Annotated in this window: 109 protein-coding genes, 3 tRNA genes and 3 pseudogenes (2 of these 115 running past the window's edge); 64 read left to right on the forward strand and 51 right to left on the reverse strand. The window is 72.1% G+C overall.

The window, feature by feature from the left end:
* From LIV37_RS31965 to LIV37_RS31995, 7 genes are all read left to right on the forward strand, one after another.
* Positions 1 to 20,925: the 3' portion of a type I polyketide synthase gene (locus LIV37_RS31965; protein WP_020871222.1), read on the forward strand. The gene continues 4,632 nt to the left of window position 1, outside the view; the window shows 20,925 of its 25,557 coding nt (coding positions 4,633-25,557); the start codon falls outside the window, past its left edge; the stop codon is at positions 20,923 to 20,925.
* A gap of 64 nt (positions 20,926 to 20,989) precedes the next feature.
* Positions 20,990 to 25,987 carry a type I polyketide synthase gene (locus tag LIV37_RS31970; protein WP_020871223.1) on the forward strand — a complete coding sequence of 1,666 codons (4,998 nt, stop codon included), beginning with the start codon at positions 20,990 to 20,992 and terminating at the stop codon, positions 25,985 to 25,987.
* 296 nt (positions 25,988 to 26,283) lie between these two features.
* Positions 26,284 to 42,021 (forward strand): type I polyketide synthase, encoded by a 15,738-nt coding sequence (locus tag LIV37_RS31975; RefSeq protein WP_420834387.1) that lies wholly within the window; start codon positions 26,284 to 26,286, stop codon positions 42,019 to 42,021.
* A 51-nt stretch (positions 42,022 to 42,072) separates the two neighbouring features.
* The gene (locus LIV37_RS31980; RefSeq protein WP_121824267.1) at positions 42,073 to 64,260 is read left to right on the forward strand and encodes a type I polyketide synthase; all 22,188 of its coding nucleotides are present in this window, start codon (positions 42,073 to 42,075) and stop codon (positions 64,258 to 64,260) included.
* 68 nt (positions 64,261 to 64,328) lie between these two features.
* Positions 64,329 to 73,988: a type I polyketide synthase gene (locus tag LIV37_RS31985; protein ID WP_373920784.1), complete on the forward strand. Its 9,660-nt coding sequence runs from the start codon at positions 64,329 to 64,331 to the stop codon at positions 73,986 to 73,988.
* A gap of 56 nt (positions 73,989 to 74,044) precedes the next feature.
* On the forward strand, positions 74,045 to 91,300 hold the full coding sequence (locus LIV37_RS31990) for a type I polyketide synthase (protein WP_254807125.1): 17,256 nt from the start codon (positions 74,045 to 74,047) through the stop codon (positions 91,298 to 91,300).
* 78 nt (positions 91,301 to 91,378) lie between these two features.
* Complete coding sequence (locus tag LIV37_RS31995; protein ID WP_121824266.1) at positions 91,379 to 103,036, forward strand: type I polyketide synthase; 11,658 nt, start codon at positions 91,379 to 91,381, stop codon at positions 103,034 to 103,036.
* 26 nt (positions 103,037 to 103,062) lie between these two features.
* On the opposite strand, the gene LIV37_RS32000 is transcribed toward LIV37_RS31995, so the two are convergent.
* Positions 103,063 to 103,278 (reverse strand): hypothetical protein, encoded by a 216-nt coding sequence (locus tag LIV37_RS32000; protein WP_020871232.1) that lies wholly within the window; start codon positions 103,276 to 103,278, stop codon positions 103,063 to 103,065.
* Positions 103,278 to 103,601, reverse strand: a complete 324-nt coding sequence (locus tag LIV37_RS32005; RefSeq protein ID WP_148717785.1) for a hypothetical protein — start codon at positions 103,599 to 103,601, stop codon at positions 103,278 to 103,280. Before LIV37_RS32005 ends, LIV37_RS32000 begins: the two co-directional genes overlap by 1 nt.
* Positions 103,602 to 103,714: 113 nt before the next feature.
* Here LIV37_RS32005 and LIV37_RS32010 point away from each other — a divergent pair, with 113 nt between their 5' ends.
* From LIV37_RS32010 to LIV37_RS32035, 5 genes and pseudogenes are all read left to right on the forward strand, one after another.
* Entirely contained in the window at positions 103,715 to 104,548 is an 834-nt protein-coding gene (locus LIV37_RS32010; protein WP_121824265.1) for a helix-turn-helix domain-containing protein, read from the forward strand.
* Entirely contained in the window at positions 104,545 to 104,754 is a 210-nt protein-coding gene (locus LIV37_RS32015; RefSeq protein ID WP_020871235.1) for a DUF397 domain-containing protein, read from the forward strand. The genes LIV37_RS32010 and LIV37_RS32015 overlap by 4 nt, the downstream gene beginning before the upstream one ends.
* Before the next feature lie 247 nt (positions 104,755 to 105,001).
* Positions 105,002 to 106,060 (forward strand): NsdA family TPR-like regulatory protein, encoded by a 1,059-nt coding sequence (locus LIV37_RS32020; protein ID WP_020871236.1) that lies wholly within the window; start codon positions 105,002 to 105,004, stop codon positions 106,058 to 106,060.
* A gap of 108 nt (positions 106,061 to 106,168) precedes the next feature.
* Positions 106,169 to 106,318, forward strand: a pseudogene (locus LIV37_RS32025) (Scr1 family TA system antitoxin-like transcriptional regulator); the annotation flags it as partial.
* Between the two features lie 592 nt (positions 106,319 to 106,910).
* Complete coding sequence (locus LIV37_RS32035; protein WP_148717784.1) at positions 106,911 to 109,490, forward strand: tetratricopeptide repeat protein; 2,580 nt, start codon at positions 106,911 to 106,913, stop codon at positions 109,488 to 109,490.
* A gap of 114 nt (positions 109,491 to 109,604) precedes the next feature.
* Here the strand turns inward: LIV37_RS32035 and LIV37_RS32040 are convergent, their stop codons facing one another.
* The 3 genes from LIV37_RS32040 to LIV37_RS32050 are packed head-to-tail and all read right to left on the reverse strand — an operon-like array spanning position 109,605 to position 113,027.
* Positions 109,605 to 110,543 (reverse strand): ACP S-malonyltransferase, encoded by a 939-nt coding sequence (locus LIV37_RS32040; protein WP_020871239.1) that lies wholly within the window; start codon positions 110,541 to 110,543, stop codon positions 109,605 to 109,607.
* 34 nt (positions 110,544 to 110,577) lie between these two features.
* Entirely contained in the window at positions 110,578 to 112,014 is a 1,437-nt protein-coding gene (locus LIV37_RS32045; RefSeq protein ID WP_020871240.1) for an ABC transporter permease, read from the reverse strand.
* Entirely contained in the window at positions 112,011 to 113,027 is a 1,017-nt protein-coding gene (locus tag LIV37_RS32050; protein WP_185058009.1) for an ABC transporter ATP-binding protein, read from the reverse strand. The genes LIV37_RS32045 and LIV37_RS32050 overlap by 4 nt, the downstream gene beginning before the upstream one ends.
* A gap of 376 nt (positions 113,028 to 113,403) precedes the next feature.
* Here LIV37_RS32050 and LIV37_RS32055 point away from each other — a divergent pair, with 376 nt between their 5' ends.
* Together LIV37_RS32055 and LIV37_RS32060 are read left to right on the forward strand one after the other, a co-directional pair.
* Positions 113,404 to 114,009 (forward strand): thioesterase II family protein, encoded by a 606-nt coding sequence (locus LIV37_RS32055; RefSeq protein WP_020871242.1) that lies wholly within the window; start codon positions 113,404 to 113,406, stop codon positions 114,007 to 114,009.
* Positions 114,010 to 114,066: 57 nt separating this feature from the next.
* Complete coding sequence (locus tag LIV37_RS32060) at positions 114,067 to 115,476, forward strand: class I adenylate-forming enzyme family protein (protein ID WP_020871243.1); 1,410 nt, start codon at positions 114,067 to 114,069, stop codon at positions 115,474 to 115,476.
* 73 nt (positions 115,477 to 115,549) lie between these two features.
* On the opposite strand, the gene LIV37_RS32065 is transcribed toward LIV37_RS32060, so the two are convergent.
* Entirely contained in the window at positions 115,550 to 117,208 is a 1,659-nt protein-coding gene (locus tag LIV37_RS32065; protein ID WP_121824263.1) for a flavin monoamine oxidase family protein, read from the reverse strand.
* 40 nt (positions 117,209 to 117,248) lie between these two features.
* Positions 117,249 to 120,059 (reverse strand): helix-turn-helix transcriptional regulator, encoded by a 2,811-nt coding sequence (locus LIV37_RS32070; protein WP_020871245.1) that lies wholly within the window; start codon positions 120,057 to 120,059, stop codon positions 117,249 to 117,251.
* Positions 120,060 to 120,640: 581 nt separating this feature from the next.
* Here LIV37_RS32070 and LIV37_RS32075 point away from each other — a divergent pair.
* Together LIV37_RS32075 and LIV37_RS32080 are read left to right on the forward strand one after the other, a co-directional pair.
* Entirely contained in the window at positions 120,641 to 121,744 is a 1,104-nt protein-coding gene (locus LIV37_RS32075) for a sulfotransferase (RefSeq protein WP_214663093.1), read from the forward strand.
* Between the two features lie 217 nt (positions 121,745 to 121,961).
* The gene (locus tag LIV37_RS32080) at positions 121,962 to 122,897 is read left to right on the forward strand and encodes a LysR family transcriptional regulator (RefSeq protein WP_020871247.1); all 936 of its coding nucleotides are present in this window, start codon (positions 121,962 to 121,964) and stop codon (positions 122,895 to 122,897) included.
* 81 nt (positions 122,898 to 122,978) lie between these two features.
* Here LIV37_RS32080 and crcB (LIV37_RS32085) read toward each other — a convergent pair whose 3' ends face one another.
* From crcB (LIV37_RS32085) to LIV37_RS32100, 4 genes are all read right to left on the reverse strand, one after another.
* The gene (gene crcB / locus LIV37_RS32085) at positions 122,979 to 123,353 is read right to left on the reverse strand and encodes a fluoride efflux transporter CrcB (protein ID WP_020871248.1); all 375 of its coding nucleotides are present in this window, start codon (positions 123,351 to 123,353) and stop codon (positions 122,979 to 122,981) included.
* Complete coding sequence (locus tag LIV37_RS32090; protein ID WP_020871249.1) at positions 123,350 to 123,685, reverse strand: DUF190 domain-containing protein; 336 nt, start codon at positions 123,683 to 123,685, stop codon at positions 123,350 to 123,352. The genes crcB (LIV37_RS32085) and LIV37_RS32090 overlap by 4 nt, the downstream gene beginning before the upstream one ends.
* Positions 123,682 to 124,188, reverse strand: coding sequence for a fluoride efflux transporter CrcB (gene crcB / locus LIV37_RS32095; RefSeq protein WP_121824260.1), 507 nt, complete (start codon positions 124,186 to 124,188; stop codon positions 123,682 to 123,684). Before crcB (LIV37_RS32095) ends, LIV37_RS32090 begins: the two co-directional genes overlap by 4 nt.
* A gap of 161 nt (positions 124,189 to 124,349) precedes the next feature.
* Entirely contained in the window at positions 124,350 to 125,381 is a 1,032-nt protein-coding gene (locus LIV37_RS32100; RefSeq protein ID WP_121824259.1) for a polyprenyl synthetase family protein, read from the reverse strand.
* A gap of 169 nt (positions 125,382 to 125,550) precedes the next feature.
* Between LIV37_RS32100 and LIV37_RS32105 the strand changes: the two genes are divergently transcribed.
* Both LIV37_RS32105 and LIV37_RS32110 read left to right on the forward strand, forming a co-directional pair.
* A complete protein-coding gene (locus LIV37_RS32105) occupies positions 125,551 to 125,769 on the forward strand; it encodes an MbtH family protein (protein ID WP_020871252.1) in 219 nt (72 codons plus the stop codon).
* A 176-nt stretch (positions 125,770 to 125,945) separates the two neighbouring features.
* A complete protein-coding gene (locus LIV37_RS32110; RefSeq protein WP_121825146.1) occupies positions 125,946 to 126,935 on the forward strand; it encodes a zinc-binding alcohol dehydrogenase family protein in 990 nt (329 codons plus the stop codon).
* Positions 126,936 to 126,988: 53 nt separating this feature from the next.
* On the opposite strand, the gene LIV37_RS32115 is transcribed toward LIV37_RS32110, so the two are convergent.
* Positions 126,989 to 127,399, reverse strand: a complete 411-nt coding sequence (locus tag LIV37_RS32115; protein ID WP_020871254.1) for a VOC family protein — start codon at positions 127,397 to 127,399, stop codon at positions 126,989 to 126,991.
* 172 nt (positions 127,400 to 127,571) lie between these two features.
* Complete coding sequence (locus tag LIV37_RS32120; protein WP_020871255.1) at positions 127,572 to 127,994, reverse strand: hypothetical protein; 423 nt, start codon at positions 127,992 to 127,994, stop codon at positions 127,572 to 127,574.
* 179 nt (positions 127,995 to 128,173) lie between these two features.
* Here LIV37_RS32120 and LIV37_RS32125 point away from each other — a divergent pair, with 179 nt between their 5' ends.
* Positions 128,174 to 128,644, forward strand: a complete 471-nt coding sequence (locus LIV37_RS32125; protein ID WP_121824258.1) for a cation:proton antiporter regulatory subunit — start codon at positions 128,174 to 128,176, stop codon at positions 128,642 to 128,644.
* A gap of 4 nt (positions 128,645 to 128,648) precedes the next feature.
* The gene (locus LIV37_RS32130) at positions 128,649 to 129,920 is read left to right on the forward strand and encodes a cation:proton antiporter (RefSeq protein WP_020871257.1); all 1,272 of its coding nucleotides are present in this window, start codon (positions 128,649 to 128,651) and stop codon (positions 129,918 to 129,920) included.
* Between the two features lie 65 nt (positions 129,921 to 129,985).
* On the opposite strand, the gene LIV37_RS32135 is transcribed toward LIV37_RS32130, so the two are convergent.
* Positions 129,986 to 131,026: a sporulation protein gene (locus LIV37_RS32135; RefSeq protein WP_020871258.1), complete on the reverse strand. Its 1,041-nt coding sequence runs from the start codon at positions 131,024 to 131,026 to the stop codon at positions 129,986 to 129,988.
* Between the two features lie 624 nt (positions 131,027 to 131,650).
* Here LIV37_RS32135 and ctaD point away from each other — a divergent pair.
* The 6 genes and pseudogenes from ctaD (at position 131,651) to LIV37_RS32165 (ending at position 137,277) form a co-directional block, all read left to right on the forward strand.
* On the forward strand, positions 131,651 to 133,426 hold the full coding sequence (ctaD, locus tag LIV37_RS32140) for an aa3-type cytochrome oxidase subunit I (protein ID WP_020871259.1): 1,776 nt from the start codon (positions 131,651 to 131,653) through the stop codon (positions 133,424 to 133,426).
* Between the two features lie 117 nt (positions 133,427 to 133,543).
* A complete protein-coding gene (locus LIV37_RS32145; RefSeq protein ID WP_243146268.1) occupies positions 133,544 to 134,353 on the forward strand; it encodes a universal stress protein in 810 nt (269 codons plus the stop codon).
* A complete protein-coding gene (locus LIV37_RS32150; protein ID WP_243146335.1) occupies positions 134,350 to 134,727 on the forward strand; it encodes a hypothetical protein in 378 nt (125 codons plus the stop codon). The genes LIV37_RS32145 and LIV37_RS32150 overlap by 4 nt, the downstream gene beginning before the upstream one ends.
* Positions 134,664 to 135,035, forward strand: a pseudogene (locus LIV37_RS32155) (glycoside hydrolase family 15 protein); the annotation flags it as partial. The gene LIV37_RS32150 and the pseudogene LIV37_RS32155, both read left to right, overlap by 64 nt.
* Before the next feature lie 68 nt (positions 135,036 to 135,103).
* Entirely contained in the window at positions 135,104 to 135,850 is a 747-nt protein-coding gene (locus tag LIV37_RS32160) for a glycoside hydrolase family 15 protein (protein ID WP_020871262.1), read from the forward strand.
* Positions 135,847 to 137,277: a glucose-6-phosphate dehydrogenase gene (locus tag LIV37_RS32165; protein WP_020871263.1), complete on the forward strand. Its 1,431-nt coding sequence runs from the start codon at positions 135,847 to 135,849 to the stop codon at positions 137,275 to 137,277. The genes LIV37_RS32160 and LIV37_RS32165 overlap by 4 nt, the downstream gene beginning before the upstream one ends.
* Before the next feature lie 81 nt (positions 137,278 to 137,358).
* On the opposite strand, the gene LIV37_RS51845 is transcribed toward LIV37_RS32165, so the two are convergent.
* On the reverse strand, positions 137,359 to 137,484 hold the full coding sequence (locus tag LIV37_RS51845; protein WP_020871264.1) for a hypothetical protein: 126 nt from the start codon (positions 137,482 to 137,484) through the stop codon (positions 137,359 to 137,361).
* Positions 137,485 to 137,573: 89 nt separating this feature from the next.
* On the opposite strand from LIV37_RS51845, the gene LIV37_RS32170 reads away from it, so the two are divergent.
* Positions 137,574 to 137,762 carry a hypothetical protein gene (locus tag LIV37_RS32170; protein ID WP_020871265.1) on the forward strand — a complete coding sequence of 63 codons (189 nt, stop codon included), beginning with the start codon at positions 137,574 to 137,576 and terminating at the stop codon, positions 137,760 to 137,762.
* Between the two features lie 61 nt (positions 137,763 to 137,823).
* On the forward strand, positions 137,824 to 137,997 hold the full coding sequence (locus LIV37_RS32175) for an alpha/beta fold hydrolase (RefSeq protein ID WP_020871266.1): 174 nt from the start codon (positions 137,824 to 137,826) through the stop codon (positions 137,995 to 137,997).
* A gap of 173 nt (positions 137,998 to 138,170) precedes the next feature.
* On the opposite strand, the gene LIV37_RS32180 is transcribed toward LIV37_RS32175, so the two are convergent.
* A complete protein-coding gene (locus LIV37_RS32180; RefSeq protein ID WP_309471175.1) occupies positions 138,171 to 138,725 on the reverse strand; it encodes a class I SAM-dependent methyltransferase in 555 nt (184 codons plus the stop codon).
* 355 nt (positions 138,726 to 139,080) lie between these two features.
* On the opposite strand from LIV37_RS32180, the gene LIV37_RS32185 reads away from it, so the two are divergent.
* Positions 139,081 to 140,346, forward strand: coding sequence for a DNA sulfur modification protein DndB (locus tag LIV37_RS32185; RefSeq protein ID WP_020871268.1), 1,266 nt, complete (start codon positions 139,081 to 139,083; stop codon positions 140,344 to 140,346).
* A gap of 219 nt (positions 140,347 to 140,565) precedes the next feature.
* On the opposite strand, the gene LIV37_RS32190 is transcribed toward LIV37_RS32185, so the two are convergent.
* Positions 140,566 to 140,638: transfer RNA gene (locus LIV37_RS32190), tRNA-Arg, on the reverse strand.
* Positions 140,639 to 141,020: 382 nt separating this feature from the next.
* On the opposite strand from LIV37_RS32190, the gene LIV37_RS32195 reads away from it, so the two are divergent.
* From LIV37_RS32195 to LIV37_RS32225, 7 genes are all read left to right on the forward strand, one after another.
* The gene (locus LIV37_RS32195; RefSeq protein ID WP_121824255.1) at positions 141,021 to 142,631 is read left to right on the forward strand and encodes a dynamin family protein; all 1,611 of its coding nucleotides are present in this window, start codon (positions 141,021 to 141,023) and stop codon (positions 142,629 to 142,631) included.
* Positions 142,632 to 142,637: 6 nt separating this feature from the next.
* Entirely contained in the window at positions 142,638 to 144,554 is a 1,917-nt protein-coding gene (locus LIV37_RS32200; protein WP_020871270.1) for a GTPase, read from the forward strand.
* Positions 144,555 to 144,822: 268 nt separating this feature from the next.
* Complete coding sequence (locus tag LIV37_RS32205) at positions 144,823 to 145,323, forward strand: single-stranded DNA-binding protein (RefSeq protein ID WP_243146266.1); 501 nt, start codon at positions 144,823 to 144,825, stop codon at positions 145,321 to 145,323.
* 217 nt (positions 145,324 to 145,540) lie between these two features.
* Positions 145,541 to 146,938 carry a Cys-Gln thioester bond-forming surface protein gene (locus tag LIV37_RS32210; RefSeq protein WP_020871271.1) on the forward strand — a complete coding sequence of 466 codons (1,398 nt, stop codon included), beginning with the start codon at positions 145,541 to 145,543 and terminating at the stop codon, positions 146,936 to 146,938.
* Positions 146,939 to 147,240: 302 nt separating this feature from the next.
* Positions 147,241 to 148,905, forward strand: coding sequence for an energy-dependent translational throttle protein EttA (gene ettA / locus LIV37_RS32215; RefSeq protein WP_020871272.1), 1,665 nt, complete (start codon positions 147,241 to 147,243; stop codon positions 148,903 to 148,905).
* Between the two features lie 4 nt (positions 148,906 to 148,909).
* Positions 148,910 to 149,425 carry an acyl-CoA thioesterase gene (locus LIV37_RS32220; RefSeq protein WP_020871273.1) on the forward strand — a complete coding sequence of 172 codons (516 nt, stop codon included), beginning with the start codon at positions 148,910 to 148,912 and terminating at the stop codon, positions 149,423 to 149,425.
* A complete protein-coding gene (locus LIV37_RS32225; RefSeq protein WP_020871274.1) occupies positions 149,422 to 150,264 on the forward strand; it encodes a DUF8185 domain-containing protein in 843 nt (280 codons plus the stop codon). The genes LIV37_RS32220 and LIV37_RS32225 overlap by 4 nt, the downstream gene beginning before the upstream one ends.
* Before the next feature lie 84 nt (positions 150,265 to 150,348).
* Here the strand turns inward: LIV37_RS32225 and LIV37_RS32230 are convergent, their stop codons facing one another.
* Complete coding sequence (locus tag LIV37_RS32230) at positions 150,349 to 150,753, reverse strand: globin (protein WP_020871275.1); 405 nt, start codon at positions 150,751 to 150,753, stop codon at positions 150,349 to 150,351.
* Between the two features lie 80 nt (positions 150,754 to 150,833).
* On the opposite strand from LIV37_RS32230, the gene LIV37_RS32235 reads away from it, so the two are divergent.
* Complete coding sequence (locus LIV37_RS32235) at positions 150,834 to 152,033, forward strand: methyltransferase domain-containing protein (protein WP_020871276.1); 1,200 nt, start codon at positions 150,834 to 150,836, stop codon at positions 152,031 to 152,033.
* On the opposite strand, the gene LIV37_RS32240 is transcribed toward LIV37_RS32235, so the two are convergent.
* The 13 genes from LIV37_RS32240 to LIV37_RS32300 form a co-directional block, all read right to left on the reverse strand.
* The gene (locus LIV37_RS32240; RefSeq protein WP_121824253.1) at positions 152,014 to 153,219 is read right to left on the reverse strand and encodes an FHA domain-containing protein; all 1,206 of its coding nucleotides are present in this window, start codon (positions 153,217 to 153,219) and stop codon (positions 152,014 to 152,016) included. The genes LIV37_RS32235 and LIV37_RS32240 overlap by 20 nt on opposite strands.
* A 68-nt stretch (positions 153,220 to 153,287) precedes the next feature.
* Entirely contained in the window at positions 153,288 to 154,685 is a 1,398-nt protein-coding gene (locus tag LIV37_RS32245) for a vWA domain-containing protein (protein ID WP_020871278.1), read from the reverse strand.
* 22 nt (positions 154,686 to 154,707) lie between these two features.
* Positions 154,708 to 156,084, reverse strand: coding sequence for a PP2C family protein-serine/threonine phosphatase (locus LIV37_RS32250; RefSeq protein WP_121824252.1), 1,377 nt, complete (start codon positions 156,082 to 156,084; stop codon positions 154,708 to 154,710).
* Positions 156,085 to 156,087: 3 nt separating this feature from the next.
* On the reverse strand, positions 156,088 to 158,700 hold the full coding sequence (locus LIV37_RS32255; RefSeq protein WP_121824251.1) for a serine/threonine-protein kinase: 2,613 nt from the start codon (positions 158,698 to 158,700) through the stop codon (positions 156,088 to 156,090).
* Positions 158,697 to 160,022: a coiled-coil domain-containing protein gene (locus LIV37_RS32260; protein WP_020871282.1), complete on the reverse strand. Its 1,326-nt coding sequence runs from the start codon at positions 160,020 to 160,022 to the stop codon at positions 158,697 to 158,699. Before LIV37_RS32260 ends, LIV37_RS32255 begins: the two co-directional genes overlap by 4 nt.
* Positions 160,023 to 160,210: 188 nt before the next feature.
* On the reverse strand, positions 160,211 to 161,227 hold the full coding sequence (locus LIV37_RS32265; protein WP_020871283.1) for a glutamate ABC transporter substrate-binding protein: 1,017 nt from the start codon (positions 161,225 to 161,227) through the stop codon (positions 160,211 to 160,213).
* Positions 161,228 to 161,247: 20 nt separating this feature from the next.
* A complete protein-coding gene (locus LIV37_RS32270; protein WP_020871284.1) occupies positions 161,248 to 162,657 on the reverse strand; it encodes a hypothetical protein in 1,410 nt (469 codons plus the stop codon).
* 133 nt (positions 162,658 to 162,790) lie between these two features.
* Positions 162,791 to 163,801: an N-acetylglucosamine kinase gene (locus LIV37_RS32275; protein WP_121825144.1), complete on the reverse strand. Its 1,011-nt coding sequence runs from the start codon at positions 163,799 to 163,801 to the stop codon at positions 162,791 to 162,793.
* 77 nt (positions 163,802 to 163,878) lie between these two features.
* The gene (locus LIV37_RS32280) at positions 163,879 to 165,141 is read right to left on the reverse strand and encodes a 6-phospho-beta-glucosidase (RefSeq protein WP_254807126.1); all 1,263 of its coding nucleotides are present in this window, start codon (positions 165,139 to 165,141) and stop codon (positions 163,879 to 163,881) included.
* The gene (locus LIV37_RS32285; RefSeq protein WP_020871287.1) at positions 165,138 to 166,043 is read right to left on the reverse strand and encodes a carbohydrate ABC transporter permease; all 906 of its coding nucleotides are present in this window, start codon (positions 166,041 to 166,043) and stop codon (positions 165,138 to 165,140) included. The genes LIV37_RS32280 and LIV37_RS32285 overlap by 4 nt, the downstream gene beginning before the upstream one ends.
* A gap of 27 nt (positions 166,044 to 166,070) precedes the next feature.
* Positions 166,071 to 167,024 (reverse strand): carbohydrate ABC transporter permease, encoded by a 954-nt coding sequence (locus LIV37_RS32290; protein ID WP_020871288.1) that lies wholly within the window; start codon positions 167,022 to 167,024, stop codon positions 166,071 to 166,073.
* Positions 167,025 to 167,035: 11 nt separating this feature from the next.
* Positions 167,036 to 168,364, reverse strand: coding sequence for an ABC transporter substrate-binding protein (locus tag LIV37_RS32295; RefSeq protein ID WP_020871289.1), 1,329 nt, complete (start codon positions 168,362 to 168,364; stop codon positions 167,036 to 167,038).
* A gap of 156 nt (positions 168,365 to 168,520) precedes the next feature.
* Positions 168,521 to 169,756 carry an ROK family transcriptional regulator gene (locus LIV37_RS32300; protein ID WP_121824249.1) on the reverse strand — a complete coding sequence of 412 codons (1,236 nt, stop codon included), beginning with the start codon at positions 169,754 to 169,756 and terminating at the stop codon, positions 168,521 to 168,523.
* Between the two features lie 266 nt (positions 169,757 to 170,022).
* Between LIV37_RS32300 and LIV37_RS32305 the strand changes: the two genes are divergently transcribed.
* A complete protein-coding gene (locus LIV37_RS32305; protein WP_020871291.1) occupies positions 170,023 to 171,981 on the forward strand; it encodes a S53 family peptidase in 1,959 nt (652 codons plus the stop codon).
* 161 nt (positions 171,982 to 172,142) lie between these two features.
* Here LIV37_RS32305 and LIV37_RS32310 read toward each other — a convergent pair whose 3' ends face one another.
* Entirely contained in the window at positions 172,143 to 173,243 is a 1,101-nt protein-coding gene (locus LIV37_RS32310) for a mechanosensitive ion channel family protein (RefSeq protein WP_121824248.1), read from the reverse strand.
* A 454-nt stretch (positions 173,244 to 173,697) separates the two neighbouring features.
* Between LIV37_RS32310 and LIV37_RS32315 the strand changes: the two genes are divergently transcribed.
* A complete protein-coding gene (locus tag LIV37_RS32315) occupies positions 173,698 to 174,234 on the forward strand; it encodes an HNH endonuclease (RefSeq protein ID WP_020871293.1) in 537 nt (178 codons plus the stop codon).
* A 109-nt stretch (positions 174,235 to 174,343) separates the two neighbouring features.
* On the opposite strand, the gene LIV37_RS32320 is transcribed toward LIV37_RS32315, so the two are convergent.
* The gene (locus LIV37_RS32320) at positions 174,344 to 177,331 is read right to left on the reverse strand and encodes a glycoside hydrolase family 84 protein (RefSeq protein WP_020871294.1); all 2,988 of its coding nucleotides are present in this window, start codon (positions 177,329 to 177,331) and stop codon (positions 174,344 to 174,346) included.
* A gap of 413 nt (positions 177,332 to 177,744) precedes the next feature.
* Between LIV37_RS32320 and LIV37_RS32325 the strand changes: the two genes are divergently transcribed.
* The 6 genes from LIV37_RS32325 (at position 177,745) to LIV37_RS32350 (ending at position 185,746) form a co-directional block, all read left to right on the forward strand.
* Positions 177,745 to 178,035 (forward strand): hypothetical protein, encoded by a 291-nt coding sequence (locus LIV37_RS32325; protein WP_020871295.1) that lies wholly within the window; start codon positions 177,745 to 177,747, stop codon positions 178,033 to 178,035.
* Positions 178,035 to 180,323, forward strand: a complete 2,289-nt coding sequence (malQ, locus tag LIV37_RS32330; RefSeq protein WP_020871296.1) for a 4-alpha-glucanotransferase — start codon at positions 178,035 to 178,037, stop codon at positions 180,321 to 180,323. The genes LIV37_RS32325 and malQ overlap by 1 nt, the downstream gene beginning before the upstream one ends.
* Positions 180,324 to 180,590: 267 nt before the next feature.
* Entirely contained in the window at positions 180,591 to 182,333 is a 1,743-nt protein-coding gene (locus LIV37_RS32335) for an alpha-L-fucosidase (protein ID WP_243146126.1), read from the forward strand.
* A gap of 95 nt (positions 182,334 to 182,428) precedes the next feature.
* Complete coding sequence (locus tag LIV37_RS32340) at positions 182,429 to 182,671, forward strand: hypothetical protein (protein WP_020871298.1); 243 nt, start codon at positions 182,429 to 182,431, stop codon at positions 182,669 to 182,671.
* Between the two features lie 240 nt (positions 182,672 to 182,911).
* On the forward strand, positions 182,912 to 183,886 hold the full coding sequence (locus tag LIV37_RS32345; protein WP_020871299.1) for an acyl-ACP desaturase: 975 nt from the start codon (positions 182,912 to 182,914) through the stop codon (positions 183,884 to 183,886).
* A 21-nt stretch (positions 183,887 to 183,907) separates the two neighbouring features.
* On the forward strand, positions 183,908 to 185,746 hold the full coding sequence (locus LIV37_RS32350; RefSeq protein WP_254807127.1) for an SEL1-like repeat protein: 1,839 nt from the start codon (positions 183,908 to 183,910) through the stop codon (positions 185,744 to 185,746).
* 72 nt (positions 185,747 to 185,818) lie between these two features.
* Here LIV37_RS32350 and pepN (LIV37_RS32355) read toward each other — a convergent pair whose 3' ends face one another.
* Both pepN (LIV37_RS32355) and LIV37_RS32360 read right to left on the reverse strand, forming a co-directional pair.
* The gene (pepN, locus tag LIV37_RS32355; RefSeq protein WP_121825142.1) at positions 185,819 to 188,416 is read right to left on the reverse strand and encodes an aminopeptidase N; all 2,598 of its coding nucleotides are present in this window, start codon (positions 188,414 to 188,416) and stop codon (positions 185,819 to 185,821) included.
* A gap of 162 nt (positions 188,417 to 188,578) precedes the next feature.
* Positions 188,579 to 189,604 carry an aspartate-semialdehyde dehydrogenase gene (locus tag LIV37_RS32360; protein ID WP_020871302.1) on the reverse strand — a complete coding sequence of 342 codons (1,026 nt, stop codon included), beginning with the start codon at positions 189,602 to 189,604 and terminating at the stop codon, positions 188,579 to 188,581.
* Between the two features lie 337 nt (positions 189,605 to 189,941).
* Here LIV37_RS32360 and LIV37_RS32365 point away from each other — a divergent pair, with 337 nt between their 5' ends.
* On the forward strand, positions 189,942 to 191,684 hold the full coding sequence (locus LIV37_RS32365) for a TIGR03767 family metallophosphoesterase (RefSeq protein ID WP_020871303.1): 1,743 nt from the start codon (positions 189,942 to 189,944) through the stop codon (positions 191,682 to 191,684).
* Positions 191,685 to 191,721: 37 nt separating this feature from the next.
* Here the strand turns inward: LIV37_RS32365 and LIV37_RS32370 are convergent, their stop codons facing one another.
* Positions 191,722 to 192,747, reverse strand: a complete 1,026-nt coding sequence (locus tag LIV37_RS32370; RefSeq protein WP_020871304.1) for a hypothetical protein — start codon at positions 192,745 to 192,747, stop codon at positions 191,722 to 191,724.
* Between the two features lie 177 nt (positions 192,748 to 192,924).
* Positions 192,925 to 195,543: an aminopeptidase N gene (gene pepN / locus LIV37_RS32375; protein WP_020871305.1), complete on the reverse strand. Its 2,619-nt coding sequence runs from the start codon at positions 195,541 to 195,543 to the stop codon at positions 192,925 to 192,927.
* 170 nt (positions 195,544 to 195,713) lie between these two features.
* On the opposite strand from pepN (LIV37_RS32375), the gene LIV37_RS32380 reads away from it, so the two are divergent.
* Positions 195,714 to 196,349: a mycothiol-dependent nitroreductase Rv2466c family protein gene (locus tag LIV37_RS32380; protein WP_020871306.1), complete on the forward strand. Its 636-nt coding sequence runs from the start codon at positions 195,714 to 195,716 to the stop codon at positions 196,347 to 196,349.
* A 103-nt stretch (positions 196,350 to 196,452) separates the two neighbouring features.
* On the opposite strand, the gene LIV37_RS32385 is transcribed toward LIV37_RS32380, so the two are convergent.
* The gene (locus LIV37_RS32385) at positions 196,453 to 197,046 is read right to left on the reverse strand and encodes a biotin transporter BioY (RefSeq protein ID WP_020871307.1); all 594 of its coding nucleotides are present in this window, start codon (positions 197,044 to 197,046) and stop codon (positions 196,453 to 196,455) included.
* 256 nt (positions 197,047 to 197,302) lie between these two features.
* Between LIV37_RS32385 and LIV37_RS32390 the strand changes: the two genes are divergently transcribed.
* Positions 197,303 to 198,724 (forward strand): amino acid permease, encoded by a 1,422-nt coding sequence (locus LIV37_RS32390; protein WP_020871308.1) that lies wholly within the window; start codon positions 197,303 to 197,305, stop codon positions 198,722 to 198,724.
* A gap of 6 nt (positions 198,725 to 198,730) precedes the next feature.
* On the opposite strand, the gene LIV37_RS32395 is transcribed toward LIV37_RS32390, so the two are convergent.
* Positions 198,731 to 200,935 carry a tetratricopeptide repeat protein gene (locus LIV37_RS32395; protein ID WP_020871309.1) on the reverse strand — a complete coding sequence of 735 codons (2,205 nt, stop codon included), beginning with the start codon at positions 200,933 to 200,935 and terminating at the stop codon, positions 198,731 to 198,733.
* 8 nt (positions 200,936 to 200,943) lie between these two features.
* Positions 200,944 to 201,366, reverse strand: coding sequence for a hypothetical protein (locus LIV37_RS32400; protein ID WP_020871310.1), 423 nt, complete (start codon positions 201,364 to 201,366; stop codon positions 200,944 to 200,946).
* A gap of 185 nt (positions 201,367 to 201,551) precedes the next feature.
* Here LIV37_RS32400 and LIV37_RS32405 point away from each other — a divergent pair, with 185 nt between their 5' ends.
* Positions 201,552 to 202,193 carry a superoxide dismutase gene (locus LIV37_RS32405; RefSeq protein WP_020871311.1) on the forward strand — a complete coding sequence of 214 codons (642 nt, stop codon included), beginning with the start codon at positions 201,552 to 201,554 and terminating at the stop codon, positions 202,191 to 202,193.
* Between the two features lie 122 nt (positions 202,194 to 202,315).
* On the opposite strand, the pseudogene LIV37_RS32410 reads toward LIV37_RS32405, so the two are convergent.
* A pseudogene (locus LIV37_RS32410) lies at positions 202,316 to 203,896 on the reverse strand (alpha-galactosidase); the annotation flags it as partial.
* Positions 203,897 to 204,170: 274 nt separating this feature from the next.
* Between LIV37_RS32410 and LIV37_RS32415 the strand changes: the two are divergent.
* A complete protein-coding gene (locus LIV37_RS32415) occupies positions 204,171 to 204,953 on the forward strand; it encodes a class II aldolase/adducin family protein (RefSeq protein WP_020871313.1) in 783 nt (260 codons plus the stop codon).
* Positions 204,954 to 205,039: 86 nt separating this feature from the next.
* Here the strand turns inward: LIV37_RS32415 and LIV37_RS32420 are convergent, their stop codons facing one another.
* The 3 genes from LIV37_RS32420 to LIV37_RS32430 are packed head-to-tail and all read right to left on the reverse strand — an operon-like array spanning position 205,040 to position 208,190.
* Positions 205,040 to 206,554 carry a tripartite tricarboxylate transporter permease gene (locus LIV37_RS32420; RefSeq protein ID WP_020871314.1) on the reverse strand — a complete coding sequence of 505 codons (1,515 nt, stop codon included), beginning with the start codon at positions 206,552 to 206,554 and terminating at the stop codon, positions 205,040 to 205,042.
* 2 nt (positions 206,555 to 206,556) lie between these two features.
* Entirely contained in the window at positions 206,557 to 207,180 is a 624-nt protein-coding gene (locus LIV37_RS32425) for a tripartite tricarboxylate transporter TctB family protein (RefSeq protein ID WP_020871315.1), read from the reverse strand.
* Entirely contained in the window at positions 207,177 to 208,190 is a 1,014-nt protein-coding gene (locus tag LIV37_RS32430) for a Bug family tripartite tricarboxylate transporter substrate binding protein (RefSeq protein ID WP_121824245.1), read from the reverse strand. The genes LIV37_RS32425 and LIV37_RS32430 overlap by 4 nt, the downstream gene beginning before the upstream one ends.
* 113 nt (positions 208,191 to 208,303) lie before the next feature.
* Here LIV37_RS32430 and LIV37_RS32435 point away from each other — a divergent pair, with 113 nt between their 5' ends.
* On the forward strand, positions 208,304 to 209,440 hold the full coding sequence (locus LIV37_RS32435; RefSeq protein ID WP_121825140.1) for a DUF5937 family protein: 1,137 nt from the start codon (positions 208,304 to 208,306) through the stop codon (positions 209,438 to 209,440).
* Between the two features lie 164 nt (positions 209,441 to 209,604).
* Positions 209,605 to 210,438, forward strand: coding sequence for a poly aspartic acid hydrolase (locus LIV37_RS32440; RefSeq protein ID WP_020871318.1), 834 nt, complete (start codon positions 209,605 to 209,607; stop codon positions 210,436 to 210,438).
* Between the two features lie 128 nt (positions 210,439 to 210,566).
* Here LIV37_RS32440 and LIV37_RS32445 read toward each other — a convergent pair whose 3' ends face one another.
* Entirely contained in the window at positions 210,567 to 212,039 is a 1,473-nt protein-coding gene (locus LIV37_RS32445) for an amino acid permease (protein ID WP_020871319.1), read from the reverse strand.
* 181 nt (positions 212,040 to 212,220) lie between these two features.
* Here LIV37_RS32445 and LIV37_RS32450 point away from each other — a divergent pair, with 181 nt between their 5' ends.
* Together LIV37_RS32450 and LIV37_RS32455 are read left to right on the forward strand one after the other, a co-directional pair.
* Positions 212,221 to 212,709, forward strand: a complete 489-nt coding sequence (locus tag LIV37_RS32450; protein ID WP_020871320.1) for a ribose-5-phosphate isomerase — start codon at positions 212,221 to 212,223, stop codon at positions 212,707 to 212,709.
* A complete protein-coding gene (locus LIV37_RS32455; protein WP_020871321.1) occupies positions 212,709 to 213,518 on the forward strand; it encodes an Fpg/Nei family DNA glycosylase in 810 nt (269 codons plus the stop codon). Before LIV37_RS32450 ends, LIV37_RS32455 begins: the two co-directional genes overlap by 1 nt.
* A 4-nt stretch (positions 213,519 to 213,522) precedes the next feature.
* Here LIV37_RS32455 and LIV37_RS32460 read toward each other — a convergent pair whose 3' ends face one another.
* Positions 213,523 to 214,755: a GNAT family N-acetyltransferase gene (locus LIV37_RS32460; RefSeq protein WP_121824244.1), complete on the reverse strand. Its 1,233-nt coding sequence runs from the start codon at positions 214,753 to 214,755 to the stop codon at positions 213,523 to 213,525.
* 130 nt (positions 214,756 to 214,885) lie between these two features.
* Between LIV37_RS32460 and LIV37_RS32465 the strand changes: the two genes are divergently transcribed.
* The 3 genes from LIV37_RS32465 to LIV37_RS32475 all read left to right on the forward strand — a co-directional run bounded on the left by LIV37_RS32465 (position 214,886) and on the right by LIV37_RS32475 (position 219,522).
* The gene (locus tag LIV37_RS32465) at positions 214,886 to 216,028 is read left to right on the forward strand and encodes a PP2C family protein-serine/threonine phosphatase (protein ID WP_044575252.1); all 1,143 of its coding nucleotides are present in this window, start codon (positions 214,886 to 214,888) and stop codon (positions 216,026 to 216,028) included.
* Positions 216,029 to 216,175: 147 nt separating this feature from the next.
* Positions 216,176 to 216,994 carry an ABC transporter ATP-binding protein gene (locus tag LIV37_RS32470; RefSeq protein WP_020871324.1) on the forward strand — a complete coding sequence of 273 codons (819 nt, stop codon included), beginning with the start codon at positions 216,176 to 216,178 and terminating at the stop codon, positions 216,992 to 216,994.
* Entirely contained in the window at positions 216,991 to 219,522 is a 2,532-nt protein-coding gene (locus LIV37_RS32475) for an ABC transporter permease (RefSeq protein WP_020871325.1), read from the forward strand. Before LIV37_RS32470 ends, LIV37_RS32475 begins: the two co-directional genes overlap by 4 nt.
* Before the next feature lie 113 nt (positions 219,523 to 219,635).
* On the opposite strand, the gene LIV37_RS32480 is transcribed toward LIV37_RS32475, so the two are convergent.
* On the reverse strand, positions 219,636 to 220,817 hold the full coding sequence (locus LIV37_RS32480) for an acyltransferase family protein (RefSeq protein WP_020871326.1): 1,182 nt from the start codon (positions 220,815 to 220,817) through the stop codon (positions 219,636 to 219,638).
* Positions 220,818 to 221,433: 616 nt separating this feature from the next.
* On the opposite strand from LIV37_RS32480, the gene LIV37_RS32485 reads away from it, so the two are divergent.
* Positions 221,434 to 221,628, forward strand: coding sequence for a hypothetical protein (locus tag LIV37_RS32485; protein ID WP_020871327.1), 195 nt, complete (start codon positions 221,434 to 221,436; stop codon positions 221,626 to 221,628).
* A gap of 131 nt (positions 221,629 to 221,759) precedes the next feature.
* Here LIV37_RS32485 and LIV37_RS32490 read toward each other — a convergent pair.
* Positions 221,760 to 221,833: transfer RNA gene (locus LIV37_RS32490), tRNA-Gly, on the reverse strand.
* Between the two features lie 179 nt (positions 221,834 to 222,012).
* On the opposite strand from LIV37_RS32490, the gene LIV37_RS32495 reads away from it, so the two are divergent.
* The 5 genes from LIV37_RS32495 to clpX all read left to right on the forward strand — a co-directional run bounded on the left by LIV37_RS32495 (position 222,013) and on the right by clpX (position 226,765).
* Positions 222,013 to 222,089: transfer RNA gene (locus tag LIV37_RS32495), tRNA-Pro, on the forward strand.
* A gap of 155 nt (positions 222,090 to 222,244) precedes the next feature.
* Positions 222,245 to 223,687 (forward strand): trigger factor, encoded by a 1,443-nt coding sequence (tig, locus tag LIV37_RS32500; protein WP_020871328.1) that lies wholly within the window; start codon positions 222,245 to 222,247, stop codon positions 223,685 to 223,687.
* A 277-nt stretch (positions 223,688 to 223,964) separates the two neighbouring features.
* The gene (locus LIV37_RS32505; protein WP_044575266.1) at positions 223,965 to 224,579 is read left to right on the forward strand and encodes an ATP-dependent Clp protease proteolytic subunit; all 615 of its coding nucleotides are present in this window, start codon (positions 223,965 to 223,967) and stop codon (positions 224,577 to 224,579) included.
* A gap of 61 nt (positions 224,580 to 224,640) precedes the next feature.
* Positions 224,641 to 225,297, forward strand: coding sequence for an ATP-dependent Clp protease proteolytic subunit (locus tag LIV37_RS32510; protein ID WP_020871330.1), 657 nt, complete (start codon positions 224,641 to 224,643; stop codon positions 225,295 to 225,297).
* A gap of 181 nt (positions 225,298 to 225,478) precedes the next feature.
* Positions 225,479 to 226,765: an ATP-dependent Clp protease ATP-binding subunit ClpX gene (gene clpX, locus LIV37_RS32515; RefSeq protein ID WP_020871331.1), complete on the forward strand. Its 1,287-nt coding sequence runs from the start codon at positions 225,479 to 225,481 to the stop codon at positions 226,763 to 226,765.
* Positions 226,766 to 226,871: 106 nt separating this feature from the next.
* Here clpX and LIV37_RS32520 read toward each other — a convergent pair whose 3' ends face one another.
* The 3 genes from LIV37_RS32520 to LIV37_RS32530 are packed head-to-tail and all read right to left on the reverse strand — an operon-like array spanning position 226,872 to position 229,757.
* The gene (locus tag LIV37_RS32520; protein WP_020871332.1) at positions 226,872 to 227,714 is read right to left on the reverse strand and encodes a hypothetical protein; all 843 of its coding nucleotides are present in this window, start codon (positions 227,712 to 227,714) and stop codon (positions 226,872 to 226,874) included.
* Between the two features lie 58 nt (positions 227,715 to 227,772).
* Entirely contained in the window at positions 227,773 to 228,765 is a 993-nt protein-coding gene (locus LIV37_RS32525) for a hypothetical protein (protein ID WP_020871333.1), read from the reverse strand.
* Between the two features lie 53 nt (positions 228,766 to 228,818).
* A complete protein-coding gene (locus tag LIV37_RS32530; RefSeq protein WP_121824243.1) occupies positions 228,819 to 229,757 on the reverse strand; it encodes a hypothetical protein in 939 nt (312 codons plus the stop codon).
* 118 nt (positions 229,758 to 229,875) lie between these two features.
* Between LIV37_RS32530 and LIV37_RS32535 the strand changes: the two genes are divergently transcribed.
* Positions 229,876 to 230,686: the start of a valine--tRNA ligase gene (locus tag LIV37_RS32535; protein ID WP_020871335.1), read on the forward strand. It continues 1,823 nt past the right edge of the window; 811 of the gene's 2,634 nt are visible here — the first part of the coding sequence; it begins with the start codon at positions 229,876 to 229,878; the stop codon falls past the right edge of the window.

Consider the following 230,686-nt stretch of genomic DNA (forward strand, 5'->3'; position numbering starts at 1 on the left):
AATCTGCACGAGCTGACGCGTGATCTCGACCTGTCCGCGTTCGTGCTGTTCTCCGCCATCGCGGGCACGCTGGGCGGCGCGGGCCAGGCCAACTACGCCGCGGCCAACGTCTTCCTCGACGCGCTCGCCGCCCACCGCCACGCGGCGGGCCTGCCCGCCACCTCGCTGGTGTGGGGCCTGTGGGCCCAGTCCGGCGGGATCACCGGCGGGCTGACCGAGACCGATCTGCTGCGGCTGGCCCGCAGCGGCATGGGCGCCCTCAGCGACGACGAGGGGATGGCGCTCTTCGACGCCGCTCACCGCACGCGCCGTACCCTGCTGATCCCGGCCCGCCTCGACCTCGCCGCGCTGCGTACCGCCGCCGGATCCGGCCCGGTCCCGGCGCTGCTGCGGGGGCTGATCCGGTCCACCGGCCGGCGTACCGCCGCGGGTGCGCTCGCCGCTGGTTCGTCCCTGGCCGAGCGGCTGCGAGCGCTCTCCCCGAACGAGCGCCGCCGGACGCTGCTGGACCTCGTACGCGGCCATGTGGCCACGGCCCTCGGCCACGCCTCCGCCGACGCCATCGAGGCGCGCCGGGCCTTCAAGGAGCTGGGCTTCGACTCGCTCACCGCCGTCGAACTGCGCAACCGGCTCTCCGCCGCCACCGGGCTCAAGCTGCCCACCACGATCGTCTTCGACCACCCCAACCCCATCGTTCTCGCCGACCATCTGCGCGTCGAACTCCTCGGCCCGGACGGGAACGAGACCGAGGCCGGGCCGGCGGACCCGGCACTCGCCACCGCCACCGCCGCCTCCCTCGCCGACGACCCGATCGCCATCGTCGCGATGGGCTGCCGCTACCCCGGCGAGGTCCGCTCGCCCGAGGAGCTGTGGCAGCTCGTGGCCACGGGCTCGGACGCCATCACCGGATTCCCCGTCAACCGCAACTGGGAGAGCCAGTGGGCGGCGGACGGCGACGAGGCCGACGCGGGCCCGCCCGCCTACGCCCGCGCCGGTGGCTTCCTGCACGAAGCGGACCTCTTCGACGCGGCCTTCTTCGGGATCTCGCCGCGTGAGGCGCTGGCCATGGACCCGCAGCAGCGGCTGCTGCTGGAGACGTCCTGGGAGGTGTTCGAGCGCGCCGGGATCGATCCGGACGCGCTGCGCGGCCGCTCGGTCGGCGTGTTCGTGGGCGCGGCCTACAGCGGCTACGACGCGGGTCTGGAGCAGGCCGGTTCGGAGGTCGCGGGCCATGTGATGACGGGCAACGCGGGCAGTGTCATGTCCGGCCGTATCGCCTACGCCCTCGGTCTGGAGGGCCCGGCGGTCACCGTGGACACGGCCTGTTCGTCGTCGCTGGTGGCGCTGCACTGGGCCATCCAGGCGCTGCGCCAGGGCGAGTGCGCGATGGCGCTCGCGGGTGGTGTCACCGTGATGACGACGCCCGGCCACTTCACCGAGTTCGGCCGCCAGGGCGGCCTGGCCGCCGACGGCCGCTGCAAGCCGTTCGCGGCGGGTGCGGACGGCACCGGCTGGGGCGAGGGCGTGGGCATGCTGCTCGTGGAGCGGCTGTCGGACGCGCGGCGCAACGGCCACCAGGTGCTGGCCGTGGTGCGCGGCTCGGCCGTCAACCAGGACGGTGCCAGCAACGGCCTCACCGCGCCGAACGGCCCGTCCCAGCAGCGCGTCATCCGCAAGGCGCTGACCAGCGCCGGGCTGACCAGCGGCGATGTGGACGTGGTCGAGGCGCACGGCACGGGTACGACGCTGGGCGACCCGATCGAGGCGCAGGCGCTGCTGGCCACCTACGGGCAGGAGCGGGCCGAGGGGCAGCCGCTGTGGCTGGGCTCCATCAAGTCCAACATAGGCCACGCCCAGGCGGCGGCCGGTGTCGCGGGCATCATCAAGATGGTGATGGCCATGCGGCACGGTGTGCTGCCGCAGACGCTGCACGTGGACGAGCCGTCGCCGCATGTCGACTGGACGGCCGGTGACATCGCGCTGCTGACGGAGCGGATGGCGTGGCCGGAGACCGGTCGCGCGCGGCGGGCCGCGGTGTCCTCGTTCGGCATCAGCGGCACCAACGCGCACACCATCATCGAGCAGGCCCCGGCCATCGCCGCCGAGCCGGTGGCGGACGCCGAGCGGGACGGCTCCGGTGTGCTGCCGTACGCGCTCTCCGCCAAGGGCACCGTCGCCCTGCGCGCCCAGGCCGAGCGGTTGTACGCCCATCTGACCGCCCAGCCCGACCTCGAACCGGCCGACATCGCCCACACCCTGGCCACCGGCCGCGCCGCGCTGGACGCACGCGCGGTGCTGGTCGCGGACGGCAGGGACGACCTGCTGGCCGGTCTCGACGCGCTGGCGCGGGGGGAGTCCGCGCCGGGGCTGGTCGAGGGCGCGGTCGCCGAGGGCGAGACGGCGTTCCTGTTCACGGGGCAGGGGAGCCAGCGGCCGGGGATGGGCCGCGAGCTGTACCACGCCCATCCGGTGTTCGCGGAGGCGTTGGACGCGGTCTGCGATGAGCTGGACGTACACCTCGAACGGCCCTTGAAGACGGTGCTGTTCGGGGACGACGCCGAGGCGCTGGACCGGACGGGGTTCACTCAGCCCGCGCTGTTCGCGGTTGAGGTGGCGTTGTTCCGCCTGGTCTCGGAGGCGTGGGGTCTGACGCCGGACTTCCTCTCCGGGCACTCGATCGGTGAGCTTGCCGCCGCACATGTGGCGGGTGTGCTTTCGCTCGCCGACGCCGCCAAGCTGGTGGCGGCGCGTGGGCGGTTGATGCAGGAGCTCCCGGCCGGTGGCGCGATGATCGCCGTCCAGGCGTCGGAGGACGAGGTGGCGCCGCTGCTGACCGAGCGGGTCTCGATCGCCGCGCTCAACGGCCCGACGGCAGTGGTCATCGCGGGTGATGAGGACGCGGCTGTCGCGATCGCGGCTGGTTTCGAGGCGCAGGGCCGTAAGACCAAGCGGCTCACCGTGAGCCACGCGTTCCACTCGCCGCGGATGGACGGCATGTTGGACGCCTTCCGCGAGGTGGCCGAGGGGCTGACCTACGAGGCCCCGCGCATCCCGATCGTGTCCAACCTGACCGGCACCGTGGTCTCGCCCGAGGAGATCACAACGGCCGACTTCTGGGTGCGCCACGTCCGCGAGGCGGTCCGCTTCCTCGATGGCATCCGGACCCTCGAGGCCCAGGGCGTCACCACCTTCATCGAACTCGGCCCCGACGGTGTCCTGACCGCCATGGCCCAGGAGTGCGTCACCGACGCCGACGCGGCTGGATTCGCCGCCGCGCTGCGCAAGGACCGTCCCGAGGCCGAGGCGCTGACCACGGCCGTCGCCCGCGCGTATGTGCGTGGCGTGGCACCGGACTGGGCCGGGTACTTCGCCGGGACCGGCGCGCACCGGGTCGACCTGCCGACGTACGCCTTCCAGCACCGCCGCTACTGGCCCGAGGAGCCGGTGGCCGGCCTGGCCGCCGCCGCGGGTGTCGACGGCTGGCGGTACCAGGTGGCGTGGAAGCCCCTGTCGCTGGGCTCCGCGGCCCGGCTGTCCGGGGTGTGGCTCGTCGTCGCGCCCGCCGAGGACGCCGCCGCCGACGCGTGGGCGGACGGTGTCGTCCGTACGCTGACCGAGCGGGGTGCCGAGGTGCGGCGGCTCGACCTGGCGGACGGTGTCAACGACGCCGCCGAGGACCGCGCGTCCATCGCCGAGCGGCTGCGTACGGCCGCCGACGGCGGCGCCGTGGCCGGCGTGCTCTCGCTGCTGGCCGCCGGGGACGCCGACGGCCTGCTGCCCACGGCCGCCCTCGTGCAGGCCATGGGCGACGCCGCGATCGACGCGCCGCTGTGGTGTGCCACCCGGGGCGCGGTCTCGACGGGGCGTCAGGGCGAGCTGGTGGACCCGGCCCGCGCCCAGGTCTGGGGCCTGGGCCGGGTGGCGGCCCTGGAGCTGCCCGACCGCTGGGGCGGTCTCATCGACCTCCCCGAGACGATGACCGACCGGGTGCTCTCGCGGCTCGCGGTGGTGCTCGCCGCGGCCGGGGACGAGGACCAGATCGCCGTCCGCGCCTCCGGGGTGTTCGGCCGCCGGCTGGCGCGGGCGACCGCACGGCAGATGGCGGAGTCCGAGGGCTGGAGCGCGCACGGCACGGTGCTGGTGACGGGCGGTACGGGCGCGCTGGGCGGCCAGGTGGCCCGTTGGCTGATCGACAAGGGCGCCGAGCATGTGATGCTCACGAGCCGCCGTGGCCTGGATGCCCCGGGCGCGGCCGAACTGCGCGATGAACTCGCCGCGTCCGGCGCCCGGATCACGGTCGCCGCGTGCGATGTGGCCGACCGGGAGGCGCTGGCCGGGCTGCTGGCCGACCTTCCCGCCGAGCTCCCGCTGACGGCGGTGGTGCACGCGGCCGGGGTGCTGGACGACGGCGTCCTGGAGTCGCTGACCCCCGAGCGCTTCGCCACCGTCCTGCGCGCCAAGGCCGACACCGCGCTCGCGCTGGACGAGCTGACGCGCGATCTCGACCTGTCCGCGTTCGTGCTGTTCTCCTCGACCAGCGGCACCGTGGGCGCCGCGGGCCAGGCCAACTACGCCGCCGCGAACGCCTTCCTGGACGCGCTCGCCGAGCGGCGGCGCGCCGATGGCCTGCCCGCCACCTCGATCGCCTGGGGCCCGTGGGCCGCGGGCGGCATGGCCGCCGACGAGGCGCTGGAGCAGCGCATGCGCCGCGCCGGGATGCCGCCGATGGACGCCGATCTCGCGATCGACGCCCTGGAGCGCGCCCTCGACCTGGGCGACGCGGCCGTGACCGTGGCGGACGTCGACTGGGACCGGTTCGCGCCGGGCTTCACCGCGGGCCGCCCCAGCCCCCTGCTGGCCGACCTGCCCGAGGTGCGCCGGGCCGCCGTCACCGCGACCAGTGAGGCCGCACCCGCCGAGACGGCCTCCGCGCTCGCGCGGCGCCTCCTCGGCCTGCCCGAGGCGGAGCGCCACCGGGCGCTGCTGGATCTCGTACGGACCCATGTGGCGGATGTCCTCGGCCACGCCGATGTGTCCGACATCAGCGCCGAACGGGCCTTCCGCGAGATCGGCTTCGACTCCCTCACCGCCGTCGAACTGCGCAACGGCCTCAACGCCGCCACCGATCTGCGGCTGCCCGCCACCCTCGTCTACGACTACCCGACACCGCTCGCCCTCGCCGACCACCTCTTCGCCGAACTGCTCGGCGGGCAGGTGGCGACCACGGGCGACGTCTCGCCGGTGGCGGGCGTGGCGGCCGACGACGATCCGATCGCGATCGTCGCGATGAGCTGCCGCTTCCCGGGTGGTGTCCGCACCCCCGAGGAGCTGTGGCGGCTGCTGGTGTCCGGCACGGACGTCATCTCGGACATGCCCGCCGACCGAGGCTGGGACCTCCACACGCTCTACAACCCGGACCCGGACGTCGAGGGCACCTCGTACGTCCGCGAGGGCGGCTTCCTGCGGGACGCGGCCGACTTCGACCCGGCGTTCTTCGGCATCTCGCCGCGTGAGGCGCTGGCCATGGACCCGCAGCAGCGGCTGCTGCTGGAGACGTCGTGGGAGGCGTTCGAACGCGCGGGCATCGACCCGGCGACGCTGCGCGGCTCCACCGCCGGTGTCTTCGTCGGCACCAACGGCCAGGACTACCTCTCCCTGCTGCTGGGCGACTCGCAGGGCCTCGAAGGCCACATGGGCACGGGTAACGCGGCCAGCGTGATCTCGGGTCGGCTCGCCTACACCTTCGGCCTCGAAGGTCCCGCGGTCACCATCGACACCGCCTGCTCCTCGTCGCTGGTCGCCCTCCACTCGGCGATCCAGGCGCTGCGCGGCGGCGAGTGCTCGATCGCGCTCGCGGGCGGTGTGACCGTGATGTCCACGCCCGGTGTGTTCGTGGACTTCAGCCGTCAGCGCGGACTCGCGGAGGACGGCCGGATCAAGGCGTTCGCGGCCGAGGCGGACGGCACCGGCTGGGGCGAGGGCGTCGGCATGCTGCTCGTGGAGCGGCTGTCGGACGCGCGGCGCAACGGCCACCCGGTGCTCGCGCTCGTGCGCGGCACGGCGGTCAACCAGGACGGTGCGTCGAATGGTCTGACGGCGCCGAACGGTCCGTCCCAGCAGCGGGTGATCCGTCAGGCGCTGGCGGGTGCGGGGTTGTCGGCGTCCGAGGTGGACGCGGTCGAGGCCCATGGCACGGGCACTCGACTGGGCGACCCCATCGAGGCGCAGGCGCTGCTCGCCACGTACGGCCAGGGCCGGGCGGAGGGGCAGCCGCTGCTGCTCGGCTCCATCAAGTCCAACATCGGCCATACGCAGGCCGCCGCCGGTGTCGCCGGTGTGATGAAGATGGTCCTCGCCATGCGGCACGGGGTGTTGCCGCAGACGTTGCATGTGGACGAGCCCACCCCGCATGTCGACTGGTCGGCGGGCGACATCAGCCTGCTGACGGAGGCGCGGGAGTGGCCGGAGACCGGCCATCCGCGCCGTGCGGGCATCTCCTCGTTCGGCTTCAGCGGCACCAACGCCCACGCCGTGGTGGAAGAGGCCCCGGCGGCCGACGTCGCCGAGGCTGTCGCGGACACCGATGAGGGCGCGTCGGCCCTGCCGGTGCTGCTCTCGGCCCGTACGGAAGACGGGCTGCGCGCCCAGGCCGGGCAACTGCACGGCCACCTGACCGCGCGGACCGATCTCCGCACGGCCGACCTCGGCTACGCACTCGCCGTGGGCCGCTCGGCCTTCGAGGAGCGCGCGGCGCTGGTCGCCGAGGACCGGGACGGGCTGCTGTCCGCTCTGGAAGCGCTCGCCGAGGGGCGTACGGCGACCGGGCTCGTACAGGGCTCGGTGGCCGCTGGCCGGGTGGCGTTCCTGTTCACGGGGCAGGGCAGCCAGCGCCTGGGGATGGGCCGTGAGCTGTACTACGCGTACCCGGCCTTCGCGGAGGCGTTGGACGCGGTCTGTGATGAGCTGGACGGGCACCTTGAGCGGCCGTTGAAGACGGTGCTGTTCGGGGACGAGTCGGCGGTACTGGACCGGACGGGGTTCACTCAGCCTGCGTTGTTCGCGGTTGAGGTGGCGCTGTTCCGGCTGGTCGAGGCGTGGGGGCTGCGGCCCGATTTCCTCTCCGGGCATTCGATCGGTGAGCTGGCTGCCGCGCATGTGGCGGGTGTGCTGTCGCTCGCGGATGCGGCGAAGCTGGTGGCGGCGCGTGGGCGTTTGATGCAGGAGCTTCCGGCGGGTGGCGCGATGGTCGCGGTGCAGGCGTCGGAGGATGAGGTGGCGCCGCTGCTGACCGAGCGGGTCTCGATCGCCGCGCTCAACGGCCCGACGGCAGTGGTCATCGCGGGCGACGAGGACGCGGCGCTGGAGATCGCTTCCGGTTTCGAGGCGCAGGGCCGTAAGACCAAGCGGCTCACCGTGAGCCACGCGTTCCACTCGCCCCGCATGGACGGGATGCTGGAGGCGTTCCGCGAGGTGGCCGAGAGCCTGACGTACGAGGCCCCGCGCATTCCGATCGTGTCCAACCTGACCGGCACCGTGGTCTCCGCCGAGGAGATCACGACGGCTGACTTCTGGGTGCGCCACGTCCGTGAAGCCGTGCGTTTCCTGGACGGCATTCGCACTCTCGAAGCGCGCGGCGTCACCACGTTCATCGAGCTGGGCCCGGACGGGGTCCTGACCGCGATGGCGCAGGACTGCGTGACCGACGTCGCGTCGGAGGCCGCGTTCGTCTCGGCGCTGCGCAAGGACCGTCCCGAGGCCGAGGCGCTGACCACGGCCGTGGCACGGGCGCATGTCCGTGGCGTGGCGGTGGACTGGGCGGCCTGCTACGCCGGGTCCGGCGCCGTCCGGCTGGCGCCGGACGAGCTGGCCGAGCTGCCCACGTACGCCTTCCAGCGGCAGCGCTACTGGCCGAAGGTCTCGTCGCTGTTCCTCGGCGACGTGGCCGCGGTCGGACTCGGCCAGGCCGGGCATCCGCTGCTCGGTGCGAGCGCCGAACTGCCCAGCGCCGACGGGATGTTGTTCACGGGACGGCTGGCGCTGTCCACGCATCCGTGGCTCGCCGATCACACGATCATGGACACGGTGCTGCTGCCCGGCACCGCGTTCGTGGAGCTCGCGGTCCGCGCCGGTGACCAGGTGGGCTGCGAGGTGCTGGAGGAGCTGACCCTCGAGGCCCCGCTGGTCCTGCCCGCGGACGGCGGGGTCCAGCTGCGGCTGTGGGTCGGCGCGGCCGATGACACCGGCCGCCGCCCGCTGGAACTGCACTCCCGGGCCGAGCACCTGTCGGCCGAGGAGCCGTGGACCCGGCACGCGTCCGGTGTGCTGGCGTCCGGCGGTGCGCCGGAGGCGTCGTTCGAGCTGACCGCGTGGCCTCCGGCGGACGCCGCCGAGGTCGAGGTCGGCGACCGTTACGCCGAGCTGCGGGACGTCGGTTTCGCTTACGGGCCCGCGTTCCAGGGGCTTCGTAAGGCGTGGCGGCGAGGCGGCGAGGTGTTCGCCGAGGTGACGCTGGACGAGGGCACGGCCGAGGAGGCCGCCGCGTTCGGGTTGCACCCGGCGCTGCTGGACGCCGCACTGCACGCGCTCGGCCTGGCCGGACTCGGCGGCACCGAGACCGAGGGGCGGCTGCCGTTCGCCTGGACCGGGGTGTCGCTGTACGCGAGCGGCGCGGCCACGCTGCGGGTGCGGATGGCCGCCGTGGGCGGCGACGGCGTCCGGCTGGAGATCGCGGACGCCACCGGCGCCCCGGTCGCGGCCGTGGACTCGCTGGTGCTGCGCCCGGTCTCGGCCGAACAGTTGGAGAGCGCGCGCACGGCCTACCACGAGTCGCTGTACCGCGTGGAGTGGACGACGACGCCCGCACCCGCGGACGCGGCCGACGGCCGTTGGGCGGTGCTGGGCACGGACGCGTTCGGGCTGGACGCCACGGCATACGCGGACCTGGCGGAGCTGGGCGAGGCCGTCGATTCCGGAACGGCGCCGCCGGACCAGATCGTGGTGGACCTGACGCATCAAGCCCGTCCGGCCGCGCACGCGGACGGCGCGGCATCTGATGGCCGGGGGGCGGCACTTGAGGGCCCGGGTGCGGCAAATCAAGCCCGTCCGGCGTTTGAGGACCCGGGCCTTGGGGCGGAGCCCCAAGTTGCGGGAAGGGGCGGGATAGGGGAGAACCCCACCCAAGCCGCACACGCCACCACCACCCAAGCCCTCCACCTCCTCCAGACCTGGCTGGCCGACGACCGCTTCACGGACTCACGTCTGGTCCTGCTGACCTCCGGCGCCGTGGCCACCGAGACCGGTGAGCCGGTGACGGACCTGGCGGGCGCCGCCGTACGCGGTCTGCTGCGCTCCGCGCAGTCCGAGAACCCGGACCGCTTCGTCCTGATCGACCTCGACGGCCACGACGACTCGCGGGCCGCGCTGCCCGCCGTACTCGCGAGCGGCGAGGCCGAGGTCGCGGTGCGGGAGGGCGTCCTCAAGACGCCGCGCCTGGCCCGTGCCGCATCGGCGGCCGACAGCGAGAGCCCGGAGTGGAACCCGGACGGCACGGTACTGGTCACCGGCGCGTCCGGCTCGCTGGGCGGCCTGTTCGCCCGCCACTTGGTGGCCGAGCGCGGCGTACGGCATCTGCTGCTGGTCAGCCGCCGTGGCGACCAGGCACCGGGTGCGGCCGAACTCAGCACCGAGCTGGTCGAGTTGGGCGCGAGCGTGCGCTGGGCGGCCTGTGACGTGGCGGACCGGGACGCGCTCGCCGCGACCCTCGCCGCCATCCCCGCCGAACATCCGCTCACGGCGGTCGTGCACACGGCCGGTGTGCTGGACGACGGGGTGATCGGCTCACTCACCCCCGACCGCATGGCGCACGTCCTGCGCCCGAAGGCGGACGCGGCCTGGAACCTCCACGAGCTCACCCGCGACCTCGACCTGTCGGCGTTCCTGCTCTTCTCCTCGGCCGCCGGTGTCTTCGGCGGCCCGGGCCAGGGCAACTACGCGGCCGCCAACGTCTTCCTGGACGCCCTCGCCCAGCACCGCGCCGCCCAGGGCCTGCCGGCCACCGCGCTGGCGTGGGGCCTGTGGGCCGGTGGCGGTATGGGCGACACCCTGGACGAGGCCGACATCACCCGCATGCGGCGGGCCGGAGTGCCCCCGCTGCCGGTGGCGGAGGGGTTGCGGCTCTTCGACGCCGCGCTGACCGTCGACGAGGCGTCGCTGGTGCCGATGCGCCTGGATCTCGCCGCGCTGCGCAACCAGCCCGCGATCTCGCCGCTGCTGCGCGGCCTGGTGCGGGGCCCGGCGCGGCGCGCGGTGGACGCGGTCGCGGCGGGCGGCGAGTCCGGCCTGGCCGGGCGGCTCGCCGGGCTGGGCACGGCGGAGCAGGAGCGGCTGCTGCTGGACCTGGTCCGGGCGCAGGTGGCCACCGTGCTCGGCTACGCGGGCGCGGAGACCATCGGCTCCGGGCGGGCGTTCAAGGACTTGGGCTTCGACTCGCTGACGGCCGTTGAGCTGCGCAATCAGCTCAACGCGGTCACCGGGCTGCGGCTGCCCGCGACGCTCATCTTCGACTACCCGGACCCGCAGGTGCTGGCCCGCTATCTGCGGACCGAGCTGGTGGGCGAGGAGCCGGCGGAGGTGCACACCCCGGTCCCGGTGGCGGCCGTCACCGAGGACGAGCCGATCGCCATCGTCGGTATGAGCTGCCGCTACCCGGGCGGGGTCACCACGCCCGAGGAGCTGTGGCAGCTCGTCATCGGCGCCACCGACGCCATCTCCGACTTCCCCGTCGACCGTGGCTGGGACCTCGACGCGCTCTACAGCGACGACCCCGACCAGGTGGGCACCAGCTACACCCGCGAGGGCGGCTTCCTGCACGACGCCGCCGACTTCGACCCGGACTTCTTCGGGATCAACCCGCGCGAGGCCATGGCGATGGACCCGCAGCAGCGGCTGCTGCTGGAGACGTCGTGGGAGGCGTTCGAGCGCGCGGGCATCGACCCGGCGGCCGTACGCGGCAGCAAGACCGGTGTGTTCGCGGGCGTCATGTACCACGACTATCTGACCCGGCTCACCGCCGTCCCCGAGGGGCTCGAGGGCTACCTCGGCACGGGTGGCGCGGGCAGCATCGCCTCGGGCCGGGTGGCCTACACCTTCGGTCTGGAGGGCCCGGCGGTCACCATCGACACGGCGTGCTCGTCGTCGCTGGTGGCGCTGCACCTCGCCGCGCAGGCGCTGCGCAACGGCGAGTGCTCGCTGGCGCTGGCCGGTGGTGTGACCGTCATGGCCACCCCGGACACGTTCATCGACTTCAGCCGCCAGCAGGGGCTGTCCACGGACGGCCGCTGCAAGTCCTTCTCGGCCTCGGCGGACGGCACCGGCTGGGCCGAGGGCGCGGGCATGCTGCTGGTCGAGCGGCTGTCGGACGCCCGGCGCAACGGCCACCGCGTGCTGGCGATCGTGCGGGGCTCCGCCATCAACCAGGACGGCGCCTCCAACGGTCTGACGGCACCCAACGGCCCGTCCCAGCAGCGCGTCATCCGCGACGCGCTCACCAGCGCCCGGCTCACCACCGCCGACGTCGATGTGGTGGAGGCGCACGGCACGGGTACGACGCTGGGCGACCCGATCGAGGCCCAGGCCCTGCTCGCCACCTACGGCCGCAACCGGCCGGAGGGGCAGCCGCTGTGGCTGGGCTCGCTGAAGTCCAACATCGGCCACACGCAGGCCGCCGCGGGTGTCGCGGGCATCATCAAGATGATCATGGCGATGCGCCACGGGGTGCTTCCGCGGACCCTGCACATCGACGAGCCCACCCCGCATGTGGACTGGTCCGCGGGCGACCTCGAGCTGCTGACCGAGGCCCGGCCGTGGCCGGAGCTCGACCGGCCGCGCCGGGCGGCCATCTCGTCGTTCGGTGTGAGCGGTACGAACGCCCACACCATCCTGGAGCAGCCCCCGGCCCCCGCGCCCGCCCCCGAGGAGGCCCCCGCGACCGGTCGTCGGGTGGCGGAGCCGCCGACGGTGCCGTGGGTGCTCTCGGGCAAGTCCGAGGCCGCCCTGCGCGGCCAGGCCGAACGGCTCCTCGCCCACCTCGCCACCCACCCCGAGCTGGATACCACGGACGTCGGCCACTCGCTGGCCACGGGCCGGGCGGCGCTGGAGCGGCGCGCGGTGGTCATCGGCGAGGACCGCGCCGGACTGCTGTCCGGCCTGGAGGCGCTCGCGCGTGGCGAGTCGGCGGCCGGGCTGGTCCAGGGAACGGTGGCCGAGGGCGGCAAGGTGGCGTTCCTGTTCACGGGGCAGGGGAGCCAGCGGCTGGGGATGGGGCGTGAGCTCTACGACGCCTATCCGGTGTTCGCGGAGGCGTTGGACGCGGTCTGCGATGAGTTGGACGGGCACCTTGAGCGGCCGTTGAGGACGGTGCTGTTCGGGGATGACGCCGAGGCGCTGGACCAGACCGGGTTCACTCAGCCCGCGTTGTTCGCCGTCGAGGTGGCGTTGTTCCGGCTGGTTTCGGAGGCGTGGGGGCTGCGGCCTGACTTCCTCTCCGGGCATTCGATTGGTGAGTTGGCCGCCGCGCATGTGGCGGGTGTGCTGTCGTTGGCGGACGCGGCGCGGTTGGTGGCGGCGCGTGGGCGGTTGATGCAGGAGCTTCCGGCGGGTGGCGCGATGGTCGCGGTGCAGGCGGCGGAGGATGAGGTGGCGCCGCTGCTGACGGAGCGGGTGTCGATCGCGGCGCTCAATGGGCCGTCGTCGGTGGTCATCGCGGGTGATGAGGACGCGGCTCTGGAGATCGCTTCCGGTTTCGAGGCTCAGGGCCGTAAGACCAAGCGGCTCACGGTCAGCCATGCGTTCCACTCCCCGCGTATGGACGGGATGCTGGAGGCGTTCCGCGAGGTGGCCGAGGGGCTCACGTACGAGGCCCCGCGCGTCCCGATCGTCTCCAACCTCACCGGGGACGTGGTCTCCGCAGAGGAGATCACCAGCCCCGGCTTCTGGGTGCGCCACGTCCGCGAGGCCGTCCGTTTCCTCGACGGCGTCCGGACGATGGACGCCCAGGGCGTCACCACCTACCTCGAACTCGGTCCCGACGGTGTGCTCACCGCCATGGCCCAGGAGTGCGTGTCCGGCGATGCCGCCGCCTTCGTCCCGGCGCTCCGCAAGGGGCGTACCGAGCCGGTGGCGCTGACGGCGGCGCTCGCCGCGCTGCACGCCCGGGGGCTCGCCCTGGACTGGGCGGCGTTCTTCGCCGGTACGGGGGCCCGCGCGGTCGAGCTGCCGACCTACGCCTTCCAGCGGCAGCGCTTCTGGGTCGAGAACCCGGAGGAGGTCCGCGAGGCCGTCGCGGCCATGGATTCCGTGGACGCGCGGTTCTGGGAGGCCGTCGAGCGCGAGGACTTGGAGGCCCTGGCCGGGACGCTCCGGTCCGAGGACGCGGACGCCGACGCCGACGCGCTCTCCTCGCTGGGCGCCGTCCTGCCGATGCTGTCCTCCTGGCGGCGCCGCCAGGGCGAGCGGTCCACCGTGGACGCCTGGCGCTACCAGGTGACCTGGAAGCCGGTGGCCGCACGCGCCGAGGGGACGCTGACCGGCCGCTGGCTGGTCGTGGCCCCGGCCGACGTGACGGACGGCGCGGCGGACGCCGGGGCGGACGGCGCGCTGGCCGAGGGCGTCGTACGGGCGCTGTCCGCACGCGGCGCCGAGGTGCGGACGGTCGAGTTGGCCGCCGAGGACCGTACGGGCATGGCCGAGCTGCTGCGCGAGGCGATCGCCGACGCGCCGGTGGCCGGGGTGTTCGCCCTCCCGTCCCACGCGGACGGCGCCGACGGGCTGCTCCGCACCGCCGCCCTGGCACAGGCCCTGGGCGACCTGGCCGTGGACGCGCCGCTGTGGGTCGCCACGCGCGGCGCGGTCTCGACCGGCCGGGCGGACGGCCCGGTGGACCCGTGGCAGGCGCGGGTCTGGGGCCTGGGCCGGGTCGCGGCCCTGGAACTGGCCGAGCGGTGGGGCGGTCTGGTCGATCTGCCGGAGACGGTGGACGACCGTGCGCTGTCGCGGCTCGCGGGTGTGCTGGCCGGTGGCGACGGTGGCGACGGCGAGGACCAGGTGGCGGTGCGTGCCACGGGTGTCTTCGGCCGCCGGCTGACCCGGGCCGCCGAGACCGCCGTCAAGACTGCCAAGACTGCCAAGGCCGCCGAGACCGCCAGGCCCGAGCGTGGCCGCGAGTGGCGGCCGGGCGCGGGCTCGGTGCTGGTGACCGGCGGTACGGGCGCCCTGGGCGCGCATGTGGCCCGCTGGCTGATCGACAAGGGCGCCGAACACGTGGTGCTCACCAGCCGCCGTGGCCTCGACGCCCCCGGCGCGGCCGGGTTGCGGGACGAACTCGCCGCCTCGGGCGCCCGGGTCACCGTCGCCGCGTGTGACGTCGCCGACCGTGAGGCGCTGGCCGCTCTGGTGGCCGGGCTCCCGGCCGAACTGCCCCTGACGGCCGTGGTGCACGCGGCCGGAGTGCTGGACGACGGCGTGCTCGAGTCGCTGACCCCCGAGCGCTTCGCCACCGTCCTGCGCGCCAAAGCCGACGCCGCGGCCAACCTGCACGAGCTGACCCGGGACCTGGAACTGACGGCCTTCGTCCTGTTCTCCTCGTTCGCGGGCTCGATCGGCGCCGCGGGTCAGGCCAACTACGCTGCCGCCAACGCCTTCCTGGACGCGCTCGCCGAGCGCCGCCGGGCCGAGGGCCTGCCCGCCACCTCGGTGGCCTGGGGCCCGTGGGCCGAGGGCGGGATGGCCGCGGACGACGCGCTGGAGCAGCGCATGCGCCGCGCCGGGGTGCCGCCGATGGCGGCGGACCTGGCCATCGCCGCGCTGCAACGCGCCCTGGACCTGGACGAGACCGCGGTGACGGTCGCGGACATCGACTGGGAGCGGCTGGCCCCCGGCTTCACCGCCGCCCGGCCGAGCCCGCTGCTGCGGGAGCTGCCCGAGGCGCGTACCGCGCTGCGGGCCGAGGGCGGCCGTACGGCCCGTACGGCCGGTGGCGGCGCGGACGAGTCCTCGCTGGCCCAGCGGCTCGCGGGGGTCCCGGCGGCGGAGCGTGAGCCGCTGCTGCTGGACCTGGTGCGCTCGGCCGTGGCCGATGTGCTGGGCCACGCCGACGCGGAGGCCGTCGAGGCGGACCGGGCCTTCCGGGACCTGGGCTTCGACTCGCTGACGGCGGTGGAGCTGCGCAACCGGCTGAACACCGTCACCGGGCTCAAGCTGCCGCCCACGCTGGTATACGACTACCCGTCGTCCTCGGCGCTCGCCGCCCACCTCCGTACGGAGATCCTGGGCGAGGCGAGCGCGGCCGACACGGTGGCCGGTGTGCCGTCCACGGCGGTGGCCGTCGCCGACGATCCGATCGCGATCGTCGGGATGAGCTGCCGCTTCCCGGGCGGTGTGCGGTCGCCGGAGGAGCTGTGGCGGCTCCTGGTCTCCGGGCAGGACGCGGTGACGGGCTTCCCGGCCGACCGCGGCTGGGACCTGGAGGCGCTGTACGACCCGGACTCGGCCACCGACAACACCAGCTATGTCCGCGAGGGCGGATTCCTGGCGGACGCCGGGGAGTTCGACGCGGCGTTCTTCGGCATCTCGCCGCGTGAGGCCCTGGCCATGGACCCGCAGCAGCGGATGCTGCTGGAGACGTCGTGGGAGGCGTTCGAGCGGGCCGGGATCGATCCGACCACGCTGCGCGGCCAGCAGGTCGGCGTGTTCGCGGGCACCAACGGCCAGGACTACATGTCGCTCGTCCTCCACTCGCCGGACGGCGGCGACGGCTTCATGGGGACGGGTAACGCGGCCAGTGTGATGTCGGGTCGGGTGTCGTACGCGTTGGGGTTGGAAGGTCCGGCGGTGACGGTGGACACGGCGTGTTCGTCGTCGTTGGTGGCGTTGCACTGGGCGATTCAGGCGTTGCGGGCGGGTGAGTGCTCGTTGGCGTTGGCCGGTGGTGTGACGGTGATGTCGACGCCGGGTTCGTTTGTGGACTTCAGTCGTCAGCGTGGGCTTGCGGCGGACGGTCGGATCAAGGCGTTCGCGGCGGGTGCGGATGGCACGGGCTGGGGTGAGGGTGTGGGCATGCTGCTCGTGGAGCGGCTGTCGGACGCCCGGCGCAACGGCCATGGGGTGCTGGCGGTCGTACGCGGCTCCGCCATCAACCAGGACGGCGCCAGCAACGGCCTCACCGCGCCGAATGGTCCGTCGCAGCAGCGGGTGATCCGGCAGGCGCTGGCCGGTGCGGGGTTGTCGGCGTCCGAGGTGGACGCGGTCGAGGCCCACGGCACCGGTACGACGCTGGGCGACCCGATCGAGGCGCAGGCGCTGCTGGCCACCTACGGCCAGGACCGCGAGGAGGGCCGACCGCTGTGGCTGGGCTCCATCAAGTCCAACATCGGGCATACGCAGGCCGCGGCCGGTGTCGCCGGTGTGATGAAGATGGTGCTGGCGCTGCGCCACGGGGTGCTGCCGCCGACGCTGCACGTGGACGAGCCGACCCCGCATGTCGACTGGTCCGCGGGTGAGCTGGAGCTGTTGACCGAGGCGCGTGAGTGGCCGGAGACCGGCCGTCCGCGCCGGGCCGCGGTGTCGGCGTTCGGCATCAGCGGCACCAACGCGCACACCCTGCTGGAGCAGGCCCCGGAGCCGGAGGCGACTCCCGCCGCCACCCCGGCGGTGGAGCTGCCGACGGTGCCGTGGGTGCTGTCGGGCAAGTCCCCGGCCGCCGTACGCGGTCAGGCCGAACGGCTCCTGGCCCACCTCGGCGGCGAAACCGCACCGGCCGCCACCGATGTGGCCTACTCGCTGGCCACGACCCGTGCCGCCCTCGACCACCGGGCCGTGCTCACCGCGGACAAAGGGGAGGGGCTGTCGGCCGGTCTCGCGGCGCTGGCGCGGGGCGAGTCCGAGGTGCCGGGCCTGGTCGAGGGCTCGGTGGCCGGTGGCAAGGTGGCGTTCCTGTTCACGGGGCAGGGGAGTCAGCGGCTGGGGATGGGGCGTGAGCTGTACGACGCGTTCCCGGTGTTCGCGGACGCGCTGGACGAGGTGTGCGCTCACCTGGACGGGCACCTGGAGCGGCCGCTGCGGGATGTGTTGTTCGGGGATGACGCCGAGGCGCTGGATCAGACGGGGTTCACTCAGCCCGCGCTGTTCGCGGTCGAGGTGGCGCTGTTCCGGCTGGTCTCGGAGGCGTGGGGGCTGAAGGCGGACTTCCTGTCCGGCCACTCCATCGGTGAGCTGGCGGCGGCCCATGTGGCGGGTGTGCTGTCGCTCGCCGACGCCGCGAAGTTGGTCGCGGCGCGTGGCCGACTGATGCAGGAACTCCCGGCCGGTGGCGCGATGATCGCGGTGCAGGCGTCGGAGGACGAGGTCGCGCCGCTGCTCACCGAGCGCGTCTCGATCGCCGCCCTCAACGGCCCGGCCTCCGTGGTCATCGCGGGTGACGAGGACGCGGCGGCTGAGATCGCGGCCGTATTCGAGGCGCGGGGCCGTAAGACCAAGCGGCTCACGGTCAGCCACGCGTTCCACTCGCCGCGTATGGACGGCATGTTGGACGCGTTCCGCGAGGTGGCCGAGGGGCTCACGTACGAGGCCCCGCGCATCCCGATCGTCTCCAACCTCACCGGCGCGGTCGCCTCCGCAGAGGAGGTCACCAGCCCCGAGTTCTGGGTGCGCCACGTCCGCGAGGCGGTCCGCTTCCTCGACGGTGTCCGTACCCTCGAAGCCCGAGGCGTCACCACGTACGTCGAACTCGGACCCGACGGTGTCCTCACCGCCATGGCGCAGGACTGCCTGGCCGAACCCGACGCGGCCGAGCTGCTGCCCGCGCTGCGCAAGGGCAGGCCGGAGACCGAGGCGGTGACGGGCGCGCTGGCCCGGCTCTACGTCCGGGGCCTGGCCCCGGACTGGGAGGCGTTCTTCGCCGGTACGGGCGCGCGGAAGGTGGCGCTGCCGACGTACGCCTTCCAGCGCGGCCGCTACTGGGTCGACGCCCAGCTGAGCCTGGACGAGGTGGCCTCGGCGGGGCTCGGCTCGGCCGATCACCCGCTGCTGGGCGCGGCGGTGGAACTGCCCGACGCGGACGCGTATGTGTTCTCCGGTCGGCTGTCGCTCGCCTCGCACGCGTGGCTGGCGGATCACACGGTGGCGGACACGGCCGTGCTGCCCGGCTCCGCGTTCGTTGAGCTGGCGGTGCGCGCCGGGGACCATGTGGGCTGTGCGCTGCTGGAGGAGCTGACCCTGGACGAGCCGCTGGTCCTGCCGCAGCGCGGCGGGGTGCGGCTGCGGGTCTCGGTCGGCGAGCCGGACCGTGATGGCCGCCGCCCGCTGGCCGTGTACGGGCGTGACGAGCGCTCGGACACGGACCGGCGGTGGACCCGGCACGCCGCCGGTGTCCTCGCGTCCGAGGCCCCGGCGGGTGGCGGCGCCGAGTCGCTGTCCGTCTGGCCGCCCGCCGACGCGGAGCCGGTCGACACGGATGAGCTGTACGCGAGCATGGCGCGCGCCGGGCTGTTGCACGGCCCGGCGTTCCAGAGCCTGCGCCGCGTCTGGCGGCGTGGCGAGGAGGTGTTCGCGGAGGTGCGCATCGCGGAGGAGCGGCAGCCCGAGGCGGCCCGCTTCGCCCTGCACCCGGCCCTGCTGGACGGTGCGCTGCAGCCGCTGGCGCTCGGCGTGGGCGGTGCCGCGGTGGCGCGCTCCTGGCGTGGGCTGAGCCTGTACGCGGTGGGCGCCGAGGCGCTGCGCGTACGGCTCGCGCTGACCGAGGACGGCGCGGTGTCGATGGTGGCGGCCGATGAGTCGGGCGCGCCGGTGGCGTCGGTGGACGCGCTGGTGACCGGGGCGCTGGAGGTGGACCGGATCGCCGGTGCGGCCGCGTCCGACCGCCATGAGTCGCTGTTCCGCATCGACTGGGCGCCGGTGGCGGCGCCGTCCGAGGCCGCGCCGGCGGGCTTCGCCGTCATCGGCGGCGACGAGCTCAAGCTGAGCGTGGCCCTGGAGACGGCCGGGTTCCGTGCCACGGTCCACGACGACCTCGTATCGCTGAACGCGGCGGTCGAGGCGGGCGGGCCCGCGCCGGACACCGTGCTGGTGCCGTTCCCGTCCGAGCCGGGCGCCGCGGAGGGCGGCCTCGCCGCCGGTGCGCACACGGCCACCCACCGCGTCCTGGCCCTGGTCCAGGAGTGGCTGAACGGCGGTCGGCCCGGTGCGGCCCGGCTGGTGGTGGTCACCCGTGGCGCGGTCGCCGCGGTCGGTGACACGGCGGTGGCGGACCTGGCGCACGCCCCGGCGTGGGGTCTGCTGAGGTCCGCGCAGACGGAGAACCCGGGCCAGTTCGTCCTGCTGGACGTGGACGGCGAGGTGTCGTACCCGGCGATCGCGGCGGCGCTGGACTCGGACGAGCCCGAGCTGGCACTGCGCGCCGGGACGGCGTACGCGCCCCGCCTGGCCAGGATCGAGGCGGCCCCGGCCACCGAGGCCGTCGTCCCGGCCGGGGCCGCCAAGGCCGTCGACCCGGACGGTACGGTGCTGATCACCGGTGCCACCGGCGGTCTGGGCAGGCTCTTCGCCCGCCATCTGGCCGCCGCGCACGGCGCCCGCCATCTGCTGCTGACCAGCCGCAGTGGCCCCGCCGCCGACGGGATGGCCGAACTGGTCGCGGATCTCGAAGAGTTGGGCGCGCGGGCCACCGTCGCCGCGTGTGACGCGGCCGACCGGGAGGCGCTGGCCGGGCTGCTGGCCGGGATTCCGGCCGACCGTCCGCTGACGGCCGTGGTGCACACCGCGGGCGTCCTCGACGACGGTGTCATCGACATGCTGACGCCCGAGCGGGTGGACGCGGTGCTGCGGCCCAAGGTCGACGCGGCGGTCAACCTCCACGAGCTGACCCGCGATCTGGACCTGTCCGCCTTCGTGCTCTTCTCGGCCGCGGCCGGCACGCTGGGCGGCGCGGGCCAGGGTGGCTACGCGGCGGCGAACGTCTTCCTCGACGCCCTCGCCGGTCACCGCCGCGCCACCGGCCGTACCGCGCTGTCCCTGGTGTGGGGCATGTGGGCCGAGGAGCGGGGCATGGGCGGCAGGCTCGGGGAGGCCGACCAGAAGCGGGCGGCGCGCGGCGGGGTGCTGCCGCTGTCCGCGGAGGAGGGGCTCGCCCTGTTCGACGCGGCCCACGCCGTGGCCGACGAGGCGGTCCTGGTGCCCGTACGGCTGGAGATGGCGACGCTGCGCGCCGCCGCCGCCACCGGGGAACTGCCGCCGCTCTACCGCGGTCTGGTGCGTACGCCGGTGCGCCGTGCCGCGGCCGGTGGCCCCGCCGCCCCGGAGGCCGTGGCGGACACCGGCGAGGGCACCCTGGCCCAGCGGCTGGCCGGGCAGTCGGAGGCCCAGCGGCAGCGGACCGTGCTGGACCTGGTCCGCCGTCAGGTGGCCGCCGTGCTGGGCTACGCCTCGAAGGACCAGGTGGGCGCCGAGCAGGCGTTCAAGGAGCTGGGCTTCGACTCGTTGACCGCCGTGGAGCTGCGCAACCGGCTCAACGCGGCCACCGGGCTGAAGCTCACGGCCACGCTGGTCTACGACTACCCGACGCCGGTGGCGCTCGCGCGCCATCTGCGCCAGGAAGTGGCGCCGGACGCCGAGGGCCCCGGAGTGCCCGTACTGGAGGAGCTGGAGCGGTTGGAGAACAGCCTGTCCTCGCTGACGCCGGAGGAGCTGGTCTCGGTGACGGAGGACGAGGCCGCGCATGCGAACATCGCCGTGCGCCTGCAGACGCTGCTGGCGAAGTGGAACGACGTGCGTCGCACCGCGGACGACGCCGGGGCGGACGCCGAGGCGGAAGCGTTCGAAGAGGTCAGTGACGACGAGCTCTTCGACTTCATCGACAAGAGGTTCGGTAACGGCTGAAGCGCGGCAGCACCCTCATCCGGACCCCCCGACGATCAAGAGCATTGCGAATAGGTGAACGTCCATGGCGACTGCGAACGAAGCCAAGCTCCGCGAATATCTGAAGAAGGTCACCACCGACCTCACCGCCGCCCACCGGCGGCTGCAGGAGGCCGACGACCAGGCCCATGAGCCGATCGCCATCGTGGGCATGAGCTGCCGCTTCCCCGGAGGTGTCAGCAGCCCCGAGGAGCTGTGGCAGCTCATGGCCTCCGGCGGTGAGGGGCAGACGGAGTTCCCGGCCGACCGCGGCTGGGACCTGCGCAACCTGTTCGACTCCGACCCGGACACCCCGGACACCACCTACACCCGCGAGGGCGGCTTCCTGGGCGACGCCACCCGGTTCGACGCGGCGTTCTTCGGGATCTCGCCGCGCGAGGCCATGGCGATGGACCCGCAGCAGCGGCTGCTGCTGGAGACGTCGTGGGAGGCGTTCGAGCGGGCCGGGATCGACCCCGCGTCCCTGCGCGGCAGCCGGACCGGTGTCTTCGCGGGCATGAACGCCTCCGACTATCTGACGGTGGCGCTCGACGCCGAGGACGACTTCGGCGGCCACCTCGGCACCGGCAACGCCAGCAGCGTCGTCTCCGGCCGGCTCTCCTACGTGTTCGGCCTGGAGGGCCCGGCCGTCACGGTGGACACCGCGTGCTCCGCGTCCCTGGTGGCGCTGCACCTGGCCGTCCAGTCGCTGCGGCTGGGCGAGTGCTCGCTCGCCCTGGCGGGCGGCGTCCACGTGATGTCCACGCCCGGTCTGTTCATCGAGTTCAGCCGCCAGCGCGGACTGTCCGAGGACGGCCGCTGCAAGGCGTTCTCGGCGGACGCCGACGGCTTCGGCCCGGCCGAGGGCGTGGGCGTCCTGCTGCTTGAACGGCTCTCGGACGCCCGCCGCCTGGGCCACAAGGTGCTGGCCGTGGTGCGCGGCTCGGCCGTCAACCAGGACGGCGCGTCCAACGGTCTGACCGCGCCCAACGGCCCCTCCCAGCAGCGCGTCATCCAGCAGGCGCTGGCCAACGCGCGGCTGTCCGCGGCCGATGTGGACGTCGTGGAGGCCCACGGCACGGGCACCTCGCTGGGCGACCCCATCGAGGCGCAGGCGCTGCTGGCCACCTACGGCCAGGAACGGCCCGAGGAACTGCCCCTGCTGCTCGGCTCGGTGAAGTCCAACATCGGCCACACCCAGGGTGCCGCGGGCATCGCCGGGGTGATGAAGATGGTGCTGGCGATGCAGCACGGGGTGGTCCCCGAGTCGCTGCACATCGCCGAGCCGTCCCCGCACATCGACTGGTCCTCGGGGAAGATCGCGCTGGTCAGGTCGGTCACGCCGTGGCCCGAGACCGGCCGTCCGCGCCGCGCGGCCATCTCCTCCTTCGGCTTCAGCGGCACCAACGCGCACACCATCGTCGAGCAGGCCCCCGCCGAGGAGCCGGGCCCGGTCGAGCTGGTGTCCAAGCAGCCGGGTGTGCTGCCGTGGGTGCTGTCCGGCAAGAGCGAGGCGGCGCTGCGCGCCCAGGCGTGGCGGCTGCTGGACCGGCTCCACGACGAACCGGCGCTGCGCACGGTGGACATCGGCCTGTCGCTGGCCACCACCCGCGCCGCGCTGGACCACCGCGGTGTGGTCCAGGGCCGGGACCGCGAGGAGCTGATGGCCGGGCTGACCGCACTCGCCGAGGGCGGCATGGCGGCCGGTGTGGAGCGGGGCGCCGTGGTCGCCGGGCAGACGGCGTTCGTCTTCCCCGGGCAGGGGTCGCAGTGGGTGCGGATGGGCGTGGGGCTGATGGACGCCTCGCCCGTCTTCGCGGCCCACATCGAGGAGTGTGCGGCGGCGCTGGCGGAGTTCACCGACTGGTCGCTGGTCGATGTGTTGCGGGGTGCGGAGGGCGCACCGTCGCTGGACCGGGTGGATGTGGTCCAGCCGGTGCTGTTCGCGGTGATGGTGTCCCTCGCGGAGCTGTGGCGTTCGCTGGGCGTCGTCCCGGGCGCGGTGATCGGCCACTCGCAGGGCGAGATCGCCGCCGCGTGCGTGGCGGGAGCCCTGTCGCTGAAGGACGCCGCCCGTGTGGTGGCGCTGCGCAGCCAGGCCATCGGCCGGGTGCTGGCGGGCAAGGGCGGCATGGTGTCGGTGGCGCTCCCGGTGGCGGACGTGCGCGAGCGCATCACCCCCTGGGGCGAGGAGCGGATCTCCGTCGCGGCGGTCAACGGGCCCTCGTCGGTGGTCGTCTCGGGTGAGCCGACCGCGCTGGAGGAGCTTCTGGCGTCCTGCGAGGCCGACGAGGTGCGGGCCCGGCGGGTGCCGGTGGACTACGCCTCGCACTCGGCGCAGGTGGAGCTGCTCCGCGAGGAGTTGCTGGAGCTGCTGGCGCCCGTACAGCCGAAGAACGCCCAGGTGCCGTTCCTGTCGACGGTGACGGGGGAGTGGGCCGAGGGGCCCGAGCTGGACGCGGAGTACTGGTTCACCAACCTGCGGCGCACGGTTGAGCTGGAGGGCGCGGTCCGGCGGCTGCTGGACGAGGGCTTCGGGGTGTTCATCGAGTCCAGCGCCCACCCGGTGCTGACCATGGGGGTGCAGGAGACCGCCGAGGACGCCGGAGTGGACGCGGCCGCGATCGGGTCGCTGCGCCGCGACGAGGGCGGCCAGGACCGCTTCTGGGCCTCCGTCGGCGAGGCGTGGTCGCGCGGTGTGGCCGTGGACTGGGACGCGGTGTTCGACGGCACCGGCGCCCGCCGTATCGAGCTGCCCACGTACGCCTTCCAGCAGCAGCGCTACTGGCCCGAGGCCGCGCAGACGCGGGCCGCGGGGGAGGCCGGGCACGACGCCGCGGAGGCGAAGTTCTGGGCCGCCGTGGAGTCCGAGGACTGGCAGACGCTGGCCGCCGAGCTGACGGTCGAGGGCGATCAGCCCATGAGCGCCGTCCTGCCCGCCCTGGCGTCCTGGCGCAAGCAGGCCCGTGAGCAGTCCACGGTGGACGGCTGGCGCTACCGCGTGACGTGGCAGCCGCTCGCCGAGGAGCGGTCCGCGCGGCTGACCGGCGCCTGGCTCGTCGTCACCCCGGCCACCGAGGACACCTGGACCGACGCCGTGGCCGGTGTGCTCGCCGAACGCGGCGCCGACGTACGGCGGATCGCCGTGGACACCGCCGTCGACGGCCGGGAGGAGCTGGCCGGACGGCTGCGCACCGCGCTCGCCGAAGCCGAAGCCGAGACCGGAACCGGGGCCGAGGGCGCCGTGTTCTCCGGAGTGGTGTCGCTGCTGGCCCCGGCCGGGGGCGCACACCCCGAACACGCCTCCCTGCCCGCCGGAACGGCCGCCCAGCTCGCGCTGGTCCAGGCCCTCGGCGACGCGGGGATCGGCGCGCCGTTGTGGTGCCTCACGAAGGGCGCCGTCTCCGTGGGCGGCACGGACCGCCCGGCCGCGCCCGAGCAGGCGCTGGTCTGGGGTCTGGGCCGGGTGGCCGCCCTGGAGCACCTGGAGCGCTGGGGCGGTCTGATCGACCTGCCCGACACGCCCGACGAGCGCGCCCTGACCCGGCTGGTGGGCCTCCTCGCCTCCGACGGCGACGACGACCAGGCCGCGATCCGTGCCACGGGCGTCTTCGGGCCCCGCCTGGTGCGCGCCCCGCTGGCCGACACCTCCGCCGTACGGGCCTGGAGGCCGACCGGCACCACACTGGTCACCGGCGGTACGGGACGGCTCGGCGCACAGGTCGCCCGGTGGCTGGCCCGCAACGGCGCCGACCATCTCGTGCTGGCGAGCCGCAGGGGCCCGGACGCCCCCGGGGCGGTCGAGCTGGAGGCCGAGCTGACCGGGCTCGGCGCCAAGGTCACCCTCGCCGCGTGCGATGTGACCGACCGCGCCGCGCTCGCCGAGACCCTCGCGGTCATCCCGGCCGACCAGCCGCTGACGGCCGTCGTGCACACCGCCGCCGTCATCGACGACGGGGTGATCGAGGGGCTGACCCCCGGTCAGGTCGAGCGGGTGCTGCGGCTCAAGGTGGACGCCACGCGCCATCTGCACGAGCTCACCCGCGAGCTGGACCTGACCGCGTTCGTGCTGTGCTCGCACTTCTCCGCCACCTTCGGCGCACCCGGCCAGGGCAACCAGGCGCCCGGTAACGCCTTCCTGCACGCCTTCGCCGAGCAGCGCCGCGCCGACGGGCTGCCCGCCACCACGCTGACCTTCGGCCCGTGGGGCGACGGCGGCACGGTGGACGGCGCCGTCGGCGACCGGATGCGCCGCCACGGCATCAACGAGATGGCGCCGGAGCCGGCCACCGCCACGCTCCAGCACGCGCTGGACCGGGACGAGACCGCGCTGACCGTCATCGACATGGACTGGCGGCGCTTCACCCTCGCCTTCACCGCCGACCGGCCGCGCCCGCTGCTGCACGACCTGCCGGAGGCCCGCGAGGTCGTCGAGGAGATGGCCGCCGCCGAGACCGACGACGCGGGCACCGCCGGTGCCGCCTTGGCCGGGCAGCTCGCGGGACTGCCGGAGACCGAGCGGGAGCGGGTGCTGCTGGATCTGGTGCGCGGCGCGGTGGCCGCCGTGCTGGGCCACTCCGGCGCCCAGGCCATCGAGGCCGGGCGGGCCTTCAAGGAGCTGGGCTTCGACTCGCTGACCGCGGTCGAACTCCGCAACCGGCTGGGCGCCGCGAGCGGGTTGAAGCTGCCCCCGAGCCTGATCTTCGACCACCCGACCCCGGCCGCCGTGGCCGCCTATCTGCGGGCCGGGATCGCTCCCGACGAGGCGGCCGACGGCACGGCGGTGCTCGAGGAACTCGACAAGCTGGAGTCCGCGCTCACCGGCACCGCGCCCGACAACATCACCCGGGCCCGGATCACCATGCGGCTGCGGTCGCTGCTGGCGAAGTGGAACGAGTCGGACGCTACGGCGGTCACCGCCGAGCCCGCCGCCGCGGCGGCGCCGGAGCGTCCGGCGAAGGACACGGTGGACGCCGAACAGCTCCAGTCGGCCAGCGACGAAGAGCTCTTCGCATTCATCAACAAGGGCCTCGGAAGGGCCTGACGAGAATTTCGCTATTGACGTCGAATCCAATGTCGGCCAGGATTTTCTCTATCCTTCAATAGAGTTTCGAAATACCGGGTTGCCCCCTATCGCTCCTTGGGTCTCCAGGGGGTCATAGGGGGCAGCTAGGGGTTGTTATGAGGGTTAGTTCTTACGTAGCCTCTCAGCGAGAAGTCGACTGATTTGGTTGTTGGTTACCGGCTCCCGTTGAGGATCTGTGGAGCATTTCCGATGCCGTCTGCCGTAATTGGATTGCGTAAATGGCGAATGAAGAGACGCTGCGGGACTACCTCAAGCTGGTAACGGCGGATCTGCACCAGACTCGCCTCCGCCTGCAAGAGGCCGAGGCGAAGAACCACGACCCCATCGCCATCGTGGGGATCGGCTGCCGTTATCCCGGGGGCGTGTCGTCGCCCGAGGACCTGTGGCGCATCGTCAGCGAGGGCGTCGACGCGGTCAGCGAATTCCCGCTGGACCGCGGGTGGAATGTCGACACGATGTACCACCCGGACCCGGACCACCCCGGCACCAGCTATGTGCACGAGGGCGGATTCGTCGACGGCATAGCCGATTTCGACCCCTCCCTGTTCGGCATCAGCCCCCGGGAAGCGCTCGGTATGGACCCGCAGCAGCGGATGCTGCTGGAGACCTCCTGGGAGGCGTTCGAGCGCGCCGGAATCGACCCGGTCGCGGTGCGCGGCCGGCAGATCGGCGTCTTCGTCGGCACCAGCAATCACGATTACCTGGGCGCGATCCTCAGTTCCAACGAGAACTTCGAGGGCTACTTCGGCACCGGTAACGCCGCGAGCGTCGCCTCCGGCCGCCTTTCCTACACCTTCGGCTTCGAGGGCCCGGCCGTCACGGTCGACACCGCCTGCTCCTCCTCGCTGGTGGCGCTCCACCTCGCCGTCCAGGCGCTGCGCAACGGCGAATGCTCGCTCGCCCTCGCCGGCGGCGCCACCCTGATGTGCGCGCCCGGCGTCTTCGTCGACTACAGCAAGATGCGCGGACTGGCCCTCGACGGCCGCTCCAAGCCCTTCGCCCCGGAGGCCGACGGCTTCTGCCTGGGCGAGGGCGTCGGCATGCTGCTCGTCGAGCGGCTGTCGGACGCCCAGCGCAAGGGCCACCCGGTGCTCGCCGTGGTCCGCGGCTCCGCCGTCAACCAGGATGGCGCCAGCAACGGCCTCACCTCGCCCAACGGCCCCTCGCAGCAGCGCGTCATCCTCCAGGCGCTGGCCAACGCCCGGCTCACCCCCGACCAGGTGGACGCCGTCGAGGCCCATGGCACCGGCACCGCCCTCGGCGACCCGATCGAGGCGCAGGCGCTGCTCGCCACGTACGGCCAGGACAGGCCCGAGGGCAAACCGCTGCTCATCGGCTCCATCAAGTCCAACATCGGCCACGCCCAGGCGGGCGCCGGTGTCGGCGGCATCATCAAGATGGTCATGGCGATGCGGCACGGTGTGCTGCCCCAGACCCTCCATCTCACCGAGCCCACCCCGCACGTCGACTGGACGGCCGGGGACGTCGAACTGCTCACCGCCCCCCGCGAATGGGGCAAGGACCCCGAGGGCGCCACCCCGCGCCGCGCGGGCGTCTCGTCGTTCGGCATGAGCGGCACCAACGTGCACACCATCCTCGAGGAGGCCCCGGCCCTCGCCGCCCCCGCCGAAAGTGGTGAGGACGGCAAGCCGGAGCGGGCCGAGATGCCCCTGGTCCCGGTCGTGCTGTCCGGCAAGAACGAACAGGCGCTGCGCGCCCAGGCGCTCCGGCTGCGGACCCATCTGGCCACCCACCCCGGCCACCGCCTCGCCGACATCGGCTACTCCCAGGCCGCCACCCGCGCCGCCCTCGACCGCCGCGCCGCGGTCGTCGCCGCCGGCCACGACGAGCTCCTCGCGGGCCTCGACGCGCTCGCCGAGGGCCGCCACCACCCCGAGGTGGCCGAGGGTCTCGCCGCCGAGGGCAAGGTCGCGTTCCTGTTCACCGGGCAGGGCAGCCAGCGCCTCGGCATGGGCCGTGAGCTCTACGCGACGTACCCGGTGTTCGCCGAGGCGCTGGACGCGGTCTGCGCCCAGCTCGACCGCTTCCTCGACCGGCCGCTGAAGGACGTGCTGTTCGGCGACGACGCCGCCACGCTCGACCGGACCGGCTACACCCAGCCCGCGCTGTTCGCCGTCGAGGTGGCCCTCTTCCGCCTCGTCGAATCCTGGGGACTGCGACCCGACTTCCTCTCCGGCCACTCCATCGGCGAGCTCACCGCCGCCCACGTCGCCGGGGTGCTCTCGCTCACCCACGCCTCCGCCCTGGTGGCCGCGCGCAGCCAGCTGATGCAGCAACTCCCCACCGGCGGCGCGATGATCGCGGTGCAGGCGGCGGAGGACGAGGTGACGCCGCTGCTGACCGAGCGGGTGTCCATCGCCGCCATCAACGGCCCGACGTCGGTCGTCATCGCCGGTGACGAGGGCGCGGCGCTGGAGATCGCGGCGGGCTTCGAGGCGCAGGGCCGCAAGACCAAGCGGCTCACCGTCAGCCACGCCTTCCACTCCCCGCACATGGACGGGATGCTGGCGAACTTCCGTCAGGTGGCCGAGCGGCTGACCTACGAGGCTCCGAAGATCCCGATCGTCTCCAACCTCACCGGCACCCTGGTGAGCGCCGACGAGATCACCACGCCCGAGTTCTGGGTCCGCCACGTCCGGGAGGCCGTCCGCTTCCTCGACGGCGTGCGCCGCCTCGAGGACCACGGCGTGACCACCTATCTGGAGCTCGGCCCCGACGGGGTGCTCTCCGCCATGGCCCAGGAGTGCGTGAGCGGCGACCGGAACCGCACGTTCGCCTTCCTGCCCGCCCTGCGCCCCGGCCGCCCCGAGCCCCGCACCCTGAGCAACGCGCTCGCCCAGGCCCACGTCCGCGGCCTGCCCGTGGACTGGGCCACGTACTACGCGGGCACCGGCGCCCGCCGCGTCGAACTGCCCACCTACGCCTTCCAGCGGCAGCGCTACTGGCCCGCCAACCCCTTCTCGTACGGCGTCGACTCCGCCGCCGCCGAGGCCGCCGCCCCGGCCGTGGCCGACGCCCGGTTCTGGGAGGTCGTACACAGCGAGGACCTGCCCGCCCTGGTCGAAACCCTCGGCCTCGACGGCGACCAGCCCCTCAGCGAGGTGCTGCCCGTCCTGTCCGCGTGGCGCCGCCAGAGCCACGTCGACACCACCGTGGACCGCTGGCGCTACCGCGTCACCTGGACACCGCTGCCGCAGACCCCGGACAAGCCGCTCACCGGCACCTGGCTCGTGGTCACCCCCGAGGGACACGCCGACGACCCCTGGGTGGCGGAGCCGCTGCGGCTGCTGGCCGAACGCGGCGTCACCGTCCACCGGATCGACGTCGACGGCGCCACCGCCGACCGCACCGCCCTCGCCGAGCGGATCCGCACCGCCCTCAGCCCGGACCCGGCACTCCAGGCCCCGTCCTTCGACGGGGTGCTCTCCCTGCTCGGCCTCGACGAGCGCCCGCACGACCGGCACCCCTCGCTCACCGCCGGACTCGCGGGCACCCTCACCCTCGTCCAGGCCCTCGGCGACGCCGACCTCGACGCCCCGCTGTGGGCCGCCACCCGCGGCGCGGTCTCCGTCGGCCGCTCCGACCGGCTCACCAGCCCCGAACAGGCCCAGATCTGGGGCCTGGGCCGCACCGCCGCCCTCGAACACCCCGAGCGCTGGGGCGGTCTGATCGACCTGCCCGAGACCGCCGACGACCGCGCCCTCGGACGGCTCGCCGACATCCTCGCCGGGCCCGACGGCATCAGCGGCGAGGACCACCTCGCCATCCGCCCGCAGGGCATCCACGCCCGCCGCCTGGCCCGCGCACCGCACCACGAGACCACCGACGACGGCTGGACCACCCACGGCACCGCGCTGATCACCGGCGGCACCGGCGCCCTCGGCGGCCATGTCGCCCGCTGGCTCGTGGCCCACGGCGCCCAGCACATCCTGCTCACCGGCCGTCGCGGCCCCGACGCGCCCGGTGCCGCCGAACTGCGCGACGAACTCACCGCCCTCGGCGCCCAGGTGACCGTCGCCGCCTGCGACGTGGCCGACCGCGGCGCCCTCGCCGGGCTGCTGGCGACCGTCCCCGCTGACCTCCCGCTGACCACGGTCGTGCACGCCGCCGGAGTGCTGGACGACGGGGTGCTCGACGCCCAGACCCCGCGTCGCATGGCCGACGTGCTGCGGGCCAAGGCCGACTCCGCCCGCCATCTGCACGAGCTCACCCGCGGCCTCGACCTGTCCGCCTTCGTGCTCTTCTCCTCCATGGCCGCCACCTTCGGCGCCGCCGGACAGGCCAACTACGTGGCCGCCAACGCCTACCTCGACGCGCTCGCCGAACAGCGCCGCGCCGAGGGCCTGCCCGCCACCTCGATGGCCTGGGGCGCCTGGGCCGACGGCGGCATGGCCACCGACGAGCTGGTGGCCGAGCGGCTCCGGCAGTCCGGGCTGCCCGCCCTCGCCACCGGACCGGCCACCGCCGCGCTGGGCGCCGCGCTCGACCTCGACGAGACCTTCTCCCTCGTCGTGGACATCGAATGGAACCGCTTCGCGCCCGGCCTCGCCGGCCACCGCCCGAACCCGCTGCTCGCCGACCTCTCAGAGGCGAAGCGCGCGATCGAGGTGGCACGCACCGCCACCGGCGGCCCCGCCATCCCCGGCCGGCCCACATCGCCGGCCCAGCGGCTGACCGACGCCGGAACCGACGAGGAACGCGACCAGATCGCCCTGGACTTCGTCCGCACCCAGGTGGCCGTCGTCCTCGGCCACCCCGGGCCGGACTCGGTGGAGCCCAGCCGCGCCTTCCGCGACCTCGGCTTCGACTCGCTGACCGCGGTCGAGATCCGCAACCTGCTGGCCACGCTCACCGGGCTCAAGCTGCCCGCCACCATCATCTTCGACTACCCCACCCCGATCGCCCTCGCCGACCACCTCAAGGCCGAACTCATCGGCTCGCGCCCGGCCGTGCCCGGAGCGTCGTCGGTGGGCGTGGCCCTGGACGACGACCCCATCGCGATCGTCGGCATGAGCTGCCGCTTCCCCGGCGGTGTGCGGTCGCCGGAGGAACTGTGGCGGCTCCTGGCGTCCGGCCAGGACGCGGTGGTCGACTTCCCCGCCGACCGCGGCTGGGACCTGGAGACGCTGTACGACCCGGAGGGCACGGGCGAGCACACCAGCTACGTCCGCGAGGGCGGATTCCTCGCCGACGCAGCCGAGTTCGACCCCGTCTTCTTCGGCATCTCGCCGCGTGAGGCCCTGGCCATGGATCCGCAGCAGCGGATGCTGCTGGAGACGTCGTGGGAGGCGTTCGAGCGGGCCGGGATCGATCCGACCACGCTGCGCGGCCAGCAGGTCGGCGTGTTCGCCGGTACCAACGGCCAGGACTATCTGCCCGTGATCCTCTCCGCCCCCGATGGCTCGGAAGGCTTCATGGGGACGGGTAACGCGGCCAGTGTGATGTCGGGTCGGGTGTCGTACGCGTTGGGGTTGGAGGGTCCGGCGGTGACGGTGGACACGGCGTGTTCGTCGTCGTTGGTGGCGTTGCACTGGGCGATTCAGGCGTTGCGGGCGGGTGAGTGCTCGTTGGCGTTGGCCGGTGGTGTGACGGTGATGTCGACGCCGGGTTCGTTTGTGGACTTCAGTCGTCAGCGTGGGCTTGCGGCGGATGGCCGTATCAAGGCGTTCGCGGCGGGTGCGGATGGCACGGGCTGGGGTGAGGGTGTGGGCATGCTGCTCGTGGAGCGGCTGTCGGACGCCCGGCGCAACGGCCATGAGGTGCTGGCGGTCGTACGCGGCTCGGCGATCAATCAGGACGGCGCGTCGAATGGTCTGACGGCGCCGAATGGTCCGTCGCAGCAGCGGGTGATCCGGCAGGCGCTGGCCGGTGCGGGGTTGTCGGCGTCCGAGGTGGACGCGGTCGAGGCCCATGGCACGGGCACCAAACTGGGCGACCCGATCGAGGCGCAGGCGCTGCTGGCCACCTACGGCCAGGAGCGGGACGCCGAGCAGCCCCTGTGGCTGGGCTCCATCAAGTCCAACTTCGGTCATACGCAGGCCGCGGCCGGTGTCGCCGGTGTGATGAAGATGGTGCTGGCCATCCAGCACGGACTGCTGCCGCAGACCCTCAACGTCGATGAGCCCACCCCGCATGTGGACTGGTCGGCGGGCGCGGTGTCGCTGCTGACGGAGGCGCGGGAGTGGCCGGAGACCGGCCGTCCGCGCCGGGCCGCGGTGTCCTCGTTCGGCATCAGCGGCACCAACGCCCACACCATCATCGAGCAGGCCCCGGTGTACGCGGACGAGACCGAGGACACGGCGCCGGTCGCCGCGCCCCGGTCCGGCCTCCCGGCCACTTGGATGCTTTCCGCCAAGTCCCCCGAGGGCCTGCGCGACCAGGCCGTACGGCTGCGCGCCCACCTCGACGAGCGGCCCGAGCTGGACCTCACCGACGTGGCGTTCACGCTCGCCACGCGCCGTACCGCCTTCGAGGAACGCGCGGCGCTCGTCGCCGAGGACCGGGACGGGCTGCTGTCCGGCCTGGCGGCGCTCGCCGAGGGCCGCACGGCGGCCGGGCTCGCACAGGGCTCGGTGGCCGGTGGCAAGGTGGCGTTCCTGTTCACGGGGCAGGGCAGCCAGCGGCTCGGCATGGGGCGTGAGCTGTACGACGCCTTCCCGGTGTTCGCGGACGCGCTGGACGAGGTGTGCGCTCACCTGGACGGGCACCTGGAGCGGCCGCTGCGGGAGGTGCTGTTCGGGGATGACGCCGAGGCGCTGGATCAGACGGGGTTCACTCAGCCCGCGCTGTTCGCGGTCGAGGTGGCGCTGTTCCGGCTGGTCTCGGAGGCGTGGGGGCTGAAGGCGGACTTCCTGTCCGGCCACTCCATCGGTGAGCTGGCCGCCGCGCATGTGGCCGGTGTGCTGTCTTTGGCGGACGCGGCGAAGCTGGTGGCGGCGCGTGGCCGGTTGATGCAGGAGCTGCCCGCCGGTGGCGCGATGATCGCGCTGCAGGCGTCCGAAGACGAGGTCGCGCCCCTGCTGACCGAGCGGGTCTCGATCGCCGCCCTCAACGGCCCCACGTCCGTCGTCATCGCGGGTGATGAGGACGCGGCTCTGGAGATCGCTTCCGGTTTTGAGGCGCGGGGTCGTAAGACCAAGCGGCTCACGGTCAGCCACGCCTTCCACTCCCCGCGCATGGACGGCATGCTGGACGCGTTCCGCGAGGTCGCCGAGGGGCTGTCGTACGAGGCCCCGCGCATCCCGATCGTCTCCAACCTCACCGGCGCGGTCGCCTCCGCAGAGGAGATCGCGACCGCCGACTTCTGGGTGCGACACGTCCGCGAGGCGGTCCGCTTCCTCGATGGCGTCCGTACGTTGGAGGCCCAGGGCGTCACCACCTACGTCGAGCTCGGCCCCGACGGTGTCCTGACCGCCATGGCCCAGGAGTGCGTCACCGACCCCGATGTGGCGGGTTTCGCCGCCGTGCTGCGCAAGGACCGCCCCGAGGCCGAGGCGCTGCTGTCGGCCGTCGCGCGGGCGCATGTGCGTGGCGTGGCGGTGGACTGGGCGGCCTACTACGCCCGTACCGGCGCCGCGCAGGTCGCGCTGCCCACGTACGCCTTCCAGCGGCAGCGCTACTGGCCGAAGGTCTCGTCGCTGTTCCTCGGCGACGTGGCCGCGGTCGGCCTGGGCGAGGCCGGGCATCCGCTGCTCGGTGCCAGCGCCGAACTGCCGGACGCGGACGCGACGCTGTTCACCGGACGGCTGGCGCTTTCGACCCACCCGTGGCTCGCGGGCCACACCATCATGGACACGGTGCTGCTGCCCGGTACCGCGTTCGTGGAGCTGGCGATCCGCGCGGGTGACCAGGTCGGCTGCGACTACCTGGAGGAGCTGACCCTCGAGGCGCCGCTGGTGCTGCCCGCGCAAGGCGGTGTCCAGCTGCGGCTGTCGGTCGGTGCGGCCGACGAGACGGGCCGCCGTCCGCTGTCGCTGCACTCCCGGCTGGAGAGCCTGCCCGCCGAGGAGCCGTGGACCCGGCACGCCGCCGGTGTCCTGGCGTCCGGCGGCCGTCCGGAGGCGTCGTTCGAGCTGAGCGCGTGGCCCCCGGCGGACGCGGCCGAGGTGGAGCTGGACGGCCGCTACGAGGGCCTGCTGGACATCGGCTTCGCCTACGGCCCCGCCTTCCAGGGGCTGCGCAGGGCGTGGCAGCGCGGCGGCGAGGTGTTCGCCGAGGTGGCGCTGGACGAGGAGACGGCCGAGGAGGCCGCCGCGTTCGGGCTGCATCCGGCGCTGCTGGACTCCGCCCTGCACGCCATCGGCATGGGCGGCCTGGGCAACACGGGCGGCGAAGGGCGGCTGCCGTTCGCCTGGACCGGCGTGTCGCTGTACGCGAGCGGCGCCTCGGCGCTGCGGGTACACCTGACCCCCGCCCGCACCGACGGTGTCCGGCTGGAGATCGCCGACACCACCGGCGCGCCCGTCGCGGCCGTCGAGACGCTCGGGCTGCGCCCGGTTTCGGCCGAGCAGATCCAGAGCGCGCGCACGGCCTACCACGAGTCGCTGTTCCGCCTGGAGTGGGCGACCACGGCCGGGCTCGCCGACGCGGCCGGGGCGGACGTTCCCGCCGACGGGCGGTGGGCGGTGCTGGGCGCCGATCCGCTCGGGCTCGGGACCTCGGCGTACGGGGACCTGGAGACGCTGACCGGGGCGGTCGCCGCGGGCACCGCCCCCGCGCCCGAGTACGTCGTCGTCTCGCCGTCCGCCGAGGTCGGTGAGCAGGCGGCGCGCGGAGCGCACCGCGCCGCCGGCGCGGCGCTCTCGGTCGTCCAGCGGTGGCTGGAGGAGGAGCGGTTCGGGGACGCCCCGCTGGTCGTGGTGACCCGTGGCGCGGTGGCCGTCGAGGCCGATGAGCCGGTGGCGGATCTGGCCGGTGCGGCCGTGTGGGGTCTGCTGCGCTCGGCGCAGTCGGAGAACCCGGGCCGCTTCGTGCTGGTGGACACCGACGGCGCGGACGAGTCGCTGCGGGCGCTGCCCGCCGCCCTGGCCTCGGGCGAGCCGCAGCTGGCGGTCCGCGCGGGCACGGTGTCCGTGCCGCGGCTGGCGCGGGTGGCCATGGAGCCGGAGGGCGGCGACGCCCGGGGCCTCGACCCCGAGGGCACGGTGCTGGTGACCGGCGCGTCCGGTTCGCTGGGCGGCCTGGTGGCGCGGCATCTGGTGGCCGAGCGTGGCGTACGGCAGCTGCTGCTGGTGAGCCGCCGTGGCGATCAGGCCCCGGGTGCGGCCGAACTCGGCGCCGAGCTGGCCGGGTTGGGCGCCGAGGTGGCCTGGGCGGCGTGTGATGTGGCGGACCGGAACGCGCTCGCCGCGGCCCTCGCCACCGTTCCCGCCGAGCATCCGCTGACGGCGGTCGTGCACACCGCCGGTGTGCTGGACGACGGTGTGATCGGCTCCCTCACCTCCGAGCGCGTCGACCACGTCATGCGCCCGAAGGTGGACGCGGCCTGGAACCTGCATGAGCTCACCCGCGAGCTGGACCTGACGGCCTTCGTGCTGTTCTCGTCCTCCTCCGGTGTGTTCGGCGGCCCGGGCCAGGGCAACTACGCCGCTTCCAACGCCTTCCTGGACGCCCTCGCCCGCCACCGCGCCGCCCAGGGCCTGCCCGCCACCGCGCTCGCGTGGGGCCTGTGGGCCGGGGCCGGTATGGGCAGCACCCTGGACGAGGCCGACATCGCCCGGATGCGGCGCGCCGGACTGCCGCCGCTGCCGGTCGCGGAGGGCCTCGCGCTGCTCGACACCGCGCTGACCGTCTCCGAGGCGTCGCTGGTGCCGATGCGGGTGGACATCGCGGCCCTGCGCACCCAGGCCGCCAGTGGCGCGGTCTCGCCCCTGTTCCGCGGTCTGGTGCGGATCCCGGCGCGGCGCGCGGTGGACGCGGTCGCGGCGGGCGGCGAGTCCGGCCTTGCCGGGCGGCTCGCCGGGCTGTCCGAGCCCGAACAGGAGCGGCTGCTGCTGGACCTGGTGCGCGGCCAGGTGGCCACCGTGCTCGGCTACGCCGGAGCGGAGACCATCGGTTCCGGCCGGGCGTTCAAGGAGCTGGGCTTCGACTCGCTGACCGCCGTCGAGCTGCGCAACCAGCTCAACACGGTCACCGGGCTGCGGCTGCCCGCCACGCTCATCTTCGACTACCCGGACCCTCAGGTGCTGGCCCGCCAGCTGCGTACCGAGCTCGTCGGCGAGCGGTCCCCGGTGGTGCACACGCCGGTTCCGGTCGTGGCCGCCACCGACGACGAGCCGATCGCCATCGTGGCCATGAGCTGCCGCTACCCCGGCGGGGTCACCACCCCCGAGGAGCTGTGGCAGCTGCTCGCCGCGGGCGAGGACGGCATCTCCCGCTTCCCGGACAACCGCGGCTGGGACCTCGAGGCGCTCTACGACCCGGACCCGGAGACCCAGGGCACCTCCTACGCCCGCGAGGGCGGATTCCTGCCCGACGCGGCCGAGTTCGACCCGGCGTTCTTCGGCATCTCGCCACGTGAGGCGCTGGCCATGGACCCGCAGCAGCGGCTGCTGCTGGAGACCTCGTGGGAGGCGTTCGAGCGCGCCGGGATCGACCCGCTGTCCGTGCGCGGCAGCAGGACCGGTGTGTTCGCGGGCGTCATGTACCACGACTACGGGTCCCGGCTGCACGCCGTCCCCAGCGAGGTCGAGGGCTACCTCGGCACCGGCAGCTCCAGCAGCGTGGTGTCCGGCCGCGTGGCCTACACCTTCGGCCTCGAAGGCCCGGCCGTCACGGTCGACACGGCCTGCTCGTCGTCGCTGGTGGCGCTCCACCTGGCGGCGCAGGCGCTGCGCCAGGGCGAGTGCTCGCTGGCGCTGGCCGGCGGTGTCACGGTGATGTTCACCCCGGGTACGTTCATCGACTTCAGCCGCCAGCGCGGACTGGCCAGGGACGGCCGCTGCAAGTCCTTCGCGGCCGCCGCCGACGGCACCGGCTGGGGCGAGGGCGCGGGCATGCTGCTCCTGGAGCGGCTGTCGGACGCCCGTCGACACGGCCATGAGGTGCTGGCGATCGTGCGCGGCTCGGCCGTCAACCAGGACGGCGCGTCCAACGGCCTGACCGCGCCCAACGGCCCGTCCCAGCAGCGCGTCATCCGCCAGGCCCTCGCCAACGCCCGCCTGACCACCGGCGAGGTGGACGTGGTCGAGGCGCACGGCACCGGCACCACGCTGGGCGACCCGATCGAGGCGCAGGCGCTGCTGGCCACGTACGGCCGGGAGCGGGACGCGGAACAGCCGCTGTGGCTGGGCTCGGTGAAGTCCAACCTGGGCCACACCCAGGCCGCCTCCGGTGTCGCCGGTGTCATCAAGATGGTGCTGTCGATGCGGCACGGTCTGCTGCCGCGCACGCTGCACGTGGACCAGCCGTCGCCGCATGTGGACTGGTCGGCGGGCGCGGTGTCGCTGCTGACCGAGGCGCGGGAGTGGCCGGAGAGCGGCCGTCCGCGCCGGGCCGCGGTGTCCTCGTTCGGCATCAGCGGCACCAACGCCCACGCCATCATCGAGCAGCCGCCCGCCCCCGAGCCGGACGAGCCCGCGGCGGAGCCCGAGGCCCTGCCGTACGTGCCCGTGCTGCTGTCGGCCCGTACCGAGGACGGGGTGCGGGCCCAGGCGCGGCGGCTGCGGTCGCGGATCGCCGCCGAGCCCGGGACCTCCCTCACCGATCTGGGCTTCTCGCTCGCCACGACCCGCGCCGCGCTGGAACACCGCGTCGCCCTGGTGGCCGAGGGCCATGACGAGGCGCTGGGCGCGCTGGACGCGCTGGCGCGCGGTGAGCACCCGGCGCAGGCGCTGCGCGGGGTGGCCACCGAGGGCAAGGTGGCGTTCCTGTTCACCGGGCAGGGCAGCCAGCGGCTCGGCATGGGCCGTGAGCTCTACGGGGCGTTCCCGCGCTTCGCGGAGGCGCTGGACGAGGTGTGCGACGCGCTGGACCCGCATCTCGAACGGCCGCTGCAGACCGTGCTGTTCGGCGAGGACGCCCAGGCCCTGGACCGCACCGCGGTCACCCAGCCCGCGCTGTTCGCGATCGAGGTGGCGCTGTTCCGGCTGGTCGAGGCGTGGGGTCTGAAGGCGGACTACCTGTCCGGCCACTCCATCGGCGAACTGGCCGCCGCGCACGTGGCGGGTGTGTTCTCGCTCGCCGACGCGTGTGCGCTGGTCGCGGCCCGTGGCCGGCTGATGCAGGAACTGCCCGCCGGTGGCGCGATGATCGCCGTCCAGGCGTCCGAGGACGAGGTGGCGCCGCTGCTCACCGACCGGGTGAGCATCGCCGCCCTCAACGGCCCGACGTCGGTGGTCATCGCGGGTGACGAGGACGCGGCGGTCGCGATCGCCACGTCGTTCGAGGCGCGGGGCCGTAAGACCAAGCGGCTCACCGTCAGCCACGCCTTCCACTCCCCGCACATGGACCCGATGCTCGCGGACTTCCGCAAGCTGGCCGAGGGCCTGACCTTCAACGCCCCGAAGATCCCGCTGGTGTCCTGCCTCACCGGCACCGTGGTCTCCGCCGACGAGATCCGCCTGCCGGAGTTCTGGGTGCGCCACGTCCGCGAGTCCGTCCGCTTCGTCGACGGTGTCCGCACCCTGCGCGAGCAGGGCGTGACCACGTATCTGGAGCTCGGCCCGGACGGAGTGCTCTGCGCGATGGGCGAGGACTGCCTCGCCGAGACGGAGACCGGGACCGCGGCGGGGTCCGGGACCGGGACCGACAGGGACGGCGACACCGACGCGGTGTTCGTCCCCGCCCTGCGCGGTGGCCGCCCCGAGGCCCAGGCGCTCGCCACCGCCCTCGCCCACGTCCATGTCCGTGGCGCGGCCCCGGACTGGGCGGCGGTCTACGGCGGACGCGGCGCCCGCCGCGTGGAGCTGCCCACCTACGCCTTCCAGCGCCAGCGCTACTGGCTCGACGTGGGCATCTCCGTCGAGGACGTGATCTCCGCGGGCCTCGACACGGCCGACCACCCGCTGCTGGGCGCGGCGGTGGAACTCCCCGACACCGGTGGCTTCGTGTTCACCGGGCGGCTGTCGCTGCTCACCCACCCCTGGCTGGCCGACCACGCCGTCATGGACACCGTGCTGCTGCCCGGCACCGCCTTCGTGGAACTCGCGCTGCGCGCCGGTCACGAGGCGGGCTGTGACACGGTCGAGGAGCTGACCCTCCAGGCCCCGCTGGTCCTGCCCGAACAGGGCGCCGTCCAGCTGCGGCTGGAGCTCGCGGCGGCCGACGAGACCGGGCGGCGCCCGCTGACCCTGCACTCCCGCCGGGAGGACGTGCCCGCCGACGAGCCGTGGATCCGCCACGCCACCGGCTTCCTCGCTCCGGGCGGCGCGAACGCCCAGGGTGGCCCGGACGAGCCGGTGGACCTGAGCGCCTGGCCCCCGGCCGACGCGACGGCCCTGGCGACCGAGGAGTTCTACGAGGGCGCGGCCGCCGCCGGACTCGGCTACGGCCCGGTCTTCCAGGGGCTGCACGCCGCCTGGCGGCGCGGCGAGGAGCTGTTCGCCGAGATCCGGCTGCCCCAGGGCTTCGAGCCGCGGGCCGCCGGGTACGGGGTGCATCCGGCGCTGCTGGACGCCGCCCTGCACACCCTCGGCCTCGACCCGCAGGGTGAGGGGAGCGAAGGGGCGCGGCTGCCGTTCGCCTGGACCGGCGTACGGCTGCATGCCGGGGGCGCCGCATCGCTGCGCGTACGGCTGCGGCCCGGCGCCGACGGGGTGTCGCTGCACCTCGCCGACGGCACCGGCGCCGCCGTGGCCACCATCGACGGCCTGGTGCTGCGCCCGCTGGCGGCCGAGCAGTTGGACGCCTCGCGCGCCGCGCACCACGAGTCGCTGTTCCGCCCCGAGTGGGCGGCCCTGTCCGCGTCCGCCACCGGCATCCCGCTGGGCGAGCGCTGGGTGACCCTCGGCGCCGCCACCGGCTTCACCGTCGGCGGCGAACGGCTGGACGACCACGCGGACCTCGCGGCGCTCGCCGCCGCCCTCGACGGTGGCGCGTCCGCCCCCGATGTGGTCGTGGCGCCCCTCACGGGCGTGGCGTCCCTCACGGGCGTGGCGTCCCTCACGGGCGTGGCGTCCCTCACCGCGAACGGCGGCGCGGCGCCTCTCACCGGGACCGGCAGCGTGGCGCCTCTGCGCGCGGCCGACGGCGCGGCGTCCCTGCCCGCCACGGACGGTAAGGCTCCCCTCACCGCCACCGGCGGCATCGCGTCCCTGCCCGAGAGCGCCCGCGCCGCCGCCCGGGACGCCCTGGACCTGGTCCAGAACTGGCTGAACGAGCAGCGGCTCGCCGACACCCGTCTCGTCCTCGTCACCCGTGGCGCGGTCGCGGCGGCCCCCGGCGAGGACGTCACCGACCTGGCCCACACCACCGCGTGGGGCCTGGTGAAGTCCGCGCAGTCGGAGAACCCCGGCCGTTTCGTCCTGGTGGACATCGACGGCACCGACGCCTCCCAACGGGCCCTGCCATCGGTGCTCGCCACCGACGAACCGCAGCTCGCCCTGCGCTCCGGCACCGGCCACGCCTACCGGCTCGCCCGGGTCCCGGCCCCGGCGGACACCCCCGAGCCGGCCGGGCTCGGCGACCCGGAGGGCACCGTGCTGCTGAGCGGCGCCACCGGCGCCCTGGGCGGACTCTTCGCCCGCCACCTGGTGGCGGAACGCGGCGTGCGGCATCTGCTGCTGGTCAGCCGCCGCGGCGGCGAAGCCCCGGACGCGGCCGAACTCGCCGCCGAACTCGGCGCGTTGGGCGCCGATGTCACCTGGGCGGCCTGCGACACCGCCGACCGGGACGCCCTCGCCGCCACCCTCGCGGCCATCCCGGTGGAGCACCCGCTGACCGCCGTGGTGCACACCGCGGGCGTCCTGGACGACGGGGTGATCAGCTCGCTCACCGGTGAGCGGATCGACACCGTACTGCGCCCCAAGGTGGACGCGGCGTGGAACCTCCACGAGCTCACCCGCGAGCTGGACCCGGCCGCGTTCGTGCTCTTCTCCTCGGCCGCCGGCGCCTTCGGCAGCTCGGGACAGGGCAACTACGCCGCGGCCAACACCTTCCTCGACGCGCTCGCCCAGCACCGCCACGCCCACGGCCTGCCCGCGAGCTCGCTCGCCTGGGGCCTGTGGGCCACGGCCGACGGCATGGCCGGAAGCCTCGACACCTCCGATGTCACCCGCATCTCGCGCGGTGGCTTCGCGGCGCTCGGACAGGACGAGGGCCTGGCGCTGTTCGACGTGGCGGGCACCCTGCCCGAGGCCGCGCTGGTGCCGATCCGCATCGACACGGGCGCACTGCGCGGACAGGCCGCCGCCGGGCTGCTGCCGCCGCTGCTGCGCGGCCTGGTCCGCACCCCCGTACGGCGCTCCGCCGACACCGGGGCCACCTCCGGTGTCGTGGCCGACTCCGGCGCGGGCTCGCTCGCGACACGGCTCGCCGGGCTCTCGGAGACCGAACGCGACCGCGAGCTGCTGGAGGTCGTCCGCGGCCATGTCGCGGCCGTCCTCGGCCACGCCACCCCGGACGACGTGGACGCCGGACGAGGCTTCCTCGACCTCGGCTTCGACTCGCTCACCGCCGTGGACCTGCGCAACCGACTGGGCGCCGCCGCCGGGCTGCGCCTGCCGGTCACGCTGATCTTCGACTACCCGACGCCCACCGCGCTCGCCGGGTACCTGCGCGAGGAGCTCGGCCTGGACAGCGCGGCCGGACACCAGCCCGTACACGCGGAGCTCGACAAGCTCGAGGCCATCCTCGCCACGATCGCCCCGGACGACCTCGATCGCCCCGGCATCACCACCCGCCTGCGCGACCTCCTGTCGAAGTGGAATGAAACGCAAAGTGCTACGGACAGCACCGCAGAAGACCGTGAAATCCAGTCCGCGACGGCAGACGAGATCTTCGATCTCCTCGACGACGAGCTCGGGCTCTCCTGACCTGCTCCACAAGAGCTCATCGACTCACCTCAGCACCGCGGGGACGGCGTAATGGCGACGGCGAACGAAGAGAAGTACCTCGACTACCTCAAGCGGGCCACCACCGACCTGCGCGAGGCGCGGCGGCGGCTGCGCGAGGTCGAGGAGCGCGAGCAGGAGCCCATCGCCATCGTGGCGATGAGCTGCCGCTACCCCGGCGGGGTCAGCACCCCCGAGGAGCTGTGGCAGCTCGTCGCCCGCGGCGGTGACGCCGCCACGCCGTACCCCACCAACCGCGGCTGGGCCACCGACGTCCTCTTCGAACCGGACCCGGACAGCGACCAGGAGCCGTACGTCCACGAGGGCGGATTCCTCCACGACGCGGCCGACTTCGACCCCGCGTTCTTCGGCATCTCGCCGCGCGAGGCCCTGGCCATGGACCCGCAGCAGCGGCTGCTGCTGGAGACCTCCTGGGAGGCGTTCGAGCGCGCGGGCATCGACCCGACCACCCTCCAGGGCAGCCAGACCGGTGTGTTCGCGGGCGTGATGTACCACGACTACGCCTCCCGGCTGTTCTCCGCTCCCGAGGACGTCGAGGGCTTCCTCGGCAACGGCAGCTCCGGCTCCATCGCCTCCGGCCGCGTCGCCTACACCTTCGGCCTGGAGGGGCCGGCCGTCACCATCGACACGGCCTGCTCCTCCTCCCTGGTCGCCCTGCACTTCGCCGCCCAGGCGCTGCGCCGCCGGGAGTGCTCGCTGGCGCTGGCCGGTGGTGTCACGGTCATGTCCACCCCCGGCACCTTCAGCGAGTTCAGCCGCCAGCGCGGACTCGCGGCGGACGGCCGCTGCAAGTCGTTCGCGGCGGCGGCGGACGGCACCGGGTGGGGCGAGGGCGCGGGCATGCTGCTGCTGGAGCGGCTCTCCGACGCCCGCGCCAACGGCCACCAGGTACTCGCCGTCGTCCGCGGCAGCGCCATCAACCAGGACGGCGCCAGCAGCGGACTGACCGCGCCCAACGGCCCCTCGCAGCAGCGCGTCATCCGCCAGGCCCTGGCCGCCGCCCGGCTCGCCCCCGGCCAGATCGACGTGGTCGAGGCCCACGGCACGGGCACCACCCTCGGCGACCCCATCGAGGCGCAGGCCCTGCTCGCCACGTACGGGCGCAACCACAGCGAGGACCAGCCGCTGTGGCTGGGCTCCATCAAGTCCAACATCGGTCACACCCAGGCCGCCGCCGGTGTCGCGGGCATCATCAAGATGGTCATGGCGATGCGCCACGGGGTGCTTCCACGGACCCTGCACGTCGACCAGCCCACCCCCAACGTCGACTGGTCGGCGGGCGCCGTCTCGCTGCTGACGGAGGGCCGCGCCTGGCCCGACACCGGGCAGCCGCGCCGGGCCGCGGTGTCCTCGTTCGGCATCAGCGGCACCAACGCGCACACCATCCTGGAGCAGGCGCCGGAGCCGGAGGAGGCGGAAGCCGCGAAGACGGCTGACGACGCCCCCGCCGAAACCCGCGCCGCCACCGCGCTGCCGCTGTGGACCGTGGCCGCCAAGAGCCGCCCCGCGCTGCGCGCCCAGGCCGCCAACCTGCGCGCCCACCTTGAGGCCAACCCCGAACTCCGCCTCACCGACGTCGGCTTCTCACTGGCCATCGGCCGGGCCGCCTTCGAGTACCGGGCGGCGATCGTCGCCGACGACCGCGAGGGCCTGATACGGGCCCTCGACGCGCTGTCCCGAGAGGAGCCCGCGACCGGGCTGGTCGAGGGCAAGGTCGCCGGCGGCAAGGTGGCGTTCCTGTTTACGGGGCAGGGGAGTCAGCGGCTGGGGATGGGGCGTGAGTTGTATGGCGCCTATCCGGTGTTCGCGGAGGCGTTGGATGAGGTGTGTGCGGAGCTGGATCCGCATCTTGAGCGGCCGTTGAGGACGGTGCTGTTCGGGGAGGACGCCGAGGCGCTGGACCAGACCGGGTTCACTCAGCCTGCGTTGTTCGCGGTTGAGGTGGCGTTGTTCCGGTTGGTTTCGGAGGCGTGGGGTCTGCGGCCCGATTTCCTTTCCGGGCATTCGATTGGTGAGTTGGCTGCCGCGCATGTGGCGGGTGTGTTGTCGCTGGCGGATGCGGCGCGGTTGGTGGCTGCGCGTGGGCGTTTGATGCAGGAGCTTCCGGTCGGTGGCGCGATGGTCGCGGTGCAGGCGTCGGAGGACGAGGTGGCGCCGCTGCTGACGGAGCGGGTGTCGATCGCGGCGCTCAATGGGCCGTCGTCGGTGGTCATCGCGGGTGATGAGGACGCGGCTCTGGAGATCGCTTCCGGTTTCGAGGCGCGGGGTCGTAAGACCAAGCGGCTCACCGTGAGCCATGCGTTCCATTCGCCGCGTATGGACGGGATGCTGGAGGCGTTCCGCGAGGTGGCGCAGGGGCTGTCGTACGAGGCTCCGAAGATTCCGATCGTGTCGAATCTGACCGGTGGCGTGGTGTCCGCCGAGGAGATCACGACTCCCGACTTCTGGGTGCGCCATGTCCGCGAGGCCGTCCGCTTCCTCGACGGCGTACGGACGTTGGAGGAGCGCAACGTCACGACGTTCGTGGAGCTGGGCCCGGACGGTGTGCTCACCGCGATGGCCCAGGACTCCCTGACCCGCGACGACGCCACCCTTGTGTCCGCGCTGCGCTCCGGCCGCCCGGAGCTCCAGAGCCTGGCCACCGCCGTCGCCGGGGCGCATGTGCACGGTGTCTCCCCGGACTGGGCCGCCGTGTTCGCCGGGACCGACACGGCCCGCACCGACCTCCCGCTCTACCCCTTCCAGCGCGAGACCTACTGGCTCGACACCGGCTACTGGGCGGGCGACATGGCGTCCGCCGGGCTCGGCGTGGCCGACCATCCGCTGCTGGGCGCGGCGGTGGCACTCGCCGACTCCGACGGCTTCCTCTACACCGGCCGGCTCGCCCTGGACACCCATCCGTGGCTGGCCGATCACGCGGTGGCGGGCTCGGTGCTGTTGCCCGGTACGGCCTTCGTGGAGCTGGCGATACGCGCCGGTGACCAGGTCGGTTGCGATCTGCTGGAGGAGCTGACGCTGGAGGCGCCGCTGGTGCTTCCCGAGGCGGGCGGTGTCCAGCTCCAGCTCTCGGTGGGCGCGCCCGACGGTTCGGGGCGGCGCTCGCTGACGGTGTACTCGCGCTCCGAGGACGCGGCGGTCGACGAGCCGTGGATGCGGCATGCGTCGGGCGTGCTGGGCTCGGGCGCGCCGACGGCGCCGTTCGACCTGGCGGCGTGGCCCCCGGCGGGGGCGTCTGCGCTACCGGTCGAGGGTCTGTACGAGGGTCTGGCCGAGGCCGGGCTGGTGTACGGCCCGGTGTTCCGGGGGCTGACGTCGGCCTGGCGGCTCGATGGTGAGGTCTATGCGGAGCTGGAGCTGCCGGAGGGCGCGCGGTCTGAGGCGGGTGCGTTTGGTCTGCATCCGGCGCTGTTGGACTCCGCGCTGCATGCGGTGGGGTTGGGCGGTCTGATCGAGGGCGAGGTCGGTGCTCGGCTGCCGTTTTCGTGGTCCGGGGTGTCGTTGCATGCGGTGGGTGCTTCGGTGTTGCGGGTGCGGTTGTCGGCTGCTGGTGCGGGTGCGGTGTCGCTCGCGGTGGCCGATGGTGCGGGGCGTGCGGTGCTGTCGGTGGATTCGCTGGTGTTGCGGCCGGTGTCGGTGGAGCAGATCCGGGGTGCGCGGGGTGGTCGTCAGGAGTCGCTGTACCGGCTTGACTGGGCTGAGGTGTCCGCTCAGGGTGGGGCAGGGCGCTGGGCGTTGCTTGGGTCCGACGCCTTGGGGTTGGCGTCGTCTGGGCAGCGGTTCGAGACGTACGCCGATCTGGAGGCGTTGGCTGCGGCGGTGGAGTCGGGTGCCAGTGTGCTGCCGGATGATGTGGTGGTCGCCCTGTCCGCGGGCCTTCCGGGGTTTGGGGACGGGGGTGCTGGGGCGGAAGCTGCCGCTGGTGCGGCTTCGCATGTTGGCTCGGGTGGGGCAAATCAAGCCCGTCCGGCGTTTGAGGACACGCCCGAAGGGCGTCCGGGGTCCTGGGGCTTGCTCAGCCACGCGGCGGAGCCGCATGTCGATGCTGTGGGAAGGGGCGGGGCTGGGGAATGCTCCTCACCCGCCGACACGGCGCACCGCGCTACCGCCCAGGCGCTGGGCCTGCTGCAGCAGTGGCTGGCGGATGACCGCTTCGCAAACTCGCGTCTGGTCGTCCTGACCTCGGGTGCGGTGGGTGCCGGTGCGGATGAGCCGGTGGCCGATCTGGCCCATGCGGCCGTCTGGGGCCTGGTGCGCTCGGCCGAGTCGGAGAACCCGGGCCGGTTCGTCCTGGTGGACGTCGATGGCGGCGCCGATTCGCTGGCGGCGGTGCCGGACGCGCTGGCGTCGGGCGAGCCGCAGGTGGCCGTACGGGAGGGGGTGCTGCGGGCACCGCGTCTGGCGCGGGCCGCCGCCACGGGCTCCGAGGACGACGCGCCGGAGTTCGATGCCGAGGGCACGGTGCTGGTGACCGGTGCGAGTGGCACGCTGGGTGCGCTGTTCGCTCGCCATCTGGTGGTGGAGCGTGGCGTGCGGCATCTGCTGCTGGTGAGCCGTCGTGGCGGCGAGGCTCCCGGCGCGGCCGAACTCACCTCTGAACTGGTCGAGTTGGGTGCGAGCGTGCGCTGGGCGGCGTGTGATGTCGCCGATCGTGACGCGCTGGCCGAGGTGCTGGCGGGGATTCCGGCGGAGCATCCGCTGATGGGCGTGGTGCACACGGCCGGTGTGCTGGATGACGGTGTGATCGGTTCGCTCACCCCCGAGCGCATGGCCGGGGTGCTGCGTCCGAAGGTGGACGCGGCGTGGAATCTGCATGAGCTGACCCGCGACCTGGACCTGTCGGCGTTCGTGCTCTTCTCCTCCGCCGCCGGTGTCTTCGGCGCCGCCGGCCAGGGCAACTACGCCGCCGCCAACGCCTACGTGGACGCGCTCGCCCAGCACCGTACGGCGCTCGGCCTGCCCGGCACCTCGCTGGCCTGGGGCCTGTGGGCCGCCGAATCCGGCGGTATGGCCGGTGAGCTGGACCAGGCCGATATGTCCCGGATGAGCCGGGGCGGTGTCGCCGCGCTCGCCACCGACGAGGGCAAGGAGCTGTTCGACGCGGCCGGACGGGCGGGCGAGGCGCTGCTCGTCCCGGTGCGTCTCGACCTGGCGGCGGCACGGGCCGAGGCGGCGGCCACCGGTGTGGTGGCGCCGCTGATGTCCGGGCTGGTGCGGGTCCCGGCGCGGCGTACGGCCGAGGGCTCCGCCGGAACGGACGCCCTGGCGCAGCGGCTTGCCCGCCTGACCGCGCCCGAGCAGTTGGAGACGCTGCTGGAGCTGGTCCGTACCCAGGTCGCGGCCGTCCTGGGCTATGCCACCGCCGACTCCGTGGACCCCGATCGGGCCTTCCGCGACCTGGGCTTCGACTCGCTGACCGCTGTCGAACTGCGCAACCGAATGAACGCGGTCACCGGGATGCGGCTCCCCGCCACCCTGGTCTTCGACTATCCGACCTCCCTCGTCCTGGCCGAACACCTCCGGGACGAACTGGCGGGCACTCGCGCCCAGTCGGGCCTGCCGGTGTCGACCGTGGGCGCCCTCGCCGATGAGCCGATCGCCATCGTGGGCATGAGCTGCCGCTTCCCGGGCGGGGTGCGCACCCCCGAGGACCTGTGGCGGCTGCTGTCCTCCGGCCAGGACGCGATCTCCGGCTTCCCCGTGGACCGTGGCTGGGACCTGGACGCGCTCTACCATCCGGACCCGGAGCACCCCGGGACCTCGTACACCCGCGAGGGCGGTTTCCTCCACGGCGCCGCCGACTTCGACCCCACCTTCTTCGGAATCTCGCCGCGCGAGGCCGTCGCCACCGATCCGCAGCAGCGGCTGCTGCTGGAGACGTCGTGGGAGGCGTTCGAGCGGGCTGGCATCGACCCGGCCACGCTGCGCGGCAGCCGTACCGGTGTGTTCGCGGGCGTCATGTACCACGACTACGCCACGCTCGTGGAGCAGGCCCCCGACGGCGGTGGCGAGGGCGCGATCGGCTCCGGCAGCACGGGCTCCATCGCCTCCGGCCGTGTCGCCTACGCGCTCGGCCTGGAAGGCCCGGCGGTCACCGTGGACACGGCGTGCTCGTCGTCGCTGGTGGCGCTGCACTGGGCGATGCAGGCGCTGCGCTCGGGCGAGTGCACGATGGCGCTGGCCGGTGGTGTCACTGTGATGGCGACCCCCGGCACGTTCGTCGGCTTCAGCCGCCAGGGCGGTCTGTCCGCCGACGGCCGCTGCAAGGCGTTCTCGGCGGACGCGGACGGCACGGGCTGGGCCGAGGGCGCGGGCATGCTGCTGGTCGAGCGGCTGTCGGACGCGCGCAGGAACGGCCACCCGGTGCTGGCGGTGGTGCGCGGCAGCGCCGTGAACCAGGACGGTGCGTCCAATGGCCTGACGGCGCCGAACGGCCCGTCCCAGCAGCGCGTCATCCGGCAGGCGCTGGCCGCCGCCGGGCTGTCGGTCGGCGATGTGGACGCGGTCGAGGCGCACGGCACGGGCACGACCCTGGGCGACCCGATCGAGGCGCAGGCGCTGCTGGCCACGTACGGCCAGGAGCGGGACGCCGAGCGGCCGTTGCTGCTGGGCTCCATCAAGTCCAACATGGGCCACACGCAGGCCGCCGCCGGTGTCGCGGGCATCATGAAGATGGTCCTCGCCATGCGGCACGGGGTGCTTCCGCAGACCCTGCACGCGGACGAGCCGTCGCCGCATGTGGACTGGTCGGCGGGGGCCGTTTCGCTGCTGAGCGAGCGGGTGGAGTGGCCGGAGACCGGCCGTCCGCGCCGCGCCGGTGTGTCGTCGTTCGGCATCAGCGGCACCAATGTGCACACGATCATCGAGCAGGCACCGGCGGTGGAGGCTGCGGAGGCGCCTTCGAGCGCTGTGGCTCCGGGTGTGGTGCCGTGGGTGCTCTCGGGGCGGAGCGCGGGTGCGCTGCGTGCTCAGGCGGAGCGGTTGATCGCGCATGTGGTGGCGCAGGGCGAGCTGCGGCCGGTGGATGTGGGCTTCTCGCTGGCGACCGGGCGGTCGGCCTTCGATCACCGTGCGGTGGTGGTGGCTGAGGACCGGGATGGGCTGCTGGCTGGGCTGGGTGCGCTGGCTGAGGGCCGTGGTGCGCCGGGTGTGGTCGAGGGCTCGGTGGCCGGTGGCAAGGTGGCGTTCCTGTTCACGGGGCAGGGGAGTCAGCGGTTGGGGATGGGGCGTGAGTTGTATGGCGCCTATCCGGTGTTCGCGGATGCGTTGGATGAGGTGTGTGCGGAGCTGGACGCGCACCTTGAGCGGCCGTTGCGGGATGTGTTGTTCGGGGATGACGCGGCGGTACTGGATCAGACGGGGTTCACTCAGCCTGCGTTGTTCGCGGTTGAGGTGGCGTTGTTCCGGTTGGTTTCGGAGGCGTGGGGGCTGCGGCCCGATTTCCTTTCCGGGCATTCGATTGGTGAGTTGGCCGCCGCGCATGTGGCGGGTGTGCTCTCGCTCGCGGACGCGGCGCGGTTGGTGGCGGCGCGTGGGCGGTTGATGCAGGAGTTGCCCACCGGTGGCGCGATGATCGCGGTGCAGGCGTCGGAGGACGAGGTACTGCCGCTGCTCACCGATGGCGTGAGCATCGCCGCCCTCAACGGGCCCGCGTCCGTGGTCATCGCGGGTGACCAGGACGAGGCTGCCTCGATCGCTGCCTCGTTTGAGACACGGGGCCGTAAGACCAAGCGGCTCACGGTCAGCCACGCGTTCCACTCGCCGCGCATGGACGGGATGCTGGACGCGTTCCGTGAGGTCGCGGAGGGCCTGTCGTACGAGGCGCCGCGCATCCCGATCGTGTCCAACCTGACGGGTGAGCTGGTCTCCGCCGAGGAGATCACGACTGCCGACTTCTGGGTGCGCCATGTCCGCGAGGCCGTTCGCTTCCTTGACGGCGCGCGGGCCCTGGAAGCCCAGGGCGTCTCCACGTTCGTGGAGCTGGGCCCGGACGGTGTGCTCACCGCGATGGCGCAGGAGTGTGTGACCGGTGAGGACGCCGCGTTCGTCTCAGCCCTGCGCAACGGCAGGGCCGAGGCCGAGACGCTGACGAAGGCCCTCGCGCGCGCCCATGTGCGCGGTGTGGCGGTGGACTGGGCGGCCGTCTTCGCCGGTACGGGCGCGGCTCGGGTGGAGCTGCCGACGTACGCCTTCCAGTACGCGCGCTACTGGCCCGAGCTTCCGGCCACCGTGGGCGGTACGGCAGGGCTGGGTCTCGCCACCGTCGACCATCCGCTGGTCGGGGCCGCCGTGCCGCTGGCCGGTGGCGAGGGGCTGCTGCTCACGGGCCGACTGGGACTCGACACACATCCGTGGCTGCTGGATCACGCCGTGATGGGCTCGGTGCTGTTGCCGGGTACGGCCTTCGTGGAGCTGGCGGTTCGGGCCGGTGACCAGGTCGGTTGTGACAAGGTTGAGGAGCTGACGCTGGAGGCGCCGCTGGTGCTTCCGGAGGTGGGTGGTGTTCAGCTTCAGCTGTCGGTGGGTGCGCCGGACGGCTCCGGCCGTCGTGCGTTCGAGGTGTACTCGCGGTTCGAGGACGCGGCCGCCGATGAGGCGTGGCTGCGTCATGCCTCGGGTGCGCTCGTGGAGGGTGCGCCGGCGGCCTCGTTCGACCTGGGCGTATGGCCTCCTGCGGGTGCGACACCGGTCGCGCTCGACGGTCTGTATGAGGGCATGGCAGGCCTGGGGCTGGCCTATGGCCCGGTGTTCCGGGGGCTGAGGTCCGCGTGGCGGCTCGATGGTGAGGTCTATGCGGAGCTGGAGCTGCCGGAGGGCGGGCGGTCTGAGGCGGGTGCGTTTGGTCTGCATCCGGCGCTGTTGGACTCCGCGCTGCATGCGGTGGGGTTGGGCGGTCTGATCGAGGGTGAGGGTGCTCGGCTGCCGTTTTCGTGGTCCGGGGTGTCGTTGCATGCGGTGGGTGCTTCGGTGTTGCGGGTGCGGTTGTCGGCTGCTGGTGCGGGTGCGGTGTCGCTCGCGGTGGCCGATGGTGCGGGGCGTGCGGTGCTGTCGGTGGATTCGCTGGTGTTGCGGCCGGTGTCGGTGGAGCAGATCCGGGGTGCGCGGGGTGGTCGTCAGGAGTCGCTGTACCGGCTTGACTGGGCTGAGGTGTCCGCTCAGGGTGGGGCAGGGCGCTGGGCGTTGCTTGGGTCCGACGCCTTGGGGTTGGCGTCGTCTGGGCAGCGGTTCGACACGTACGCCGATCTGGAGGCGTTGGCTGCGGCGGTGGAGTCGGGTGCCAGTGTGCTGCCGGATGATGTGGTGGTCGCCCTGTCCGCGGGCCTTCCGGGGTTTGGGGACGGGGGTGCTGGGGCGGAAGCTGCCGCTGGTGCGGCTTCGCATGTTGGCTCGGGTGGGGCAAATCAAGCCCGTCCGGCGTTTGAGGACACGCCCGAAGGGCGTCCGGGGTCCTGGGGCTTGCTCAGCCACGCGGCGGAGCCGCATGTCGATGCTGTGGGAAGGGGCGGGGCTGGGGAATGCTCCTCACCCGCCGACACGGCGCACCGCGCTACCGCCCAGGCGCTGGGCCTGCTGCAGCAGTGGCTGGCGGATGACCGCTTCGCAAACTCGCGTCTGGTCGTCCTGACCTCGGGTGCGGTGGGTGCCGGTGCGGATGAGCCGGTGGCCGATCTGGCCCATGCGGCCGTCTGGGGCCTGGTGCGCTCGGCCGAGTCGGAGAACCCGGGCCGGTTCGTCCTGGTGGACGTCGATGGCGGCGCCGATTCGCTGGCGGCGGTGCCGGACGCGCTGGCGTCGGGCGAGCCGCAGGTGGCCGTACGGGAGGGGGTGCTGCGGGCACCGCGTCTGGCGCGGGCCGTCACCACGGGCTCCGAGGACGACGCGCCGGAGTTCGATGCCGAGGGCACGGTGCTGGTGACCGGTGCGAGTGGCACGCTGGGTGCGCTGTTCGCTCGCCATCTGGTGGTGGAGCGTGGCGTGCGGCATCTGCTGCTGGTGAGCCGTCGTGGCGGCGAGGCTCTCGGCGCGGCCGAACTCACCTCTGAACTGGTCGAGTTGGGTGCGAGCGTGCGCTGGGCGGCGTGTGATGTCGCCGATCGTGACGCGCTGGCCGAGGTGCTGGCGGGGATTCCGGCGGAGCATCCGCTGATGGGCGTGGTGCACACGGCCGGTGTGCTGGATGACGGTGTGATCGGTTCGCTCACCCCCGAGCGCATGGCCGGGGTGCTGCGTCCGAAGGTGGACGCGGCGTGGAATCTGCATAAGCTGACCCGCGACCTGGACCTGTCGGCGTTCGTGCTCTTCTCCTCCGCCGCCGGTGTCTTCGGCGCCGCCGGCCAGGGCAACTACGCCGCCGCCAACGCCTTCCTGGACGCGCTGGCCCAGCACCGTACGGCGCTCGGCCTGCCCGGCACCTCGCTGGCCTGGGGCCTGTGGGCCGACTCCAGTGCGATGACCGGGGAGCTGGACGACGCGGATGTGTCCCGGATGAGCCGGGGCGGCGTTCTCGCGCTCTCCGCGACGGAGGGTCTGGAGCTGTTCGACGTCGCCGGCCGCCTCGGCCAGGCGGTGCTGGTGCCGATGTCGCTGGACATGGCCGCGCTCCGGGCGCAGGCGGGCAGCGGTGCGCTGGCGCCGCTGTTCCGTGGGCTGGTGCGGGTTCCGGCGCGGCGTGCGGCGGAGGGTGCGGCGGCGTCGGGTGTGCTGGCGCGGCGGCTCGCCGGGCTGGGCGAGGCCGAGCAACTCGATGTGCTGCTGGACCTGGTCCGTATGAACGTCGCGACGGTGCTCGGATACGCCGGTCCGGAGACGGTCGAGCCCGACCGCTCCTTCCGTGAGCTGGGTTTTGACTCGCTGACGGCGGTGGAGTTGCGGAATGCGCTGGGTGCGGTGAGTGAGCTTCGGCTACCCGCGACGCTGGTGTTTGACTATCCGACGCCTGTGGTGTTGGCGGAGTTCCTGCGTGCGGAGGTTGTGGGGGCTGCGGCTGCGGTGGCTGGTCCGGTGGTGGTGTCGGCCGTCGATGACGAGCCGATTGCGATCGTGGGTCTGGGTTGCCGTTATCCGGGTGGGGTGGAGTCTCCGGAGGATCTGTGGCGGTTGGTCATGGAGGGCCGGGACGCGATCTCCGAGTTCCCCGCCGACCGTGGCTGGAACCTCTCGGCGCTCTACCACGAGGACCCGGACCACGGCGGAACGAGCTACGCCCGCGAGGGCGGCTTCGTGGAGGACGCCGGTCACTTCGACTCGAACTTCTTCGGGATTTCGCCGCGTGAGGCGCTGGCGATGGATCCGCAGCAGCGGTTGCTGTTGGAGACGTCGTGGGAGGCGTTCGAGCGGGCCGGGATCGATCCGGGTGTGCTGCGCGGCAGCCGTACCGGTGTCTTCGCGGGCGTCATGTACCACGACTACGCCTCGCTGCTGGAGCGAGTGCCCGAGGGCGTCGAAGGCTTCCTCGGTACGGGTAATGCGGCGAGTGTGATTTCGGGGCGGTTGGCGTACACGTTTGGTCTTGAGGGGCCGACGATCACGGTGGATACGGCGTGTTCGTCGTCGTTGGTGGCGTTGCATCTGGCGGTGCAGGCGTTGCGGAGTGGTGAGTGTTCGCTGGCGTTGGCTGGTGGTGTGACGGTGATGGCGACTCCGGCGCCGTTTGTGGAGTTCAGTCGTCAGCGTGGGTTGGCTGCTGATGGGCGGTGCAAGGCGTTCTCGGCGGGTGCGGATGGCACGGGGTGGTCCGAGGGTGCGGGCATGCTGCTGGTGGAGCGGTTGTCGGATGCGCGGAGGAACGGGCATCCGGTGCTGGCGGTGGTGCGGGGTAGTGCCATTAATCAGGATGGTGCGTCGAATGGTTTGACGGCGCCGAATGGTCCCTCGCAGCAGCGGGTGATTCGTCAGGCGTTGGCGAATGCGGGTCTGTCGGCGTCCGAGGTGGACGCGGTGGAGGCGCATGGCACGGGCACCAGTCTTGGTGACCCGATCGAGGCGCAGGCGCTTATGGCCACCTACGGTCAGGAGCGTGATGGGGAGCGGCCGTTGCTGTTGGGTTCCATCAAGTCGAACATGGGGCATACGCAGGCCGCTGCTGGTGTGGCGGGCATCATCAAGATGGTGCAGGCGATGCGGCATGGTGTGTTGCCGCGTACGTTGCATGCGCAGGAGCCGTCGCCGCATATTGACTGGTCTGCGGGTGCGGTGTCGTTGTTGCGGGAGTCGGTGGCGTGGCCGGAGTCCGGTCGTCCCCGGCGGGCTGCGATCTCGTCGTTCGGCTTCAGTGGCACCAACGCGCACACGATCATCGAGCAGGCCCCGGTCAGCGAGGACGAGGCCCCGCGTGAGGTGGCGACGGATCCTGGTGTGACGTCGTGGCCGCTGTCGGCGAAGACCGCCGACGCGCTGCGTGCGCAGGCCGGGCGGCTCCGTTCCTACCTGGACGAGCGGCCGGAGCTCGCACCGGCCGACCTCGGCTACTCGCTCGCGACCACGCGCGCCGTGCTGGACCACCGCGCGGTTCTGGTGGCCGATGACCGCGAGGGCTTCCTGCGCGGTCTGGACGCCCTGGCACGCGGCGAGTCCGGCGCGGAGGTGATCCAGGGGTCGGCCGAGGGCGGCAAGGTGGCGTTCCTGTTCACCGGCCAGGGCAGCCAGCGGCTCGGCATGGGGCGTGAGCTGTACGACGCCTATCCGGTGTTCGCCGAGGCGTTGGACGCGGTCTGCGATGAGCTGGACGGGCACCTTGAGCGGCCGTTGAAGGACGTCCTGTTCGGGGATGACGCCGAGGCACTGGACCGGACGGGGTTCACCCAGCCCGCGCTGTTCGCCGTCGAGGTGGCGCTGTTCCGGCTGGTGCGGTCGTGGGGTCTGAAGGCGGACTTCCTCTCCGGCCACTCCATCGGTGAGCTGGCCGCCGCCCATGCGGCGGGTGTGCTGTCGCTCGCGGATGCCGCGAAGTTGGTGGCCGCGCGTGGCCGTCTGATGCAGGAGCTGCCCGCCGGTGGCGCGATGATCGCCGTCCAGGCGTCCGAGGACGAGGTGACGCCGCTGCTCACCGAGCGTGTCTCGATCGCCGCGCTCAACGGGCCCGCGTCCGTGGTCATCGCGGGCGATGAGGACGCGGCGCTGGAGATCGCTTCCGGTTTCGAGGCGCAGGGCCGTAAGACCAAGCGGCTCACCGTCAGCCACGCGTTCCACTCCCCGCGCATGGACGGGATGCTGGAGGCGTTCCGCGAGGTGGCCGAGGGGTTGTCGTACGAGGCCCCGCGCGTCCCGATCGTCTCCAACCTCACCGGGAACGTGGTCTCCGCCGAGGAGATCACCAGCCCCGGCTTCTGGGTCCGCCACGTTCGTGAGGCCGTCCGCTTCCTCGACGGTGTCCGGACGATGGAAGCCCAGGGCGTCACCACCTACCTCGAACTCGGCCCCGACGGTGTCCTCACCGCCATGGCCCAGGAATGCGTCACCGACGCCGACGCGGCCGCCTTCGCCACCGCGCTGCGGGCCGGTCGGCCCGAGGCGCGGGTGGTCCACGCCGCCGTGGCACGGGCGTACGTCCGTGGCGCGGCCGTGGACTGGGCGGCGGTCTTCGCCGGTACGGGCGCGGCTCGGGTCGAGCTGACCGATCTGCCGACGTACGCCTTCCAGCGTCGCCGGTACTGGCCGCAGGCGTCGGCTTATGGCGTCGGTGGCACGGTGGGGCTCGGGCTGGCCGCCGTGGACCATCCGCTCGTGGGGGCCGCCGTACCGCTCGCGGGCGGCGACGGTGTGCTGCTGACCGGGCGGATCTCGGCGCAGACGCATCCGTGGCTGCTGGATCACGCCGTGATGGGCTCGGTGCTGTTGCCGGGTACGGCCTTCGTGGAGCTGGCGGTTCGGGCCGGTGACCAGGTCGGTTGTGACCAGGTTGAGGAGCTGACGCTGGAGGCGCCGCTGGTGCTTCCGGAGGTGGGTGGTGTTCAGCTTCAGCTGTCGGTGGGTGCGCCGGACGGCTCCGGCCGTCGTGCGTTCGAGGTGTACTCGCGGTTCGAGGACGCGGCCGCCGATGAGGCGTGGCTGCGTCATGCCTCGGGTGCGCTCGTGGAGGGTGCGCCGGCGGCCTCGTTCGACCTGGGCGTATGGCCTCCTGCGGGTGCGACACCGGTCACGCTCGACGGTCTGTATGAGGGCATGGCGGGCCTGGGGCTCGCTTACGGCCCGGTGTTCCGGGGGCTGAGGTCCGCGTGGCGGCTCGATGGTGAGGTCTATGCCGAGCTGGAGCTGCCGGAGGACGGGCAGTCCGAGGCCGGGTTGTTCGGCCTGCATCCGGCGCTGCTGGACTCTGCGCTGCACGCGGTCGGACTCGGTGGCCTGATCGAGGGCGAGGCCGGGGCTCGGCTGCCGTTTTCGTGGTCCGGGGTGTCGTTGCATGCGGTGGGTGCTTCGGTGTTGCGGGTGCGGTTGTCGGCGGCCGGTACGGACGCGGTGTCGCTCGCGGTGGCCGATGGTGCGGGGCGGGCGGTGCTGTCGGTGGATTCGCTGGTGTTGCGGCCGGTGTCGGTGGAGCAGATCCGGGGTGCGCGGGGTGGTCGTCAGGAGTCGCTGTACCGGCTCGATTGGGCTGAGGTGTCCGCTCAGGGCGGGGCAGGGCGCTGGGCGCTGTTGGGGTCCGACGCCTTCGGGTTGGCGTCGTCTGGGCAGCGGTTCGACGCCTACGCCGATTTGGACGCGTTGGCCACGGCGGTCGAGTCCGGTGCCGCGCTGCCGGATGACGTGGTGGTCGCCCTGTCCCCGAGCCTCGCGGCACCGCACGCCGCTGCGGCAAATCGAGCCCGTCCGGCGTTTGAGGACACGCCCGAAGGGCGTCCGGGGTCCTGGGGCTTGCTCAGCCACGCGGCGGAGCCGCATATCGATGCTGTGGGAAGGGGCGGGACTGGGGAAAGCACCTCTCCCACCGACACGGCGCACCGCGCCACCGGCGAGGCGCTGGAGCTGGTCCAGGCGTGGCTGGCGGACGAACGGTTCGCGGATGCGCGCCTGGTCGTCCTGACCTCTGGTGCCGTGGCTGCCGGTACGGACGAGCCGGTGGCCGATCTGGCCCATGCGGCCGTCTGGGGCCTGGTGCGCTCCGCCGAGTCGGAGAACCCGGGCCGGTTCGTCCTGGTGGACGTCGACGGCGGCGCCGATTCGCTGGCGGCGGTGCCGGACGCGCTGGCGTCGGGCGAGCCGCAGGTGGCCGTACGGGACGGGGCGCTGCGGGCGCCGCGTCTGGCGCGGGCCGCCGTGGACACCGAGCAGCCGCTCGATGTCGACGCCGAGGGAACGGTGCTGGTCACGGGTGCCAGTGGCACGCTGGGCGGTCTGCTGGCGCGGCATCTGGTCGTGGAGCGTGGCGTACGGCAGCTGCTGCTGGTCAGCCGGCGTGGCGACCAGGCGCCGGACGCTGACGAACTCATCGCTGAACTGGCCGAGTTGGGCGCCGAGGCGCACTGGGCGGCCTGCGATGTGGCGGACCGGGACGCGCTCGCCGCGACCCTCGCCGCCATCCCCGCCGAACATCCGCTCACGGCGGTCGTGCACACGGCCGGTGTGCTGGATGACGGTGTGATCGGTTCGCTCACCCCCGAGCGCATGGCCGGGGTGCTGCGTCCGAAGGTGGACGCGGCGTGGAATCTGCATGAGCTGACCCGCGAGCTGGACCTGTCGGCGTTCGTGCTGTTCTCTTCGGCCGCCGGTGTGTTCGGCAATGCGGGTCAGGGCAACTATGCCGCCGCCAATGCCTACCTGGACGCGCTGGCCCAGCACCGTACGGCGCTCGGCCTGCCCGGCACCTCGCTGGCCTGGGGCCTGTGGGCCGACTCCAGCGGGATGACCGGGGAGCTGGACGAGGCCGATGTGTCCCGGATGAGCCGGGGTGGCGTCGTGGCGCTCTCGGCCACCGAGGGTCTGGAGCTGTTCGACGCCGCGTACCGCACGGACGAGGCGCTGCTCGTGCCCGTACGGCTGGACCTGGCCGTGATGCGCGCCGAGGCGGCGGCGACCGGTGTGGTGGCGCCGCTGCTGCGTGGGCTGGTGCGGGTTCCGGCGCGGCGTGCGGCGGAGGGTGCGGCCGCGTCGGGTGTGCTGGCGCGGCGGCTCGCCGGGCTGGGCGAGGCCGAGCAGCTCGACGCCCTGTTGGAGCTCGTCCGTACGCAGGTCGCGGCCGTACTCGGCCATGACTCGCTGGACACCGTCGAACCGCATCGTTCCTTCCGTGAGCTGGGTTTTGACTCGCTGACGGCGGTGGAGTTGCGGAATGCGCTGGGTGCGGTGAGTGAGCTTCGGCTGCCCGCGACGCTGGTGTTTGACTATCCGACGCCTGTGGTGTTGGCGGAGTTCCTGCGTGCGGAGGTTGTGGGGGCTGCGGCTGCGGTGGCTGGTCCGGTGGTGGTGTCGGCCGCTGATGATGAGCCGATTGCGATCGTGGGTCTGGGTTGCCGTTATCCGGGTGGGGTGGAGACTCCGGAGGATCTGTGGCGGTTGGTCATGGAGGGCCGGGACGCGATCTCCGAGTTCCCCGCCGACCGTGGCTGGGATCTGGACGGGCTCTACCACCCGGACCCCGACCACCCGGGCACCTCGTACTCCCGCGAGGGCGGCTTCGTCGACCGGGCGGGCCACTTCGACTCGGCGTTCTTCGGGATCTCGCCGCGTGAGGCCCTCGCCATGGATCCGCAGCAGCGGTTGCTGTTGGAGACGTCGTGGGAGGCGTTCGAGCGGGCGGGCATCGATCCGGGTGTGCTGCGCGGCAGCCGTACGGGCGTGTTCGCCGGTGTGATGTACCACGACTACGCCTCCTCGCTGCCGGCGCTTCCGGAGGGCGTGGAGGGGTTCGTCGGTACGGGTAATGCGGCGAGTGTGATTTCGGGGCGGTTGGCGTACACGTTTGGTCTTGAGGGGCCGACGATCACGGTGGATACGGCGTGTTCGTCGTCGTTGGTGGCGTTGCATCTGGCGGTGCAGGCGTTGCGGAGTGGTGAGTGTTCGCTGGCGTTGGCTGGTGGTGTGACGGTGATGGCGACTCCGGCGCCGTTTGTGGAGTTCAGTCGTCAGCGTGGGTTGGCTGCTGATGGGCGGTGCAAGGCGTTCTCGGCGGGTGCGGATGGCACGGGGTGGTCCGAGGGTGCGGGCATGCTGCTGGTGGAGCGGTTGTCGGATGCGCGGAGGAACGGGCATCCGGTGCTGGCGGTGGTGCGGGGTAGTGCCATTAATCAGGATGGTGCGTCGAATGGTCTGACGGCGCCGAATGGTCCCTCGCAGCAGCGGGTGATTCGTCAGGCGTTGGCGAATGCGGGTCTGTCGGCGTCCGAGGTGGACGCGGTGGAGGCGCATGGCACGGGCACCAGTCTTGGTGACCCGATCGAGGCGCAGGCGCTTATGGCCACCTACGGTCAGGAGCGTGAGGCGGGGCGGCCGTTGCTGTTGGGTTCCATCAAGTCGAACATGGGGCATACGCAGGCCGCTGCTGGTGTGGCGGGCATCATCAAGATGGTGCAGGCGATGCGGCATGGTGTGTTGCCGCGTACGTTGCATGCGCAGGAGCCGTCGCCGCATATTGACTGGTCTGCGGGTGCGGTGTCGTTGTTGCGGGAGTCGGTGGCGTGGCCGGAGTCCGGTCGTCCCCGGCGGGCTGCGATCTCGTCGTTCGGCTTCAGTGGCACCAACGCGCACACGATCATCGAGCAGGCCCCCGAGGCCGAACCGGCGGAGCCCCCCACGGCCCCGGTCGCCCAGCCGTCCGTTCTGCCGTGGCTGCTCTCCGGCAAGAGCGCGGACGCGCTGCGCGCCCAGGCTGGGCGGCTGCTCGCCGATCTCGACCGGCGGTCCGACGTCTCGCTCACCGACCTCGGCTACTCGCTCGCGACCACGCGCGCCGCGCTGGACCACCGCGCGGTCGTGGTCGGCGCGGACCGCGCCGGGCTGGTCGCGGGCCTGGAGGCGTTGGCGGGCGGCGAGTCGGCGGCCGGTCTCACGCAGGGCTCGGTGGCGGATGGCAAGGTGGCGTTCCTGTTCACCGGCCAGGGCAGCCAGCGGCTCGGCATGGGGCGTGAGCTGTACGACGCCTATCCGGTGTTCGCGGAGGCGTTGGACGCGGTGTGTGCTGAGCTGGACGGGCACCTTGAGCGGCCGTTGAAGGACGTCCTGTTCGGGGATGACGCCGAGGCACTGGACCGGACGGGGTTCACCCAGCCCGCGCTGTTCGCCGTCGAGGTGGCGCTGTTCCGGCTGGTGCGGTCGTGGGGTCTGAAGGCGGACTTCCTCTCCGGCCACTCCATCGGTGAGCTGGCCGCCGCCCATGTGGCGGGTGTGTTCTCGCTGGCGGATGCCGCGAAGCTGGTTGCCGCGCGTGGACGGTTGATGCAGGAGCTGCCCACCGGTGGCGCGATGATCGCCGTCCAGGCGTCCGAGGACGAGGTGACGCCGCTGCTCACCGAGCGTGTCTCGATCGCCGCGCTCAACGGGCCCGCGTCCGTGGTCATCGCGGGCGATGAGGACGCGGCGCTGGAGATCGCTTCCGGTTTCGAGGCGCAGGGTCGTAAGACCAAGCGGCTCACGGTCAGCCACGCGTTCCACTCGCCCCGCATGGACGGCATGTTGGACGCCTTCCGCAAGGTGGCCGAGGGGTTGTCGTACGAGGCCCCGCGCATTCCGATCGTCTCCAACCTCACGGGGGACGTGGTCTCCGCCGAGGAGATCACCAGCCCCGGCTTCTGGGTCCGCCACGTTCGTGAGGCCGTCCGCTTCCTCGACGGTGTCCGGACGATGGAAGCCCAGGGCGTCACCACCTACCTCGAACTCGGCCCCGACGGTGTCCTCACCGCCATGGCCCAGGAATGCGTCACCGACGCCGACGCGGCCGCCTTCGCCACCGCGCTGCGGGCCGGTCGGCCCGAGGCCGAGGCGCTGACCGCCGCCGTCGCGCGGGCTCACGTCCGTGGTGTGGCGTTGGACTGGAGGGCGTTCTTCGCGGGGACCGGTGCCCAGCGCACCGAGCTGCCCACGTACCCCTTCCAGCGCGAGCGCTACTGGCTGGAGGCTCCCGCCGGGACCATTGGCGATGTGGCCTCGGCCGGTCTGGGCGCGGCCGATCATCCGCTGCTGGGCGCGGCGGTGGATCTGCCCGACTCCGAGGGGGTCCTCTTCACCGGTCGGCTCTCGCTCCGTACCCACCCCTGGCTGGCCGACCACGCCGTCATGGACACCGTGCTGCTGCCCGGTACGGCCCTGGTCGAGCTGGCGGTTCGGGCCGGTGACCAGGTCGGCTGCGATCTGCTGGACGAGTTGACCCTCGAAGCGCCGCTGACCCTGCCGGAGCGCGGCGGGGTGCAGTTGCGGGTCGCCGTGGATGAGCCCGACGGCCCCGGCCCCGACGGGCGGCGCGCGCTGACCGTCTACTCGCGGCTGGAGGACGCCACCGACGAGCCGTGGATCCGGCACGCCTCCGGTGTGCTCACGGTCTCCGGTTCCACGGCCGGTTCCACGGCCGGTTCCACGGCCGGTGCCCCGGTGGAATGGCCTCCGGCCGCCGATACAGCCTCCACCGCCGACCTCGAACCCCTCGACGTGGACGGGCTGTACGACGGCTTCGCCGCGCTCGGCCTCGCCTACGGCCCGGTGTTCCAGGGCCTGCGCAAGGCGTGGCGGCGCGGGGACGAAGTGTTCGCCGAGGTGGCGCTCGACGAGGACCGGCAGGGCGAGGCCCGTGTGTACGGGCTGCATCCGGCGCTGCTGGACGCCGCGCTGCACACGGTGGCCCTCGGCGGGTTCTTCCCGGCCGAGGAGGCGGGCCGGGCGCGGCTGCCGTTCTCGTGGGACGCCGTACGGCTGCACGCGGTCGGTGCGACCGCGCTGCGGGTACGGGTCTCCCCGGCCGGGCACGGTGCGGTGGCGCTGGAGATCAGCGATGAGGCCGGTGCCCCGGTGGCGTCGGTCGGTTCGCTGGCGCTGCGGCCGCTGGACGCCGAGCAGTTCGCGGGCGCCCGTACCGCACACCACGAGGCGCTGTTCCGCGTCGACTGGGCCGCGCTGCCCACGCATGCGGCACCGCAGCGGCCGGAGGACACCGCGCTGTGGGCCGTCCTGGACGGCTTCGGCGGCGGCGATCTGAAGCTCACGGCCGCGCTGACGGACGCGGACACCGGTATCGAGGCCGAGACGTACGCGGGGCTTCCCGCGCTCGCCGAGGCGGTGGATGCCGAGGGGATCGCGCCCGATGTGGTGCTGGTGCCGTGCCTGCCCGACCTGGGCACGCCCGGGGACATCGCGGGTGCCGCGCACACCGTCGTCCGGCGGACGCTGGGGCTGGTCCAGGAGTGGCTCGCGGATGAGCGGTTCGCCGACTCCCGGCTGGTCCTGCTCACCCGTGGCGCCGTGGCCGTGGCCGTGACCACGGGCGACGACGCGGGGGCCGAAGCGGCCGAGGGTGCCGAGGGTGCCGAGGGCGTGGACGACCTGACGCACGCCGCCGCCTGGGGCCTGGTGCGCTCGGCGCAGGCCGAGCACCCGGGCCGGTTCGTCCTGGTCGACGTCCAGGGCGACATCGACCTCCACGGCGCCCTGGCCCGTGGCGTCCCCACGCACGGCGACCCGGCCACCGGCGTCCCCACGCACGGCATTCCGGCCCCCGGCGACCCGGCCCCCGGCGACTCGGCCCCCGGCGACCCGGCCACCGGCGACAAGGCCACCGGTATCCCGGCCACCGGCACCCCGGCCACCGGCATCCCGCACCACGGCTGGCTCCCCGCCCTCGTGGCGGCGCTGCGGACCGACGAGCCGCAGCTCGCCGTGCGCGCCGGGGTCCTCCACGCGCCGCGCCTCGCGCGGGTGGCGGCCCTGGACGAGGCGGCCGTGCCCGGCCTTGACCCGGCGGGCACCGTGCTGGTCACCGGCGCGTCCGGCACCCTGGGCGGGGTGCTGGCCCGCCATCTGGTGACCGGGCGCGGCGCCCGGAGGCTGCTGCTGACCAGCCGCCGGGGCGCGGAGGCGGCGGGCGCCGTCGAACTGGCCGCCGAGCTGGGCGCGTTGGGCGCCGAGGTCACCTGGGCGGCGTGTGACGCGGCCGACCGCACCGCCCTGGCCGAGGTCATCGCGTCCGTCCCCGTCGACCACCCCCTCACCGCCGTGGTCCACGCGGCGGGTGTGCTCGACGACGGGATCATCGAGTCCCTCACCCCCGAGCGCGTCGACCACGTCCTGCGCCCGAAGGTGGACGCGGCCTGGAACCTGCACGAGCTCACCCGGGACCTCGACCTGTCGGCGTTCGTGCTGTTCTCCTCCGCGGCCGGTGTCTTCGGCAACCCGGGGCAGGGCAACTACGCGGCGGCCAACACCTTCCTGGACGCCCTCGCCCAGCACCGCCGCGCAGGCGGCCTGCCCGCCGTCTCCCTGGCCTGGGGCCTGTGGGAGGACGAGGGCGGTATGGCCGCGACCCTCGCGACCGCCGACCGGCAGCGGATGAGCCGCGGCAGCATGGGCGCGCTGAGCAACGCCGAGGGCCTGGCCCTGTTCGACGTGTCGGGCCTGGCCGGACACCCGGTGCTGATCCCCGCCGCCCTGGACATCGCCGCCCTGCGCGCCCAGTCCACGGCCGGGGTCGCCCCGCTGCTGCGCGGGCTGATCCGTACCCCCGTACGGCGGGCCGCGGCCGGTGGCGGCGGCGGGGCGGACGAGGCGGCGAGCCTCGCCGAGCGGCTCGCGGGCATGTCCGCGGCCGAACGGGACCGCTTCCTGCTCAACCTGGTCTGCGGTCAGGTGGCCACCGTGCTCGGCTACGGCAGCGCGGCGGCGATCGAACCCGGCGCGGCCTTCAAGGAGCTGGGCTTCGACTCGCTCACCGCCGTCGAACTCCGCAACCGGCTCGGCGCGGCCACCGGCCTCCGGCTGCCCGCCACGCTGATCTTCGACTACCCGACCCCCGACGCCCTGGCCGGCCATCTGCGCGCGGAACTCCCGCACGGGGACGGCGGCGGCCCGTCCGTGTTCGGCGAACTCGACCGGCTGGAAGCCGCCCTGTCCGTGGCCGCGGACGACAGCGTCACCCGCTCCAGGATCACCATGCGCCTCCAGGCGCTCCTGGCGAAGTGGAACGACGCCCAGGACGCGACCGGCGACGGCGACACCGACGACCACGACCTCGAATCCGCGACCGACGATGAGCTCTTCGACCTGCTCGACGACGAACTCGGCTCCTCCTGAACGGGAGCGTTCTGAACACATGGAACCCATGAGCACCACCTCCCCCTTCGCAAGGAGCCGACGCAATGGTGAATAACGAGGACAAGCTCCGGGACTACCTCAAGCGGGCCACCGCCGATCTGCGTCAGGCCCGTCGGCAGCTCCGCGAGGTCGAGGAGCGGCATCAGGAGCCCATCGCGATCGTCGCGATGAGCTGCCGCTACCCGGGCGGTGTGCGCACCCCCGAGGAGCTGTGGCGGCTCGTCCTGGACGGCGAGGACGCGATTTCCGGCTTCCCCACGGACCGTGGCTGGGACGTCGAGTCGCTCTACGACGCCGACCCCGACCAGGCGGGCGCCAGCTATGTGAACGAGGGCGGGTTCCTCTACGACGCGGGCGGCTTCGACCCGGCGGTCTTCGGGATCTCGCCGCGCGAGGCCATGGCGATGGATCCGCAGCAGCGGCTGCTGCTGGAGAGCTCGTGGGAGGCGTTCGAGCGGGCCGGGATCGACCCGACCGGGCTGCGCGGCCACCGGACCGGTGTGTTCGCGGGCGTGATGTACCACGACTACACCTCGCGGCTGGACTCCGTGCCCGAGGGCGTCGAGGGCTTCCTCGGCACCGGCAGCTCCGGCTCCATCGCGTCGGGCCGGGTGTCGTACACCTTCGGTCTGGAGGGCCCGGCGGTCACCGTCGACACGGCGTGCTCGTCGTCGCTGGTCACCCTGCACATGGCGGTGCAGGCGCTGCGCAACGGCGAGTGCTCGCTGGCGCTGGCGGGCGGTGTCACCGTGATGGCCACGCCCTCGACGTTCACCGAGTTCAGCCGGCAGCGCGGCCTCGCCGCCGACGGCCGCTGCAAGCCCTTCGCCGCCGCCGCGGACGGCACCGGCTGGGGCGAGGGCGTCGGCATGCTGCTGGTCGAGCGGCTGTCGGACGCGCGCCGGCACGGCCACCCGGTGCTGGCCATCGTGCGGGGCTCGGCCGTCAACCAGGACGGCGCGTCCAACGGTCTGACCGCGCCCAACGGCCCGTCCCAGCAGCGCGTCATCCACCAGGCGCTCACCAACGGCCGTCTCTCCGCCGCCGATGTGGACGCCGTCGAAGCACACGGCACGGGTACGACGCTGGGCGACCCGATCGAGGCGCAGGCGCTGCTCGCCACCTACGGCCAGGAGCACACCGAGGAGCAGCCGCTGCTGCTCGGCTCCATCAAGTCCAACATCGGGCACACCCAGGCCGCCGCCGGTGTCGCCGGAATCATCAAGATGGTCATGGCCATCCGCCATGGCGTGCTGCCCAAGACGCTGCACATCGACGAGCCCACCCCGCATGTGGACTGGTCGGCGGGTGCGGTGTCGCTGCTCGCCGACACCACCCCCTGGCCGGAGACCGGCCATCCGCGCCGCGCCGCCGTGTCCTCCTTCGGCTTCAGCGGCACCAACGCCCACACCATCCTGGAGCAGGCCCCCGCCGAAGAGGCCGAGGAGGCCGAGGAGGCCACCGGGGGACCGACGGCCCCGACGAAGCGGCTCGACGTCGTGCCGTGGACGGTGTCGGGCAAGAGCGCGGCGGGGCTGCGCGCCCAGGCCGAGCGGCTGCTGACCCACCTCGAGGCCGACCCGTCCCTGAACCCGGTGGACGTGGCTCTCTCGCTGGCCACCACCCGGGCCCAGCTCGACCACCGCGCCGTGGTGCGCGGCCACGACCGTGACGAACTGCTGGCCGGGCTCACCGTCCTGGCCGAGGGCGGCATGGCGGCGGGCGTCGCACAGGGCTCCGTCGTCGGCGGCCGCACGGCGTTCGTCTTCCCCGGGCAGGGGTCGCAGTGGGCCGGTATGGCGGTGGGGCTGATGGACGCCTCGCCCGTCTTCGCGGCGCGGATCGAGGAGTGTGCGGCGGCGCTCGCGGAGTTCACCGACTGGTCGCTGGTCGATGTGTTGCGGGGTGCGGAGGGGGCGCCGTCGCTGGAGCGCGTGGACGTGGTCCAGCCGGTGCTGTTCGCGGTGATGGTGTCCCTCGCGGAGCTGTGGCGTTCGCTGGGCGTCGTCCCGGCGGCCGTGGTCGGCCACTCGCAGGGCGAGATCGCCGCCGCGTGTGTGGCGGGGATTCTGTCGCTGGAGGACGCGGCCCGTGTGGTGGCGCTGCGCAGTCAGGCGATCGGCCGGGTGCTGGCGGGCCGGGGCGGCATGGTCTCGGTGGCGCTCCCGGTGGCCGATGTACGGGCGCGGATCGCGCCGTGGGGCGAGGAGCGGATCTCGGTGGCGGCCGTCAACGGCCCCTCCTCGGCGGTGGTTTCGGGTGAGCCCGAGGCGCTGGACGAGCTGCTCGCGTCCTGCGAGGCCGATGAGGTGCGGGCGCGCCGGGTACCGGTGGACTACGCCTCGCACTCGGCGCAGGTCGAACTGCTCCGCGAGGAGTTGCTGGAGCTGCTGGCCCCCGTGGAGCCCAGGGCCGCCGAGGTGCCGTTCCTGTCGACGGTGACGGGGGAGTGGGCCGACGGTTCCGAGCTGGACGCCGAGTACTGGTTCACCAACCTCCGTCGCACCGTTGAGCTGGAGGGTGCGGTTCGTCGGCTGCTCGATGAGGGCTTCGGCGCGTTCATCGAGTCCAGCGCGCACCCCGTTCTGACGATGGGTGTGCAGGAGACCGCCGAGGACGCGGGCCGTGAGGCCGCCGCGATCGGCTCGCTGCGCCGTGACGAGGGCGGCCTGGACCGCTTCTGGGCCTCCGTCGGCGAGGCGTGGACGCGGGGCGTCACCGTGGACTGGGCCGGATTGTTCGACGGTACGGGCGCGGCCCGCGTCGAGCTGCCCACGTACGCCTTCCAGCACCAGCACTACTGGCTGGAGGCGGGCAGCCCCGCCGCTGCCGCCGCCATCGCCGCCGACCCCGTCGAGACCCGCTTCTGGGAGGCCGTCGAGCGCGAGGACTGGCAGACGCTCGCCGCCGAGCTGGACGTCGACGGCGACGAGCGGGTCAGCGCGCTGCTGCCCGCCCTGGCCTCGTGGCGCAAGCAGGCGCGTGAGCAGTCCACGGTGGACGGCTGGCGCTACCGCGTCACCTGGAAGCCGCTCGCCGACGGGCAGTCCGCGCGGCTGACCGGCACCTGGCTCGTCGTCGCCCCGGACACGGGAGACACAGAAGACGCCGAGGGCACCGGGGCCACCGGGAACACCTGGACCGACGCCGTGGCCGGTGTGCTCGCCGAACGCGGCGCCGACGTACGGCGGATCGCCGTGAACATCGACACCGACACCGACGGCCGCGACGAGCTGGCCGAGCGGCTGCGGGCCGCGCTCGCGGAGACCGACGGCATCCCGTTCACCGGAGTGCTGTCACTGCTGGCCCTCGACGGCAGTCCGCACCCCCGGCACCCCTCCGTCCCGGCCGGGGTGGCGGCGCAGCTCGCGCTGGTGCAGGCCCTCGGCGACGCGGGGATCGGCGCGCCGCTGTGGTCCGCCACCCGTGGCGCGGTCTCCGTCGGCCGCGCGGACCCGCTGGACTCCCCCGAGCAGGCGCTGGTCTGGGGCCTGGGCCGGGTGGCCGCGCTGGAGCACGGCGAGCGCTGGGGCGGTCTGGTCGACCTGCCCGGGGCGCCCGACGAGCGGGCGCTGGCCCGGCTGGTGACCGTGCTCGCCGGGGCCGAGGAGGAGGACCAGGTCGCGATCCGCGCCACCGGGCGGCTCGTACGCCGTCTGGTGCGCGCCCCGCTGGCCGCCACGCCCGCCGTACGGGCCTGGAAGCCCACCGGCACCACCCTGGTCACCGGCGGTACGGGGGCGCTGGGCGCCCATGTGGCGCGCTGGCTGGCCGGCAACGGGGCCGAGCACCTGGTGCTCACCAGCCGCCGTGGTCTGGACGCCCCGGGCGCGGCGGATCTGCGGTCCGAACTGACCGAGCTCGGCGCCAAGGTGACCGTCGCCGCATGCGATGTGGCCGAACGCGCCCAGGTCGAGGCGCTGCTCGCGGACATCCCCGCCGAACACCCGCTGACCGCCGTCGTCCACACGGCCGCCGTGCTGGACGACGGGGTGATCGAGGGCCTGACCCCGGACCAGGTGGACCGGGTGCTGAAGGTCAAGGTGGACGCCACCCGCCATCTGCACGAGCTCACCCGGGATCTGGACCTGTCCGCGTTCGTGCTGTTCTCCTCCTTCGCGGCCACCTTCGGCGCGCCGGGCCAGGGCAACTACGCGCCGGGCAACGCCTTCCTCGACGCCTTCGCCGAGCACCGCCGCGCCCAGGGCCTGCCCGCCACCTCGCTGGCCTGGGGCCCGTGGGGCGAGGGCGGAATGGCCGAGGGCGGCGTGGGTGACCGGATGCGCCGTCACGGCGTCATCGAGATGGCGCCGCGCGCCGCCGTCACCGCGCTCCAGCACGCGCTGGACCGCGACGAGTCGGTGCTCACCGTCGTCGACATGGAGTGGAAGCGCTTCGTCCTCGCCTTCACCTCCGGCCGCTCCCGTCCGCTGCTGCACGACCTGCCCGAGGCGCGGGACGTCATCCAGGACATGGCCGGGGACGCCGAGGCGGACGGCGCGGGCGCGGTCGCGCTGGCCCAGCAGCTGGCCGGGGTGGCGGAGGCCGAGCAGGAGCGGCTGGTGCTGGAGCTGGTGCGCACCGCCGTCGCGGCCGTCCTGGGCTACGCGGGCGCCGACGACGTCGAGGCGGGCCGGGCCTTCAAGGAGCTGGGCTTCGACTCGCTGACCGCCGTCGAGCTGCGCAACCGGCTCAGCGCCGCCAGCGGGCTGAAGCTGCCCCCGACCCTGATCTTCGACTACCCCACCCCGACCGTGCTCGCGCGCCATCTGCGCACCGAGATCGCGGGCGGGCAGCGGGCCGCCGTGGCCGCGCTGCCGACGGCGGCGGCGCTCGCCGACGACGAGCCGATCGCCATCGTCTCCATGAGCTGCCGCTTCCCGGGCGGGGTGCGCACCCCCGAGGAGCTGTGGCAGCTGCTCGCCTCCGGGGGCGACGCGCTGTCGGAGTTCCCGGGCGACCGCGGCTGGGACATCGAGTCGCTGTACAACCCGGACCCGGACGCGCAGGGCACCAGCTACACCCGCGAGGGCGGATTCCTCACCGGGGCCGCCGACTTCGACCCCACCTTCTTCGGGATCTCGCCGCGTGAGGCCATGGCGATGGACCCGCAGCAGCGGCTGCTGCTGGAGACGTCCTGGGAGGCGTTCGAGCGCGCGGGCATCGACCCGGCCGCGCTGCACGGCAGCCCGTCCGGTGTCTTCGTCGGCACCAACGGCTCCGACTACTCCATCGTCATGCGCAACAACACCGAGGGCTACGAGGGCCACCTCGCCACCGGCAGCGCCGCGAGCGTCGTCTCCGGCCGCCTCTCGTACACCTTCGGCCTGGAGGGCCCGGCGGTCACCGTGGACACCGCGTGCTCGGCGTCGCTGGTGGCGCTGCACCTGGCCGTCCAGTCGCTGCGCCAGGGCGAGTGCTCGATCGCGCTCGCGGGCGGGGTGACCGTGATGGCCACCCCGGGCACCTTCATCGAGTTCAGCCGTCAGCGCGGACTGTCCTCCGACGGCCGCAGCAAGGCGTTCTCCTCGGACGCGGACGGCTTCAGCCCGGCCGAGGGCGTGGGCATGCTGCTGGTCGAGCGGCTGTCGGACGCGAAGAAGAACGGCCACCCGGTGCTGGCCGTCGTGCGTGGCTCGGCGATCAACCAGGACGGCGCGTCCAACGGTCTGACCGCGCCCAACGGTCCGTCCCAGCAGCGCGTCATCCGGCAGGCCCTCGCCAACGCGCGGCTGTCTCCTGCCGAGGTGGACGTCGTCGAAGCACACGGCACCGGTACGACACTGGGCGACCCGATCGAGGCCCAGGCGCTGCTCGCCACCTACGGTCAGGAGCGGCCCGACGGGCAGCCCCTGCTGCTCGGCTCCATCAAGTCCAACATCGGCCACGCCCAGGCGGCCGCAGGTGTCGCGGGTGTGATGAAGCTCGTGCTCGCGCTGCGCCACGGCGTGCTGCCTGAGTCGCTGCACATCGTCGAGCCCACCCCGCATGTGGACTGGTCGGCGGGCGGGGTCGAGCTGCTGACCGGGGCGCGGGAGTGGCCCGAGACCGGCCGCCCGCGCCGGGCCGCCGTATCCTCGTTCGGCTTCAGCGGCACCAACGCGCACGCCATCATCGAGCAGGCCCCCGCGGCGGAGCCGGATGAGGCCGAGCCGGTGACCCGGCGGCCCGGCGCGCTGCCGTGGACGGTGTCCGGCAAGAGCGAGGCGGCGCTGCGCGCCCAGGCCGCCAAGCTGCTGGCCCACCTCGACGCGGACCCGGCCCCGCGCCCGCTGGACATCGGCCACTCGCTGGCCACCACCCGCGCCGCCTTCGACCGGCGCGCGGTGCTGGTGGGCACGGACCGGGACGATTTCGTCCGGGGTTTGGACGCCCTCGCTAGGGGGCAGGTCCTGCCGAACCTGGTGCAGGGGGCCTCAATCGGGGGCAAGGCCGCATTCGTGTTCCCAGGACAGGGGTCACAATGGGTAGGCATGGCCGTGGAGCTGTTGGATGCTGCACCGGTGTTCGCTGCCCGTATTGATGAGTGTGCCGCCGCGCTCGCAGAGTTCACCGACTGGTCGTTGGTGGATGTGCTGCGCGAGGTGGAGGGCGCACCGTCACTGGAGCGGGTGGACGTTGTTCAGCCGGTGTTGTTCTCCGTGATGGTTTCGCTCGCGGAGCTGTGGCGTTCGCTGGGTGTACGGCCGTCGGCCGTGGTCGGCCACTCGCAGGGTGAGATCGCCGCCGCGTGTGTGGCGGGGATTCTGTCGCTGGAGGACGCGGCCCGTGTGGTGGCGCTGCGCAGTCAGGCGATCGGCCGGGTGCTGGCGGGCCGGGGCGGCATGGTCTCGGTGGCGCTTCCGGTGGCGGACGTACGGGCGCGGATCGCGCCGTGGGGCGAGGAGCGGATCTCGGTGGCGGCCGTCAACGGCCCCTCGTCGGTGGTCGTCTCCGGTGAGCCGGAGGCCCTCGATGAGCTGCTCGCGTCCTGCGAGGCCGATGAGGTGCGGGCGCGCCGGGTGCCGGTGGACTACGCCTCGCACTCCGCGCAGGTCGAACTGCTCCGCGATGAGCTGCTGGAGCTGCTGGCCCCCGTGGAGCCCAGGGCGGCCGAGGTGCCGTTCCTCTCCACCGTGACGGGGGAGTGGGTCGAGGGTTCCGAGCTGGACGCGGAGTACTGGTTCACCAACCTGCGGCGCACGGTTGAGCTGGAGGGTGCGGTCCGGCGGCTGCTGGACGAGGGCTTCGGGGTGTTCATCGAGTCCAGCGCCCACCCGGTGCTGACGATGGGTGTGCAGGAGACCGCCGAGGACGCGGGCCGGGAGGCCGCCGCGATCGGGTCGCTGCGCCGTGACGAGGGTGGTCTGGACCGCTTCCACATCTCGCTGGGCGAGGCGTGGACGCGTGGCGTGGCCGTGGACTGGGACGCGGTGTACGAGGGGACGGGCGCGGGCCGCGTCGAGCTGCCCACGTACGCCTTCCAGCACCAGAGCTACTGGCCGCGGGCGGCCGACACCCCGGCCGACGAGTCGGGCGCGCCGTCCGACGCCGTGGACGCCCGCTTCTGGGAGGCCGTCGAGCGCGAGGACCTGGAGTCGCTGGCCGGTACCCTCGCGTTCGAGGACGACGGTGAGCGGTCCTCGCTCGGCGCCGTCCTGCCCGCCCTGGCGTCCTGGCGCAGGCAGGCCCGCGAGCAGTCCACGGTGGACGGCTGGCGCTACCGCGTGACCTGGACCTCCCTGACCGAGGCACAGGCCCCGCGGCTGTCCGGCACCTGGCTGCTGGCCGTGCCCGAGTCCGCCGCCATCGACGACTGGACGCTCGGCGCGGTCCGGATGCTCACCGAACGCGGCGCCGAGGTGCGGCAGATCACCCCGACCGCCGTGGAGTCGGACCGCGCGTCGCTGACCCGCCTGGTGCGCGAGGAGCTGGCCGACGCCGGGGCCGTCTCGGGTGTGCTGTCGCTGCTCGCCTTCGACGCGGGCACCGCGCCCGGCACCGACGGTGTCAGCGCCGGGCTGGTCGGTTCCGCCGTGCTGATCCAGGCCCTCGGCGACGCCGGGGTGGACGCGCCGCTGTGGTGCGCCACCCGGGGCGCGGTCGCCGTCGGCGGTGCGGACCAGGTGGAATCGCCCGAGCAGGCGCTCGTCTGGGGCCTCGGCCGGACCGCCGCCCTGGAGTACCCGGAGCGCTGGGGCGGTCTGGTGGACCTGCCCGGCGCGCCCGACGAGCGGGCGCTGGCCCGGCTCGCCGGGGTGCTCGCCGGGACCGACGGCGAGGACCAGCTCGCGGTGCGCGCGGCCGGGGTGTTCGCCCGCAGGCTCGCCCACGCCCCGCTGGCCGGCGCGCCCGCCGTACGGTCGTGGAAGCCGTCCGGTACGACGCTGGTCACCGGCGGTACGGGTGCGCTGGGCGCCCATGTGGCGCGCTGGCTGGCCGCAGGCGGGGCCGAGCACCTGGTGCTCACCAGCCGCCGTGGCCTGGAGGCCCCGGGCGCGGCCGAACTGCGGGACGAGCTGACCGAGCTGGGCACCGAGGTCACGATCGCCGCGTGCGACGTGGCCGACCGCAAGGCCGTCGAGGCGCTGCTCGCCGCCGTCCCGGCCGACCGGCCGCTCACGGCGGTCATGCACGCCGCGGGCGTCCTGGACGACGGTGTCCTGGACGCGCTCACCCCGGAGCGGTTCGCCACCGTCCTCGGCCCCAAGGCCGACGCGGCGCGCCATCTGGACGAGCTGACCCGCGATCTCGACCTGTCCGCGTTCGTGCTGTTCTCCGGTATCGCGGGCACCCTCGGCGACGCAGGGCAGGGCAACTACGCGGCGGCCAACGCCTATCTCGACGCGCTGGCCGAGCGGCGCCGCGCGGCGGGCCTGCTCGCCACCTCGGTGGCCTGGGGCCGCTGGGGCGAGACGGGGCTGGCCGCCGACGGCGCCATCGGCGAGCGGCTGGACCGGGGCGGCGTCCCGGCGATGGCCCCGCATGCCGCGATCACGGCGCTGCAGCGGGCCCTGGACCACGCGGACACGGTCGTGGCCGTCGCCGACATCCAGTGGGACCGCTTCGCCCACGGCTACACGGCGGTCCGCCCCAGCCCGCTCATCGGCGAGCTGCCCGAGGTCAAGCGGCTGCGGGAGACCGGCGGCCCGGCCGGTGAGCCCGGCGCGGCCTCCGACGGGTCCCCGGCGGACGCGCTGCGCAAGCGGCTGGCCGGGATCTCCCGGGCCGAGCAGTCCCTGGTCGTCCTGGAGGTCGTGCGTACCAACGCGGCCGCCGCGCTCGGCCACGCCTCGACCGACGAGGTCGGCGCCGGGCGGGCGTTCAAGGAGCTGGGCTTCGACTCGCTCATCGCGCTGGAACTGCGCAACCGGCTGACCGCCGCCACCGGGCAGAAGCTGCCCGCCACGCTGGTCTTCGACTACCCGACCCCCGCGGCGCTCGCCGAGTTCCTGTGCGGCCGGATCGTGGGCGACGGCGGTACGGCCGCGGCGCCCGGGCTCGCGGAGCTCGACGCGCTGGAGTCCGCGCTGTCCGTCCTCGACCCCGACAGCGAGGCGCGGGACGACATCGCGGCCCGGCTGCGGGACCTCGCGGCGAAGTGGGCGGAGCCCCGTACGGCCGATGCCGAGGCGGCCGACGGCGACAGCGGCACCGTGACGGAGAAGTTGCAGGAGGCGACGCCCGACGAGGTCTTCGCCTTCATCGACAAGGAACTCGGAATCTAAGGATCGTTGGGTCCGAGGGCGCAAGGTTTGTGACGAGAAGCATGGGTGAGACTCCAATGGCGGATCAGGACAAGATCCTCGACTACCTCAAGCGGGTAACTGCCGATCTGCACCAGACGCGGCAGCGTCTTCGCGAGGTCGAGTCGCAGGAGCCTGAGCCGATCGCGATCGTCGGAATGAGCTGCCGGTTCCCCGGAGGCGTCACGTCTCCGGAGGAGCTGTGGGAGCTCGTGGCCGCGGGCGGCGACGCCATCGCGGACTTCCCCACGGACCGTGGCTGGGACGTCGACGCGCTCTTCGCCGACGACCCCGACGAGCAGGGCACCAGCTACACCGACAAGGGCGGGTTCCTCGACGGCGCGGGCGAGTTCGACGCCGGGTTCTTCGGGATCAGCCCGCGCGAGACCCTCGGCATGGACCCGCAGCAGCGGCTGCTGCTGGAGACGTCCTGGGAGGCGTTCGAACGGGCCGGGATCGACCCGGCCACGCTCCGCGGCAGCAAGGCCGGTGTCTTCGTCGGCACCAACGGCCAGGACTACCCGGAGCTGATGCACACGCTGCCGCAGGGCGTGGAGCAGTATCTGCTCACCGGCAACGCCGCCAGCGTCATCTCCGGCCGGATCTCCTACACCTTCGGCCTGGAGGGCCCGGCGCTCACCGTCGACACCGCGTGCTCGGCGTCGCTGGTGGCACTGCACCTGGCCATCCAGGCGCTGCGCAACGGCGAGTGCTCGCTGGCGCTCACCGGCGGCGTCACGGTGATGAACAGCCCGCGCGCGTTCATCAACTTCAGCCGCCAGCGCGGCCTCGCGCCCGACGGCCGCTGCAAGGCGTTCGCGGACGGCGCGGACGGCACCGGCTGGGGCGAGGGCGTCGGCATGCTGCTCGTCGAGCGGCTGTCGGACGCCCGACGGAACGGCCACAAGGTGCTGGCCGTCGTCCGTGGCTCGGCCATCAACCAGGACGGCGCGTCCAACGGTCTGACCGCGCCCAACGGCCCGTCCCAGCAGCGCGTCATCCGCCAGGCACTCACCGACGCCCGGCTCACCCCGGCCCAGGTGGACGCCGTCGAGGCACACGGCACCGGCACCAGCCTCGGCGACCCCATCGAGGCGCAGGCCCTGCTCGCCACGTACGGGCAGAACCGGGTCGAGGGCCGCCCGCTGTGGCTCGGCTCGGTCAAGTCCAACTTCGGGCACACCCAGGCCGCCGCCGGTGTCGCCGGAATCATCAAGATGGTCAAGGCCATCGAGCACGGTGTGCTGCCCAGGACCCTGCACGTCGACGCGCCCTCCCGGGACGTGGACTGGGACGCGGGCGCCGTCTCCCTGCTCACCGAGAACACCCCGTGGCCGGAGACCGGCCAGCCGCGCCGCGCGGGCATCTCCTCCTTCGGCGTGAGCGGTACGAACGCGCACACCGTCATCGAGCAGGCCCCCGCCGAGGACCGCGAGGCCCCCGGTGACACCGCTCCCTCGGAGTGGACCGGCATCGGCGGGCAGGTGCCGCTGCTGGTGTCCGCGCAGAGCGCACCCGCGCTGCGCGCCCAGGCCGAGCGGCTCACCGCCCGGGTGCGGGACGAGCCGGGCCTCGGCCTGGTCGACCTGGCCCACTCGCTGGCCACCACCCGTGCCGCGCTGGACCACCGGGCCGTGGTCCTCACGGGCGAGGGCGGCCGCGACGAACTGCTGCGCGGACTGGCCGAACTCGCCGAGGACGCCCCCACCGGCGGCGTCGTCCGGGGCGAGGTCGCCGAGGGCAAGGTCGCGTTCCTCTTCACCGGCCAGGGCAGCCAGCGCGCCGGAATGGGCCGTGAGCTGTACGCGGCCGTCCCGGCCTTCGCCCGCGCCCTGGACGAGGTGTGCGCCGAGCTCGACCAGCACCTCCAGCGGCCGCTGCGCGAGGTCATGTTCGGCGACGACGGCGGGTTGCTGGACCGCACCGGCTACACCCAGCCCGCGCTGTTCGCCCTCGAAGTGGCGCTGTTCCGGCTGCTGGAGACCTGGGGCGTCAAGCCCGACTTCCTCGTCGGCCACTCCATCGGCGAACTGGCCGCCGCGCATGTGGCCGGTGTGCTCTCGCCGGCCGACGCGGCGAAGCTGGTGGCCGCGCGCGGCAGGCTGATGGGGGAACTGCCCGCCGGTGGCGCGATGATCGCGATCCAGGCGTCCGAGGACGAGATCACGCCGCTGCTCACCGAGCGGGTGTCGATCGCCGCCATCAACGGGCCGACGTCGGTCGTCATCGCGGGTGACGAGGACGCGGCTGTCGCGATCGCTTCCGGTTTCGAGGCGCGGGGCCGTAAGACCAAGCGGCTCACCGTCAGCCACGCGTTCCACTCGCCGCGCATGGACGGCATGCTGGACGCCTTCCGCGAGGTCGCCCGGCAGGTCACCTACGCCCCGCCGGTCATCCCCGTCATCTCCAACCTCACCGGCGGTTCGGTCTCCGCCGACGAGATCTGCTCGCCCGACTACTGGGTCCGGCACGTCCGCGAGGCGGTCCGCTTCACCGACGGCATCCGCCGGCTCGAGGAGTACGACGTCGCCACGTACGTGGAGCTGGGCCCCGACGGGGTGCTCTCCGCCATGGCGCAGGACTGCGTCACCGGCGACGGCGCCGTGTTCGTGCCCGTGCTGCGCGGCGACCGCCCCGAGGCCACCGCCCTGGCCGGTGCCCTCGCCCGCGCCCATGTGCACGGCGTGGCCGTCGACTGGGCGGCGGTCTTCGAGGGGTCCGGCGCCCGCCGCGTCGAACTGCCCACCTACGCCTTCCAGCGCGAGCTGTACTGGCCCGAGCCGCGCGGCCCCTGGACCGGCGATGTCACCGCCGCCGGGCTCGGCTCCGCCGACCATCCGCTGCTCGGCGCCGCCGTGTCGCTCGCCGACGGCGCCGGATTCCTCTTCACCGGACGGCTGTCCCTCCAGACCCACCCCTGGCTGGCCGACCACGCGGTCATGGACACCGTGCTGCTGCCCGGCACCGCCTTCGTGGAGCTGGCCATCCGCGCCGGTGACCACGTGGGCGCGGACGTCCTGGAGGAGCTCACCCTCGAGGCCCCGCTGGTCCTGCCCCCGCAGGGCGGCGTCCAGCTCCAGGTGTCCGTGGGCGCCCCCGACGAGACCGGCCGCCGCTCGCTGACCCTGCACTCGCGTCTTGAGGAGGCCCCCGACGGCACCTGGGGCGAGGGCGAGTGGACCCGCCACGCCACCGGTGTGCTCGCCGCCGGCGCCACCACGCCCTCCGACTATTCCGAGAACCTCACCACCTGGCCCCCGGCCGGTGCCACCGAAGTCCCCGTGGACGGCCTCTACGAGTGGCTCGCCGAGACCGGATTCGCCTACGGTCCCGTGTTCCAGGGGCTCCAGGGCGCCTGGCAGCACGGCGACCAGGTGTACGCCGAGGTGCGGCTGGACGAGAGCGCCCGCGCCGAGGCCGAACTGTTCGGGCTGCACCCGGCGCTGCTGGACGCGGCCCTGCACGCCGTGGGCATCGGCTCCCTCCTGGAGGACACCGAACACGGCCGCCTCCCCTTCTCCTGGAGCGGGGTCCGGCTGCACGCAGTGGGCGCCGCCACGCTGCGCGTCCGGCTCTCGCCCGCCGGTCAGGACGCGGTGGCCGTGCTGGTGACGGACGAGAGCGGCGCGCCCGTCGCCTCCGTCGACTCGCTGCTGCTGCGCCCCGTCTCGCCCGACCAGGTGCACGCCGCGCGCGGCGCCTTCCACGAGGCGCTGTTCCGCGTCGAGTGGACCCCCGCGCCGGTCCCGGCCAACACCACCGTCGTGGCCGGGCAGTGGGCGGTGCTGGGCGCCGAACACCCCGAGCTGGCCACCGCCCTGCCCACCGCCGCCGGGTACGCCGACCTGGCCGCGCTCGGCGCGGCCGTGGACGCCGGGGCACAGGTGCCGCAGGCCGTCGTCGCGCCGTTCCTCGCGGGTGACACCGGGCTTCCCGTCGAGACCGCCGTGCGCGAGGCCCTGCACCGCGCGCTGGAGCTGGTCCAGAGCTGGCTCGCCGACGCCCGCTTCGAGGGCTCCCGGCTGGTGATCGCCACCCGTGGCGCCGTCGCCACCTCGACGGACGCCGACACCGAGGACCTGGCCCACGCCCCGCTGTGGGGCCTGCTGCGCTCCGCGCAGTCCGAGAACCCGGACCGCTTCGTCCTGGCGGACCTCGACGGCACCGACGAGTCCTACCGGGCGCTGTCCGCCGCCCTGGCCACCGGCGAATCGCAGCTCGCGGTCCGCGCCGGGACCGTGGTCGTACCGCGCCTGGCCAAGGTCGCCTCCGCCGCCGAGCGGACCGCCCCCGCCCTCGACCCCGAGGGCACCGCCCTGGTCACCGGCGCCACCGGCACCCTCGGCGGCCTCGTCGCCCGCCATCTGGTGGCCGAGCACGGCGTACGCCATCTGCTGCTGCTCAGCAGGCGCGGGGGAGACGCCCACGGCGCCGCCGAACTCGTCGCCGAACTGCGCGCGTCGGGCGCCGAGGTCACCCTCGCCGCCTGCGACGTGGCCGACCGCGACGCGCTCGCCGCGACCCTCGCCGCCATCCCGGCCGAGCATCCGCTGACCGCCGTGGTGCACACCGCGGGCGTGCTGGACGACGGTGTCATCGGCTCGCTCACCGCCGAGCGCGTCGACCGCGTCCTGCCGCCCAAGGTGGACGCCGCGTGGAACCTCCACGAGCTCACCCGCGACCTCGACCTGTCCGCGTTCGTGCTGTTCTCCGCCGCCGCCGGCACCCTCGGCGGCCCCGGCCAGGCCAACTACGCGGCCGCCAACGCCTTCCTGGACGCCCTCGCCCACCGGCGCCGCGCCCAGGGCCTGCCCGCCACCGCCCTCGCCTGGGGGCTGTGGGCCGAGCGCAGCGGGATGACCGGCGACCTGGACGACACCGACATCCAGCGCATCAGCCGCGCCGGAGTGGCCGCCCTCTCCTCCGAGGAGGGCCTCGCCCTCCTGGACACCGCCCTCGCCGTGGGCGACCCCACGCTCGTCCCCATGCACCTGGACCTGGCGCCGCTGCGCCACGCCGATGCCACCATGGTCCCCGCGCTGCTGCGCGGCCTGGTGCGGGCCCCCGGCCGCCGGGTGGTCGAGGCGGGCGGCGGCGCGGCCCCCGGCGGCCTCGCCGACCGGCTCCTCGGGCTGTCCGTCCCCGAGCGCGACCGGCTGCTGCTGGAGATCGTCTGCGGCCAGGTGGCCGCGGTCCTCGGCTACGCGGGCCCGGAGGCCGTCGGCTCGGCACGCGCCTTCAAGGAGCTGGGCTTCGACTCGCTCACCGCCGTCGAACTGCGCAACCGCCTCGGCGCCGTCACCGGCGTAAGGCTCCCGGCCACCCTCGTCTTCGACTACCCGACGCCGACCGCGCTCGCCGGCTTCCTGCGCACCGAGATCCTCGGCGACCAGGCCGACGAGGCCGCCGCGGCCCCGGCCGCCACGGTGGCCGTCGCCGACGACGAGCCCATCGCCATCGTCGGCATGAGCTGCCGCTACCCCGGCGGGGTCACCAGCCCCGAGGAGCTGTGGCAGCTGGTCACCGGCTCGGTGGACGCCATCTCCGGCTTCCCGACCGACCGCGGCTGGCAGCTGGAGGGACTGCTGGGCGACGACCCCGAGCAGACCGGCACCAGCGCCACCATCGAGGGCGGATTCCTCTACGACGCGGGCGAGTTCGACCCCGACTTCTTCGGCATCAACCCGCGTGAAGCCCTCGCCATGGACCCGCACCAGCGGCTGCTGCTGGAGAGCTCCTGGGAGGCGTTCGAGCGGGCCGGGATCGACCCGGCGACCGTTCGCGGCAGCAAGACCGGCGTCTTCGCGGGCGTCATGTACCACGACTACCTCTCCCGGCTGACCGCTCTGCCGGAGGGCCTGGAGGGCTACCTCGGCACGGGTACGGCGGGCAGCGTGGCCTCGGGCCGGGTGGCGTACACCTTCGGTCTGGAGGGCCCGGCGGTCACCATCGACACGGCGTGCTCGTCGTCGCTGGTGGCGCTGCACCTCGCGGCGCAGGCGCTACGCAACGGCGAGTGCACCATGGCCCTCGCGGGCGGTGTCACCGTCATGTCCACCCCGGACACCTTCATCGACTTCAGCCGCCAGGGCGGGCTTTCGGCCAGCGGCCGCTGCAAGTCCTTCTCGGCCGACGCGGACGGCACCGGCTGGGCCGAGGGCGTCGGCATGCTGCTCGTGGAGCGGCTGTCGGACGCCGAGAAGAACGGCCACAAGGTGCTGGCGGTCGTGCGGGGCACGGCCGTCAACCAGGACGGCGCGTCGAACGGGCTGACGGCGCCGAACGGACCCTCGCAGCAGCGGGTGATCCGGCAGGCGCTGGCGAACGCCCGTCTGACGGCGTCCGAGGTGGACGCGGTCGAGGCGCACGGTACGGGTACGACGCTGGGCGACCCGATCGAGGCGCAGGCGCTGCTGGCCACGTACGGCAAGGAGAAGACCGAGGACCAGCCGCTGTGGCTGGGCTCCATCAAGTCCAACTTCGGCCACACCCAGGCCGCCGCCGGTGTCGCGGGCATCATCAAGATGGTGCAGGCCATGCACCACGGCGTACTGCCCCGGTCGCTGCACCTCGACGCGCCCTCGCCGCATGTGGACTGGTCGGCGGGCGCGGTGTCGCTGCTGAGCGAGGCGCGGGAGTGGCCGGAGACCGGGCGTCCGCGCCGGGCCGGTGTCTCCTCCTTCGGCGTCAGCGGCACCAACGCGCACGCCATCATCGAGCAGGCGCCGCGGCCCGAACCGGCCGAGGGCTCCGCGCTTCCGGCCGCCCGGCCGTCCGTGCTGCCGTGGACGGTGTCGGGGAAGAGCGCCGACGCGCTGCGGGCGCAGGCCGAGCGGCTGCTCGCCGACCTGGAGCGGCGGCCGGACGTCTCCCCGACCGACCTGGCGTACTCGCTCGCGACCTCCCGTGCCGCGCTGGACCACCGTGCCGTCGTGGTCGGCGGGGACCGTGCGGCGCTGATCGCGGGCCTGGCGGCGCTGGCGGGCGGCGAGTCGGCCGCGGGGCTGGTCCAGGGCTCGGTGGCGGATGGCAAGGTGGCGTTCCTGTTCACCGGCCAGGGCAGCCAGCGGCTCGGCATGGGCCGTGAGCTGTACGACGCCTACCCGGTGTTCGCGGAGGCGTTCGACGCCGTCTGCGATGAGCTGGACGCGCATCTCGAACGGCCGCTGAAGACCGTGGTGTTCGGGGATGACGCGGCGGAGCTGGACCGGACAGGGTTCACCCAGCCCGCGCTGTTCGCCATCGAGGTGGCGCTGTTCCGCCTGGTCGAGGCGTGGGGGCTGCGGCCCGACTTCCTCTCCGGGCATTCGATCGGCGAGCTGGCCGCCGCGCATGTGGCGGGTGTGCTGTCGTTGGCCGACGCGGCGAAGCTGGTGGCGGCCCGTGGCCGTCTGATGCAGGCGCTTCCGGCCGGTGGCGCGATGATCGCGGTGCAGGCCTCGGAGGACGAGGTGGCGCCGCTGCTGACCGAGCGCGTCAGCATTGCCGCGCTCAACGGCCCCATGTCCATCGTCATCGCGGGCGATGAGGACGCGGCTCTGGAGATCGCTTCCGGTTTCGAGGCTCAGGGCCGTAAGACCAAGCGGCTCACCGTCAGCCACGCGTTCCACTCCCCGCGCATGGACGGGATGCTGGAGGCGTTCCGCGAGGTGGCCGAGGGACTCACGTACGAGGCCCCGCGCGTCCCGATCGTCTCCAACCTCACCGGGGACGTGGTCTCCGCCGAGGAGATCACCAGCCCCGGCTTCTGGGTGCGCCACGTCCGCGAGGCCGTCCGTTTCCTCGACGGTGTCCGGACGATGGAAGCCCAGGGCGTCACCACCTACCTCGAACTCGGTCCCGACGGTGTGCTCACCGCCATGGCCCAGGAGTGCGTCAACGACGCCGACGCGGCCGGTTTCGCCGCCGCGCTGCGCAAGGACCGCGCCGAGGCCGAGACCGTCGCCACCGCCCTCGCCGCCCTGCACGTCCGCGGCGTGGCCCCGGACTGGGCCGCGTACTTCGCCGGGACCGGCGCCCACCGCGTCGACCTGCCGACCTACGCCTTCCAGCACCGCCGCTTCTGGCTGACGTCCCCCGCGGGCTTCGTGGGCGACGTCGAGTCGGCGGGTCTGGACCGGGCCGACCACCCGCTGCTGGGCGCGGCCGTGCCGCTGGCGGACTCCGACGGCTTCCTGTTCACCGGCAGGCTCTCCCTCGAAAGCCACCCGTGGCTGGCCGACCACGCCGTCATGGGCACCGTGCTGCTGCCCGGCACCGCCTTCGTCGAACTGGCCATCCGCGCCGGTGACCAGGTGGGCTGCGACCGGCTGGACGAGCTGACGATCGAGGCGCCGCTGGTGCTGCCCGAGCGCGGCGCGGTCCAGCTGCAGATCGTCGTCGGCGCCCCGCAGCAGGCCGGGCACCGCACGCTGGAGCTGTACTCGCGGGCGCAGGACGCGCCCGCCGAACTGCCGTGGATCCGGCATGCGAGCGGTGTGCTGGTGGCCGGTGGCCCGCGGCCCTCGTTCGACCTGACGGCGTGGCCGCCGCAGGGCGCCGAGCCCGCCGGGGTCGAGGGGCTCTACGAGCACCTGGCGCAGGGCGGCTTCGCGTACGGGCCGATGTTCCAGGGGCTGACCGCGGCCTGGCTGCGCGGCGACGAGGTGTTCGCCGAGGTGCGGCTGCCGGAGGACCGCAAGGCCGACGCGGGCGGGTTCGGGCTGCACCCGGCGCTGCTGGACGCCGCGCTGCACAGCACGTTCGCCCGCGCGGGCGGCGATGAGCAGGGGCGGCTGCCGTTCTCCTGGAGCGGGGTTTCGCTGCACGCGGTGGGCGCCGACGCGCTCCGGGTGCGGCTGACCCCGGCCGGTGCCGACGGCGTGTCGCTGGAGCTGGCCGACGGCACCGGTGCCCCGGTGGCCTCGGTCGAGCAGCTGGCGCTGCGCCCGGTCTCGGCCGGGCAGCTCGCCGAGGGCCGCTCCGCCGCGTACCACGAGTCGCTGTACCGGCTGGACTGGGCCACCGTGCCGATGTCCACCGAGAGCCCGGCGGCCTTCTGGACGGTGCTCGGCGAGGGCGCGCCCGCCCCGCTGACCTCCGGTGCCGCGATCCACGCCGACCTGGACGCGCTGGCCGCGGCCGGGGACGCCCCCGCGTACGTCCTGGCGTATCTCGACCCGCGCGCCGCCACCGGGGACGAGGTGACCGCCGCCGTCCACACCGCCACCCAGCGGACGCTGGCGCTCGTCCGGGCGTGGCTGGCCGACGACCGGTTCGCCGCGTCCCAGCTGGTGCTCGTCACCCGGGGCGCGGTCGCCACCGCCGGCGACGCCGGGACCCACGACCTGGCGCACGCCCCGGTGTGGGGCCTGGTGCGCTCGGCGCAGTCGGAGAACCCGGACCGGCTGGTGCTGGTGGACCTCGACGGCACCGACGCCTCCTACGAGGCGCTGGGCGCCGCACTCGCCTCCGGCGAGCCGCAGTTCGTACTGCGCCGGGGCGCCGTACACGCCCCCCGGCTGGCACGCACCGCCGCCGCCGGGCCCATGGTGCCGCCGCCCGGCGAGCCGGCCTGGCGGCTGGACATCCAGGACAAGGGCACCCTGGAGAACCTCACCCTGCTGCCCAGCCCCGAGGCCGCCGCGCCGCTGGAGGCCGGGCAGGTGCGGGTCGCGGTCCGGGCCGCGGGTGTGAACTTCCGCGATGTGCTCAACGCGCTCGGCATGTACCCCGGAGACGCGGGCCTGATGGGCAGCGAGGGTGCGGGAGTCGTCCTCGAGACCGGTCCCGGCGTCACCGGCCTGGCGCCCGGCGACCGGGTGATGGGCATGCTGCCCGGCGGTTTCGGCCCGCTGGTGGTCGTGGACCGCCGCATGGTCGTGCCGATGCCGGAGGGCTGGTCGTACGCGCAGGCCGCGTCCGTGCCGATCGTCTTCATGACGGCCTACTACGCGCTGCGCGACCTGGCCGGTCTCCAGGGCGGGGAGTCGCTGCTGGTGCACGCCGCCGCCGGTGGTGTCGGCATGGCCGCCGTGCAACTGGCCCGCCACTGGGGCGTGGACGTCTACGCCACCGCCAGCCAGGGCAAGTGGGACACGCTGCGCTCACTGGGGCTGGCCGACGACCGGATCGCCTCCTCCCGCGACCTGGCCTTCGAGGACAAGTTCCGCGAGGCCAGCGGCGGTCGCGGCGTCGATGTCGTACTGAACTCGCTGGCCGGCGAGTTCGTGGATGCCTCACTGCGGCTGCTGCCGCGCGGCGGCCGGTTCGTCGAGATGGGCAAGACCGACGTCCGGGCGCCCGAAGAGGTCGCGGCCACCTACCCCGGCGTCTCCTACCAGGCGTTCGACCTCACCGAGGCGGGCCTGGACCGCATCCAGGAGATGCTGCGCGAGCTGCTGGAGCTGTTCCGGCAGGGCGCGCTGCGGGCGCTGCCGATCACCGCGTGGGACCTGCGGCAGGCCCCGGACGCGTTCCGCTACCTCAGCCAGGCCCGCCACATCGGCAAGGTCGTGCTCACCGTGCCCGCCCCGTGGAACCCGGACGGCACCGTGCTGATCACCGGCGGCACCGGCACCCTGGGCGGCCTGGTCGCCCGGCACGCCGTCACCGAGCGCGGCGTACGCCGCCTGGTGCTCACCAGCCGCCGCGGTGAACAGGCCGCGGGCGCGGCCGAACTCGCCGCCGAACTGCGCGAGCTGGGCGCCGAGGTCACCATCGCCGCCTGCGACGCGGCCGACCGGGACGCGCTCGCCGCCGTCCTGGCCGACATCCCCTCGGTGCGTCCGCTGACCGCCGTCGTGCACACCGCCGGGGTGCTGGACGACGGGGTGATCGACGCGCTGACGCCGGAGCGGCTGGAGAAGGTGCTGCGCCCCAAGGTGGACGCGGCCGTCAACCTGCACGAGCTGACCCGCGACCAGGACCTGGCCGCGTTCGTGCTGTTCTCCTCGGCCGCGGGTACGTTCGGCGGCCCCGGTCAGGCCAACTACGCGGCGGCCAACTCCTTCCTGGACGCCCTGGCCCGCCACCGCCAGTCCCAGGGACTCGCCGCCACCTCGCTGGCCTGGGGCCTGTGGGCCGAGGCCAGCGGGATGACCGGTGAGCTGGAGGCCACCGACAAGTCCCGGATGACCCGCTCCGGAGTGCTGGGGCTCTCCTCCGACGAGGGCCTGGCGCTGTTCGACGCCGCCCAGGAGGTGGGCGACGCCTTCCTGGTACCCATGCAGCTCGACCTGGCGCCGCTCACCGGCGCGCCCATCGAGATGGTGCCGCCGCTGCTGCGCGGTCTGGTACGCGGCGGTACGACCCGCCGCACCGCCGAGTCGGGCGCGGCCGGGGACGGCTCCTCGCTGGTGGAGCGGCTGGTCCGGCTGGACGCGGCCGAGCGCGAGCAGACCCTGCTCGACCTGGTGCGCGCCCAGGTGGCCGTGGTGCTCGGCCATGACTCGCCCGACGCGGTGGAGGCGAGCCGGGCCTTCAAGGACCTCGGCTTCGACTCGCTGACCGCGGTGGAGTTCCGCAACCGGCTCGGCGCCGCCGCCGGGCTGCGGCTGCCCGCCACGCTGGTCTTCGACTACCCGACGCCGACCGCGCTCGCCGGATACCTGCTGGAGGAACTGCTCGGCTCCGAGGCGGCGGCCGCCGTCCCCGCACGGGCGGAGGGCCCCGCGGGCGCCGGGACGGACGAGGACGACCCGATCGCCATCATCGCGATGAGCTGCCGCTTCCCCGGGGACGTACGCACCCCCGAGGATCTGTGGGAGCTGCTGGCCGAGGGCCGGGACGGCATCGCCCGGCTGCCGGAGGACCGGGGCTGGGACCTCGAGGCGTTCTACGACCCGGACCCGGACCGGCCCGGCACCTCGTACGCCCGCGAGGGCGGCTTCTACTACGACGCCCACCACTTCGACCCGGCCTTCTTCGGCATCAACCCGCGCGAGGCGCTGGCCATGGACCCCCAGCAGCGGCTGCTGCTGGAGACCTCCTGGGAGTCCTTCGAGCGGGCGGGCCTCGACCCGGGGGCGCTGCGCGGCAAGCAGGTCGGCGTGTTCGTCGGCCAGATGCACAACGACTACGTGTCCCGGCTGCACACCGTCCCGGAGGGCGTCGAGGGCTACCTCGGCACCGGCGGCTCCAGCAGCATCGCCTCCGGCCGGGTGTCGTACACCTTCGGCTTCGAGGGCCCGGCCGTCACCGTCGACACGGCGTGTTCGTCGTCGCTGGTGGCGCTGCACCTCGCGGCGCAGGCGCTGCGCAACGGCGAGTGCGCGATGGCGCTCGCGGGCGGTGTCACCATCATCACCACGCCCGACGTCTTCACCGAGTTCAGCCGCCAGCGCGGCCTGGCCAGGAACGGCCGCTGCAAGCCGTTCGCCGCGGCCGCCGACGGCACGGCCTGGGGCGAGGGCGTGGGCATGCTGCTGGTGGAGCGGCTGTCGGACGCGAAGCGGTACGGCCACAAGGTGCTGGCGGTCGTGCGGGGCACGGCCGTCAACCAGGACGGTGCGTCGAACGGGCTGACGGCGCCGAACGGTCCCTCGCAGCAGCGGGTGATCCGGCAGGCGCTGGCGAACGCGGGTCTGTCGGCGTCCGAGGTGGACGCGGTGGAGGCGCACGGTACGGGTACGACGCTGGGCGACCCGATCGAGGCGCAGGCGCTGCTGGCCACGTACGGCAAGGAGAAGTCCCCCGAACAGCCCTTGTGGCTGGGCTCGATCAAGTCCAACTTCGGCCATACGCAGGCCGCGGCGGGTGTCGCGGGCATCATCAAGATGGTGCAGGCGATGCGGCACGGTGTGCTGCCGAAGTCGCTGCACATCGATGAGCCGTCGCCGCATGTGGACTGGGCGGCGGGCGCGGTGTCACTGCTGAGCGAGGCGCGGGAGTGGCCGGAGACCGGGCGTCCGCGCCGGGCCGGTATCTCGTCCTTCGGCATGAGCGGCACCAACGCGCACGCCATCATCGAGCAGGTGCCGGAGCCGGAGGAGACGGAGGTTCCCGGGATTCCGGCCGGCGAGCCGTCCGTGCTGCCGTCCGGCGAGCCGCCCGTGCTGCCGTGGGTGCTGTCCGCCAAGACCCCCGAGGCGCTGCGCGCCCAGGGGGCCCGGCTGCGCGCCCATGTGGCCGGCCACCCCGAGCCGTACCTGGCCGACCTCGGCCACTCCCTGGCCACCTCCCGGGTGCCCTTCGAGCACCGGGCGACCCTCGTCGCCCGCGACCGGGACGCCTTCCTGGCCGGTCTCGACGCCCTCGCCGAGGGCCGCACCACGACCGGTCTTGTCGAGGGCGCGGTGGCCGAGGGCGGCAAGCTGGCCGTCCTGTTCACCGGCCAGGGCAGCCAGCGGCTCGGCATGGGCCGCGAGCTCTACGACGCCTACCCGGCGTTCGCCGAGGCGCTGGACGAGGTGTGCGACGCGCTGGACCCGCATCTCGAACAGCCGCTGAAGACGGTGCTGTTCGGGGACGACGCGGAGCGGCTGGACCGGACCGGCTTCACCCAGCCCGCGCTGTTCGCGGTCGAGGTGGCGCTGTTCCGCCTGGTCCAGGCGTGGGGCGTGCAGCCGGACCTCCTCTCCGGCCACTCCATCGGCGAACTGGCGGCGGCCCATGCGGCCGGTGTGCTCTCGCTGGCCGACGCGGCGAAGCTGGTGGCCGCCCGTGGGCGGTTGATGCAGCGGCTGCCGGCCGGTGGCGCGATGATCGCCGTCCAGGCGTCCGAGGACGAGGTGACCCCGCGGGTCGGCAAGCGCGTGAGCATCGCCGCCGTCAACGGCCCGACCTCGGTCGTGGTCGCGGGCGACGAGGACGCCGCACTGGAGATCGCGGCGGCCTTCGAGGCGGAGGGCCGCAAGACCAAGCGGCTCACCGTCAGCCACGCGTTCCACTCGCCCCACATGGACGGCATGCTGGACGCCTTCCGCGAGGTGGCGCTGGGGCTGACGTACCAGGCCCCGCGCATCCCGATCGTGTCCAACCTGACCGGTGGCCTGGTCCCCGCCGAAGAGATCATGACTGCTGACTTCTGGGTGCGCCACGTCCGCGAAGCCGTCCGCTTCCTCGACGGTGTCCGGACGATGGAGGCCCAGGGCATCACCACCTACCTCGAGCTGGGCCCCGACGGTGTTCTGACCGCGATGGCCCAGGACTGCGTGGCGGACGCCGACGTGGCCGCCTTCGCCGCCGCGCTGCGCAAGGGCCGTCCCGAGGCCGAGACGCTGCTCACGGCGATCGGCACCGCCCATGTCCGGGGCGCCGCGGTGGACTTCGGCCCGCTGTACGCCCCGTACCGCCCGCGGCGGGTCGACCTGCCGACGTACGCCTTCCAGCGCCGCTCGTTCTGGCTGGACGCCGGACCCATCGGCGGCGACGCCACCGCGATCGGCCTCCACGCGGCGGGCCACCCGCTGCTGGGCGCCGCCGTGGAACTGCCCGACTCGGACGGCATCGCCTTCACCGGACGGCTCTCCCTCCAGACCCAGCCCTGGCTCGCCGACCACGCCGTCATGGGCACGGTGCTGCTGCCCGGCACCGCCTTCGTGGAACTGGCCCTGCGCGCCGGAGACCACGCGGGCTGCGACCGCCTGGACGAACTCACCCTGGAAGCCCCCCTGATCGTCCCCGACCAGGGCGCCATCCAACTCCGCCTCTCCCTCGCCGCCCCCGACGACACCGGCCGCCGCGCGCTCACCCTGCACTCCCGTGCCGAGGGCGCCCCGACGGACGAACCGTGGCTGCGCCACGCCACGGGCGCCTTGACGGCGGGCATGGCGGAGAGTCCGTTCGACCTGACCGCCTGGCCGCCCGCCGAGGCGGAGAAGATCGAGGTAGCGGGCCTCTACGAGGGCCTGGCCGATTCGGGCTTCGCCTACGGCCCCGTCTTCCAGGGCCTGACGGCCGCCTGGCGACGCGGCGACGAGGTGTTCGCCGAGGTAAGCCTGCCGGAGGACCGCAAGTCCGACGCGGGCGCGTTCGGCCTGCACCCGGCGCTGCTGGACGCCGCACTGCACGCACTCGGCCTGAGCGCGGCCGAAGAGGGCAACGGCCAGGGCCGCCTGCCCTTCTCCTGGACCGGAGTATCCCTGCACGCGGTGGGCGCCTCGGCCCTGCGTGTGCGGCTGGACGGCACGGCCACAGGCACGGTGACCCTGGAGCTGGCCGACACAACGGGCGCCCCGGTGGCATCGGTCGAGGGCCTGGCCCTCCGCACGATCTCCCCGGACCAGCTGGGCGCGGCCCGCCCCGGCAGCCCGTCCGACTCCCTCTTCCGCCTGGACTGGCTCCCGGTCCCGGCCCAGTCCACCGAGGTAACCCCCAACCACTGGGCGGCAGTGGGCCCCGACACCCTGGGCCTCCAGACGTACGCGGACCTGGAGGCACTGGCAGAGGCGATCGCCTCCGGCAGCACGCCGCTCCCGAAGTACGTCGTGGCAAATCAAGCCCGTCCGGCGATTGAGGACACGCCCGAAGGGCGCCCAGGCGCGCACTCGGACGGTGCGGCATCTCCAGCCCGTCCGGCGCTTGAGGACCGGGGTCCAGGGGCGGAGCCCATGGTTACGGGAAGGGGCGAAATTGGGGAAAGCTCCTCACCGGCCGACACGGCGCACCACGCCACCACCCACACCCTGGCCCTACTCCAGCAGTGGCTGGCCGAAGAGCGCTTCGCGGACTCGCGTCTGGTCCTTCTGACCACGGGAGCCGTAAGCACCGGCACGGCCGAGCCGATGACCGACCCGGCCCAAGCCGCCATCTGGGGCCTGGCCCGCTCCGCCCAGGCGGAGAACCCGGACCGCATCGTCCTCGTGGACACCGACGGAAAGGGCAAGCCCCAGGACACCCTGGCCACCGCCCTGGCAACGGGCGAACCCCAAATCGCCCTCCGCGACGGCGCCCCAAGGGCGCCAAGGCTGGCGCGGACCACCGTGGCGACGGCGACGGAGAACCGAGCACCCGAGTGGAATGCCGACGGCACCGTCCTCATCACCGGCGCCACCGGCACCCTGGGCACCCTCCTGGCCAAGCACCTGGTCACCAAGTACGGCGTACGCCACCTCCTCCTGCTCAGCCGCCGAGGCGAAACCGCCCCCGGCGCAGCCGAACTCACCACCGAACTCACCGACCTGGGAGCCGAACCCCGCTGGGCGGCCTGCGACGCGGCCGACCGCAACGCCCTGGCCGAAACCCTGGCAGCGATCCCCACCACCCACCCCCTCACCGCCGTGATCCACACGGCGGGCGTCCTGGACGACGGAGTGATCGGCTCGCTCACCCCCGAGCGCCTGGCCACCGTGGCCCGCCCGAAGGCACACGCGGCGTGGAACCTCCACGAGTTGACCCAGGACGCGGACCTGTCCGCGTTCGTCCTGTTCAGCTCGGCCGCGGGCGTCTTCGGCGGCCCCGGTCAGGGCAACTACGCGGCGGCCAACGCCTTCCTGGACGCCGTCGCCCAGCACCGCCGCGCAGGCGGCCTGCCCGCCACCTCCCTCGCCTGGGGCCTGTGGTCGGTGGCCGGAGGCATGGGCGGTGAGCTGGACGAGGCCGAGAGCGCCCGCATCCGGCGCGGCGGGGTCGGCGTACTCACGGCAGAGACCGGCATGGAGCTGTTCGACGCCGCACAGGCCGTCGCACAGAACTCGGACGAGGCGCTACTCGTACCGCTGCCGCTCGACATGGCCGCCCTCAGGGCACAGGCAGGGAGCGGCATGCTGCCCGCGCTCTTCCGCGGCCTGGTCCGGGCCCCCGCGCGCCGCGCGGCCGAGTCCGCGGCGGCCGCCGCGGCCGGTGCCGAGGCGCTGCGCGAGCGGCTCGCCGGGCTCTCCGGGCCCGAGCGCGAGGAGGTGCTGCTGGAGCTGGTGTGCACCCAGGTGGCGGCCGTCCTCGGCTATCCCGGCCCGGAGACGGTCGACCCGGCGCGCTCGTTCAGCGAGGTCGGCTTCGACTCGCTCACCGCGGTCGAGCTCCGCAACCGTCTCAACGCGACGACCGGAGTCCGCCTCCCGGCGACTCTGGTCTTCGACTACCCGACTCCGGGCGCACTGGTCGAGTACCTGAGGGGCGAGATCCTGCCGGACGACGCGTCGGCGGTCACCTCGCTGCTCGCGGAGCTCGACGGGCTGGAGAAGTCCCTGGCCCTGGCCGGAGCCGCCCCGGACGACGAGGGCCGGAGCAGGGTCACCGCGCGGCTCCAGGCCCTGCTCGCGCAATGGAATGACAACCGAGGACCGGAAGACGGCGCCGGGGTCGCCGAGGAGCTGGAGTCCGCCACGGACGACGACCTCTTCGACTTCATCGGCAAGGAATTCGGGATCTCCTGAAGTGACCGTAGCCGTGAAGTGCCGTAGCCGGCGTGAAGTGACAAGGCCTTCCGGATTCCTCGAGAGGGAAACGCACGTATGAATGAGGAAAAGCTCCGCTACTTTCTCAAGCGGGTGACCGCCGACCTGCATGAGACCCGGCGCCGCCTGCAAGAGGTGGAGTCGGAGGACCAGGAGCCCATCGCGATCGTCGGCATGAGCTGCCGCTACCCGGGCGGCGTCGGCTCGCCCGAGGATCTGTGGCGGCTGGTGTCCGAGGGCGGGGACGGCATTTCCGAGTTCCCCACCGACCGCGGCTGGGACATCGGGCGGCTCTTCGACGACAATCCGGACGGCGCGGGCACGAGCTATGTCCGGGAGGGCGGTTTCCTCCACGACGCCAACTACTTCGACCCGGCGTTCTTCGGTATCAATCCGCGCGAGGCCCTGGCGATGGACCCCCAGCAGCGGCTGCTGCTGGAGACCACCTGGGAGGTGTTCGAGCGGGCGGGCATCGACGCCACCTCCGTACGCGGCACCCGTACCGGTGTCTTCGCGGGCGTCATGTACCACGACTACGCCTCGCGGCTGCGTGCCGTGCCACCCGGTGTCGAGGGTTACCTCGGCACCGGCGGCTCCAGCAGCATCGCCTCCGGCCGGGTGGCGTACACCTTCGGCCTGGAGGGCCCGGCGCTGACCGTCGACACGGCGTGTTCCTCGTCGCTGGTGACCCTGCACCTGGCCATGCAGGCGCTGCGCAACGGCGAGTGCTCGCTGGCGCTGGCGGGCGGTGTCACGGTGATGTCGACGCCCGGCACGTTCACCGAGTTCAGCCGCCAGCGCGGGCTGTCCTTCGACGGCCGCTGCAAGTCCTTCGCGGCGTCCGCCGACGGCACCGGCTGGTCCGAGGGCGCGGGCATGCTGCTGGTGGAGCGGCTGTCGGACGCCCGCCGCAACGGCCACAAGGTGCTGGCCGTCGTCCGTGGCTCGGCCATCAACCAGGACGGCGCGTCCAACGGTCTGACCGCGCCCAACGGCCCGTCCCAGCAGCGCGTCATCCGCCAGGCGCTCGCCAGCGCCCGGCTGGCGGCCGACCAGATCGACGTGGTCGAGGCGCACGGCACGGGCACCACACTCGGCGACCCGATCGAGGCGCAGGCGCTGCTCGCCACGTACGGCAAGGAGAAGCCCGCCGAACGGCCGCTGCTGCTGGGCTCCATCAAGTCCAACGTCGGCCACACCCAGGCCGCCGCCGGTGTCGCCGGGATCATCAAGATGGTCAAGGCCATCGAGCACGGCTATGTGCCCAGGTCCCTGCACATCGACGAGCCGTCGCCGCACATCGACTGGTCGGCCGGGGCCGTCTCGCTGCTGACCGAGGGCCGGCCGTGGCCGGAGACCGGCCGTCCGCGCCGCGCCGCCGTGTCGTCGTTCGGCATCAGCGGCACCAACGCCCATCTGATCATCGAGCAGCCCCCGGCGGAGGACCCTGAGGTCGAGGAGCCCGTGGATACCCCCGCCGAGGGCACGGCGGCCCCCGCCGCGGAGACGGAGACGGTGGCACTGGCCGAGGAGACGGCCCCGCTCCGCACCCTCCCCCTCCTGCCGTGGCTGGTCTCCGCCAGGGGCGAGGACGCGCTGCGCGCCCAGGCCGCCCGGCTCCACGCCTACGTGACCGAACGCCCCGATCTTGACCCGGTGTCCCTCGGCCACTCGCTGGCCACCACCCGCGCCGCCCTGGAGAACCGCGCCGCCGTCATCGCCGGTGACCGCGCCACCTTCCTCGACCGCCTCGCCGCGCTCGCCTCCGGTGAGCCCGCCGCCGGGGTGGTCCAGGGCGTGGAGACCCGGGGCAAGCTGGCGTTCCTCTTCACCGGCCAGGGCAGCCAGCGCCTCGGCATGGGCCGCGAGCTCTACGAGGCCTACCCGGCGTTCGCCGAGGCGCTGGACGCGGTGTGCGCCGCGCTCGACCCGCGCCTCGAACGGCCGCTGAAGGACGTGCTGTTCGGGGACGACGCCGAGGCGCTCGACCGGACCGGCTTCACCCAGCCCGCGCTGTTCGCCATCGAGGTGGCCCTCTTCCGCCTCGTCGAGTCCTGGGGCCTGAAGCCGGACGTGGTCTCCGGCCACTCCATCGGCGAGATCGCCGCCGCGCATGTCGCGGGGGTGCTCTCGCTCGACGCCGCCGCCCTGCTGGTGGCGGCCCGGGGCCGTCTCATGCAGCGGCTGCCGGGCGGTGGCGCGATGATCGCCGTCCAGGCGTCCGAGGACGAGGTGGCGCCGCTGCTCACCGACCGGGTGAGCATCGCCGCGCTCAACGGCCCGACGTCGGTGGTCATCGCGGGCGACGCGGACGCGGCGCTGGAGATCGCTTCCGGTTTCGAGGCCCAGGGCCGTAAGACCAAGCGCCTCACCGTCAGCCACGCCTTCCACTCGCCGCTGATGGACCCGATGCTGGAGCCGTTCCGCAAGGTCGCGGAGAGCCTGACGTACGAGGCCCCGAAGATCCCGGTGGTCTCCAACCTCACCGGCGGCATCGCGCCCGCCGCGGAGATCGCCACCGCCGACTTCTGGGTTCGCCATGTCCGCGAGGCCGTGCGCTTCCTCGACGGCATGTGCGCGATGGAGGCGCAGGGCGTCACCACCTACCTCGAACTCGGCCCGGACGGTGTGCTGTCCGCGCTCGGCCAGGAGTGCCTGGCGGGCGAGTCCGAGCACGTGGCGTTCGCTCCTGCCCTGCGGTCCGGCCGCCCCGAGGCCGAGACCCTGACCACCGCCCTGGCCACCCTGCACACCCGGGGCACGGCCCCCGACTGGGCGGCGTACTACGCGGGCACCGGCGCCGAGCGCGTAGAGCTGCCCACGTACGCCTTCCAGCGCGAGCACTACTGGCTGGACGCGGGCACCGCCTACGGCGACGTCTCCTCCGTCGGCCTCGGCACCGCCGACCATCCGCTGCTCGGCACGGCCGTCTCCCTGGCCGACGCGGAGGGCTTCCTCTTCACCGGGCGGCTCGCGCTGGACACCCACCCGTGGCTGGCCGACCACGCCGTCATGGGCGCGGTCCTGCTGCCCGGCACCGCGTTCGTGGAACTGGCGGTGCGCGCCGGTGAGCAGGCCGGATGCGATCTGGTGGAGGAACTCACCCTGGAGGCCCCGCTGATCCTGCCCGAGCGGGGCGGGGTCCAGCTCCAGATCGCCGTGGGCGCCCAGGACGACACCGGCCGCCGCACCCTCGCCCTCCACTCCCGCCCCGACGAGGCCGGAGACGACGAGCCGTGGCTGCGGCACGCCACGGGTGCCTTGGCGGCGGGCACGGTGGAGAGTTCGTTCGACCTGAGCGCCTGGCCGCCCGCCGGGGCGGAGCGCATCGAGACCGACGGCCTGTACGAGGGCCTGGCCGAGGCGGGCTTCGCCTACGGCCCGGTCTTCCAGGGCCTGCGCGCCGCCTGGCGCGCCGCTGGCGAGGTCTACGCCGAGGTCGCCCTCCCCGAGGACACCGAACCCGGCGCCGCCCTCTTCGGCCTCCACCCGGCCCTGCTGGACGCCGTCCTGCACGCCATCGGCCTCAGCGACCTGACCGACAACCCGGGCCAGGGCGGACTCCCCTTCTCCTGGACCGGCGTCCGCATCCACTCGGTGGGCGCCGACACGGTACGCGTCCGCCTGTCACCGGCCGGAAACGGCACGGTGTCCCTCCAACTCGCGGACGTGACGGGCACCCCGGTGGCCACGGTGGACCGCCTGGCCCTGCGCACGGTCTCCCAGGACCAGCTGTCGGCCCCGGGCACCGCCCCCGACGCCCTGTTCAAGGTGGACTGGGCCCCGATCCAGGCAACGTCCGAGCCGGTGTCCACGGCCCGCTGGGCGGCCCTGGGTACGGACACGCTGGGCCTGACCACGTACGCGGACCTGGCGGCGCTGGGCGAGGCCGTCGCTTCCGGAACGGCGCTGCCGGAGTACGTAGTGGTGGCATCTCCGGCCCGTCCGGCGCTTGAGGACCGGGGTCCGGGGCGGAGCCCCGGTGGGGTTCAAGGGGCGGAGCCCCTTGTTTCGGGAAGGGGCGGGATAGGGGAAAACCCCCCACAAGCCGCACACGACGCCACCACCCAAGCCCTCGGACTGCTCCAGTCCTGGCTGGCCGACGACCGCTTCGCGGACTCGCGTCTGGTGGTCGTCACCTCCGCGACCGACCTGGCCCACGCCGCCGTCCGCGGGCTGGTCCGCTCCGCCCAGTCGGAGAACCCGGGCCGTCTGGTCCTGGTCGAAACCGACGCGGACATCTCGCTGAAGGCCCTGGCGACGGTCGTCGCAACCGGCGAACCCCAGGTGGCCGTGCGCAACGGCGAGATCCGGGCGCCGAGGCTGGCGCGGGCAGTCGTGGACGCCGACCGGGAGACCCCTGAGTGGAACCCGGAGGGCACGGTCTTGCTGACCGGTGCGTCCGGCACCCTGGGTGCTCTGTTCGCCCGCCACTTGGTGGCGGACCACGGCGTACGCCACCTCCTCCTGCTGAGCCGCCGCGGCGAAACCGTCCCCGGAGCAGCCGAACTCACCGCCGAACTCACCGAGCTGGGCGCCGAACCCCACTGGGCGGCCTGCGACGTGGCGGACCGGGACGCCCTGGCCGCAACCCTCGCCACCATCCCGGCCGAGCACCCCCTCACCGCCGTGGTCCACACCGCGGGCGTCCTGGACGACGGCGTCATCGCGTCCCTCACCCCCGACCGGCTCACCACCGTCCTCCGCCCCAAGGCGGACGCGGCGTGGAACCTGCACGAGCTGACCCAGGACGCGGACCTGTCCGCGTTCATCCTGTTCAGCTCGGCCGCGGGCGTCTTCGGCGGCGCCGGACAGGGCAACTACGCCGCGGCCAACGCCTTCCTGGACGCCCTGGCTCAGCACCGCCATGGCCAGGGCCTGCCCGCCACCTCCCTCGCCTGGGGCCTGTGGGCCGAGCCCGGTGGCATGGCCGGAGACCTGGACGAGGCGGAACTCGCCCGCCTCCAGCGCGGTGGCATCGCCGCCATCACCGCCGACCAGGGCCGGGAGCTGTTCGACCTGGCGAACGCCACGGACGACGCGCTGCTGGTCCCCATGCCCCTCGACCTGGCCGCCCTCCGGGCACAGGCAGGCGCCGGAATGCTGCCGCCGCTCTTCCGCGGACTGGTCCGCGTCCCGCCCCGCCGCGCGGCCCAGGCCGCCGCGGCCGCGCGGTCCGGCGCGCTCGCCCAGCAGCTGGCCGGGGCGGCGTCCGGCGCCGAGGCCGAGGCCATCGTCCTCGGGCTGGTCCGTACGCAGGTGGCGGCCGTGCTCGGCTATGCCGGGCCCGAAGCGGTCGAGCCCCAGCGCGCGTTCAGCGAGGTCGGCTTCGACTCGCTCACCGCCGTGGAGCTGCGCAACCGCCTGACCGCCGTCAGCGGTGTCCGGCTTCCCGCCACGCTGATCTTCGACTACCCGACCCCCGCGGCCCTCGCCGCGTATCTGCGGGCCGAGGCCCAGGGCGGTCAGGAGGCCGCGGCCGCGCCCGTGGCCGCCGCCACCGCACACGACGACGACCCGATCGCGATCGTGGCGATGAGCTGCCGGTTCCCCGGCGGGGTGACCTCGCCCGAGGACCTGTGGAAGCTGGTGGTCGAGGACACCGACGCCATCACCGACATGCCCACCGACCGCGGCTGGGACATCGAGTCGCTCTACGACGACGACCCCGACCAGCAGGGCACCAGCTACGCCCGCAACGGCGGATTCCTGCACGACGCCCACCACTTCGACCCCGTCTTCTTCGGGATCTCGCCGCGCGAGGCGCTCGCCATGGACCCGCAGCAGCGGCTGCTGCTTGAGACCACCTGGGAGGCGTTCGAGCGGGCCGGGATCGACCCGGCGGCGGTGCGCGGCAGCCGGACCGGTGTCTACACGGGCGTCATGTACAACGACTACGGCACCCTCCTGCACCGCGCCCCCGACGGCCTCGAGGGCTACATGGGCACCGCCAGCTCCGGCAGCGTCGCCTCGGGCCGGGTGTCGTACACCTTCGGGCTCGAGGGCCCGGCGGTCACCGTCGACACGGCGTGCTCGTCGTCGCTGGTCACCCTGCACATGGCGGTGCAGGCGCTGCGCAACGGCGAGTGCTCGCTGGCGCTGGCGGGCGGTGTCACCGTGATGGCCACCCCCGGTACCTTCGTGGCCTTCAGCAAACAGCGCGGCCTCGCGACCGACGGCCGCTGCAAGCCCTTCGCCGCCGGTGCCGACGGCACGGCCTGGGGTGAGGGCGTGGGCATGCTGCTGGTCGAGCGGCTGTCGGACGCGAAGAAGAACGGCCACCCGGTGCTGGCCGTCGTGCGTGGCTCGGCGATCAACCAGGACGGCGCGTCCAACGGTCTGACCGCGCCCAACGGTCCGTCCCAGCAGCGCGTCATCCGGCAGGCCCTCGCCAACGCGCGGCTGTCTCCTGCCGAGGTGGACGTCGTCGAAGCACACGGCACCGGTACGACACTGGGCGACCCGATCGAGGCGCAGGCACTGCTCGCCACCTACGGCCAGGAGCACACCGAGGAGGAGCCGCTCTGGCTGGGCTCGGTGAAGTCCAACTTCGGCCACACCCAGGCCGCGGCCGGTGTCGCCGGGATCATCAAGATGGTCAAGGCCATCGAGCACGGCGTGCTGCCGAGGACCCTGCACGTGGACGAGCCGTCCCCGCACGTGGACTGGACAGCGGGCGCGGTGTCGCTGCTCACTGACCGGACGGAGTGGCCGGAGACCGGCCGTCCGCGCCGGGCGGCGGTGTCCTCGTTCGGCATCAGCGGCACCAACGCGCACACCATCATCGAGCAGGCCCCGGCGGAGCGGCCCACGGCCGCCGACACCACCGCACCCGAGCCTGGTCCGCTGCCGTGGATCCTGTCCGCCAGGAGCGAGACGGCGCTGAGCGCCCAGGCGGAGCGGCTGCTGGCCCACCTCGACGCCCACCCCGACGGCCATCTCGACGCCCACCCGGGCCCGCGCCCGGCCGACGTCGGCTACTCCCTGGCCACCACCCGCGCCGTCCACGACCAGCGCGCGGTGCTGGTAGGAACGGACCGCGAGGACTTCACCCGCGCCCTGACCGCGCTCGCCCGTGGCGAGGCGGCGGCCCGGCTGGTGCAGGGCACCGGGACGGCCGGCAAGACGGCGTTCGTGTTCCCGGGGCAGGGGTCGCAGTGGGCCGGTATGGCGGTGGGGCTGATGGACGCCTCGCCCGTCTTCGCGTCCCGTATCCACGAATGCGCCGCCGCGCTCGCGGAGTTCACCGACTGGTCGTTGGTGGATGTGCTGCGCGAGGCGGAGGGCGCGCCGTCGCTGGAGCGCGTGGACGTGGTCCAGCCGGTGCTGTTCGCGGTGATGGTGTCCCTCGCCGAACTGTGGCGCTCGTTCGGGGTCCGGCCGTCCGCCGTGGTCGGCCACTCCCAGGGCGAGATCGCGGCCGCGTGCGTGGCCGGGATCCTGTCCCTCCAGGACGCGGCCCGTGTGGTGGCGCTGCGCAGTCAGGCGATCGGCCGGGTGCTGGCGGGCCGGGGCGGCATGGTGTCGGTGGCGCTTCCGGTGGCGGACGTACGGGAACGCATTGCCCCCTGGGGCGAGGAGCGGATCTCGGTGGCGGCCGTCAACGGCCCCTCCTCGGCGGTGGTTTCGGGTGAGCCCGAGGCGCTGGACGAGCTGCTCGCGTCCTGCGAGGCCGATGAGGTGCGGGCGCGCCGGGTGCCGGTGGACTACGCCTCGCACTCCGCGCAGGTCGAACTGCTCCGCGATGAGCTGTTGGAGCTGCTGGCCCCCGTGGAGCCCAGGGCGGCCGAGGTGCCGTTCCTCTCCACCGTGACGGGGGAGTGGGCCGACGGTTCCGAGCTGGACGCCGAGTACTGGTTCACCAACCTCCGTCGCACCGTCGAGCTGGAGGGTGCGGTCCGGCGCCTGCTGGACGAGGGCTTCGGAGCCTTCATCGAGTCCAGCGCCCACCCCGTCCTCACCATGGGTGTGCAGGAGACCGCCGAGGACGCGGGCCGTGAGGCCGCCGCGATCGGGTCGCTGCGCCGTGACGAGGGTGGTCTGGACCGCTTCTACATCTCGCTGGGCGAGGCGTGGACGCGTGGCGTGGCCGTGGACTGGGACGCGGTGTACGAGGGGACGGGCGCGGGCCGCGTCGAGCTGCCCACGTACGCCTTCCAGCACGAGCGCTACTGGATCGAGGTGCCGCTCTCGGTGGGCGACGTCGCCTCCGCCGGTCTCGGCGCCGCCGGGCATCCGCTGCTGGGCGCCGCCGTCGAACTGCCCGACTCCGACGGCTTTCTGCTCACCGGGCGGCTCTCCCTCCAGACCCACCCGTGGCTCGCCGACCACGCCGTCTCCGGCACCGTACTGCTGCCGGGAACGGCCTTCGTGGAGCTGGCGATCCGCGCCGGGGACCAGGTCGGCTGCGATCTGCTGGACGAGCTGACCCTGGAGGCGCCGCTGATCCTGCCCGCCCGGGGCGGGGTCCAGCTGCGGCTGACCGTCGGCGCGCCCGACGCGAGCGGCCGCCGGGCGCTGGAGGTCTACTCCCGCCCGGAGCCCGACGCGGACCGGGGCGCCGCCTCGGACGGGCCCTGGATCCGCCACGCCGGCGGTGTGCTGGCCCCCGGCGACGCCGCCGACAGCGGGGCGGACCTGTCCGTATGGCCGCCCGCGGAGGCCGTCGCGCTCGACGTGGACGACCTCTACGAGCGGTTCGCGGCGGGCGGCTTCGGCTACGGCCCGGCGTTCCAGGGGCTTGCGGCCGCCTGGCGGCGCGGCGCGGAGGTCTTCGCCGAACTGCGCCTGGACCAGCGGCAGCACCGCGACGCCGCGCTGTTCGGGCTGCATCCGGCGCTGCTGGACGCCGCGCTGCACGGGGTCGCGCTCGGCGACTTCCTGGGCGCCGGGGCCGACGGCATCCGGCTGCCGTTCTCCTGGAGCGGGGTCACCCTCCACGCGGCGGGCGCCACGGCGCTGCGCGTACGGATCGCCCCGGCCGGGCCGGAGGCGGTGGCGCTGACCGTCGCGGACGGACACGGTGGCGCGGTCGCGTCGGTGGACTCCCTGGTGCTGCGGCGCATCGCCCCGGAGCAGCTGCGCGCGGCCCAGATGACCTACCACGACTCGCTGTTCCGGCTGGAGTGGACGCCGGTCCCGGCGCCCTCGGCGGCCCCCGGGGCCGTCCGCTGGGCCCTGGTCGGCGAGCAGGCCGCCGCGAACGGCAGGGACCCCTTCGGGCTCGTCGACGCGCTGGGGTCCATCGGCGCCGAGTGCGCCGTCTTCCCCGATCTGACCGAGCTCGCGGCCGTGGTGGCCTCGGGCAGCCCCCGGCCCGATGTCGTCCTGCTCCCGCTCACCGGCCCCGCCGGTGGCGGCCGGCTGGCGGAGGGCGCGCGGCTGGCCACCCACGCGGCGCTGGACACCGCGCAGTCGTGGCTCGCCGAGGAGGGCCTCGCCGGGGCGCGGCTGGCGTTCGTCACCCGGAACGCGGTCGCCACGTCCCCGGACGCCGAGGTGTACGACCTGCCGCACGCGCCCGTATGGGGGCTGATCCGCACCGCGCAGACCGAGAACCCGGACCGGTTCCTGCTGCTCGACCTGGACGACGAGGGGCCCTCGGCCGACGCGCTCATGGCTGCCGCGGCAGGCGGTGAACCGCAGCTCGCGGTCCGCGCGGGCGCCCTCCACGCGCCCCGGCTGGCCCGGGTCGCGGCTCAGGCGGGGGACCGGGCGCCGGAGGGGCTGCCGGAGTTCGACCCGGACGGCACGGTCCTGATCACCGGTGCCACCGGTGTCCTCGGCGGACAGCTCGCCCGCCATCTGGTGGCCGAGCGCGGTGTGCGGCATCTGCTGCTCAACAGCCGCCGCGGCCAGCGCGCCCAGGGGATGCCCGAGCTGGTCGACGAACTGACCGCGCTGGGCGCCCGGGTGAGCGTCGCGGCCTGCGACGTGGCCGACCGCGAGGCGCTGTCGCTGCTGCTGGCCGAGGTGGACCCGGCACATCCGCTCGCCGCCGTCGTACACACCGCCGGAGTGCTGGACGACGGGCTGCTGCCCGCGCTCACCCCGGAGCGGATCGACGCGGTCTTCCGGCCGAAGGTGGACGCGGCGCTCAATCTGCACGAGCTGACGGCTGATCTGGGCCTGAAGGCGTTCGTGGTGTTCTCGTCCGCCGCCGGTACCTTCGGCGCGCCGGGCCAGGCCAACTACGCGGCCGCCAACACCTTCCTGGACGCCTTCGCCGCGCACCGCCGCTCCGCCGGGCTGCCCGCCCTCTCGCTGGCCTGGGGCCTGTGGGAGCAGCGCAGCGCGATGACCGGCGGCATGGCGGACGCGGACGTGGCCCGTATGGAGCGCTCCGGGATGGCGCCGCTGACCTCGCGGGACGGTCTGGAGCTGTTCGACACGGCGTGCTCGGTGGGCGGTGCGGCGGTGCTCGTACCGCTGCACCTGGACATCGCGCCGCTGCGCGAGCAGGCCGCCGAGGGCGCGCTGCCCGCCGTCTTCCGCGGGCTGGTCAGGGCCCCGGGCCGGCGCCGTACCGGCTCCGCCGGGGCGGCCGACACCGGCGGCCCCTCACTGGCGCGGCGGCTGGCCGGGCTGGCCGAGGCGGAGCGCGAGCAGGTCGTACTGGACCTGGTCCGTGGCCAGGCCGCCGCGGTCCTCGGCTTCGCGGACGCGGAGGCGGTGGGGGCCGCGCGGGGCTTCCTGGAGCAGGGCTTCGACTCGTTGACCGCCGTGGAGCTGCGCAACCGGCTGGGCGCCGCGAGCGGGCTGCGGCTGCCCCCGACGCTGCTGTTCGACCACCCGACCCCCGAACTGGCCGCCCGGCAGCTGCTCGCCCAGCTGGCCGGAGCGGTGGCCGCCGAGGGCGGCGCGGTGTCGGACGCGGCGCGGGACGAGGCGGCGGGCGCGGAGCCGTCGGCCGTGTTCGGCGCGATGATGCGGGAGGCCGGACAGTCCGGTCAGCAGGAGGAGTTCACCCGCCTGCTGATGGACCTCTCGCGCTTCCGCCCCTCGTTCGCGAACCCCGCCGAACTGGACCGGGCGCCCGCTCTGGTACGGCTCTCGCGCGGCGAGACCGGCCCCGCGCTGGTGTGCTTCTCCTCGATCCTGTCGATCGGCGGCCCGCACCAGTACGCGCGGTTCGCCGCCGGATTCCGCGGCCACCGGGACGTCTGGGCGCTGGGCAACCCCGGCTTCGTCGCCGGGGAGCGGCTTCCCGCCAACCCGGAGGCGGTGGTCGAGGCGCAGGCCGAGGCTGTGCTGCGGGAAACCGACGGGGCGCCGTTCGTGCTGCTGGGCCACTCCTCGGGCGGGCTGCTCGCCCATGAGGTGGCCGCGCGGCTGGAGAGCACCGGGGTCTTCCCGGACGCCGTCGTCCTGCTCGACATCTACTCCCACGACCGGGACGCGGCCGTCGCCCTCCAGCCCGGGCTGAGCGCCGGGATGGATGAGCGGAGCGCGGGCCAGGTGCCGGTGGACGACACCCGGCTGCTGGCCATGGGCGCGTACTTCCGGCTGTTCGGCCAGTGGCGGCCCAAGGAGGTCAAGACGCCGACTCTGCTGGTCCGGGCCGGCGACCGGCTCTTCGACTGGTCCCGCGACGGCGACTGGCGGTCGTACTGGCAGCTCCCGCACACCGCGCTGGATGTGCCGGGGAACCACTTCACGATGATGGAGGAACACGCCGCGACGACGGCCCGGGCCGTGGAGGACTGGCTGTCCTGACTGACGTGCGGGGGCGGACGGTGGTCTCAGGACCGGTTGAATCGGTCGGGGTCGTTGTGGTCGCGATGGCGGGGGCACTGACATGGCGGCCACGCTTGCCCCAGTGAGTAGACGTCGCCCTTCTGCCCGTCGAGGACGGCCACGATCGCGCGTCGGGTGGTGACGATCCCGTTGCGCGCCATGGTGTAGACGCGCATCGTCATCTTCGGTCGTTCGCCCCGGTCAGGCCGGTTGCCGACCATCAGCGGTCCTCCTCTCCCGGTACGGGGGCGAGGAGTTGGAGCAGGCTGCGCAGGCTCCGCTTCACCGCGCCGAGGTGGTAGGCCAGTTCTTCGGGAGTGGCGTCGGCCAGGTCAAGGGTTTCGGCTCCCGTGAGGGTCTGTCCGGCGACGATCACGACGGCCTGCTCAAGGCCGTCGCGGGTGGGCTTTCCGGCCGCGACGCACGCGGGGCACAGGCCCGAACGCGGCGCGGTGGGGTTGTGGGGCCCGAAGTCGCCGGGGGTTGCGCACAGAGCGCACCCGGGGGACAGGACGGGGGCGCTCGGCGGGTTCGTGGTCTCCATGGCCACCGGCCACTCCTCTCCGTAGTGATTCCACTACCAAGCGAGTTCAGCGTGGCCTACTGTGGAGACCCGTTCAACGTGTCAGCACAGGATGGAAGGCCAGGGAACGACCTGTGAACAAGAACGAGTTGAACCCGGACGCCTCGCCCGAGGCGGCCTATGGCGCGCGTTTACGGAGCCTGCGGGAGGCTCGTGGCTGGACTCAAGAGGACCTTGCCGCACGTGCGGAATATTCCAGTGTGCATGTTTCGGCCGTCGAAAATGGTCGGAAACCTCCGACCCTCCGTTTCTCGCGCAGCGCGGACCGCGCCTTCGGCATCGAGGGTGAAGACACGTTTGAGCGCCAGTTCCGCGAGATCCGCCATGGCAGCCTGCTGGAGGGGTTCCCGGAGTTCGTCGACCACGAGGGGCGCGCGGCGGAGATCCGGCTGTACGAAGTGGGGGTCATTCCAGGTCTGCTTCAGACACCGGAATATGCAACGGTCCTGGCGGACAGCACCGTCAAGCGGGGGGCGATCACAGCCGAGCAGGCGGAGGAGCGGGTCACGCTCCTCGCGGAGCGGCAGACCGCGCTCGTCCGGACGCCCCCGCCGCTGATCTCTGCGGTGCTGGACGAAAGCTGTCTGTGTCGGCCCGTCGGTGCACCCGCCGTCATGAACGCCCAGTTGGAGCGGCTGATCGAGTTCGCCGAGCTGCCGAACACCGTGCTCCAGGTCGCTCCGTTCAGCATGGGGGCTCGCCGACCGTTCGACCTGCCGGTCACCATCCTCACGATGTCGGACCGGTCGCTCCTGTCGTACGCCGAGTCCGCCCAGCGGGGGCATCTGGAACGGGACGGCAGGTTCGTCCTGCCCGTGCTGGCGGCCTACCATCAGCTACAGGCCGAAGCCTGCTCGCAGGCGGAATCTGTGACCACGATCAGTCAGTTGCGAAAGGGCACCCCGTGACGACCGAATCCCCCCGTTGGTTCAAGTCCTCCTACAGCAACAACGGCGGCCAGTGCATAGAGGTCGCCGCCAACCTCGTCGCCTCGCGCGGCGTGGTCCCCGTCCGTGACAGCAAGGACCCGCACGGCCCGGCGCTCATGTTCGAGCCGACCGCCTGGTCGTCGTTCGTATCCGCCGTCAGGTGCGGGGAGTTCCCCACCACCTGATCCAGCCGCCAACCAGCGACCGAAGCGATCGGCCCCCGGCCCGGGGGCCGTCGTCGTGTCGGCACACTGCCGCGCCGCCCGCGTCCGGCTCCGCTCTGACCTGCGCCTGCTCGGTGCCGGTTCGGCCGAAGGCTCGGGGAAGAAGGATTCACTCCGCACATCCCCAAGCAGGGCAACGTAGATGCCTACCCGTGGGATGTGGCTTTGGCCGCCCTTAGCCCTCGGCACGGACCCGGTCGAGGTAGTCATGACGATCGGAGAGGCTGACGTGCACCGACGCCGGTTCCTGACTGCCTCCGCCTACTCCATGGCCGCCACCGTGCTGCCGCTGGGCTACGTCAAGGAGATGGCCGAACGTACCGCCGCCGCCCGCGGCGGAGCCGTCATCGGCGCCGCGGAGGTCACCGCGGTGCGCGACATGGTGGGGCTGTTCGCCGAGATGGACGAACGCCTCGGCGGCCGGCACGGACGGGCCGCGTTCGTGCAGTACCTCATCACCGACATCACGCCGCTGTGCCAGGCCCGCTTCCACAACGACGACCTGCGCTGCCAGATGCTCCCCCTCGCCTCCTCCGCCGCCCACCTGGCGGGATGGAAGGCGTACGACAGCGGCGAACAGGGCCTGGCACAGCGGTACTACCTGCAGTCCTTCGCCCTGGCGGTGGAGTCCGGCGAGCCCGGCCAGGACGGGTTCGTGATGCGCACCATGTCCCAGCAGGGCATGAAGCTGCACCGCCCCGAGCACTGCCTCGACCTGGCCGCGAGCGGTCTTGCCCGCGCCAACGGCCAGGTTCCGGCTCATGCCCAAGCGCTGTTCCACATCACCCACGCTCACGCCCTGGCCAAGACCGGCCAACGCCGCCAGGCGGTCGCCGAGATCGAAGCCGCCCGCGCAGCCCTGGACACAGGCCGTGGCGACCAGGTCCCGTTCTGGGCACTGGCCTGGGGGCCGCCGGAGGCGACCGTCGTCTCCCGTACCGCCAAGGTCCTCGAAGACCTCGGCGATCACCGGCGTGCCAGCCAGTACTACGCCCACGCCGCCGCCTCCCGCCCCTCCGGTACCTACGCACGCATCGTCGCCCTGGATCTGGTCGCCGCCGCCGAGTCCCAGCTCAACCAGGGCAGCGTCGAAGAGGCATGCACCACGTGGAGCCGGGCGATGGACCGCATGGACGGCGTGGCCTCCGCCCGCACCCGCAAGGCGGTACGGAACATACGCCGCAACCTCGCCCCCTACCGCAGTCGCGGGCTGCGATGCGCCGCCGACCTCGATGAACGCGCCACCAGCTTCCTCACCCGCGTCTGACCGACAACGGGCCCTAGGCACCCGGTCGTCTTCCGCGATGTGGGGCTCGCTGCCCAGTCTCCGGGCTGAGCGGATCAAAGATCGCTCCCTTGGATCGCACCCGATGCGTCTGTGCTCCAAGTCGCCCTGCTCGACATGGGGGCGCGCCGCCCGTTCGACCTGCCGCTCTATATCCCGACGATGTCGGACCGTTCGCTCATGTCATACGCGGAGTCCGCCCAGCGGGGCCAATTTGAACGGGAAAGCACCTCAGTCGTGCGGGTCTCGGTTCAGGATCGGGTCTCGGTTCAGGTCGGTATGGGCTTCTCGGCTCGGTCGGGTGCGGGTTTCGTCTCGCGCCTTCGGCGCAATTGAGCAGCGGCGGCGGGGCGGGGGGTTCGCGCCGCGTCGCCGGACGCCGGGCCGGTGGATGCGAGCGCCGGTGGCGGCACCTGCGCCCGGGAGCTGGGGCCGATACCGGACTGACGGCCCCTCCGAGCACCCCTCGATAAAACGCTTGATCTGAAGCAACTAATTTGGCAGACGTTTCGGAGAGGGGTACCCCCAACCCCTGACAGCAAGGACCCGCACGGCCCGGCGCTCATGTTCGAGCCGACCGCCTGGGAGTTCCCCGCCACCTGACCCAGTCGGCAACCAGCCACCGAAGCGATCGGCCCCCGGACCGGGGCCGTCGTCATGGTGTGCCCAGCTGGTCTGCGCAGGCGTTACACGGTCTGTCAACCTGTTCCAACCCGGGTGCCGGTCCCCCTATTGTGTTTACCGTCGGTGAGCAACCGATGTGCCAACGGGGGTGCGAGATGAATCCGATGACGTGGACGGGGCTGAGCCCGTCGACACAGGGCTGAGCGGCATGGCCGAGGCAAATGCCATCGGGCGGGACGGCGCGTGCGGGGCGGCGTCGAACACAATCAATGGTGGTGTGTTCTTCCACGCCGTGATCCAGGGGCGGGACATCACCGTACAGTTGCCGCCGCAGGTCACCCCGGCGCTGTCCGCACTCCCTCCAGCGTCCGGCACTTTCACCGGTCGTGAGAAGCAGGTTGAGCGGTTACTCGAGGGCCTCGCTCCCGGCAGGGAGCAGCGGAAAGCACCGCTGCTGGCGGCGGTCGCGGGGATGGCCGGAGTTGGCAAGACCGAACTGGTGGTACAGACAGCCACCCGGGCGTTGAAGGAGCCGGGCTGGTTTCCCGGCGGCGTGCTGTTCGTCGACATGTTCGGCTACGACAGGGAACGCCGACTGCCTCCAGACCACGCCCTGGACGGTCTGTTACGGGCTCTGGGAATGCCCGGCGAACACATCCCCGATGGTCTACAGGACCGTACGCGGCTGTATCGCAGTGTGCTGTCCGCCTTCGCGGAACAGGGACGGCGGATACTGGTCGTCATCGACAACGCCTCCGACGAGGAGCAAGCTCGCCCTCTGCTGCCCACCGACGGCACCACCGCTGCTCTGCTCACCTCCCGTCACACTCTGGACGTTGACGCCCGTCTGCACGACCTCGACGTCCTCGACGTGCGATCCTCCACCGAGTTGCTCAACCAAGCCCTGCACAACGCCCTTGGCCCTGGCGACACCCGTGTGCAGGACGAGCCAGAGCACGCGAAGGCAATCGCCCGGCTTTGTGCCGGCCTGCCGCTGGCCCTGCGTATCGCAGCCGCCCTACTGGCTGATGCTCCTAAGCGGCCGCTGGTGTCCCTGGCTCTGGCCCTTGAAGCAGAGCACCGCCGGCTGGACCGGCTCCGCCGCGAGGAGCGCGCGGTACGCGCTGCCTTCGATCTCTCCCACCAGCACCTCGGCCACCAACAGGCCCGCCTGTTCCGGTTGCTGTCGCTCAACCCTGGCGACGACCTTTCTACCGAGAGCGCTGCCAACCTTGCCGACGACGACCTGTACGAGGTGGAGGGACTCCTTCAAGACCTGGCCCGCGCCCACCTGCTCGAACCTGCACACGTCTGGGGCCGCTGGCGGTTTCACGACCTCGTGCGCCTGTATGCCGACGAGAAGGGCCGCCTCCACGCGGACAGCGATGAACGTAACGTGGCCCGCTCCCGTCTCTTTGCCTACTACCAGACCACCGCGGAGGCCGCCAGCACCCATCTGGACACGCGACGCGGCACCCCCTCGGCCTGCTTTCCGGACCGCGATGGCGCACTGGCCTGGCTGGATGCCGAACGCCCTAACCTCGTTGCCACCGTCACCGCCGCTCCGCGATTCGGCCTCCAGAAAACCAGCTTCGACCTTGCGGATGCTCTTACCCGGTACCTCCACGACTGCTATGCCTTTGATGACTGGGTGACCGTCACGACGACGGCCCTGGCCATTTGTCGTGAGTTTGATGACCGCTGCGGTGAGGCAGTGGCGCTGAACCAGCTCGGTCTTGCCTTTGCCGGTTTGCGGCGGTTCGGCGAGGCCATCGACGCCCATGACAAGGCCGCAATCGTCTATCGCGGCCTCGGGGACCGCGACGGTGAAGCGGGGGCGCTGACGAATCTCGGCAGCGCGCTGACTGGGCTGCGGCGGTTCGACGATGCCATCACCGCGCATACCCGGGCGGTCACCATTTTCCATGAAACCGGCGACGGCCAGAAGGAAGGGCATGCGCTCAGCAACCTCGGCAGCGCGCTGACTGGGCTGCGGCGGTTCGACGATGCTCTAATCGCCTACACCCAGGCGGCCACCATTTTCAATAAGAATGGCAACCGCCGGGATGCTGCCCATGCGCTGAACAACGTTGGCGGCGTCTTGACCGAGCTGCGGCAGTTCGAAAAGGCCGTCGAATACCATGCGGCGGCTGCCACCATCTTTCGCACCCACGGTGACCGCCACAGTGAAGCACTCGCGTTTAACAACCTTGGCCGGGCTCTGGTCGGGCTGCGGCGGTTCGACCAGGCCATCAACGCTCATGCCAAGGCAGCCGAGATCTACGGTGAGGCCGGCGATCGCCACCGTGAAGGCGTTGCGCTGAACAACCATGGCCTGGCTCTGGTCGAGGTAGGACGGTTCGGCGAGGCCATCGATGCTCACACCCAGGCCGCCGCTATTTTCCGTGAGACCAGTGACCGCCATGGTGAAAGCCAAGCGCTGAACAATCTCGGTCGGCCTCTGGGCGAGATGGGACGGTTGAGCGAGGCTATCGACGCTCACACCCGGGCTGCGGCCATCTACTGCGACCTCGGCGATCGCCACCGTGAAGGATTGGCATTGCACAACCTCGGCGCCACTCTGTCGAAGGCGGGGCGATTCAAGGAAGCCATCGACGTCCAAACGAAGGCGCTCACCATCTTCCGGGAAACCGGCGACCGCCACCTTGAGGGCCTAGCCTTGCACAACCTCAGCAACGCTCTGTTGGCGAGGGGACAATTCAAGAAGGCGATCCACGCCCGAACGAAGGCCCTCACCATTTTCCGGGAAACCGGTAACCACCCCTGAGGTGCGGGGGGCGAACGGCGCACCCCGGACATCCCGCTCGCGCAAACGCCCCGTCAACTCGGGGAAGACGGGGCGTTGAGCGGAGGACCCGCCGCGCGGCGTGTTACGACGTCATCAGCGCTTGCGGGCGGGTCGCGAGCGTTTGCCCGGGCCCACCGTCACCACCTCGAAGTTGGACTTGGTGCCGTCCAGGCGGTGGAAGAGGTTGTCCGGCCCGGTGATGTACATCTTCGACACCCCGGCGCCCTTCAGCGTGTCCACCACCTTCGGCCAGTGGATCGGCAGATCGAAGGTGTCCAGCAGCATCGTGCGCAGCCCGTCGGCCGTGGTCACTATGGTGCCGTCCTGGTCGGTGACCACGGGCAGCTTCGGGTCGAGGATGTCGTACTTGGGCAGGATCTCCTCGGCGGCCCGGCGCCGCAGCTCCGCGAACGCGGGCGCGTGCACCGCCGGGACCATGGTGTACATGGAGTAGCCGCCCGCCTGGCTGATCGCCTTCTTGAACCACTCCAGCTCGGTCTCGCGCAGCGACACCATGAAGAAGCCGTCGTCGAGATAGCCGGAGTAGTCGTACCACTCATCACGCTCGCCGAGTTCGGTGAGGATCTCCGTCAGCTTCTCCCGCGGAGTGCGGACGAAGGTGTGGGTGACCGCGTCCTGGTACTCCTCGGCGAAGTACGCGTGCTCACAGCGGGCCAGCTCCGCGGTGAGCCGCACCACCTCGGGGAACGGCAGCGAACTGACGTAGGCCGCGGCCGCCTTCTGCCCGAAGCTGGGGCCCACGCACAGGTCGGCGACCAGTCCGTGGTCCTGCTCCGCCCGGTCCGCCGAGGCCATCGAGTTCACCAGGAAGGCGATCTGGGTGGCCTCGGAGTAGTCGTCCTCGGAATCGCGGAGCCGGTCGAAGACCGAGTAGCCCAGCGCCTCGTCGGCCTCGGCGAGCCGCTTCCGGGCGAACGGGTCGAGCGTGAGGAACCTGCCCACCTCGGAGAAGCCGGAGGGTCCCATGCCCGGGAAAACGATGGCTGTCTTCGTCTGCTCGGATGCCGTCATGGTGTGGTGCCTTACTCTCAAGTCCTGCCGGGGATCAGTCCTGCGCCCGGCGGTTGAAGCCCCGGATACCGATCGTCCCGAAGATCAGGATGGCCGCCGCGATGGCCGAGAAACAGATCCACAGCGGGATCGACTCCGGTGTCTTCGGTCCGGGGGTCAGCAGCAGTCCGCGCATCGCCTCGGTGACGTAGGTCAGCGGGTTGAAGGTGCACAGCACCTGGAACCAGCGGACGGACTCCAGGCTCCGCCACGGGAACTGCGTGGCCCCGGTGAACATGATCGGGGTCAGCGTCATGGCGAAGACGATGGAGATGTGGCGCGCGGGCGCCAGGGTGCCCAGGGTGAGGCCGACGCAGCCGCCGACGAGTCCGCCGAGGCTGAGGATGCCCAGCGTCACCGGCATCTTGTCCAGCGGCCAGGAGACGTCGTCCAGCAGCGCCAGACCGATCGGGATCATGACCAGCGAGCCGATCAGACCGCGCATCGCGCCGAAGACCGCCTTCTCCACCGCCACCAGGGCGACCGGGATGGGCGCGAGCAATCGGTCCTCGATCTCCTTGGTCCAGGAGAAGTCGATGGCCAGTGGCAGCGCGGTGTTCTGCAGGGCGACCAGGAAGCTGTTGAGCGCCACCACACCGGGCAGCAGCACCTGCTGGAAGCCGGGCTGGGTGAAGCCGATCTCGCCGAGCACCTTGCCGAAGACGAACAGCATGAAGAACGGTTCCACGATGACCTGGCCCAGGAAGGGGCCCATCTCGCGGCCGGTGACGAAGATGTCGCGCCACAGGATGAAGAAGAACGTCCGCCACCGGTTGGCGCGGCGCCGGTGACGCCCGCTGCGGCGCTTGGCGTCGGGCAGTTCGAGTTCGAGTTCGGGCTGCGGCTCGGGTTCGGGCTCCACGAGCGGCGAACGGGCGTCCGCCGCCGCGATGATCGCGTTCAGCGCGGCCTTGGCGTCCTGCGCGGCCTGGGTCGCCGACGGGGCCGGTATGGGCTTGATGACCAGCGTCAGGGTGTCGCCGATGTCGCCGCCGCCGTGCGGGGCGCCCATACCCCTGGGCTCGTGGTGCCGGTGCTCCTGCGGCCGGCTCTCGTGGTGCCTGGGGTCATGCGGCCGGTTCTCGTGCTTGACCGGCGCGTTCGGGGCGGCCCTCTGGACCTCGGCACCCGCACGCGGGGCCTGGGCCTCCGGGCCGGGACGCGGAGCGGACGGCTTGGACCGTACGAGCACGGTCCGGGTGTCCTCGAAGCCGTCGTCCTCGGCGGAGTTGGGGTCGACGCGCCGCGGATCGGCGCTCCGCGGATCGGCGGCCCCGGTCCCGCCCGGCCTGGCGCCGGGGGTCCTGGGGTCGACGGGCCTGCGTGTCGCGTCGGACCGCTCACCGCCCTGGCCGGCCGGGGGCTGCTCCCCGGCGGCCTTGCCGCCGGGGGTGCCGTCCGTCGATGACGTGGGTCGTGAGGAGGAGCTCATCGCATCTCCTTCCCCGTCAGGTCGACAAAGACGTCTTCCAGGCTCGCCTTGCTCACATTCAGGTCCTTGATCTCGCACTCGGTGTCGGTCAGGGCCTTGATGACCGTGGGCAGTAGCACGGAGGACGGCGCGTTGCTGTAGACCTTCATCCGGAAGGTGCCGTCGTTGACGGCCGCGGCCCCGCCCATGTCGGCCTCGGCACCACCGAGCACCTCGACCCGCTCGGCGACCCCGAGGCCCTGCACCATGTGGACCACGCCGTTCATCCCGCTGTGCGGCGGGCGCACCGTGACGGTCAGCGCGGTGTTGCTCATCCGGCTGGTCAGCGCCTCGGGGGTGTCCAGAGCGAGCAGCTTGCCGTGGTCGACGATGCCGATCCGGTCACAGAGCTTGGACGCTTCCTCCATGTCGTGGGTGGTGATCACCACCGTGACGCCACGGGTCTTCAGTTCGGCGACCCGGTCGCGGACGAAGATCTGGGACTGTGGGTCGAGGCCGGTGGCCGGCTCGTCCAGGAACAGCACTCGGGGGCGGTGCATCAGCGCCCGCGCGATCATCACGCGCTGGGCCTGACCGCCGGAGACCTGGTCCGCCCGGGCCTTGGCATGGTCGCCGAGGCCGACCCACTCCAGGCTCTCGTCCGCCAGGCGATTGCGCTCCGAGCGGGGGAGACCGTGGTAGCCGGCGTGGAAGGTCAGGTTCTGACGGATCGTCAGTGACCGGTCCAGGTTGTTGCGCTGCGGCACGATGGCGAAGGACTGCCGGGCCACCGCCGGCCTGCGCACCACGTCGACGCCCTGCACGAAGGCGCGGCCGCCGCTGGGCGCGACACGGGTGGTCAGGATGCCGATGGTGGTGGTCTTACCCGCTCCGTTGGGCCCGAGGAAGCCGAAGACCTCACCGTGCCTGACGGTGAAGCTGAGATTGTCGACAGCCGGAACGGGCCGGCCGGGGTACTTCTTGACCAAGCCGTCGACAACGACGGCGAAATCAATAGGACGTGTTGTGTTCATCGCTGTCGTCGCACCGATTTAATTGGCTTGAGGAGACCATTACTTTGCACATGTTTAACACGACAGCTTGACTCCTGGCCCCTAACTGCCCCCAGATTAGGGGGTAGTGGCACCGGTGAGGGGGCCTTAGGGGGCGCCCATCTGTGTCCCGCGCCACGTCGGGACGGGCGCGGTACCCGCATATAGCGCGTACCTCGAATAGCGGTTACTAGGGGTTGTGGCCCAGGAGAAGGGCTCATAGCCTCACGGAGTCAGCATCTCGGACGAGCGTGGTCGACGCGCCCCACCGTGCACTCGTGCCCGGCCCCTCAGTGCAATCGCGGGGATGTACTCCTTGAGCCAGATCAAGCCCGATGATGTGGGCCTTATTCGGATATTGCAAACGGAAACTCCGAGTAGTTTCCGGCTGATCTGTTTCCCGGAATCCGCCCACTCCACCGCGTACTACCTCTCACTGTCCGAGCTTCTGCTGCCCACGGTGGAGGTGCTGGCGATCCAGTACCCCCTGTACGCCGGGTTCGAGGACGATGAGCGGCTGACCGACTCCGCCGACCTCGCGGACCGGATCTTCGGTGCGCTGGGGGAGTGGATGGACCGCCCGCTGGCCTTCTTCGGCCACCGGGCCGGCGCCGATCTCGCCTACCGCGTCGCCGAGCGCCTGGAGCGGGAGACCGGGACGCCGCTGCTGACCCTGTTCGTCTCCGGCCGGACCGCGCACTGGGGCATGACCCTGGGGCCCCCGGCGCTCGGCTGCCGGATCGTCGCCCTCGCCGGTGAGGGCGACCCCAAGACCCCGCTGCGCGGCGTACGGGCCTGGCGGCGGCGGACGAGCGGACGATTCGACCTCGAGGTGTTTCCCGGTTCCCGCTACTACCTCGACTCGAGCCGGAGAGAGGTCGTCAACCTGGTGCACGACCAGCTGCTCTCCCAAGTCCCCGTCGACGCCGAGTGGGAAGCCGGCGCCGAAGACCAGGGAGCCTAGGGGGGACCCGCCCAGGGCTGCCCGTACTCCTGAGCGAAAAGGAAAAGAGTACGTTCGATGACCGCGAAGATCTACGCGCTCGACTCGGTGCAGACCCTGGCCGACTTCGAGCTGGACGCGCTGCGCGTCGCCGATGTGATCCGCGAGCACGGGGTGACCCACGGCGACCGCGTCATCTTCAAGGCGGGCAACTCCGCCGCCTACGTGAGCGTGCTGTTCGCGCTCATGCACGTGGGAGCCTCCATCGTCCTGACCGACCAGCAGGAGCACCCGGACGAGACCCGGCGGATAGCCGAGCGCACCGGTGCCGCGATCGCCTTCGTGGACGACGACGCGCCGATCCACGACGACATCCGTACGGTGAACCTCTACGAGCTGATCGCCCCGGCCGCCGGGCGCCCGCTCAACCGCCGGGAGCTGTCCTTCGACGCCTGGGCCGACCGGCGCGACGGCCTGATCATGTGGACCTCCGGTTCCACCGGCGAGCCCAAGGGCGCCGTCAAGTCCGGCCGTAAGTTCCTCACCAACCTGGAGCGCAACGCCGCCCAGGTCGGGCACCGGCCGGACGACGTACTGCTGCCGCTGCTGCCGTTCGCCCACCAGTACGGGCTGTCCATGGTGCTCATCGCCTGGCTCACCCGCTGCTCGCTGGTGATCGCCCCGTACAAGCGGCTGGACCGGGCCGTCCAGATGGCCGGGCGGACCGGCGCCACGGTGATCGACGCCACCCCGTCCAGCTATCGCACCATGCTCAACCTGGTCGGCCGTAAGCCTTCGCTGCGGGGCCAGCTGGAGGGCGTCCGGATGTTCTGCTCGGGCGCCGCGCCGCTGGACGGCGCGCTCTCCGAGCGCTATGTGGCCGAATTCGGGCTGCCGCTGCTGGACAGCTACGGCAGCACCGAGCTGGGCAACATCGCCTTCGCCACCCTGGAGAACCCGGTCTCCTGCGGCCGGGCCATGGACGGCATCAAGCTGCGCGTCATCGACGAGGACGGCCACCCGGCCGCCCCCGGCGAGGCCGGCGAGATCGAGGTCGACACCCCGGACGCGCTCGAGGGCCACCTCGCGGCGGACGGCACCATCGACGCCGTGCCCACCGGCTGGCAGTCCACCGGCGACCTCGGCTACCTCGACGGGGAGGACAACCTCTTCGTCCTGGGACGGAAGTTCGCGGTGCACCGCTCCGGCTACACGCTCTACCCCGAGCTGATCGAGCGGAAGGCGGCCCTCGCCGGGATCTCCACCCGGATCGTGCCGCTCCCCGACGAGCGCCGCGCCGGTGACGAGCAGCTGGTCTTCTTCGTGGAGGACGAGGAGCTGCGGGACGCCAGGCACTGGCGGGAGCGGCTGTGCCAGGTGCTCCCGGTCTACGAACAGCCCAACCGGGTCGAGGTGCTGGAGGACTTCCCGCTCAACCGCAACGGCAAGCCGGACAAGCGCCGCCTCGAGCAGCTCGCCCGGGGCTGAGATCCAGGGCCCAGACATGACAGGGGGAGCCGACGGCGCGCATCGGCTCCCCCTGTGCGTGACGCCGCGGCCGTCAGTCGTACGGAAGTTCCAGCGGCGCGAAGGTCTCGAAGAGATCGCCGGGGCCGGGGTTGTCCGGATGGGTGGTGCCGCCGAGGTGGCGGAGCACGCCCCACACCGCGTTCAGCGCCGTGGTGACCGCTCCCTCGGCGAAGCCGGCCGTCCAGGAGACATCGTCCCCGCACAGGAAGAAGCCCTGCTGCCCCGGATCCGTCCCGTCCTGCATGAACTGGGTGAACAGCCGCCGCTGATAGCGGTAGTGGCCGGGCAGGTTGTTCTTGAAGGCCCCCATGAAGCGGGGCTCGGTCTCCCAGGTGACGGTCAGCGGCCCCCCGATGATGTGCGACCGGATGTCCACATCCGGATAGATCGCGGCCAGCTTGGACAGCAGCGTCTCCAGCCGCTCCTCGGCGGAGAGCGTGGCGACCTTCAGCGAGTCGTCGTTCCAGGTGTACGACAGGCACATCACGCCGGGCCGGTCGGGTCCGTCGTCGAACAGATAGACCCCGCGCGGCATCCGGTCGGTGAGCGTCATGCTCATCGTGTCATGGCCGGTGGCCGGGTCGGTGTCCCGCCAGAACGGCCGGTCGACCAGGACGAACAGCTTGGACGCGCCCATGTAGTGGGTGCGCTCCACCGCCGTCCACTGCGGAGTGGACAGCAGTGTCGGATCGCAGTCGACCCGGTTCAGCAGCGTCCACACATGCGGGCTGAAGACCACCGCGGGGAACTCGCGCTCCTCGCCGCTCTCGTCCGTCACCCGGATGCCGTCGGCGGTCCGCCGCAGCCGGGTGACCGCGGGCCGGGGCCGGCCGCCGTGCAGCGAGGCCAGCGAGGTGCCCCGCGGCCAGTGTGCGAGCGTCTCGGGCCGGTGTTCCCACAGCCCGTTCGGCACCTGGGAGGAGCCGCCGACTATGCCCACCTGGTTGTCGTCGGCCTCGGTGACCACGACACGCAGGATCTCCAGCACCGAGTTGGGGAAGTCGGTGTCCCAGCCGCCGGTGCCGAACCCCACCTGGCCGAAGATCTCCCGGTGGCGGAACGACTGGAAGGTGGAGGAGGTGGCGAGGAAGCCGTAGAAGGACTGGTCGTCGAACTCCTTGACCAGCGAGTTCCATACGGTCTTCAGCGTGGTGACGTCCCGCCGCTGGATGGCGTCGCGCAGCGTGGCCAGGTCGGCCCGCTCCTGGAGCGCCTTGTCCCAGGCGTCGGCGACCTCCTGGTAGACCTCCGGAAGCTCGTCCACGGTGCGCGCCCGGTCCTGACCGCCGTTCAGGTCGATCAGCGTGCTCGCGGTGGCCGGCGCCAACGGATTAGGGAAAGGACGAGTGGACAGGCCCAGCAGATCGATGTAATGGAACAGCGAGCGGGCGGCGACGGGAAAGCGCATGGCGCCCATCTCCGCCTTGTATTCCGGATTACCGGGGAAGGGCGTGGAGCGCATACGGCCGCCCAGTTGCTCCGCTTCATAAAGAACTGGGGAAAGCCCTAGTCGTAGAAGCTCATAGGCCGCGGTCAGTCCGGACATCCCGCCGCCGATGACGGCGACTTCGGTTCCGTGCAGCGCGGCAGGCAGGGCGCCCAGACCTGCTGGATGGGACAGCCATCTGTCGTAGGAAAAGGGGAAATCCGGCACGAGCATCGTCGTGGCGGACGCGGTGGCGCACGTCATGGCATCAACCTCGTTGGGGCCGAGCGGCTTCGCGGGGAGATCAGGCGGTATAAGCGACATCGAAATCCAGGCTCGCGGGCAGTTCTCGGCGCTGGCTGATGTTGATCTTCCGGTAGACACGGGTCAGGTGTTGTTCCACCGTGGAGATCGTGATGAAAAGCTTAGCGGCGATCTCGCGGTTGGTGTAGCCGGAAGCTGCTAGTGCTGCCACTCGACTTTCTGCATCGGAGAGTTCGGAAAAGGCGGCGGTATCCTCTCCGGTACGGGCCGCCTCCGACAGGGCCGAACGGGCCGGAGTGCGCTGCAATGAACGGGACAGCTCGTCGGCGCCGCAGCTGTCCGCGAGCCGCAGGGCCCGACGGGTCATCAGCCGACTGGTGTCCAGATCGCCGAGGTGCTTGTGCGCCTCCGCCAGGTCCGCCAGCGCTCGCGCCATCTCGTACCAGCCGCCGCTCGCCTGGAGCACCCCGACCGCCTGCTGGAGCAGCGCGACGCGCTCGTTCAGCGGCCGGGTGGCGGCCAGCACCCGCAGCGCGGCGCCCCGGGTGCGCGAGGAGGACTCCCCGGCCAGCTCCAGCTGCTCCTCCGCCAGCCGCGCCGCCCGCTCCTGGCCGCCGAGCGTCAGCCAGGTCTCGGCGGCGCCGAGCCGCCAGGTCAGGGTGGCGGGGGAGTCCAGGCCCCAGTCGGCCATCTTCTCGCCGCAGGCGCGGAAGTCGGTGAGGGCCGCGTGCTGGCGGCCGGTGGCCAGCTGGTGCCGGGCCCGCGCGTAGAGGTAGTGCAGTCCGAAGCGGTTGCGGTACATCTCGTCCGGCACCGGGCGGGCGAGCAGTTCGGCCGCCGCGTCATGGTTGCCCATCGCGGTGTGGGCGTTGATCAGCATCCCCAGGGGCATGCCGACGGTGACGCCCCAGCCGCGCGCCGGAAGCTCCTCCAGCGCCCGCTCGGCGTACCGCACCGTGTCCCGCAGCCGTCCCACGCGCAGCGCGATCTGGGCCCGCAGCACGCAGAAGTAGGCCAGCAGCGCCTTGGCACCGCGCTCGGAGGTCTCCTCGATCAGCCGGTCGCACCAGGAGGTGGCGGTGGCGTGGCGGTCGGCGTACACCAGCGTCTGGAGCGCGGCGTGCACCGTCAGCATCGTCCGGTCCGAGAGCCGGACGGTCTCCAGCACCCGCTCCGCGGCCCGTACGGCGCGCTCGTCGACCCCGCGGCTCAGTACGGTCCGCAGCGCGCGGAACGCGGTCAGATGGGGCGACTCCGGGGTCTGGTCCGGCGACAGCGGGGCGTCCCACGGGCCGTCGTCGGCCTCCTCCTGGTCGAGGAAGGGCCACAGTTCCGGGTGGTCGGGGTAGGTGGAGGACAGGGCGAGCCGGATGGCGCGCAGCCCGGTGTCGAGATCGGTGCCCGGATGCTCGGCGGCGGCCCGGCTGACCTGCTTCAGCGCGGCGGCCGCCTCGTCCATCCGGCCAAGACCCAGCAGCCCGATGACGACCGGGACGGTCTCGGGGGCGGGCAGCAGCCCGCTGCCCGCCGGACCGGCCAGCGACTGCAGCCGCCGCATCTGGGACAGCGGGTTGAACGGCCACATGGCCTGCACCATCGTGGCCTGGAGCTGCAGCGCCTCGCGCTCGTCGGTGGTGTACCGGTCGGCCATCTGCAGGCAGTTCATGGCCAGTTCCCTGCGGTCCGCGGCGATGGCGTGCACGGCCGCGTCGCACAGCGCCTGCGTGATCCACTCCTCGACCGGCTCGGACCCCTCGTGGCTGAGCAGGTGGCGGGCCACGTCGATGGGGTCGGCGCCCTCCTCGTACAGCAGCCGGGCGGCCCGGTGGTGCAGCGGGCCGAGCTCGTGCAGCTCCAGGTCGTCCAGGAGCACGGTGCGCACCGCGTCGCTGCGGAACCGCCCGCCGTGCAGGATCCCGACCTCGGTGAGCAGCGCGACGGACTGCCGGACCAGCCGCTCCTCGACCTCGATCAGCCTGCTCAGCAGGGGAACGGACGTGGCGTCACCCAGCAGCGCGACTCCGTGGGCCACCCGGCGGTGGGCCGGGCCGCCGCGGTAGACGCAGGACAGCGCCGCCTGCCGGAACAACTCCCCGGCCACCGGGGCCTCCGTGCCGGGCGCGGGGTCGAGGGGGCCGCGGGTGAGGCGGGAGAACCGGTCGTCCAGCAGACCGCGCAGCAGCAGCAGATTGCCGCCGGTCAGCTCGTGGTACGCGGCGGCGTGCCGGCCGGACTCCTCGGTGCCCAACTCCTCGGTCAGCAGCGTGGAGACGCCCGCGACGGTGAGCGGGGCGAGCCGGACGTGGCACACCTTCGGCTCGTGCAGCAGCTCGTCCAGGGCGGTGGCGGCGGGGCCGGTCAGCGACCCGCGGCTCACCACGACGGACAGCGCCTCCGAGCGGCAGCGCCGGATGCCGTACGCCAGGCAGCGCAGCGACGGCAGATCGGCGAACTGGACATCGTCGATGGCGATCAACAGCGGCGCGTCGCCGGTCAGTTCGTCGAGGGTGCGGTGGAAGTCCTGGAGCAGCCGGAGCTCGGCCTGGTCCGGCCCGTTCGGGTCGCGGAGCGCCTCGAGACCGGGGCGCGGCCGGGAACGCTGAAGATGGGCCGGCATGCCCTGGTAGAGCTGCTCGAGCACGGCGTAGGGGAACCTCTGCTCGGAGGCGGAGGCGACCGCGGGCAGTACCCGGACGCCGCGTCCGCCCGCCGTATCCGTCACGGTGTGCAGAAGTGCGGTCTTTCCCGATGTCACGGCGCCGCTGATAACGGCGAGCCGACTTCCCTCGCGGGCGCCCTCGAAGAGGAGCCGATTGAGCCGGGCTATCTCCTGATCGCGCTCCACCAACACGTACGAAACACCTTCCCCGATTTTCCGTGTGCGCAGGGGTCTTGAAAGCGAATCACCGTGCATGGCGCACCTGGTAATGCATCGTCCCCCGAGATTTGAAAATACCGTGCCGCTGTTCGGGTCCCCTATCCCTTCCGTTACTGCACCCTGTGCGGCGGCATCGCTGCTCTGCGTTATGTCGCGTGTTCCCCGCCCCACCCGGCCTGGTTGGGCATGCCAACCCGGGATCACGGGTATGGGGTGGATGCGCACTCTAGCAGTGCCGTTGGTACGAAAAGATGACCGTCTCGTCACGGGAGAAACTGTTCGATTACGGTTTCGTCCCCGGGGCCGAGTTGTGAAGTCCGGAGCCGACTCTCAGATCGGGCTCCGTCGCTGGTAGTTGGGGGGTTCCCGAGGGTAACTCCCCTGTCGGATGTGAAAGTTGCGCAAAAGTGTAGGAAACAGCTGAACCTTGGGTTCGCCCTCTCGCATCCCGCTGTGTGTGTTTCCCCTGTTCGATGGTCGGAGTCATCGTCGCCCAGGGCATCCATTAGCATCGCCGCGACCACTGAATCGGCCGCGATGTGTCATGGGCCACTATGGGAACGGCCACTAGGGAAACAACTAGTTGTCCGAGCGAGAAACGGGAGGAAGTGCGCGTGGTCAACCAGAAGTTGACATTTGTCGTCGGCACCGGACGGTGCGGTTCGACGGCTCTGTCTCAGATTATCAATATTCATCCGGATGTTCTCAGCATCAATGAATTGTTCGCCAGTATTCCCGATTCGGAGATACTGGACGAGGCCCCGCTGAGCGGTACGGAGTTCTGGGGATTTCTGTCCCGGCCCAATGTGGTCACCAATAGCATGATCAAAAATGGCGCCATCCCGCCCGAGTTCCTCTACCACAGGATGCCCAAGCGGCGGTTCGACGCGGAGACCACCGGCGTCCCGGCCATCAGCGTCATGGTGCTGCCCCATCTGACCGACGACCCCGACGCGCTCTTCGACGAGTTGGCGGCCGAGGTCACCACCTGGCCCACCCGCCGCCCGGCAGATCACTGGACGGCCCTCTTCGCCACCCTCGGCGCACGGTTCGGCAACCCCGGAGCCGTCGTCGAGCGCACCGGCCTGTCCATCGGCCGCGTACCCGAGATGCACCGCGCCTTCCCCGAGGCCCGCTTTCTGCACCTCTACCGACAGGGCCCCGACTGCGCCGTCTCGATGAGCCGCCACTTCAGCTTCCGGATGATCCCGATGCTGTGGGAGATGGCCGTCCACTGCGGTCTCGAGACCCCGAGGCAGCTGACGCCGGAGCACGCGGCCCAGCTCCCGCCCGACCTGGCCCCGCTGCTGAGCGACCGCTACGACCCGGCGCTGGTGTGGGACCGTCCCATCCCGATCGGCGCGTTCGGCACCCTGTGGTCCGAGACGATCGTCGACGGTCTGCGGAAGCTGGACGAGGTCCCGGCGGAGCAGCGCGCCGCGCTGTCGTACGAGACCCTGCTGGAGGAGCCGGAGAAGGAGCTGATCCGGCTCGCCGAGTTCATCGGGGTGGAACCGCACCGCGACTGGCTGGACGCGTCCATCGCCCACCTCGACGGCGGGCGGCCGGGCGCGGCGAGCAAGCTGGCCGAGGAGGAGCTCACCTCGCTGCTGGAATCCTGTAGCCCGGGGACGCGGGCGCTGGCCGCCCACCAGTAGGGCGCATGTCGTCACCCGGCGGCGGCCGCCCTCCTGGAGGCCGGTCGCCGGGTGGCGCCCTGCTTCCCCGCGTTCGCCCAGGGAGCTTTGGCGAGTTCCCGGCCCCGCCCCGCCCCGCCCCGTCCCGCCTCGCCCCGAGGGAGCGTCCCCGAGAGGGGCCCATACGTCCTGGGCACGCCGTGGCGAGACGTCCATAGCCGGTGCCTATCATCGTGGTGTGCAGTTGCATCAGCTGCGATATTTCGCCACCGTCGCGGAGACCCGGCACTTCACCCGCGCCGCGGAGCTCCTGCATGTCGCCCAGCCCTCGCTGTCCCAGCAGATCCGCGCCCTCGAACGGGAGCTGGGAGCCGACCTCTTCCACCGGGCGCGCGGCAATATCGCCCTCACCGACGCGGGAGAGGCCCTGCTGCCACTGGCCCGCCAGATCCTCGCCGACACCGAGACCGCGCACCGCGAGGTCCAGGAGGTCGCCCAGCTGCGGCGCGGCCGGGTGCGGCTGGGAGCCACGCCGAGCCTGTGCGCCAGCTTCGTCCCCGATGTGCTGCGCCGCTTCCACGACGAGTTCCCGGGCATCGAGCTGATCGTGGACGAGGGCGGTTCCCAGGACCTGGTCCGCACGCTCTCCGCGGGCGAGCTGGACCTCGCGCTGATCATCACCCCGGTGCTCGGCCAGGCCCCCGCCCTCGCCGCAACCGAGCTGCTGCGAGAGGAACTGGTGGTGGCCTCCTCGCCCGCGTCCCCGCCGCCCACCCGGCGCCGGCGGATCCAGGTCGAGGATCTGCGGGACCGTCCGATGGTGATGTTCCGGCGCGGCTACGACCTGCGGGAATTCACCACGGCGGCCTGCCGGGCGGCCGGTTTCGAGCCGTCCTTCACGGTCGAGGGCGGCGAGATGGACGCGGTGCTGGGCTTCGTACGGGCCGGGCTCGGCATCGCCGTACTGCCCGGGATGGTGGCGGCCCGGTCCGGGCTGCGGATCACGCCGTTCGCGGGCCACGACATGCAGCGCACCATCGCCGTCGCCCACCGTAAGGACGTCGCGCCGCCCCGGGCCGCGCGGGAGCTGCGCCGGGTGATGCTGGAACATCCGCGGACGGCGGCCGCGGGGGAGTTCGGCCTGCCGCCGACCACGACGCGACTGCTGCCGTAACGGGGTGGGGGCGGCGCGGACGGTAAGGGTGGCGCGGGCGGTAACGGCAGCACGTGGCGGTAAGGCCGCCGGGGGCGGTGATCAGCCCCAGATCGCGTGGGCCAGCCCCACACCCGCGAAGGCGGCGCCCGTCCCGACCACCAGACTCAAGCCCACATTCGCCACGGCGAAGAGCCGGGCGCCCTCCTCGGCCAGCCGCAGGGTCTCGTACGAGAACGTCGAATACGTCGTCAGCGCCCCGCACAGCCCCGTGCCCAGCAGCAGTTGCAGCTGCTCGGACGCCGCTCCCGCCGACGCCGCGCCGGTCAGCAGGCCCAGCACCAGACAGCCCCCCATATTGACCAGGAACGTGCCCCAGGGGAACACCGAGTCGTGCCGTGTCTGCACCGCGCGGTCGGTCAGATAGCGCAGTGGGGCACCGACCATGCCGCCCGCGATCACCAGCAGCCAGTTCACCGGGCCCGCCCCCGGGGGTGCACGATCTCGACCGGGTCGACCACCACGAGGCCGTCACCCACGATCTCCTCCAGCTCGGGCAGGAAGGACCGCACTCGCTCCTCCGTATCGATGATCACAATGGCCATGGGCAGATCCTCGCCGAGCGACAGCAGCCGCGAGGTGTGGATCAGGGACGAGGAGCCGTACCCCTCGACACCGCGGAACACGCTCGCCCCCGCGAGCCCCGCGCGATGGGCGCGGTGCACGATCTCGGCGGACAGCGGTTTGCGGTGCCAGGTGTCGTTCTCGCCGATGAAGACGGTCAGCCGCAGCGCGGGCTCGCCGGTCATCGGGCCGCCCTCCCGCCGGGGCCGCCGCCGTACGCGCCCAGGACGCGCCGGGTCGCCGCCACGGCCGCCCATACGGCCGCCATCGCCACCACGAGCGTGCCCAGCAGATAACCGAAGGCGATCGCGATACGGCCGTCCTGGATCAGCCGGGTGAAGTCCACGGCGTACGTCGAGAAGGTGGTGAAGCCGCCGAGCACACCGGTGCCGAAGAAGGGCCGCACCAGCCGGTGGGCCGTCCACATCTCGGTGATCAGCACCAGGAAGACGCCGATGATCGCGCAGCCGACGGTGTTGACCAGCAGGATCGTCCAGGGGAAGGCGCTGGACGGGGTCGGCCACAGCAGCGACGCGCCGTAGCGGGCCGTCGCCCCGAGCGCGCCGCCCACCGCCACCACGCCCACCACGGGGCCCTGCCCTCGCCACGGGCTGTGCCGGGCGGGCGGGACCGGGCCGGTATCGGGGTCGATGGGCTCGTCCACCACATCTGAACGTGAGCTGCCCATAGGGCTCAGATTACGTCGTGGCGCGGACACCGGCCGACCGGGGCTGACGAGGGGGAGGGCGGAGGGAGCGGCATGAGCGCCTTACGGTCACCGTATAGGCGCCTTACGGTCACCGTATGGGCGCCTTGGCCACCGTATGGGCGCCTTACGGAGGAAGCCCGTCAGTGGTCCCGGCGCGCCACGAAATCGCACAGCGCGTGCAGAACCCGGGTCGCCGGACCGTCCGGCAGTCCGTTCGCCGCGGTCCGGGCGCGCAGCAGCCGGGCGTGCATCACCGTGCGCGCCTCCGCCAGCGCCCCGCAGCGGTGCAGCAGCGCGACGGCCCTCGGCAGCCCGGCGCCCTCGGGGCCCGCGGTGGCGGCGGTCAGCAGGGTGCGCAACTCACCGGCCTCCGGCCGCTCGTCGGCCAGCGCCAGCAGCACCGGGAGGCTGGCGACCCCGATCGCGAGATCCTTGGCCTGTTCCTTGCCGGAGACCTCGGAGGTGGAGGTGATGTCGAGGATGTCGTCGGATATCTGGAACGCGATGCCCAGATGTTCCCCGTATTCGGCGAGCGTCTGGACGACATGCTCCGGGGCGCCCGTCCGGACCGCCCCCAGCTGCAGCGCCATGGCGATCAGCGCGGCCGACTTCCCGGCCACCACCGTGAAGTAGTGGGAGAGCGGATCGTCGTCGTCCGAGGGGCCGACGAGTTCCCGTATCTGGCCCATGATCAGCCGATTGGTGACCTTGGACTGCAACCGTATGGTCTCCGGGCCGAGTTCCGCGGCGAGCTGGGCCGCCTTCGACAGCAGCCAATTGCCCGCGAGGACGGCGGTGGCGTTGCCCCAGCGGGCGTTGACGCTGGGGACTCCGCGCCGGGTGCGGGCCTGGTCCATGACGTCGTCGTGGTAGAGCGAGGCGACGTGCACCAACTCGGCCAGGGCGGCGGCCTCCACGGCGCTGGACGGGGCGCGCTCGCCGAACTCCGCTCCCACCAGCGCCAGGAGCGGGCGCAGCCGCTTGCCGCCGGGGCCGAAGAGATGTCCGGCGACTTCGGCGACACAAGGGTCCTGGGCCTCGGCGGCGAGAGCGCGCAGCCACTTCTCCGAGGCGTCCATTCCGCGTTCCAGCCGGGCCGTGAGCGCGGGGTCGCCGGTGCTGAGCTCCATGGCCATGGAGCCCCTGGGCTCGGTTCTGGCGGACGCGACCATGCCGCGGACCGTAGGCGAGGGCCACCCCGGAACCCCGGATTCCGTCAGGAAGGTGCCATTTCCGTATCCCGGGCTTTTCCCCAGGCCCCCGGGAACCCCTCGGCGGGTGCCCGCCCCCTGCCGGTACCGTCAAGCTCGTCGACGCCGACCGTGAGCGAGGAGACCAGCGATGAGCAACCCCTTCGAGAACCCCGACGGCCGCTATCTCGTGCTCGTCAACGAGGAGGGGCAGCATTCGCTGTGGCCCGCCTTCGCCGAGGTCCCCGCGGGCTGGACGGTCGCCCACGGCGAGGACGACCGCCAGGCGTGCCTGGACTACGTCAATGAGCACTGGACCGATATGCGCCCCACGAGCCTGATCAACGCCATGGACGGCACCTCGGCCTGATCAACGCCGTGGACGGCACCTCGGCCTGATCGCGTCCGTACCCGGTTGGCAGTTTCCGGTCATATCTCTTCCCTTTTTGGCGCCGCATGGCCGTAACGCGTGCCTTACGGTCGCCACGGTGCTCACGGCGTTACGTTGGCGAGGTGACGGACGCGAACGTCGGCCTTCCGGCGACCATGCGGGCATGGGTGGTCCCCGCCCCGGGCCGGATCGAACAGGTGGAGCTGCCGGTTCCGCGCCCGGCGGATGACGAGCTGCTGGTCCGGGTCCGGGCCTGTGGCGTCTGCCGCACCGATCTGCATGTCCGCGACGGCGATCTGCCCCCGCACCGCAGCCCCGTCGTCCCCGGTCACGAGGCGGTCGGCGAGGTCGTCGCGGCCGGTTCGCGGGCGCACGGGCCCGGCCCCGGAATCCGGATCGGCGTCCCCTGGCTGCGGCGCACCTGCGGCCGCTGCCGCTACTGCCTCCGGGGCCAGGAGAACCTGTGCCCGTTCTCCGAGTACACCGGCTGGGACGCGGACGGCGGCTACGCCGAGTACGTCACCGTACCGGCGGCCTACGCCTATGAGCTGCCCTCCGGATACCGCGACGAGGAGCTCGCCCCACTGCTGTGCGCCGGGATCATCGGCCACCGCGCGCTGCGCCGGGCCGACCTCCCGCCGGGCGGCCGGCTCGGCATCTACGGCTTCGGCGGCTCGGCGCACCTCACCGCCCAGGTCGCCATCGCGCAGGGCGCCGTCGTCCACGTACTGACCCGCTCACCCGCCGCCCGCGCGCTCGCCCTGGACCTCGGCGCCGCCTCCGCGAACGACGCCTACGACCGCCCGCCCGAGCCGCTCGACGCCGCCATCCTCTTCGCCCCGGTGGGCGAACTGGTCCCGGTCGCCCTGGAGTCCCTGGACGCGGGCGGCACATTGAGCATCGCCGGGATCTACCTCACCGACATCCCGTCACTCGACTACGAGCGGCATCTCTTCCGTGAGCGCACCGTCCGCAGCGTCACGGCCAACACCCGCGAGGACGGCCGTGAATTCCTCGCCGCGGCCGCCGAGCACCGGATCAGCGCCACGGTCACGCCGTACCCCTTCGACCGGGCCGACGCCGCCCTCGACGACCTCGCCGCCGACCGCGTCAACGGCGTGGCGGTCCTGACGATGCCGCACTAGCGCGATGACCCTGGGCCTGGGCCTGGGCCTGGGACCTGGGGAACCTCGGCACCTCAGGAGTTCGACCAGCCGCGGCGGCAGAGCACCAGGCGGTAGCCGTCCGGGTCCTCGATGGTGACGCCCCATTCGTTCCAATACGGATTGGGGGAGGTGACACGGGTGCCGCCGTGCTGAGTGAGGCGGTCCACCAGCTCCTCGGGGACCGGTTCGCCGAGGTAGATCACCAGCAGATCCTCCTCGGTCGGCCGGGGCTCCACGGGGTGGGCCGCCTCGTGGACGAGCTCCAGATGCCAGGAGGCGTCCGGCCGGCCCACCATCAGCAGATCGTGCTCCCCGGCCCGGTCGCCGCCCTCGGCCCGGTACACCACGCTCAGGCCCAGCCCCGCACACCAGAAGCGCTCCGCCGCCGCGAGGTCGCGCGAGGGGCGGGCGATGCGGATGTGGCTCTGACCGTCGGCGGGCATGGGTATCTCCTTTGCCGTGGGGAACGCATCGACTTCGTCGTGGCGGAACGCGTCGACGGCACCGTGATCGCCGGGCCGCGCCCCGAGCCTAGGGACGGGCCCGTCGCCGGGGCATCGGCCGCGCGCCGGGCCTTCCCACGGCCGTGGGACCTACGACCGCGGACCGGTCACCTCACTCCGGCGACCCCGGATGGCGGCCGAGCGGGTTGATGCGGCGGTATCCCGCCCGGGCGTTGACGACGCGGGCGAGCGCGGTGCCCGCGACGGCCGCCGCCAGGAGACAGGCGAGCCAGCGGGCGTCGCGGTCGCCCGCCCAGGAGAGCTGCCCCGCGGGCGGAATGGCGAAGCCGTTGAGGAACAGCCAGCACAGCCCCGCCGTACCGGGCGCCGCGACGAATCGCGCGCACAGCCCCAGCAGAGCGGCCAGCAGCGAGAGCGCGACCAGGGCGAACATCGGGCGGCCATGGCCGCCGAGGAAGTTCAGGGTCGCCACCAGCACCAGCGCGCCCAGGGAGGCCCCGCCCCAGATGACGGGAGTGGCGACCGGATCGGGGACTGGCCTGATCCCGGTGGAGAGCCACCTCCACTCGATCATGGGCACCACACCTCCTCTGGGCACCATCCTCTTCGTGGGTCGATGGCCACCCCACCCATACGCGGTCGGCATCGTCCCATCGCACCCTCGCACACCTGCCGTCATTACCAATTCTTTGCCATTCGTTAGGGTGGCACAAGAATCGAGCGACGAGAGGGATGATTGTGGGCGCTCCGCGCATGAGCAGTACGCCATTGCCCGGCATCGGGGTTCGCTACGACCTGACGACACGAGAGAGCAGGCGGCTTTCGGTCATCGCGCATCGCGACGGCGGACGGACGCTGAGTGCGTACCGGAAGGAGGATCCCGATGAGTGTGCCCTGTCCACCAGGCTGACCCCAGGGGAAGCGGAGGCACTCGTCGGGGTGCTGATGCCAAGTCATCACAGCCCGAATCTGCTGTCCACCACCGAGCTGGGGCTGGTGGCCGAGCGGATCGAGCTGTCGTCCACGTCGTACTGGAACGGGAGGGTGCTGGGCGAGACGCGGATGCGGACGGAGACCGGTGTCTCGATCGTGGCCGTGCTGCGCAGGGCGGAGGCGATCCCCTCCCCGACCCCCGACTTCCGGCTGGCCGGTGGGGACGAACTGATCGTGATCGGCACCCGCGAGGGCGTGGAGACGGCCGCGGCGATACTTGGGCGGGAGTGAGCCCATGCATTCGTCTGCCGTCTTTCTGATCGAGTTCGGTGCGGTCATCCTGTGCCTCGGGCTGCTGGGGCGGCTCGCCGGGCGGCTCCAGTTCTCCCCGATCCCGCTGTATCTGCTGGCCGGACTGGCCTTCGGCGAGGGTGGGCTGCTGCCGCTGGGAGCCAGCGAGGAGTTCGTCGCGACCGGCGCCGAGATCGGCGTCATCCTGCTGCTGCTGATGCTCGGGCTGGAGTACACCGCCAGCGACCTGGTCAGCAATCTCAAGACCCAGTACCCGGCCGGGCTCGTCGACGCGGTGCTCAACGCCATGCCCGGCGCCGTCATGGCCCTGCTGCTGGGGTGGGGGCCGGTGGCCGCCGTCGTGCTGGCCGGCGTCACCTGGATCTCCTCCTCTGGCGTCATCGCCAAGGTGCTCGGCGACCTGGGCCGGCTCGGCAACCGCGAGACCCCGGTGATCCTCAGCATCCTCGTCCTCGAGGACCTGGCGATGGCCGTCTATCTGCCGATCGTCACCGCCCTGCTGGCCGGTGCGGGCCTGGCGGCGGGCAGCGTCACCCTGGCCATCGCCCTCGGCGTGGCCGGTCTGGTGCTGTTCCTGGCCGTCCGCTACGGACGGCACATCTCCCGCTTCGTCTCCAGCGACGACCCCGAGAAGCTGCTGCTGGTGGTGCTCGGGCTGACGCTGCTGGTGGCGGGGATCGCACAGCAGCTCCAGGTGTCGGCGGCCGTCGGCGCGTTCCTGGTGGGCATCGCCCTGTCCGGGGAGGTCGCCGAGGGCACCCACCTTCTGCTCAGCCCGCTGCGGGATCTGTTCGCGGCCGTGTTCTTCGTCTTCTTCGGTCTGCACACGGATCCGGCCAGCATTCCCCCGGTGCTGCTGCCCGCCATGACGCTGGCCGTCATCACCGCCGGTACGAAGATGGCCACCGGCTACTGGGCGGCGCGGCGGGCCGGGATCTCGGCCCGGGGCCGCTGGCGGGCGGGCGGCACGCTGGTCGCCCGGGGCGAGTTCTCGATCGTCATCGCGGGGCTCGCCGTCACCGCTGGTATCGAACCGTCGCTCGGCCCGCTGGCCACGGCGTACGTCCTGATCCTGGTCGTCCTGGGCCCGCTCACCGCCCGCTGGACCGAGCCCGTCGCCCGGCGGGTCACGGCCCGGCTCGCGGCGCGCCGCGAGCCCGCTGTCGCCGCGGCGGTTGAGGGCGGGGGCGATGGTGTGCCGGAGGAGTCACGAGACGCGGTGGACGACCCGGACGCGGTGGGGCGCCGCTCATAGCCGTTCGCCGGTGCGTACGGGGAGGGCCGCGGGAAGATCCGCGGCCCTCCGCGTCGCTCCGCGGCTCAGCCCCGGTTCTCCTCCTCGGACCCCGAGCCCCCTAAGTCTCTTCTGCCCCGTAAATCTCGTAAGTCCTCTAAGCCCTCTAAGTTCCCCAAGTCATCCAAGCCCGCTAAATCATCTAACTCCGGTAAGTTCCCTAACGCGTCGCCGAGCCCGGCCGCGACCATGCCGCCGCCCACCGCCCCGCCCGCCGCCGTACCGGCCGTGACGCCCGCGATGCCCGCGATGCCCGCGATACCCGCGATGGCCGCACCGGCGCGGCCATCGCGGGCGGTATGCCTCGCGCGGGATTCGATGAGCGCCCGGATCCAGGAGTCGACCTCACCGGTCCAGTCGCGCCGCTGGAGGCCCTCATGGCGCACGGTGTGGCGGCCCGGGGTGCCGGAGCCCCCGCCGCGCTTGTCGGCCTCCAGGACGACTTCCATGCCGTCGGGCCCGGTGAGCAGGGTCAGCGCGATCTCGTTCACGTCGCTGAGGTACTGAGGCGCGGGGGTGAGCTCGATCTCCTGGTGGAAGGGGAGCCGCTGCCCGGTGCCCGCGATATGGGCGAGCCGCAGATCGGCGGTGACGAGGCCGAAGCCGAGCCGCCCCAGCGCCCCCAGTACGGCCTCCTGGACCGGCAGCGGGCGCACGATCAGCGGCTCCGGATCGCCGTGGTCCTTCGTGCCCGCCGCCGCGAGCTCGACCCGGACGCCCAGGACGACACCCAGCGGCTGCCCGGACACCTCGGTGAGCGGCGTTTCCCACGGTATGTGAATGGTGAACGGAATGTCTCTGTGCTCTCTCGCGTCGAGCCGGAACCCGCCGCCGAGCCGGAGGCGGTCGAAGACCACACCGCCCTCGTGCTCCTGGCCGCCGTATCCGGGCTCGACCCCGGCGACCAGTTCCAGCGCGAGGTGCTCGAGGTCGCAGGCGCCGCCTCCGCCCCGGAGCCGCACATGCCCCCGCACCACCCCGCCGGGGCGCGCTGGCTCCCGGTCCAGGATCGTGTCCACGACGGGCCCACCGACCCCGAGCGAGCCGAGCACTCGTTTGAACACCATCGCGGCGTTCACTCCTTCACTGTCACTGTGATCGTTCTCTGTTCCGTGTGCGTGGGGGGCGTTCGTTCCTGAGTTCCGTGGGGGGCATGCGTGGAACGAACGGGATGGTAAAGGGATTCCCATGTACGCGTTCTGGGGCGGCAAAACCGGCCAGAGGCGGTGCGGTCCCGCCCGCCGACGTGCCCGCGACGTGCCCGACGGCCCGGCTCGGGTGGTCGGGTGGTCACCCGGTCACGGAGGGCTATCTGAATGGGTCTCCGGCCATGGGTAACTCGGGTCCGGCCCGCGGAATCCGGCGCGGCTCATCCCGGCAGCTCATCCCGGCAGCTCATCCCAGCGGCTCATCCCAGCGGACGGGAGAAACCGATGTCACGTGTGCGGCGGGTGAGATCGGCGCTGCTGAGCGCCGTGGCAATCGTCGTGAGCGCGGGAATCCGGCGATGGCGGCGCAGATCGGCCCGCGAGCCGCGCCCGGAACGCCGGTGAATGACCCGGCCTCTACGGCGAGTCGGATCCGAATCGCCATTCCGCTTCGGGTAATGGTGGGCGAATCGATACAACGAATTCGTCGGCCGGTGCCGCCGGCCGCCCACCCATGCAGACGGCCGAGGAGCGGACACGGACATGGCGACGACAACCAAGCCCGAATTTGAAGCTCCCGCCGAACCCACCAAACTCGGCACCATCGTGGTCGACTGGCTCACCACCACGGACCATAAGAAAATCGGACACCTGTACTTGGTGACCGCGTTCGGTTTCTTTCTGATCGGCGGCCTTCTGGCCATGATCATGCGGGCCGAACTCGCCCGGCCCGGACTGCAATTGATCAGCCCGGAGCAGTACAACCAGGCTTTCACCCTGCATGGCACGCTGATGCTGCTGTTCTTCGCCACACCGGTCTTCGCCGGATTCGCCAATGAGATCATGCCGCTCCAGATCGGCGCCCCGGACGTCGCCTTCCCCCGGCTGAACATGCTCTCGTACTGGCTCTTCTTCTTCGGCGGGCTGATCGTGATCGGCAGCCTGCTCACCCCCGGTGGCGCGGCGGACTTCGGCTGGACGGCCTATACGCCGCTCAGCAGCAAGGCGCGGACGCCGGGCGTGGGCGGCGACATGTGGGTGATGGGCCTCGCCCTCTCCGGTTTCGGGACGATCCTGGGCGCCGTCAACTTCGTCACGACCGTCGTGTGCATGCGCGCCCCGGGAATGACGATGTTCCGGTTGCCCATCTTCACCTGGAACATCCTCTTCACCTCGATCCTGGTGCTGCTCGCCTTTCCCATCCTCGCGGCCGCCCTGCTGGTTCTGGAGGCGGACCGGAAATTCGGCGCGGTCGTCTTCGAGGGGGCCAACGGCGGTCCGGTGCTGTGGCAGCACCTCTTCTGGTTCTTCGGTCATCCCGAGGTCTACATCATCGCCCTGCCGTTCTTCGGCATCATCACCGAAATCATTCCGGTGTTCTCCCGCAAGGTGGTCTTCGGCTATATGGGTCTGGTGGGTGCCACCATTGGCATCACCGGCCTCTCGGCGACGGTATGGGCCCACCACATGTTCGCCACCGGAGCGGTACTCCTGCCGTTCTTCTCCTTTATGACGTTCCTCATCGCGGTGCCGACCGGGGTGAAGTTCTTCAACTGGATCGGCACCATGTGGCGTGGCTCGCTCTCCTTCGAGACGCCGATGCTGTGGGCCATCGGCTTCCTGGTCACGTTTCTCTTCGGCGGGCTGACCGGGGTGATCCTGGCCTCGCCCCCGCTGGATTTCGAGGTCCACGACAGCTATTTCGTCGTCGCCCACTTCCACTACGTGGTCTTCGGCACGGTGGTCTTCGCGATGTTCGCCGGATTCTATTTCTGGTGGCCCAAGTTCACCGGCAGAATGCTCGACGAACGCCTCGGCAAGATCCACTTCTGGACCCTGTTCATCGGCTTCCACACCACCTTCCTGGTCCACCACTGGCTCGGCGTCATCGGCATGCCGCGTCGCTATGTCGACTATCTGGCCGCCGACGGCTTCACCACGCTGAACACGATCTCCACCATCGGCTCGTTCCTCCTGGGCCTGTCCACGCTGCCGTTCATCTACAACGTGTGGAAAACCGGGAAGTACGGGAAGCGGGTCGAGCTCGACGACCCCTGGGGATGGGGCCGCTCCCTGGAATGGGCCACCTCCTGCCCCCCGCCCCGGCACAACTTCCTCACCCTGCCGAAGATCCGCTCCGAATCCCCCGCCTTCGACCTCCACCACCCCGAGGTCGTCCCCCACGAGGTCCCCACCACCGACCGGCCGCCCCTCTCCGGAGCCATGGGCGCCCCGGTCGACCTCGGCACCGAGGACGACCGCACCGGCGGCGGGCCGGGCCCCGAAACGGGCGACGACACCGGGGGCCGCCAGGACTGACCACCCCCGGTGGCCGGGCGGCGCCGCTCCGAACGGCCACCGTCAACTCGCCGGCGGCGAGCCCGGCACGGAAGATGGGTTCGATCGATGGAGGCCGAAGTGAGTAACGGAGGAGCACTGGGCAGCCTGGTCGTCGTAGGAGTGGATGGCTCGTCGTCGAGTAACGCCGCGGTGGTACAGGCCGCTCGAGAAGCCCAGCGGCGTCGCGCGAAGCTCCGTGTGGTGCACGCCTTCAGCTGGCCGGTCGGGCCCATGTACGCGCCGCTGGACCCGTCGCCGTTCAACCGGATGGCGCACGACGCCGCACAGCACGCCGAGAGCGTGGCACCCGGCGTGGAGGCCACCGGCACCGTGATGATCGGCGGTGCGGTGTCGGTGCTGACGGCCGAGTCACGAGCCGCGGACCTGGTGGTCGTCGGCAGCCGGGGCCTGGGGGGCTTCATCGGCATACTGCTGGGCTCGACGGCCGTCTCCCTGGCCGCCCACGGCGAGTGCCCGGTGCTGGTGGTCCGCGAGGAACCGGATCACATCGGGCCGATCGTGCTGGGTGTCGACGGCTCCCCGCACGGTGAGGAGGCGATCGACTTCGCCTTCGCCGAGGCAGCGCTGCGAAGGACCGAGATCGTCGCCATGCACGCGTGGCTGCCGGACTACGCGCCGGCCGGTACGGGCGTGGAGAGCGCGGAGCGTCTGCTGGCCCTGGCACTCGCCGGCCGCAGGGAGAAGTACCCGGACGTCGTGGTCGGACAGGACGTGGTGAGCGGCGAAACCCGCGAGGCCCTGATCGAGGCGAGCAGGACCGCTCAGCTGATGGTCGTCGGAGCCAGGGGGCGCGGCGGCTTCTCCGGGCTGCTTCTGGGCTCGGTGAGCCAGGCGCTGCTGCACCACGCGCACTGCCCGGTCGCCGTCGTCCGCGGTAAGGCGTGACCGCCGAGGCGGGGGACGCCGGCGGGGCGGACGCCGGCGGGGCGGACGTCCGTCTGCGGGCGGCCCTGGAGCCCCGTGGCGGGGGCACGGTGCGGGCGTTGTCCAGCGGCCTCGAACTGCGGCCCTCGCGGCGGCCGGACCTGCGTCTGCACCTCCGTTCCAACCGCCCCCTGGCCGACCTGCGCAGCACCCACGACCTGCGGCAGGGCGAACACCTCGACCTCGTCCTGTCCTGGGGCGCTTCCACCGCCACCACCGGTTCGAAGCCGACACGATGCTGGCGGACACCGGCGCCGCATGGCGGCGCTGGATGGAGCGCTTCGACTACTCCGGTCCCCAGGAGCCACTGGTCCGGCGTGCCGCCATCACCTTGAAGCTGTGCGACGACTGGGCCAACGGCGCCCTGGTCGCGGCACCCACCTCCTCCCTGCCCGCGCCGATCGGCGGAATCCGCGACTGGGACTACCGCTACGCCTGGATCCGGGACGCCGCGTACGCCGTGTTCGCCCTGCGGCGCATCGGCTTCACCGGCGAGGCGGACGCCTTCCTCGGCTGGGCCCTCGACGCCGTCGAGCAGAGCCGGGCACCCCCTCGGATCATGTACAACATCGACGGCGGCCCCGTACCCGACGAAATCGAGGACGCGGAGTTGGAGGGGTACCGTCGCTCCGCCCCGGTGCGATGGGGCAACGGCGCGACCGACCAGCGCCGGCACGACCTCTACGGCGAGATCCTGGACTGCGCCGACCAGTGTGGCTGCGCACCGACCAGTGGCTGCGCACGGGCAGGCAGGTACAGCCCGCGCTGTGGGCACGCCTGGCGGGGCTGGCCGACACGGCGGAGCAGGCGTGGCGCCAGCCGGACCAGGGGATCTGGGAGGTCCGCAGCGAGGGCCGGGCGTTCACGTACTCGGCCGGAATGTGCCAAGTGGCCCTGGACCGGGCCGCGGCCATCGGCGAGCGGCTGGGCCTGCCCGGGCGGACCACGGCTTGGCGGGCCTCGGCCGACCGGCTGCGCCGGGTCATCCTGGAGGAGTCCTGGGACGAGGACGCGCAGACGCTGAGCGCGCACCTGGACGGCGGCGGCGTGCTGGACGCGAGCCTGCTCGCCCTCCCGCTGCGCCAGGTGATGCCGGCCGACCACCCGCGGATGGCGGCGACCACCACGGCCATCGCGAAGCACCTGTCGGCCGGTGACGGCCTGCTCCACCGCTACCTGCACCGGGAGTCGTCCGACGGCCTGTCCGGCGACGAGGGCGCCTTCATGCTGTGCAGCTTCTGGCTGGCCGATAACCTGACCGCCCAGGGCCGGCTCGACGAGGCCGAGGAACTGTACGCCTCGCTGTGTGCCCGTACGAGCCCGCTCGGACTGCTGCCGGAACAGATCGACGCCACCTCTGGAGAGTTCATGGGCAACTTCCCCCAGGCGTTCAGCCATATCGGGATCATCGCCAGCGGTGTGAACCTCGCCCGTGCGAGGGCGGGCGCCCGGACATGATCGGTCGGCTCGCCGTCTTCGGCGCGACAGGAGACCTCACCGCTCGCTTCCTCCTGCCGGCCCTGGCCGCCCTGCGGACCGCGGGACACCTCCGCGACGGCTTCCAGCTGACCGGTGCGAGCAGGGAGGACTGGGACAGCGACCAGTACCGCGGGTGGATCGCCGACCGGCTCGACCGCCACGGCAGCCGCTACCCCGCCGACGCCAGGAGGGCCGTCGCGGCCTCGGCCCACTACCGGCAGGCCGACGTCACCAACCCCGTGGACGTCGCCGCGGTCGTCGCCGGCGACGACCCGATCGCCGTCTACCTCGCCCTTCCCCCCGCGCTCTTCCCGCACATGGTCACCGCTCTGCACGACGCGGGCCTGCCGGTGGGCAGCCGGATCGTGCTGGAGAAGCCGTTCGGTGAGGACCTGGCGAGCGCGCGGGAGCTGAACCTGCTGCTCGCCGGTCTCGTACCCGAGCAGGCGGTGTTCCGGGTCGACCACTTCCTGGCCATGACGACCGTCCAGAACGTGCTCGGAAGCCGACTCGCCAACCGAGTGCTGGAACCCCTCTGGAACAGCACCCACATCGCGGAAGTGGAGATCGTCTGGGACGAGACCCTCGCCCTGGAAGGCCGGGCCGGCTACTACGACTCCGTCGGCGCGCTGAAGGACATGGTGCAAAACCACCTGCTGCAACTGCTCTGCCTGGTGGCCATGGAACCCCCGATCACCCTCGGCGAGCGGGACCTGCGCGACCGAAAGGTCGACGTGCTGCGGTCCGTGCGGCTCCTCACCGACTACGACGTCGTGCACCGCACCCGCCGCGCACGCTACCTGTCCGGCCACATCGGCGACCACGCCGTCCCCGCATACGTCGACGAGGAGGGCGTGGACCCCAGGCGGCACACGGAGACCTTCGCCGAGGTCGAACTGGAACTGGACAGCTGGCGCTGGTCCGGGACGACGTTCCGGCTGCGCAGCGGCAAGGCGCTCGGACAGAACCGCAAAGAGGTCGCGGTGCGCTTCCGCTCCGTCCCCCACCTGCCCTTCGGCCATGAGGGAGAGGCCCTGCCCAACGTGCTGCGCTTCGGGCTGGAGCCGGAGGGAATGACCCTCGACATGACGGGCATCGGCTCCCGCGCCCAAGCCCTCACCCCGCTCTCGCTGACCGCACGGATGGAACCGCCCGACCTGCCCCCCTACGGCCGGCTCCTCCTGGACGTCATGAGGGGCGACCCGGCCCTCTCCATCCGCGGCGACGAGGCCGAACAGGCATGGCGGGTCCTGACACCCGTCCTGAGCGCATGGGGAAGGGACCTCGTCCCGCTGCAGGAGTATCCGGCCGGCTCCGGCGGACCGGCGCCCCGGCCGCACGAAGGGGAACAGCGGCCGCGCAGCGCTCTGCTGCACCCTGAAGCGATACCGGGCGACACGCCCTGACCCCTGCGACCTCTACGATTTCTGCCAGAGGAGACCGTGAGGAGACCGTGCCCTCAGAGATCTCAACAATGGCACGGGCCCTCAGATCTCAACAATGGCACGGCCGAGAATCCGCCCCTCCTCCAGCGCGGTGCAAGCCTCCCCGATCTGATCCAGGGAATATCGATTGGTCACCAGGTTCCCCAGCGGGAACTTGTCCTCACGCACCCACTCCAGGAAGAGCGGGAAGTTGGTATCGGGTTCCGGAAAGCCTCTACCGCTTCCCGGCCCTGGAAGCCAACCCGAAGACCCCGTCGATGTGGCACTTCGGCCTGTTCCAGCTGCCTCTCGCCGAGCACCTCATCTCCGGACACGAGCGCGTCTTCGTCCAGGGCTTCATCGGGGAGCTCCTGGTCAACAAGTCCGCGTTCACCCCGGCTGACTACACCTTCTACGCCCATTACCTGAAGGAGCCGGGCCGTACGGTGGCCTGGATGAAGATGTAACCGCGAGCTCCGCGGGGACGTCGACCAGAACAAGAAGTTCCTGGCCGAGGGCAAGCTGAAGATGCCGGTCCTGGCGATCGGCGGCCAGGCGTCGTTCGGCGGCAAGATCGCCGACCAATGGCGCGACTACGCTCTGCACGTCCGTGGCCGGGTCGTCAAGGGTTCGGGCCACTGGGTGACCGAGGAGAAGCCCAAGGAAGTGACGAACCTGCTGCGCTTCTTCCTCCAGAAATAGGCCCTGCCACGAACGACGCCCCCGCCTCAACCGGCACTCGGTGCACCGCCGGGTACTCCAGCAGCGCGGTCCCGAAGGCGAACTTGTACGTCCGGGAGCCGGCGTCCATCAAGACGACCAGCCGCCAAGACGTACGGGCGTTCGGCCAGCTCCGGAGACGGGAAAGTCCACCGTCATCGGCCGGTCCCCGGCGCAGCGTGCCGCTCCGCGCGGAGGACCAGGGCGCTCCAGCTCACGCCTTCCCTGCTGAGACAGTCCGGCCCCTCGTCACTGCGGTGCACCGTGGACAGGCCGAACCGTTCCGCCAGCGCCATGGTCTCGGCTGCGGACACCGCGAACATACGCCGCCCGGCAGGAACCGGTCCGTGTCGCAGCGAGAGGGCGACACATCCCCCCGGGGCCACCAGCCCGGCCAGCCGTCGCATGGCATCGACGCGCTCCTGCTCGTCCAGATGCATCCACACCGCGGAGAGCAGCATGAAGTCGAAGGGTCCGCGGAGACCGGTCAGAGAAGGAAGGGTGTCGTCGATCCAGTCGATCGCCGCATCCGCGTGGAGGCGCTGCCCGATCCGCCGCAGCTCCGGTGTGGGCTCTACGGCCACGACCCGATGTCCACGGGCGGCCAGCGCGGTAGCGTCGCGGCCGCTGCCGGCCCCGATGTCAACAACCCTGCTCGGAGCCGACGGCAACCACGGCAGGAACTCCTCGTGCACGACTTCGAATGCCACACCCTCATACCGACGGGCAAGTCCCTCGGCATCCTCCCCGTAGCCCGCGGTACTGGGCGTTCCCGACTGCATCTCCCTGCGCCCTCCTCACCCAAGCCAGACCGGTCAACCCACCTGGTGGCACCGTCCCTGCTGCGGCGTCTGCGGGTCCGGTTCCAGAAGTCTCCTAGCCGATCGCCTCGGTCAAAGAGCTTCGAAGTTGACCATCTTCGATCGATTTCACATCCTTCAGGATATGCCTTGTTGACTTAGCTGACTTAATAAGAAATTAGTCACATGGGCAGGTGATTGGTCGCTAGTGTCGGGTTGTTGCCACGCCAGTTAAGCACGTGACCAAGCCCATGGGGGGATTCTTATGAGCATCACCGTCGATCCTCTGCGACTGACGAAGCCGCAGGATTCCAGCACCTACCTCGCCATCAAGACTCCGCAGGGCGGCCGCACCGTCTATAGCGTGCGTGTCCCTCTTCTCGACCTCCCGACGATCCTTCCTGTCCCGGACCCGAACAATGTCGACAAGGACAACCGCAAGGTCGATCGTCTCCACGCCAAGCACTTCGGGGAGTACCTCGACGCCAAGCAGGACTGGGTAGCCCCCGCTCTCCTGGCCCGAGACGGTGGTGGCTGTGTTTTCGAGAAGGTGGACGATCAGGGTGCCGTCGGCTACCTCACCGTTCCGTGGGCCATCGGCGGCATCTCCTCCCTGCGGACCATTGATGGCCAGCACCGTGTGCTCGGCGTTGCGATCGAGAAGCAGCGCATCACCGACGCCATCTCCTCCGTCGACCGTGAGATGGCCCGCAAGGTCAGCTCGGACAAGCTCGCCAAGCTCGAGGCCGAGCGCGAGAAGCTCATCGGACAGATGAGCCGTCTGAAGGCCGAGTACGTCGGTCTGGACATCTACGTCGAGCCAGACCCGATCAAGGCCCAGCAGATGTTCGTGGACGTCGCCGACAACGCCAAGGGCATCAGTAGCGCCGTCCGCGCCCGCTTTGACAGCTACAAGGTCGCTAACCGAACCCTGTCCGACGTTATCGACCACCCGCTGCTGAAAGGCCGGGTCGATGCGGAGCAGGACCGCATGACGCTCAAGAACCCCAATTTCATGGGTGCCAAGCATGTTGCCGACATCACGCGGTCCGTCATCGCCGGCGCTGGTGGTCGGATCAGCAAGAAGGCTGAGCAGACTCTCACGGACGGCGAAGTGATCGAACAGGTCAAGGACTTCCTTGACGTCATCTCCAATGCCTTCACCGCCCTCGCCGCCCTTACCGAGGACGACCCCGAGGTGGAGCGTCAACCTGGGGAGCTCACCATGGCGCAGGAAGTGCGCCGCTCCTCGCTCCTCGGCTCGGTGGGCATGCTTCGCGTCCTCGGGGGCGTCTTCCGCGAGTTGCGGGCGGGCGACAATCCGGTGGAGCTCGATGACATCACGGCCTTTTTCAAGCGCCTTGACTCGCATATGGCCGCCCCGGTCTCTGAGGCCAGCGTCTGGCGTACCTCCGCGGCGAACGTTGACTTCGAGCCGAATGCTGCTGCGCCGATCATGCGGACCCAGAACATCGTCCACCTGGTGGGAGTCATCGCTGGCTGGTACAAGAAGGCCCCCGCCTCCCTGTAGCTGAATCCCCCTGGCGAAGGGCGTCGCCCCCGGCAAGAGGCGGCGCCCTTCCTCTGCGGGCGCATGCGCGTCACGCGCCCCTCCGCCTCGCTTGGGTGGGAACGAGTTCCGTACTCAGTACGGCTTCGGAGCATCCAGCCAGCTGGCTCCAAGCCCTGTACATGCTCCGAACAGCGAGAAGACCCCCTCCGCTACGTGCGTAGAGGAGAGGGTCCAGTGCGCCCCCGGCAGGACTCGAACCTGCGGCCAAGCGCTTAGAAGGCGCCTGCTCTATCCACTGAGCTACGGGGGCCGGTGGTGGTCATGGAGCGGGTGAGCCCCCGGTGCCTGCGGGGCCGGCGGGGCGGCCGTGGTGCGGGTGGCCGGGCTCGACGGACCGTGACCTTGCCGGGACAAGGATAGGGCTCCTTGCGCCTCGCCCCGGTTGCTTCACCTCCGTGGCACGTTGTGGAGGTTCGGTGAAGCGGTCTGATAATCGCAGGCAGGTCCGAAACTCGCATCGTTTTTCACGCCTCAAGGAACGGGTGTTGTGCACTCGTTATGCCCGTGCCCCTGCCGTCACGTCTGCCTCATGCTCCTTTTGGGGTGATCCGGGTGGGTCTCTTTGACGCGCACGAGTGAGCATACGCTTCAAAAAGACACCAAAAGCGGGCATTCTTCATCACGTGGCGATCTTGGACGTACGGCCCCGGCTGCTCGACGCGCTGACCTCACTGCGTGACCGTGTCGATGCCGCTCGGTTTCCGCTCCCCCTTCCCGGCGCCGACCGCGCTCGCCGTAGCCGTGCCGAGCTGCTCGCTCAACTGGACGACTACCTCGTGCCCCGGTTGCGCGCCCCCGAAGCGCCCCTCCTGGCGGTAATCGGGGGATCGACGGGCGCGGGCAAGTCCACCCTCGTCAATTCGCTGGTCGGCCGACGAGTCACCGAGGCCGGTGTGTTGCGGCCCACAACGCGTACGCCGGTGCTGGTGTGCCACCCCGACGATCACCCCTGGTTCGCCGGTCAGCGGGTGCTGCCGCGGCTCACCCGGGTGTGGGTGCCGGCGCAGGGGGAGCGGGCGGAGAGCGCGTACGACGAGGAGGGGCGGGCGCAAGAGGGGCCGGCGGCGCTGCGGGTGGAGACCGACCCGGGGCTCGCGCGGGGGCTCGCCCTGCTCGACGCGCCCGACATCGACTCGCTGGTCGCGCGGAACCGCGATCTGGCCGCGGAACTGATCTGCGCCGCCGACATCTGGGTGCTCGTCACCACCGCCACCCGTTACGGCGACGCCGTCCCCTGGCATCTGCTGCGGACCGCCAAGGAGTACGACGTCACCCTCGTCACCGTCCTCGACCGGGTGCCGCACCAGCTGGCCGCCGAGGTCTCGCGGCAGTACGCCGGGCTCCTTACGGCGGCCGGGCTGGGCGATGTCCCGCGCTTCACCATCCCCGAGCTCCCCGAATCCGCGGGCGGCGGCAGCGGGCTGCTCCCGGCCACCGCCGTCGCCGCCCTGCGGGCCTGGCTCACCCAGCACGCACAGGATCCGTACGCCCGTACCGTCGCCGCCGCCCGTACGGCCGCCGGAACGCTCGCCTCGCTGCGCGCCCGGATGCCCGCCCTGGCCGGGGCCGCGGCGGCGCAGCACGCGGCCGCGGTGCGGCTGATCCAGCGGGTCGAGGGCGCGTACGGGGAGGCCGGGGAGCGGGTGCGGCGCGAGATCGCGCAGGGGGCGGCGCTCGCGGGCGGTGCGCTCACCCACTGGCACGGGCTGCCGCACGGCAGCGCCCCCGATGAGCTCCTTACGGCTCTCACCGACTCCCTGGCCACCCTGCTGCGCAGCGCGGCCGCCACGGCCGACGAACGGGTCGCGGAGGCCGGGAGGCAGGACCCGGCCGCGCGGGTCGGGCTCGCGCCCTGCGATCCGCGCGGCGCCGCCGAGCGGATCGGCGTGGCCGTACGGCACTGGCGGCGCTGCGCCGAGGAGCTGGCCGAGGAGGAGGCCCGGGCCCGGATCGCCGAACGCGGGGGCAGCTGCGTGCCCGAGGAGATCGCCGCCCTGCTCGCCGCGTCCCTCCTGGGCGGGCGCCGCGCCCGTAAGGCGGGCGAGAAGCTCGCCGAGACCCTGGGCGCGCATGCGGCGCTGCGCCTGGGCGACCGCGGCGGACGGCTGCTCGACGGCTGTGTCACCCGCGCCATGCGGGCGGAGCGCGACCGCGTGCTCGCCCCTCTGGACGCCCTGGACATGTCCCCGGAACACCAGGTCGAGCTGATCGCCGCGCTGTCCGTACTGCAGAAGGAGAGGTGACCGTAGGTGACGGCCACGGAGGGCAACGGCGGCAACGAGGGCGGCGGGGTCGGCGGCGGAGACCGGGCGGCGGGGGTCCGCCATACCTGGGACGACGGCCTGATCGCCCGGCGGGCGCACCGCCGGGCCGCCGGGCGGGCCGCGGGCCGCCCGGCCCGCGCGGCGGACCAGGGGGCGGTGGAGGAGGTCGCACCGGACATCCCCGGCACCGCGGCGGGCTACTTCCCGGAGGAGGAGACCGGGCGACGGTCCTTCGGCGGCCCTCCGTACGCCGTGTACCAGGCCGGTGTCCGCAGCTTCGCCACGGGCACCCTGCGGCCCCGTCTGGAGGCCCTGCGCCAGCTCGTCGGGCTGTCCCGGTCCCGGCTCGAGGGGCGCGCGCTCGCCGGGGCCGCGCGGGTGCTCGACGAGGCGGACGCGCGGGGACGGCATCCTTACGGGCACACCGTGGTCGCCGTCGCCGGAGCCACCGGAAGCGGTAAGTCGACACTGTTCAACGCCCTCGCCGGAGCCCCCCTCTCCGAGACCGGGATCCGCCGCCCGACCACCGCCACGCCCCTCGCCTGCGCGTGGACCGACCACGCCGACGGCCTGCTGGACCGGCTCGGCATCCCGGCGGTGGACCGGCGCAACCCGGGCTATCCGTACGACCCCGCGCTGCGCGGCCTGGTCCTGCTCGACCTGCCCGACCACGACTCGGCCGCCCCGGGCCACCGGGAGCGGGTGGACCGGCTGCTGGGTCTGGTGGACGCGGTGGTGTGGGTGGTGGACCCGGAGAAGTACGCGGACGCGGTCCTCCATGAGCGCTATCTGCGGCCGCTCGCCGGATACGCCGAGGTGACCTTCGTCGTGCTCAACCAGGTGGACCGGCTCCCGGGCGAGGCCGCGGACCAGGTGCTGGACGATCTGCGGCGGCTGCTGGACGAGGACGGGCTCGCGCTCGGGGAGCACGGGGAGCCGGGAGCGGCCGTGCTGGCCCTGTCCGCGCTGACCGGCGAGGGCGTCGGGGAGCTCCGGGAGACGCTCGCGCGGCTCACGGCCGAGTGCGGGGCGGCCGAGCGCCGGCTGTCGGCGGACGTGGACGGCACGATGACGCGGCTGCGGCCGCAGTATGTGGCGGACAGCGGGCCGGTCGGGCTCACCGAGCGGGCGCGGGCGGAGTTCGAGGACCGGCTGGCCGAGGCTGCGGGTGCGGGCGCGGCCGGGAAGGCGGCCGAGCGCGCCTGGCTGAGGGACGCGGAGTGGGCGTGCGGAACGCCCTGGGGGCGGCTGCGGGGGCGGAAGGGCCACGCCTCGGGGGGCTCTCGGGGCGGCTCTCGGGGCTCGCGAGCTCCCGGAGCCGGGGAGTGGAGGGAGATCCCGGGCGCGCGGGCGCCCTCGCTGGCGGTGGAGGCGGTCACGGCGCGCCCCGCGGTGGAGGAGGCCGTACGGACGCTCGGGGACGAGGCGACGGCCGGACTGCCCGGTCCATGGGCCCAGGCCGTCCGGGAGGCGGCGGGGTGGGGCGGCAGAGGGCTGGCGGAGGCGGTGGACGAGGCGGTGGCGGCCGAGACGGCGCACCGGCGGCCGGTCCGGCCCGTGTGGTGGTCGATGGTGGCGGCGGCTCAGGTGACCGTGTTGCTGGTGCAAGTGATGGGGGTGCTGTGGCTGTTGGGGGCGATGGCCGGGGTGTTCGGCGGGCCGGAGTGGTGGATGCCGACGCTGCTGGTGACGGGCGGTGCGGCGGTCGGCCCGACGCTGGCGTGGGGCTCCCGGGCGGCCGCGCGGGGGCCCGCCCGGCGCCACGGCCGGTCGGTGGAGGGCCGGCTGCGGGAGGCGGCGGCCGAGTGCGGGCGCCGACGGGTACTGGAGCCGGTGGAGACGGAGCTGGCGCGGTACGGGGAGGTACGGGCGCAGTACGTGGTCGCGGCGGGCGGTGCGTGAGGGGCTGGCTCGGCGTGCGGGCGGGGTCTGGCGGCCGGGGCATGACGGGCGGGATCTGAGGGCCGGGGCATGACGGGCGGGGGTCTGGCGGGCCGGGACGTGACGTGGGGTCACTCGTCCGGGTGGCCGAGTTGTCCACAAGCGCGGGGTCGTGCACAGGCCCCGGCGGGGTTTCGTGATGCGGGGCAGCATGGTCCACGAGCGGCATGGCAGAGCCGCGAAGTGAGTGGGGGAGGCGTAGCAGGTGAACGAGAGCTGGGTGACCGTGGTGGGGAACGCCGCGACGCGGCCGGACTTCTGGGAGACGGCGGCGGGTGTCGCGGTGGCCCGGTTCCGGCTGGCGGTGACGGTGCGCCGCTGGGACCGGGGGCGGGACGCGTGGGCGGACGCGTACACGAGTTTCTACACGGTCTGGACGTGGCGGTCGCTCGCCGCGAATGTCGCCGGGTCGGTATCGCTCGGTGAACCCCTTGTCGTCCATGGGACGTTGCGGGTGCGGGAGCGCGAATGGGACCGGGAGCGAGAGCGGGAGAGGGACCGGCCGCTTCAGGGAGAAGGGGGAGGTGGAGGGAGAGAGGGAGGTGCGGCCGTGCCTCCGGCCCCGGGCGGGGATTCCGGTGGTGGGGCGCATCAGCCCAGGCGCTGGGTCACCGCGGAGATCGACGCGGTGGCGGTCGGACACGATCTCACGCGGGGTACATCCGCATTTCGTCGGGTTTCGCAGGCCAAACCGCTTCTAAACACGCCGACTGGGGCAACTTCCCCGTGAACGGCCGCGACCGCGGGAGATTTGTCGATAATCCCAGGTCATATGGGATCTGGGGATTAGATAACGATTCCGATTCGGATCGGTTGGGTCTAGGTATTCCCGGGGAACGATCGGTTCCTTTCTCCCTAGGATCCCTGCGTGCCCAACGGGGGTTCCTGAGTTTTGAGTTCGCTGGCGAGGCGCACCAACTGACTGGCGCTCGCCCGGAGGGGAAACCATGATTTCTGTAAGGAGGCGGGGCGCTGCCCGCCTTGCGGCCGCCGTTCTGGCGTCCGGTCTGGTCGCTGCGGGCGCGATAGTCACCGCAGGCACCGCCGCCGCCGATGACACGCCCCCGAGCCAGGGCGGCGCGACCGCCACGCTGGGCGGTCTCAAGACGTTCGACAAGGCCGTCATTCACGACAACGGCAAGGACCAGCAGGTCGGCGCCGGTCTCTTCGAGATGTCGGTCGACAATGGCGGTTCCATCCAGACGTACTGCATTGATCTGCACAACCCGACGCAGAGCAAGGCCAAGTACGAGGAGAAGTCCTGGGCCGAGACGTCCCTGGCGAACAACCCCAACGCGGGCAAGATCAACTGGGTTCTGCAGAACTCCTACCCGCAGGTGAACGACCTCGGAGCGCTGGCGAAGACGGCGGGCACCGGTCCCCTCACCGAGAAGACCGCCGCCGCGGGGACGCAGGTCGCCATCTGGCGCTTCTCCGACAACGCGAAGGTGGACGCGGCCGACCCGCAGGCCGAGAAGCTGGCCGACTACCTGGAGAAGAGCGCGCAGAACCTCCAGGAGCCCAAGGCGTCGCTGAGCCTGGACCCGCCGGCCGTCTCCGGCAAGGCCGGTGAGCGGCTCGGCCCGGTCAAGGTCCACACCAACGCCGACAGCGTCACCCTGGCCCCGGGCACCGGGTCCGCGGGCGGCGGCGTCAAGCTGGTCGACAAGAGCGGCAAGACGATCACCAGCGCCGCCGACGGCGGCGAGGTGTACTTCGACGTCCCGAAGGGCGCGTCGGACGGCTCCGCCACGCTGACGGCCCAGGCCGCCACCAAGGTTCCGGTGGGCCGCGCGTTCGCCAGCGCCACCAAGAGCCAGACGCAGATCCTGGCCGGCTCCAGCGAGAGCACCGTCTCCGCCACCGCCACCGCGAACTGGGCGAAGAAGGGCGCGGTCCCGGCGGTCTCCGCCGAGAAGGACTGCGCCAAGGGCGGCGTGGACATAACGGCCTCCAACAAGGGCGACGAGGCGTTCACCTTCGAGCTGCTGGGCGAGAAGTACACCGTCGAGGCGGGTCAGTCGAAGACCGTCACCGCCCCGGTGAAGGAGGACCAGAGCTACAAGTTCACCATCTCCGGTCCGAACGGCTTCGAGAAGACCTTCTCCGGCGTTCTCGACTGCAAGACCTCCAGCAGCGGCGGCAGCAGCGACACCCCCTCCTCGCAGCCGAGCCCCGCGTCGGCCGGTGGCAGCACCGGTGGTGACACCTCCGGTGGCGACCTCGCCGAGACCGGTAGCAGCAGCAACACCCCGATGATCGCGGGCATCGCCGTGGCGCTGGTCGTGGTCGGCGGCGGCGCGATCTTCTTCGTCCGCAAGAAGAAGGCGACCGCGGGCGAGTGAACGCCAGGGCGGCGACGCCAGGGCAGCAGTGATCGCTGAGTGAAGCGACGGTCACCGGATGTGGTGACCATCGAAGAACGCGGTGATGGAGGGCCGGAGCCTCATGGAGGCCCCGGCCCTTCGTGGCATCGGGGGACGGCGAATGCCGGACCCATACCGCACGCCGGACCAAACGGGTTTCCGCCTCGGGCGGGCTGTACGGCAAGATGGCTGTATCTGCCCTCACGCGGTGGAGCCGCCACGGATACGGACCCGCGGCGGAGCCGCACCTCGATACCTACCAGATTGCCGGACGGTTTCTCTTGGCTGAGTTCATCTACACCATGCGCAAGACGCGCAAGGCGCACGGCGACAAGGTGATCCTCGACGATGTCACGCTGAGCTTTCTGCCCGGCGCGAAAATCGGTGTCGTGGGCCCCAACGGCGCCGGTAAGTCGACGGTGCTGAAGATCATGGCCGGCCTGGAGCAGCCGTCCAATGGTGACGCCTTCCTCTCACCCGGCTACAGCGTCGGCATCCTGCTCCAGGAGCCCCCGCTGGACGAGTCCAAGACCGTGCTGGAGAACGTCCAGGACGGCGTGGCGGTCACCAAGGGCAAGCTGGACCGCTTCAACGAGATCGCCGAGCAGATGGCGACCGACTACAGCGACGAGCTGCTCGAGGAGATGGGCAAGCTCCAGGAGGACCTGGACCACTCAGGCGCCTGGGACCTGGACGCCCAGCTGGAGCAGGCCATGGACGCCCTGGGCTGCCCGCCCGGCGACTGGCCGGTCACCACCCTCTCCGGCGGCGAGAAGCGCCGCGTCGCGCTCTGCAAGCTGCTGCTGGAGGCCCCCGACCTGCTGCTGCTGGACGAGCCCACCAACCACCTCGACGCCGAGTCCGTCAACTGGCTGGAGCAGCACCTCGCCAAGTACGCGGGCACCGTCGTGGCCATCACCCACGACCGGTACTTCCTGGACAACGTGGCCGAGTGGATCCTGGAGCTCGACCGCGGCCGCGCCATCGGCTACGAGGGCAACTACTCCACCTACCTGGAGAAGAAGCAGGCCCGGCTGAAGGTCGAGGGCCAGAAGGACGCCAAGCGCGCCAAGCGCCTCAAGGAAGAGCTGGACTGGGTCCGCTCCAACGCCAAGGGCCGCCAGGCCAAGTCCCGGGCCCGGCTGACCCGTTACGAGGAGATGGCCGCCGAGGCCGAGAAGACCCGGAAGCTGGACTTCGAGGAGATCCAGATCCCGCCGGGCCCGCGTCTGGGCAGTGTCGTGGTCGAGGTGGAGAACCTCTCCAAGGCGTTCGGCGAGAAGGTCCTGATCGACGACCTCTCCTTCACCCTCCCGCGGAACGGCATCGTCGGTGTCATCGGCCCCAACGGCGCCGGTAAGACCACGCTGTTCAAGATGATCCAGGGCCTGGAGACCGCCGACGCGGGCAGCATCAAGGTCGGTGAGACCGTCAAGATCTCCTACGTCGACCAGAGCCGCGCCAACATCGACCCCAAGAAGACGCTGTGGGCGGTCGTGTCCGACGAGCTCGACTACATCAACGTCGGCCAGGTCGAGATGCCCTCCCGCGCCTATGTCTCCGCCTTCGGCTTCAAGGGCCCGGACCAGCAGAAGCCGGCCGGGGTGCTCTCGGGCGGTGAGCGCAACCGCCTCAACCTCGCGCTCACCCTCAAGCAGGGCGGCAACCTGCTGCTCCTCGACGAGCCCACCAACGACCTCGACGTGGAGACCCTCTCCTCGCTGGAGAACGCGCTGCTCGACTTCCCCGGCTGCGCCGTGGTCGTCTCCCACGACCGCTGGTTCCTCGACCGCGTCGCCACGCACATCCTGGCGTACGAGGGCGAATCCAAGTGGTTCTGGTTCGAGGGCAACTTCGAGTCGTACGAGAAGAACAAGATCGAGCGGCTCGGCCCGGACGCGGCCCGTCCGCACCGTGCCACCTACAAGAAGCTGACCCGGGGCTGAGTGGATGGCACGCCATATCTATCCCTGTCCCCTGCGCTGGTCCGACATGGACGCGTTCGGCCACGTCAACAACGTGACCTTCCTCCGCTATCTGGAGGAGGCGCGGGTCGACTTCATGTGGCGGCTGGCGCCGGGGAACGGGAGTGACGCGTTCACCGGCGGCGTGGTCGTGGCCCGGCACGAGATCGACTATCTGAAGCCCCTGGTCCACCGGCACCGCCCGGTGACGATCGAGACCTGGGTGACGGAGATCAAGGCCGCGTATCTCACCCTGCGCTATGAGATCAAGGACGAGGACGCCCTGTATGTGCGTGCCACCACCCGCATCGTGCCCTACGACCTCGACCAGGAACGCCCGCGCCGGGTCACCCCGGAAGAGGAGAAGTTCCTGACCGAGTACCTGGAGCCGGACCCGGTGAGGAAGGGCGCCGCGAAGAAGGCGTCCAAGGCGCCCACGAGGCCCGCCGGATCCGCCGATGGCTCCGAACGGGCGGAGGCGGAGGGGGCCGTCTCGGTATGACCGCCTCCAGCCAGGAACTCCACTTCGCCGACGCCGGGGAGGCGGCCGATCTCGCCGCCTTCCTGGCCCGGCTGATCCACTACGACCGGGCGGCGGCGGTGCGGCTGCAGGCGGGCGGCGGTGTGCTCGCCGTCTTCGGCCGGCCGCCGTCCTTCGAGGTCCTCGCGATCCGTACGGCGCGGCTCGAGGCGGTCGTCAGCACCGAGGACACGCCGGACGAGTCGGACGCGTCGGCCACATCGGCCGGGGCGGCGGGCGGGTCGGGCGCGCTGGATACGACCGTCTCGGCGGGCGAGTTCGCGGACGCGCTGGACACGGCGCGGGCCGCGCGGACCGCCGACGGTTCCGAAAGCCGCGAGCGGGGTCTGGTGGTCACCGTGCCGCAGGCCGTCACCGGCCCGCCGTGGGCCGGGGTGCTGCCGCCGCGCGGCGGCTGGCGCCGGGTGAACGGGCTGCCGGGCGTGAACGAGGTGCGCGGGGCGGTCACCGCCGCCGTCGCCGAGTTCCGGGCCCGTGACGCGGCGCTCCCCGAGGAGCGGCGTACGCGCGCCGAGCGCGACCGCATCGGCCACGAGATCTGGTCCCGCACCCTGGGCGACACCGGGCTTCCGCTGCGCGCCGTGCACGCCGCCCAGTCGCTGGGCTTCCTGCGGCCGGTCCGGGCGGCGGCACCGGCCGTCACCGCCCACGGGAGCGGCGTGGCCACCGCGGCGCCCGAGCCCCTGGCGCTGCTCGCCGCGGGCGGCTGGCTGCGGCTGCGCACGCCGTACGGTTCGATCGCGGTGCGTACGCAGGGCCTGTCCGGCGGTCTGTCCGGGCTGTCCGTCACGCCCGCCTGAGCCCGCGGGGTCAGCTCTCTCAGCTCTCCGGGTCAGCCCGCGGGGTCAGCCCTCCGGGGCCGCCCTCCAGGTCGGCCCGCCTGGTCAGCCCTCCGCGTTGATCATGGAGGCGGCGGCGTAGGTGAGGTAGTGCCACAGCTGGCGTTCGAGCTCCGGGGCCAGTTCCAGCTCCTCCACCGCGTCGCGCATATGGCGCAGCCAGGCGTCATGGGCGGCGCGGTTCACGGTGAAGGGGGCGTGGCGCATGCGGAGCCGGGGGTGGCCGCGGTTGTCGCTGTAGGTGCGGGGGCCGCCCCAGTACTGCATCAGGAAGAGTGCGAGTCGCTCCTCGGCCGGTCCCAGGTCCTCCTCGGGGTACATCGGCCGGAGCAGCGGGTCCTCCGCGACCCCCTGGTAGAAGCGGTGGACCAGACGCCGGAAGGTCTGCTCGCCGCCGACCTGCTCGTAGAAGGTCTGCTCCTGAAGTGTGCCTCGCGGAATCTCTTTCACGCCTCCATGCTCTCAGACGCCCCCGTCCTGAAAAGGGGGCGTGGGTCGCGGCCGGGGGCCGCGCGCAGGAGAGTGGAGCCATGGGCAGCACGGGCGGGAGCACACGCAGCGCGCCGGACGCCGGGGAGCGTGTGGCGCGGCGGCAGCCTGCGGGCCGGGAGGCCGATGGGTACGCCGAGGAGGCCGCGGCGCTGCGGACCGGGCTGGTCCGGGAGATCGCGGCGGGCGGCGGACTCACCGACCCCGCCTGGCGGGCGGCCTTTGAGGAGGTGCCACGCCATCTCTTCGTGCCCTACTACTACGAGGCGGGGGACGCGGCCGCGGCGGCCGCACCGCCGGGCGCCAAGACGGCAGGGACGGCAGGGACGGCAGGGGTGGCGCGGGCAGCGGGGGCGGCGGGAGCCGGGGAGGCGGGTGCGGCGCACGGGACGGTCGGCTACACCCGGCTGTGGCGCGACGACCCCCACCCGCTGCGCCGGGCCCGCTGGCTGGCCGGCGCCTACGCGGACGCCCCGCTCGCCACACGGGTGCGCGACGGTGAACTGATCACCTCCAGCAGCCAGCCGTCGCTGATGGCGCGGATGCTCCAGGCGCTCCAGGTGCGGGACGGGGACCGGGTGCTGGAGATCGGCGCGGGCACCGGCTACAACGCCGCACTGCTGGCCCATCGGCTCGGCGACGCCCACGTCACCACCCTCGATCTCGACCCGGAGATCACCGAGGCCGCCCGGAACCATCTGGCCGCGGCCGGATTCCGCCCCGCGGTCGTCACCGGGGACGGGGCGCGCGGCTGTCCGCTGCACGCTCCCTACCACCGGATCATCGCCACCTGCGCCGTGGCGTCCATCCCGTCCGCATGGCTCGGCCAGTGCCGGCCGGACGCGCTGATCCTGACGCCGCTCGCGACCGGGCTGATCGCCCTGAGGGTCGCCGACGCCCGCCATGCCGAGGGGCACTTCCTGGCCGTACCCGCGTACTTCGTCCCGCTGCGCGGCAGCGGCCCGCCGCCTCGGGCGCCCAGCCACGGGCTGCCGTCCCGGCCGCTGCTGGACGACTCCTTCCGCTTCCTGCTGAACATGGCCGCGGGCCATATGGAGCCGGTCGAAGCCCTCGCGCTGTGGGAGCACGAGGGCAGGCCGGGGCGGGAGCGCTACGGGGTGACGGTGCGGGGCGAGCGCCAATGGGCCTGGCTGGACGACCCGGAGGGCGCCTACGGCTGGCCGCTGGGCCCTCCCGGCCGTCTTGAACCCTTCGGAGGGCTCAGCCCCGGCGCACCGTGATCGTCGTCCAGGCGCCGACATGGACGCGGTCGCCCTCCCGGAGCGGGACCGGCACAAACGGCTGGATCGGCTCGTCGCCGCCGTTGATCGTGGTCCCGTTGGTCGAGTCCTGGTCGACGACCGCCCAGACGCCGTCGGGCTGCTGGACGAGGAGCGCGTGCTGGTGCGAGACGCCCGGGTCCTCGGGCGGCCGCCCGAGGTCGATGTCGGGGGCCTCACCGGTGCTGTGGCGGCGGCGGCCGATGGTGATCTGCTGGCCGTTGAGCGGCAGCTGCTGCTCGGGGGAGTAGGCCGGGAGGTTCAGCCCGGCGGCCTCCGGGCCGCTGCGGTTCATCATCGCCATGAAGTACTCACGGTCCGGGGCGACGACGGCTATCCAGTTGCCGGGTGCCTGTACCGGGGCGCCGCCCTGGCCGAACTGGGCGCCGCCGGGGTGCTGCTGCGGGGCACCGGGGTGCTGCTGCTGCGGCGCACCGGGGTGCTGTTGCTGCTGCGGCGGCTGGTGCCCCGGCCCCTGCTGCTGGGGCGGCGGGGCGTACCCCTCGTTCCCGTACGGCTGGGCCGGGGGCGCCGGTGCCTGGGGGTAGCCGTAGCCGTACTGCGGGGCCTGCGGCGCGCCGTGGCCCGGGGTTCCCTGCTGCGGGGCGCCGTGCTGCGGGGCGCCGTGCTGCGGAGCGCCGTGCGGGGGCGTGCCCTGGTGCGGTGCGCCCCCCTGCGGCGGCGGAAGCGTCCAGTCGCTGTCGCCGCCGAAGCCGGGGGGCTGACCGCCGCCCTGTGTCGGGTGCGGGCCCTGCGGCCCCCCGGGCCCGGGCTGTGGCGGCCCCGGCTGCTGCGGCGGCGCGTAACCGCCCTGCGGCGGGCCGTACGGAGACGGGGTGTGCGTCTGGAAGTTGAAGCGGCACTCCTCACAGAACGGGGCCTGCGCCTCACGTGGCGTACGGCACTGCGGGCACAGCTCCTGCTGCTGTGCCGGATAGCCGTAGCCGCCCGCGCCGCCGGGCGGCGGTGGGCCGCCCGGCCCCGGACTCCCGTAGCCACCCGGTGGTACGGGAACACCGGGGCCGTTCGGCATGGGCGGAGGTGGCGGGACGGCGCCGGAGGGCATGGGTGTCCCCGACATCCGGTGCCCACACACCTCGCACCAGTCGTCGGCCGCCGATTGGTGGCCGTTGGGACAGGTCGGCATGTCGGATCCCCCTCTGTGGCGTTCTTGGCGTTTCTGCCGAGAAGAGCTACGTGAGTGCTGGTTATGTGCTACTTCTTGACGCGAACTGTCTTGGTGGAGCGCGTTTCGAGTGTCATCTCGTCCGCCTCCGCGACCTTCGCCTTCAGTCGCACAGTACCTGCCGCTACATCGAGCACGTCCACCACCTTCGCAAGCAGTTTCGCCGTGTCTTCGTTCCCCGATGTGGCCGCCAGCTGTACGGCACGCCCCAGCTTCGCGGTCGCTTGTTCGGCATCGCCGGACTTGCGGGCATTCATTCCCTGTTTGATGGCCTGTGCCAGTTCGGCCTGGCCCGTATAGTGCGCTACCTGCGGATTCATCGCGGTGGAGACGACCAGATCATCGGTCCACACCGCGCGCACCAGCCCCTGCGCCAGCGGACTTGGCGGGCTGCCGACCCCGTCGGGCACCGGCTGGACCAGGGAAATCCTGGCCGCGAGCATCTCCTGGCCGACCTCGGCCGCCGGAACCCGCACACAGAGGTGGTAGTCGCGGGACTCATCGCCCCAGGACCCGGTGGGGTAGTCGCCCGCGCGCGGACCGGCCTCGACGCGCCGGGCGGTGAGATCCTCCACAGTCGGTGCGACCTGTTTCACATACGCCACCTCGGCGCCCTTGGGGGTCCACAGCCGGAGGCTGACGTCGGCGACCTCCTTGCCCATCGCCGTCTCCATCATCCGCGTGAAGTCCGCGGTGAGCCCGGCGGGGTCGGCCACGATGTCCGCCGTTCCGAGCAGGGCGGCGGCGATCCCGGTGACCTCCTCGACCTCCCAGTCCGTGCCCACCCCGCGGGCGTCGCAGGTGAAGCGGCCCGCGCAGGCGTCGAGCACGGTCCTCAGCCGCTGCGGCTCCTCGTGCTCGTTCCGCCCGTCGGTGAGCAGGATGCCGTGCCGTATCGCGGCATCGGCGGAGCCGAGCAGCAGATCGGCCTGGAGCAGCCAGGTGCCGATCGCGGTGCCGCCGCCCGGACTCAGGCTCCGCAGCGCGTCCTTGGCCTGGGTGCGGGTGAGCGGATCGGCGGTGGCCAACTGCCCGTTTCCGGGGAAGACCTCGACCGCCTTGTGGGTGCCCGCCACCACGGAGAAGGCCACGCCGTCGCGCACCGTGTCGATCGCGGCGGCGGTCGCGTCCCGCGCGTGGCGCATCTTCGTCGGCGGATAGTCCATGGAGCCGGAGCAGTCCACCATGATCACCACGGCCGCGCGGGGCGAGCCGCCGCCCGGGCCGGACGCGCTGCCGTACGCGCCGGGAGCGTCCTCGTACCCACCATGGGCGGGCACGGGTATCGGCGGCCCCGCCGTGGCCCCGCCGCCGGCCGAGGTGACGGTGATGATCGCGTTCACCTCGCGGCCTCCCTCGGGGAGGTACTCGTTCTGGTAGACCTCGACCGAGAACCGCGGCGCATCGGGCGTGGAGAAGTGGGCCATGTCATCCGCTCCTTGGCGACCGTCAGGCGGATCCTGCCCGGCCCGGGGCAGCGGGGAACGGCACGACCGCCACTGTTACGTTGTCGTGGCCCCCGCCGTCCAGGGCGTGGCCGACCAGGATCTGCGCGCTGTTCAGCGGCCGGGCGCGGGCGTCCGGCGGCACCGCGTGGGCCATCTGCTCCGCCGATTCGGCGTAGTTCCACAGCCCGTCGGTGCACACCACCACGACGCCCGGCCGGTCCGGCTTGTACGAGGCGGTGTGGGGCTCCAGCTCATAGGCGTCCGCCCCGAGCCAGCCGGTGATGGCGTGGGCGCGCTCGTCCGCGTACGCCTCCGCCTCGGACATCAGCCCCGCGGCCACCATCTGGGCCGCCCAGGAGTCGTCCTCGGTGAGCCGCGCGGGCGGGGTCGTACGGTCGTCGGGGACCCAGTAGGCGCGGCTGTCCCCGACCCAGCCGACGGTGAGGATGTCGCTGGTGACGATGGCGCTGACGATGGTGCACGCCGGTGCGTTCTGATGGCGCTGCCCCTCGTGGTGGGGGGCGGCCGCGCCGGTGTCCAGGGCCAGGGAGTTGACCGCGTCGGCGGCGGCGATGATCGCCTCGTTCATGGCCTGCTGGGGGTGGGCGCCGCGGGGCAGCGAGGCCCGCAGCGCCTGACTCGCGGCATGGGCAGCGGCGGCCGAGGCCTCGTCGGGGCGGGTGGCCGAGGAGACCCCGTCGCACACCACGGCGACCGTGACCGGTGAGCCGTCGGGCAGCGCGGCGGTGGACACCGAGAACGCGTCCTCGTTGCGGTGGTGGCGCAGCCCCCGGTCGCTGGCCGCCGCGATCCCCTCCAACTCACTCTCCATATGGTCGCGCGTCCGTGCCTGGGCGTGTCCGCAGCGCTCGCAGTATCCGTCCTCGTCGATGGTGCCCTCCTGGCACGCGGCGCACCGGGGGCGGTTTTCGTCGCCGGGCAGCCGGGGGTCCGCCCCGGTGCCGGTCCCGCTGCCCGTGCCGCTCGCCGCGCTGGTGTGCGTACTCGCGTTGGTCTCCGGGTGGCTGCCGGACTCGCCGGGTGCCCCGGGCGCGCCGAGCGCCGCCGTGGCCCGCGGGTCGGCCACCTGGCCGTACCCGCCGGAGGTCGGGGCGGCCAGCTCGTAGTCGTCCGGCTCCGGCTCCGGCTCCGGGTGGGTGGACCGCGCCGCCCCGTTCACCCGCGGCGGCGCCGGGAGGCCGCCGTGCGCCTCCGACCGGTCGGCGATCGCCTCCGCCGACAGTGCGGCCTCCGCTGCCAGCGCGGCCGCCACCGTCAGATCGGCACCGCACTGATCGCAGTATCTGTCCCCCGCCTGCGGCGGCTCATCACAGGCCGGGCAGGCTGACAGCTGGGGAGGCTGCGGCATCTGCGACATCGATCACACCCACGTCCTGGGGCGGAAACGGTTGGCCCGCTCCACCAGTTCGATCCTCTCCTCGCCTCGCTGGGCGAGTCTGGCGAGTACACGGTACGAGCGCTCCAATCCGAAGCGCAGCCCGCGCTCGTCCAGGCTGCTGCCGAGCAGCGGCGGCCGGTTGTGTCCCGGGGGCGCCCCGCTGCTGCCGGACAGTACCCAATCCAGGGCGCTGCCCAGGACCTCCGTACGCAGCCGCTCGCGCCGCACCGCGTCCAGACCGAACTCGCCCAGCCGCTCGACCTGGACCGCCGAGGCCGTCAGATCGCTCAGCAGGGCGTCGTACGGGGCGCGCTGGCGCAGCCGGGCCCGTACGGCGGCGACCCGCGCCGCCGTGTAGTGGATCGAGGACTCCGGCACCGACTCCAGGGCCCGCACCGCGCCCGGGCGGTCCCCGGCGCACAGCAGCACCCGGGCGAGGCCGAAGGCGGCGCTCACGAAGCTGGGGTCGGTGGCCCAGACCAGCCGGTAGTACTCCGCCGCGTTGTCCAACTGGCCCAGCACCTCGGCGCAGACGCCGAGCGCCAGCTTCGGCGCGGGCTCGCCGGGGAACGCGTCGTAGACGGCGTCGAAGGAGAGCGCGGCCGTCTCGCGGTCGCCGGTGGCCAGCGCGTGCAGCCCCCGGTACCAGACGATCCGCCAGTCGTCGCTGTACGCGGCCTCCAGACCGGTGAGCGCGACGCCCGCGTCATGCTCCTGGGCCAGCTCCAGCTGGGCGCGCACCCGGCGCAGCCGCAGCTCGACCGAGTCCACGGGCGCGGTCCGCAGCGCGGCGCTCACCTCGGCGGGGTCGGCGGCCAGCAGACCGGCCAGGAACCCGGCGTTGGGGTCGTCGGAGTCCACCAGCGGCACCGGGAGCGCCAGCGCGGTGGCCCGGCCGTCCAGCGTGGTGATGGCGGGCAGCGGCAGGGCCAGCGGGCCCGGCGGGCGCTGCGCGGGGATGGCGGGTGCGGTGGCGCCCCCGCCGGACCGGGCGCCCAGCAGGGACGGGTCCTTTCCGTCGTCGGCGAACAACTCGGTGTCCACGACGCGCGGTTCCGGCCCGAAGAGCGTGGACAGGGCAGGCCGGGGCCGCCCGGTCTGCAGCGCCACGACCTCCCGCAGCACCCCGGTCAGCTGGTCGGCCATCTCCCGCGCGGAGGCGAAGCGGCGCCCCGGGTCGGGATCGGTGGCCCGCACCAGCAGCCGGTAGAAGGATTCGTAAGCCCGGAAGACCTCGATGTGCTCGGGGTCCGGCAGGCTGTCCACGTAGACGTTCGTATAGCCCTGGAAGTCGAAGGTGAGCACGGCCAGGGTGCGCGCCACCGTGTAGAGGTCGGAGGAGATCGACGGGCCGGAGTCGGAGATCTCGGGGGCCTGATAGCCGACCGTGCCGTAGATGGGGCTGTCGTGGTCGTCCATCCGCCGGACCGCGCCCATGTCGATCAGTTTGAGCTGGTCCTGCTGCTGAATGGCGTTGTCGACCTTGAAGTCGCAGTAGAGCAGATTGCGGCTGTGCAGATGGCCGAGCGCCTCCAGCGCCTCGATGCCGTACGCGCACGCCTGCTCGACCGGCAGCGGATCGCGGCGGCCCTCGGTGGTGCGGCGGGCGTTGGCGATGTCCTTCAGGGACTTGCCGCCCACGTACTCCATGACGATGTAGCCGTCGAGGCTGCCGGTGCGCTGGTCGAGGTGCTCGACGAAGTTGTAGATCCGGACGATGTTGGAGTGCTCGATCTCGGCGAGGAAGCGGCGCTCGGAGACGGCGGCGGCCAGGGCCTCCTCGTCGCCCGTGTCCAGCAGGCCCTTGAGAACCACCCAGCGGTCCGACACCGCGCGGTCGATGGCCAGATAGATCCAGCCGAGCCCGCCGTGCGCCAGACAGCCCGCGACCTCGTACTGGCCGTGGACGATGTCACCGGGGCTCAACTTCGGTACGAACGAGTACGGATGGCCGCACTTGGTGCAGAACCCCTCGGTGCGGCCCGGCCGTTCGCCACGGGCGCGGCCCACCGGGGCGCCGCAGTCCCCGCGGCTGCAGAACCGCTTGCGCTCGGGGACCTCGGGGTCCGCCAGCACCGCCGTCCGCGGATCGGGGCGCGGCACATCGGGGACGCTGACCAGACCGGCGCCCAGGGCGTTCCGCCCCGAGGAGGCCGAGGTGGCGGAGCGGGAGCTGCGCACCGAGACCGAACGCGACGAGGTCCGCCCGGACATGGAGCGGGACAGCCGCCCGGACACCGAGCGCCGGGACGAGGAGGAGCGTGCCGAACGCGACCGGCCGGAGGCGCCGGACGAGGAGTCCCAGCCGGTCGCCGAGGAACCTCCGCTCCGCGCCGAGGAACCCCCGCTCCGCGCGGACGAGCCGTCGCTGCGTGCCGACGAGCCGCTCCGTGCCGAGGAGCCCTCGCTCCGGGACGAGGAACTTCCGCCCCGCCCGGCCTGCCCGGTGATCCCGGTGGGCGGTGAGGCCACCATCCCCTGCGGTGAGACGACCGGGGCCATACCGCAGACATCGCAGTACAGCTCGCCTCCGCCCACGTCCTCGTAGGACCCGCCGCAGTCACGCCGCTGGCAGGCGACGACCGCCGCATTCATTCCGTGCCTCCCTCGATGCCTTGCCCGGCCGGGCCCGTCTGGCGTGGCACCAGGGCCTCGGCCGCCGCCCGCTGGTAGCGCAGCACGGCCTGCTCGGCCGCCCGTAGATCACACGGGGCGCTCCACAGCATCCGGCGGGCCACGTCATACCGCTCCACCAGGAACGGATCCTCCGCCATGCCATGGCGGGCGACCTTCGCCTTGTACGCGTCGAGACGGCCGCGCAGCTCGGCGCGGACCGCGAGCGGCGCGGTGACCGCGGTCAACGACTCGCGGGCCCGCAGCAGCTCGTCGTCGGCGCGCTGCTCCAGGCTCTCCAGCAGCGGCGAGAGCCGGTGCCACTGCGAGCGCCTGCGGTAGTCGGCCGCGGCGACCAACTGCTCGTGCAGCGCGGTCGGCGGGCCGCTGACGGCCGGGACCTCCGATGCCGCGATCTTCGCGAGCACCTCACCGCGCGCCTGGCGCGCCTCCGCCAGGGTGCGATCGGCTCGGGAGAGCACATCGCGCAGCCGCATCAGCCGCCGCTCGGCGTCCTGCCGCACGTCCAGGACCGCCTCGATCTCCCGGCGCACATCCTCCAGGGCGCGGGCGGCGCGGTCATAGCGCTCGGTGTCGGGAGTGCCGCCGCCGGGCGCGGAGCTGCCGCTGGCCGGTTTCCAGAAGGCCAGCGGGTCGGAGACCACTTCGGCGCGCAGCGCCGTCAGCTCGGCGGTGATCTGCTCCAGATCGTCCCCCGAGGGGTGCTCACCGGGGCGGACCCCCACGGAGTGGGCGAGCGAACGGGTGCGGTGCAGCTCCGCGGAGAGCATGTCGATCCGGGCGGGCAGCGCGGACCATATGGCGTCGGCGCTGACGATGACGTCGATGGCCTCCGCGTACCAGCGGTTCATCCGGTCGACCAGCCGGTCCAGGCCCAGCTCCTCGCTGAGCAGGGGCGAGCCGCCGAGGGTGGCGCTGCTGGGCAGGGTGATCGCGGTGCCGCACAGCAACTCGGTGAGCTCGGCCAACTCGTCCTGCGTCGGCCAGCGGTGACGGGAGCGCACCTCACGGGCCCGGGTGAGGGCCTCGGTGTACGCGTCGAAGTAGCTCCACAGGAGAGAGATGGCCTGCTCGGTGGTGGACCAGCGGTCCTTGGTGACGCCCGTGAGCTCGGCGCCCTCGAGAAGCCTTCTGCCCGCGTGGTCCTGGAGGGCGAGCAGCGAGGACTCGATCGCCTCGTGTTCGGCGGCGAGCTTCGCCAGTGCGCGGTCCACCTCCTCCCGGCCCATGACCGGGCCGTCGGGTGCCCCCGCGAAACTGGGGAAGGGTCCCGGGACCCCCATCGATCACCTCTCCATGTCCGTAACCGCTATGTGATCCGTCTGCTGCGTCATCCCTACGCGTGTGAGGCGGGCGCTAATCCTTGCCGGTCCGTGATCCTTGCTCTTGCCCGGTGTGTCCGGGTCCGTCGTGCTCGTGCGCGCGGGTCCTCGTGCGCACGGGTTCTCGTCCGCTCCGGTCCTTGTCCGCGCTAGTCCTTGTATTCGGGGGCGGGCGGCGTCGGGTTCTCCTGCGCCGTGCTGAAGTCCTTGGCGAGCCACTTCTGGTAGGCCTGCATCCAAGGGCTGCCTGCCCCGCCCTGGCGGTAGTCCTCCAGAACCTTGTTGACCCGGCGTACCAGGTCGTCGTCGTCCTTGTTCATCGCCACGCCGTAGAACTCATCGGTGAATCGTGAGCCGACCAGCTTGACGGAGGGGTCCTGGGCCGCCTGGCCGGCCGCCAGCGCGTTGTCGGTGATCACCGCGTCCACCTGGCCGAGCTGCAGTCTGACCAGGCAGTCCAGCTGGTTGGGGACGGGCTTCACCATGATCGCGCCGAGATGCTCGGCCCCGGTGTCCGGCTTGTCCAGCTCGGCCTCGGCGGTGGAACCCTGCGCGGTGCAGACCTTCTTGCCGCGCAGCGTCTTGTTGTAGCCGGTGATGGACGAGTCGTCGGGGACCAGCACCTGCTGTCCGGCCTGGAAGTACGCGGTGGAGAACGCCACGTCCTTGATCCGGTCGCAGTTGATGGTCATGGTGCGCACCACGACGTCGACCTTGCCCTGCTGCAGGGCCTTGATGCGCTGACTGGTGGGTATGGTGCGGAAGATGACCGCGTCCGGATCGCCGAAGATGTCGTCGGCGATGGCGCGCACCAGGTCGATGTCGAAGCCGGTGAGGTCGCCGGTTGCCGGATCGCGGTATCCCCAGCGATAGCTGTTCTGGTCGACGCCGGCGATCAGCTTGTTGAGCTTGTGCCCGTTGACCTCACGGTTCTTGATCCGTTTGATGGCCGGGCCGCTCGCACTGGACGGGCGCAGGCTCGCCTCGGGATCGCGGCAGCTGTCCGCCGCCGCGGCCTCGGCGCCGGTCCGCACGGTACGCGGCTGCCGCGCACCACCCTTGCCGTCGCCGTCCCCGCCGTCGTCCATCATCGCCGGGACCGCGATGGCCGTGGCCACGCCCAGGGCGCATACCGTGACCGCGGCGGCCGATCGCAGTGATCGCATGCTTCCGCCCCCCATCGTCCTCATCGGTACTCCGACAGTCTGCGGCCTATGCCCAGCACCGCTCCCGCGGCTCCCAGCACGGCCAGCACCCCGGCGCCGAGCGCCATGGCGGTGAACGCGCCGCGTCCGTCGTCGGCGGCCTGCTGGAACTCCCGCTGTTCGTGGTCGAGGGCCTTGGCCAGCTGGCTGTCCACCGCGTCGAAGGACTCGCCGGTGCTGTCCTCGACGCCGATGACCTTCGTCAGCGCCGTCTTGTAGTCGCCCCCGTCGTCGGCGGCGCGGGCGGCCTTGTGCCGCACCTGCCACTCGTGGATCCGGCCGCCGGCCTTCTCCACCGGCTCGCGGCCCTCGTCGTCGTCCGCGAGGGCGCGCGCCTTGTCCAGCAGGCTGCCGTCCGAGGGGCGGTCGCCGGACGCCTTGCCCACGAGCGCGGACATCCGCGAGCCGTAGCTGACCTCGTAGGCGTCCTTGCCCTTGTTGGCTCCGTCCTCGTCCACGACGACCGCGCCGCGCGCCACCAGGGTCAGGTTCTCGTCGGCGCGGGCCCGCAGGGAGTCGATCCGCGCCTCGTTGAGCACCTGGAGGGACTTCGCCCCGTGATCGTTGGAGTCGTTGAGCTGGGTGCTGGCGACCGCGTGGCCGACCACCAGCCACAGCATCACCACCGTGGAGGCGGCCGTGGCGGTGAGCAGACCGCGGCTGAGCACCCGGTTGGTCCGCTGGAACTCACGGCGCTGGGCCCAGCCCAGTGCGCCCAGGGCGACCAGGCCGGTGGCGATCGCCACCCACGGCCATGCCTCGGCGTCCTCGTAGTCCTCCCCGAGGCGGGCGGTCTCCGCCTGGTAGAGCCTGCCCGCGGCGGGCAGCAGCTTGTCGCGCATGGTGTCGTTGGCATAGCGCAGATACGCGCCGCCCAGCGGCAGCCCCTGGCGGTTGTTGGCGCGCGCGGAGTCGATCAGACCGGTGTACACCGGCAGCAGCTGGTTGATCTTCTGTATCTCGTCGCGGGCGGAGGACGAGCCCTCCGTATTGGCCGCGGCCCGCACCAGCAGCTTGGACGCGGTGTCGATGTCCCGCACGAACCGCTGCCGGACCTGGGGAGGCTCCTGGCCGCCCGCCAGGAAGCCTCCGGTGGCGGTGGTGTCCGCGTCGGCGAGGGAGCGGTAGATCTGCGCCGCGTCGGCGCTCAGCGGCTGGCTGCGCTCGGCCACGGCGTCCGCCGCGGTCTGCCGGTCGGAGACCTGCCAGGCCGTGACCGCGCCGAACGCGATCACCAGCGCGGCCAGCACCGCCCCGATGACGCGCAGCCGGCCGGGCTCGGTCGTCGCCGCCGCCCGCGCCCGGTCGAGCCCCTCAGCCCACGCGGTCCGCGGCGGGGCCGCGGGCGCGGGCGGCGGTGCGGCTCTGCCGGTGGTCGGCGGGTATGACACAAGACCTCCCCCTTGGCCCGGATTCCTGGATCGTGTCGCGGTCGGTGTCGCAGCAGTATGGACCGCGGCGCCAGGAGAGGTCACCGGTCGAGCCTGGATCTTGTTCGGATCGCGATCTTCCCTCCCCTTTTCATTACGCTTCGGAAGGACTTTCGGTTCCACTTTCCACGTCATCGGCCGGGGCGTAGTGCGCGCGCAGCCGGGCGTACGCCGATTCCGGCGCGCCGGTGCGGTCCAGGCCCAGCAGCGCGGCGCCGAGCACCGGCGGTGCGGTGACCACCCGCGGCTCGGCCTTCGGGGCGCGCTCCGCGAGCAGTTCGCGGATCCGGTCGTCCAGCAGCGGATGGCGGGCCGCGAGCACCCCGCCGCCCAGCACCACCGGGGTCTCCTCGCCCAGCAGATCGAGCCGGCCGAGGGCGACCACCGCCATGGTCACCACCTCCTCCGCCTGGCGGTCGACGATCGCCCGCGCGATCTCGTCGCCGGCCCCGGCCACCGCGAACAGCACCGGCGTCAGCTCATGCCGCCGCCCCGGCTCCAGACGGCCCAGATGCAGCGCCTCGATCAGCTCGTACATGGTGGTCAGGCCGAAGCGCGCGGGCAGAGCGCGGGCCAGTTCGGTCGGCTCGCCGCGGCCGTCCTCCGCCCGCGCCGCCCACCACAGCGCCTCCTCCGACAGATAGCCCCCGCCGCCCCAGTCGCCGGAGATCCGGCCGATGGCGGGGAAGCGGGCCACCCGGCCGCCGTGACCGATCCCGGCGCAGTTGATCCCCGCGCCGCAGACCACGGAGACGCCGGTCGGCTCGCCGTCGTCCCCCACCCCGGCCCGCAGCAGGGCGAAGGTGTCATTGGCGACCGTGACGGTGGCGCCCCAGCCGCGCTCGGCCAGGACGCCCGTCAACTCCTCCTCCTCGCTGGGGAGATCGACGTTGGCCAGACAGGCCGAGACATGCCCCGCGGACAGTGGACCGGACCGGCCCGCCTGCCGCGCCACCTCCTCCACCAGGGGCGCGAGCGAGCCGACGGCCTGCTCGGCGCCCACGACGGGTGGCCGGAAGCCGCCGCCGCGGGCCGTGCCGAGCACGGAGCCGTCCGGGCCGATGAGCGCCACATCCGTCTTGCTGTTGCCCGCGTCGATCGCCAGGACCGACCCGTCCGGCGGGGCGGCGGACGAGGGGGAGGAGGACGAAGGGGCAGGAGAGGGGGTCGATACGGACTGGGTCAGGCCCACGCCAGATGCTCCCGGTTGTGCGCGATGAGGTCGTCGGTCAGCTTCTCGGCGTACTCGATCTGGCCGATGAGGGGGTGGGACAGCAGCGCCTGGAAGACCCGCTCCCGGCCGCCCTTCAACGCAGCCTCCAGCGCCAGGTGTTCGTACGCGGTGACATTCGCGACCAGACCGGCGAACAGGGGCTCGAGGGGGCGCACGGGCAGTGGTTTCGCGCCCTGCGCGTTGACGGCCGCCGGGACCTCGATCACCGCGTCGTCCGGCAGGAAGGGCAGCGTGCCCTCGTTGAACGTATTGACGATCCGCACCTCGCCGGTGTCGCCCAGCAGGGACGAGGTCAGATCGACCGCCGCCTCCGAGTAGAACGCCCCGCCGCGCTTGCCGAGCAGCTCGGGCTTCTCGTCCAGCGCCGGATCGCCGTACATCTCCAGCAGCTCCCGCTCGATCGCCGCGACCTCCGCCGCCCGGGACGGCTTGCTGCGCAGCTCCCGCACCACCGCGTCGTGCTGGTAGTAGTAGCGCAGGTAGTAGGAGGGGACGACGCCGAGCCGGCCGACCAGCGTGCGCGGCATCCGCAGGTCCTCGGCGATCGCCTCGCCATGCTCCGCGAGCAGCTTGGGCAGCACGTCCTCGCCGTCGGCGCCGCCGACGCGCACCGCGCGCTCCCAGGTGAGGTGGTTGAGGCCGACGTGCTCCAGCGTCACCTCGCCTGGCTCCACCCCCAGCAGCCTGGCGAACTTCCGCTGGAAGCCAATGGCCACATTGCACAGGCCGACCGCCCGGTGCCCGGCCGTGAGCAGCGCCCGGGTCACGATCCCGACCGGGTTGGTGAAGTCCACGATCCAGGCGTCGGGGTTGCGGCGGCGCACCCGCTCGGCGATGTCCAGCACCACCGGGACGGTGCGCAGCGCCTTGGCCAGCCCGCCCGCGCCGGTGGTCTCCTGGCCGACACAGCCGCACTCCAGCGGCCAGGTCTCGTCCTGGTTCCGCGCGGCCTGGCCGCCGACGCGCAGCTGGAGCAGGACCGCGTCCGCGCCGTCCACGCCCGCGTCCAGGTCGTCGGTCCAGGAGATGGCGCCCGGGTGGCCCTGCTTGGCGAAGATCCGGCGCGCCAGCCCGCCGACCAGCTCCAGCCGGTCGGCGGCCGGGTCGACCAGGACGAGCTCCTCCAACGGGAGCACGTCCCGCAACCGGGCGAATCCGTCGATGAGTTCGGGGGTGTAGGTGGACCCACCCCCCACGACTGCGAGCTTCAACCCTTGACTCCTGTCAGTGTGACGCCTTCGACGAAGGCTTTCTGAGCGAAGAAGAAGACGATGATGACGGGGGCCATGACGAGCAGGGTCGCGGCCATCGTCAGATTCCAGTTGACGCTGTGCGCGCTCTTGAAGCTCTCCAGGCCGTAACTGAGTGTCCAGGCGCCCGGATTCTGCGAGGCGTAGATCTGCGGGCCGAAGTAGTCGTTCCAGCAGTAGAAGAACTGGAACAGCGCGACGGCCGCGATCCCCGGTTTGGCCATCGGGATCACGATGCGCAGCAGCGTGCCGAATTCACCGCTGCCGTCCACCTTCGCCGACTCCAGGTACTCCCGGGGAATCGTCAGCAGGAACTGGCGCAGCAGGAAGATGGAGTACGCGTCACCGAACGCCATCGGGATGATCAGCGGCCACAGCGAACCCGACAGATGCAGTTGCTGGGCCCAGACCAGATACATCGGTATCACGATCACCTGCGGCGGCAGCATCATCGTGGAGATGACCAGGATCATGGCGGCGCGGCGGCCGCGGAAGCGGAATTTGGCGAGGGCGTAGGCCACCGGAATGGAGGAACAGACGGTGAAGAGGGTGCCGAGCCCGGCGTACATCAGCGAATTGCGCCACCAGTCCAGGAAGCCCGGAGTGTTGAAGACGTCGGCGTAATTCGACCAGTTCCATTCGGTGGGCCACAGGTCGCCGCTCAGCGCCTGGTCGTCGCTCATCACCGAGGTCAGGAAGACGAAGACGAAGGGCAGGATGAAGAAGAGCGCGGCGGCGATGGCGACCGTGTGCACGGCGATCCAGTGCAGCGCGGCGCGGCGGCGGGAGGCGGGGGCGGGGGAGCGTCCGGCGGCGGGGCGCGCGGGCGCGGACGGCGCCGAGAGGGCGGTGGTGGCGGTCATGGTGAATCGGTCCTCTCAGTCCTCGGCTCAGTCATCGGCCGACAGCAGTCCGGCACGCTTGCGCATCAGCAGCGTCGTCACGGCCATCGCGATCGCGAACAGCACGAGCGAGAGCACGCAGGCGGCTCCGGTGTTGAAGTTCTGGAAGCCGAGCGAATAGACGAGCTGCGGCACGGTGAGTGTGGAGTGGTCGGGATAGCCGGGCTGGATGACCGATCCGGGCCCGACGCTGACCCCGGAGGCGAGCTTTCCGGCGACCAGCGCCTGGGTGTAGTACTGCATGGTCTGGACGACGCCCGTCACGACCGCGAACATCACGATCGGGGTGATCGACGGCCAGGTCACATAGCGGAACTTGTGGAACGCCCCGGCGCCGTCCAGGTCGGCCGCCTCGTACTGCTCCTTGGGGACGTCCAGCAGGGCCGCCATGAAGATGACCATGAGATCCCCGATGCCCCACAGGGAGAGCAGTACGAGGGACGGTTTGGCCCAGGCCGGGTCGTTGAACCAGTTCGGGGCGTGGATCCCGATGCTGCCGAGAATGTCGTTCACCGGGCCGGTACCGGGGTTGAGAAGGAAGACGAAGGCGACGGTGGCCGCCACCGGAGGGGCGAGATACGGCAGATAGAAGGCGGTGCGGAAGAATCCCACCCCGGACTTCACCTTGGTGACCAGCAGTCCGATGCCCAGGCCGAAGACGACCCGCAGCGCGACCATGACCACGACCAGCCAGAGCGTGTTCCACAGTGCCGGTCCGAACAGCGGCATCTGCTCCAGCACATAACGCCAGTTGCGCAGCCCGACGAAGGTCGGGGCCTGGACCTGGTTGTAGTGCATGAAGGAGAAGTAGACGGTGGCGACCAGCGGATAGCCGAAGAAGACGGTGAAGCCGACCAGCCAGGGGGAGAGAAAACCGAGGGTGCGCAGCCGCTCGCGCCGGGCTTTACGGCGCAGGGCGGGGGCGTTCGTCAAGGTGGCCATGTCGCACTCCGTCAGTTCTGTGCCTGGAGATTGTCGGCGTCTATCTCGTCATCGAGTTTTCGCAGCCCCGCGTCCAGATCGTGCACCTTGCCCGCCTCGACGCCGTAGGAGAAGTCCTGCAGCGAGGTGACGTACTGACCGCCGTTGATCGAGGGCGGCAGGGCGGTGCTGTAGCGGTTCTGCGCGATATCGAGGAAGGCCCGGAAGGTGGGATCCGAGTCCAGCTTCGGAGAGGTGAGCGCCGCCTTCGTGGACGGCACATTGTGAATGGCGTTGGCGAAGGCGACCACCTGATCGGTGTTGGCGGTCAGGAACTTCACCAGCTCCCACGCGGCGTTCTGATGGGTGCTGCTGTGCGCGATGCCGACCACCGTGCCGGTGAGATAGCCCCGGCCATAGGTCTCGGGCTGGTCGTCCGGCACGGGCAGCGGCGCGGTGCCCCATTTGAACTTCGCCCCCTTCATGAAGAGCCCGCGCCATTCGCCGTCCATGTGCATGGCGAGCTTTCCGGTGAGAAACGCGTTCTGGGATGACATCTCATCGCCGAAGGAGGTACGGAACGTCTCCAGCGGGCCGTACCCGCCCTGGCTTCGCATCAGGTCCGCAGTGGTGGCGTAGAAGTCCTTGGCCGCCTTCCCCTTCGCCAGTCGCGCCTTGCCGTCCTTGCCGAAGTACGTGGGGCCCCACTGGGCGAGGAATCGGTCCGGGCTGTTCTGGTAGAGCCGGAAATTGGGCATGAAGCCCACCCGCTCATAGCCGCCGCCCTTGGTGCGCTTGGTCAGCTTCACGGCGTCGCGCCGCAGCTCGGACATGGTACGGGGCGGCCGCTTGATGCCCGCCTCGGCGAAGGCGTCCTTGTTGTAGTACATGCCGTACGCGTCGGCGAGCAGCGGGAGCGCGCATTGGGCGCCCTGATAGCTCGTGTAGTCCAGCAGCGTTTTCGGGAAGACCTTGGCCTTGTCAAGACCGGTCTTCTTCATGAACGGATCGAGATCCACCCACATCCCGGAGGAGCAGTACTGCCCCACATTGTTGGTGGTGAAGGAGGAGACGACATCCGGGGCGTCGCCGCCGCCCGCCCGCAGTGCCTGGTTCACGGTGGCGTCGGTGACATTCCCGGTGGCCTTCACCTTGATATTGGGGTGGAGCTTCTCGAACCGGGCGATGCTGGCATCGATCGCCTTGACCTCGCTGTCCTCCGACCAGCCGTGCCAGAACTTCAGCGTGACGGGCTTGGTCGGATCGTCCTCGGCGCTGCCGGTACTGGGATTGGCGCAGCCCGTGAGGAGCAGGGCGCCGGCGCTCAGTGCTGCGGCGAGAGCGGCCAGTTTTCGTGCCATGGGGAGACTTCCTTTACTGCGGTACGAGGGGGACGGCAGGGGAAGCGGCGGTGAGGGGCGCCGGACAACGGACAAAGGGGAGAGCGGACGGGGCCTCGGAACAGATAGCGGGAAAAGGGGAGGGGACGTACGGGTGGTGGAGCGGCGCCCGGTGACTCAGGCGTCGAACCGGGCGGTGTCGAAAACGGTCTGACGGGCATCGGCGACCGCCGTCCACAGCGCGCCGATGAGAATCGGATCCCCCTCGATCTCACTGATCCGCAGCTGCGGCCGGGGCAGTGCGAGACCGGTCATCTCGGCCTCGACCAGCTGACGCAGCCGGTCCCCGCCGGCCTGCGCGACCTCACCCGAAAGGACGACCAGCTCCGGGTCGACCACGGCGACGACGGAGGCCAGCCCGGTGGCCAGCCGGCGGGCCAGGTCGGTCAGCACCTCGTCGCCCGGGCCGGGGGTGCGCAGCGCGGCGGAGAGCGCCTTGGTGGCGGTGGGCGCGTCGATCCCGTGGTCGCGGGCCAGCTCCACGACGGCGGGCGAGCCGACCAGCTTCTGGAACCCCCCGCCCCCGTCCGGCCGGGCGGCGGCGTCCGGTCCGCCCCGGGCCAGCGGGGCGCCCGGCAGCGGCATGTAACCGATCTCCCCGGCCCCGCCGGTGGCACCGCGCAGCAGGGTGCCGTGGAGCACGATGGCCGCGCCGACCCCCTCGTCGGCCCAGACCAGCGCGAAGTCGTCGAAGTCCTGGGCGGTGCCGTGGTGCTGTTCGGCGATGGCGGCGAGGTTGACGTCGTTCTCGATGACGATCGGTGTGTGCAGCACCTCGGCCAGGTCGTCCCGCAGGGTGCGGGACTGCCAGCCGGGCAGATGCGGGGCGTAGCGCAGGGTCCCGGTGCGCGGGTCGAGCGCGCCGGGGGTGCCGATCACGGTGGAGTGCAGATCGTCCCGGCCGAGCCCGGCGGCGGCCAGCGCCCCGTCCACCGCCTCGGCGACCAGTTCCCCGGTCCGGTTGGTCACGCTCGCTTCGGTGGCCGGGGCCGTCACCCGGTGTTCACCGACCACCTGGCCGGTGATGTCGGCGACGGCGGCGGTGATGCCCTCCTGGTCCACGGCGAGCGCGGCCACATGGGCGGCGGCCGGATCGATCTCGTACAGCTGCGCGTTGGGCCCCGGGCGTCCGGTGACGTTCCCGGTGGTGCGGACCAGGCCGACGGATTCCAGGCGGGTCAGCAGCTGGGAGGCGGTGGGCTTGGAAAGACCGGTCAACTCCCCGAGCCGGGTCCGGGTGAGCGGTCCGTGGGCGGCCAGCAGCTCCAGTGCGGCGCGGTCGTTCATGGCGCGGAGGACGCGGGGGGTCCCGGGTGTGCCGCCCTGCGTATTGCTGCCGGGTGATGCGGCCATGGTGGTGCCCCCGTCTCACTCTGTTAAGAAAGTTTCCTATTGATGAATAGCAAGCTAGGGGGCGGACCGGGGCGGCGTCAATGGGTCAAAGGCGGGCTTTCCTTGGCGGGTTCTTGGCGAAGAGATGGATCATCCATGTACCTGGCATGGACAAGTCACCGTAAGAGTGGCCCCCGGTGGGGTGGCTGTGATCGTCAGCCCCCACCGTCATGCGACGACTCGAATCGCAAGGGGGCTAGGTGAGATCTATTTCTTCCCGGGAGCGCATGGCCCGTTCCAGAAAACGCACGGCCCTGGGGCTGGCGGCGGCGCTGCCGTTGGTGGCCGGCGCGCTGGCGCTCGGCATACCCACGGCCCAGGCCGACTCCGCACCGCACGGCCGTGACACCCTGAACGGCACCAAGCCCGCCTGGGCGACGGCGCGTTCGGACCGCGGCGCGACCGATGACGGCAATAAGGTCACCGCGCGCGTATATCTGGCCGGACGGGACGCCAAGGGGCTGACCGACTACGCCAAGGCCGTGTCCGACCCCTCCTCGCCGGACTACGGCAAGTTCCTGTCGGCCCGGCGGACCCAGGCACGTTTCGGACCGACACGGCAGCAGAAGGACACCGTGACCGCCTGGTTGAAGCGGGCCGGGCTCGAGGTCACCGGCGGCAACCAGCACTATCTGTCGGCCACCGGCGAAGTCTCCGCCGCCGAGCGGGCGTTCGGCACCCAGCTGCACAACTACACCAAGGACGGCAAGGTCTACCGGGCGCCGTCGAACGCGGCCACGGTGCCCGCCTCGCTCCACGGCGCCGTGCTGACCGTCGTCGGCCTGGACAACGCGCCCAAGCGGGCCAAGCACGACGAGACCCTCCCGCCCCCCGGGCCGGTCTTCGAGAACGCCGGGCCGTTCTCCTCCTATTACGGTTCCCGGACCGACCGGAGCCTGCCCTCGGCGTACGGCGCCAAGCAGCCGTACGCGATCAAGGGGTACACCGGCAAGCAGCTGCGCGCCGCCTACGGTGCCAAGAGCCGCAACACCGGTAAGGGCGTCACCGTGGCCATCACCGACGCCTTCGCCTCGCCCACCATCGCCGCGGACGCCGCCCAGTACGCCAAGCGCAACGGCGACCCGGGCTACCGCAAGGGCCAGTTGACGCAGGTGCTGCCGACCGATTACCGGTACACCGAGGAGTGCGACGCCGGCGGCTGGTACGGCGAGGAGACCCTCGACGTCGAGGCGGTGCACGCGGTGGCGCCCGCGGCCGACATCTCTTACGTCGGCGGAGCCTCCTGCACCGACGACGATCTGCTCGACTCGCTCGCCAAGGTCGTCGACAACCGGCTGGCCGACATCGTCTCCAACTCCTGGGGTGATGTGGAGGCCAACGAGACGCCGGACGTGGCCGCCGCCTACGACCAGATCTTCCAGCAGGGCGCGGTCGAGGGCATCGGCTTCTACTTCTCCTCCGGTGACAACGGCGACAACGTGGCGTCCACCGGCACCAAGCAGGTCGACACCCCGGCCAACTCGGCATGGGTGACGGCGGTCGGCGGCACCTCCCTGGCCGTCGGCAAGGGCGGCACGTACCAGTGGGAGACCGGCTGGGGCACCACCAAGGCCACCCTCTCGGCCGACGGCACCAACTGGGACGCGCTGCCCGGCGCGTACACCTCCGGCGCCGGAGGCGGCACCAGCAAGACCGTCGCCCAGCCCTTCTACCAGCGCGGCGTGGTGCCGGACGCGCTCGCACTGGCCAACGGCGGCACGGCCAAGCAGCGGGTGACCCCGGACGTCGCGGCCGTGGCCGACCCCAACACCGGCTTCCTGGTGGGCCAGACGCAGACCTTCCCGGACGGATCGCTCCGGTACGGCGAGTACCGCATCGGCGGCACCTCGCTGGCCGCGCCCGTGATCGCCGGTGTCCAGGCGCTCGCCCAGCAGGCGCGCGGCGGCCAGCCGATCGGTTTCGCCAACCCGTCGCTGTACGACCGGTACGGCACCGCCTCGTACCACGATGTGACCGACCACCCGCTGGGCGCCGGTGTCTCGCTGGGCGTGGTCCGGGTCGACTACGTCAACAGCCACGACGACACCGACGGGCTGGTGACCTCGCTGCGCAGCCTCGGCCGGGACAGTTCGCTCCACGCGGTCGTGGGCTATGACGACGTGACCGGTGTGGGCACGCCCGGGGCCGGCTACCTCACCTCGTTCGGCGGACACCACCGCCGCTGAGCGGCCGGGGTGAGCTCCTTACGGCTCTCACGGGCCCGAGCTCCTTACGGTTCGCATGAGGCTCCCGTCCCTTCCCGGGGCGGGAGCCTCGTCATATCAGCTTCGTCATATCAGCCTGGTCGTGTCAGCCGGGCATGTCCGCCGTGCCGCGTCCGCCGCGCTCACTTCGTCGCGGGCGGCGGCACCGTCGCGGAGGGAGTCGCGGCGGGACCGGCGCCGGGAGCGATCGGGCTGGTCGCCGCCGACTGCGGCGAGTCCGGGTTGGCCAGCGCCGACGGCGCCGCCGTGGTAGCGCTCGGATCGACGGCGTCGGTCTGGAGCTCCGGATCCAGAGGCCGGCCGACGAGCTGGATGCCCGCCTCGTTCAGCGCCTTCTTGATCCGCCAGCGCAGCTCCCGCTCGACGCCGAGCGCCTTGCCGGGCATGGTCCGCGCCGACACCCGGACGATCATCGACTCCAGATAGACCGCGTCGAGACCCAGGACCTCGATCGGCTCCCAGAGCCGCTCGTTCCACGGCTCTTCCTTGGCCATGTCCACGCCGACCTGCGTGATCACGGCCCGGACCTGCTCCAGATCCTCCTCGGCCCGGACCTGGACATCGAGTGCGGCCGTCGCCCAGCCCTGGCTGAGGTTGCCGATCCGCTTGACCTCGCCGTTGCGCACGTACCAGATCTCGCCGTTGTCCCCGCGCAGCTTGGTGACGCGCAGACCGACCTCGATCACCTCGCCGGAGGCCACCCCGGCGTCGACCGTGTCGCCGACCCCGTACTGGTCCTCGAGGATCATGAAGACACCGGAGAGGAAGTCGGTGACCAGATTGCGGGCGCCGAAACCGATCGCCACACCCGCGACCCCGGCGCTGGCGAGCAGCGGCGCCAGATTGATCTCCAGCGCGGAGAGGATCATCAGCCCCGCGGTGCCCATGATCAGGAACGAGGCCACGGAGCGCAGCACCGAGCCGATCGCCGCCGACCGCTGACGCCGTCGCTCCACATTGACCAGCAGCCCGCCGAGCGCGGTGCCGTCGACGGCCTGGGCCGTGCGGTTCATCCGCTCTATCAGCTTGGTGATCGCCCGCCGGACGACGGACCGGAGCACGAAGGCGATGATCAGGATCAGGGCTATGCGCAGCCCGATACCGAGCCAGGTGGACCAGTTCTCCTCCACCCAGCCCGCGGCGTTCGTGGCGCTCTTCTGCGCATCGTCGAGAGTCGTGGGACGAGGCGTCGAGTCAGCGGCCAGAGCAGCGGACCAGAACACAGCAGAAACCCTTCGTATGCGACATGCCCGCACGGATCGCCCGCGCACGCAACCTCTCACACAGTAGCCGGGCGCGAGGTGCGCCGTTCCTGTGTTCGAGAGCGCGCGAGCGCGGTCAGGGGGCGCATTCGAGCGGGTCCGGAGGCGGCAATTCCACCTTCTGCCCCGGCCGGGGGCCGTGCGGCGGCGGCAGCCGGAACGGGCCGTGATTCTTGCCACTTCGCGGTGGTATCCCGCTTCCCGCGCACCTCGTGCGCAAGGGCGCCGGAAGGCCGACAGGGCTGTGGTCAAGCGGCCGGTGTCGTCGCCGCGTACGGAGGGTATACGGGCGGTACGCGGAAATGCCTCTCAACCGTTAACCCGGTGATAGTGGCGTTCCGGCCAGGGTTCAGGGGAAACTGGGGGAGATCGTCCCGGCGCGAGCCACGCGCCGCCGGCGTACAAGGAGGCCCCCGTGCCGCATGTCCTGGTCCTCAACGCGTCGTACGAGCCCCTCGGCGTCGTACCGCTCCGCCGCGCGCTCATACTCGTCCTCAATGACAAAGCCGTCAGCCTCGAGGACTCAGGCGCCCTGATGCACAGCGCTACCCGCGTGATCCCCGCACCCAGCGTCGTCCGGCTGAAGCGCTTTGTGCGGGTGCCCTTTCGTGGCCCCGTCCCGCTCACCCGCCGCGCCCTGTTCGCCCGCGACGGCGGCCGATGCGCCTACTGCGGTGGCGTCGCAACCAGCGTCGATCACGTCATCCCGCGCAGCCGTGGCGGGCAGCACACCTGGGAGAACGTGGTCGCCGCGTGCCGTCGCTGCAATCACGTCAAGGCGGACCGCCATGTCGCCGAGATCGGCTGGCGGCTGCGCCATCAACCCGCGCCGCCGTCGGGGCTCGCGTGGCGGATCATCGGCACGGGCCATAGGGACCCGCGCTGGATGCCATACCTCCAGGCATACGGCGCGGAAGATGCCATGGCCCGGATCGACGGCAAATCTGCCTGAGAGACCGGGCCATTACTGTGTCTGCTCGCGGGAGCCCCTGGGTCCTGTCCGGTGGATCTTCACGGGTCCGTGAAGATCCACCGGACAGGACCCAATTCGTCCGCGCCGCCTAGTCCTTCCGCACCGCGTAGGCGCCGACCGACCAGAGGGAGTAGCCGAAGCGGGTGGCGCGCTCGACGCCCTGGACGCGGATGAACCGCGTGTCGGGGGCGTCCATGCCGATCGACTCCAGGCCGCCCTTCCCACGGGTGACCGTCGCCGCGTCGCGCCAGGTGCGGCCGTCCTTGGAGACCTGGACGCGGTAGCGGGAGGCGTACGCGTCCTGCCAGTTCAGCTCCAGGCGGCCGATCCGGGCCGGGTGGGCCAGCTCCAGCTGGAACCAGGCGCCGTCCTCGGCCCGGGAGGACCAGCGGGTGTCCGCCTTGCCGTCGATCGCGGCGGACGCCGGGAAGCCGGCGGTCTCATCGCCGGACGAGGTCGCCTTCGTGCCCTCCACACGGGCCAGGTCCGGGCCGCCGGTGTGCGGATGCGCCCTCAAGGTCAGCACGCGCTCCTCGGACCCGAAGCGGACCGGGAGGGAGTAGCTGCCCGGCTTGGTGCCCTTGGCCACCGATATCTCCAGCCGGGCGGTCGCCGTACCGCCGCGCGGGGCCGTCACCCCGTCGGGGGCGCGGACGGTGATGCCGCGCGGCGCCTTCACCGTAAGGTCGCCGTTCACATCGCCGGGGCGGTGGGAGACCAACTGGGCCTCGACCACGGCCGCGTCGCCGCCTATCTGTGCGTCCGCCGTCTTGTGGGACAGCGTGAGCCCGGCGCCCGGGGTGTCGCCGAACCAGGGCGTGATCTCGTGCACCGTCGGCGGGGTGGTGCCCTCCGGCCAGCTGAGCCGGATCGCGTCCGCCGACAGGTCCTTGTCCCCGTCCGCCGTCCTGACCTGGGTGAATCCGCTGCCGGAGAGGGTGCCGATCCGGCGCCAGCCCGCACCGGGGACATGCGCCTCGACGGTGCCGGGCGCGGCGTCCCGGACTCGTGCGGTGAGCGCGGAGACGGAGGCGAGCGGGCGGCTGCGGCCGAAGCGCACGGTGACCGGGCGGCCGGGCGAGGACACCTCGGTGGCCGCCTTGCCGTCGGCCGCCGCGCGGTCCTCCTTGCCGGTCCGCAGCCCCAGCTTCGGGGTCCGGTCCACCCCCGACCAGGCGTCCGCGCGGACCAGGGCCTTGGCGAGGAAGGGGTCGAGGACGCCCTTGCCGACCGTGACCCGGCTGTCCCCGATCCTCTCGCGCAGCGCCTCCACCGCGAGCTGGGCCTTCCAGGCTGCCGCCCCGTCGCCGCGCGCCTGGGCGGTGAGCATGTCCACGGCCCGCACCCCCGCGTCGCCGTACCGGCTCAGCTGGTCGAGCCAGGGCCGCACATCGTCGCCCAGCGTGCGGGAGAGCCGCTCGGGGGCGTCACGCATCGTCGCGAAGGCCTCGCGCAGCCGGTCGGCCGAGCGCTCCAGCCGCTTCACGTCCGTACCGCCCCGGGCCGTCCAGAACGCGTCGATGAGCGGGCGCAGATACGCGGACTCGTCGCCGCCGAGCACCGAGGAGGCGTCGTTCCCGGCGAGGGCGCGCAGGGCGGCGCGGGTCTCGGCGTCCTTCCCGGCGAGGTCGTCGATGGCCGCCTGCCAGGACTCCTGGGGGCGGTAGCCGCGCGGGTTCCAGGCGAAGTCGGCGGCGGTGAACAGCGGGATCCGGGAGGCGGTCGGCTGCTCCATGGCGTTGGCCAGCAGCGCCGCGGACTGGGTGGCCACCGCCGGGTCGCGGCCGGTGTACGGGCCGAGGAAGATCCGGTCCTGCGCCCAGTCGTTGACCGGGTAGTTGTCCATGGTGACCAGGCGGTGGCCGAACGCCGACCGGGCACCGGCCAGCTCGCCGCCGGTGATGGTCCTGGGCACCACCCCGACCCCGGTCCAGGCGACCTCCACGCGCTGGTCGAGCGCCCCGGCCAGGGCGCGCCGGAACTCGGTGTCGCCTTCCTGGTAGTACTCGGTCGGCATCAGGGACAGCGGGGCCGAGCCGGGGTAGCGGTCGGCCAGGTGGCGGGCGAGGGCGTTGGCCACCTTGGCCTGCGCGGTGGCGGCGGCCTCCGGCCCTGAGCCGAATTCATCGGCGTCGGCGCCGCAGTGCCACTCGCTGTAGCTGACGTCCTGGAACTGCAGCTGGAAGGAGCGCACCCCGAGCGCCCACATGGCGTCGACCTTCCGCAGCAGCGCCTTGAGGTCCTTCGAGGAGGAGAAGCACATCTCCTGGCCGGGGGAGACCGCCCAGCCGAGGGTCACATGGTTGGCCCGGGCGCGCGTGGCCAGCTCGCGGAACTCCTCGCGCCGCTCGGCCGGGTAGGGGTCGCGCCAGCGGGCCTGCCGGTAGGTGTCGTCGCCGGGCGCGTAGAGATAGCGGTTCTGCTTGGTGCGGCCCATGAAGTCGAGCTGGGCCAGCCGGTCGCGGTGCGACCACGGGGAGCCGTAGAACCCCTCCGTCGTCCCCCTTACGGCCGTCGCGGGCCAGTCGCGGACGGTCACCCCGGTGAAGGCGGAGCCCCGGCCCTCCCGCTTCACCAGCAGCTGGCGCAGGGTCTGGACGGCGTGGAAGAGCCCGTCCGGGCCGACGCCGGACAGCGCGACCGTGGGCTGTCCGTCCACCGGGCCCGTGGCCAGGAGATAGCCGCCGGAGGGGAGGTCGTCGCGCTCGGGCGCGCGCAGGGCGCGCAGCGCGTTCGTCGCGCCCTTACCGCCGACGTGCACCACCAGCCCGCGCGCCGGGATCTTGCCACCGGGCGTGGCCTCGTTGACGGTGCGCACCCCCGCGTCGTGCAGCAGGCCGCGCAGCGCGTCCAGGGCGTACGGATCGGCGTCGCCGTCGGCTATGAGCGTGGCCTCGTCCCCGAGAGCCACCTCCGGCCCCTGGGCCCGCAGCGACTGGGGGCGCGGCCATACGGGCGGTATGCCGTCGCTGCTGTCGCGCTCCGGTGTGGCGGCGCCCGGGGCGCCGTGGTCCGCCGGTGCCGCGGTGGCCGCCGGGGCACCGCCGAGCAGCCCCCCGATGACCGCGGCGGCCATGGCCGTCGCGCCCGCTGCCCTGGGCCTCTTCCCCCCGAACTGCACGGGCCTCTCCTCGATCCAGATAGCCGGTCCCCGTAGATATGGCGCCGATAGGCGTGAGCCCACCACCAGGCCGGTGAGGGTGTCAACGCGAACGACCGAAGTGTCGGCATTGCCGTATGCGCCGGGCCTCGGGCGCCTGACGCCGGGCCTCGGGCGGCCCGCGCCGGGCACGGCACGCCCGGCGCAAGTCTGACGGATGAAGGGCGGTCCTGTTCGTAAACTCTGTGCCCCCGAACCCTTCACGCAGTGAAATCGCCGCCCAGAGGGGATGTGACCTACAGCACGTCCGGGGGGCGTTTACGTCTGCGCCCGTTCGGAGTGGGTAGGGCTCGGGATGACCCACTGCCGACAACCCCACGGAGGTCCGTGTGGCCGCGTCAGCTCAACTTCTTTCTTCCGCCCTGTCCAAACCCGGCCCCGAGGCGTCCAGCGAACCGGATCCCTTCGTCGGGGTCTCCGACCCCGACTGCGGACTGTGCGGCCTGGACGGCTTCGGGTCCGGAAGCGCCACCGAGGCGCCCCTCACCAGCGAGCCTCCGCTCGCCGACAACATTCCCCTGACCAGCGAGCCCCCGCTCGCCGCCGAAACTCCCCTGACGAGTGAGCCGACCGCCGTCCTTACCGGCGCGGGCGCGGGCTGCGGGCCGATGGAGTACTGATGGGCAGAGCGCGGCTCGCCGAGCTGCACGGTGTCGCCACCTCCTACGACCCCGCCCCGGGCCGCACCGTCCAGGTGCCCGAGGACACGGTCGTCGCCGTGCTCGCCGCGCTGGGCGTGGACGCCTCGACCCCCCGATCCGTACGCGAAGCGCTGGACCGGCACGACGGCCGGCAGCGCGACCGGCTGCTGCCCCCCTGCGTGGTGGTGCGCCCCGGCAAGGCGCCCCGGCTGAGCGTGCCCGACGGCACGGCGCTGCGGGTGCGCCCCGAGGACGGCGCACCGCACCCACCGGGGCGGGCGGCCGCGGGGGCCTTATGGGCCGATGGTCCCCTGAAGGTCGGTGGCCCCCTGAAGAAGGGCGCCCACGAGCTGAAGAAGGGCGCCCACGAGAACGGCGCCCTGGGCGGCTCCCTTACGAATGGCGTTCTTCCGGACGGTGTCTTCACGGTCGGCGTCTCAGCGGATGGCGCCACCGCCGATGGCCTCCTTACCGCGCTCACCGCGCTGCCGCCCGGCGCCCACACCCTGCTTGCCGAGGCCCCCGACGGCCGTCGCGCCTCCGCCCCCCTCATCGTGGCCCCCGACCGGATGCCGTTGCCCCCGGCCCGCAGCCACGGCTTCCTGGTACAGCTCTACTCGCTGCTCTCCGCACGCTCCTGGGGCATGGGCGACCTCGGCGACCTGGCCGATCTGGCCGCCTGGTCGGGGCGGGCGCTCGGCGCCGGCTTCGTCCAGATCAACCCGCTGCACGCCGCCGTGCCCGGCACCCCGGCCGCGCCCACCGACCCCTCGCCCTACCGCCCCTCCTCGCGGCGCTTCCCCGACCCGGTCCATCTGCGGATCGAGGACGTGCCCGAATACGCCCATCTGCGCGGCCGCGCCCGCGTGCGGGCCGATCAGCTGCTGGCGGCCGCCGCCGCACTCCGTGACTCCGTCCTGCGTGAGGGCGCCCTCATCGACCGGGACGCCGTCTGGGCCCTCAAGCGCGAGGCGCTGGAACTGGTGCGGGCGGTCCCCCTCAGCCCCGGCCGCCGCGCCGCCTACTGCGACTTCCTCGCCGAGCGCGGTCAGGCCCTGGAGGACCACGCCCTGTGGTGCGCGCTCGCCGAGACCCACGGCCCCGAATGGCGCACCTGGCCCGACGGCCTGGCCGACCCGCGCTCCGCGGGCACCGCCCGGGCGCGGGCCGAGCACCTGGACCGCACCGACTTCCACTGCTGGCTGGCCTGGCTCACCGACACTCAGCTGGCCGCCGCCCAGCGCGCCGCGCGCGAGGCGGGCATGGGCATCGGCCTCGTCCACGATCTGGCGGTCGGGGTCCACCCCTCGGGCGCCGACGCCTGGGCGCTCCAGGACGTCTTCGCCTCCGGCATGTCGATCGGCGCGCCCCCGGACGCCTTCAACTCCCGGGGCCAGGACTGGGGCCTGCCGCCGTGGCGCCCGGACGCCCTCGCGGCCACCGGCTACGCCCCCTACCGCGATCTGCTGAACGGCCTCTTACGGCACGCGGGCGCGCTCCGCATCGACCATGTGATGGGCCTCTTCCGGCTGTGGTGGGTGCCGGAGGGGCGGGAGCCGACCGAGGGCTGTTACGTCCGCTACGACGCGGAGGCGATGCTCGGCGCGCTCGCCCTGGAGGCGCACCGGGCCGGGGCGGTCGTCATAGGGGAGGACCTGGGGACGGTCGAGCCCGGTGTGCGGGAGGAACTGGAACGGCGCGGGGTGCTGGGCACCTCGGTGATGTGGTTCGAGCGGAACTACAACGGCACGGGCGCGGCGCGGCCGCTGGCGCCGGAGGAGTGGCGGGCGGACTGCCTGGCCACCGTGACGACCCACGATCTGCCGAGCACGGCCGCCCGGCTCACCGGCGACCATGTCGAGCTGCGCCACCGGCTGGGCCTGCTGAGCCGCCCACTGGCCGAGGAGCGCGCGGCGGACGCGGTCGAGGTCGCCGAGTGGCTGGGGCTGCTGGGGCGGCTCGGGCTGCTGCCGGAGGGGCCGGGCGACGAGGAGGCGGCCGTCAAGGCCGTTCACCGCTTTCTGCTGCGCACCCCGGCGAAGATGGTGGGCGTCTGGCTGCCGGACGCGGTGGGGGACCGCAGACCGCAGAATCTGCCGGGCACCTGGGATCAGTACCCCAACTGGCGGCTGCCGATCGCCGATGCCGAGGGGCGCCCGATGTCCCTGGAGGAGCTGGTCGCCTCGCCCAGGCTGCGCGCGCTGATGGACGAGGTGGCCCTGCTGGCGCCTTGTGACCCCGCGCGGGCCGTCCGGCGGGGATCGTGACGCCTGCGGCGGGTTGTCCCCCTCCCCGCCCCTTCCCACAACTGGGACTCCGCCCCAGACCCCGGAGCGGGGCTCCGTCCCAGATCCCGGGCGGGGTGCAGGGGGGGAGCCCCCTGCCACGCGGTGGTCGCCTCGTAGGGGCTGCCTCGGTCCATAGGTGGGACCTCTGTCGTGTGCAGTCTCCCCAGAACGCGTCCCCTCTGTCAGGCTGTCATGGACATCGCCATAGAGATCCGATCAATGTCGATCGGAGAGCTGGAGGGGACCATGGCCCGACCTCTGGCCGGAACGCCCGGCACTCACGGAACCCGCGGACGGCGGCGTGTGCTGCTCGCACTCCGCGCGCTCGCCTTGGCCGCCCTCGCGGCCGCCGCCGTCCCTCCCGCTCCCGCGGAGGCCGCCGCGCAGGCCGCCGCGCGGGCCGGTTGTGAGGGGCCCGTCACCCCCGCCCCGCAGCAGGTCGTCGAGGACTGTGACACCCCCGCCCGCATCATCGACAAGGCCGCCCACACCGTCCCCACCCCTGGGCAGCGGGCCTGGCAGCAGCGTGAGATCACCGCCTTCACCCACTTCGGCATGAACACCATGACCGGCCGCCAGTGGGGTTCCGGAGCCGAGGACGAGAAGCTCTTCGACCCGCCCGAGCTCGCCATGGACCAGTGGATGCGGGCGTACAAGGCCGCCGGTGCCCGGCAGGTCATGCTCACGGCCAAGCACCACGACGGCTTCGCGCTCTATCCGAGCCGCTACACCGACCACGACGTCGAGGCCAGCCCCTGGTGGACGAAGGGTCCCGGCGGCCGGAATCCCGACGGCGATGTCCTGGGCGCGTACGTCAAGGCCGCCCGTAAGGCGGGGCTCAAGGTCGGTGTGTACCTCTCGCCCGCCGACGGCGCCGAGCTGCCGCACGCCTGGCACGCGCAGTGGGTCGAGAAGATCCGCGAGAAGCAGCAGAACGGCGAGGAGCTGTCGCTGCCCGAGCGGATGGCCCTGGAGGACGGCGACCGCGCGCCCGCCGGTCAGGGCCGCTACGGCAACGGCAGCAAGCCCACCGAGCGCACCATCCCCACCCTCGTCCCCGGTGACGACCGGGCGGGCAAGGTCGCCTCCGGCGCGCTGCCCACCTTCCGCTTCGCCGCCGACGACTACGACGCGTACTACCTCAACCAGATCTACGAGATACTGACGCAGTACGGCCCCATCGACGAGTTCTGGCTGGACGGCGCCAACCCGTGGGGCGGTGCGGGCGTCACCCAGCACTACAACGTCAGGAACTGGTTCGAGCTCATCCACGCGCTCTCGCCGAAGTCGGTGATCTTCCAGGGCGCCCAGGGTGTGCGCTGGGTGGGCAACGAGGACGGCATCGCCCGGGAGACCGAATGGTCGGTGACCCCGTCCGCGGTCGACCCGTGGACCGTCATCGGCGGCGGGCTGCCCAATGACTCCACCGACGCCGACATCGGCTCGCGGGCGAAGCTGACCGCGCCGGGCGTGCGCTATCTGCAGTGGTACCCGGCCGAGGCCGATGTCTCGATCCGTCCCGGCTGGTTCCACGACCCCGCTGAGCGGCCCAAGACCCCGGACCAGCTGATGTCGCTGTACGAGCGCAGCGTGGGCCGCAACGCCTCGCTGCTGCTCAATGTCCCGCCCGCGAGGAACGGCCGGATCGACGACGCCGACATGGCCTCCCTTACGGCCTTCGGCAAGGCCGTAAGGACGACATACGGCACCGGCTCCCGGCCGGCCCCCGGTCATCCGGTGACCTTCGACCGGGTGCGGCTCGGCGAGGACGTCCGCCAGGGGCAGCGGGTGGAGGAGTTCACCGTGCAGGCCCGGGTGGCCGGGACCTGGCGGGACATCGCCTCCGGGACGACCATCGGGGCCCGGCGCATCCTTCCGCTGGCCGCGCCCGTCACCGCCGACGGGCTGCGGGTACGCGTCCTCGCCTCCCGCGCCGCGCCACGGCTGCTGCCGCCGACGGTCCACCTCAGTGAGGCGGGCCGCCGCTGAGCCGGCGATCCCGGGGCCGTGTCATGGTCATCACAGTGCCGTGTCAAGGCCACCCCGGGCACGCGGCGCCGGGGGGCGTCGGATAACTTGAGTCCGTGAGCAACAAGGTCAAAAAGAACGCCGTGCGCGCCGGTGCAGTCATCGCCGCGACGACGGCGATGCTGCTGATGTCGTCCCCCGCGTTCGCGCTCACCCGCGACGACGGTGACGACCCGGGTCCGGGCCTGAGTGTCGCCGAGACACTGGGCCTCTATGTCGCTGCGCCGATCATCCTGTTCCTGGTGATCGCGGGTCTGGTGATGGCGGGAGACAGGAAGTCCCGTAGGCAGACCGACTGACGCGATCGATCGACGAAGCGCGCACGCCGCTGCGGAGCGCCCCGGCCATCCGGCCGGGGCGCTTTTGTTGTGTACGGGGCGACTCGCTCAGCCCGGATCGCCAAGTGGGAGCGCGTCACGCCGAGTTCACCATGTGTCATCCACACGCCCTGACCTGTTTATTTTCGCTTTAACCTACGGTGCCGTAACCTACGGGTCCGTAGGTATAGCCCGTCGCCCCCGTCCCCTGGAGCCCCCACCGTGACACTCGCCCCCTCCCACCGCCACGGTCAGGCCGTCTGGAGCGACACCCAGCTCCTGTACGCGCTCGAAGAGGTCGTCGAGACCGAGCTCAACCGGCATCTGAAGGTCGCCAAGGAGTGGATGCCGCACGAGTACGTCCCCTGGAGCGACGGCCGGAACTTCGACGGGATCATGGGCGGTGAGGCATGGGCGCCCGACCAGTCCAAGGTCAGCGAGGTCGGCCGGATAGCGCTTGTGGTCAACCTGCTCACCGAGGACAACCTCCCCAGCTACCACCACGAGATCGCGAGTCTCTTCGGACGGGACGGCGCCTGGGGCACCTGGGTGCACCGCTGGACGGCGGAGGAGGGCCGGCACGGCATCGTGATGCGCGACTACCTGCTGACCAGCCGCGCCGTCGACCCGGTGCAGCTGGAGCGGTTCCGCATGGAGCACATGTCCGAGGGCTTCGAATCGGACAACCAGCACAGCATGCTGCACACCGTGGCGTATGTCGCCTTCCAGGAGCTGGCCACCCGCATCTCGCACCGCAACACCGGCCACCACTCCGGCGACCCGGTCTGCGACCGGATGCTGGCGCGCATCGCCACCGATGAGAACCTGCACATGATCTTCTACCGGAACCTGCTCGGGAAGGCGTTCGAGCTGGCCCCCGACCAGACCATGTGCTCCGTCCGCGATGTGGTCGTCAACTTCCGGATGCCGGGCCACGGAATGCCCGGCTTCGAGCGCGCCGCCGCCCAGATCGCCATCGGCGGCATCTACAACCTGCGCATCCACCACGACGACGTCCTCCAGCCCGTGCTGCGCTTCCTGAAGGTCCTGGAGATCGGCGGGCTCGGTCCGGAGGGGCTCAAGGCGCAGGAGGAACTGGGGCTCTACATGGGCGGATTGGACGATCAGGCCACCAAGTTCGACGAGCGGCGCCAGGCGCTGCTGGCCCGTCGCAGGGCCCGTGCCGAACGGGCGTGATCACTCTGGCACCATCGGGTGATGGTCGAACATTCATCGCAAGATGCGGCGGTGGATCCGGAAGCCGAAGCGGCCCGGCTGAGGGCCGCGGCGGCGGCCGGGAAGCCGGGCGCGTACCGGGCCTACGCCGAACTCCTCACCGGCCTGGGCCACGTGGACGAGGCCCTGCCATGGTGGGCCAGGGCCGCCGACGCCGGGGACGCGGACGCCTCGCGCACGCTCGCGATCTGCCATAAGGACCGCGGCGAGTTCGCCGAGGCCGAGCGGTGGTACCGCACGGCCGCCGATCGCGACGGCGGCTGTGCGTTCGGTCTGGCCCGGCTGCTTCAGGAGGCCGGTGACACGACCGGCGCTGAGCGGTGGTACGAGCACGGGGCCGCGCTCGGCAGCGTCGAGTGCAAGACCAACGGCGCCGTACTGCTGGCCGCCCGCGGCGCATGGGACACCGCCCTGGAGCGGCTGGCCCAGGCGTCCGCCGAGGGCGACGACGTCGCCGCCCACAGCCGCCGGGCCATCCAGGACATGCTGAGGGACCTGGACGGCTGGCGGGCGGCCCTCGCCCGGGCGGAGGCCGAGGGCGACCCCGAGGAGGCGTACGAGGCGCTGCGCGAACTGCTCGACCCGGAGCGCAAGGCGATGTTCGAGCGCTACCCCCGGATGGTCGCGGAGGCCGAGGCGCTGTACGCCCGCGCGGCCGCGGTCGGCGGCGCCAAGGCGCTGGTGGACCAGGCCCTCTTCATCGCCCGCGACGACGGCCGCTGGGCCGAGGCCCGCGCCCTCGTCGAACGCGCCCATGAGCGGGGCTACGACGGCGCGGCGTACGTCCTCGGCGTCTGGGCCGAGGAGAACGGCGAACTCCGCGCCGCCGAGGAGTGGTACCGCACGGCCCACGAGGTGGACGGCGGCCACATGTGGGCCTGCTTCAACCTCGGGGTGCTGTGCGTGCGGCAGCGGCGGCTGGAGGAGGCGGAGCGGTGGCTGCGGGCCACGGGGGTCGACGGGGCCGAGGGCGACGACGGGGTCGAGGGTGTCGACGGTGTCGGCCGTGTCGGCGGTCTCGGCGGTCTCGGCGAGGAGGATGGCCCGAACCCGTTCGACGAGGGCGAGGAGCGGATCGTCATGGCGCTCCGGGACATCGCCGCGATCCGGGCCGACCCCGAGCGGATGCCGCCCCCCGAGTGGGAGGAGCGGCTGCCCGCGCTGCGGGCCCGCGCCGAGGAGGGCGGCCCGGACGCCTGGTTCGCGTACGCCGACGCGCTGGACCGGCTGCACCGGCTCCCGGAGGCCGCCGAGTGGTACCGCAAGGCGGGCACCCCGCGCGCCCTGCTCGCCCTCGGACGGATGCTGTACGAAGGGGGCGGCGCCAAGGGGCTGCGGATGGTGCCGTACTACGAGCCCGCGGCGGCGGAGGGGGACGGCGGTGCGGCGTATGACATCGGCCGGATCCACGACGAGGCCGGGGACCGGCGTACCGCCCAGATCTGGTTCCGCCGGGCGGCCGACCTGGGTCACGGGCGCGCCGCGTGGTGGCTGGGCTGGACGTCGGAGGAGCGCGGCGGGGATCCGCAGCACGCCGAGCGCTGGTACGTACGCGCCGCGCGCAGCGGGCTTGTGCCGCCCGCGTTTCTGGCGGGGCGGAGCATGGTGCGGCGGGGGGCGTGTGCGGAGGCGGAGCCGTTGTTGAGGGTGGCGTGTGAGGGGGAGCACGAGGAGGCGCCGTACTGGCTGGCGGAAGCGTTGCGGGGGCTGGGGCGGACGGAGGAGGCGGAGCGCTGGCTCCGGGTCGCCGCGTCGGCGTACCCGGACCTCCTCCGCCAATACGGCGAAATGGCCCGCCTGGCCTTACGAGACCCTGGGTAAACCAGTTTGTGGGCATGCGTTCCGCCCCGCGGAACGCATGCCCACAACCCACCGACCACATTCGCGCCGTGGTTAGCTTGCCGCGGCGTCCGCCGCTTGGGCGCGGAGGGCGCGGTCGATGCCCGCCCGTGACTCCGTCACCAGACGCCTCAGCGCCGCCGTCGGCTCGGCGGACGCGAGCCACGCGTCCGTCGCGTCCAGGGTCTCCGGCGCGACCTGCAGCGTCGGGTACAGGCCCACCACGATCTGCTGCGCCATCTCATGGCTGCGGTTGTTCCAGACGTCCTTCGCCGCCGCGAAGTACTTCTCCGTGTACGGCGCCAGCAGCTCCCGCTGATCGGTCTGGATGAAGCCGCCGATCACCGCCTCCTGCACGGCGTTGGGCAGTTTGTCGCTCTCCACGACCGAGGCCCATGCCTCCGCCTTGGCCTCCGGTGTCGGCCGCGCGGCCCGCGCCGTCGCCGCGTGCCGCTCGCCCGCGGAGGTCTTGTCGCGCTCCAGCTCCGCCGCGATCGCGGCCTCGTCGGCCCGCCCCGTGGCGGCGAGCCGCACCAGCAGGGCCCAGCGCAGCTCGGTGTCGATGACCAGGCCCTCGATCGTCTCGGTGCCTTCGAGCAGTCCGGAGACGAGGTCCAGCTGGGCGTCGGTGCGGGCGGTCGCGGTGAAGGCCCGTGCCCAGGCCAGCTGGTGGTCGCTGCCCGGCGCCGCCGCCCGCAGGTGGTCGAGCGTGGCCTCGGTCCACTGGGCCAGGCCCGTCTCGCGCCAGTCCGGCGCGGCGTACAGGTCCAGGGCCAGCTTCACCTGGCGGTGCAGCGACTGGACGACGCCGATGTCCGACTCCTTGGCGACGCCCGAGAGCACCAGCGCGAGGTAGTCGCGGGTGGCCAGTTCGCCGTCGCGGACCATGTCCCAGGCCGAGGCCCAGGACAGCGCGCGCGGCAGCGACTCCTCGAAGTCGCCGAGGTGCTCGGTGACCACGGCCAGCGAGTCGGGGTCCAGCCGCACCTTCGCGTAGGTGAGGTCGTCGTCGTTGAGCAGGATCACCGCGGAGCGCTTGGTGCCGGTCAGCTGCGGCACCTGGGTCAGCTCGCCGTCCACGTCCAGCTCGATCCGCTCGGAGCGGATCAGCTTGCCGGTCGGGTTCAGGTCGTAGAGCCCGATGGCGATGCGGTGCGGCCGCAGCGTGCCACGCGGCGGAGCCGCATCATCGGACACAGTGCCCTTGGCGCCGGGCGGAAGCGCCGGGGCCTCCTGCCGCACCGCGAAGGAGGTCACCGTGGAGCTCGCGTCCGTCTCGATCTCCGGCCGCAGCACATTGATGCCCGCCGTCTCCAGCCACTGCTTGGACCAGGTCTTCAGATCGCGCCCGCTGGTCTCCTCCAGCGCGCCGAGCAGGTCCGACAGCCGGGTGTTCCCGTAGGCGTGGCGCTTGAAGTAGGCCTGGACGCCACGGAAGAACTCGTCCATCCCGACGTACGCGACCAGCTGCTTGAGCACCGAGGCGCCCTTGGCGTACGTGATCCCGTCGAAGTTGACCAGGACGTCGTCCAGGTCGTTGATCTCGGCCATGATCGGGTGGGTGGACGGCAGCTGGTCCTGCCGGTAGGCCCAGGTCTTCATGGAGTTCGCGAAGGTGGTCCACGAGTGCGGCCACCTGCTGCCCGGCGCATGGGCCTGGCAGGCGATCGAGGTGTAGGTGGCGAACGACTCGTTCAGCCACAGGTCGTTCCACCACTCCATGGTGACCAGGTCGCCGAACCACATATGGGCCAGCTCGTGGAGGATGGTCTCGGCGCGCGTCTCGTACGCCGCGTCCGTCACCTTGGAGCGGAAGACGTACTGGTCGCGGATGGTCACCGCGCCCGCGTTCTCCATCGCGCCCGCGTTGAACTCGGGCACGAACAGCTGGTCGTACTTGGCGAACGGGTACGCGTAGTCGAACTTCTCCTCGAACCACGCGAAGCCCTGCCGCGTCACCGCGAAGATCGCGTCCGAGTCGAGGTACTCCGCGAGCGAGGGACGGCAGTAGATGCCCAGCGGCACCGAGCGGCCGTCCTTCTCGTAGGAGCTGTGCACGCTGTGGTACGGGCCGACGATCAGCGCGGTGATGTACGTGGAGATGCGCGGGGTCGGCTCGAACCGCCAGACGTTGTCCTTCGGCTCCGGCGTCGGCGAGTTCGAGATCACCGTCCAGCCCTCGGGCGCCGTGACGGTGAACTGGAACGTGCCCTTCAGGTCGGGCTGCTCGAAGTTGGCGAACACCCGGCGGGCGTCGGGCACCTCGAACTGGGTGTAGAGGTACGCCTGCTGGTCGACCGGGTCGACAAAGCGATGCAGCCCCTCACCGGTGTTGGTGTAGGCGCAAGTAGCGACCACCCGCAGCTCGTTGCGCCCGGCCAGCAGCCCCGGCAGGGCGATCCGCGAGTCCTTGAAGACCTCGTTCGGGTCGAGCCTGTCGCCGTTCAGCACCACCTCGTGCACCGTGGGCGCCACCAGGTCGATGAACGACTCCGCGCCCGGCTCGGCGGCGTCGAAGCGCACCGTGGTCACGGAGCGGTAGGTACCGCCCTCCTGGGCGCCGCTCAGGTCCAGTTCGATCTCGTACGCGTCCACCGTGAGGAGGCGCGCCCGCTGCTGCGCTTCCTCCCTTGTGAGGTTGGTGCCAGGCACGTCGGCCAACTCCCGTTCGTCATGTGCGGTACGCCATGCGTCAGGCGGATGGCCATCCTCGCACGTCGGACGGTCAGTGCCGGTAGACCGGCTTGCCCACGAGCGGACGCCGGGAGGGGAGCGGCCAAAGCGGCCGCTCCCCTCCCGGGCGAATCGTGGGCGTCAGGTCAGGTCGGCCGCCACCAGCTCGGCGATCTGCACCGCGTTCAGCGCCGCGCCCTTGCGCAGGTTGTCGTTGGACAGGAACAGCGCGAGGCCGTGCTCGACCGTCTCGTCCACCCGGATCCGGCCCACATAGCTGGGGTCCTGGCCCGCGGCCTGGAGCGGGGTCGGGATCTCCGAGAGCGCCACGCCCGGGGCCGCGGCCAGCAGCTCGTAGGCGCGCTCCACGCTGATCGGACGCTCGAAGCGGGCGTTCACCTGGAGCGAGTGGCCGGTGAAGACCGGGACCCGGACGCAGGTGCCGGACACCTTCAGCTCCGGGATCTCCAGGATCTTGCGGCTCTCGTTGCGGAGCTTCTGCTCCTCGTCGGTCTCGAACCGGCCGTCGTCGACGATCTTCCCGGCCATCGGGAGCACGTTGAACGCGATCGGGCGGGCGTACACCCCGGGCTCGGGGAACTCCACCGCCGCGCCGTCGTGGGTGAGCTCGGCCGCGCGGTCGGCGGTCTTGCGGATCTGGCCGTCGAGCTCGGCCACGCCGGACAGCCCGGAGCCGGAGACGGCCTGGTAGGTGGTGGCCACCAGGGCGGTGAGCCCGGCCTCGGTGTGCAGCGGGCGCAGCACCGGCATGGCGGCCATGGTGGTGCAGTTCGGGTTGGCGATGATGCCCTTGGGGCGGTCCACCGCGGCGTGCGGGTTGACCTCGGCGACCACCAGCGGCACCTCGGGGTCCATCCGCCAGGCCGAGGAGTTGTCGATCACGACCGGGCCCTGGGCGGCGACCTTTTCGGCCAGCGCCCTGGAGGTGGCGCCGCCGGCGGAGAACAGGACGATGTCCAGACCGGAGTAGTCGGCCGTGGCGGCGTCCTCGACGGTGATCTCGGTGCCGCGCCACGGGAGCGTACGACCGGCCGAGCGGGCGGAGGCGAACAGCCGCAGCTGCTCGGCCGGGAAGTCACGCTCGGCGAGCACCCTGCGCATCACTCCGCCGACCTGGCCGGTCGCTCCGACGATTCCGATCCTCATATCAGCCCTTTTCCTTGGTTGTGCCTGTTCGAGGCGCCTACCCTCCTGGCAAGTGTCTCAGGCGGGTCCGTTACCGTCCCGTGATTTTTCCCACGGTGGGAGCGGTTCCCGGATGTGGCGGGGGCGGTTCCCAGATCTGATGAACGCCGAGTGAGCGGAAGAATTCCTGTTCACAAGGGCGCGATGACCGTTTGCCACCGCCAAGATCCACGTGTGGAGATCGGCGGCCCGCGTTGCCGCCTCGTTCACTCCCAGGCCATCCCCGATGCCAACGATCCCAGGTGAGGACAGCCGCGCTGTCCGCCCGCCACCGCGTGTCCACTCGGGGAGATCGCGCATGTCCCGCATACGGTCCGTACGGTCCGCCGCAGCTGCCGCCGCCACCCTCGACCGTCGCACCTTCCTCGCCGCCGCCACCGCCACCGGTGCCACGGCCGGCCTGGGAATCGCCTTCGGTCCAGGCAGCGGCTCGGCCGGTGCCTCCCAGCCCGCCACCGCGTACGCCGCGGGCCGCCGGGTGGTGCAGGCCCCGGCGGCGCCCTCGACGGTCGGTACGACGCTGGAGACGTTCTCGGCCGCACACGGCGCCACCGGCTACCGGCGGCTCGCCGACGGCCCCGCCTGGGCCCGCGAGGTCCGCACCGAGATCACCGGCGCCAAGGGCGGCCGCGCGGACCGGCGCACCGCGCTCGCCTCGTTCGTCCAGCTCACGGATCTGCATCTGACCGACGTCCAGCACCCGATGCGCTACGAATTCCTGCGCTCCGGGCGCGCCGGGGCATGGCGGCCGCACGAGGCGCTGACCATCGCCGGGGTCGCCTCGCTCATCGAGCGGATCAACGGGCTGCGCGGCGGACCGGCCACCGGGGCGCCGCTGTCGTTCGTCATGACCACCGGCGACAACACCGACAACAACGCCAAGATCGAGCTGGACTGGTTCCTGACCGCCATGAACGGCGGCCGGATCACCCCCAACAGCGGCGATCCGCGTCGCTACGAGGGCGTCCAGAACAGCGGGCTCAAGGAGTTCTGGCACCCCGAGGAGGCGCTGCGCGACGCCGACAAGAAGGCCGGCTTCCCGCGGATCGACGGCTTCCTCGAGGCCGCGCTGCGCACCGTGAACAGCCCCGGGCTGCGGCTGCCGTGGTACTCCACCATCGGCAACCACGACGATCTGGCGGGCGGTGTCTACTCCCTCGGCCACGACTACTACACCGACTTCGCCACCGGGAAGCGCAAGCTGGAGATCATCCCGGCGGCCGCCGCGGAGCGGCTGTTCAAGGGCACGCGGGTCGGGGACGACCCCAAGGGCGTCCAGATGAAGGCGCTGCTGGACGCGCACGCCAAGGACATGCGCACGGTCACCCCCGACGAGCGCCGCGCGCCCTTCACCCACGCCGAGTACCTGGCCGCGCACCTCGACCCGGCCGCCGCCGGCTCCGGACCGGTCGGCCACGGCTACACCAAGGACAACCTCGAGCAGGGCACGCTCTACTACTCGTTCCGGATCTCCGAGAACATGATCGGCATCAGCCTGGACACCACCGACCCGGGCGGCCACTACACCGGTTCGCTCGGTACCGCCCAACTGCGCTGGCTGGAGCGGACGCTGAAGGCCCACAAGGACGACTACGTGATCGTCTTCAGCCACCACTACAGCCGCAGCCTGGACAACATGAACCACGACCCGGGCCGCCCGGGCGAGGCGCGCCACGGCGGGGACGAGGTCGTCGCCCTCTTCCAGCGCCACCCCAAGGTGCTGGCCTGGATCAACGGCCACAGCCACCAGAACGAGATCACCCCGCGTGGCACCTTCTGGGAGATCACCACCGCCTCGCACGTGGACTTCCCCCAGCTGGCCCGGGTGTTCGAGGTCGTGGACAACCACGACGGCACGATTTCCCTGTTCACCACGCTCATCGAGTCGGCCGCGCCGCACCGCACGGACTACTCGGACCTGTCCCAGACCGGTCTCGCGGCCCTCTACCGCGAGCTGTCCTTCAACGCGCCCGGCGCCAGCCAGACGCTGGCCGGCGACGCGGCGGACCGCAACACCGAGCTGCTGCTGCGCAAGCCCTGAGCCGCCCGGCGGGCCCCTGAGCCGCCCGGCGGGCGCTTCAGCGCGGCAGGACCACCACATAGGAGGCCGGTTCGCGGTCGGCCGCCGCGATCAGGGCGGTACGGACCACCGCGGCCTGCTCCTCCGGTGACTCCCGGAGCTTCTTCGGGGTCACGCGCACGACCGTGATCCCGAGCCGCTCCAGGTGCTCGCGCTTGCGGCCGAAGCCGCCGCGCCAGACCTCCTCGTCCTGGCGCGGCGCCCGGGCGTCGATCTCCACCGCCACCGCCTGCTCACGCCAGTAGGCGTCCACCCCGCCGAGGGCGGGACCGCCGGGCAGCCGCAGCTCCACGTTCCACAGCGGCTCGGGCAGATGGTGGCCGCGCACCATGTCGTACAGCCGCCCCTCGGCGATCGCCCGGCCCTCGGCGAGCAGCGCGTCCACGGCGTCCACCACATGCGGCCGGGACAGCAGCCGGGCCGAGTTCAGCTCCGCGACGACGGCCGCGGCCTCGCAGTGGCCGTGGCGCACGGACTCGGTGAGCAGCCTGCGGACCAGTACGGCGTCGGTGAGCCGGGCGACGGCGTCGGCGAGGGCGCGGGCCACCGGGACGGTGGGCACGCCCGCGAGGTACTGGGGGGCGGGCAGGGTGCCGGCCCGGACGAAGCGGACGAAGCCGGTGGCGCGCAGCCGCCGGGTGCGCGGCACGAGGACGTCGATGTGGTCGAGGGAGGCCAGCGGGGGAGCGGAGGAGAAGTGGCGCAGGGCGAGCGCCGCCAGCCCGGTGATCATCGCTTCGCCGCCCGGCTCGCCACCGCCCGGCGCCGATCCGTCGGCCCCCTGGCCCCGGCTCGCGGTGTACAGCAGCGCGGCCAGCAGCCGCTCCTCGCTGGTCGCCGGGCCCGGGTGGAGCAGATGGACGCCCGGCAGGAGCTGCTGCCAGGGCCCGCCGGCCCGGCAGCGCTCCGCGGCGACGGACGCGGTCACACCGTGCTCGCGCAGCTGACGTGTCGTCAGGACCCGGCGCTGGACGTCCGAGAGGTGGTGGAGGGGGCGGGGGGACAGCGGCGTGTTGTGGCTCATGCCTCCGCCATTCCCGCGCCCGCTCCACCGGCTAACCGCTGTTACACAGTCGTCGACAAAAGCGGACAACGCCGTACTAAAGTACGGCAGTTCGAATGCCGAAAAGAGCTCCCCTCTGCTCCCGAAAGAGCTCCCCTCTTCTCCCGGAGGAGCTCCCGCTTCGGTCGGACGTTCGCGTCAGGCGGCCGCCCTCGCGTCGCACTCCTGGCCGCGCAGGGAGCGGGCGAGGTCGTCGCGGGCCTCCAGGACCAGTCGGCGCAGCGCGGGGGCGGCGTCCGGGTGGCCGTCCAGCCAGGCGTCGGCCGCGTCCAGGGCGTGGACGTCGCCCTGGGAGGCCGGGAACAGGCCGCGCACGATCGCCATCCCGATCTCGATCGACCGCTCCTGCCAGACGCGCTCGATCACCTCGAAGTAGCGCGGTGCGTACGGCGCCAGCAGATCCCGCTGGCCCGGCTGGTCGAAACCGGAGATGGTGGCCTCCACCAGCGCGTTGGAGAGCCGGTCGGACTCCACCACCGCGTCCCACGCCTCGGCCTTGACCGCGGCGGAGGGCCGGGCGGCCAGGCACCGCACCTGGTGGCGCTTGCCGGAGGCGGTGTCGTCGCGGGCCAGCTCGGCGGCGATCAGCGCCTCGTCGGCCTCGCCGCTCGAGGCCAGCGCGGCCAGGAACGTCCAGCGCAGCTCCTGGTCCACAGCCAGCCCGTCGATCCGGGCCGTGCCGTCCAGCAGCCCGCGCAGCAGCCGCAGCTCGGAGTCGGCGACGGCCACCTGCGCGAAGAACCGGGCCCAGGCAAGCTGGTGCCCGCTGCCCGGCTCGGCCAGCCGCAGCTCGCTCAGCGCGCCCTCGGCCAGCCGGGCGGCGGCCTCCTCGCGCGCGTCCGGCGCCGAGTAGTTGTGCAGGGCGGACAGCGCCCACGCCTGGACCATCTGGAGCACCCCGATGTCGCTCTCGGTCCCGGCGAACCGGCGCACCAGCTCCAGATAGTCGCGGGCGGGCAGCAGCGCGTCGCGGGTGAGGTTCCACAGCGCGGACCAGCTCAGCGCGCGGGCGAGGGGGTCGGCCAGCTCGCCGAGGTGCTCGCGCAGGGTGTCCAGCGAGCCCTCGTCGAAGCGGATCTTGCAGTAGGTGAGGTCCTCGTCGTTGACCAGGATCAGATCGGGCCGGGCGGCACCGGCCAGCTCGGGGATCACCGTACGGGGGCCGTCGACGTCCACCTCGGCGCGGGCGTAGCGCACCAGTGCCCCGGGGCGCTCCCCGGCCGGGGCCTCCTTGCGGTACAGCCCGACGGCCACCCGGTGCGGCCGCAGCGTCGGGTGACTCCCGGCGGCCTCCTGGACCACCGCCAGCTCGGTGATGTGCCCCTCGGCGTCATAGGTGGCGTGCGGCGTGAGCGAGTTGACCCCCGCGGTCTCCAGCCAGGCGCGCGACCAGGTGGCCATGTCCCGCCCCGAGGTCTCGCCGAGCACCGACAGCAGGTCCGACAGCCGGGTGTTGCCGTACGCGTGCCGCTTGAAGTAACGCCGCGCGCCCTCCAGGAAGGCGTCCTGCCCGACATAGGCCACCAGCTGCTTGAGCACGGACGCGCCCTTGGCGTAGGTGATCCCGTCGAAGTTGAGCTTGGCGTCCTCCAGGTCACGGATGTCGGCCGTGATCGGATGGGTGGACGGCAGCTGGTCGGCGCGGTACGCCCATGCCTTGCGGCGGTTGGCGAAGGTGATCCAGCCGTCGGTGAAGCGGGTCGCCCCGACCAGCGAGAAGGCCCCCATGAAGTCGGCGAACGACTCCTTGAGCCACAGGTCGTCCCACCACTCCATGGTCACCAGATCGCCGAACCACATATGCGCCATCTCGTGCAGGATGACGTTGGCCCGGCCCTCGTACGACGCCTTCGTGACCTTGCCGCGGAAGATGAACTCCTCCCGGAAGGTCACACAGCCCGGGTTCTCCATCGCGCCGAGGTTGTACTCCGGCACGAACGCCTGGTCGTACTTGCCGAACGGGTACGGATAGTCGAAGTGGTCGTGGAAGAAGTCCAGACCCTGCTTGGTGACGGTGAAGATGTCGTCCGCGTCGAAGTGCTTGGCCAGCCCCTTGCGGCACAGCGCGCCCAGCGGGATCTCCAGCGCCGAGCCGTCCGGCAGCGTGCGGCGGTAGAGATCGCTCTCGTAGTGGTACGGACCGGCGACCACGGCCGTGATGTACGTCGAGATGGGCCGGGTGGTCACGAAGTGGCTGGTCGCGGCGGCGTCGTCGGCACCGGACGGCTCCACCCGGTCCACCGCCCCGTTGCTCAGCACCGTCCAGCCCTCCGGGGCGGTCACCGAGAAGGTGAACGGGGCCTTGAGGTCCGGCTGTTCGAAGTTGGCGAAGACCCGGCGGGCGTCGGCCGGCTCGTACTGGGTGTAGAGGTAGACCTCGCCGTCCTCCGGGTCCACGAAGCGGTGCAGCCCCTCGCCGGTCCGGCTGTACGCGCACTGCGCGTCCACCACCAGTTCGTTCTCCGCGGCGAGGCCCTCCAGCGCGATCCGGGAGCCGTCGAAGACAGCCGCCGGGTCCAGCTCCCGCCCGTTGAGCCGCACCGAGGTCACCGAGGGCGCCAGCAGATCGGCGAACGTCGCGGCCCCCGGCTCGGCGCAGCGGAAGCGGACCGTCGTCGTGGAGCGGTAGGTGCGCGGCCCGGACCCGGTGTGCTCACCCACCGCGGACCGCAGATCGAGCGCCACCTCGTAACCCTCGACGGCCAGCAGCTTCGCCCGCTCACGGGCCTCGTCACGGGTCAGGTTCTCACCGGGCACGACGCGGCTCCCTCGCCAATGTCTCGCATCTCGGATATCGGACAGCGGAAATCATGTCACGGGGCACCGACACGCGGCATCGGGGAATGAGCCCCCTTCCGTGCGCGTTGGCTGAAGCAACCAGCTCTCTATTCGTTTGTGATACCTACGCGCCCGTTCAAGGAGAAATCGTGACCGAGACTGCCAAGACGCCCGCTGATTTCTGGTTCGATCCGCTGTGTCCCTGGGCCTGGATGACCTCGCGCTGGATGCTCGAGGTGGAGAAGGTGCGCCCGGTCGAGGTGCGTTGGCACGTCATGAGCCTGGCCGTGCTCAACGAGCCCAAGCTGGATGAGCTGCCCGAGGAGTACCGCGAGCTGCTGAAGACCGCCTGGGGCCCGGTCCGGGTCTGCGTCGCCGCCGAGCAGAAGCACGGCAGCGACGTCCTCGGCCCCCTCTACACCGCCCTCGGCACCCGCTTCCACAACCAGGGCCTGGAGAAGAACCGCGAGACGATCGTGGCCGCCCTCGAGGAGGCCGGTCTGCCCGCGGAGCTCGCCGACTTCGCCGACTCCGACGCGTACGACACCGAGCTGCGCGCCTCCCACAAGGAGGGCATCGACCTGGTCGGCCAGGACGTGGGCACCCCCGTCATCGCCGTCCCGGGCTCGGACGGCGAGCAGGTCGCCTTCTTCGGCCCCGTGGTCACCCCGGCCCCCAAGGGCGAGGACGCCGCCAAGCTCTGGGACGGCACCCTGATGGTCGCCTCGATCCCCGGCTTCTACGAGATCAAGCGGACCCGCACGGTCGGCCCGATCTTCGACTGACCTCTTTCTCCGCTTTCTCCGCTTCTCCGCCGCCACGGCAGGGCCCCCGCGCGAGTCGACCGCGCGGGGGCCCGTTTCCGTTCTCCGGTGGCTTTCCGGCGGCTCAGCCGCGGCGGCCCACCAGCTTCCAGGCGGCCGGGAGCGCGCCCATCGCCAGGGCGGCCTTCAGGGCGTCACCGATCAGGAAGGGGGTGAACCCGGCCGCGATCGCCTCACTGAGGGAGATGTGGGTGGCCAGCGCCAGGTAGGGGACGCCCACGGCGTAGGTGACCGCCGAGCCGACCGCCATGGTGCCCGCGGTGCGCAGCACCCCGCGGTCACCGCCGCGCCGGGCGAGCGCGCCCACCACGGTCGCCGCCAGCAGCATGCCCAGCACATAGCCGAACGACGGCATGGCGGCGCCGGAGCTGCCCTCGGCGAACCACGGCACGCCCGCCATGCCGACCAGGGTGTACAGCGCCAGCGACAGGAAGCCGCGCCGGGCGCCCAGCGAGGTGCCCACCAGCAGGGCGGCGAAGGTCTGGCCGGTCACCGGCACCGGCGAGCCGGGGACGGGCACCGAGATCTGGGCCGCGAGGCCGGTGAGCACGGCGCCCCCGACGACCAGGGCGGTGTCGCGGGCCAGGACGCGCCGGGCGGGAAAGACCGCGTCCGCGAGGACCGTACCGGGTGTGGCGGCGGCAGAAACAGTGCTCATCGGCGATGCTCCCAGGTCAGAGGGTGGATACCGCGACGCTAACCCGGAGTGGGGGCCGCGGGCACCGTCGGATGACCACAAAGCCGGACGCAGCGGCTTGGCGGCTTCTGGCAGAGATCCCTGATACGGAGCGTGACACGAGTGTCCGATATCCAGAAAAGACTGTCCGCGATGTTGTCCCCATGGGACACGCCCTTCACACTAGGGGCGTTTTGCATCCGCCACCGGCGCTCGTCGTAAGGGACAGAGAAGAAGAATGAACCGGACACCCGCGTCCTCGGCGCCCTCCGGCGCCGCCGAGGCGACCGGCACGGGCGCGAGCGCCACGCCGCCGCTCTCCCACGGCCTCAAGCAGCGCCATCTGTCGATGATCGCACTCGGTGGCGTGATCGGCGCGGGGCTGTTCGTCGGCTCCGGCGCCGGAATCGCCGCCGCCGGTCCGTCGATCGTGGTCGCCTATGTGCTGTCCGGGCTGCTGGTGCTGCTCGTGATGCGGATGCTCGGCGAGATGTCGGCGGCCAACCCGGCCTCGGGCTCGTTCTCCGTGCACGCCGAGCGGGCGATCGGGCCGTGGGCCGGGTTCACGGCGGGCTGGATGTTCTGGATCACGCTGTGCGTGGCCCTCGCCGCCGAGGCGATCGGCGCGGCCGGGATCATGGTCCAGTGGTTCCCGGGCACCGAATCCTGGATGTGGGTCGCCCTCTTCATGGCGGTCTTCTGCGGCACGAACCTCGCGGCGGTCAGCAACTTCGGCGAGTTCGAGTTCTGGTTCGCCGCGCTGAAGATCGCCGCGATCACCATCTTCCTCGTCCTGGGCGTGCTCGCGATCCTCGGCGTCCTGCCGGGCACCGACGCCCCCGGCGGCTCCCATCTCAGCGGTGACGGCGGCTTCCTGCCCAATGGAGTGAACGGCCTGGTCGTCGGCCTGCTGGCGTCCGTCTTCGCCTACGGCGGCCTGGAGACGGTCACGATCGCGGCGGCCGAGTCCGAGAACCCGGTCAAGAGCGTCGCGGTCGCGGTGCGCACCGTGATGTGGCGCATCGCCCTCTTCTACGTCGGCTCGATGCTGGTCGTGGTCACGCTCATCCCGTGGAACGACAAGGCCGTGGTCGAGAGCGGGCCGTACGTGGCCGTGCTCAACTACCTCGACATCCCGGCGGCCGGCGACATCATGAACGTGATCGTGCTGATCGCGCTGCTCTCCGCGATGAACGCCAACATCTACGGCGCCTCCCGGATGTCCTACTCCCTGGTCGCCCGCGGCGAGGGTCCCGCCTTCCTGGGCCGGGTCACCGGCGGCGTTCCCCGCCTCACCGTGCTCGCCTCCTCCTTCTTCGGCTTCGTCGCGGTGCTGCTCAGCTACTGGTGGCCGGACACCATCTTCAAGTGGCTGCTCAACATGGTCGGCGCCGCGGTACTGGTGGTCTGGGGCTTCATCGCCGCGGCCCAGCTGCGGATGCGGAGCCGCTTGCAGCGGGAGGCCCCGGAGAAGCTCGTGGTGAAGATGTGGCTCTTCCCGTACCTGACCTGGGTCGCGCTGGCCGGCACGGCGGGGGTCCTGCTGCTGATGCTGCGCGAGGCCGACACCCGCAGTCAGCTGTACGCCACGGCCGTGCTGGCGATCGCCCTCGCCATCATCGGTGCCGTACGGCAGCGGATGGCGGCGGCGCGGCACTGACGCCGGTCAGGGCTGGGCTCGGGCTTCGGCTTGCCATTCGGCGAGCGACTGACGGTTCTGCGTCACGAACGGGTGCTCGGGGCCGAGCACCCGTTCGCGGCGCTCGATGACCTCCCGCAACGCTGCGACGGCCTCGTCCAGCTTGCCGAGCCCGTGGGCGACCCGTGCCTTCAGGTTCAAGGCAGCGAGAGTCTGCGGGTGATCAGGACCTTGGAAGCGGATGCGCTCGGTCAGGGCACGGCGGGCCACCGGCTCCGCCTCCACATACCGCCCCAGCACCCTCAGCCCCTCGGCATGGTTGTGGTGGGCCATGAGGGTTGCGAGGTGGCCGGGTGGCAAGGCGCGCTCACAGTCCTCGACGACTCGGGCCTCCTCATCGAACTCCTCCGAGTCGCCGAGCCGGGGCAGAACCTCGAGGAGCCACGCTCGACTGAAGAGCGTCTCCCCGGAGTCCTCGCCGAGCACCCGCCGCTGCCCGGTGATCGCGCGTCGCAGCAGGTGCACCGCCTCTTCCACCTGGCCGAGGATGGCGACCGGTACATGCAGAACAGCACACGTGCGCAGAGTGTCGGGATGGTCGGCGCCGAGAATTCGCTCGCGGCTCCGCAGCACCTCCCTGAGCGTCGTCTCCGACTCCGTGTAGCGCCCCATGCGGTGCTGGGTCCGGCCCATGATGTGGCGCGCGCTCAGGGTCACGGGGTGCTCGTCGCCCAGAAGGCGCTCGGCCTCGTCCGCGACGGCCAGGGACATCGACAATGCCACTGCGAAGTCACCAGCCGTGAAGAGCTGTTCCACGACGCGTACGGCCAACCGGGCCGCCCACTCGCTCGGCGAGCCGTGCAGCAAACGGGAGGCGTGCGGGGCCAGCAGCCGCAACTCGGTGCGTGTCTCGACCGGTGCGGCATCCTCCGGCGGCAAGGCCGCTCCCAGCAACCGGCCCGCCGCCTCGGCCAGCGGCTCGCGCCGCTCCTCCGGAACCCCCGCCGCGACGCTGTCCAGCAGCACCCCATGAGCCTGTACGCACCGGCGCCCGTCCGCCTCGACCATTCCGATCAGCGAATGGTCCAGCAGCCCGCGCAACGCGGGCTCGACCCGGTCCGCGGCGAGCGGCGGGTCGAGGTGGCCGAAATCCACCTCACCCCGAGCCACCGGCATCAGCAAGGACAGCGGCACCGGGTCCGCCGCCCAGCAGGACAGCAGCCGTAAGAGGGTCGTGGCCTCCGGCAGGCCCTGCCCGGCGAGGGCGTCCAGGGACAGCTGCCAGGTGCGACCGACGAGATGGCGGGACTGGCCGCTGCCGGTGCTCGCCGCGCCCTGGTCGACGAGTGCCGTCGAGTCCTCGCTCAGTTTCCGGTCGTACTCGTCCATGGACCACGACTCCAGAAGTTGATGCGACAGATGCGAGCCCGCCAGGGTCAGGGCCAGCGGCAGGCAGCCCAGCCGTCGCGCCACCTTCTGCGCCGATTCGACGGTGCCCGCGTCCGGGGCCAGATCGCACAGGACCTGCGCGGCGTCGGCCTCCGGAAGGACGCCGACGGGGTGGCGGGCCGCCCCGGCGCCCCGCCACAGCGGCGAGGTCGCGTGCCGGGTGGTCACCAGGACCGTGCCGAGCGGGCTGGTGCGCAGCCAGCCGCCCTCCTCCAGGACCGTCGGGTCGTCGGCGTTGTCCAGGACGAGCAGCCAGCGCTGGGCGGAGTGGTCCAGGTAGTGCCAGACCAGGTCGGCCGCGGCGCGCTGACCACTGGCCGCGGCGGCCAGTTCCCCGGTGGTCGCGCCGCGGTCGCCCGCCACGGCGAGCATGCCCGCGCGCAGGGAGATCCGCTCCGAGGCGTTCACCCAGAGTCCGACGCGTCCGCGGTCCCTTACGGCCTCCGTGAAGAGGGTGTGCGCCACTGCCGTCTTGCCGCAGCCGCCCAGGCCGTGCAGGACGTGAACGTCGCCACCGGGGCCGGTGACGGCCGCTCGCAGCCGCTCCATGAGGTCGGCGCGGTCCCGCAGGATGCCCGGTACCCGGGCGACGAGCGGCACCCTTACGGAGTCGGGGGCCGTCGCGCCCTGGGGCGGCCGGGGGCCGACCGGCTGCGGCGCGAGGAGGGACCCCGTTCCGGGCCCCGTCCCGGCCCCGTAGTGGTGGTGATGCTCCTCGATGTACTGGTCGCCGCCGGTCTGGAAGACCCGGCCCTGCCCGGACGCGCGGCCGTCGATGGGCATGGGGTCGCTCACCGCTCGGTGATGTGCTGGTCGCGCCCGGCCTGGTAGACCCGGCCGCTGCCGGACGCCTCGGCCGTCATGCGGATCTCACCGACGGCGGGGCGCTGATCGGGGAGGCGGGGGCTCAACTCGTCGAGGATCCGGCGCAGTTCGTCGGCCACTTCCGGCTGGGCCAGCAGCAGCCGACGCACCCGGCCCTGCCACTCGGCGGCCAGTTCCGCCTCGGACTCCGCGTCGCCCGTCTCGCGCGCGAGCAGCAGATCGTCGCGGCTCGCCTCGAACTCCTCGCCGATGCCGTCGGCTCTGTTGGGCTGGAACCTCTGCCAGAGCGAGACCAGGCCGTCCCTGGCCGACTCCCAGGCGGTGGTGGCCATCAGCGTGACCATGGTGGTGCCCGCCGTCCTGGCGAGATCGGCGATCTGCGGATCCATGCCCTCCCCCTTCGAGCGACCTTTGATCATAGGGCCGCCGTTCACCCCGCGCAGGGATCGGATCAGGCCACTCCCGGTGCGTGGGCCCGGCGCACGACCGGGCTGCGTACGGTGGCGGAAATCGCTCTTGCTGCTAGCGTGTACTTGCAAGTCAATTGCAATAAGAGCGGTCCGAAGGGCTTCGCATGGCCATCTACACACTTCCTGAACTTCCGTATGACTACTCGGAGCTGGCCCCGGTCATCAGCCCCGAAATCATCGAGCTGCACCACGACAAGCACCACGCCGCGTACGTCAAGGGCGCGAACGACACGATGGAGCAGCTCGCGGAGGCGCGGGACAAGGATCAGTGGGGCTCGATCAACGGGCTCGAGAAGAACTTGGCCTTCCATCTGTCCGGCCACATCCTGCACAGCATCTACTGGCACAACATGACCGGTGACGGCGGCGGTGAGCCGCTGGAGAGGGATGGCGTCGGCGAGCTGGCCGACGCCATCGCCGAGGCCTTCGGCTCCTTCGCGGGCTTCAAGGCCCAGCTGTCCAAGGCCGCCGCCACCACCCAGGGCTCGGGCTGGGGCGTGCTGGCGTACGAGCCGGTCAGCGGGCGGCTGGTGGTCGAGCAGGTCTACGACCACCAGGGGAACGTGGGGCAGGGCTCGGTGCCGATCCTGGTCTTCGACGCCTGGGAGCACGCCTTCTATCTGCAGTACAAGAACCAGAAGGTGGACTTCATCGAGGCCATGTGGAAGGTCGTGAACTGGCAGGATGTGGCGCGCCGTTACACGGCCGCCAAGGAGCGCGCCCACAATCTGCTGCTGGCCCCGTAACCGTAGTCCGGAGCCCTCACCAGACCCCCTGCTTGCGTGATCGTCTTCTCACCGAACACCGGGCAGGCGGAAAAGGGGCCCCCGCGCGGTCGACTCGCGCGGGGGCCCCGCCCCGTTCAGCCGCCGATGATCTGGGCGCCGTCGGTGCCCGGGAGGTCCTGGACGCTGATGGCGTCCGGGCCCCCGCTCACGGTCACGGTGTTGGCGCCCTTGGCCAGGGAGAGCAGGACGGACACGGTGCGGCGGGCGGTGGCGGAGCCGGTGGGCGGCAGGGCGAGCGTGGTGGCGTACTGGCCGCCGACACGCAGGGTGGCGGTGCGCGGGGTGTTGTCGCCGTTGGCGTAGGTGAGGTCGGCCAGTTTCAGCCCCGCCGTCTTGGCGGTGACGGTGAAGGAGCCGGTGGTGCTCTGGTACGAGATGCCGGGGGCCTCCGTGCCCGAGACGGTCAGCAGCATGGCCTCCCCGGCCGGGACGGTGGCCGTGTAGCCGCCGCTGTGGCTGCCCACCGAGGCGCGCTTCCAGGCGTCACGGACGGAGGCGGCGGCGCCGGTCAGCCCGAGGTCGGTCCAGCGGGCGGTGATGGGCTTGGCGGCGGAGGTGCGGTTGAGCAGCAGCACGGCGCGCTTCCCGGTGCCGGACAGCACCTTGGCGTACACCTGCAGCCCCGCGGCGTCCTCGGCGACCTTCACGCCCTGGAGTCCGCGCGGGTCCTGGTCGACGGCGATGACCTCGGGGTTGGTGAGGGTGCCCGCGGTCTCGCGCGTCATGGTGGTGAGGTCGTTCCCGGCGAGCAGCGGGGCGCCGGAGATCGCCCAGAGGCTCATATGGGTGCGGTCGAGCGTGGCGTTGGAGCCCTTCATGCCGACCATGAGCATGTCCGGGTCGTTGTAGTAGCCGGTGTGCTGGGCGGTGGGGTGCAGGCCCTGGTCGAAGTTGGACAGCATCGCGGTGGGCGAGGGCGTCTGGCCCCAGTAGATGATGTCGGTGCTGGTACGCCACAGATCGCCCACGCCCGCGGCCCAGTTCCACGGCCGCCCCGAGCCCCATTCGCACAGCGACAGCACCAGGCGGCGGCCGGTGACGGCGGTCGCCGCCTTGTTCGCCTCGCTGAGCGCCCGGTAGCTGGTCTCCTGGTCGAGCCCCTCGTCCTGGCCCCCGCACCAGTCGACCTTGACGTAGTCGAAGCCCCACTCCTGGAAGGCCCGCAGATCCTGCTCGTAGTGGCCCTCGCTGCCGCTGCCCGGGGCGGGCGGGGTGCCCGGCGGGGTGGGGTAGAAGTAGCCGCAGCCGTTCTTTCCGGCGTCGGTGTAGATCCCGGCCTTGAGTCCCTTGCTGTGGATGTAGTCGGCGATGGCCTTCATCCCGCCGGGCCACTGCTCGGTGTCGACGGTGATGTCGCCCTTGCTGTCGCGGGTGCCCCACCACCAGCCCTCGTCGATGTTGACGTACTCGTACCCGGCCTCGGCCATGCCGGCGGACACCAGGGCGTCCACCTGGGCCTTGATCGTGTCGTAGTCGATCTGGCTGGCGAGGCTGTTCCAGGAGGCCCAGCCCATGGGAGCGGCGGGTACGTCGGTCTGCGGGGCGGCGGCCAGGGTCTTTACGGCGGCGGCATCGGCGGCGGGGGCCGCGTCGGCGGTGGCGGCCGCGTCGGCCGGGGGTGCCGCGTACGCGACGGTGCCCACTCCGGTGGCGGTCAGCAGACCGGCCAGCAGCGCCCCGGCCAGGCGCCTGGGCCGTGGCCGTCCGGGGCGGGATAAGCGCGGCAGGCGGCGGGGGCGGGGGAGGCGGCGGAGACGGTGGAGGACGAGACGCATCAGGAACCACTCCCATTCGATATGCCGAACCATGTTCGCGATATGGGTCGCAGCTGGTCTCCGAAGGATTCTGTGGACCCGGTCGTTCGGTGACAAGAGGTGTGCGTGGGGAAACTGTCCCCTGACGTCACCGTCACCCCGCCCCGAGGGAGTCCTTACCGTGTCCGCTTCACCCCACCGCGCCGACCAGGCGCCCCTCGACGAGGAATGGCGGCTGCGCCGCGAACTCGCCGCCGTCTACCGCCTGGTGGCCCACTTCCGGATGACCGACCTGATCTTCACGCATATCTCCGCCCGCGTCCCCGGACCCGAGCACCACTTCCTGATCAACCCGTACGGCCTGCTCTTCGAGGAGATCACCGCGTCGAACCTGGTCAAGGTCGACCTCTCCGGCCGGCCCGTCGATGACACCCCGCACCCCGTCAACCCCGCCGGTTTCGTCATCCACAGCGCCATTCACGCCGCCCGCCCCGACGCCCACTGCGTCCTGCACACCCACACCAAGGCGGGCTGCGCCGTCGCCGCGCAGGACGACGGTCTGCTCCCGCTCAACCAGATCTCCATGGAGTTCTACGGCAGGGTCGGCTACCACGACTACGAGGGCGTCGCCCTCAACCTCGCCGAACAGCGCCGCCTCGTCGCCGACCTCGCCGACCACCCCGCCCTGATCCTGCGCAACCACGGTCTGCTGACCGTAGGCGAGACCCCGGGCGAGGCGTTCCTGCGGATGTACTACCTGGACAAGGCGTGCGAGATCCAGACCACGGCCATGGCCGGAGGCGCGAAGCTCACCATGCCCGACCCGGACATCTGCGAGCTCACCGCCCGCCAGCTGTCGGGCGAGGACCACGGCTCCGACTTCCAGGACGACCAGGCGTACACCCTCGCCTGGTCCGCCCTCCTCCGCCTGGTGGAGCGCATCGCGCCCGACCACCGGGACTGAGGCCGGCGGACCAGGCCGAAGGCGGCCGCCACGGCGAGGCCCCCGCGCGGACGGCTCGCGCGGGGGCCCGGCGGGGCTCGCGGTGGTCAGCCCGCCGGTTCCGGCTCGCGCTCCCGGTTCCGGCGCAGCGCGCGGGCGGCCATCGGGCCGGCCAGGGCGATCAGGGACAGGCACAGGATCGCGGCGGAGAGCGGGCGGGTGAAGAAGATAGTCCAGTCGCCCTCGCTGAAGGCCATCGCGCGGCGGAACTGGGTCTCCGCCATCGGGCCCAGCACGGCGCCCAGGATCAGTGGGGCGACGGGATAGCCGGCGCGGCGCATGCCGAAGCCCAACAGGCCGAAGAGCACCGCGATGCCGAGGTCGACCGCGTTCTGGGACAGGGCGTACACCCCCAGGGCGGCGAAGACCAGGATGCCCGCGGTGAGCAGCGGGCGGGGCAGCCGGAGGAGCTTCACCCACAGCGGGATCAGCGGCAGGTTGAGCACCAGCAGCATCACATTGCCGATGTAGAGGCTGGCGATCAGCGTCCAGACCAGCGCCGACTGGGTCTCGAACAGCTGGGGCCCGGGCTGCACGTTGTACATCTGGAACGCGATCAGCAGCACACCGGCCGTCGCCGAGGTGGGGATGCCCAGCGTCAGCAGGGGCATCAGCACCCCGGAGAACGCGGCGTTGTTGGCGGCCTCGGGGCCGGCCACGCCCTCGATCGCGCCCTTGCCGAACTCCTTCTTGTGCCGGGACAGCCGCTTCTCCACGTTGTAGCTCAGGAACGTGGGGATCTCCGCGCCGCCCGCGGGCAGGGCGCCGATCGGCAGCCCGATCGCCGTACCCCGCAGCCACGGCTTCCAGGACCGGCGCCAGTCCTCCGGGCTCATCCCGATCCTGCCGCCCACCGGGAGCATCTGCTCCTCGGGCGCCCGGCGCATCCGGGCCGCGGTGTAGAGCGCCTCGCCGATCGCGAAGAGGCCGACGGCGACGGCCACGATCTGGACGCCGTCGTACAGCTCCGGCACCCCGAAGGTGTAGCGCGCCTGGCCGGTGAGGCTGTCGATGCCGACGAGCCCGATGGCCAGGCCCAGGAAGAGGCTGCACAGCCCGCGCGCGGGGGCCTCGGCCACGACCGCGGTGACCGTGGCGAAGGCGAGGACCATCACCGCGAAGTACTCCGCGGGCTGGATCTTCTCGGCGATCTGCGCCATGGCCGGGCCCGCGAAGGTGATCCCCACGGTGGAGATCGTGCCCGCCACGAACGAGCCGATGGCGGCCGTGGCGAGCGCGGCCCCGGCGCGCCCGGAGCGGGCCATCGGGTGACCCTCCAGGGTGGTGGGGACCGACGCCGTCTCGCCGGGCACGTTCAGCAGGATGGCCGTGGTGGAGCCGCCGTACATCCCGCCGTAGTAGATGCCCGCGAAGAGCACCAGCGCGCCGGTGGGGTCGAAGACGAAGGTGAGCGGGAGGAGCAGCGCCACCGTGGTGGCGGGGCCCAGGCCGGGCAGCACGCCGACCAGCGAGCCGAGCGTGCAGCCCGCGAACGCCAGCAGCAGATGCAGGGGGCTGAACGCGCTGCCGAAACCGCCCATGAGGTCGTTGAGGACATCCATGGTCAGAACGCCAATCCGACGATGCCGGGCGGCAGGTGGATGCCCAGCAGACGGTCGAAGAGGAAGTACACGGCCAGCGCGAGCACCAGGCCGATCAGGGCGTCGCGGAGGAGCCGGCGGCTGCCGAGCACCCGCGCGACCAGCGCGAAGAGCACGGCGGTCGACTGCCAGTAGCCGCAGGGGGCCAGCGCGAACAGATAGCCGACCAGCAGCGCCAGCAGGGCCGCCACCGGGCGCCACTCGGTCAGCCGGGCCTCCTCGCGCGCCTGCTCGGTCAGCGCCGGGTCGCTGCCGCGGAACGCCTGGACGACGGCGACCGAAGCCGAGACGCACAGCCCCACGCCGACCAGCAGGGGGAACGCCCGCGGGCCCACGTCCTGGTCGATGGCCCCCTCGGGGATGGCGAAGGCCCAGCCCAGTACGGCCACGCCCGCCGCGAGGAAGAGCAGCGCGGCTATCCGGGGGCTCCAGGGCCGCTCGTCGAGCGGGGCCGTGCTGGCCGCGGCATCGTTCGCCGTACTGCCCTCTGCCGGGTTCGCGGTGGCGTCCCGCGCCGGGTTCGCCGCCTCGTCCCGCGCGCTCGCCGCCTCGTCCCGCGCGCTCGCCGCCTCGTCCCGCGCGCTCATGAGCCGAGTCCCACGGCCGTGAGCGCCTGGCCGACCTGGCGCTGCTGCTTGTCGATCAGGGCGCCGTACTTCTTCCCCGGCACCCACACGTCCTTCCAGTCGTTCTGCCGCAACGCCCGCTTCCAGCACGAAGTCCGGCGCATCCGGTCCACCACCCTCACGATCGCCCGCTGTTCGTCGTCGCTCAGCCCGGGCGGGGCCATGACCCCGCCGACGCTCACCACGGCCTCGTCCTCGTAGCCGAGTGCGCCGAGGGTGGGGGCGTCGATGCCCTCGGGAGCCTTGTCGCCGCTGACCGCGAGGACCCGCAGCTTCCCGGCCTCGATCTGCGGCCGGACCTCCGTCAGCGTGGAGAGGCCGACCTTCGAGGCCCCGCTCAGCAGCAGGTTGAGCACCTCACCGCCACCACCGGTGGGCACATACGTGACCTTGCGCGCCGGGATGCCCTCGGCCTTGGCGAGCCCGGCCACCGTGATGTGGTCCGGGCCGCCCAGCGACCCGCCCACCCACGACGTCCGCTTGGGGTCCTTCCGCATGGCGGCCAGCACCGAGCGCAGATCGTGGAAGGGGGAGCGGGCGGGCACCACGATCGCGGAGGTGCTCACCGTGAGCCCCGCGACGGGGGTGAGCTCGGACAGCTTCACGGGGGAGTGGTTCTGGATGGCACCGCCGATCATGGTCACCGTGTCCATGGTCATCAGCTGGTACGGATCGCCTTCCCGCCCCGCCATCCGGGCGAGCCCGATGGTGCCGCCCGCACCCGGCGCGTTGGTGACCGTGACGTCCTCGTCGATGGTCTTGCAGCTGGTGAGCGCGGAGCCGATGCCGCGCGCCCGCGAGTCCCAGCCGCCGCCGACGCTCCCGGGAGCGAGGATCGAAAGGCCCCGGGACGGATAGTCGGCGACGGCGCCCGAGTCGTCCAGCGAACCGATGGTGCACGCACTGCTCACCGTGGCCACGAGGGCGACCACCGCTGCCAGACGAGGGCCGTTCCTGAGGAGAGGAGGCATTGGGGACGCTCCAGGCGAGGGAGGGGAAGCCGAAGTGGGCTGGAGCTTGCGCCTCCGCCGACGGCCCGTACAAGACGATTGACTCGAAGGCATCAATGGCCGACGCTGCCCGGATGCCCGTCGTGATCGAGCTGGGGTCCGCCCCGGAGCACCGCATCAGCACCCGGCTGTCCCCGCTCGCCGAGCTGTGCGCCTGTCTGCACGCGTTGGACGGACCACGCCACCATCCGGCCAGCAGGCGCTGGGTGGGTGCGGTCCTGCATGGCGCGGACGAGCGGCTGCTGGAGCGGGCCGGCGGGTGGGCGCCGCTGTGGGGCGCCTTCCGCGCCCGCTATCTGCTGCCCCTCACCCCGGGCCCGGAGCGCGAGCTGGAGGAGGAGCTGGCGGAGGTGGCGCGGCTGGACGAGGAGACGTTCGCGACCATGACCGAACAGGCGCTCGTCGGCAAGAACGGCCACGGCCCGGGGCCCGGGCATGGTCCGGGGTCCGGTCATGGCCCCGGCTCCGGCTACGGCCTGGGCTCCGGGGCCCGGCGCGGCGGCCGCGCGCCGGAGCGCTTCCTGGCCCGGCTGCGGCAGCTCTCCGAGCGCCGGTTCGCCCTGGGGCTGCGGCTGCTTGCCGATCCCTCCGGATTCCGCGACGCCCTCCTCGCCTTCCTGTCAGCCGTGGCCGAGGAGGTCTTCGAGGCGGAGTGGACGCGGCTGCGCCCCGCCCTGGAGGCCGACGCCCGGGTCCGCTCCCATGAACACTCCCGCTACGGCGCTGCGGTGCTGGCCGGGTTCCCCACCGCCCGTATGGAGCAGGACCCGCCCCGGGTGGTCTTCGACAAGCTCTACAACGCGCGGGCCAGCCTCGCCGACAGTCCCTGTCTGCTGGTGCCGTCGCTGCACATCAACCCGCATCTCGCGATCAAGCACTACCCCGGCTACCCGGTCGTGGTGCAGTACCCGGTGCGCGACGGGGCGGGCGCGGAACCGACCGCCCTGGACGTGGTGATGCGCGGGCTGCGGGCGCTGGACGAGCCGCTGCGCATCCGGATGTGCCGGGCGCTGCTGCGGCAGTCGATGACGACGACGGAGCTGGCCACCCAGTTCGAGATGACGCCGCCGCAGATGTCGCGGCATCTGCGCAAGCTGCGGGAGGCCGGAATGGTGCACACCCACCGGGAGGGGGCGCGGGTGCACTACCAGCTGGACGAGGCGGCGGTGCGCAACCTCGGCGTCGACCTGCTCTCCGCGCTGCACCGCTGAGACAGCACCGACGGAAGCACCGACCGAGGTATCGACGGAGACATCGACGGAGGTATCGACGGGGACATCGACGGAGGTATTGACGCTCAGGCGGCAATCATCTTGAGCGTGCGCCGACCGTTGCGGATCGTGGCGGCACCCGCGACGGCAGAAGGAAGCGATACGTGACCACCCCCCGCGTCAAGACCACCAAGGCGTTCTACCGCACCGGCTCCACCACCTGGTTCGCCTCCCGGCAGGACCAGCGGTTCTCGTACGGCCTGCACATCCCGTCCGTCCACGAGACCACCGACACCCCGCTGCCGCTCATGGTGATCCAGCACGGCACCGGGCGCACCGCGTCCCAGTACCGGGACGCGATGGCCGAGTTCTCCGAGCGGCACGGCTGTGTCGTGCTCACCCCGATGTTCCCGGCGGGCATCGACGACCCGGAGGACCTGCACAACTTCAAGTTCATCGAGTACCGCGGCATCCGCTACGACGAGCAACTGCTCGCGATCGTGGCCGAGGCGGGGGAGCGGTTCCACATCGACACCGAGCGCTTTCTGCTGCAGGGCTTCTCGGGCGGCGGGCAGTTCGCGCACCGCTTCCTGTATCTGCACCCGGACCGGCTGTGCGGAGTGTCCATCGGCGCGCCCGGCCGGGTCACGCTGATCGACCCGGACCGCGAGTGGTGGCTGGGTACGAAGGGGTTCGAGCAGCGCTTCGGGGCGCCGCTGCGGCTCGAGGACATCCGTAAGGTGCCCGTGCACATGGTGGTCGGGGCGGAGGACACCGAGACCTGGGAGATCAACAACCCCGGTGACTCCAACTGGATGGACGGCGCCGACGCCGTCGGGCGCACCCGCGTGGAGCGCATCACCGCGCTCCGGGACAACTACACCGAGCTGGGCGTCGACGTCACCCTCGACATCGTGCCCGGGGTCGGGCACCGGGGGATGGGGGTGCTGGACGCGGTCCGGCGCTTCGCGGAGCGGGTCCTTCCGCGCGTCGTCTGAGCCCTGCGGGCCCGGATGCGCCCACGGAGACGGCTGTGCCCACGGAGACGGCCGTGCCCCCGGGCGGCGGCGCTGTGGCGGCCGCCACCCAGGGGCACAGGGGAATCAGAATCAGCGGAGCGCGGTTCCTACGGGGCCGCCCGCTCCTTGGGGGCGGGGTCCGAGGAGGCGGCCGGGGCGGTGGAGCGGCCGGCGGTGAGGCGGTCCTTGACCAGGGCGAGGGCCACCACGAGCACGGCCACCAGCGCGGAGAGGATCACCTGCTCGCGCCCGTCCTTGTCGGTGAGCATGTAGACCAGGACGAACGAGATCATCGCGATCGTCGCCCAGGTCAGGTACGGGAAGAGCCACATCCGGACGATCAGCTTCTCGGGGTTCTCGCGCAGGATCATCCCGCGCATCCGCAGCTGGCTGAAGCAGATGACCAGCCATACGAAGAGCGCGACCGCACCCGAGGAGTTCAGCAGGAACGTGAAGACGGTGTCCGGCCACTGGTAGTTGAACCACACCGCGACGAAGCCGAAGACGACCGACCCGAGGATCGCGGCCTGCGGGACGCCGCGGGAGTTGGTGCGGGCGAAGGCGGCCGGGGCGTCGCCGCGCTGGCCGAGCGAGAAGGCCATGCGGGAGGCGGTGTAGAGGCCGGAGTTCAGACACGAGAGCACGGCGGTCAGCACGATCACGTTCATGATGTCGCCGGCGTGCGGTATGCCGATCGAGTCGAGCGCCGCGACGTAACTGCCCTTGTCGGCGATCGCCTTGGAGTCCCAGGGCAGCAGGGTGACCACGACGAAGATCGAGCCCAGGTAGAAGACCGCGATACGCCAGATCACGCTGTTGGTGGCCTTGGTGACCGCCCGCCGCGGGTTCTCGGACTCACCGGCCGCGAGGGTGACGATCTCGCTGCCCATGAAGGAGAAGACCACCAGAAGTATGCCGGTGAGGATGGCGCCCGGCCCGTTCGGCAGGAAGCCGCCGCTGTCGGTGAGGTGGCCCAGGCCCGCACCCTCGTTGTTCGAATGCGGCAGCAGCCCGAAGACCGCGAGCCCGCCGATCACGATGAACGCGCCGATCGCCACGACCTTGATCCCGGCGAACCAGAACTCGAATTCACCGTAGGAGCCGACCGAGACCAGGTTGGTCGCGGTGAGCACCAGCATCACGATCAGGGCCCAGCCCCACTGCGGGACGGCCGGCCACCAGCCCTCGAGGATCTTGGCGCCGGCGGTGGCCTCGACCGCCAGCACCACGACCCAGAAGAACCAGTACAGCCAGCCGATGGAAAAACCGGCCCAGCGGCCGAGCGCCCGGTCGGCGTAGGCGGAGAAGGAGCCGGAGGTGGGATTGGCGGCGGACATCTCGCCGAGCATCCGCATGACGAAGACGACCATGAGGCCGACCAGCGCATACGAGACGAGAATGCCGGGGCCGGCCTTGGCGATACCCGCACTGGAGCCGACGAACAGGCCGGCGCCGATCACGCCGCCGATCGCGATCATCGAAAGATGGCGGTTCTTGAGCCCCGGCTTGAGGCCGTCGGGCGAGCCCGGGTCGCCGGGGGGCCGCTGCTGCTCCGGCGTGGTCGCAGGTTGTGCGCTCATGTGCTCGATTCCTTTGCTCTCGCGTTACGAGCGACGCCAGTGAATCTCAGGAGGTCGGCCAGTTGAACCTTTGAATCCAGATTGTTACTTGAGGTTTTCATGAGGTTCTTTGGCATTACAGGGATTTATGCGATGCCTACCCTGAGCGGCGAGGGCCACACGGCCATGACACACTCGGTACATGCGCGTGTACCTCGGCTCCGACCATGCCGGTTTCGAATTCAAGAACCACCTCGTGGAGTGGCTCAAGGCGGCCGGCCATGAGCCCGTCGACTGCGGCCCGCACATCTACGACGCCCAGGACGACTACCCGCCGTTCTGCCTGCGCGCCGCGGAGCGGACCGCCGCCGACCCGCGGAGCCTCGGCATCGTCATCGGCGGATCCGGCAATGGTGAGCAGATCGCGGCGAACAAGGTCAAGGGGGTGCGCGCGGCACTGGCCTGGAGCGAGGAGACCGCGGCCCTCGGCCGTGAGCACAACGACGCCAATGTGGTCAGCGTCGGCGCCCGGATGCACACCCAGGACGAGGCCACCAAGTTTGTCGAGATTTTCCTGAACACCCCGTACTCGGGCGAGGAGCGGCACACCCGCCGTATCGAGATGCTCAACGGTTACGAGACCACCGGCGAGCTGCCGCCCATCCCGGCCCATCACCCGCAAGGCGACTGATGCCCGAAGGGCACACCATCCACCGGCTGGCCGCCGACCACCTCGAGACCTTCGGCGGCCGGCCCGTCCGGGCCACCAGCCCACAGGGGAAGTTCGCCGACGGTGCCGGGCTGATCGACGGCCAGCCGCTGAGCCACGCCGAGGCGCACGGCAAGCACCTCTTCCTGGACTTCGCGGCCACCGGCTGGGTCCACGTCCACCTGGGGCTCTTCGGTACGTACGCCTTCGGCCCGGCCCCCGCCCCGCCGCCCACCGACACCGTCCGACTGCGGCTGGCCAACCCCGAGGGGTACGCGGATCTGCGCGGCCCGGCCGCCTGCGCCCTGATCACCGATGGCGAGAAGCAGGTGATCCACGACCGGCTGGGCCCCGATCCGCTGCGCCCGGCGGACGACGGCGAGCGGGCCTGGGCCCGGATCTCCCGCAGCCGGGTCAGCGTGGCCGCGCTGCTCATGGACCAGAAGGTGATCTCCGGGGTCGGGAACGTCTACCGCGCCGAGGTGCTCTTCCGGCACCGGGTCGACCCCTACCGGCCCGGCCGTGCGCTGACCCGCGCCGAATGGGACGCGATATGGGCCGATCTGGTGGCGCTGATGCGCGAGGGCGTGCGGAACAACCGGATCGACACGGTCCGCCCCGAGCACACCCCCGAGGCGATGGGCCGCCCGCCGCGCGTGGACGACCACGGCGGCGAGGTCTATGTCTACCGGCGCGCCGGACAGCCCTGCCACATCTGTGGTGGCGAGATCCGCACCGCCGATCTCGCCGCCCGCAATCTCTTCTGGTGCCCTGACTGCCAGCGAGCCTGAGCTCTCAGAAGCCGTGGGGCAGCCACGGCGCGACCGGGGTCGCGAACGCGGTCGTGGCCTCCGTAAGGGCGCCCTGACGGGCCTCCTGGACGCGCCCCGCACCCGCCAGCGCGGTCAGCGGGACACCGCCGAGGTACGCCGCTCCCAGGTCCCGCACGCCCAGCCGGAGATCGGCGGCGTCGTCCGTGCGCTCGCAGGAGGCGCCCTTGGCGTCGCCGCTCAGCCGCCAGCGTCCCTCGTTCCAGGGACAGAAGGGGTCCGTGACCTCCAGGACGGTCTCCACGGGCGTCGTGTACGCCCGCGCCTCGAGCGCCGCCCCCACGTCCACCAGACGGACGAAGAGCGAGTCGCGCAGCCTCAGGGCGCACCGCCGGATGTCCGAGACGAGGAGCTGCCAGGGATCGTCGACCGGGCGGGAGCCGGTCCGGATCACCGAGGTCAGGTCGAGGTCGAAGAGGAAGCGCCACAGCGCCGCGTAGGACGCCGGATCCCGGGCCTCCAGGTCGCGCAGGACGACCGTGCCCTTCGGCCCGGCCAGATCCCAGTCGGGCTTGACCGCGAACCGTACATAGCCGCTGACCTCGCCGCCCGACTCGGCCAGCACACAGCGCAGCGGGGACGCCCCCTCGCGGTCGCCCGGCGGGTCCAGCAGCGGCACCCGCTCCCAGCCCGGGATCCGCTCCAGCATGCCCGGCCGCGTGCGCACCCGCCGTGCGTAGACGGCCTCGCACGCCTCGACGGCGGACTCCAGGGGCACGGCGCGCAGCCGTACGTCGCCGGCGCCTTCGGGGACGGTCAGCCGCACCTGAGTGGTGTCGATCTCGGCGTAGGCGTTCTGCGTGGCCGCGCCATAGCCGAACCGTCCGTAGATGTCCGGTTCCGACGCGGTCAGAACGGCCAGCGGCTCATCGCCCGCCGCGCGGATGTCGTCCAACTGCCGCCGCATCATGGCCCGGAGCACCCCGCGCCGCCGGTGCGTGGCCTGCACGCTCACCATCGTGACCCCGGCCGCGGGGACGATCCCGCCGCCCGGGACCGACAGCCGGAAGCTGAACAGCCCCGCCGTGCCGACGATGTCGGTGCCGTCCCAGGCGCCGATCGAGCGCTCGCATTCGGTCAACTCCCGCCAGAGCGCGGATTCCTCCGGCGCTTCGGGAACTCCTCCGAACGCGAGTACCAGTTTTCCGTACCAATCATCCCAAATCGATGGGTCGAGCACGCGCAGCTCAGTCCTCATATTCCCATCCCTAGCAGCCGTTTCCCGTACACGCGAACGAATTTCGCTTACGATTGACCCCCCCTGGCTGGGTGGTTCAACGCGCCACGAATCGACGCGCGTCCGAACGGGTGGGTAGGGTCCCGATGCAATGACTGGCGGCGTGGACACTCCGTGGGCCCGGATGCGCAGAGTTCTGCACCGGGCTCGCACAGGCGTGCGCAAAGCCGGAGTGGACTACTTCCGGGGTGAGGGCTCCGACCGGCTCGCCCTGACCGCGCTGCTCCTCGGCGTCCCCGCCATCGCCGGAGGCACCATCGCCCAGCCCGACTGGTGCTCCCCGTCCGCCCTCGTCCTGCCCATCGTCGCGGGCGGGCTGCTGCTGCGCCCCGCCAGTCTGCTCGCCCTGTACGCGGCGGCCGCCACGGCCCTGATCGTGGAGTCCGCCGTGCTCGGCCCGTACACCGAGGAGGACGCCTCCTCCCGGGTCACCCCCGGCACCATCCTGGTCGTCGCCGCCGTCGGCTTCTTCGGCCTCCTGATCGCCCAGTTCCGCAGCCGCGTCGGCGTGCCCTGGCGGCGCGGCGGCACCATGCTCTTCGACCTGCGCGAGCGCATCCGCGTCCAGAGCAAGCTGCCCAACCTGCCGCGCGGCTGGCACCGCGAGATGGCGCTGCGCCCGGCCGGCGGGCAGTCCTTCTCCGGTGACTTCGTCGTGGCCGCCCGCACCGGCGGCGGCCGCACCCTCGAGGTCGTCCTCACCGACGTCTCCGGCAAGGGCATGGACGCCGCCTCGCGCGCCCTGCTGCTCTCCGGCGCCTTCGGCGGCCTCCTCGGCTCGCTGCCCCCGCACGGCTTCCTCCCGGCCGCCAACGGCTATCTCCTGCGCCAGGACTGGGACGAGGGCTTCGCGACCTCCATCCATCTCGTCCTCGACCTCGACAGCGGCGACTTCGAGCTCTTCTCCGCCGGACATCTGCCCGCGCTCCAGCTGAGCGCGGGCACCGGCAAGTGGGAGGAGAAGTCCGCCGACGGCCCGCTGCTGGGCGTCTACGACGGCGCCCAATTCGACCCCACCAAGGGCACGCTGCGGCCCGGCGACGTCCTGATGCTCTTCACCGACGGCCTCGTGGAGACCGCCGACCGGGACATCAGCGAGGGCATCGACCGCCTCACCGGCGAGGCGGACCGCTACGTCGGCTCCGGCTTCCACGGCGCGGCCTGGCACCTGATCGAGACGGTCGCGAAGGACGTCAACGACGACCGCGCCCTGCTGCTGATCTGCCGCCAGTAAGGGCGACTCGGCGCCTTACGGCCCGATCGGCCCGGCCGGCGGGGGTTAGCCCCACCCCGGATACGCCGGTGACCGTCATGGCTGCCGAGGGGCGGTGATCCGTACGTTCGAGGGGAATCGGGCGAACTCCTCGGAAGGGTCACCACCATGGGGCTGCGCAAGCGGCGACAGACAGCGGCGGCACCGGCCCCGCACCGCGCCCATGCCATCGAACTCCACGGCGTCCAGCGCCGCTACGGCCGCGGCCGCACCGCCGTCCACGCCCTGCGCGGCATAGACCTGACCCTTCCGCACGGCAGCTTCACCGCCGTCATGGGCCCCTCCGGCTGCGGCAAATCGACGTTCCTTCAGTGCGCCGCCGGGCTCGACCGGCCGACCACGGGGACCGTCAAACTCGGCGGCACCGACATCACCGGAATGAGTGAGAACAAGCTCACCGCGTTGCGCCGCGCCCGCCTCGGATTCGTCTTCCAGTCCTTCAACCTCCTCCCCTCCCTGACCGTCGAGCAGAACGTGCTGCTCCCCATGCGGCTCGCGGGTGCCCGCCCCGACCGCCACCGGGCCCATGAGGTGCTCGCCCAGGTCGGTCTTCGGGACCAGGCCAGGCGGCGGCCAGGTGAGCTCTCCGGCGGCCAGCAGCAGCGCGTGGCCATCGCCCGCGCTCTCGTCACCCGCCCCGACGTGGTCTTCGCCGACGAGCCGACCGGCGCCCTGGACACCAACACCGCGGCCGAGGTGCTCACCCTGCTGCGGCAGGCCGTGGACGCGCTGGGCGCGACCGTCGTGATGGTCACCCACGACCCCGTCGCCGCGAGCTACGCAGACCGCGTGCTGTTCCTCGCCGACGGCGCGATCGCCGACCGGCTCCTCCGCTCCCCGGCGCACGAGATCGCCGAGCGGATGGGCCGCCTCACCGCCCGCTCCCCGGCCCTCGCGGGCGCCTGGGCCGCGGAGGGGACCCGATGAGGCCGCTCACCAACGGACTGGCCCGCGCCGCCGTCCGTTTCAAGCCATCCGCCTTCGCGGGCACCTTCGTCGCCCTGGCCATGGCCGCGGCGATCGTGTCCGCGTGCGGCATCCTGCTGGAGACCGGGCTGCGGGCCTCCGTACCGCCGCAGCGCTATGCGAGCGCCCCGGTCGTGATCGCCGCCGACCAGCGGGTGCACTACGTCATCGGCCACGGCGACGACCGCTCGGACGAGTCCGAGCAGGTCCCCGACCGGGCCCGGCTCGACGCCTCCCTGGTGGCCACCGCCGCCCGCACCCCCGGTGCCGCCGCCGCGGCACCGGACGTGACCTTCCCCCTGCGCACCGCCCACGGTCCGGTCACCGGCCACGGCTGGGGCGCGGCACCCTTCACGGGGGTGGCGCTCGCCTCGGGGGCCGCGCCCCGTGAGGGCGACGCCGTGCTCAGCCCCGGGGCCGCCCGTGCGGCGGGCACCGGCGTCGGTGGCCGGATCACGGTGACCGCGCCGGACGGCCGCCACACCTTCCGGGTCTCCGGTGTGACCCGTAAGGCGGGCGGCGCCGACGGTGACGGCCTTACGGCGTGGTTCACCGACCGCCGGGCCCGTGCGCTGAGCGGCCACCCCGCCACCGTGGACGCCGTCCTCGTCCGCCCCCGCGCCGGCACCGGCCCCGACCGGCTGGCCGCCCACCTGGAGCGGACCGTGAAGGGCGCGGCGCACGCCCCTCGTGTGCACACCGGCGGCGGGCGCGGCGCCATCGAGGAGCCCTCGCTCGCGAACGCCGAGGAGATGCTCATCGCACTGGGCGGCTCCTTCGGCGGCATCGCGACCGCCGTCGCCGTCTTCACCACCGCGGGCACCGTCGCCCTCTCCGTGGGCCAGCGTGGCCGCGAGATGGCCCTGCTACGGGCGATCGGCGCCACCCCGCGCCAGATCCGCCGCTCGGTCGCGGCCGAGGCGCTGCTGGTCGCCCCGCTCGCGGGCGCGGTCGGACTGCTGCCCGGATGCGCGCTCGCCCGCTGGTGGTTCGGGCAGCTCAAGGAGAAGGGCGCCATCCCGGGGCCCGTGGAGCTCTCGATCTCCTGGATTCCGCTCCTCGTCGCCGTCGGCGCGGGCCTCCTCACCTCGCTCCTGGCGGGCCTGATGGCCGCCCGCCGCCCGGCGCGGATCCCGCCGGGGCGGGCGCTCGGAGAGGCGGCCGTGGAGCGGCTGCGGCCCGGTGTGATCCGTACGGTCCTCGGCGCCGCGGCCCTGGTCGGCGGCTTCATCATGACCGGCGTCGCCGCCTCCGCCTCAGGCGACGACGCGGCCAACGCCGCCCTCGGGGTCGTGATGCTCTTCATGCTCGCCGTGGGCCTGCTCGGCCCGGTCATCGCCCGCCTGTGCGCCTGGCTGATCGGCCTGCCGCTGCGCGCCGGACCGGCGCCGGCCCATCTGGCGTCGGCCAACAGCCGGGCCAACGCCCGCCGCCTGGCCTCGGCGATCACCCCGATCGTGCTGGCCATGGCCTTCGCCTCGACCCTGGTCTTCATGCACACCAGTGAGGACCACGCGGGTGCCCGCCAGCGGCGGGCGGGCATCGTGGCCGACCAGGTGATCTCCGCCCCGGAGGGGCTGCCGTCCGGTGCGGCGGCCCGTGTCGGTTCCGTACGGGGCGTGGCCGCGTCCGTGGGGCTGCTGCGCACCGGGGTGCTGGTCCCCGTGGGCTCGGGCGACGGCCGCTGGCTGCGGACCGCGTCGGCGCAGGGCGTCTCCGGGAGCGGCCGGGACCTGGCCGCCGTACAGGACCTGGACGTCCGTAAGGGGCGTCTGGACGCCCTGGGGCCGGGCCGGGTGGCCGTGGACGGGCTGCTGGCGAAGGCGGCCCATGCCCGGGTCGGCCACCGCCTCGCCCTCCACCTCCCGGACGGTACGACGATCTCGCCCACGGTGGTCGCGATCTACGGGCGCGGGCTGGGGATCGCCGAGCTCACCCTGCCCCGTACGGCCCTGTCCGGCCATGTGACGTCGGCGTTCGACAGCGATGTGCTGGTGCGGGACGCCGAAGGCGCCGACCGTAAGGCCGTCGCCGCGGCGCTCGGCAGGCGGCTCGGCGAGGACGTCACCGACCGGGACGGCTATGCGGCGGCCCAGGACGAGGAGCGGAAACTGAACGCCTGGGCCAACACCGTCATGGCGGGCGTCCTCGGCGGCTTCGCGGCCGTCGCCGCCGTCAACACCCTGGTGATGACCGTGCTGGACCGCCGCCGTGAGCTCGGCATGCTGCGGCTGATCGGCACCACCCGGCGGCAGGTGCTCGGGATGGTGCGCTGGGAGGCGCTGCTGGTGGCCACGGCGGGCATCGGCCTGGGCAGCGCGATCGCCCTGGCCACGCTCGTGCCGATGATGCGCGGCCTGACCGGCGAGGACCCGTACGTCCCCCCGCTCACCTACGCGGGCTTCGCGGGCACCGCCGTGGGGCTGGGCCTCGCGGCGACGGCGCTCCCGGCTCGCGCGGCGCTGCGCCGCACGACGCCGAAGCCGTGAGACGTGAGCCTTGAGCTGTCGAAGAGCTGTCGAAGCGCCGTAGAAGAGCCGAGAAAGGGCTGGCCCGTGGGATCCGCGGTCCAGCCCTTCGCGTCGTGGCGGCCGTTGGCGCGCTAGGAAGCCGGCGTCGTACGGCTGCGCGCCTGTTCGGCGGGGTCCTTACGGAAGGCCCAGGCCATCTTCGGCTCCATGGCGAAGCGGAAGGCGCGCTGGATGGGAGGCGTGCACAGCACGGTGACCACGGTGGCGGCGATGATCGTGACCGTGATCTCCCCCAGCGGCTTGTGCAGCCACTGGTACTCGTCGAACCAGCCCCAGAACCGGGAGCCCTTGGCCAGGAAGCCGTGCAGCAGGTAGCCGTACAGCGTCCCGGCGCCCAGCACCGTGAACCACATGTGGCGCCGCGGCACCCAGGCGAAGAAGCAGCTGACGAGCACGACCGAGCAGCCGAAGAGGGCGAGCGTCATCACCGGGCCGGTCCACGGCGGCGCGCCCAGCTCCTGGACGCTGTCGCGGTGGTAGAACCAGGCCGAGCTCATCCGCGGTGCCGCCCAGTAGGCGAACACGAAGGCACACGCGAAGATCGGCACCGATGCGATCCGTACCGAGCGGCGGCGGATCATCTGGAAGTGCTCGGGCTTCATGCACAGGCCGAGGATGAAGAACGGCAGGAACTGCAGCAGCCGCTGCATGTCCAGGTCGTCACCGATGTCGGGCGAGACCGCCGCGAGCGTGGCGACGGCGAGCGCGAGCGGGATCGGCCAGCGCACCAGCTTCCAGATCGGAGTGGTCAGCCGCCATACGAACAGCGAGACCAGGAACCAGGTGAGGTACCAGGGGTCCAGCAGGCTGAAGTCGTACGTCGGGTCGTCGTCCGCCCAGCGCTTGAACAGCGTGTACGCGACCTCGAAGAGCACATAGGGCACCGCGATGCCGGTGATCAGGCGCTTGAGCCGGTCCGGCCGCATGTCGAAGCTGCGCGAGAAGTAGCCGGAGATCACGATGAAGGCCGGCATGTGGAAGGTGTACACGACCATGTACAGCGCTTCCGCGGTGCGGCTGCTGTCGGTGAGCGGCTCCCAGGAGTGGGCCATCGCGACCAGCACGATCGCGAGGTACTTCGCGTTGTCGAAGAACGCGTCCCGCTGTTTGGGCTTCTGCCCGGCGGGGGAGGCGGCTGGCGGGGTGGTCGCCTGCTGCCCTGGTTCTTCGGTCCGCGGCGAGGGGGGAGTGGGCGCCGCCTCCTGGGGGAGCGGGGTCCGCTGATAACCGTGCGGGCGCAGGGAGTTGGTCACAGGCCCTCCCACCAGGAACTGGGGGAGACTACCCGGCACCTCACTGCGCGTGGGGGAGTCATGGCAGCGTGAAACATCTGAGGCACGATAGCGCTGAAACCTGTATTGCGTAAAACCTCGTTCAGTTTGCTTTCCGTTCATAGCCTTCGTATCGCGGCCGATAGTCGACCCCGGTAAGTCGGCCGAGGGGTCGACAAAGCGATGCGATCATTCGATATCCGGGCACAGACTGTCCGTTCTGATGGCTTTCATCCCACTTAATTAGGGCATATGCCCCGCAGGAGGCTCTGGCGGAATGTCTGATTCATTGATGTTTTGTCACCCTGTCGAGTGACCGCCGAGTGAATTCCGAATTCCTGCCCGAGATCATCCGGGGTGATCGGAATTCACCGGCCGGGCGGCCCGCCGAGTTGTGGGGAGTGTCACCCGTAACCCTTTGAATGAACGGTTACCGGACGGGTACCGGCGGGGTGGGTGTCGTGTGCACATGTGACCGTTTATCGCTCCACCCCACTGCTGAGCGGCGGGAGTTGATGGCACGATGGTGGCTGCGGGGGTGTGCGGGGTCGCGTGCTTCCGGGGCCTGTGAGACGTGTGCGACCGAGGGTGGGATGTTGTGGCCATTTCCCTGTCATTGGTACTGCTGGTGGGCGTCATCCTGGTGTTCATGATCCGCAATGGCCGGGTCAAGTGGGGACCGGCCCTGGTCGCGATCCTCTTCGGGTTCCTGCTCGCCTCGTCCAATGTCGCGCCTGACATCCAGAAGTTCCTCGACTCGGCCGCCGAGGCCATCGCCGACATCAACCCCTGATCGCCGACCCCTGGCATCGACTCCCGAGGCATCCGCCCCCGCGTCCCGAGGGGTGGACGCCCGGACGCGCGAGTGTGCGCGAAAGCGAACGGCCCGGCTCCGGGGAACTTCCCGGGCCGGGCCGAAAGCCATGGAGCGGGCGACGGGAATCGAACCCGCGTAGCCAGTTTGGAAGACTGGGGCTCTACCATTGAGCTACGCCCGCACACGCCGCGTACACGGATGTACCGGTCTCCCGGACACCTCCGCCCAGGCATGATCACCCGGAACGCGGCACGGCATGCATCGTAGCGGTTCCGGACCGTTCCCCGCACACCCTTGCCCACCAGTCGAATAACCGGCAGCCAGGGCGTCCGCGGGCATGTACCCTACGTGTCGCACCGACGGGGTGTGGCGCAGCTTGGTAGCGCGTCCGCTTTGGGAGCGGAAGGTCGTCGGTTCGAATCCGGCCACCCCGACCATCCACAGACGTAAAGATCGCGTTGTGGGGCCCGTCATGCTTGCGGTTACTATGCAAGCTGCGTGTCTGTGTCTTTTTAACCGGACGCGAATCCGCTGCGACGCGACAGCGCACCGCAGCTGAACACCACACGTCAGCCCCCAAGGAGACCGAACCGTGAAGAGCGCCGTGGAGAACCTGAACCCGACCCGGGTTCGGCTCACTGTCGAGGTGCCCTTCGAGGAGCTCAAGCCCAGCCTCGACGCGGCGTACAAGAAGATCAACCAGCAGGTCACGGTGCCTGGGTTCCGCAAGGGCAAGATCCCGGCCCGCATCATCGACCAGCGGTTCGGTCGTGGCGCCGTGCTGGAAGAGGCCGTCAACGAGGCGCTCCCGAAGTTCTACACCGACGCGGTCAACGAGGGCGAGCTGAACCCGCTCGGCCAGCCCGAGGTCGACATCACCGAGCTCAAGGACAACGAGCTGCTGACCTTCACCGCCGAGGTGGACATCCGCCCGGCGATCGAGATCCCGGACTACTCCGGTATCGAGGTCACCGTCGACTCCGTCGAGGTCTCGGACGAGGACATCGACAAGTCCGTCGAGCAGCTGCGGGAGCGCTTCGCCACCACCAGCCCGGTGGAGCGCGCCGCCGCCGACGGCGACATCGTCGTGGTCGACCTCGAGGCCAAGGTGGACGGCGAGGTCCTGGAGGACGGCGTCGCCACCGGCGTCACCTACACCATCGGCTCGGGCGAGCTGCTGGACGGCATCGACGAGGCCGTGACCGGCCTGGAGGCGGGTGGCGAGGCCACCTTCACCTCCGAGCTCAAGGGCGGCTCCGCCCAGGGCAAGGAGGCCGCGGTCTCGGTCAAGGTCTCCGAGGTCAAGGCCCGTGAGCTGCCCGAGCTCGACGACGACTTCGCCCAGCTGGCCAGTGAGTTCGACACCCTCGAGGAGCTGCGCGGCGACAGCCGTAAGCGCCTGGAGCGGTCGAAGAAGTTCGAGCAGGCCACCCAGGCCCAGGAGAAGGTGCTGGACGCCCTGCTGGAGCTGGTCGAGGTGCCGATCCCGGAGAAGCTCCTCCAGGACGAGATCAACACCCGTAAGCACAACCTCGAGCACCACCAGCTCGGCCAGATGGGCCTGAACCTCGACTCCTACCTGGAGATGCAGGGCAAGACCGCCGAGGAGTTCGACGCCGAGCTCAAGGAGCAGGCCGAGAAGGGCATCCGGACCCAGTTCGTCCTCGACGAGCTGGTCAACAAGGAGCAGCTGTCCGTCGGCCAGGAGGAGCTCACCGAGCACCTCATGCGCCGTGCGCAGTCCTCCGGCATGAGCCCGGACCAGTTCGCGCAGGCCGTCGTCGAGGGCGGCCAGGTGCCGATGCTCGTCGGCGAGGTCGCCCGCGGCAAGGCGCTGGCCGTCGTGGTCGAGGCCGCCAAGGTCGTCGACGACAAGGGCGAGACCGTGGACCTGGACGACGAGGAGGACGAGACCGGCGAGACGGTCGAGGCCACCTCCGAGACCGAGACCGCCGAGGAGCCCGCCGCGGCCGAGGCGGAGGCCGCCGAGGCGCCCGCGGAGTCCGAGGAGAAGCAGGACAAGGCCGAGAGCTGATCCCGCTCCGCTCCACAGCCCGTACGAACGGGCCCGAACGTCTGCACGCGTCCGGGCCCGTTCGTGTTCCGCGACGCCGGTCCGGCGCCGGGACATGCGCTCAGAGCGAACAGTTCCTGATGCGGGATGGCGCCCGCCGACCAGCGCGTTAGGGTCCGTAGATACGAGGGCAGGGGAGTCTCGCGAGCCCGCCGGCCACATTGGCGGCCAGGCCCCCACACCCCAGAAGAAGACGCTGAGACGGCCAGTCAGCCGTCAGAGACGAGCAGGTGGATACGTGACGAATACGATGCCTTCCGCCGCCGGCGAGCCGACCGTCGGTGGCCTCGGCGACCAGGTCTACAACCGGCTGCTCGGCGAGCGGATCATCTTCCTCGGCCAGCCGGTCGACGACGACATCGCCAACAAGATCACGGCTCAGCTGCTCCTGCTCGCCGCCGATCCGGAAAAGGACATTTACCTTTACATCAACTCCCCGGGCGGCTCGATCTCGGCGGGCATGGCGATCTACGACACCATGCAGTACATCCAGAACGACGTGGTCACCATCGCTATGGGCCTCGCCGCCTCGATGGGCCAGTTCCTGCTGAGCGCGGGCACCCCGGGCAAGCGCTTCGCGCTCCCCAACGCCGAGATCCTGATCCACCAGCCCTCCGCGGGTCTGGCGGGTTCCGCCTCGGACATCAAGATCCATGCCGAGCGACTGCTGCACACCAAGAAGCGCATGGCCGAGCTGACCTCCTTCCACACCGGTCAGACGGTTGAGCAGATCGTCCGTGACTCCGACCGCGACCGCTGGTTCTCCGCCGACGAGGCCAAGGAGTACGGCCTGGTCGACGACGTCATGACGTCCGCCTCCAGCGTTCCGGGCGGGGGCGGCACCGGGGCCTGAGGCCCGCCGTCCCGTAGCCGACCTCCAGCCCTCAGATCGCCACAGGATGGTGAAGACCCAGATGAGCAACTTCCCCGGCAGCGGCCTGTACAACGGCCCGATGGCCGAATCCCGCTATGTCGTTCCGCGTTTCGTCGAGCGCACCTCCCAGGGCATCCGCGAGTACGACCCGTACGCCAAGCTCTTCGAAGAGCGCGTGATCTTCCTGGGCGTCCAGATCGACGACGCCTCGGCCAACGACGTCATGGCGCAGCTGCTGTGCCTGGAGTCGATGGACCCGGACCGTGACATTTCGGTCTACATCAACTCTCCCGGCGGCTCGTTCACCGCGCTGACCGCCATCTACGACACGATGCAGTTCGTCAAGCCCGACATCCAGACGGTGTGCATGGGCCAGGCGGCGTCCGCCGCGGCCGTGCTGCTCGCCGCCGGAACGCCGGGCAAGCGGATGGCTCTGCCCAATGCCCGGATCCTGATCCACCAGCCGTACAGTGAGACCGGGCGCGGTCAGGTCTCCGACCTGGAGATCGCGGCCAACGAGATCCTGCGGATGCGCTCGCAGCTCGAGGAGATGCTGGCCAAGCACTCCACGACGCCCATCGAGAAGATCCGCGACGACATCGAGCGGGACAAGATCCTCACGGCCGAGGAATCCCTGGCGTACGGTCTTGTCGACCAGATCGTCTCCACCCGTAAGACGTCGGTCGGCCTCGGCTGAATCTTCGGTGGAAACACCCCCCTTGGACCGAGTAGGTCCAAGGGGGGCCCGAACCGGGGGCCCGGCAAGGTACCGTCGTAGAGGGCTGAGGGCCCCGGCCCACGGGAAAGAAGCAGAAAGCGCAGCGCAAGCACCCGGTTCCGCGCAGCAAAGCGGATCCAAGGCGAAGGGGAAGCACCTCGTGGCACGCATCGGTGACGGCGGCGACCTGCTCAAGTGCTCGTTCTGCGGGAAGAGCCAGAAGCAGGTGAAGAAGCTCATCGCGGGCCCGGGTGTGTACATCTGCGATGAATGCATCGATCTCTGCAACGAGATCATCGAGGAGGAGCTCGCCGAGACCTCCGAAGTGCGCTGGGAGGAACTCCCCAAGCCGCGCGAGATCTATGAATTCCTCGAGGGCTATGTGGTCGGCCAGGAGGCCGCCAAGAAGGCCCTCTCGGTCGCCGTCTACAACCACTACAAGCGGGTTCAGGCGGGCGAGAACGGCGGCCACAACCGCGACGACGGCATCGAGTTGGCCAAGTCCAACATCCTGCTGCTCGGCCCCACCGGCTCCGGCAAGACCCTGCTCGCGCAGACCCTCGCCCGGATGCTCAACGTGCCCTTCGCCATCGCCGACGCCACCGCGCTCACCGAGGCGGGCTATGTCGGCGAGGACGTGGAGAACATCCTCCTCAAGCTGATCCAGGCCGCCGACTACGACGTCAAGAAGGCCGAGACGGGCATCATCTACATCGACGAGATCGACAAGGTCGCCCGCAAGAGCGAGAACCCCTCGATCACCCGCGATGTGTCCGGCGAGGGCGTTCAGCAGGCGCTGCTGAAGATCCTGGAAGGGACCACGGCTTCGGTGCCGCCGCAGGGCGGCCGGAAACACCCGCACCAGGAGTTCATCCAGATCGACACCACGAACGTGCTGTTCATCGTGGGCGGTGCCTTCGCCGGTCTGGAGAAGATCATCGAGTCGCGGGCGGGTGCCAAGGGCATCGGGTTCGGCGCCACGATCCGCTCCAAGCGCGAGATCGAGGCGAGCGACCAGTTCCAGGAGGTCATGCCCGAGGACCTGGTGAAGTTCGGAATGATCCCGGAATTCATCGGCCGTCTCCCGGTCATCACCTCCGTCCACAACCTCGACCGCGAGGCGCTGCTGCAGATCCTCGTCGAGCCGCGGAACGCCCTGGTGAAGCAGTACCAGCGGCTGTTCGAGCTCGACGGGGTGGAGCTGGACTTCGACCGCCCGGCCCTGGAGGCCATCGCCGACCAGGCGATCCTGCGCGGCACCGGGGCCCGGGGCCTGCGCGCGATCATCGAGGAGGTGCTGATGTCGGCGATGTACGAGGTGCCGTCCCGCAAGGACGTGGCCCGCGTCGTCATCACCGAGGACGTCGTGCACTCCAATGTGAACCCCACGCTGGTGCCCCGCACTCGCGGCACCGAGCCGGGCGAGCGCCACGAGAAGAGCGCATAGCCGCTCCCGCAGGCGCAGCCGCCCCGCTGAGGGCTTACGAAAAGGGCCCCGGTCTCCCGGGGCCCTCTTCGTGTCGTACGCGCTCTGTGGTCGCTTTACGGGCGGTTCAGGCGGGCTTGCGGGTGTCCTGGTAGATGCCCGCGGTCACCTTGGCGAAGGACTCCATGTCGGCGTCCGACGCCGAGGTGTTCTCCGCGTTGACGTCGAGCACCATCGCCGCGTCCGTCTCCTCGGCCCAGACGCAGGCCGGGGCGTAGATCCGGTCGTAGAGCTTGACCACCTCGCACTCCACCGACGGGCCGTCAGCGCCCTTCGGCTGGAATCGCTTGCGCTTCCGCTCCACCGTGGGGGAGCCGTCGCCGCCCGCGAAGCCCTTGAACATCTCGTCGCGGACCGTGTCCGGGTCGCTGATGTCGCCGTACATCCCGGAGAAGGCGAGCCCCGAATTGTCGTCGTCCGACCGCTTGTACTGGGCCAGGACCGAGGTCGCGCCCTCGGGCATGCTGCCCTGCACGCTGGTGCCCTCGTTGTCGAGGTCGTCCGTGCCCTTGTCCAGCGTGTAGCTGCCGTCGGCGAGCGTCTTGGGGGTGACCAGCTTCATCGCCTTCGGGCCGTCGTCGCCGCCGGACAGCACCACGGCGCCGGTGACGATCGCGCCCACCACCACGAGCCCGGCCACCGTCACCGCGATGATCTTGGTGCGGTTGCCGCCCCCGCCGGCCGGGGGCGGCGCGGGGTAGGGCGGCTGGCCGTAGGGACCCGGCTGCTGCGGGTAGCCGTAGCCCTGCGGGGGCTGCGCCTGCGGATAGCCGTACCCCGGCGTCTGCGCGTACGGGTTGGGCTCCGCGGGCTGCTGCTGCCCCCCGCCGTACGGATTGGGCCGGCCGCCCCCGTACGGGCCGGGCCCGCCGTCGTAGGGCCCCGGCGGCGGTGGCTGGTTGTGGCTCATGGCTGTGGGGGTCCCCCTCCGGATCGGCTGTGGCCTGTGAACTGCGCGGCCCGCTCGGCTACTTGATCTCCACGCGCGCGTCGTTGCGGACCTTCGCGGTGATCTCACCGGCCTCGTCGAGCGACATGCTCTTGCCGGACAGCGCCGCGGCCGCGTCGGAGACGACCACATAGGCCACCGTGCTGTGGTCGCCCCACATGCAGATCGGGATCGAGAAGCCCTTGGTGGGTATGCCGCTGGAGCCGGAGTCCCCGCTCGGGGTGAACTTGGTGTTCTGGCACTTCATCACGGCGTTCTCGAAGCCGCTCGGCGTCACCGTCTCCGGGCTGCCCACCAGCTCGGCCTTCATCCCGCCACTGGTGGAGGGGTCCTTCTCGGCCTCTTGCGCGATCTTCGAGAAGGCGCCGTCGACGACCGTCTCGGGGTCCTTCACCTCGCCCCAGACGCCGTTGAGCTGCAGCTGCTTGGCGCTCATGCCCTCGCCGGACTTGTACTCAGCGCTCTCGGTCTTGGGGTTGGTGACGCCGAACTTCTCGAAGTCGTCCGCGTCCGAGGAGGTGAGCCCGCCCCCGCCGGAGGAGCTCTTGGTGTAGTCGCCGGCCACCGTCGCGGGGGTGGTGAGCTTGTACCGCTTGCCGTCGTCGGCGACCTTGCCGCCGCCGCCACCGCTGTCGTCCCCGCCCTTGAACACCAGGACGCCGCCGACGACCGCGGCCACCACGACCACCGCGCCGATCGCGATCGCCAGGCCCTTCTTCTTGCCGCCGCCCTGGCCCGGGCCCGGCTGGTACGGCCCCGGCATGCCCGGCTGGCCGTACGGCTGCTGCTGGGCGTACGGGTTCGGCTGCTGGCCGTAGGGGCCCGGCTGGCCCTGCGGCTGCCCGGGGTAGCCGTAGCCCTGCTGGGGCGGCTGCTGCGGCTGGCCGTAGGGACCCGGCTGACCCGGCTGCTGCGGGTAGCCGTAGCCGGGCTGGCCGGCCGCTCCACCCTGCCCGTAGGGACCCGGCTGTTGGGGCTGCTGGCCGTAGGGGCCCGGCTGGTTGTAGCTCATCTGTATCCCTCGTTAGAAATCGTGCTGTTGTGTCGCCATGCGCCGGCCGCGGGCTAGCCGTCGATCTCGACGCGCGCGTCCTTGCGCACCTTGGCCGTGATGCCGGCGGCGTCCTCAAGGGACATGCCACCACCGAGCACCGCGGCCGCCGGATCCGCCATGACCGTGACGCCCAGGGTGTCCTTGTCGCCCCAGACGCACGCGGGGGCCTCCATGGATCCCTGATCCGAGGTGAACTTCATGGACTGGCACTTCAGGACGTCCCCGTCGAAACCGTCCGGCGAGAACGTCCGGGGGCTGCCCTTGGCCTGCGCGGTGCCGTTGTCCTGCAGCGTCTTGACGATGACCGCCAGCGCGAGGTCCGCGCCCCGCTCCGGGTCGGTCACCTGGCCCCAGACGCCGGTGAACTTCAGCATCTCCTTACCGGAGGTCTGGTAGTCGGCCGCCACCAGATGCGGATCCTTGACGACCGGCACCTGCTGGAGGTCCTTACGGCCCGCCGCGGACAGATCGCTGTCGTCCGTGCCCGAGCCCTGGCGCTCGTAGTCCGCGGCCACGGTGTCGGGCGTGGTCAGCTTGTACGGGCCGCCGCTGCCGCCGCCGAACAGCGCGAACGCCCCCGCCCCCAGCGCCGCCACGACCACCACCGCGCCGACCGCGAGCCCCACCTTCCTGCCCTTACCGCCGCCACCGGCCGCCGGCCCCGGGGGCGGCGGGGTCTGGGGCCCGCCGTAGTAGCCCGCGCCCTGCTGGGGCGCGGGGGCCTGCTGCGGCGGCTGCGGCGGCTGACCATAAGGGTTCGCCGGCTGAGGCTGGCCATAGCCGCCGCCGGACCCGCCGTACGGGCCCGGGTGGCCGTAGCCGCCCTGCGGGGGCTGGCCGTAGCCCGGCGTCTGCGCGTACGGATTGGGCACGGGAGGCTGACCGGCGCCGTACGGCCCTGGCTGGCCCCCATAGGGGCCGGGCTGCGGCGGCGGCTGCTGATGGCTCATGTGCCTCTCCTTATGCGCATGACAGGTTCCAAACATCCTTCCCGACGCCCTCGGGAGCCTTGGCGCCGGGGCCACAACGGGTTCGTAACGGAAGGCCGCGGCCCTTTAGACTGCGGACGTGACCGAGAACTCTTCGCAGCGCCCCGCGAGCGGGCCGAACAGCCACCCCGAACTGCCGACCCAGTACGCGCCGGCCGATGTAGAGGGGCCGCTGTACGAGCGCTGGGTAGAGCGCGGTTACTTCGAGGCGGACGCGAAGAGCGGCAAAGAGCCCTACACCATCGTCATCCCGCCCCCCAATGTGACCGGTTCGCTCCACCTCGGCCATGCCTTCGAGCACACGATCATCGATGCGCTCACCCGGCGCAAGCGAATGCAGGGCTTTGAGACGCTCTGGCAGCCGGGGATGGATCACGCCGGTATCGCCACGCAGAACGTGGTCGAGCGCGAACTGGCCAAGGAGCGCGTCTCCCGCCACGACCTGGGCCGCGAGGCGTTCGTCGAGCGCGTCTGGCAGTGGAAGAGCGAGTCCGGCGGGCAGATCTCCGGCCAGATGCGGCGCCTGGGGGACGGCGTGGCCTGGAACCGCGAGCGCTTCACCATGGACGAGGGGCTCTCCAAGGCCGTCCAGACGATCTTCAAGCGGCTCTACGAGGACGAGCTGATCTACCGCGCCGAGCGCATCATCAACTGGTGCCCGCGCTGTCTTACGGCCATCTCGGACATCGAGGTGGAGTACGACGACGATGACGGCGAGCTCGTCTCGATCCGGTACGGCGAGGGCGACACCGCGATTGTCGTCGCGACGACCCGTGCCGAGACGATGCTGGGCGACACCGCGGTCGCCGTCCACCCCGACGACGAGCGCTACCGCCATATGGTCGGCACCGAGATCGAACTGCCGCTCACCGGCCGCCGGATCCCGATCG

This window comes from Streptomyces rapamycinicus NRRL 5491 (assembly GCF_024298965.1).
In the GTDB taxonomy this organism is placed as follows: Bacteria; Actinomycetota; Actinomycetes; order Streptomycetales; family Streptomycetaceae; genus Streptomyces; species Streptomyces rapamycinicus.

Coding starts and splice junctions, on each gene's coding strand:
- LIV37_RS32005 (WP_148717785.1), bottom strand. CDS start 103,601: ATGGAGACCACGAACCCGCCGAGCGCCCCCGTCCTGTCCCCCGGGTGC.
- LIV37_RS31990 (WP_254807125.1), top strand. CDS start 74,045: ATGGCGGATCAGGACAAGATCCTCGACTACCTCAAGCGGGTAACTGCC.
- LIV37_RS32370 (WP_020871304.1), bottom strand. CDS start 192,747: ATGAGCCACAACACGCCGCTGTCCCCCCGCCCCCTCCACCACCTCTCG.
- LIV37_RS32385 (WP_020871307.1), bottom strand. CDS start 197,046: ATGAGCACTGTTTCTGCCGCCGCCACACCCGGTACGGTCCTCGCGGAC.
- LIV37_RS32295 (WP_020871289.1), bottom strand. CDS start 168,364: ATGGCACGAAAACTGGCCGCTCTCGCCGCAGCACTGAGCGCCGGCGCC.
- LIV37_RS32165 (WP_020871263.1), top strand. CDS start 135,847: ATGATCGGTCGGCTCGCCGTCTTCGGCGCGACAGGAGACCTCACCGCT.
- LIV37_RS32000 (WP_020871232.1), bottom strand. CDS start 103,278: ATGGTCGGCAACCGGCCTGACCGGGGCGAACGACCGAAGATGACGATG.
- LIV37_RS32060 (WP_020871243.1), top strand. CDS start 114,067: ATGACCGCGAAGATCTACGCGCTCGACTCGGTGCAGACCCTGGCCGAC.
- LIV37_RS32405 (WP_020871311.1), top strand. CDS start 201,552: ATGGCCATCTACACACTTCCTGAACTTCCGTATGACTACTCGGAGCTG.
- LIV37_RS32125 (WP_121824258.1), top strand. CDS start 128,174: ATGAGCAGTACGCCATTGCCCGGCATCGGGGTTCGCTACGACCTGACG.
- LIV37_RS32530 (WP_121824243.1), bottom strand. CDS start 229,757: ATGAGCCATCAGCAGCCGCCGCCGCAGCCCGGCCCCTATGGGGGCCAG.
- LIV37_RS32250 (WP_121824252.1), bottom strand. CDS start 156,084: ATGTCGCAGATGCCGCAGCCTCCCCAGCTGTCAGCCTGCCCGGCCTGT.
- LIV37_RS32240 (WP_121824253.1), bottom strand. CDS start 153,219: ATGCCGACCTGTCCCAACGGCCACCAATCGGCGGCCGACGACTGGTGC.
- LIV37_RS32050 (WP_185058009.1), bottom strand. CDS start 113,027: ATGAACACAACACGTCCTATTGATTTCGCCGTCGTTGTCGACGGCTTG.
- LIV37_RS32235 (WP_020871276.1), top strand. CDS start 150,834: ATGGGCAGCACGGGCGGGAGCACACGCAGCGCGCCGGACGCCGGGGAG.
- LIV37_RS32360 (WP_020871302.1), bottom strand. CDS start 189,604: ATGAGGATCGGAATCGTCGGAGCGACCGGCCAGGTCGGCGGAGTGATG.
- LIV37_RS32260 (WP_020871282.1), bottom strand. CDS start 160,022: ATGGGGGTCCCGGGACCCTTCCCCAGTTTCGCGGGGGCACCCGACGGC.
- LIV37_RS32100 (WP_121824259.1), bottom strand. CDS start 125,381: ATGGTCGCGTCCGCCAGAACCGAGCCCAGGGGCTCCATGGCCATGGAG.
- LIV37_RS32040 (WP_020871239.1), bottom strand. CDS start 110,543: ATGACGGCATCCGAGCAGACGAAGACAGCCATCGTTTTCCCGGGCATG.
- LIV37_RS32105 (WP_020871252.1), top strand. CDS start 125,551: ATGAGCAACCCCTTCGAGAACCCCGACGGCCGCTATCTCGTGCTCGTC.
- LIV37_RS32120 (WP_020871255.1), bottom strand. CDS start 127,994: ATGATCGAGTGGAGGTGGCTCTCCACCGGGATCAGGCCAGTCCCCGAT.
- LIV37_RS32395 (WP_020871309.1), bottom strand. CDS start 200,935: ATGCCCATCGACGGCCGCGCGTCCGGGCAGGGCCGGGTCTTCCAGACC.
- LIV37_RS32510 (WP_020871330.1), top strand. CDS start 224,641: ATGAGCAACTTCCCCGGCAGCGGCCTGTACAACGGCCCGATGGCCGAA.
- LIV37_RS32020 (WP_020871236.1), top strand. CDS start 105,002: ATGACGATCGGAGAGGCTGACGTGCACCGACGCCGGTTCCTGACTGCC.
- ctaD (WP_020871259.1), top strand. CDS start 131,651: ATGGCGACGACAACCAAGCCCGAATTTGAAGCTCCCGCCGAACCCACC.
- LIV37_RS32035 (WP_148717784.1), top strand. CDS start 106,911: ATGGCCGAGGCAAATGCCATCGGGCGGGACGGCGCGTGCGGGGCGGCG.
- LIV37_RS32475 (WP_020871325.1), top strand. CDS start 216,991: ATGAGGCCGCTCACCAACGGACTGGCCCGCGCCGCCGTCCGTTTCAAG.
- LIV37_RS32520 (WP_020871332.1), bottom strand. CDS start 227,714: ATGAGCCACAACCAGCCACCGCCGCCGGGGCCCTACGACGGCGGGCCC.
- LIV37_RS32390 (WP_020871308.1), top strand. CDS start 197,303: ATGAACCGGACACCCGCGTCCTCGGCGCCCTCCGGCGCCGCCGAGGCG.
- LIV37_RS32335 (WP_243146126.1), top strand. CDS start 180,591: ATGGCCCGACCTCTGGCCGGAACGCCCGGCACTCACGGAACCCGCGGA.
- LIV37_RS32285 (WP_020871287.1), bottom strand. CDS start 166,043: ATGACCGCCACCACCGCCCTCTCGGCGCCGTCCGCGCCCGCGCGCCCC.
- malQ (WP_020871296.1), top strand. CDS start 178,035: ATGGGCAGAGCGCGGCTCGCCGAGCTGCACGGTGTCGCCACCTCCTAC.
- LIV37_RS32435 (WP_121825140.1), top strand. CDS start 208,304: ATGCCCGTCGTGATCGAGCTGGGGTCCGCCCCGGAGCACCGCATCAGC.
- LIV37_RS32175 (WP_020871266.1), top strand. CDS start 137,824: ATGCCGGTCCTGGCGATCGGCGGCCAGGCGTCGTTCGGCGGCAAGATC.
- LIV37_RS32290 (WP_020871288.1), bottom strand. CDS start 167,024: ATGGCCACCTTGACGAACGCCCCCGCCCTGCGCCGTAAAGCCCGGCGC.
- LIV37_RS32090 (WP_020871249.1), bottom strand. CDS start 123,685: ATGACCGGCGAGCCCGCGCTGCGGCTGACCGTCTTCATCGGCGAGAAC.
- LIV37_RS32450 (WP_020871320.1), top strand. CDS start 212,221: ATGCGCGTGTACCTCGGCTCCGACCATGCCGGTTTCGAATTCAAGAAC.
- LIV37_RS31970 (WP_020871223.1), top strand. CDS start 20,990: ATGGCGACTGCGAACGAAGCCAAGCTCCGCGAATATCTGAAGAAGGTC.
- LIV37_RS32255 (WP_121824251.1), bottom strand. CDS start 158,700: ATGAATGCGGCGGTCGTCGCCTGCCAGCGGCGTGACTGCGGCGGGTCC.
- LIV37_RS32525 (WP_020871333.1), bottom strand. CDS start 228,765: ATGAGCTACAACCAGCCGGGCCCCTACGGCCAGCAGCCCCAACAGCCG.
- LIV37_RS32170 (WP_020871265.1), top strand. CDS start 137,574: ATGTGGCACTTCGGCCTGTTCCAGCTGCCTCTCGCCGAGCACCTCATC.
- LIV37_RS32470 (WP_020871324.1), top strand. CDS start 216,176: ATGGGGCTGCGCAAGCGGCGACAGACAGCGGCGGCACCGGCCCCGCAC.
- LIV37_RS32210 (WP_020871271.1), top strand. CDS start 145,541: ATGATTTCTGTAAGGAGGCGGGGCGCTGCCCGCCTTGCGGCCGCCGTT.
- LIV37_RS32430 (WP_121824245.1), bottom strand. CDS start 208,190: ATGCCTCCTCTCCTCAGGAACGGCCCTCGTCTGGCAGCGGTGGTCGCC.
- LIV37_RS32245 (WP_020871278.1), bottom strand. CDS start 154,685: ATGGCCCACTTCTCCACGCCCGATGCGCCGCGGTTCTCGGTCGAGGTC.
- LIV37_RS32065 (WP_121824263.1), bottom strand. CDS start 117,208: ATGACGTGCGCCACCGCGTCCGCCACGACGATGCTCGTGCCGGATTTC.
- LIV37_RS32220 (WP_020871273.1), top strand. CDS start 148,910: ATGGCACGCCATATCTATCCCTGTCCCCTGCGCTGGTCCGACATGGAC.
- LIV37_RS32400 (WP_020871310.1), bottom strand. CDS start 201,366: ATGGATCCGCAGATCGCCGATCTCGCCAGGACGGCGGGCACCACCATG.
- LIV37_RS32225 (WP_020871274.1), top strand. CDS start 149,422: ATGACCGCCTCCAGCCAGGAACTCCACTTCGCCGACGCCGGGGAGGCG.
- LIV37_RS32300 (WP_121824249.1), bottom strand. CDS start 169,756: ATGGCCGCATCACCCGGCAGCAATACGCAGGGCGGCACACCCGGGACC.
- LIV37_RS32110 (WP_121825146.1), top strand. CDS start 125,946: ATGCGGGCATGGGTGGTCCCCGCCCCGGGCCGGATCGAACAGGTGGAG.
- LIV37_RS31995 (WP_121824266.1), top strand. CDS start 91,379: ATGAATGAGGAAAAGCTCCGCTACTTTCTCAAGCGGGTGACCGCCGAC.
- LIV37_RS32265 (WP_020871283.1), bottom strand. CDS start 161,227: ATGCGATCACTGCGATCGGCCGCCGCGGTCACGGTATGCGCCCTGGGC.
- LIV37_RS32420 (WP_020871314.1), bottom strand. CDS start 206,554: ATGGATGTCCTCAACGACCTCATGGGCGGTTTCGGCAGCGCGTTCAGC.
- LIV37_RS32135 (WP_020871258.1), bottom strand. CDS start 131,026: ATGGTGTTCAAACGAGTGCTCGGCTCGCTCGGGGTCGGTGGGCCCGTC.
- LIV37_RS32350 (WP_254807127.1), top strand. CDS start 183,908: ATGGTCGAACATTCATCGCAAGATGCGGCGGTGGATCCGGAAGCCGAA.
- LIV37_RS32365 (WP_020871303.1), top strand. CDS start 189,942: ATGTCCCGCATACGGTCCGTACGGTCCGCCGCAGCTGCCGCCGCCACC.
- LIV37_RS32455 (WP_020871321.1), top strand. CDS start 212,709: ATGCCCGAAGGGCACACCATCCACCGGCTGGCCGCCGACCACCTCGAG.
- LIV37_RS32045 (WP_020871240.1), bottom strand. CDS start 112,014: ATGAGCTCCTCCTCACGACCCACGTCATCGACGGACGGCACCCCCGGC.
- crcB (WP_121824260.1), bottom strand. CDS start 124,188: ATGGGCAGCTCACGTTCAGATGTGGTGGACGAGCCCATCGACCCCGAT.
- LIV37_RS32460 (WP_121824244.1), bottom strand. CDS start 214,755: ATGAGGACTGAGCTGCGCGTGCTCGACCCATCGATTTGGGATGATTGG.
- LIV37_RS31980 (WP_121824267.1), top strand. CDS start 42,073: ATGGCGACGGCGAACGAAGAGAAGTACCTCGACTACCTCAAGCGGGCC.
- LIV37_RS32075 (WP_214663093.1), top strand. CDS start 120,641: ATGGGAACGGCCACTAGGGAAACAACTAGTTGTCCGAGCGAGAAACGG.
- LIV37_RS32465 (WP_044575252.1), top strand. CDS start 214,886: ATGACTGGCGGCGTGGACACTCCGTGGGCCCGGATGCGCAGAGTTCTG.
- LIV37_RS32425 (WP_020871315.1), bottom strand. CDS start 207,180: ATGAGCGCGCGGGACGAGGCGGCGAGCGCGCGGGACGAGGCGGCGAGC.
- LIV37_RS32185 (WP_020871268.1), top strand. CDS start 139,081: ATGAGCATCACCGTCGATCCTCTGCGACTGACGAAGCCGCAGGATTCC.
- LIV37_RS32305 (WP_020871291.1), top strand. CDS start 170,023: ATGGCCCGTTCCAGAAAACGCACGGCCCTGGGGCTGGCGGCGGCGCTG.
- LIV37_RS32130 (WP_020871257.1), top strand. CDS start 128,649: ATGCATTCGTCTGCCGTCTTTCTGATCGAGTTCGGTGCGGTCATCCTG.
- LIV37_RS32445 (WP_020871319.1), bottom strand. CDS start 212,039: ATGAGCGCACAACCTGCGACCACGCCGGAGCAGCAGCGGCCCCCCGGC.
- LIV37_RS32115 (WP_020871254.1), bottom strand. CDS start 127,399: ATGCCCGCCGACGGTCAGAGCCACATCCGCATCGCCCGCCCCTCGCGC.
- LIV37_RS32320 (WP_020871294.1), bottom strand. CDS start 177,331: ATGGCCGCCGCGGTCATCGGGGGGCTGCTCGGCGGTGCCCCGGCGGCC.